Below are 223,078 nucleotides of genomic sequence, written 5' to 3' on the forward strand. Positions count from 1 at the left end.
GCTACTTCTACATCCCCGGCACCGAAACCTGCCTCAAGATCGGCGGTTACGTTCGTGCTCAGTTCGACTGGTCTGAAAGCGACGACGACGACTTCGATTGGAACGCCCGTACCCGTGGCTACCTCTCCATCGAAGCCAAGAACGACTCCGAAATCGGCACGATCGGTTCTTACTTCGCATTCAAGTCCTGGGGTGACGACGACTACGGCAACACCTCTTTCGAACTTGACGAAGCCTACATCACTGTCGGCGGCTTCAAGGTCGGCTACATGTACAACTACTGGGATGCTGGTCTGTCCGGCGAAACCGACGACCTCGGTTCGAACCTGATCAACGCCATCGGTTACGAATATGCTGCTGACGCCTTCAAGGTCGGCGTATTCGTTGACGAACTGACCGACACCTACGCTGACTGGGATCCGGCCTTCGCTTACTACGACGACAACGACAACGTCGGTATCGAAGCCATGGTTTCCGCTACCTTCGGTCCGGTCACCGGCACCTTGCTCGGCGGTTACGACTTCGCAGCTGAAAACGGCGCTGTCCGCGCTATCGTCGAAGCTGAAATCGGCCCGGGCACCCTCGGCCTCGCAGCTATCTACTCCTCCGGCGTAAACGCTTACTACGACCTGGCAGAGTGGACCGTTGCTGCTGAATACGCAGCCAAGCTCACCGACAAGCTGACCCTGACCCCCGGCTTCCAGTACTGGTGGAACTACGGCTATGCTGACGCTGACGGCGACTTCACGGGCGACGTTGACGCTTGGAAGGCTGGCGTAACCCTCGACTACGCTATCGCTGAAGGCCTGAAGACCAAGGTTTCGGTTCAGTATGCTGACACCGACGAAGCTGGTGTTGACGGCGCTTGGGAAGGCTTCGTCCGCCTGCAGCGTTCGTTCTAATAAGATCACCCGATCTTATAGGGAAAGCCCGGTCGCAAGACCGGGCTTTTCTTTTTTCAGACAACGGTCTGCGATTTTCGCACGTCGAAGGGCTTGCCGCCCGAGCGAACGCGAAAGGGCGGCCTATCCTCGCCGCGGGCATATGGGTTATTTTCGTCGTGCCCTGGCTGGAGACGAGGCGCCTTCTTCCACAGCGTCAGCGAATAGTGCTCAGAAACGCATGAAGTTTCGAAGGGATGTCTCCGAGATGCAGGATCGGGGCATGGCCCTGGCCCGGAACGATCAGCAGGCGCATCTCCGGATGCCGCTTGGCCATGGCTTCGGCGGTTTCCTGTGACAGCAGGCGCGAGGTTGCCCCGCGTATCGCCATCAATGGCAGCGTACGGAAGAAATCGAACTGCGCCCACAGGTCGGGAAGTGGCTGGCTGAGATCCGCCGCACGAAGCTGTTCGGCAATTGCAGGATCGAAATCCGCAACCAGCTCTCCATCGATGTCCCGGTAAATCGCGTCGGCCATGTCACGCCAGTCGGCATCCTCAAGTGTGGGGAAGCTTGCGCCATGCGTTTCTTTCAGGATCGCCGTGGCATCGTCGAAATCCGCCGGATGGCGCTCTCGACCGAGATAGGCCTGTATCTGCTTCAGTCCCTCGATCTCGATCACGGGGCCGATATCGTTGAGCACGACGCCGGCGATGCGTTCCGGATGTGTGGCCGCCAGCACATGCAGGATAAGGCCGCCGCGCGAGGTGCCGATGAAGGGGGCGCGATCGATGCCGAAATGATCGAGAACGGCAACCACGTCCTGCGCCTCGGTCGCAACGGTGTAGCGCTCTGTCTTTTCATCCCGGTCCGAGAGGCCGCGCCCGCGCGAATCGATGGTCATTACGCGCAACGGTGCGGACGGCTGTGTCGAGAGTTGAAGCGCAAGCTGATGAAAATCGCGGGAATTACGGGAAAGGCCGGGCAGGCATATCACCGGCAGGCCGTCGTTTCCGGCGCCATAGACACGGACATGCAGCCTGAGCCCATCGATGAGCGGAACGAAATGCCTGTCAAACCCACTGGTATAGTTGCTCGTCACAAGAGCCTCCCGCAAACGCGCCGAGAGGCTGTTGTAGCGCGCTTTGCCGCCGGCATGAAAGATGGTCAGCGACCGTATCGCAGGTCGTGGACGATATCGGCCTTCTGGCCGAGCCGGCTCTTGTAGATCTGGTAGTTCTCCATCACCCGCTGCACGTAGTTGCGCGTCTCGGGGAAGGGGATACGCTCGATCCAGTCCACCACCTCGTCGATCGGCCGCCCGCGCGGATCGCCATAGCGGTCGAGCCATTCGGGCACCCGCTTCGGTCCGGCATTATAGGCGATGAAGGTCAGGATGTAGGAGCCGCCGAAAGCGTCGATCTGTTCGCCGAGGTAATGGGCGCCGAGCGTGGCATTGTATCCGGCATCGGTCGTCAGCTTTTCCTTGGAATAGGCAAGGCCATGGCGGGTCGCGACGCCTTTTGCCGTCGTCGGCAAAAGTTGAAGCAGGCCGCGAGCGTTGGCGGGAGAAACGGCCGCGGGATTGAAGGCACTTTCCTGGCGGGCGATGGCATAGGCCAGGGCCTTCCCCGACCCTTCGATATTGGCATTCGCGGGAATGACGCCGATCGGGAAGGCGAGCGCGGGCACGTCGATGCCTCGCGCATAGGCGGTCTTGCCGATCTGCAGCGACAATTGGTGGTTTCCGGTCTTTTCCGCCTTGGCCGTTAAAAGGGCCAGTTCGCCGGGGCTGTCGAGCTGCTGGGCAAGAGCCCGGTAGAGGCTGTCGCCGCGCCATGCATGACCGGCTGCCTCGAAGCGGGCAATGGCCTGCACCGCCTCGCGCCTGTCGAAACGCTGGCGTTCCTCGGCGCTCGGCTGGGGATAGGGGATCTGCAGGCTGCCGTTCTTCGCGCGCGCGCCGGCCAGCTGCCCGTAAAAGGTGCTCGGGAACCGGGCGGCCTTGGCGAAATATTCCTGCGCCTTGCCGTCTCCGCTCGCCTCCGCGGCCCGGCCGAGCCAGTACCACGCGCGCGACGCCGATAACGGCTTGTCCGACACCTGCAAAATCCTGCGGAAATGACCGGCAGCAGTCTGGCCGTCCTGCAGCCCGCGCAGGGCGAACCAGCCGGCGTGGAACTCGGCGTCCACCACATCCACGGGCTCGGTGGCGGCGTGGCGTGAAACGATCTGATAGGCGGCCTTGAACTTGCCGAGGTCGGCCAGCCCCCGTGCGACGATCCGCTGTTCGTTCCACCACTCCGTCGTGTTGACGAGCTTCGATGCCTCGCGCGGCGCCTTTGCCAGCAGCGCGGCGGCTTCCTCGTATTTCTCCTGCCGCCGCAGGTTTTCGATCCGGGCAAACAGGAAGGCCGGATTGGAAGCCCATTTCGCATCGACCGCCTTGAGCAGGGCGGGAGCCTGCGCGGACCGGTTCAGCACGGCCGCCCAGGCATTGTAAAGCGATTGCGCCTGTCCGAGGCTGGAGAACCGCTTGGCCTGGCCGATCCGGCTCCGGTACATCAGGTAATCCATGCGGGCCTTGTGATCCGCAGGCGTCAGGAGCTGCGGAAACTCGGCAATGATCTTGTCTTCGAGCGACGTGTCGAGCGCCTGTTCCCGCCATATCTTGCGGAGCACCTTTGCCGCTGCCGCGCTGTCACCCTTCGTAACGAGTGCGCGGGAAAGAATGATGGCGCCTTCCGCGGTTTCCGGCGCCGTGGTGCCGAAGGCGGAAAGCACGTCCGCCGTTGGCGGGTTCTCGCGATAAAGCGCCCGCTCGGAATTGGCCCGGAAGGCTGCAAGGCCCGGCCAGCCTTTCAGTTCGTTCTGCGCTGCGGCGATTTCCGACGAGGGAATGCCGGGCAGGCCGGACATGGCGATGGACCATGTCAGCATGTGGCGGTCGAGCCCCTCCGGCATCCTGTCGCGGATCGCCAGCGCATCGGCGCCCTTTTTGTTGGAAAGCGCATCCAGCCCGCTTTTCAGCAGCGGATTTACCGATCCGAGCCGACCCGTGCGCGGGATTGCGCCGGTCGTTTCCGGAGAGGGCGGGATGATCGCGGCGAGATCCTGGGCGACCGGTTTCGCCGGGGGTACGGGTATGGATTCCGCAAAGACGGACAGACCGTTGCCGGCCATTACGGCAAGCCCCAGACCGAAGATGGATATCGAAAGTCCGACCCGTCTCATCCCGCTACTCATGGAACACTGTGCATCGTCTCCATTAGCCATCCGTCAGATTAACGAAACCTTTCCGAAAAGCCAGAAATTCGATGTTCCGCATCGCCAAATCCGTCACAAAACCGTCAGCGTTCCGCTTGTCGCGCTGCATTCTGCAAAGTAATGTGCGCGCGTCTTAATCGAGGAATACGGCCGAAGCGTGAGCGCTGGCCGGCAGGAGTCTAATGTATGTTCCAGGGATCCATTCCCGCGCTCGTCACGCCGTTCACCGAAACGGGCGCCGTTGACGAGGCCGCCTTTGCCGCCCATGTGGAATGGCAGATCGCCGAAGGAAGCTCCGGCCTCGTGCCGGTCGGCACCACCGGCGAATCTCCGACCCTTTCCCATGACGAGCACAAACGGGTCGTGGAACTCTGTGTCGAGGTTGCTGCCAAGCGCGTGCCTGTGATTGCCGGCGCCGGCTCGAACAACACCCGGGAAGCCATCGAACTGGCCCAGCATGCCGAAGCCGTTGGCGCCGATGCCCTGCTGGTTGTCACTCCTTATTATAACAAGCCGACGCAGAAGGGCCTTTTCGCCCACTTCTCCGCGATTGCCGAATCCGTGAAGCTGCCGATCTTCATCTACAACATTCCCGGCCGGTCGGTCATCGACATGTCGCCCGAGACCATGGGCGCGCTGGCGAAGGCGCACAAGAATATCGTTGGTGTGAAGGATGCGACGGGCAAGCTGGAGCGTGTTTCCGACCAGCGCATCACCTGCGGCGTCGATTTCATTCAGCTTTCCGGCGAGGATGCGACCGCGCTTGGCTTCAACGCCCATGGCGGCGTCGGTTGCATTTCGGTCACGGCCAATGCCGCCCCGAAACTCTGTGCCGAATTCCAGGCGGCGACGCTTGCTGGCGATTACAAGACGGCGCTCGCCTATCAGGACCGTCTGATGCCCCTGCACAAGGCGATCTTCATGGAGCCCGGCCTCTGTGGCGTCAAATACGCGCTGGCCAGGCTTGGCCGCATGAGCCGCAATGTGCGCCTGCCGCTGCTGCCGACGCTGGAACCTGCGACCGAAGCGGCCATCGATGCCGCGCTGGTGCATGCAGGTCTTGCCAACTGACCGACAGGCCGGGCGCCTGCGCCCGGCTTCTTCCCTTCCGGCGGTCGCTATATTACATAGGAACGACAAAAGCCGGACGGGACGCCCGCCCTCCGCAAGATAACAAGCATTCCGGGCGGATTGGACTTTTCATCATGGCACCCCGAGGCAGCCAGCGCATCGTGAACAAGGTCGTTGCGGAAAACCGCAAGGCCCGTTTCAATTACGAGATCATCGATACCTACGAGGCCGGTCTTGTTTTGACCGGCACCGAGGTTAAGTCGTTGCGTGAAGGCAAGGCGAATATCGCGGAATCCTACGCCTCGGACGAGGGGGACGAGATCTGGCTGATTAACTCCTATCTGCCGGAATATCTGCAGGCCAACCGCTTCAACCACGAGACCCGCCGTCGTCGCAAACTGCTCCTGAACAAGCGCGAGATCAACCGCATGCGCGCCGCCATCAATCGCGAAGGCATGACGCTCGTGCCGTTGAAGATCTACTTCAACGAAAAGGGCAGGGCCAAGCTGGAACTCGCGCTCGCCAAGGGCAAGAAGCTGCACGACAAGCGCGAGACGGCGAAGGAACGGGACTGGAACCGCCAGAAGTCGCGCCTTCTCAAGACGGCCGGCTGATATGGCTGACGAATTGCTGAAGCTGGTCGTCGGCCCGTTTGCGTTCACCGCCCGTTTCGAGATCGAGAAGGCGCCGGAAACCTGCCGGATATTCAAAAGCTTCCTGCCGTTTCGCAACCAGACGATCCATTCCCGCTGGAGCGGTGAGGCCGTCTGGGTGCCGCTTGGCGATTTCCAGTTCGGGGCGGGCTTCGAAAACCATACCTGCCACCCCTCCCGTGGCGACATCCTGCTTTATCCCGGCGGATACAGCGAGACGGAACTTCTGTTCGCCTATGGCAGTTCCCATTTCGCCAGCAAGATGGGCGCGCTCGCCGGAAATCACTTCCTGACCGTCATCGAGGGCAGGGAGAATCTGGAAGCCATGGGCCGGATGGTTCTGTGGCAAGGCGCCCAGCCGATCAGCTTCGAAGCGCCGTAAGACGAAAGCCGTGCATTCATTCCGCTGCCGCGGCCCGATCCGGACCGGCAAACAGCGTCGCATGGGTTTGAAGAAGCTTTGCCAGCCGGTCGATCATCAGGCGTACCTCGGGGCGGCTGCGGTCGTCGTCATGCATGGTGATCCACAGGTCCGCCGTAAGCGCCTCGATCGGTTCGCCGATCCGTACCAGCCCTTCTTCCCGTTCCCCGATGAAGCACGGCAGGATCGCCCGGCCTCCTCCGGCGCGAACCAGTTCCAGAAGAGCTGCCGGCGTCGTGGTCCAGACGCTGATCCATTTGTCGGGTTGGCGTGAAATCCACTTGTCGGCTGCGGCTGTTGCCTGTTCGCGGCCGATCGAAATCCATCTCTCCTGCTTCTCCTCCGCAACCGCGGGGGTCGCATAGGCTGCATAGCTAATCCGCACGGACTGGCGCGCCGCCAGGTTGCCGGCGGATGGTCGTTGATGCGTGAGCTCGATTTCGGCTTCCCGGAAGATAAGGTCCACGCCGGCATCGCTTGCCTTGACGCAGAGCCGGAAGGAATCCTGAGGGCTCCAGATGGCGGGCAGCCGCCGGGCGAGAAACATCGACAGCCAGCTGTTGCTGGCAACGGAAACGATCGGCAGGCAATAGCCGTTTTCGTTCCAGCGGCGGATCGCGACCGCCTCCGCCTCCATGCGCTGCACGTGTTGCAGCAGGACTTCGCCGTCCGGCGCCAGACTGTAGCCCTTGCTGTGGCGGATGAAGAGACTGTGGCCGGTCGCCCGTTCGAGCGCCAGCATGCGGCGGCCGATGGTCGGCGCACTGATGCCGGTGCGCTCGGCGGCGCCGACCAGCCCGCCCGCCTGCGCCACCTGCAGGAAAAGCCTGAGATCATCCCAGTTCTCGTCTTTCATGGCTGAAACGCTCCGTTCATTCCTGCATCTACACCCTGAAAAAACAAAGGCTTAACTAAGGCATGCCGCACAAGGCGCAAAGCCGCCCGGCGGCAGCGACCTGCGGCGGAACAAGGAATTAACGGCATCAGTTTGGAGGAAAACGCCATGCGGCTCAACTGGCTTCTGCTCTTTCTGGCGGCAAGGCCGGGCCGGCAAGCCCGGCATCCGCTCGCCGATCCCCTGGAAAGGCCGGAATGGAAGGGCAGGGATCGCACGATCCGGCTGCTCTGCTGGCTGGCTCGTTTCCTGTGAGCAATAGGCCGGATGCTTTAGCGCGTTGCGGAGGTCTCGCGGCTCCCGGCCATACGCCGTTCGTGTTCGATCAGCCAGCGCTTGCGCCAGAGGCCGCCGCCATAGCCGGTGAGGCTGCCGTCGGCGCCGAGCACCCGATGGCACGGGATCAGGATGGCGATCCGGTTTGCGCCATTGGCGCGCGCGACAGCACGGACTGCGGAATGGCGACCGATCCTGCCGGCAAGCTCGGAATAACTCATCGTCTCGCCGGCCGGGATCGCCTGCAAGGCGGCCCAGACGTCACGTTCGAAAGCAGTCCCATGGCCGGCGATGCGAACATCGAATCCGGAATTCTCGCCGGAGAAATAGCGATCCAGCGCCGCCGCAAGCATCTCCGTTACCGCGGTGCGTCCGCTGGCAATCGCCATTCGGGAGGTTTCCTTGAGACGCCGGATCTCGTTCGGCAGGGCGGGGCGGTCGGCGAATTCAAGGAGATGGAGCGCATGGTCGTCGACAATCGCCATCATCGGCCCGAGCGGCGTTTCGATCCAGTCGGCCTTCAGCAGCGTCTTGCCGCGAAGCCCTGCCGGCGCCTCGCCGATCAGGGCGTTGATGGCGGCGCGAAAGCCGCTGCCGGACTCGAAGCCTGCATCGAGTTGCGCATCGATGACCCGACCGCCTTCCGACAGTAGCTCCGCAGCCTGGCCGATGCGCCGCAGGCGCGCCATTTCCAGAAAACTCATTCCGAACTGACGCTTGAAGGCCCGCCGCACAGTGGAGAGATCGTATCCCGCGGCTTTCAGATCGTCTTCCCGCCAGCGTCGCGCCGGTTCCTTTTCCAGTGCGTCAAGCAGTGCGCTGACTGTCGGGTCCTGATCCTTGTACTTGAGGAGCGGACGGCAGCGCTTGCAGGGACGATAACCCGCTTCGAGGCAGGCCGCGACATTGTCCTGGAAAATGCAGTTTTCCGGCTTCGGCTTGCGGGCGGGGCAACTCAGCCGGCAGAAGATGCGGGTGGAAGTGACGCAGACATAGGCGAAACCGTCATAGGCCGGATCGCGGGCGACCAGAGCGTCATAGAGGACTTCGTCGGTGGGGCGGGTGAACAGCATGACGCCGTTTTACCCCGACAGAGAAACTGCCGCCGCCAAAAAAAGAGCATGGATGTCTTTTTCCGCCGGCGGGGAGGTTCGTTCCGATGGACAGGACCTCTGCGGCCCCGCCGTCAGGCCGCGTAGCGCGGCCGGTATTCGCCGGATGCGGCCGGCGCGTCATAGGAACTGGATACCGAGAAGCGCGAAATCAGCCGCGTCAGGTGGGTCGAGACGTCCATCAGCGTATGGGTCGAGGCATTGGTTTCCTCGACCATAGCGGCGTTCTGCTGGGTCATCTGGTCCATGCTGTTGATGGCGGCGTTGATTTCGCCGATGCCGGCGGATTGTTCCTGCGAGGACGTGGCGATCGCGGCGATATGCTCGTTGATGGTGTGCACCTGCTCGCCGATGGTCTTCAGCGCATCTCCGGTTCGGTTTACCAGCGAGACGCCGCGTGCGACATCCTGCGACGAGCGGTCGATCAGCGTCTTGATCTCCTTGGCAGCCGCAGCCGATCGCTGGGCAAGTTCGCGTACTTCCTGCGCGACGACCGCAAAACCTTTACCGGCTTCGCCCGCGCGGGCGGCCTCGACCCCGGCATTCAGCGCCAGAAGATTGGTCTGGAACGAAATCTCGTCGATCACGCTGATGATATGCGTGATCTTGCGCGAGGATTCCTCGATGTCGCCCATGGCGCCGACCGCCTCCGAGACGATTTCGCCCGAACGGACCGCCTCTTCGGCGGATGTCCTGGCGGCCGCGCGCGCTTCCTGGGTCCGTGTCGCGGCCTGTTTGGAAACCGTGGCGATTTCCTCCAGCGCCGCTGCCGTCTGTTCGAGCGCCGCGGCCTGTTGCTCGGTACGCTTCGCCATATCGTCGGTGGCGGCGGTCAATTCGCGGCTGTTGGAAGTGACGCGCGCAGCTTCCTCAACGATCTCGCCGAAGGCCGTGGCAAGCGAGGAAATGGCCTTGTTGTAATTGATCCGGAGACCGTCGAACTTGGGAGCGAGGTCATGTTCGATCGTGGCCGTCAGATCACCGGCGCTGAGATGCCCGAGCGCGCCGTCGAGAGCCTTCAGCGCCTCTTCCTGTTCGGCCTCCAGGCGGTTGCGCTCCTCTTCCGCCCGGGCGCGTTCTTCGGCAAGCGCCTCAAGATAGACGGAAATGGAATAATCCATGTCCAGCATGGCGGCTTTCATGATTGCGCTAACATTGGCCGTGATGCGCTTGGCCTTGCGGGACTGTCCGAAACCCTTCAACTCCTCTGCGACAACACGTTCTATGATGCCGTCGAGGATCAGCGCGTAACCGCCGATATACCAGCGCGGTTCCAGGCCGAGCCGCGCATGGGTGCGGCCGATTGCAGATACCGCATCGACATAGTCGTCGTCGAAGCGGCCCGAGGCGATCAGGCTCCAATGGCTTTCCTGCCGGCCCTTGGCATGCTGGATATGGGCATCGCTGGAAAAGAAACGCGCCGTTTCTGGATGGGCCTTTGCGCGGCGGTAGAACTCGTCGAGCGCAGGGCCGATCGCCGCCTTGATGACCGGCTGCAAGGCCGATAGCGTGTCTCTTTCCTTCGCACCCAGATCGAGAAAATTCAAACGGTCGTTCAATTGGGATGGGTCCCGGCGGAAGCTGCCCATGGGTCTGCCTATATGTTGTGAAAACTCCGGACGGACTTAAACGCGCCCTTCGTTTGAATAAGGAGTGGTGGAATAAGATCCTGAGGCGCGATGATTGCGCAGGTGAGCAAAATAGCCCTGATGACTTAACGAAATGATAATATTTAAGTTCGCGGCGATGAAGAAACTGTCGCAAAACTGAGACAGTACTTCACTGCCCACAGTTGTATCGGCTTGTTTTGCCGCATCGAGGAATATGGAGCCTATTCCATATTTGGTTATTTTTGAGGGCAAGCCTCTATCGGAACGAACGGATATTTGCAGCAGAGTTGCAAAGGCTGTGGCCTTACACCGCCTCTACTCTGTGTCGACCGCCGGAATGGGGTCCAGTGCCCGTTGCGGACGCTCGCTCGGGTCCCTGCCGATTTCCCCCTTCAGCGAGACGAGATCGATGAAGTAATCGGCCTGCCGGCGAAGGTCGTCGGCGATCATCGGCGGCTGGGTTGCCATGGTGGAGACCACGGAGACCTTGCGGCCCTTGCGCTGAAGCGCCTCGACGAGCGTGGTGAAATCGCCGTCGCCGGAGAAGATCACCAGATGATCGACGGTTTCCGATTGTTCCATCGCATCGATGGCCAGTTCGATGTCCATGTTGCCCTTCACCTTGCGGCGTCCCATGGAATCCGTGAATTCCTTGGCCGGCTTGGTGATGACCTTGTAGCCGTTGTAGTCGAGCCAGTCGATCAGCGGACGAATGGAAGAATATTCCTGATCCTCGATCAGCGCCGTATAATAATAAGCCCGCAAAAGGTAGCCGCGCTTCTGAAACGCCTTGAGCAGTTTCCGATAGTCGATGTCAAAGCCGAGGCTCTTTGAAGCGGCGTATAGGTTCGCGCCGTCGATGAAGAGAGCTATTTTTTCCCGCGGGTCGAACATCGCGCAATTATCCTTGAACAGGAATATGAGTTATCTGGCAAAAGATAATCAAAACAGAACCTTGCCTGCACGCCAATGGATAGTCCCCGTAATTTATGAACTATTCATATAAGAATGATTTAGGGCACGATTCGCAATATTCCAAGCACGTATAGGTTGAAACAATCGGATTGGGTCGTGCTTTTTTTTAAGTCCCGTTCCCTTGGCGGGGCGGGATGTTGACGAAAAACTTGAATTTGCCTTCCATTGATTGTATCGGGCTGCTAATCCCTGAAAGTTCACGACCGCAAAGGACAGGCAATGGCCCGCGTCACCGTTGAAGATTGCATCGACAAAGTAGACAACCGCTTCGAGCTCGTGCTGCTGGCAAGCCACCGCGCGCGCCAGATTTCGCAGGGCGCACCGATCACCGTTGACCGCGACAAGGACAAGAACCCGGTTGTTGCGCTGCGCGAAATCGCCGATGAAACCCTCTCGCCCGACGATCTCAAGGAAGATCTGATCCATTCGCTGCAGAAGCACGTCGAAGTGGATGAGCCCGAGCAGGAAGCCGGCGCGATGATCGCAAGCGCCGCAGTCGTCTCCAAGGGCGATGAAGAGGACGAGCTGCCGGAAACCCTTACTTTTGACCAGATGTCGGAAGAAGAATTGCTGGCCGGCATCGAAGGCCTCGTTCCGCCGGAAAAGAGCGACGATTACTAATCGTCAATTGATTCCGTCATAATATGACGGAGAGGATACGGTTTCGTGCGCCAATCGTGACGGTTGGCGCGCTTTTCTTTTGTGGAGCAGCTTTGCATGATGCGGCAATACGAGCTCGTTGAGCGGGTTCAGAAGTACAAGCCCGATGCCAACGAAGCCCTCCTCAACAAGGCCTATGTCTATGCCATGCAGAAGCACGGCAAGCAGAAGCGCGCCAGCGGCGATCCCTATATCTCCCATCCGCTCGAAGTTGCCGCCATCCTCACCGACATGCATCTCGACGAATCGACCATCGCGGTTGCGCTTCTGCACGACACGATCGAGGACACCACGGCGACCCGCGCCGAAATCGACGAACTGTTCGGCGAGGATATCGGCCGGCTGGTCGAGGGACTGACCAAGCTCAAAAAGCTCGACCTCGTCACCAAGAAGGCAAAACAGGCGGAAAACCTCCGCAAGCTGCTGCTTGCGATTTCCGATGACGTGCGCGTCCTCCTGGTCAAGCTCGCCGACCGCCTGCACAACATGCGGACGCTCGAACACATGCGCGACGACAAGCGCGCGCGCATTTCCGAGGAAACGATGGAAATCTATGCGCCGCTCGCCGGGCGCATGGGCATGCAGGATATGCGCGACGAGCTGGAGGATCTGTCCTTCCGTTATATCAATCCGGAAGCCTACGAGACTGTCACGCAGCGGCTCGCCGAACTCTCTCAGCGCAATGAAGGGCTCATCAAGAAGATCGAGGACGAACTGCGCGAACTGCTGGTCGCAAACGGCCTCGTCAAGGCGTCCGTCAAGGGACGGCAGAAGAAGCCTTATTCGGTCTTCCGCAAGATGCAGTCGAAGTCGCTTTCCTTCGAACAGCTTTCCGACGTCTATGGTTTCCGCATTCTGGTAGATGACATTCCGTCCTGCTACCGGGCGCTCGGCATCGTGCACACCCGCTGGCGCGTGGTGCCCGGTCGCTTCAAGGACTACATCTCGACGCCGAAGCAGAACGACTACCGCTCGATCCACACCACCATCGTCGGGCCGTCGCGCCAGCGCATCGAGCTGCAGATCCGCACCCGGCGCATGCACGAAATCGCCGAATTCGGCATCGCCGCCCACGCGCTCTACAAGGATGGCGAAAACGGCGAGCCGGGCGAACTTCTGTCGCGCGAGAGCAATGCATATTCCTGGCTGCGCCATACCATCGAGGCGCTGGCCGAAGGGGACAATCCGGAAGAGTTCCTTGAGCACACCAAGCTCGAACTGTTCCAGGACCAGGTCTTCTGCTTCACGCCGAAGGGCAAGTTGATCGCGCTGCCGCGCGGGGCGACCCCGATCGACTTCGCCTATGCCGTGCACACCAACATCGGCGATACCTGCGTGGGCGCCAAGATCAACGGCTCGATCATGCCGCTGGTGACGCGGCTGTCGAACGGCGACGAAGTCGAGATCATCCGTTCTGGCGTGCAGGTTCCGCCAGCTGCCTGGGAAGAGATCGTCGTAACCGGCAAGGCGCGCGCCGCCATTCGCCGGGCGACCCGCATGGCGATCCGCAAGCAGTATTCCGGCCTCGGCTATCGCATTCTGGAGCGCACCTTCGAGCGCGCCGGCAAGGTGTTCTCGCGGGACGGACTGCGCCCGGTGCTGCACCGGTTGGGTCAGCGCGAGGTGGAGGACGCGATCGCCGCCGTCGGTCGGGGCGAAATTTCCTCGCTCGACGTGCTGCGGGCGGTCTATCCCGATTACCAGGACGAGCGCGTGACGGTGAAGCCCTCGAGCGACGAGGGCTGGTTTGCCATGAGCACGGCGAGCGGCATGGTCTTCAAGATCCCCGGCAAGACGCGGGGGACGGAAGGCGAGAAGACCGCCGAAGGGCCGGAGCCGCTGCCGATCCGCGGTCTCTCCGGCAATGCCGAAGTGCACTTCGCACCGGCAGGCGCCGTGCCGGGCGATCGCATCGTCGGCATCATGGAAGACGGCAAGGGCATCACCATCTATCCGATCCAGGCATCGAGCCTGCAACGCTTCGATGACGAACCGGAACGGTGGATCGATGTGCGCTGGGATCTCGACGAGGCGAACAAGTCGCGTTTTGTTGCCCGTATCCTGATTAATGCGCTGAACGAGCCGGGTACGCTCGCGACGGTCGCCCAGACGGTCGCTCGCCTCGACATCAACATCCGCACGCTCAGCATGACGCGCGTTGCCACCGATTTCACCGAAATGGCGCTCGATCTCGAGGTCTGGGACCTGCGCCAGCTGAATCAGCTCATTTCCGAACTCAAGGCTCTCGACTGTATCTCGACGGCGCGGCGCGTCTACGATTGACGAGGGCCGCCCCAAGGCAGGCGACGAGGCTCCGGGCGTTTTCCGGCGCCGTGTGGATGCTCACTTGCCCAACTGTTATGCGCGGATGCGACAAAATGCCTCCGAGATGGGCAGTGGCGGGCCGCATTATCTGCAAGTCATGCATTTGACGCATGGCTGTCGCTATTTATCGGAACTGGTGGTTTTTGCGTCGCACAATTACATTGTCCTCACATAAGAGAGAAAGAACGAGGACAGAAAAATGTTTGAACCCATCCGCAAGCTGGCCAAGGCCCTGCGCGTTCCGAGCGTTGCAGATCGTGAAATGGCATACCTGAACGGCGCCCGTGATATGGTCGACCTGGAATTCCGCCAGCGTCAGATCGACCGAGGCATGTTCCGTCGCGGCCTCTGAGCCGACGCACCGTCCGAAGGCGCATGACGGCTTGTCCTGCGCCTTATTTTCGCCGGGAGCGATGGCGAGTATCCTCAGGCTCTCGGCCGCTCTTGTCGAAACGGGGGCTCATCGACTACATGTGCCTCCATGCTGTTTCGCAGACGTAAACCCGCAGGACTAGCCGAAAGGCTGCGTGGCCTTTTCTGGCCGCGAAAGGGTTTTTCGCGTCCTTTTCAGTATTTCCGTATGCGTATCGTCCGCCTGACGGCTTCGCCGCATGCGGTCGCTGCCGGTTTTGCCGCCGGTATCGCATCGTCGTGGACGCCGTTCGTCGGACTGCATTTCCTTTTCTCCTTCGCGCTCGCCTATCTCGTTGCGGGAAACATGGTTGCGGCGGCCCTTGGCACCGCTTTCGGCAATCCACTGACATTTCCGTTCATCTGGGCCGCCACGTGGGAGATCGGTTCGATGATCCTTGGCGGCGGAGACAGCAGTATCGGGCGCCATCTCAATCTTCATCATCTCGTCAGCACCTTTGATCTGTCGCAGTTGTGGCGGCCGGTGCTGGAGCCCATGCTGATTGGCGCCGTTCCTCCTGCTCTTGTCACCGGTCTCGCCGTATACGGCTTGACCTTCCATGCGGTGCGAGGCTTTCAGGCCCGCCGCCGGGCACGGCTTTCCCAGCGCGCCAGGATGCGCCTGTCGGAAGCGGTCGACGGTGGCGTGAGCGTCTGATGTCGGTGCGTTAGGGCGAAGGAAATCATGATTATCGGCATCGGCAGCGACCTCATCGATATCCGCCGCGTCGAGCAGTCGCTCGACCGGTTCGGCGAACGTTTCACCAACCGCTGTTTCACCGAGATCGAGCGCCGCAAGTCGGACGGCCGCAAGAACAGGGCGGCTTCCTATGCCAAGCGGTTCGCGGCGAAGGAGGCGATGTCAAAGGCGCTCGGCACTGGCATGGCGCGGGGTGTGTTCTGGAAGGACATGGGTGTCGTCAACCTGCCCTCGGGTAAGCCGACCATGCAGTTGACGGGCGGCGCTGCGGCGCATCTCCAGCGCATGCTGCCATCCGGTCATCACGCGGTGATTCATCTGACGATCACCGACGACCATCCCCTGGCTCAGGCTTTTGTTATTATCGAGGCCGTGCCCGGCCATGGTTGAGCCCGAATGGGCTGCCAAATGCATGCCTGCGCCGTTGCCGCGGACGCCTGAAACGTCTAGAGAGTGCAGGATTTCAGAGAAGGAAGAGACTGCGTGACCGAACGAGCAGAAAAAAAGCAGAGTGCCCTTTGGGAGAACATCAAGGTCGTGATCCAGGCGCTTTTGCTGGCGATGGTGATCCGGACGGTGTTTTTCCAGCCCTTCACGATCCCGTCGGGTTCGATGATGCCGACTCTGCTGGTGGGCGACTACATCTTCGTCAACAAGTTCTCCTACGGCTATTCGAAATATTCGTTGCCCTTCTCACCCGACCTGTTCGAAGGCCGCATCTTCGCAAGCGAGCCCAAGCGCGGCGACATCGTGGTCTTCCGCTTCCCGCCGAACCCGCAGATCGATTACATCAAGCGGCTGATCGGCTTGCCGGGCGACCGTATCCAGGTGATTGACGGCGTCCTGAACGTCAATGGCAAGCCGGTGCCGAAGGTGCCGGATGGCAGCTTTACCTCCGATTACCGCCTCGATCCGGGTACGGACGTTCCGGTATTCCGTGAGACGCTGGAAAACGGCGTGACCTATGACACGCTGGACCAGTCCCCGGATTCCCGCGGCGACAACACCCGCGAATTCATCGTTCCCGAAGGTCATTATTTCATGATGGGCGACAACCGCGACAACTCGCTCGACAGCCGGTTCGACGTCGGTTTTGTGCCGGCCGAAAATCTGATCGGCAAGGCGTCCGTCATTTTCTTCTCGCTCGGCAACGACACCTCGTTCCGCGAAATCTGGAAGTGGCCGTCCAACATGCGCTGGGACCGTCTGTTCAAGGTGGTTGAATGAAGAAGCCGAAAGGCCTGACCGACGAGGACCGGTCGTGGCTCGAAGCCGCGATCGGTCATCGCTTTGTCGAGAAGGAGCGCCTTGACCGGGCGCTTACCCATTCGAGCGCCAAGGCGGGCTCGAAGGGGGGCGATTACGAGCGGCTGGAATTCCTGGGCGACAGGGTGCTCGGGCTCTGCGTCGCCGAACTTCTTTTCAAGACCTACAAGGCGGCGACCGAGGGCGAGCTTTCCGTACGCTTCAACCAGTTGGTCAGCGCCGAAGCCTGCGCCGAGATCGCCGACCAGCTCGAACTGCACCGCTTCATCCGCACCGGCGCCGATGTCAAGAAACTGACCGGCAAGCATATGCTGAACGTCCGGGCTGATGTGGTCGAAAGCCTGATCGCGGCGATCTACCTGGATGCCGGGCTGGAGGCTGCGCGCGAATTCATCCTGCGCTTCTGGTCGAGCCGCGCCACCCGCGCCGATGGAGCGCGGCGCGACGCCAAGACTGAATTGCAGGAATGGGCGCATGCAAAGCATGCCGTCACCCCGACCTACCGGATTGCGGAACGCTCCGGACCGGATCATGATCCCCGCTTCACGGTGATCGTCGAAATTCCCGGCGTTGCGCCGGAGACAGGAACCGAGCGCTCGAAGCGCGCTGCCGAACAGGTGGCCGCAACGAGGCTTCTCGAACGCGAAGGCGTCTGGCAGAAAGCCACTGACGCAGGCTGATTGGAACCGATGACAGAACCTGAAAACACTTCCGCCGACACTCCTGCTGCTGGCGACACCCCGACCCATTCCGGCTTCGTCGCCCTGATCGGTCCGACGAACGCCGGCAAGTCGACGCTGGTGAACCGCTTCGTCGGCGCCAAGGTCTCGATCGTCAGCCACAAGGTCCAGACGACCCGCGCGGTGATGCGCGGCATTGCGATCCACGACAACGCCCAGATCGTCTTCATGGACACGCCCGGCATTTTCAAGCCGCGTCGCCGGCTCGACCGCGCCATGGTGACGTCCGCCTGGGGCGGGGCCAAGGATGCCGATCTCATCCTGCTGCTGATCGACAGCGAGCGGGGCTTGCGCGGCGATGCCGAGGCGATCCTCGAAGGCTTGAAGGACGTCCCCCAGCCGAAAATCCTGGTGCTCAACAAGATCGACCGGGTGAAGCCGGAGGATCTGCTGAAGCTCGCTTCCGCCGCCAACGAGGCGGTGAAGTTCGAGCGCACCTTCATGATTTCCGCGACGACCGGTTCCGGCTGCGACGACGTCATGGATTACTTGGCAAAGACGCTTCCCGAAGGCCCCTGGTACTACCCCGAAGACCAGATTTCCGATCTTCCCATGCGCCAGCTCGCGGCCGAAATCACTCGCGAGAAGCTGTTCCTGCGCCTGCACCAGGAGCTTCCCTATTCCTCCCACGTCGAAACCGAGAAGTGGGAGGAACGGAAGGATGGTTCCGTCCGCATCGAACAGGTGATCTATGTCGAGCGCGAAAGCCAGAAGAAGATCGTGCTCGGCAAGGCCGGCGAAGCGATCAAGTCGATCTCGACCGCTTCCCGCAAGGAACTCTCCGAAATCCTGGAACAGCCGGTGCATCTCTTCCTGTTCGTGAAGGTGCGCGAAAACTGGGGCGACGATCCCGAACGGTTCCGTGAAATGGGCCTCGAATTCCCGCGCGAATAGAGCAATTCCGGCAAAAGTGGAAACCGGTTTGCGTCCCAAATTGCGCGAAAACAGAGAGATAGAAGTCGCGGGCGCGTACGACGTCAGCGGTCGATGAGGCGGGCCACCGCCTTCGATATCGGTCCGCCGAGCAACAGCACCAGCAGGAAACGCGCGGTCTGCAGCGCCATGACGAAGGGCAGGTCGACCGGCGTCGAGGCGGCGATGATCGCGACCGAGTCGAGACCGCCCGGGCTGGTCGCAAGGTAGGCGGTCAGCGGATCTATCCCGAGGAAACGCCACAAAAGCATGGCGAGTCCGCCGCAAAAGGCGATCAGCACGACGATCGAGAGCATGATCTGCGGCAGCGCGTAGGTTGCATGGCGAAGGATGCGGCGGGTGAAGCCGAGGCCGATCTTCCAGCCCAGCAGCGCATAGGCGAACGCCAGAAGCCATGGCGGCAGGTCGATGGTGATGAATCCGAGACCGTGCAGCAATGCGGTTGCCAGCATCGGCAGGAACATGGTGCCGGCCGGGATTCGGAAACGGGCGCCGATGGCGCAGGCGCCAAAGGCGACGGCGAGTGTCTTGCCAAGCTCCAGCCAGTCCACCGGTGGAAACCAGACGACCTCAGGGGCCTGTCCGCCCGTTGCGTGGAAGACGGCGGCTGCGATGATCGAAGCGGCCGAGGCAACGCAGACCACCCTTAAATACTGCATGAAGGCGACCAGCCGGGCATCCGCGCCATAGGCCTCCGCAAGCACCAGCATGGCGGAGGCCGCGCCGGCGGACGTTCCCCACACGGCGGTCGTTCCCGGCAATACGGCATTGCGCGCCATAACATAGCCGATCAGCGTGCTCGACGCGATGACGGCGAGCACGATGGAGAGGAAGATCGGCCAGTCGGCTGCGAAGGTCGTCACGATCTCCGCGTCGATGGAGCGAGCGATGATGCAGCCGATCAGCGAGTGGGCGGCGAGATAGGGCAGGGTGGGCGCCGAGAGCCGCGCGCCGTTGGTCGCCACGACGATGGCCGCCATCATCGGTCCGAGCAGAAGTGCGGCCGGGATATGGGCGACCGTCAACAGACCGGCAAAGGCGAGCGACAACAGGGTGAGGATCGCCCAGCGGACAGGCTCCGGCAACGCGGTCAGCCGGCCGGGCTCTGGTGGCTGCTCTTCTGGGCCTGGGGAGGCGGGGGCCATGTCGGAACCTTCCCGTCAATGAGATATGCGTTGGAAGTATAACGATTCCGGCCGCACGGGAATGCCGGATTGCCGCCGGTGGAGCAATTAAATGCGGCCGGCAGCTCGCCCAACGGACGATTCCGTTCGCGCGCGACACGCTTTGCAGCATTTCCGGCAGAGGCGGCAACGGATCTTGCGTCGGGAATGGCGCTAAAACAAGGAGATAGAACAGTGAAGACGATTCCGCTTTGGCCGGAAATACTCTAGAATGGCACCATGGAATGGACGGACGAAGCAATCCTGCTCGGCGCACGGCGTCATGGCGAAACGAGCGTCATCGCGGAGATGATGACGAAAAGCCGTGGCCGTCATTTGGGACTGGTGCGCAGCGGACGTTCGCGCAGCATGCAGCCGGTGCTGCAGCCCGGAAACCGGCTCGAGGTCACCTGGCGGGCGCGGCTCGATGAACATCTCGGGGAATATCGGGTCGAGCCGGTAACGCTAAGGGCGGCGAAACTGATGGAAAGCGCAACCGCCGCCTATGGCGTGCAGGCGCTTGGGGCGCTGCTGCGGCTCTTGCCCGAACGGGACCCGCATCCGCATCTTTTCGAGGCGCTGGATGTGATCCTCGATCACCTCGACGAGCCGGCCGCGGCCGGAGAGCTTTTCGTGCGTTTCGAACTCGCGGTGCTGAACGATCTCGGCTTCGGTCTCGATCTCGACCAGTGCGCAGCGACCGGAGGCCGGGAGGATCTTGCCTATGTCTCGCCGAAATCGGGCAGGGCGGTTTGCCGGGCTGCCGGGCTGCCCTATGCCGATCGCATGTTTGCCCTTCCCCCTTTTCTTCTGGCGGGAGCGGGAAAGGCTGCTGATGCGGGAAGTCTGGCGGAAGCTTTTCGCCTAACCGGCTTTTTTCTCAACAGACACGTCTACGAGCCGCGAGGCCTTGAGGCCGGCGCGGCTCGCGAGGGGTTCTGTCAGGCCGCATTGAAGACCTTGCGGTCGGAGGCAAGGCCTGTGCCATTGGCGGCGCGTGCGAACAGCGTCTGATCGCTGGACGAGTTCTGCATATGCCGGTGAATGGCGTTCTGCAGCTCGCTGACATTGCGGTAGGTACCGCCGTCGAGATCGATGACCGGGAACTTGACGGCGATGAACTTGACCCGATCCCCGTCGGGAACGGTGATGCCGACGGGAATGCCGGCGTATTCAATGACTTGCTTTTCCATAACGGTTTCCCCGCCTGCGCGCTTGCGCAGACTTAAATAAATGCGTCGTTTGTAGAATTCAGTGCCTGTTCAGCGTCACATTCGACAGAAGCAACGTCGGCAATTGGATTTCACCACGCCGAGCGGGGATTTATGCCAAGGGCGGGCGGCATTAAGGGCAATATGCATTCGCTGACCTCCTTATTGGCAAGGGCTTCCTCTGAAGCCGGTTTCATCTTGGGTTTATCGGTCTCTTTCCGATGCGACAAAGGTAGGTGTCGAACATTCTCCCGTCAACAGGTGCAGAAAGAAAAATAAAATAAAATTCTTTCATGCTCCAAATGTGGGTGCATTGCGGCAAAAAATCATCGCTCATGCCGCATTTCTTAAAATGACATCCTGTCGCACTGCGACCTTAGGCCGCCGCGGGAAGTCCGCGTTCGACAGCGCTTTCGCGGATCGGCCAATGGACGATCGCCGCAAAAATGCCAAGCGCCACGCCGAACCACCAGACGGCATCATAGCTGCCGAATTTGTCATAGAGATAACCGCCCATCCAGACTCCGAGAAATGAGCCGATCTGATGCGACAGAAAAACGATCCCGCCGAGCATTCCGAGATGCCGCGTGCCGAACATGATTGCCACCAGCGCATTCGTCGGCGGCACCGTGGACAGCCACAGGAGGCCCATGACGATGGCGAACACGATCACCGAGGCCGGCGATTGCGGCAACAGCAGGAACAGCGTCACCGCCAGCGACCGGGCAAGATAGATCCATGCCAGGAAATACGGTTTCGAATAGCGCTGGCCGATCACGCCAGAAGCGAGCGAACCGATGACATTGAAGAAACCGATCAGCGCCATGGCGATCACCGCATAGCGGGCATCGATGCCGATATCGCCGAGATAGGCCGGGAAGTGGGCGGTGATGAAGGCGACCTGGAAGCCGCAGACGAAGAAGCCGCTGGTCAGCAGCAGGTAGCTCCTGTGGCCGAAGGCTTCGCGCAACGCTTCGCCGGCACTCTGTTCGAACTCTCTGCGTGACTGCTTTCCGGATTTTGCATTGCCGCGCAGCGGCCACGCGAGCAAGGGGACGATCAGCATCATCAGGCCGAGATAGACCAGACTGTCCGACCAGCCGAAGGCGGAGATGAGCCCCTGGCTGAGCGGCGCGAAGAGGAACATGCCTGCCGAACCTGCGGCTGTGCCAATGCCGAAGGCGAGCGAGCGCTGCTCCGGCGCCACGTTGCGTGCGAAAGCGGACAGCACGATGCCGAAGGAGCCGGCCGCAACCCCGAGACCGACCAGCACGCCGCCCCCGATATGCAGCCAGACAGGCGCATCGGCATGGGCCATGGTGAAAAGACCGAGGGCATAGAGCGCGCCGGAAAGCGTCAGCATGCGACCGGTGCCGTATTTGTCGGCGAGCGCCCCGAACAGGGGCTGCCCGAGGCCCCAGCAGAGATTCTGGATGGCCATGGCGAGCCCGAAGGTCGAGCGGTCCCAGCCGGTGTCGTTGAGCATGGGCAACTGGAAAAAGCCCATGGCCGAACGCGGCCCGAAGGTCAGCATGGCGATCAGCGAGCCGGCGACGATGATGAGCCAGGGCAAAGCGGGGCGGGTGGTCGTGGCGGACATGAAAATCTCCTCTCAGGACCTGGACGATAATCAGTCGACCCGCCGCGGAAAAGCGCCTTTTCGTGAAGCGCTAATCAACGGAATTGATGACTGTCACCTATGGCGACCGACCGGAAAGGGGTTGGCGGGTAGCGCCGCTGCCCCTTGTGGGGAGAGGAGGGTTAGGAGCACCGCGACGGTGCACGTTCCATATGCCGTCGCCCTGGGGGAATGGGAGACGTCAGCCGCGCCGCTTGATCGTCCAGCCTTCGGCACGCTGCTCGATGACCTTCACAGCGTCTCCGACCGCAATCGATCCCTCTCCTCGTGGCACGACGTTCCAGCCGAACAGCGGTCCCGGCACGCGCCGGTCGCCGGACATGCGGATGCGGCCCATGGCCGGCATCGGGCTTGCGACCTCGCGCGATCCGGTGATCTGGTCCTGGGTCGTCATGATGCAGCGCGCACAGGGTTTGACCAGATCGAACCGGATACCGCCGATCTCGATGGCCGCCCAGCCGTCTTCGGCCCATGCCTCGTCGCAATCGACGACGATGTTCGGGCGGAAGCGCTCCATGCCGACCGAGCCTTCGCCATGGGCGGCCATGTCGTCATTGATCGCCTTCAGCGAGCCGGTGGTGGTGACGAGGATCTGGTAGCCGTCGGAAAATCCCACCGGACTGTCGGGGCCGGCCCATTCGGTACTGGCGCTACGGCTCGCCTCGCCGTCGAAGAAGACGAGTTTCATTTCGCGGCCGAACCACTCGGAAAGCCTCGCATTGACGCTGTCATCGGCCTCAGCGGCGCTGACGATGGATTTCCAGATCGCCACGTTCATCCGGCGCTCGGGATGCGGTGGCGCAACCATCATCTCGCGGCCGTCATCGAGCGAAAGCTTGAGATGGGTCGCCGAGGGCAGGGCGGTGAGACCTGCAAGCGTCGGCAACTCGCGCTGGGTGATGAAGTGACCGGATGGGTCCGTAATCATCATCCGCCGGTCGCCTGCAAGCCCCCGCGCCTCGATCCGGGCCGTCTGGAGCGGGATGGCGCGGGCACTTTTGAGCGGATAGATGGCGAGTTCGGTAACCTTCATGGCCTGCCTCAGATTTCGTCGGTCAAGAGTTCGAGCACCTGCTCCAGACGCGCATGCCGCTCGCGGGCGATCACACTACCGGTCGCCGTCTGGAAGTTCCCGGAAAGCTTGAACAGCTTTGCGGCGAAATGGTCAATGGCGAAGGCCCTGTCGTCGAGCGGTCGGTTTTCAGCAAGGGGATCGACGGGGTCGTAGAGTGCGGAACCCATGCGTCCCGCGGTATAGAAGCAGCGTGCAGCGCCCACCATGCCGATGGCGTCAAGCCTGTCTGCATCCTGCAGGATCTTCGCTTCCAGCGTCTCCGGCGCGATGTTGGCGGAAAAGCTGTGGGTAAGGATGGCATGGGCCACGGCCTCAATCCGCTCCTGCGGCCAGCTGAGGCCTCGAAGGATATCCGATGCCTTGTCTGCTGCGAGTTTGGAGGCTTGCGCACGAAGCGGCGAGTTCTTTTCCACCGAAACGCAATCATGCAGCAGGACGGCGGCGGTGAGGATCTCCCGGTCTCCCCCCTCGGCGGCATGGATGCGCATGGCATTGCGGAAGACGCGCAGGATATGGGCGATGTCGTGCGAGCCGTCATTTCCCTCGATTGCATGGGGAAGGAGGGCTTCCGCAAGCTTGTTTTCCGGCGAAAATGCTTCGCTCATTCCGCTTCGATCCATCTTGCTCTCCTCCAGTCCTGACAGCTGTCAATCCGGCGGCCCTTAGTAATAGGCTTAAAGGAGATTGCAAGAAGAGGCGCGCGTCAGGCCGGCAGGGGTGTGGAAAGCGTCCGCCGCTTCCAGGCTCCCATCAGTACGGTGCGCGACGGCGCCTCGACGATGCGGTAGCTGATATCGGCGAAGATCATCGCCGCGACAATGCAGAGCGCGATTACCACGCCGACCGGCAGGCTCTCCGGCAGTGCTTTCGATGTCAGGAACATCACCGGCATATGGAAGAGATAGAGCGAGAAGCTGATCTTGCCGATATGCCGGAGCGGTGCCGAGCCGAGCAGCGGCGCAAGCAGGCCGGATTCTGTGGCCGTCAGGAAGACGATGACGGTTGCGGCCAGCGCCGAGGTCACGCCCCAGAAGCTCTCCTCCGTGTGGAAGATCGCCCGGCTGGCGAGGAAGAAGGCAAGCGCTGCAAGCGTCAGGAAGCCGGCGGCATGACCGCCTTCGAGACGCCCCGTCAGCGCGAAAAGACGGCCGGCGAGCGCTCCGAACAGGAAATAGGAGATCTTCGACGGCAGCAGGATGCCCGGTCCCGGAAAGCCGAGATAGGCAAGCATGACGAAGCCAATGGCGATGGCGATGCCAAACGGAAGGCGGTCCCTGGGCTTTTCGAACCAGAACCAGAGCATGAGGAAGAAGACGTAGAACTGTATTTCCGGTGGGATCGACCAAAAGACGCCGGTCGAGCCGAGAAGGGCGATATGGCGGATGATCTCGACAGAGCCTGCGAGCGGTTGCGGATACTCAAGCCCCGGAACCATCGAAAGCAGCGCCACCGAAATCACCGCGACGAAATAGACGGGATAGATGCGCGCGAAACGGTGTACCAGATAGTCGGTTGCCGAGCGGCGGGTAAACGACTTGCCGCCGTAGAGATAGGCCATCAGGAAGCCTGAGAGGCAGAAGAATAGCGCCACCGCTTCATTGCCGAATACCAGTGCTCCGGCCCATGTCTCCCTGGGGAAAAGGAGGATGATATGGGAAAGGACAACGGCGAAGGAGGCAAGGCCCCTGAGGCCGTCGAGGCTGCGGATATGCTGGGGCTGCTGCATCGGTCTTCCGTCCCAGTATGGGGGTCTTTGTTCGCTTGGTGGCAAACTAGGGCGCGCGCAGGCGCATTTTGTCAACGAAACCGCCCGGAAACAGCCGGAAAACCGGTGCGCATGGTTAAGTCCGGGCAACCATCGGCTGCCCGGCGGAACTGATCCCCCGGCGACGGTTTCGTCACAACGATGGGTCGGGACCGGCATTCGGCGCCGCTCGGCCGTCCGCTTCTTCCATCTTCCGGCCGTCGCTGAGGATCTTCTGGTAGAAGAGGCCGATGCCGATCAGAACGAAGCCCAGGCCGATAAAGGAAAGAGCCCTCAAAACGCCCTCGAGATTGCTCATGTCGATGAGGAATGCCTTGGCGACGGAAAGCAGCACCAGCACCGCCGAGGCTATCCGGATGCTCTTCGCATGGAAGCGCGAGCCGAGCGCCAGAAGGCCGACGCCGATCGCGAGCCAGACCACCGAATAACTGTAGGTCTCGCCCTGGAGGAAACCCTTCCAGTCGGAGATGAATTCACCCTGCCAGAAGCGGCGGACGGAGAGCGTCGCCCATGCGAAGCCAAGGACTGCGCCGGTGACCGCAAGCATGATAACATAGGGCTGCGGGCGCTTGTCGCGGGCATAATAGGCAAGTCCGCCATAGGCGACCGCCGGCAGCAGGTAGCCGACCAGAAGCAGATTGAAGAATGGCCACGAGCCGGTGCTTTCCCCGCTGAAATAGGGATTGAGCGCGCCGAGATGCAGGAAGAGCACATTCAGTGCCGCAATGCCGCCGGCAAGCATCGAGCCATAGCGGAAGACCGGGCTCGGCGACTTGAGGTCGAGCGTCATCAGCACGCCGGAAAGGCCGGTCAGCAGCAGGGTATAGATGGATTGCTCGCCAAGCGTCGGCACGCTTTCGCTCAGCACGCCGCCATTCATCGCGTGGCGCACGAGGATGGCGAGGGTCAAGAGCCCCATCAGGCTGGCCAGCGCCTGCAGCGCGTTGCGGACCCTCGCCCCCGGCCAGTTCCGCAGCAGATAGGCGGAGAGGATGGCAAGCAGGGCAGGGATGCCATAGCCCGGCAGCAGGGCGTTGAAGACGGGCGTCCTGCCGAGCGATTGCGGTCCGACGACGGTCGGCTCCCAGGCGATGCGGGCGAGAACGGCAAGCGATGCCGCAACCATCATCCATGGCAGGGCGCGCCAGTCGCGCAGGCGCGTCGCCTGCACATAGGCAAAGCCCGCCGCGGCAAGAAGCAGTATCAGCGTCAGGCCGGATGTCAGCGCATTCAACCCGAAGACAAGGGCGAGGAAGGAGCCGGCGACAAGCAGGTCGATGGCAAGCGTCAGGCTCTCACGCCGCCTGCCGCGAACCTGCGCTTCCGCCGAGGCGAGGAGTGCCGCCGCCAGGACGATGCCGTAGAGGCCATGTGCCCAGTCCCTGTTATAGTCGCCGTAGCCGAAATAGCTGATGGCGGCGATAGCAAGGGGAGCCGTCGCCATGATGCCGGCCCAGACCGTTGCAAGAAGCGGATCGCGGTTCCCCTTTCTCTGCAGGAAGAACAGGCCGGCCAGAACGAAGAAGGCGCCGAGGCCAAGCGAGATCGGCATGATATTGACCGTGATGCCGGGGATGGCGACGGCATCGTCCATGGAGTTGCCGAGCATGGCGAGCAGGCTTTCGGCGAGCTGAACCTGCAATGCCGTGCCGAGGATTGCGCCCGTTGCGGCGAGAAGCGCCGGCCACACCATCGAATGCCGTCCGGCGCCGATGCCGGCAAGTGCCGCGGTGAGCGCGGCCATCACATAGAAGGGATCGATGTCGCTTCCGACCGTGGCGATGAGCATTGCGACCGCAGGCAGGATCGTGGCGAAGGAAAGCGTCATCGCCATGCTGAGAGGCGGCCGGGCGAGAACCCGCAAAAATGCACCCGGCGACGGCTCTTCCGGTTGCGGGACGACCTCGAATGCCCGGCCGGGCCAGAGGAAGGCGGAGGCGGCGAGCATGGCGAGCAGCGCAAGGGCAACCGGTGTCAACTCGGCGGGAGGGGCGACCGCCAGATAGAGGAAGGCCCAGCCGCCGAGGCCCAGATTGGCAAGCGCCGGCAGGATGTGCCAGTCGCGGAGCCGCGAGGCGGCGGATGTAGCGACAAGCGAAAGGGTGAGGAAGCCGAACAGTGTCCAAGGGCTCGGCGATGTGCTGGAGACGAGAAGCGGCGTCACCATTGAGCCGGCAAGTCCGAGGCCGGCCAGTGCTTGCCCGTGCATGAGCGATAGCCCAATGGTCGCAAAGGCGACGAATGCGAGAAGCAGGAAGGCGGCAGTCGCGCCGATGAAGCCGTATATGCTATGGGCGGCGTAAATCGCCCCGAACAGGGAAAGCGCCCCGGCGGCAGTGAGGATGCCAGGGATCATCGCATTGGAATAGAGCGCCGCAATCCCCGGCATCGCCTTGCGGCGGATCGCCTCGCCGACGCCGATCAGAGCAAGGCCGAACAGGCTCGCAAGCATCAGGCGCACACCGGGTCCGAGAAGGCCGCTCTCGATGGAATAGCGCACCAGGAAAAGGCCGCCGAGCGCCAGAGCCAGGCCGCCGGTCCAGACGGCCCACCTTGCCCCGAGATAGCTTTCGAGACTTTCCTTCGGCTGTGCGGGCGGCGTCGAGGCCGAGGCTGCGGGGAGGCCTTCCGTCGTCATGGGCTCGGCGACGCTTTCCCCCATGCCTTCGGAGTTCGCAATACCGGACAGTTCAGGCGCCGGTTCGCCCGGCTGTGCTGCTCCAGCCGGTTCCTCCGTTGTCGGGACGGGTTCGCTCGTCGCAGTTCGTGCGGCGGGGACGGCAAGGGCCGCCTCCGGGGAGGTCCGGAAGAGGACAAGCTGTTCCGAAAGCGCGGCCACTTCCTTTTCCAGTCTGTCGATCCGCTTTGCGGTGCCGCGCCGGACAGCGAACAGGATCACCAGCAGAATCAGGAACAGACTTTCGAACATGGGACCTCCCAGCGTCTCTATTCGAGAGAGCGAGACTAGCGTTTTTCCAATGTGACGAAAGGGGGCGCCGTCACATCGTCGGAATCAAGATGTCAAATGGTGCTCCCAAGCATTTGGTTTTTCCTGTTTTTCCAGACGTCTAAAGCGTTTTCTCCGACCGGCGACGACGCAAGATGCGTTCCGATGCGCCTGTGGATATGCTTGCAATCTGTCACAAAACTTTCTAAATCTGCGTCACCGGCATCTGCCGGTTTTCTTTGGGAATATTTATGCTCAAGATGAGCATAAATGCCGTTGGATACGGCAGGGAGGTCGAGATGCAGCATGTCACGCAACCCGGAAACGCGGGCAAGGCGCCGTCGTCGCCGACGGCAGCGGAGCGCTTCGGCGTGCTGGAGCGGCCGGATCTTGCCTATACGCCGGCTGTCGCAAAGGAGACGGCGCATCTCTACGAGCGGGTCAAGGATTTCATTCCGGCGATCGAATGGCCGGTTTTCGCGCCTTACATTCATGCCATCAACCGGCTGAAAAAGGAGCGCGGCGCGGTCATTCTCGCGCATAATTACCAGACGCCGGAGATCTTTCATTGCGTGGCCGACATCAAGGGCGATTCGCTGCAACTGGCGCGTGACGCTACCCGCGTCGATGCCGAGATCATCGTTCAGTGCGGCGTGCACTTCATGGCCGAGACCTCCAAGCTGCTCAACCCGGAAAAGACGGTGCTCATCCCGGACGGGCTTGCCGGCTGCTCGCTGTCGGAATCGATCACCGGCGCCGATGTCCGCGCCCTGAAGGAACGCTATCCCGGCGTGCCGGTGGTGACCTACGTCAACACCTCCGCCGACGTAAAGGCCGAAACCGATATCTGCTGCACTTCGTCCAATGCCGTGGCCGTGGTCGACAGCCTCGAGTCGGACACGGTGCTGTGCATCCCCGACGAATATCTGGCGATGAACGTCGCCAGGAAGACGAAGAAGAAGATCCTCACCTGGAAGGGCCATTGCGAGGTGCATGAGCGCTTCACCGCCGAGGAGCTTCTGGAATACAAGGCCTCCGATCCGTCGATCGAGATCGTTGCCCACCCGGAGTGCCATCCGAGCGTGCTGGCCGTATCCGACTATGCCGGCTCCACCTCGGGCATGATCGATTACGTCAAGACGAAGCGCCCGGGGCGCGTGCTGCTCGTCACCGAATGCTCGATGGCATCGAATATTCAGGCCGAGGTGCCGGACGTCGATTTCGTCAAACCCTGCAATCTCTGTCCGCACATGAAGCGGATCACTCTGCCCAAGATCCTGGACAGCCTTCTGTTCATGACGGAGGAGGTCACCGTCGATCCGGCGATTGCCGGCCGGGCCCGTCTGGCGGTTGAGCGCATGGTGAACCTGAAGAATTAGGTCCGATGAGACAGGAAGGCCGGCGCAGGCCGGAGAAATGTGCCGCATGCCCAGCAATACCGAATCCATTCGCCCTCAATCCTGGCAGGGCATAGACGATATCGTCATCATCGGCGGCGGACTTGCCGGCCTGTTCTGCGCGCTGAAGCTTGCGCCCCGTCCGGTGACGGTTCTCGCCGCTGCCCCCATCGGCTTCGGCGCTTCGTCGGCCTGGGCGCAAGGCGGCATTGCCGCCGCCATGAGCGAGGGCGATACCTTCGACAAGCATCTGGCCGACACTGTCGCCGCCGGTGCCGGCACGGTCGACGAGAAGATGGCCCGCCTGATGATTTCGGAAGGGCCGGACCGCATTCGCGATCTCCTTGCCTATGGCGTTCCCTTCGACCGCGACCTTGAGGGCAAGCTTCTGCTGTCGCGCGAAGCGGCCCATTCCGAGCGACGTATCGTGCGGGTGAAGGGTGACCGCGCCGGCAAGGCGATCATGGAGGCGCTTATCGCCGCCGTGCGCAAGACGCCTTCGATCCGGGTGATGGAAGGTTACGTGGTCGAGGAACTGATTTCCGAGGGTCGCTTCGTCTCCGGTGTCATCGCCCGCCCGGATGCAGGCCAGTCCACGACCCGCGTCGCCTTTCCCGCCCGCGCCGTCGTGCTCTGCTCGGGGGGCGTCGGCCATCTTTATCAAGTCACCACCAATCCGACGGAGGCGCGTGGCGCGGGCGTCGGCATGGCGGCAAGGATCGGAGCCGTAATCGCCGACCCGGAATTCGTGCAGTTTCACCCGACCGCGATTGATATCGGCCGCGATCCGGCTCCGCTGGCGACCGAGGCATTGCGCGGCGACGGTGCGACGCTGGTCAATCGCGCCGGCCATCGTTTCATGACCGATCTGCATCCGGATGCCGAACTTGCCCCCCGCGATGTCGTGGCGCGCGGCGTCTTTGCCGAGGTTCAGGCTGGGCGCGGCGCTTTTCTCGATTGCACCAAGGCGGTCGGTGCGCATTTCCCGGAGCTTTTCCCGACCGTCTATGCCTCCTGCATGGAGGCGGGCATCGATCCGGTGACCCAGCCCATCCCGGTCGCGCCGGCAGTGCATTATCACATGGGCGGTGTGCTGGTGGATGCCGACGGCAAGACCACGATCGATGGCCTTTGGGCAGCGGGCGAGGTCACCTCGACCGGTGTCCACGGCGCCAACCGTCTCGCCTCGAACTCGCTGCTGGAGGCCGTGGTCTTCGCGGCCCGGATCGCCGAGAACATCAAGGGCATGATGCCGGAGCCACGGCTCTACGAATGGCCGAAGAGCGCCGGCGAAAGCGACGATCTGGTGACACTGGAGGATAGCCCCCAGCTTGCGAAACTGCGCCGGTTGATGTCGGCCAATGCCGGCGTCATCCGCACGGGCGAGGGGCTGAAGACGCTCATCCGCGAAATCGTTGCGCTCGAAGAGGAGCGGGGAAGGACCCGTGTCCGCTTCGCCAATATGGCGACGACCGCCAAGCTGATCGCGACCGCCGCCTATCTGCGTGAGGAAAGCCGCGGCGGGCATTACCGTTCGGATTGCCCCGAGCCGCGCGAGGCCTTCCGCCACCGGACCTTCATCACCTTGAAGGATGCCGACCGTATCGCCGCCGAACTTGTCGGTTGAACCCAAGGATACCTGCCATGATCGAGCCCTTTCGCCCCGTTCTCTCGCCGCTGATGGTCGAGGATATCGTCAAGGCCGCGCTTCTGGAGGATCTTGGCCGCGCCGGCGATATCACCACCTATGCCACCATCGGGCCGGAGAAGACCGCGAAAGCGGCTCTCAACAGTCGTGAGGACGGCGTGCTCGCCGGCATCGAACTTGCGCGCGCCGCCTTCCGCCTCATCGATCCGGCGGTTGTCTTCACGGCGCTGGTGTCCGATGGCGACCGGGTCGCTCCGGGCACCCCGCTGATCCGCGTCGAGGGACCTGCGCGCTCCATCCTTTCGGCCGAACGGGTGGCGCTGAATTTCCTGATGCATCTTTCCGGCATCGCCACCTACACGGCGCGCTTCGCCGCCGAGATCGCCCACACACGGGCCCGCGTCACCTGCACCCGCAAGACCCTGCCGGGCCTTCGCGCCGTGGAAAAATACGCCGTCCGGCTGGGCGGCGGTTCCAACCACCGGTTCGGGCTCGATGACGCCATTCTCATCAAGGACAACCATATCGCGGTTTCAGGCGGCGTCGATCGGGCAATCCACGCCGCCCGCGCCTATGCCGGCCACCTCGTCAAGATCGAGGTCGAAGTCGACAATCTCGACCAGATGCGCGAAGCGCTTGCGGCGCGGCCGGATGCCATATTGCTGGATAACATGGGGCCTGAACTGCTGCGCGAGGCGGTGGAAATCAACCGTGCGCATGGTGGACTTGCGGAGATGGACTACGCGGCCGCAGTCGGCCGTGTGGCGCTGGAGGCCTCGGGCAATGTCAACATCCACACGATCCGCGGGATTGCGGAAACCGGGGTCGATTACATCTCGACATCCAAGATCACCATGGCCGCACCCACCCTCGATATAGGCCTGGATGTCGAAATCGACTGATGAATGTTATTTTTTCGTGACAATTCCGGCTGTTTATGACAACTGGATCTTTTTGGCGCTTGCAAAATATTGAATAATTTTCAATGGTTTGAAGATTTTTTGAAGATGCGTTGACTAGTTGTTGTAGATAATTATTGGCTTTTGACCGGCTGGCGCGAATCCCTTACGCCGGGACATCCCTGCGATTTTGTATTGCGTACTGAGGATACAGACACTTTCCAAGCATATTATGGAGGTTTGTATGACCAGTATTTCCTCGCCGCTTGCCGGCTCAAGCCCTTATTCCACTTCACTGAGTTACCTCGACACCAATGGCGATGGCGTGGTGAGCGCCGATGAGGCGGCGGCTGGGGCCGAGAGCCGGCGCAGCCAGGACCCGACGGTGGAAAGCGACAATGCCGCAACCGGTGTCGCTTCCCAGGTCACCGGCGGCGTCATGGCCATGCTCCTTTCGGGATCTGACGACGGCGGTTTCGAGGACAAGCCGTCCGCGAAGGATTTGTTCACGGCCATGGATGCGGATGGCGACGGTATCGTGACGGAGACCGAATTCGTTGCCGGCCGGCCGGAGGATATGAGCGAGGAAGAGGCGGCCGCGCTCTTTGCCGAGCTCGATACGGAGGGAGCGGGTTCACTCAGCGAGAGCCAGTTCGTGACGGCGATGGAGGCGAACAGGCCCGAAGGTCCTGACGATGAGGATGGCGACACCGTCAGCCTGCTGGATGTTCTTTCGGAGATGCAGTCGGTCATTGCCGCCTATCAGGCCAATGCCGGGGATGAACCGGACGATACCGAAACGGTTCTGCAGGTCACGATCTGATCTCCGCTTCGGGCCGGTGCCGGCTGCTCTATCAAACGTCGTTCAGCGGCCGCCGACCTTCAATCCGGGGGCGGGGCGTTCCTCCAGGATCTGCCGGCGGAAGCGGAAAAGGGCCGCCGGCCGGCCGCCGGTCGCGGCCTGTGTGCCGCCCGTCGGTTCGACCAGCTCCGCGCCTTCGACCAGACGACGGAAGTTCTGCTTGTGCAGATGGCGACCGGAGATCGCCTCTACCGTCGACTGGAGTTCCGTCAGGGTGAATTCGGGCGGCATCAGTTCGAACACCACCGGGCGATACTTGATCTTGCCGCGAAGCCGGGCAAGCGCGGTTGCGGCGATCCGGCGGTGATCGAAGCGCATCGGCGTACCGAGCGGCACGGCAACACGGCGTGTCGCGACCCGCTCGTCCAGCACGGCCTCCTCGATCAGTCCCGCTTCGTAAAGCAGTTCATAGCGCTCCAGAACCCGTTCCTCGTCGAACGGGAAGTCGTCGAGGCCGAAGGCGAGCTTCAACCGGGAGCGGCGAGAGGGCCGCATCGTATCGGTGTCCTCAACCGGAGCTTCGTCAGCCCATTCCGAAAGGGCGGGCAGGATCACCTGATCGAGGATGGCGGGCCGCCCATGGCGCCAGTCCTCCCAGGGGAGATAGCCGTACCAGTCGCGCCAGTGAACGCCGGCCGCATGCAGGCTGTCCCGGCGGGAGGGGTCCATGCGGGTCAGCGCCAGATAACCGACGGACACCACATGCAGCCCGCTCTCGCCCGGCATCCTGTGGCGACCCTGGTCGCCGAAGGTGTAGAGCTGCTCGATATAGCCCATGTGCAGCGCCGTCTGGTTGGTGACGGTCGTGCGCAGCGACACCTCCATCGTCCGGTGCCGGGAGGGATCGAACGGGCCGAAGGGCAGGGCCTCCAGCGGGTTCGACGGATCGCTGACGACGAGCAGGCGCGGACTGCGGTCGGCCACGGCGACGATTGCCGCATTGAGACCGATCTCGATTGCCGCCGGCCCCTCGGTCATCGTGCGATGTCCGCTTCTGCTGGAAGGGTGAGGGTAAACGGCGCGTTGCCGTCGGCATCCGCTCCGCGCCCGATTGTCTTGACGGCGCGAACCAGCGCGCCGCCGCGCCCGAGAAGATCGTCGCCGATCTCGACCAGTCTGGCATTGGGCGTGGCATAGGGGGAGGCCGCTCGAAGCCGACGTACCAGAAGATCGTCGGCTTCGTCCGGGGCGACGGCGAGGCTTGCAATCAGCGCGGCCGCAGGCGAGCGCGATACGCCCATCCAACAATGGATGAGGAGGGGTGAGGCGCGATCCCACGAGCGGGTGAAATCGATGATCTCGCGCACATGGGCCTCCTGCGGCGCGACCAGATTGCCGGTTCCGGCAAAGCTGATGTCGTTCATCCCGAGTTTCAGGTGGCGTTCTTTCGCAATCACCGCGGGCCGGTGAAAATCCTGTCCCTCGGCTATCAGGCTAATCATCTCCCGCGCCTTGTGGCGAACGGCCATTTCGGCGATGCGGGACAGGGGCGCAACCACGATGTAGCTCATCTCGCCACCTTCGCACCCGGCAGGCGGGCCGCCTCTATATCCTCGAAACGCCGCAGGAAAAGCGCCTGCGCCTGGTATGCCGGCAGCGGTTCTATCGCCAGGCTTTCGCGGGTGATGCCCCGGGGCTGGCCAAAGAATTTCCGCGCCTCCGTCTCCGAAAAGCCCGCAAGCCCGGTGGCTTCGAAATAGGCCGAGACACGGTCCGCCTTCTTGATGAGATCCTTGAGGGTCGGAGCCGCATGGGGCGGCAGCGCAAAGCGCAGGTGGATCGCCGCCTCGAGCCGCTTCTCGACCTTTTCATAACCGCCGCCGACGACGGCCTTGAAGGGGGAAATCATGTCGCCGATCACATATTCCGGCGCATCGTGCAGCAGCGCCATCAACAGCTCGTCGGCCGTCGCCTTCGGATTGCAGCGCCGGAAAATATCCTCGACGATCAGGCTGTGCTGGGCGACGGAAAAGGCGTGATCGCCCGATGTCTGGCCGTTCCAGCGGGCAACGCGGGCCAGCCCGTGGGCGATATCGGTAATTTCCACGTCAAGCGGCGACGGGTCGAGGAGATCGAGCCTGCGGCCGGACAGCATTCGCTGCCAGGCACGACCCGAAGTGTCGCCTACCGCCATGGCTCAGGCCTCCTCCGAGGCACTTGTCGGAAAGGTGAGCCCCGTCCATGCGGGAAGGGCAAGGGTGACCGGCCTGCCATCGGCAAGGATGTCGGCGCCGGCCGCCATGGCTTCTCCGGCACGGTCGACGCGCACGATGGCGAGGCCGCGACTGCCGGCGACCGTTCCGAGCGCCCCGGCCGGTTTTCCTTGCGCCACCAGTTCCGTGCCGGTCGCCGGCAATGTTCCTTCGCCGCTGACGATCACCACCCTGCGGCGGGCGGTGCCGCGATGCTGCATCCGCGAGACCACTTCCTGCCCGACATAGCAGCCTTTCTTGAACGAGACGCCGCCTGAAAGATCGAGCAGGACGTCATGCGGAAAGGCATCCTGAAGGGCGTAATCGCTGCCGGACTCCGCAATGCCGGACAGAACGCGCAGCGCATCGTAACCGGTGGCATTGTGTGCGCCATGTTCGCCCGGCTGACGCGTCAGCGCCACGCCGGCGCGGGCAAAGCGATAGTCGGCGGCGCCACCGTCTGCGATGTCCTCGCCCCAGGAAACGGTGACGCCTGCTTGCTGCGCGCCGGCAATCTCGACCGCGGCCCTGAGCTTGTACATGGAAAGGCGCCTTATCAGCCCGTCCTGCTGGGATGACGCCGTCTCCAGGACGAAAGCGTTCCCATCGCGCGAGATCAGGAAGTCGAAGAGGATCTTGCCCTGCGGGGTCAGCAGCGCGCCCGGACGGGCCTCGCCGGCCGGCAAGGCCTCGATGTCGGTGGTAATCAGGTTCTGCAGGAAATGTTCGGCGTCCGCTCCGCCGATACGGATAAGCGTGCGGTCGTGCAGGAAGGCGGCTGGCATCGTCATCCCAATCCCGGTTGTTCGTTACAGGATGCTGTAGAACATCGGGCCGGAAAAGGGAATCGTTTCCATCGGTGGCGACGGATGCGATCCACGGGAATGGCGGTGGATATGACGGCCGGCCTCAGTCGCCGGCCGTGAAGAACTTCCATTTTCCATCGGGCGCAATTCCGACACGGAAGAAATTGTAGTTGCCGTATTCCTGCATGTCCGCGAAGTCGCCGGCCGTGACGATGCGCAGCAACTCCACCTTTTCCGGCGGTGTCAGCGAGGTCAGCGGCTTTTCGGCGAAGTAGGGCCAGACATAGGCTTCCTCCGGTGTGCCGGCATCGACATGCACGAAACCGGTGGAAAGCACGTCGATCAGGATCGCCAAAATCTCTATTCCGTCGTCGTCGCCGGAAAGGCCTTTCAGCGCCGTGATCGGATCGGCCTTGTCGTCCTCCATCAGGATCTGAGTCTGGTCGGGGCCGGGATTGAGGAAGGGACGAAGCCGTTCGATATCGCCGGACGCCGCGGCCTCGATCAACTGTTCGCGCAGGTGGCGAACCGGTTCCGGAGCCTTCGTGATGTCGTAGATGACCTCCGGCGGCGGCGCTTCGACGCCGGCGTCATCCTGTTGCTGCTTGTTGATAAGGGGATCGGGTGAGGGAATGCCGGGCAGCGCCTCGTCCGCAGGCGCTTCGGTTTCCGGCGCCGGTTGCTGCTCCTGTGCGGGCTGGCCTTCTTCGGATTGCTCAGGGCTGGGGGCCGGCAATTCCTTGATGTCCGACAGCGCCATCGCCGCGCCGTCCCAAAACAACGTTGCCGATAGCGCCGTCGACATGGCAATCATGGCCGCAAGGCCGTTGCGCCTGACTCTACGTCCGATATGCATCGTCCGTCCTCTGGAATCTGTTATTGTACGCGCCGCTCGGGAGAGAATTCGCCGGCCAGCATGCGGCTTCGCAACGAATCGAGGATAGCCTCGGCGCCGTCCTCGCCATGGATGCGGATCGTCTCGCGCATGGCGAGCGCAAAGGCGGCATCCGCAATGATCTCGGGCTCGATGCCATCGGCCATGCCGTCGGCCCAGGCTTCGTTCTGGTATTCCAGCGCAGCCTGCATCTTCTCGTGTACGATCATGTCGTCGATCTCGTTGCGGCGCGGTTCCATGGCTCTTACTCTAGTCCTTACTCACCTGTTAACAACTTTAGCAGCCTTTTGCCGAAACGACACGGCTGCAAGGCAAAACAGGTTAATTAATCGTTAATTTCCGAAGCGCGAGGCAATTTCGACGGCGAGTGTTGCCCCTTCGTTACGGTAATTCTCCTCTGCCGTGACCGCAGCCGGGGTACAGGTCGTGTAAACAGAGGCGAAAGATCTGTAGCCGCGGTTGTAAGCGGCGATCATTCGCGCCTTTCGCTTCGGTTCCGTCGCCGTCTCCGAATCGATAAGCTTCTGCATGGCGTCGCGCCACTCGGGTTCGCCCTTTTCGATGCAGAGATTGCGCAGGTAGTGGACTGCTCCCATGATCTCGGAAAGGCGGGCGAGGCGATCGTCATAAGGCGCTGGCTTTTCCTCCGGCGCTGCCGTTTCGGCCGGTTTTGCCTGCGCATCCTTGTCCTGCGCCGCGACAGGCGCCGTTTCGAAGCAGGGGAAGGAGGCCAGAAGAAGTACGGCCAAGGCAGTCTTCAGGCGAAAGAGTGTACGGGCCGGCCAGCTAGCGCCGCCAGGACGGACTGAGCGAAGGATGCGGTCGTTGGTCATCCGCGCTTCTCCCATTCCGCCGCCAAACGTTCGACGCAGGCCCTCACACTTGGCGGCACGGGCAGGGAGTAAATCTCCTCCGGCAGGAACCAGCCGGCTTCTGCCGCATCGCTGTCGGCCTGCGCCGATGTTTCCGTATCGGCGTCGAGGCAGAAGACCGAAAGAAGAAAATGGCTTCCGGGTACGCCATCTTCCGGCAGCAGTTCCACCTCCTCGAAGAGCCGCGGATTGCGGCCCTGAAGCCCGGTCTCCTCCAGAAGTTCGCGGATAGCGGTTTCCTCCGGCGTTTCGCCCGGTTCGGCGCGTCCGCCGGGGAAGGCGAAAAGATCGGCTGCGGGGGGATTCATGCGCCTCACGAGCAGGATGCGGCCATCCCGTTCTACGATGGCTGATGAGGCGAGGCGGGGCTGGCTCGGCATTGGCAATCGTGTCTCTGCGTCTCGCTGGGATCTGCTGTGGGAGGGATTCGCGCCGCTCGGCGCATCAAAGGGAATATCGGGGTATTCGGTCTGGGCCGCAAGGGACTTACTGCGCATCCTGCGCCTTGACCGCCTGTCGCGCGGCTGGCATGGATCGCTGCATGTGTGGACGCTTTTCACTGACGGCAAAGCCCGACGATGTCCGCGAAGCCTTCGGGCTCGTGGAGCTCGAGGGCTTTCCCGCCCGCTACAACATAGCCCCTACGCAGCCCATTCTCGTGATCGTTGCGAGCGACCGGCGGGAGCCGGGCAGCAATCTGCCGGAGAGGCAGGCGATGCTGGTGCGCTGGGGTTTCATGCCCTCCTGGGTCAAGGACCCCAGGGATTTTCCGCTGCTTATCAATGCACGCTCGGAAACGGCGATCGGCAAGGCGTCGTTTCGCGCAGCGATGCGCCACCGCCGCGTGCTGGTTCCCGCCTCCGGCTTCTATGAATGGCATCGTCCCGGAAAGGAAAGCGGCGAGGCATCCCAGGCCTACTGGATACGACCGCGCCACGGACGATGCGTCGCCTTTGCCGGCCTGATGGAGACATGGTCGTCAGCAGACGGTTCCGAAGTGGATACGGCTGCAATCCTGACCGTGGCCGCCAACCGCATCATCGGCCGCATTCACGACCGCATGCCGGTCGTCATTAACCCTGAGGATTACACGCGCTGGCTCGACTGCAAATCCGGCGAGCCGCGCGACGTGGCCGATCTGATGGTTCCGGCGAAAGAGGATTTCTTCGAGGCGGTGCCCGTTTCAAGTCTTGTCAACAAGGTCGCCAATACCGGTCCCGAGATCCAGGAACCGGTGGGTGACAGTCTTCAACCGGCAACAGTGCCGGCGCCCAGGGCGAAACCTGACCAGCTCAGTCTTTTTTGACGGAGCTCAGGCAAGTCGCTTGGCGGGCTTGCGCTTCAGCATCAGCGCGGCGGCGAGAACCGCCTTCAGGCCGAGAGGCCGGTAATGGGAATCCAGATTGCTGGCCGGAGGCTTCCCCTCGGTGGAAGTCTTCTTCTTTTTCATGACATGCTCCTGTGGTGTTTCCTGATGTCTTTGTCTTTTTTTATTTTTTGCTCTGTCTGAGCAGATCATGACAAAAACGTGACGCTTTCCATGACGCAAATCAAATTTGGTCAATGTCAACCATATTTCGCGATTGGCCTTCGCGGAAAACGTCAGGGAGCGGGAGCGGTTTCGCTGGGCTCAAAGACCGCGATCGATCTCGGAAAGGCCGCTTTCGTGGCCTTCTTCGCCGATGGTGAGCGTACCGTAGCGGCGGTGCCATGCCCTTGCGCCGAAGGGCAGGGACAGGAGATAGGCAAGCACGGTGAGGGAAAGGACCTCGAAGGTGAAGCTCATCAGAAGGGCGACGTAAAGCACGACGCCGAGAATCATCGGCAGCACCAGGTCGCGCCGGATGCGGCTCGTCTCCGACTTGCCGGACCAGACCGGCAGGCGGCTGACCAGAAGATAGCCGATCAGCACGGTGTAGACTGCACCGGCATAGGCGACCGGGGCCGTCGGCGGTACGCCGAGAAAACCCAGATATACGGGCAGCAACACCAGCAAAGCTCCAGCCGGCGCCGGCACGCCGACGAAATATTCGGACTGCCAGGGCGCCTTGGTCTCGCGTTCGGCCATGACGTTGAAGCGAGCCAGCCGGAGGCCTGCGGCGATGGCATACATCAAGGCCGCAATCCAGCCGAGCGAGCGGGCCTGATCGAGCAGGAACACGTAAAGCACGAGCGCCGGGGCGACACCGAAGTTCACGATGTCCGCCAGCGAGTCCATCTGCGCGCCGAACTTGGATGTCGCCTTCATCATGCGGGCGATCCGGCCGTCTATGCCGTCAAGGAAGGCAGCCGCCAGCACCATCGTCACGGCGAGTTCATAGCGGTTTTCGAAGGCCAGCCGGATGCCGGTGAGGCCGGCACAGATGGCAAGCACCGTAATCAGGTTCGGAATCACCAGGCGGAGCGGGATTTCCCGAAGCCGGGGCCCACGCAAACCGTCATCCTTGACCGTGCCATCGGGCTGCTGCTGTGCTGTCTGCATATGCCTTGCTCCTCGCGGCGCGCTCAGCTTCGCCGGCTGACGACCGGACCCTTGGAGGAGCCGAATTCGGCAATTACGGTTTCGCCGGCGATGGCCGTCTGGCCGAGGGCCACGCGCGGTTCAGCCCCTGCCGGCAGGAACACATCGAGACGCGATCCGAAGCGGATCAGGCCGAAGCGTTCGCCGGCGTCCAGCGGCTCGTTGGGATGGGTCCAGCAGACGATGCGGCGCGCCACGAAGCCCGCAATCTGCACGACACCGATCTCGCCATGGGTGCTTTCGATCACGAGGCCGTTGCGCTCGTTTTCCAGGCTCGCCTTGTCGAGTTCGGCGTTCAGGAAGCTGCCTTCGCGATAGGCCACGTTGATGACGCGGCCGCGCACCGGAGCGCGGTTCACATGGCAGTTGAAGACGTTCATGAAGATCGAGATGCGCAGCATGGCTTCGTTGCCGAGGCCGAGTTCCTCGGGCGGCGTCACCATCTGGATCGCCGAAACCCGGCCATCCGCAGGGCTGATGACCAGATCGTCGTCCTGCGGCGTCACGCGCTCCGGATCGCGGAAAAAATAGGCGCACCAGAGCGTCAGCACCATGCCGACCCAGAACAGCGGTTCGAAAATCCAGCCAAGGATGAGCGAGGCCACAAAGAATGCGGCAACGAAAGGATAGCCTTCCTTATGTACCGGTACGATGGTCTTACGAATGCTCTCGAACAGATCCATGATTACCTCGTTTCATCGCTTCATTGATATCCGGTCCGCCGGGGTTGCTCCGGGAGTGCCGAAACAAGCGCGCGAACGTCTGATAGTGGCTGCTGACTACTCCGAAAGCGCTTCCGGGGCAATGCTTGCGACCATCAAAGCTTGTTCGTGTGACACTTGGATCGCCGCTCGAAGGCGAGTCGACGCTGCGTGCTGCACTGCCGCAAACTTGGTGGTTCGTGCACTTTCCGTCAACGATTACCCGATAGAAACAGGGGTATAAAACGGATGGGGGTATGCGCGGGACATCTCGCGAGGGGCTGGGCGATCGAGTGCACAAGGCTGAAAAGACTTCTGACGAGGATATGCGGGGCCGACAACGGGGCGATCTGCTCTGGATCGCGGCATCGGATCGCATTGTTCCTTCGGTTCTGCTGCAGGCTGGCGTAACGGTAAGACACGACGTCGCCGCGATTGGCGATCGCGCCATCGTCTTTGCACCGCTTGCGCAGGAAGGCCTCGGTGCACAGATCCGCGACCTGCGCCGCCTGCTCGGCGACCGCGCCTATCTCATCGTCGTGACGGAGGAGGAACTGGCGCCTCGCTGGTTCGAACGCGCGCTGGAACTCGGCGCCGACGATGTACTGGCAAATGCCGATGACGCGGAAATCGCGCGCTGTCTTTCCCGCGCCCGCAGGGCGATCATGCGCGCGCGGCACGCCGACGACGAGATCGGCCATGTGAGCCTCGAACGCGATTACCTTCAGGCCTGCATCGATCATCTGCCGACGCCGATTTTCTTCAAGAACGTGGACGGCATCTATGTTGGCTGCAACCGGGCCTTTGCCGAATATCTCGGCCTCTCGCTGGAAACCATTCTGGGTGCGAGCGTCTACGACGTCGCCCCGGAGGAGATCGCAAGACGCTACCAGGAGGCTGACGAGGCCCTGTTCGAAAGCGGCGGCGTGCAGGTCTATGAAAGCCGGGTCTGCCGTTCCGTCGGCGAAGTCCGTTTCGTCGAATTCCAGAAGGCGGCCATCAAAAGCCGGAACGAGGACGTCTATGGGATTGCCGGCGCCATTCTGGACATTACCGACCGCAAGCGTCTTGAGGCGCAGCTTATCGAGGCTGCCGAACGCGATCCCCTGACCAATGCCTATAATCGCCGCAAGTTCTTCCAACTCGCACAGGATGCCGCCGAATGGGCGCGCAGCGAGGCGAAGCCGGTCTCGGTGGCGGTCATCGATGTGGACCAATTCAAACTGATTAACGACCGTCTCGGCCACTCTGAAGGCGACAAGGTGCTCTGTGCGGTTTCCCAGGTGATCGAAGCTGCCAGCGGCGAAGGTAATATCGTTGCCCGAGCCGGAGGCGAGGAGTTTTACGCGCTTTTTCCCGGAATGACGCTGGAGAGCGCCGCTGCGGTCGCGGACGCCATGCGCGGCGAGGTCGAACGGTTCTGCCGCCTCGATGTCCTTTCCTCCGTCGCCGGAACGGTCAGCATCGGGCTGGCCGAGTTCGATCCGGGGTCGGAAAGCCTCGATGAGGCTCTGCAGCGGGCCGACTCAGCCCTTTACGTCGCCAAGCGCGAAGGGCGAAACCGGCTGCGGATCGCAGTCTGAACCGGCAAGGCCGCCGGTCAGGTGGCCGGCGCCTTGCGCACGATGACGCCGAGTTCGTCGCTCTCGCGTACCTGCCGCAGATGCTCTTCCGCCTGAGTGGCCTCGCGCTGGCGGTTCCACATCGAGGCGTAAAGTCCGTTCATCTCCAGCAGAGCCGAATGCGTGCCGCGCTCGGCGATCTCCCCGCCCTTCAACACGATGATCTCGTCCGCTCCGACCACTGTCGAGAGCCGGTGCGCGATGACCAGCGTCGTGCGGTTCTTGGAGACGATGTCGAGCGCCGCCTGGATCTCCTGTTCGGTCGTGGTGTCCAGCGCCGAAGTGGCCTCGTCGAGGATCAGGATCGGCGGTGCCTTGAGGACGGTTCGGGCGATCGCAACGCGCTGTTTTTCGCCGCCGGAAAGTTTCAGTCCTCGCTCGCCGACCATCGTCTTGAAACCGTCCGGCAGGTCGCGGATGAAGCGGCTGATCTGCGCGACATCGGCCGCCTGCTCGATATCCGCATCGCTTGCCGTCGGGCGCCCGTAGCGGATGTTGTAGGCGATAGTGTCGTTGAACAGGACCGTATCCTGCGGCACCATGCCGATGACCGCGCGCAGGCTGTGCTGGGTGACGTCGCGTACATCCTGGCCGTCGATGGTGATCGATCCCTGCTGGATGTCGTAGAAACGATAGAGCAGCCGCGAGATCGTCGACTTGCCGGCGCCGGAAGGGCCGACGACGGCGACGGTCTTGCCCGCCGGCACTTCGAACGAAATGCCCTTGAGGATCGGCCGCTGCGGATCGTAGGCGAAATGCACGTCCTTGAAGACGATGCTGCCCTGACCGATGGCGAGCGCCGGTGCGCCGGGCTTGTCGACCACCTCCGCCTCCACTTCGAGAAGGTCGAACATCTGTTCGATGTCGGTCAGCCCCTGCCGGATTTCGCGGTAGACGAAGCCGATGAAGTTGAGCGGGAAGGAGAGCTGCATCAGCATGGCATTGATGAAGACGAAGTCGCCGATGGTCTGCTCGCCGCGTTGCACGGCGAGCGCGGACATGACCATCATGATGGCCGTGCCGACGCCGAAGATCACGCCCTGGCCGAAGTTCAGCCAGCCGAGCGAGGTCCAAACCTCGGTGGCAGCCTTTTCGTAGCGCGCCATCGATGCGTCGAAGCGCTTGGCTTCCATCTCCTCGTTGCCGAAATATTTGACGGTTTCGAAATTGAGAAGCGAATCGATCGCCTTGGTGTTGGCGTCGGTGTCGCTGTCGTTCATCGCCCGGCGGATATTGATGCGCCAATCGCTCGCCTTGATGGTGAACCAGATATAGGCCCAAACGGTGACGGCCGTCACGGCAAGATAGGAGAAGCCGTAGCCCCACCAGAAAATCACGGCCGTCAGCAGGAACTCGATAAACGTGGGGACGGAATTGAGGATTGTGAAGCGGACGATCGTCTCGATACCCTTGGTGCCGCGCTCGATGATGCGCGACAGACCGCCCGTCTTGCGCTCCAGATGAAAGCGCAGGGAAAGTTGGTGCATGTGGACGAAGGTCTTGTAGGCGAGCTGGCGGACCGCATATTGCCCGACGCTGGCGAACAACGCATCACGCAGTTGGTTCAGGCCGACCTGCGCGATGCGCACGAGATTGTAGGTGATGACGAGAACCACCGCCCCCAGCAGGAAAGCGGGCAGGAGCCCTGCCATGTCGAGCTTGCCATTCAGCGCGTCCGTCGCCCATTTGAAGAAATAGGGAACCAGGATCAGCACGAACTTGGAGACGATCAGGAAAACGGTCGCCCATACGACCCGCATCTTGAGGTCGAACCGGTCGGCGGGCCACATGTAGGGCCAGAGATTGACCAGCGTATCAAGCGGATTGCTGCTATCCGCCGAAACCGTCTTCTTCTTCTCAGCCATGAATGCCGGCCCCGTCCTTCCGCAAACGATAAAAGGCGGCGGTCCTGTCCGGGCCGCCGCCTTTCGGCAAATAGGGTTTCGCCCCCGTCATTGCAATGGGCGTTTTTTGATCCTTAGTTCAGCTTTTCGCCATGCAGCCGCTTGCGGTGGAGCTCTTCGGCATTCGGCAGGGCTTCGTCCGGCACGGAGAAGATCTGTCCCGGCTCGATCCTGTCCGGATTGGTGATCTCCTTGGCATTCGCCAGATAGATGGTCGTGTAGCGGACGCCCTGACCGTAGACGCGGCGCGAGATCTGCCACAGCGTGTCGCCGCGCCGGATGATGACGCTGTTGCGGCTCGCCTGCAGCGGCGCCTGCGTGATCGTCTTCGGCGCGGCGGCTGCCGTTTCGGTCGTGCCGGAAGTGCTCTGTGCCGTCGGGCTCCCATCGCCGGCGGGTACGGCAGGCGCCATCGGCGCGAGGATCGCCTCGATCAGCCGGGCGAGCTGAGGCAGGGCGGTGCCCATCGCCTTGACGTCGCCTGCCGGCACGGCCTGAAGCGCGGCAAGCGCCGTCTTTGCGCTTGAGGTGGCCTGGGAAATGAAATCGACGACCGCCTGGCTCGATGCCGCCGGCAGGCGGAAATCGGCGATCGACGTGAGGCCGATTTCGGTTGCCGAACGGGCGGCAGCCAGCTCTTCGATCGCCGGCGACTTGCCGTCGGCGTAAAGCCCTTGGAGGATGTCGAAGGCTTTTGCCAGCGCATCGCGCTGTTTTTCAAAGGCGGCCTGTTCCAGCGGGATGAGCGTGCTCGTTGCGCCGGTGCCGTCGCCGGAGGTCTGGGCGACGACGGAGACCTGCTCGCCGGCCGGACGATCGAAGGGCACCGAAACCTTGAGCTTTACCCCGCCCTTGTCGTCGAGAAGCTCTACCGTGATGGTGTGGTGGCCGACCGAAAGGTCGATGGTGCCTTCCACGACGAAATGGCCGGTGGCATCGGTCTTGGTTTCACCGATTTGTGTTTCATCGGCCAGGGCGCGCACGGTGCTGCCGGCAGGCGCTTCGCCGGCAACGAAGATACGCTTGCCTTCGATCTCCACCGCGCTGACCTGGATCTCGGCCTTTTCGGCCGGTGCGGACGGAGCCGCTGCCGAAGGAACGGTTGTGGTGTCGGCAGGCGCCGCTGCGGTTTCCTGCGCGAGGCGGGCCTGCTTGCTGTCCGAATTGACCGTTTCCGGCGACGTGATGACACGGCTTGCTTCGCCGGGCTTCGTGACCATGGCCAGCAGCTTGCCGTCCGCGGAACTGGGTACGGAGACGGTGGCGACTTCATCGGACGTTTCGGTCTTGCCGTCCTTGCCTGTCGCTCGCAGCGCCAGAACGTGATCGCCGGGCGGCAGCGGCTGTTCCAGCACGGCAACGAAATCTCCGCTCGGCTGCACCTCGACCGACGAAATGGTCTTGTCGCCGTTGACGATGTCGAGCCTGGAGCCCGGTTCGGCATTGCCGGCGATTACGGTCGAGCCGTCCGGCTCGACGCGCAGCACATCGAAGCGCGGCAGCGTGGATGCGCTTTCGTCCGCCGGTGCCCGTCCGCCGGTTCCTGTGGGAGCAGGCGGTGCGAGCAGGGTCTTCTCGATCGGAGCCACGAGAGGCTGCGCCGCCGAGGGGTCCTGCGGAAGAGCTTCGAGCAGCGCCAGCGCCTTGGCGGCATTGTCGCGGGCGGTCGTCAGCGCGTCGATGGCGGACGTATCCGGCATCTGCGGGATTTCCAGCGCCGAGAGTGCCGAAAGAGCGGTCTGCGCGGCGGATTTTGCCGAGGCGAAGGCTTCGATTGCCGGCGTCTTGCCATCCGCGAACAAGGCCGTCAGGCTGCGGACCGCCGTCGTCGCGTCGGTCTTCAGGCGATCCATCTTTTCGGCAGCAGCCTTGCCTGCATCGGCAACCGCCGTTTCCGTCTTCGCCACGGTATCCTTGGCTGTATCGGCGGCGGTTGTCGCCGGCTGCTCGGCATCCTTGCCGGTTCCGGAAATCCGCGGCAGTACGAAGAACACCATCAGCAATGTCGCGACGCCCAGCACCAACAAGGCGACCCATCCGGTGCGATTTTTCATCATTCTTTCTCTCCGGGCGGATAAACCGCCATGACCCCAAGGAAATTGCTAGCCTCATCTGACCGTTTTCACAAGCGTTCTCAAGGGATTCCGGGTTTCAGCGCACTGCTTTCCGTCTATTTTGTTGACCTCGCGGCATCGGCATAGTTTTTTGAGCTTATGGCCGAAAACAATTTTCCGATTCGATCCGTCTGCGTCTATTGCGGCTCCCAGCCCGGGCGCGACCCCGCTTACATCGCTGCGGGCCGTGAACTCGGTCGCTCGATCGCCGTTCACGGACTGCGCCTCGTCTATGGCGGAGGCACGAAAGGCATCATGGGCGCAGTTGCAAGCGGCGTGCTTTCCAACGGCGGAAAGGTCACCGGCATCATACCGGAATTCCTGGTCGACATGGAGGCCACCCGCCATTCCCTCGGCCAGCTCGACGATCTGATTATCACGCCGGACATGCATGCACGCAAGCATGCCATGTTCGAGCGCGCCGATGCATTCGTAACGCTCCCCGGCGGCATCGGTACGCTGGAGGAGATCGTGGAAATCATGACCTGGGCGCAGCTCGGCCGTCACGAGAAGCCGATGGTCTTCGTCAACGTCAACGGTTTCTGGGATCCCATGCTGGAGCTCATCCGTCACATGCGCGATCAGGGCTTCATTCACACTGCCCATCGCGTCCAGCCGCTGGTCGTCGCGAATGTCGAGGACGTCGTGCCGACAATCCTCGACAGGCTCGAGGCCGCCGGCAATGCCGACGGAGCCCAGGAGGTCATCTCGAAGCTCTGATCCGCGGGCGCGTCAGCGCCGGCGATAGTCCCGGATCATCGGCAGCGAATAAAGCACGAGCGCCACCCAGATGAGCGGGAAGGCTATCGCGCGTGCGGTGCCCAGCGGTTCCTTGAAGAGGAAGACGGCAATCAGGAAAATCATCGTCGGCGCGATGTACTGCATGATGCCGATGGTCGAGAGCCTGAGGAGCTTGGCGCCGTTCGCATAGATGATGAGTGGGCAGGCCGTCACCACGCCGCTCGAAAGCAGCAGCAGGGTATCGGTTGAACTGGTCGCGAAGAAGTGGCTCTGGCCGGAAAGGCCGAGATAGCCGATATAGGCGAGCGAAGGAATGCTGAGCAGCAGCACTTCCAGCAGAAAGCCCTGATTGGGTCCGATCGGCAGGGTTTTGCGGAAGAAGGCATAGAAGCCCCAGGTCACGGTGAGCCCCAGCGAGACCCAGGGCAGTGTCCCTGCCTCCACTGTCAGGATCGTAACGGCAATGGCCACGAGCGCAATGGCGGCGATCTGGGCCGGCTTGAGCTTTTCCTTGAGCAGAACGGCTCCGAGGAAGATGGAAAACAGCGGATTGATGAAATAGCCGAGCGCCGTGTCCAGTGCGCGTCCGGCGCCGATGGCCCAGACATAGAGGCCCCAGTTGATGCTGATGAGTGTCGCGGTCAGCGCCGCCATCAGCATGATGCGGGGGGATCGCAGCGCGATCTTGAGATCGTCCGTCCGTCTAAGAACGAGCAGTACGGCCGCCGCAATCGGAACGGACCAGATCACCCGGTGCGCGATCACTTCGGTCGGGGGGATGTGCGCGACCGCCTTCATGAAGAGCGGCAGGAAGCCCCATATGACATAGGCTGTCAGCGCAAACGCAAAGCCGCGCGCGCTGTCTTCGTTCTTGATTGCCGGAGCAACGGGGTCCGCCATGGTATTTCCGCCCTAATCTTCGTTTTTGTTGGATGCGGTTACCTGAAGCCTCGCGAATGGACAAATTCATTCCGGTGAACGATGGCTGATTGCATCTGAACGACGCATACGGCAGGTTGTATCGTTGCGGGCGTAGCAAGCATTTTTGGGAGACGGATCATGCTGCGGGGGTCGACCGAGGAGCAACGGCACCAGTTCGCCGTTCGAATGCTGGAAAAGGCCGGGGTCCCGCCCGATCCTGCGCTGCTTGCCGCATTCGGCGCGGTCCGCCGGGAGGATTTCGTCGGTCCGCCGCCTTGGCTGCTGTCGAGCCATGGCGGCTATCGCAGGGCGCCGTCCGAGGGTGTCGATTGTCTTTACGACGATGTGCTCGTCGCCCTCGATGCGCTGCGCGGGGTCAACAACGGCAGTCCTTCGCTGCATGCCCTTGGCATCCACGCGCTTTCGCCGAAGCCGGGCGAACGGGTCTGTCATATCGGCGCCGGGACCGGATACTACAGCGCGATCCTCGCCGAGATGGTCGGTGCCGACGGGCATGTGACGGCGGTGGAGTATGACGCCGGACTTGCCGCCCGCGCCGAGGCATGCCTGGCCGGACGGGCGAATGTCGAGGTTGTCAGAGGTAATGGGCTGGAATGGCCGCAGGACGACGTCGATATCGTCTACGTCAATTTCGCCGTCGACCAGCCCGCAGGTCCGTGGGTCGATCGGCTGGAGCCCGGCGGACGTCTGCTCTTTCCCCTCGGTGTTCCGATTTTCGAGGAACGCGGCATGAGGCCGGTCTATTCCGCCATGGCGGGCTATCTTCTCGTGCAGCGAGAAAAGCATGGATATGCCGCACGTTTCATCGAAAGCGTGTCGTTCGTCTGGGCGGAGGGAGCGCAGTTTTCGGACTGGGCCAGCCATGCGCGCCTGCGGACGGCCTTCGCGGACAACTGGCGCGCCGTGCGCAGCCTGCGGTGGAAGCAGCCGGAACAGCCGGACGAATGGTATTCCGAGGACGATTGGGGTCTTTCGACCCACCCGCCCGGCAGGATTGCCGATCCGGAGGTTCCAGGCGAGTTCCCCTCGTAACCCCGCCGGAAACCGCGCGTTTCAGTCAACCCGGCCATGCTCCGACAGAAAATCGAGCATGACCCGGATGCGTGCCGGCAGATGGCCGCCCTGGCCGACATAGACTGCATGAAAGGCCTCGCTGCGCCGTGTCCGCGGGTCGTCGAGCACCTGCACCAGACGGCCGGCGGCAATGTCCTCGCGCACCGTGAAGGCCGCAAGCCGTGCAAGGCCGGTGCCGCCGATGGCCAGGTGCCGGAGCGCTTCGCCGTCGCTGGCGCTGACGCGCCCGGCGACAGGAACCGAAACGATCCCTTCTTCTTGCGGAACCTCCCAGTCGGAAAGGGCTCTCACATAGCCGAAGCCCAACCGGCAATGATGCTCCAGGTCCTCGGCGGTTTTGGGCTCGCCGTGGCGCGCCAGATAGTCCGGGGAGGCGACGATCATCAGTCGAGTGTCACCGAGTTTGCGGGCAACGAGGCTGGAGCTGGTCATCGGGCCGGCGCGCACCGCAATATCCGCTCGCTCGGCCAGAAGATCGACCACGAAGTCCGTCTGCACGATTTCCACGGAAATGCCGGGATAGTCGCAAAGGAAGCGAGACAGAATACGGGAGAGCACGTGGGTGCCATAGGCGGCGCTGGTGTTGATACGGATCAGCCCGCGCGGATTGTCGAGCGAGGCAGCACTTCGCTCGGCCTCGTCGATATCCGCGAGAATGCGCACGCAGCGCTCGTAGAAGGCCTGTCCTTCCGGCGTCAGCAGCAGTTTGCGGGTCGACCGGTTGACGAGCCGCGCACCGAGCCTGCTTTCGAGCCGTGCGACAAGCTTGCTGACCGCCGACGGCGTCATTCGGCAGGCGCGGGCGGCTGCGGAAAATCCACCACGCTCCACCACCTGCACGAAGACTTCCATCTCTCCGGACCTGTTGATGTCCTGTCGGCCCATATGTGACTTCAACTCACAGATATTGTTCTCGAAGGCAGACTATTTCATCGAACTTCGCTTGTCTATCTGAAGGGCTCGCTGGCATCAGAAAGGACGATCCAATGCCTCTTGCCCTTTATGCACTGACAGCCGGAGCCTTCGGCATCGGCGTCACCGAATTTGTCATCATGGGACTGCTGATCGACGTCAGTCGCGATCTCGGCATTTCCATTGCGACCGCCGGCCTGCTGATTTCCGGCTATGCGCTCGGCGTCGTTGTCGGTGCGCCGGTTCTGACGGCCTTTTCCGGCCGCATGAAGCCCCGCACCACGCTGCTCATGCTCATGGTGATCTTCACCATCGGCAACATCGCCTGTGCGCTCGCCCCGAGCTTCGAGGCGCTGATGGTCGCCCGCCTGGTGACGGCCCTTGCTCACGGCACCTTCTTCGGCGTCGGCTCCGTCGTTGCGACCGGGTTGGTTCCGCAGGATCGCCGGGCCTCGGCCATAGCCGTCATGTTCACCGGGTTGACCGTCGCCAATATCGCCGGCGTTCCGTTCGGAACCTGGCTCGGACAGGAATATGGCTGGCGCATGACTTTCTGGGCCGTCGCCGTCGTCGGCGTCATCGCGGTCGCGGTCCTCGCCATCTTCCTGCCGAAGGAAGACGCTGCGGAAAACAAGCCAGAGGAAGCGGGCTCGCTCTCGGTGCTCTTGAGCGAGCCGGTGGTGACCAGCCTTGCCATGACGGTGCTCGGTTTTGCCGCGGTCTTCGCCGTCTTCACCTTCATCGCTCCGATCCTGACACAGGTGAGCGGCTTCAGCGAAGCGGCGGTTTCGCCGATCCTGCTACTCTTCGGCGGCGGGCTGATCGTCGGCAACCTGCTCGGCGGTCGTCTGGCGGACCGTAATCTCGACCGTGCGCTTCTGCTCTCGCTGGGTGCCCTCGGCGTCGTGCTGATCGCCATGGAGTTCCTGATGGGCATCCGGCCGGTCGCAGCCGTCATGGTCGGCCTGCTCGGGGCGGCGGGCTTCGCAACGGTCGCGCCGCTTCAGCTCCGTATCCTGCAAAAGGCCGAGGGCATGGGGCAGGCGCTCGCCTCCAGCCTCAACATCGCCGCCTTCAACCTCGGCAACGCCATCGGTGCCTGGGTCGGTGGGCTCTCGATCGACAACGGTCCGGGCCTTGCCCATCTGCCGCTCGTCGCCGCCGTCTTTCCGGTTGCCGCCGTGTTGCTCGCCGTCTTCGCCATGCGCCGGGAGGCAAGGCGGCCGGCTGCGGAACCGGCCCGCGCCTGAGCCGACGCATGCCCTCTCTTCTCGTTTCCATCGTTCCACAAGGAAAGGATAGTCAAATGGAATATCGTCGTCTGGGAGCCTCCGGTCTCCGCGTTCCTGTCCTGAGCTTCGGCTGCGGCACCTTCGGCGGCTCCGGCCCGCTGTTCGGAGCTTGGGGCAATTCCGATGCCGCCGAGGCCCGCCGTCTGGTGGATATCTGCCTTGAGGCGGGCGTGAACCTCTTCGATACCGCGGACGTCTACTCCGCCGGTGCATCGGAGGAAGTGCTCGGTCAGGCGATCAGGGGCCGGCGCGGCGAGGTGCTGATTTCCACCAAGGCAGGCCTGCCGATGGGAGATGGTCCGGCCGACTGGGGAACGTCTTCCGCCCGCCTGACGGCCAGCGTCGATGGCGCTCTCCAGCGGCTCGGCACCGACTACATCGACCTCCTGCAGCTTCACGCCTTCGATGCCTCGACGCCGGTCGAGGAGGTGCTGTCGACGCTCGACCGTCTCGTGAATGCAGGCAAGGTCCGCTATGTCGGCGTCTCCAACTTTGCCGGCTGGCAGATCATGAAGTCGCTTGCTGTCGCCGACCGTCACGGCTGGCCGCGCTACGTGGCGAACCAGGTCTATTATTCGCTGGTCGGCCGCGATTACGAATGGGACCTGATGCCGCTCGGCCTCGATCAGGGCCTGGGCGCCATGGTGTGGAGCCCGCTCGGCTGGGGTCGTCTCACCGGCAAGATCCGCCGCGGCGCACCTCTCCCGGAAAAGAGCCGGCTGCACGAAACCGCGGCCTTCGGCCCGCCGGTGGATGACGAACGGCTCTATCGCGTCGTCGATGCGCTCGAGGCAATTGCAGGGGAAACCGGCAAGACGGTGCCTCAGATCGCGCTGAACTGGCTCCTGTCGCGCCCCACCGTTTCCTCCGTCATCATCGGTGCTCGAAACGAAGAGCAGTTGCGCCAGAATCTCGGGGCGGTCGGCTGGAGCCTGACGGCCGATCAGATCGCCGCCCTCGATGCGGCAAGCGCCACTGACGCTTCCTATCCGCATTTCCCCTACTACCGGCAGGAGGGCTTTGCCCGCCTCAACCCGCCGGCCGTCTGACGCAGCGCTTCCGGTCGCGGCCGATCACTCGGCGGCGATCTTGCCTGCGAGCTGCCGGTTCTTCATCAGCTTGTAGACGACCGAATCCATCAGCGCCTGGAACGAGGCATCGATGATGTTTTCGGAAACGCCGACCGTCCACCAGCGCACGCCGGTATTATCGGTGGATTCGATCAGGACGCGGGTGATAGCCTCGGTGCCGCCGTTGAGGATACGCACCTTGAAGTCGACCAGTTCGAGATCATCGATCTCGGTCTGATACTTGCCGAGGTCCTTGCGCAGCGCGAGATCGAGCGCGTTGACCGGGCCGTCGCCTTCGGCCACCGACATCACCCTGACACCATCGATGACAAGTTTTACCACCGCCTCGGAAACGGTCTTCAGATGGCCGTTGGCGTCGAAGCGCCGTTCGACCATCACCCGGAAGCCTTCGACCGAAAAGAAGCTCGGCACTGTGCCGAGCGTGCGGCGGGCCAGAAGCTCGAAACTCGCGTCGGCCCCTTCATAGGCATAGCCGGAGGCTTCCCGCTCCTTGACGATGGAAATGAGCTGGTCGAGCTTTGGGTCGTCCTTTTCCACGGCGATGCCGCGACGCTTCAGCTCGTTGATGAAATTGGCCTTGCCGCCCTGGTCCGACACCATGACCTTGCGGAAATTGCCGATGCTCTGCGGTTCGACATGCTCGTAGGTCTTCGGGTCCTTGAGCAGGGCGGACGCATGGATGCCGGCCTTGGTGGCAAAGGCGGACGCGCCGACATAGGGCGCCTGATGATCCGGTGAGCGGTTGAGCAACTCGTCGAAGGCGTGCGAGAGACGGGTCAGCTCGACCAGCTTTTCCGTATCGATCGCGGTGGTGAAGCGCGACGCATAGGTATCCTTTAGACAGAGCGTCGGGATGATCGTCACCAGATTGGCGTTGCCGCAGCGTTCGCCGATGCCGTTCAGCGTTCCCTGGATCTGCCGCACGCCGGCCTCGACGGCGGCAAGCGAATTGGCGACCGCCTGTCCGGTGTCGTTATGGGCATGGATGCCGAGCGAGGAGCCGGGCACGCCGGCCGCGATGACGGCGGCGACGATCTCGCGGATCTCGGGCGGCTGCGTTCCGCCATTGGTGTCGCACAGCACCACCCAGCGCGCGCCGGCATCATAGGCGGTGCGGGCGCAGGCAAGCGCATATTGCGGATTGGCCTTGTAGCCGTCGAAAAAATGCTCGCAATCGACCATCGCCGTCTTGCCGGCCCCGATGGCTGCCTCGACGCTCTCGCGGATCGCATCGAGATTTTCCTCGTTGGTGCAGCCGAGCGCCACCTTGACGTGATAGTCCCAGCTCTTGGCGACGAAGCAGATCGCGTCGGCCTTCGCCTGCAGAAGCTGCGAGATGCCCGGATCGTTGGAGACAGAGACGCCGGCGCGCTTGGTCATGCCGAAAGCGACGAAGCCGGCGCGCTCCGTGCGCTTTTTCGTGAAGAAGGCGGTATCGGTCGGATTGGCGCCGGGATAGCCGCCCTCGACGTAATCGAGCCCGAACGCGTCCAGCATGGCCGCAATCGCAATCTTGTCCTCGACCGAAAAGTCGATGCCCGGCGTCTGCTGGCCATCGCGCAATGTCGTGTCGAAGAGATGGATTTTCTCGCGTGTCATGTGTTCGCCTCCCCGGGCGGTCGTCCGTCTATTTCCCCCTCTGGCCGGCAGGCCAGAGGGGGTATTCCTTTGTTCAATCTTTCCCGGCAAACCTGTCGGTCGCACGGATGAGCTGGTCGAGAATGCCGGGTTCCAGAAAGGCATGGCCGGCGCCTTCGATCAGATGGAAGTCCGCCTTCGGCCAGGCCTTGTGAAGCTGCCAGGCATATTTGGCCGGACAGGGCATGTCGTAACGTCCATGGACGATGACGCCGGGAATATCCTGAAGCTTGTGCGCATCGCGCAGCAACTGGCCTTCCTCCAGCCAGCCGCCATGGACGAAGAAGTGGTTCTCGATGCGCGCAAACGCGATCGCATAGTCGTCCTCGCCGAAATGGGCGGCATATTCGGGGTTCGGCAGGAGCGTGATGGTCGCGCCCTCCCATGTGCTCCAGGCGATCGCACATTCGAGCTGCTTCTTGCGGTCGCCGCCGGTGAGGTATTTGCGGTAGGCGCCCATCATGTCGTGACGTTCGGCTTCCGGGATCGGCGCCTGGAACATCTCCCACCGGTCCGGAAACATTTCCGATACGCCGAACTGGTAGTACCAGAGGAGTTCGGGCCTCGTCAGCGTGTAGATGCCGCGCAATACCAGTTCGGAGACCCGGTCCGGATGGGTTTCCGCATAGGCAAGCCCCAGCGTCGAGCCCCAGGAGCCACCGAAGACCAGCCACTTGTCGACGCCGACCATCTCGCGCAGGCGCTCGATATCGGCCACCAGATGCCACGTGGTGTTGGCCTCCAGCGAGGCATGCGGGGTGGATTTGCCGCAGCCGCGCTGGTCGAACAGCAGCAGGTCGTAGACTGCCGGATCGAACAGGCGGCGCTGGGTTGGGCTCGATCCTCCCCCCGGGCCGCCATGCAGGAAGACGGCGGGCTTGCCGCCCTTGGTTCCGACGCGCTCCCAATAGAGGGTGTGGCCGTCGCCGACGTCGAGAAAGCCGGTCTCGTAGGGTTCGATTTCGGGGTAGAAGCCGCGCAATTGGCTGGTCATCGATCAATCCTCTTCCGGCGGCCAGACCGCCGTATCATGGTCGGGATGCTGGTTTGAAACCACCGATGCGAAGAAGGCCTCCATCTCAGGCGTTTTCACGGCGGGCTTCTCGAAAAGGTGATCGATCCACGGCAGGCGCTTGTCATGGTTGACCTGCACCTGGGGTTCCAGCAGTTCCGGATGGTCGAAAGCGCCGATGGCAAGCTCGATACCTTCTCCGGCATGGTAGGAAAGCGGCGTTCCGCACTTGGGGCAGAAGCCGCGCTTCACCTTTGCCGACGAGCGGAACAGGGTGGGCTGGCCGCGTGTCCATGTCAGATGCGCATGGTCGGCCGTCACCAGAGCGCCGAAAAAGCCGCCGAATGCCTTCTGGCACATGCGGCAATGGCAGATCGACGGTCGTCCGAGCTTTTCAGCCCGAAACCGCACCGCGCCGCACTGACATCCACCGGTAAATACGCCTTCCATGTTCTTCTCCTAGCGCAAGGCCACATAGGCGACGACGCCGATGGTGATGACGGCAACGAGGACTCCCTTGCCGATGAGGCCGTAGAGCAGCCATTTCGGCATCTGGGTATTGGGGTTCTTCCCGGTCATCGCGTTTCCTTCCTCGGCCAGTCGCCATCGGTGTCGTGGTCGGGATGCTGATAGGAAACGACATCCAGCACGAAGGGTGCGGCTTCCGCATCCTCCTCCGTGCGATGTCCCGGCAGTTCGTGCAGGCGATCGACGAAGCCGATCTTGCCTTCCGTCCCGAACTGCACCGTGGGCGGCAAAAGCGACGGATCATCGAAAGCGCCGGCCGCGACCGCGATACCGTCGGGAGCCTCATAGGTCAGCGGCGTGCCGCAGTTCTCGCAGAAACCGCGCAGCGCAAAGTTGGAAGAGCGGAACCGCTTCGGCTCGCCTCGGGTCCATTCGAGTTTCGCCCCGCGGGTAGAGACGAGCGGCGCGTAATAGGCGCCGAAAGCCTTCTGGCACATGCGGCAATGGCAGATGGAGGAATCGGTGAGCACCCCCGTGACGCGGAAGCGCACCGCGCCGCACTGACAGCCTCCGGTGTAGGTCGGTTCCGATGCGGCGCTCATGGCTCTACTCCGGCTTCTGGCAGACAGCTTCGAGATTGTGCCCTTCCGGGTCGATGACGAAGGCTGCGTAATAATTACGGTGGTAATGCTCGCGGATACCGGGCTTGCCGTTGTCCCGCCCACCGGCAGCCATCGCAGCCGCATAGAAGGCATCGACCTCGGCGCGGCTTTCGGCTCTCAGCGCCATGTGCAGGGGAGGTACGGTCTTCTCGGTGCCGACCAGCCAGAGGAACGGCTTGTGGCCGCCGAAACCCGCCATGTCGGCATAGCCGGTCATTTCTTTGGTCACCTGCATGACGACGGAAATGCTGAGCGGCGCGCAGGCCTTTTCATAGAAGGCCCGCATGGCCGGAAGGTCCGCCACATGCAGCGACATGTGGTCCATCATGCGTTCGCTCACCGCTTGACCTCCCATGTGGTGACTCGCTCGCCGGTCTCCTTGTCCTTGCCGTCTTTGAGCTGGATACCCCGGGCGGAGAGGTCGTCGCGGATCTTGTCGGCTTCCGCGAAGTTCTTCGCCTTCAGCATTTCAAGTCGCATCTGAACGAGCGCTTCGACGGCAGCGGAAAGGTCGTCGCTGACTTCGGCCTTCTTCGGCGTTACTCCGAGCAGGGCAGCGCTCGACGCGAAAACGCCGAGCTTCGACGGGTCCGCATTGGCGGCATGCGCAAGGGCATGCAGCGTCTGCACGGCTGACACCGTGTTCAGATCGTCGTTCAGCGCCTCGATGACGGCTGCATCCGGCGCGGCATCGCCCGCATCGGCAACAGGCCACTTGGCCAGCAGGCGTTCGGCTTCCTCCAGCCGCTTGACGGAAAAGTCGATCGGCTCGCGGTAATGGGTCATCAGCATGGCGAGCCTGAGCACTTCCCCCGGCCACTTGCGACCGCCGAATTTCTCGGTTGCCAGCAGTTCGTGGATGGTGACGAAATTGCCTTCCGACTTCGACATCTTGCGGCCTTCGACCTGCACGAAGCCGTTATGCATCCACACATTCGCCATGACATGGGTGCCATGGGCGCAACGCGACTGGGCGATCTCGTTTTCATGGTGGGGGAAGATCAGGTCCAGCCCGCCGCCATGGATGTCGAACACGTCGCCGAGATAGCGGCCGGACATGGCCGAGCATTCGATGTGCCAGCCGGGACGGCCGTAGATCGCAACCTTGCCGCCGTCGATGGTGAAATCGGCTGGCCAGCCGGGTTCTGTCGTAGCCGACGCCTTCCAGAGAACGAAGTCGGCCGGGTTCTTCTTGTGGACCTCGACGGCGACGCGCGCACCTGCCTGCTGATCCTCGAGCTTGCGCTTGGAAAGCTGGCCGTAATCCGCCATCGACGTGGTCGAGAACAGCACTTCCTGGCCCTCGGAACCGGTCGCGACATAGGCGTGTCCCTTGTCGAGAAGCTTCTGGATGATGTCGATCATTTGCGCGATGTTGTCGGTCGCGCGCGGCTCGACATCGGGCGGCAGGCAGCCAAGGGCTGCCACGTCGGCGTGGAACTGGTCCTCGGTCTTTTCCGTGACGGCGCGGATCGCCTCGTTCAGCGGCAGGTTCGGATAGTCGCGCAGCGCTCGCGCATTGATCTTGTCGTCGACGTCGGTGATGTTGCGGACATAGGTCACCTTCTCCGCGCCGTAGATGTGGCGCAGCAGCCGGTAGAGTACGTCGAAGACGATGACCGGTCGGGCATTGCCGATGTGGGCGTAGTCATAGACGGTGGGGCCGCAGACATACATGCGGACATTGTTCCGATCGATCGGTTCGAAATCGATCTTCTCGCGTGTCAGCGTGTTGTAAAGCTTGAGGCCTGCGGCCATGTCTGTCTCCCGGAATGCAATTGCCCGGCTGGACCGGGGCGTTTGTCATCTGGGACTTGAACAGGAGACGAAAACGGCCGGGCCAGCGTTTGCGCTAGCGAATAATAGTCCCGCAAATAATGCAGATGCTCGTTTTCATGCGCGGTGTTATGGCGCGGCTCAGGCGCAAGGTCAAGTGCTCGTGATTGACGTTCGCGAGCGTCCCTGACGTCCGTCAGGGATAGATATAGGTGTAGAGCGCGCACATGGTTTCGTCGCTCGTAGGAGCGTCCGGCGTCTCGAACACGGCGACCATGGTGACATCGTCGTCGAGCCACGAGGCGAGATAGGTGACGGGACTTTCGCCACACAGCCGGTTGCCGTTGAGGAGCTTCGGATTTTCCCGCCCCTCGACGCTGTAGACCGAAGCCGGAACCTTCTTGCCGTCGACGATGAAGTTGTCGGCGATCAGCTCATCGAACACCAGTTTCCTGCCGTTTTCAAAAACGATTTCATGGTCGTCGAAGCTGATGTCGCCGGTGATCGACGTCGCGGTCGTGCTGAGCGCCGTAAGGTCGTCGGCAAGCGTTGGGCTCGCGGCAAGCAACAGGGTGATGGCATAGGCGAGGGCTTTCATTCGAGATCTCTTCCCGGTTCGACAGCGACGCGCGACGCTAGCCAGATGTTCGGGTGAAGGAAAGGCACGGACCGTTGCCGAAGAGGGGAAATCCGGCGGAACGCCGGACCAATTTTGGCATCAAGGCATGCAGACAGGAGGACTGCGGCGAGGCTTCCCGACTCCGGAAGGAGAGGCACTTGGCCGCCCGGCGACGGCGAGGGCGTGAGAGGCTCCGTCCGCGGTGCCGTCGGCGTAAGGGTTTCTCAATGAGCCGTCTTGTAGGATGACGCTACAAGGTCTCTTTGAGCGGACACTTATTTCAGCATGAACCATTTCCTGCATCTTCCGACCATCATGGTGATCCATGGGTGTTCGACGTTGATCTCGGCATTGCTGGTCGGAAACCTTTGGCGTCAGCGCTGGAGCAGCGTGCTGCTCGGCATCCTGACCTTCGCGGCCGCCATCGGTTTTCTCGGGACGGTCGCACATGCCATGCGTCCAATCGTGCCGTTCTGGATTTCCGCCGGGTTCGCGCCGGGCGCCGGCGCACTGGCACTGGGCCTGTTCTGGCAGGCGATCGCGGTGTTCGAAGGAAAGCGCCCCAACTACGTCCGGGCCGCGGCCGGGACGGTGATCTGGGTGGTGCTGTATCTGACGCCGATCTTCCACGCCTCGATGACGTTCCGCACGGCGGCCGCCGCTCTCATTCTGGGTACCTATTCGGTGCTCGGCGGGCGCGAGATCTGGCTTGGCATGCAACGCGAACCGCTACCGTCCCGCAAGCTGGCCGCCGGGGTGCATTGCGCCCGCGGCGGCGTTTGGTACTCGATGCTCGTAGGCTCGTTGTTGCTCGAACCTCCCTACAAGGCGCCGGGTCAATATGCCGACTGGTTCGTGTTGGCATCCCTGCTGCAGACTCTGCTTGTCATGCTGTCGATCATTACCCTGCTGATCCTCGCGCTGGAGCGCGACGAGGGTGCAAGCCGCCGTGTCGCGGAACGCGATCCGCTCACCAATCTGCGCAATCGCCGTTCCTTCGTCGAACATGCCGAGACATTGCTGAAGCTTGAGAGCAATCCTTCGGCGCTGCTGCTCTTCGACATCGATCATTTCAAGCAGATCAACGACACCCACGGCCATGCCGCCGGCGACAAGGTGCTGATGGAATTTGCCGCCATGCTGGAAGGGCGGATGCAAGCCGATTGGCTTCTGGCCCGCATCGGCGGTGAGGAGTTCGCCTGCCTCATCCCGAACGTCGGGACCAGCGATGCGGCCGACATCGCCGAGGCCATGCGCCGGGCCGTCGAATGCCTGCACACGACGATCGACGGAAGGTTCGTTCCAGTTGCCGTCAGCATCGGGGTGGCCGCGACCGACGAGATGGCATCGAGTCTCGATCCCTTGCTCGCGGCAGCCGACCTCGCGCTCTATCAGGCGAAGGCCGATGGCCGAAATGCCGTGCGTATCCATCGGCCGGGCGAGTCCTTGCGTGACCTGCTCACGCAGGACCAGGCGACACCCGTTGCCGCGAATGAGGCGGGCCCCTCCGGGCGCTCGTCGCGGGCCACAAGAAGTAGCTGAACACGGGCTGGTTCCCCCGGTGGCGGACGTCTTCTCTGCGTGGCGGTCCGGCGCTAAGATCCGGTGCCGGTCATGGGAAAGCCAGGGGGGGGGAGCGCGGCTATGCGCGGTGCGGTCAAGGCAACCATCGTCGGTTCGGTGACATTGGCCGCTGCATGTGCGGCTCTTATTCTCTATAGATCGGAAATGGCTCCCTTCCGTTCTCCATCGCTTGAAGACTTTCCGATCCAGGGCATCGATGTCAGCCATCACCAGGGCGACATCGATTGGCCAAGGGTCGGGGCGCAGCCGAATGTGCGCTTCGCCATCATCAAGGCGACCGAGGGCGGCGATTTCAGAGACAAGAAATTCGCCGAGAACTGGCGGAGGGCAGGGGAGGCCGGTCTTGTACGCGGCGCTTACCACTTCTTCACCTTCTGCCGACCGGGGCGGGATCAGGCCCAGAACGTCATCGCCACGGTTCCGAGGGAGGAAGGGACGCTGCCGCTCGCGGTCGACATCGAGTTCCATGGAAATTGCGACAAGGTGCCGACGGTCGACGAACTGGCGGGCGAACTGAACGCCTTCATGGATGGGATCAGGGGTACGTTCCCGCAAAAGCCGATCTTCTATGTGACGCAGGACTTCCACGACCGCTATCTGAAGGGCAACGAGCCGCTTTTTCCCGAGCATTATCTCTGGCTCCGAAGCATTTCCCGGGAACCGGAGCAGGAAGGTTGCAAAGAATGGTCCATCTGGCAGTTCGCCGATAACGGCATCCTCGACGGCATAGAGGGTCCGGTGGACCTCAACGTCCTATGCCCTTCGGAAGCAGGATTTTCCCGTCTCTTCGCGCCTGCCGCCGCGAAGAACTGAGATCAGTTCGCAACCTGGGCCTTGGGTTTCAACGGCAGCAGGCCGAGCACCAGCGAGCAGCCGGCGATGATGACCGCTGCGCCCACAAGCTGCATCGCCGTCAGCTGTTCGCCGAGCGCCAGCGCGCCGACCAGAACGGCGACGATGGTCACGACGAATTCGACGCTGATGGCGCGCGTGGCGCCGATGCGGCTGACAAGGTTGAAATACGTGACATAGGTCAGAGAGCTCATGACCCCGGCCAGCATGACGAGGTAGAGATAGTCGATCGGCTCCGGCGAGACGGGAACCGGCACGAAGTAGATGAGCGGCAGGGTCATAAGTCCGCCCCACAGGAACGAGCCGATCGTGGTCTCCCACGCGCCGGTGGCGCGCAGGTGCCGGCTGGCGTAATTGCTGCCGAAGGCCGCCGAAAAGGTGGAAAACAGCATGCCGACGCAGCCGAGCAGGAAGGAAGCGTCGACAGGGGCCGCCGGGAAGCCGACCAGCATGACGATGCCGACCGTGCCGAGCAGCAGTCCGAGGACGCGCGGTGGCGTGATGCGCTCGATGCCCCAGAGCTGCCCGATAATCATCGAGAAGAGCGGAATGGTGGCAACGAAGATCGCGGCCATGGCGGTGCCGATCAGCGGCGTCGAATAGGAAAGGCCGATCAGCTGTCCTGCGACGGTGGTGGCGCCGATAACGAGGAAGGGCAGCCATCCGACGCTGAAATCGAGTTTTCGCCCGCGGAGCCGGGCGGCGGCAAGCAGGATGAGACCGGCAAGAAAACAGCGGAACGTCACCGCACCGATCCAGCCGAAGGCATGGACGACCTTCAGCAGCAGCAGGAAGGAGAGGCCCCAGGCAATCGCGAGGAAACTATAGGCAGCGATATCTCTGGGTTGCATGGGAAACTCTGCAAGGCGGTTGGAACGGCCGCCGGATCGCCCTCGATGAGGTCACTCCGGCAGGCGGTAGTCGACGATCCTGTTCTCGCGAACGATGAAAAGCTTGCCTGTTTCCGTCTGGTCCGGTCCGCAAAGCGGCAGGAGCTTCGCGGCGACCTCGGAGGGATGCGGCAGGGTTTCCGGATCTTCGCCCGGCACTGCCTGGGCGCGCATGGCGGTTCGGGTGGCGCCCGGGTCGATGGAGAGGATGCGGAGCGGCAGGCGTTGGGTCTCCGCAGCCCAGGTGCGGGCAAGCGCCTCGACGGCTGCCTTTGAGGCCGAGTAAGCCCCCCAGAACGGGCGGCACTTGTGGGCGGCGCCCGAGGAGAGGATCAGTGCGCGGCCGGCATCGGACCTGGTGATGAGCGGTGCCACCGACCGGATGAGACGCCAGGTCGCGGTGACGTTGATGTTCATCACCTTTTCGAACACCTTGGCCTCGACGTGGTCGATCGGCGAGATGACGCCGAGCACGCCTGCGTTGGCGACGAGGATGTCGAGCTTGCCCCAGCGCTCGTGGATCGAGGCGCCGAGCGCGTCGATTGCATTCATGTCGGCGAGGTCGAAGGGAACAAGCGTCGCCGAGCCGCCGGCGGCCTTGATCGCATCGTCGAGCTCTTCCAGCCCGCCGACGGTGCGCGCGCAGGCGACAACATGAGCGCCGGCCTTTGCCAGTTCGAGCGCGGTAAAGTAGCCGATGCCGCGCGAGGCGCCGGTGACGAGCGCGATACGGCCCTTCAGGTCAACTGTCATGATCTGCCTGTCTCTTGTCTCTGGCGTTCAGCCGTTGCTGGCAAGCATCGAGAGCTTGTTACCCATCGCTTCGCCGTTCTTGTCGAGAAGGCGCGTCGGATAGTCGCCGGTGAAATAATGATCGGTGAACTGCGGCCGGGCCGCGTTACGATCTTCGCCGCCGACGGCGCGGTAGAGGCCGTTGATCGACAGGAAGGCAAGCGAATCGGCGCCGATATATTTCGCCATGGCTTCGACATCCGCATACTGGTTTGCCAGAAGCTTGTCCGCATCGGGCGTGTCGATGCCGTAGAAATCGGGATAGAAGATCATCGGCGAGGCGACCCGCAGATGCACTTCCTTCGCGCCGGCTTCGCGGATCATCTGCACGATCTTGAGCGAGGTCGTGCCGCGCACGATGCTGTCGTCCACCAGGATCACGCGCTTGCCTTCGATCATCGCGCGGTTCGCAGAATGCTTCAGCTTGACGCCGAAGGCGCGGATCTGCTGGGTCGGCTCGATGAAGGTACGGCCCACGTAATGGTTGCGGATGATGCCGTATTCGAAGGGGATGCCGCTTTGCTGGGCATAGCCGAGCGCCGCAGGCGTGCCGCCATCCGGAACCGGAACGACCACGTCGCCCTCGACAAGGGATTCCTTGGCGAGGTTGATGCCCATGTTCTTGCGTGTCGTATAGACGTTACGTCCGCCGACGACCGAATCCGGCCGCGCGAAGTAGACATATTCGAACAGGCAGAGCCGCTCCGGCTGGGGCTTGCTCGGCTTACGGGCGTCGACGGTGATCGAGCCGTCCGGCTGGATCTCGCAGATGATGACTTCGCCGTTCTCGACATCGCGGATGAACTTGGCGCCGATGATGTCCAGCGCACAGGTTTCCGAGCAGAAGATCGGCTTGCCGTCGAGCTCGCCCATGACCAGCGGACGGATGCCGATCGGGTCGCGGGCGGCGATGAGCTTGGTGCGCGTCATCGCCAGCATGGAATAGCCGCCCTCCATCTGCCTGATGGCGTCGATGAAGCGGTCCGATGTGGAGGAGTGGCGCGAGCGGGCGATCAGGTGGAGCACGACTTCCGTATCCGAAGTCGACTGACAGATGGCGCCGGTGGCGATGATCTGGCGGCGCAGCGTCAGGCCGTTGGTGAAATTGCCGTTATGGGCAACGGCGATGCCGCCTTCCTCCAGCTCGGCGAACAGCGGCTGCACGTTGCGCATGGCAACTTCGCCGGTGGTCGAGTAGCGCGTATGGCCGATGGATATGCTGCCGGGCAGTCGCGCCAGCGTCGCCGGATTGGTGTAGTGGTCGCCGACGAGGCCCATATGGCGTTCCTGATGGAAGCGCTTGCCGTCGAAGGAAACGATGCCGGCTGCCTCCTGACCGCGATGCTGAAGCGCGTGCAGGCCGAGCGCGGTCAGTGTCGCTGCGTCGGGATGGCCCAGAATGCCGAACACCCCGCATTCTTCATGCAGGGTGTCGTCGTCGAGACCGAATGCGAAATCGGATTGGGTGGACTGGATCATCGAAGCTCGCCTTTGCTCGCATGGGACAGCTGCAATCTGGAATGCGTTACCACGGCGGCACCGGTCTGTCCCGATCCGGCTGCCTCCGTCATGCGAATTCTTGCGCGGCCGATGGCCGCGCCCTGTCAGTTGCTGGTGGCGGGTGCCGGTGCGTCTTCGGCGGGTGCCTGTTCGCCCGGAACCTGCTCTGCCGGCGGTTCGCCAGCCGGCTCTTCCTTGCCGAGGATGCGGGCGCGGATCTGCGGCTCGATATCCTCCGGCAATACTGCCTCAAGTTTTCCGACGAGGCCATCCAGGAACGGCTTCGTCTTGGCATTGTTGACCCAGTCGGGCCGGTGCTTGACGTCGATCAGCCAGTTCCAGAACGCCACGGCGACGACCAAAAGCAGAATACCGCGTGCGGCGCCGAACAGGAAGCCGAGCGTGCGGTCAAGCGCGCCGATCCGGCTGTCGATGATAAAGTCGGCGATCCGGGTCGTAATGAAGGAAATCACGATCAGCGCAATGAGGAAGATCGCGCCGGCCGAACCCGCAATCGCGATACGCTCGTCGCTGGTGTAGTTCTTAATATACGGCACCAGGATCGGATAAAGATAGTAAGCTGCGGCAACCGCGCCAGCCCAGCTTGCGATCGAGAGCACTTCGCGTGAAAAACCGCGCACCATGGCGAGCACGGCGGAAAACAGAACGACGCCGATGACAATACCGTCGAAAATCGTAATGGGCATAAATACCAACTCCAAGAGTTGCAGGCGGGGCCTGCATCAAGTCACCGTCACCACCGTCTTCGGCGCGCAGGGCATGTATGCCCCATTCCGTCACTCGCCGTCCTGTTCCTGGCGGGCCTTCAGCCGGGAACCGGCGATCCGCGCCACGAGATCCGGCAGGCTTTCCACCTCTTTCCACTTTCCCGCCGCGCCTTTCGGCAGTTCCGACGAGGCCGCGGGCAGAACAGCGGTCGAGAAGCCGAGCTTTTCCGCTTCTTTCAGTCGCTGAGCCGTATGCGCAACCGGCCTGACGGCACCCGACAGGCTGACTTCGCCGAAATAGACGCAATCGGCCGGAAGGGCAAGACCGGCCAGCGAGGAAACCAGTGCCGAGGCGATCGCCATGTCCGCGGCAGGCTCTGAGATGCGGTATCCGCCGGCAATATTCAAGTAGACGTCGTGCTGTCCGAGGCGAACGCCGCAATGCGCCTCCAGCACGGCGAGGATCATGGCAAGCCGCGAACTGTCCCAGCCGACCACCGCGCGGCGCGGCGTACCGAGCGTCGTCGGGGCGACCAGAGCCTGCACCTCGACCAGGACGGGGCGGGTACCCTCCATGCCGGCGAAGACCGCCGCACCCGGGGCCTTCTCGTTGCGTTCGCCGAGGAAGAGTTCGGAAGGGTTGGCGACTTCGCGCAGCCCCTTGTCGGACATTTCGAACACGCCGATCTCATCGGTCGGTCCGAAGCGGTTCTTCACCGTGCGCAGGATGCGGTAGTGATGGCCGCGATCGCCTTCGAAGTAGAGCACGGCATCGACCATGTGCTCGACGACGCGGGGGCCGGCGATCTGGCCGTCCTTGGTGACATGGCCGACCAGCACCATGGTCGCGCCCGTCTGCTTGGCGAAGCGGATCATCGCCTGCACGCCGGTCCTGACCTGCGTGACCGTGCCGGGTGCCGATTCGGCCGTATCGCTCCACAGCGTCTGGATGGAGTCGATGATGACGAGGTCGGGGCGCTTGCCCTCTGAAATCGTTGCGAGAATATCCTCGACATTGGTCTCCGCGGCAAGCAGCACATCCGTCTGCGCCGCATTGAGGCGCTGCGCGCGAAGCCGGACCTGGGCGACCGCTTCCTCACCCGAAACATAGATGACGCGATGGCCCTTGCGGGAGAGGGCGGCCGCCGCCTGCATGAGCAGCGTCGACTTGCCGATGCCCGGATCGCCGCCGATCAGCACGGCCGAACCGCGCACGAAACCGCCGCCGGTGGCCCGGTCGAGCTCGCCCATGCCGGTCGGAATGCGTGGCGCTTCCTCGATCTCGCCGGAAAGCGAGGTGAGTGTCACCGGGCGGCCCTTCTTCGGTACCTTGCCGGGACCCGCCCCGATGCCGCCCATCGGGTCTTCCTCGACAATGGTGTTCCATTCGCCGCAGCCGTCGCACTTGCCGGCCCAGCGGCTGTGGACGGTTCCGCAGTTCTGGCAGATGAATTGAGTTCTGGCCTTCGCCATCAGGAGGCTTCCCGCGTTTCGTTCCGAGAGAACAAAAAGTGAATATCTGTTCTCCAGTTAGGCCAAACTGCAGGAAGATACAAGTCTTCAGACTGTGGTCAGTCTGTTTCGTTATAGTGGCGCTCGTAACGCAGTCCGACGGAGGTCAGAAGCTCGTAACCGATCGTGCCGGCTGCCCGCGCCACCTCGTCGAGCGGCATGTTGGGGCCGAAGAGCTCGATATAATCGCCGACGGCAATCGCGTTGGCGGGAACGTCCGTCACGTCGAAGATGGTGATGTCCATGGTCACGCGGCCGGCGACCGGGACCTTGTGGCCCGCGATGAAGCCGCATGCTCCGGCAATACCGGTCTGGCGCAGCGCGACGCCGCTGCCGGAGGCGGAGCGCTGATAGCCGTCCGCATAACCGGCGGCGGCGATGGCAAGGCGGCTGTCGCGGGCAAGCTTCAGGCTTGCGCCATAGCTCACGCACTCGCCTGCCTTGGCCTCGCGGATCTGCAGGATTCGAGCTTCCGCCTTGACCGTCGGGCGCATCGGGTTTGGCGCGCCGTTCACGGCCTCGCCGCCATAGACGGCAATGCCCGGACGGGTGAGGTCGAAATGATATTCGGGGCCTAGAAAGATTCCAGCAGAAGCTGAAAGGCTTGAATCGATGCCTTCGAAAGCCGCGCTAACCCGCCGGAATGATTCAAGCTGCTGGCGGTTCATCGGCGAGGTGGGATTGTCCGCGCAGGCAAGATGGCTCAGCACCAGCACCGGCGAAAAGCTGGCCGGCCGGGATACGTCGTCGGCCAGCGCCAGGGCATCCTCGACCGACAGGCCGAGACGGTTGAAGCCCGTGTCGACATGCAGCGCGCAAGGATGGTCGCCATGCTCCGCCACGGCGGACATCCAGAAGGCAAGCTGTTCGTCGGAGCCGAGAACCGGTACGAGATCGTGGTCGAAGAAGAAATGCTCGGAGCCGGGCCAGATGCCGGACAGCACGAAGATCCGGGCTTCAGGCGCATAGGGCCTGAGCGTCGCACCCTCGGCGGGCACCGCCACGAAGAAATCGCGGGCGCCGGCATGATAAAGGGTACGGCCGACATCCTCGATGCCGAGCCCGTAGGCGTCTGCCTTGACCACGGCGGCAGCGCGCGCCCTGCCGGATCGCTTCGCCATGTCGCGCCAGTTGCTCGCGACGGCGTTAAGGTCGACGGTCAGGCGCGTGGCCGCAGCGAGAAACTCGTCGGAGGCTTCGGAGAAGTCAAAGGCATCGGTCATTTTGGAAAAGCGCATGTCTGTTGAGGGATGCGGCGAGCCTATCACTTTTCTTCAAGACTGGAACGGCCGGAGGCGCTAATATTTGGCGATGCACAATATCTCTCAGGCACAGGCCGTCAGCGATATGCCGCTGTCGAAGATCGAGACAACGCGCTTCTGGCGGGACGGACGATTTCGCGACATGGAATGCCTGAGCGCCACGTTTCAGACCCATGAATATGCGCCGCATTCCCACGAGACCTTTTCGATCGGCGCAATCGAGGCCGGAAGCCAGATCGCACGTATCCGTGGCAGCAGGGAAGAGACAGGTCCGGGTCACCTCTATCTGATTAACCCGGAAGTCGTGCACGATGGCGTGCCGGGAGAAAGCGGCTATCGCTACCGCATGATCTATCCCGCAGAAGGCTTGTTTCGTGAGGTTCTGGAAGACGTGACGGGCAAGGCCTGTCGCGCCACTCCCGCCTTCGCCCGGGAACTGCCGCAGGACGGGGAACTCGCGCAGGCCTTTCACGATGCTCACCGCGCGCTGGAGGAAAAGTCCGGCGCGCTCGAGGCGGAGGAGGGGATGTTCCGGGTCCTTGCCGCCGTCTTTGCCCGCTACGGCAGTCACAACCTCGCACCGATCGACACGCGCGAACGCACTGCCGTATCGCGTGCGCGCGATTATCTCATCGCCAATTTTGCGACCGATGTCGGGCTTGAAGAGCTGGCCGAGGTCGCCGGGCTGTCGAGGGCGCATCTCATCCGGGCTTTTCGCAAGGAGTTCCATATCACGCCCCATGCTTTCCTGACCGATGTCCGCGTCCGTCAGGCGCGCATGCTGCTCCGGCTCGGACGTCCGATTGCAGAGGTCGCCTTCGACTGCGGCTTTGCCGATCAGGCCCATTTCAGCAGGCATTTCAAATCTCGCATCGGTGTTACACCCGGCCAGTTCCGTGTTGCCTGACACGCTGCAAAAGGCCTGGGCGAGCGGTCGTGCCGCTTCAGACCGGCCGTTTCCGCGATGAAGCGGCGAAGAAAGCCCGGCCGCTGATGCGGCACACTCTCGCCATTCTCCCGATCCCTCATTCGCTGCCTTTGCGCCCGGCGATCACTTTCCTTCAAGATCCGGCGGACGCGAAGCCCTATCCATGCAGGGAAATTCTGCAGGGAAGACAGCATGACATCCTCGCTACGCCAGGAGTTCCGGCAAGGCTTTCACTCCATCTTGCCGCTCACCGTCGCGGTCGTGCCGATCGGCCTCGTCTTCGGCGCCGTCGCTGCGACCAAGGGGCTTTCGCCGATGGAAGCCATGCTGATGAGCGCGCTGGTTTTCGCAGGCGGTTCGCAATTCGTCGCGATGGACATCTGGACCCATCCGGCGAACATCGCCGCACTTGGCGCGGGAGCCCTGCTCGTCAACATCCGGCACGTGCTGATGGGCACCTCGATCTCGCGCCATATGGCAAGCTTCAGCCCTCGGCAGAAGGCGATGTCCATGCTCCTCCTCGCTGACGAAATCTGGGCCGTCGCCGAATTTCGTGCCCGTCGGCAGCGGCTGACGCCGGCCTGGTTTTTCGGCGCCGCCTTGCCCTTCTATGCGACATGGGTGCTGTCAGGGCTGTTCGGCGCGCTTGTGGGGCGCCTGGTCGGAGATCCGGCGGTAATCGCCATGGACTTCGCCTTTCCGGCCGTCTTTGTCATCCTGATCGCCGGCTTCTGGCGCGGGAGCCGCACGGGCCTGATCCTCGTCGGGAGTGCGGTATCCGCCCTGCTGGTCCATCGTCTCACACCGGGCGTCTGGTATATCCTCGGCGGCGCGCTCGGGGGCGTCGCCGTGGCCGCCATCGCTTCGTTGCGGGAGCGGGAGGTCCGGGCATGACGGTCGATCCCACGACCTTGCTTGCCATCCTCGCGATGGCCGCCGCCACCATGTCCACACGTCTGGCAGGCCTTCTCGTCGGCCGGTTCCTGAAGCTCTCGCGGACAACGGAGGAAATCCTCGGCGCCATCCCGCCGTCTGTTCTGATGGCAGTGGTGGCCCCGACGGCCTTTGCCACAGGCTGGGCCGAAACCATCGGATGCGCCATCGTGGCAGTCGCCGCCACCCGCCTGCCGCTCCTTCCGGCGGCCGCAAGCGGCGTGGTCACGGTCGCGTTGCTGAGGGCATTCGGCTTCTAGAGTCATTCCCGCAAAAACACGAAGCGGGTTCGCGTCCGGAAATCCGTGAGAACAAAGAGAGAGCATGGAAGGCGACTTCGTTATCGCCGGAAATGTTCTTGCAAAAGAAAAGGGCGCCTGCGGGCGCCCTTCGATCTCAAGGCTCTTCGTACTGGATGAAGGTCGGGTCGGCGAGGTCGGCAAAGCGGGTGAACTCGGCCTGGAAGGCGAGTTTCACGGTGCCGGTCGGTCCGTGGCGCTGCTTGGCGATGATGACGTCCGCCGTGCCCTTGACCTTCTCCATCTGGGCTTCCCACTCGGCATATTTCGGATCGGCGGGGTCGCGCGGTTCCATGTTCTTCACATAGTATTCCTCGCGGAACACGAAGAGCACCACGTCGGCGTCCTGTTCGATCGAGCCCGATTCACGCAGGTCGGAGAGCTGTGGGCGCTTGTCGTCGCGGCTTTCCACCTGACGGGAAAGCTGGGAGAGCGCGATGATCGGCACGTTCAGTTCCTTGCCGAGCGCCTTCAGGCCCGTGGTGATGGCGGTGATCTCCTGAACGCGGTTCTCGCCGGCCTTTCCGGTGCCGGTCATCAGCTGAACGTAGTCGACCACCAGGCAGTCGAGACCGCGCTGGCGCTTCAGTCGGCGCGCGCGCGCCGCAAGCTGGGCAATCGAGATGCCGCCGGTCTGGTCGATGAAGAGAGGCACCTTCTGCATGGTCTGCGAGAAGCCGACCAGCTTTTCGAATTCGTGTTCGGTAATGTCGCCGCGGCGGATCTTGGAGGAGGAGACTTCTGTCTGCTCGGACATGATACGGGTGGCAAGCTGCTCGGACGACATTTCGAGCGAGTAGAAGCCGACGACGCCGCCATTCTTGGCCTTGAAGGAGCCGTCCGGCATGATCTCCGGCTCATAAGCCGCAGCGATGTTCCAGGCGATGTTGGTTGCGAGCGAGGTTTTACCCATGCCGGGACGTCCGGCGAGAATAATAAGGTCGGAGCGCTGGAGGCCGCCCATTTTGGAGTCGAGCGACATGATGCCCGTCGATATGCCGGAGAGGTTTCCGTCGCGTTCGAAGGCAGCTCCCGCCATGTCGACGGCGAGCGCTACGGCGTCGTTGAACGACTGGAAGCCGCCGTCATAGCGGCCGTTCTCGGCAAGCGCGAAGAGACGCCGTTCCGTGTCCTCGATCTGCGCCTGCGGCGGCATGTCGAGCGGGGCGTCATAGGCGATGTTGACGACATCCTCGCCGATGGTAATCAGCGCGCGGCGGAGTGCAAGATCGTAGATCGCGCGGCCATAGTCCTCGGCATTGATGATAGTCACGGCTTCAGAGGCAAGACGGGCGAGATACTGCGCCACCGTCAGGTCGCCGACCTTTTCCTCTGATGGCAGGAAGGTCTTGATGGTGACCGGGTTGGCCGTCTTGCCCATGCGGATGATTTCCGAGGCGACCTCGAAGATCTTGCGGTGCAACGGTTCGTAAAGATGCTCCGCCTTCAGGAAGTCCGAGACACGGTAATAGGCATCGTTGTTGACGAGGATTGCGCCGAGCAGTGCCTGCTCGGCCTCGATATTGTTGGGAGCCTCCCGGTAAAGCGGCTCGGCCGGCTTGATGGGAGCAATCTTGCGCGCAGCGTCGTTCATCGCGGGCTACCGTCTTTTCTTTTCGAAACGTCGATCAACAAAAAAACCGGTTTGTCGGCTGCCCGTCCAAGAGTCAACGACATCACGGCAACACGTGGGCGCAAAGCGCCGATCGCGCGCCATCGGGGCGGTTGTCCCTCTTATCCACAGGCGAGGGAAAATCAGCACGCGAACGGCGGATTCTCCTTGCGTCGTCCGGGACGCGAATCAGCACGACCTGGCGACGAATATAACCCGCAAAAGGATCGGCCAGGCGGAAATTTCAAGGCCGCATTCTCATGAGATGCCGCTTGCCAAGTTGTGTCGTTCGGCAGTCGACTTCTCCCGATGGCGCGATGACGGGCAGCCCCCGAATTTGTCTTCGTCGCCACCCAAAAGAAAACGCCCGGTCCGCAAGGACCGGGCGTTTCGCAATGCCCTGAAGGGCCGATTGCTTATTCTTCGTCGCCGTCGCGGTCTGCATCCGGATCGAAGAAGTCTTCCGGACGCAGCGCGTCTTCGTCAACGCCGTAGATGGCGTCGGCCGAGGTAAGGCTTTCGCCCTTGGCCTGACGCTCGGCTTCTTCGGTGGAGCGGGCAACGTTGACTTCGATCGAGATCTCGACCTCGGCATGCAGGTGCATGGTCACCTTGTGCAGGCCGATGGCCTTGATCGGGTGGTTGAGCTCGACCTGGTTGCGGGCAATGTTGAAGCCTTCGGCAGCCAGCGTGTCGACGATGTCGCGGGCGGCAACCGAACCGTAGAGCTGGCCGGTTTCGCCAGCAGCGCGGACGATGATGAAGGACTTGCCGTCGAGAACTTCGGCAACCTTCTGGGCTTCCGACTTGCGCTCGAGGTTACGGGCTTCGAGCGTTGCGCGCTCGGATTCGAAACGGGCCTTGTTGGCCGCGTTGGCGCGAAGAGCCTTGCCGAGCGGCAGCAGGTAGTTACGGGCAAAGCCGTCGCGGACCTTTACGGTTTCGCCCATCTGGCCGAGCTTGGCGATGCGTTCGAGAAGGATGACTTCCATTGCATTGTTCCTTTCAGTTTGAGTTCACGAATCGGGATTGTCTGGGCCGGAGCCGGAGGCCGCCGGTGTAAGGGCCACGGTCCGCCTTGTGTCGGCGAGACCGAGAACGAGAACGATGAAGGCCGGCAGGGCCAGCAGCATCGAGAGATAGACGAGGACCAGCACCGGTGCGCGCCAGTCCTTGCCGCGGGTACGCAGGTGCAGCGACGCGAAGCCGCTGATCAGGAAGCCCGCGCCGAAAGTGCCGCAAAGCGTCGCCCCGACCAGGGCCGGCGTACCGCCCGCGAAACAGCCGAGAATGCCGGCCAGAAACACGAAGAGCGCATTGCGGTTCATTCTAAGTGCCGACGGAATGTCTTCCCTCGGACGCAAGGCGCGGCCGGAGGCGGAGACGATCCGAATGGCGATGTAATAGGCGGCGAACAGCATCATCACCCACATGCCGCCCTGGACGACCGGGACGGTGATGACGAAGAGCCGCTTCACCTGTTCGACGGCGGCCGGCTCCATCGCCATGGAGGGGTCCTGTTCCGTCATGGTGGAGACCATCACGTCGATCAGCTGGTTGGTCAGTTCCGGGCCATAGCCGATCATGATACCGAGAAAGATGACCGCGAGCGCAACGAGCGCGCAAAGGTGCAGCAGGATATCGGAGAGCGGGTACCAGGCCATCAGGTTCGCCGGTCCGCCGATTTCGGAGGCCGGGCGGGCGAGGTTGGCGAGATGGCCGAGCCATCCGGCGGGCAGCAGCGTGAAGATTGCCATCATCAGCGCAAACAGCGGCGAGATGGCGACAGCACCGATAGCGCCGGCGACGGCGATCGCGACGATGGCCGCGAGATTGCCCCAGCCGAGGCCCACGATCAGAATGGGCAGCGCCGATGCGGCATAAAGAATGGCGGAAAGGGACGGCTGTGCATTCGCGCCCAGCACCAGCAGGGCGGCGGTCATACCGGCGATGATGCCGGTCAGCAGCAATTGTCCATTCACCTGTTTCACGTTCGCTGTCCTGCTACATCAAGCAGTTAGGGGAAAATCCGGACTCAGAAACTGAGCGCCGTGCCCCAACATGGGATTTCACCCGAAGGCGCTGAGACTTCGCTCGAAGTCCGGCTCTTCCGGCATGGGTTCCGATCCGCGCCCAACACGGAAGGGAGATCGACCCGCCGACATTTGTCAGCGGGTCGAAAAAGCGAATTAAGCGACGACGTAGGGCAGCAGGCCGAGGAAGCGGGCGCGCTTGATCGCCTGGGCGAGTTCGCGCTGCTTCTTCTGGGAAACGGCGGTGATGCGGGACGGAACGATCTTACCGCGCTCGGAAATGTAGCGCTGCAGGAGACGAACGTCCTTGTAGTCGATCTTCGGAGCGTTAGCGCCGGAGAAGGGGCACGTCTTGCGACGGCGGTGGAACGGGCGGCGTGCCGGGGAGGAAGAAACGTCAGCCATTGTCATATCTCCTTATGCACGGTCTTCGCGCGGACGGCGCGGACCACGGTCGCCGAAACCACCTTCGCGGCGCGGGCCACGATCGTCGCCTTCGCGGCGCGGACGGTCGTCGCGGTCGCGCTTCTGCATCATCGCGGACGGGCCTTCTTCATGGGCTTCGACGGCGATGGTCATGTAACGAAGAACGTCTTCGTTGATGCGCATCTGGCGCTCCATCTCGTGGACGGCCGGTGCCGGAGCATCGATGTCCATGAGGGCGTAGTGAGCCTTGCGGTTCTTCTTGATGCGGTACGTCAGGGACTTGAGGCCCCAGTTTTCGATGCGCCCGACCTTGCCGCCGTTAGCTTCGATGACGCCCTTGTACTGTTCGACGAGGGCATCAACCTGCTGAGCGGACATATCCTGCCGGGCAAGGAATACATGTTCGTAAAGAGCCATGGTAAGCTTGCCTTTCTTGCGGTTGTCATCACCCGGGATCCGGCGCTAAGCCTCAACGACTGCTCCTGATTGGGTTTCCCCAAGGCAAGAAAAGCGTTTGATCGAGACGGTCGAGAGCGGAGACACGGGAGGCCGGAACCCCTTGGGTTCCTGCGGCGATCTTGCGAAAGCCTGCCCTCCGTTCAGCCACCAGCCATGAGACCGGGTGTTGTGAACAGCGCGCTTATACGCATTTTTGCCGGGAAGGCAAGCGGGCAGGGCGTAAAACCTCTCCGCCCGCCATCGAAGGTCGGTTTTCGCCTCAGATCGGAGCGGGATATTGCCGATGGATGGCGGCGATTTCCTTCATGATCTCGTCGGAAAGCGTGAGGTCGGCTGCGCCGATATCCGTTTTCAACTGCTCCATTGATGTCGCGCCGATGATGACGGAGGCCATGAACGGGCGTGTCAGGCAGAAGGCGAGCGCCATCTGGGCCGGATCGATGCCGTGCTTTTGGGCAATGTCGACATAAGCGCGGACCGCCGGTTCCTGCAGCGGCTGCAGCCGTCCGCCGAGGTCGCCGTTGATGGCGCCGCGGGAGCCGGCCGGTTTTTGGCCGCCGAGATACTTGCCGGTGAGAAGACCGGCGGCGAGCGGCGAATAGGCAAGCAGGCCGACATCCTCGTGATGCGAGAGTTCCGCCATGTCGAGATCGAAATGGCGGTAGAGGAGGCTGTATTCGTTCTGCACGGTGGCGACGCGGGGCAGGCCGCGCTCGGCGGCGAGCGACAGGTATTTCTGCGTGCCCCAGGTCGTCTCGTTCGAGAGCCCGATCGCTCGGATCTTGCCGGCCTTGACGCACTCGTCGAGCGCTTCCAGCTTTTCGATCATGTCGGCGATGGTGCGTTCGCGATCCTGATGAAAGGGATCGTATTTCCACGCCTGGCGGAAATGGAAATGCCCGCGATTGGGCCAGTGGATCTGATAGAGGTCGATATAGTCGGTCTGGAGACGCCGGAGGCTGGCGTCGACGGCTTCGCGGATGGTGGCGCCGTTGATCGGGCGGCCACCGCGGATATAGGAGCGGCCCGCTCCGGCGACCTTGGTGGCGAGAACGACATCCTTGCGCTTGCCGGTTCTTGCGAACCATCGGCCGATGAAGGTCTCCGTCAGCGTATAGGTCTCCGGCGACAGCGGCGTCGTAGGATAGAGTTCTGCGGTGTCGAAGAAGTTGACGCCGTGTTCCAGCGCGTAATCCATCTGCTCGAAGGCTTCTGCTTCGCTGTTCTGTGAACCCCAGGTCATCGTGCCCAGGCAGATTTCGGAAACGGAAATACCGGTGCGGCCAAGTTGTCTGTGCTTCATGAAAATGGTCTCGGACGGTGGGAGGGGGAAGGAAAGAGGAGGGACGGCCCCGCGCAAATCTAGGACGGTTTCGCTGCGGCGCAAGCCCAAACCGGAGGTCGATGAAGTCTGTGGCCTATGGGGCGTTCAGGGCGCGCGGACTTGACTCATGCGGCAAGAACGTCAATTGGAAAGGAAAAACGAAGGGTAAACACCCGATCCGAGGAAGGATAATCCTATGACTTTGGCATTTACGTTTCCGGGCCAGGGCAGCCAGGCCGTCGGCATGGGCAAGGAACTTGCCGATACATATCCGGAGGCGAAGGCCGTATTCGAAGAGGTCGACGAGGCGCTGGGCGAAAAGCTTTCCGCGGTCATGTTCGACGGGCCGGAAGACAAGCTGACGCTGACCGCCAATGCCCAGCCGGCGCTGATGGCCGTGTCCATGGCCGTGATCCGCGTGCTCGAGGCACGTGGCCTCGACCTCAAGGCCAAGGTCTCCTATGTCGCCGGCCATTCGCTCGGCGAATATTCCGCTCTCTGCGCCGCCGGCACGTTCTCGCTTGCCGACACCGCCCGGCTTCTGCGCATTCGCGGCAACGCCATGCAGGCGGCAGTTCCTGTCGGCGAAGGCGCGATGGCGGCGATCATCGGCCTGGAACACGGCGATGTCGAAGCGGTCTGCAAGGATGCATCCGCGCTTGGCTCCTGCCAGATCGCCAACGACAACGGCGGCGGCCAGCTTGTCATTTCCGGCGCCAGGGCTGCCGTCGAAAAGGCCGCAGCACTTGCGAGCGAAAAGGGCGCCAAACGCGCCATCATGCTGCCGGTTTCCGCGCCCTTCCATTCCGCCCTCATGGCACCCGCCGCCGACGCCATGCGCGAGGCGCTTGCCGGCGTTGAAAAGAAGAACCCCGTCGTGCCGCTGATCGCCAATGTGCGCGCTGTCCCCGTCACCGATGCCAACGAGATCGCCGCTCTGCTCGTCGAGCAGGTAACGGGCCAGGTGCGCTGGCGCGAAACGGTCGAGTGGTTCGGCAAGAACGGCGTCACGACGCTTTATGAACTGGGTTCGGGCAAGGTCCTGACGGGACTTGCCCGCCGCATCGACAAGAATGTCACGGGCGTAGCCGTCAATACGCCGGCCGACATCGATGCCGCGCTTGCGGCACTCCTCGGCTGACATCCGGAACCATCAGAACAAGGAACTCGCATCATGTTTGACCTGACCGGCCGCAAGGCACTCGTCACCGGTGCAACCGGCGGCATCGGCGAAGAGATCGCCCGTCTCTTGCATGCGCGCGGCGCAACCGTCGGCCTGCACGGCACCCGCGTCGAGAAGCTGGAGGCGCTGGCCGCCGAACTCGGCGAGCGTGTCAAGATCTTCCCGGCCAACCTTTCGGATCGCGACGAGGTCAAGGCTCTCGGCGAGAAGGCCGAGGCTGAACTCGAAGGCGTCGATATTCTCGTCAACAATGCCGGTATCACCAAGGACGGCCTTTTCGTCCGCATGAGCGATGCCGACTGGGACAGCGTGCTGGAGGTCAACCTGACGGCCGTCTTCCGCCTGACGCGCGAATTGACCCATCCGATGATGCGCCGCCGCTATGGCCGCATCATCAACATCACCTCGGTCGTTGGCGTCACCGGCAATCCGGGCCAGGCCAACTACTGCGCATCCAAGGCGGGCATGATCGGCTTTTCGAAGTCGCTCGCCCAGGAAATCGCCACCCGTAACGTGACGGTCAACTGCGTTGCCCCGGGCTTCATCGAGAGCGCCATGACGGGCAAGCTCAACGACAAGCAGAAGGAAGCCATCATGGGTGCGATCCCGATGAAGCGCATGGGAACGGGTGCGGAAGTCGCGTCTGCCGTTCTCTATCTCGCGTCGTCGGAAGCGTCCTACATGACCGGCCAGACTTTGCATGTGAACGGCGGCATGGCGATGATCTGATGTTGCATCGCGTCGTTAAGCGGCGACATGCAATTGTATGTTGACCAATTGGCGACGGCGATTTTCAGGCTTTGCGCGGAACTTAAACCGTGTTAAGCGGGCCATGACTGTGAACAGTCGCCCGGTTTTGAAGGGAAACGGCTATGCGCCTGATCGCATGGCGGGTTCGAAAGACAGGGCAGAACAAATTTGTCGGCTGGTATAGAAAGAGCCGCCGACGAAAGGCAGGGCAGGGACGCCATCACGGCGACCCTTGAGATAAAGAAGGTCGAGGAAACCGACATGAGCGATATCGCAGAACGCGTTAAGAAAATTGTTGTTGATCATCTCGGCGTAGACGCTGAAAAGGTTGTTGAAGGCGCGAGCTTCATCGACGATCTGGGCGCGGACTCGCTCGATACCGTCGAACTGGTCATGGCCTTCGAAGAAGAATTCGGCGTCGAAATCCCGGACGATGCCGCTGACTCGATCCTGACCGTCGGCGACGCGGTCAAGTTCATCGAGAAGGCTCAGTCCTGATCGATCATCGTCATTGCGGGAAGGCTCTCAGGAGTGTTGATCCCGCTGAGGCCCGCAGACAGCGGGCCTTACTGTATTCAAATGGCATCGGCTGCAAGAGTGGGGTGGGCTACGGACGATGAGACGTGTCGTTATCACCGGTACCGGCATGGTATCTCCTCTGGGATGTGGAACGGAACTGGCCTGGTCGCGCCTTCTGGCTGGTCAGAGCGGCGCGCGCCGCGTGACCGAATTCGAGGTCGAGGACCTGCCGGCGAAGATCGCCTGCCGCATTCCGACCGGCGAAGGCGAGGGCACCTTCAATCCCGACGATTGGATGGAAGCCAAGGAACAGCGCAAGGTCGACCACTTCATCATCTATGCGATCGCGGCGGCCGACATGGCGCTTGCGGATGCCGGCTGGCATCCTAAGACCGATGACGACCAGTGCGCCACCGGCGTGCTGATCGGTTCCGGCATCGGCGGCATCGAGGGCATCGTCGAGGCGGGCTTCATCCTGCGCGACAAGGGTCCCCGTCGTCTTTCCCCGTTTTTCATTCCGGGCCGCCTGATTAATCTAGCATCCGGCCAGGTATCGATCCGCCACAAGCTGCGCGGTCCCAACCATTCCGTGGTCACGGCCTGCTCGACCGGCGCACATGCCATCGGCGACGCGGCACGGCTGATTGCGCTCGGCGATGCCGACGTGATGGTCGCCGGCGGCACGGAATCGCCGATCAGCCGCATTTCGCTCGCCGGTTTCGCAGCCTGCAAGGCGCTGTCGACCCAGCACAACGACGATCCGACCCGCGCCTCCCGTCCCTATGACAAGGATCGCGACGGCTTCGTCATGGGCGAAGGTGCCGGCATCGTCGTGCTGGAGGAGCTTGAGCACGCCAAGGCGCGTGGCGCCAAGATCTACGCCGAAGTGGTCGGTTACGGTCTCTCCGGCGACGCCTTCCACATCACGGCCCCGTCGGAAGACGGCGACGGTGCCTTCCGTTGCATGACCATGGCGCTGAAGCGTGCCGGTCTGAAGCCCTCGGACATTGACTATATCAATGCTCACGGCACCTCGACCATGGCTGATACAATCGAGCTCGGCGCAGTCGAGCGTCTGGTCGGTGACGCGGCATCCAAGATTTCGATGTCCTCCACGAAGTCGGCCATCGGCCATCTTCTCGGTGCTGCCGGCGCGGTCGAGGCGATCTTCGCCACGCTCGCGATCCGCGACAATGTCGCTCCGCCGACGCTGAACCTCGACAATCCCGATGTCGAGACGGCCATCGACCTCGTGCCGCACAAGGCCCGCAAGCGGGACATCAACGTGGCGCTGTCCAATTCCTTTGGCTTCGGCGGTACCAACGCCTCGCTGGTCCTTCGCCGCTACGAAGGTTGAGCGGTCGCCGGGATCGCCAGGGCCGATATGAGAGAGGCCGTCCCGGCGCGGGGCGGCACCTTACCTGTATTTTGCCGCATTGCTTGGCCAGATAGCAGCGATACCGAACTGAAGAGGATTGCCGGTGAGCGACAACAGCCAGAACAGCGGTGTTTCCTTCGGCCGCGACACGGACGTCCAGCCGAAAGGTCCGATCATCCCGAAGTCGCCCAATGAAGCGCTTCGGCCTGAGCGCGTGCCCGCCCCGCCGCGCCGTTCGCGCAAGGCCCGCAGCCAGCTTGTCATCTTCCTGAATTTCATCATGACCATGGCGGTCGCCGTCTGCATCGCGGCCGTCGCCGGTTTCTATTATGTCATGTCCGCCTATCAGGATCGGGGACCGCTGACGGTGAACACCAATTTCGTCGTGCGCAGCGGTGCCGGCACGTCCGAGATCGGCAACAGCCTTGAGCGCAATGGCATCGTCAGCGATGGCCGTATTTTCCGTTACGTTTCCGATATCTATCTGGATGACGGCGAGACGCTGAAAGCCGGCGAATACGAGATCAAGGCGGGTGCTTCGATGAAGGAGATCATGGAGCTCCTGAAATCCGGCAAATCCATCCTCTATTCGGTGTCCTTGCCCGAAGGCCTGACCGTCCAGCAGATGTTCCGCAAGCTTGCCGAGGATACGGTTCTCGAAGGCGATCTGCCGGCGGAACTGCCTGCCGAGGGGACTTTGCGACCCGATACCTACAAATATTCGCGCGGCACGAAGCGCACGGAGATTGTCAACCAGATGCTGGCGGCTCAGGAAAAGCTCGTGGACCAGATCTGGGAACGCCGCGATCCGGACCTGCCGCTCAAGACGAAGGAAGAATTCGTAATCCTGGCGTCCATCGTCGAGAAGGAAACCGGCAAGGACGACGAACGCGCCCATGTCGCTTCCGTCTTCATCAATCGCTTGGCCAAGGGCATGCGCCTGCAATCCGACCCGACCATCGTCTACGGGCTGTTCGGCGGTGAGGGCAAGCCCGCGGACCGACCGATATTCCAGTCGGATCTGCAGAAGGAAACGCCCTACAACACCTATCTTATCAAGGGGCTTCCGCCGGGGCCGATCGCCAATCCCGGCCGCGCCGCGCTGGAAGCAGTCGCGCATCCGTGGAAGACGGCCGATCTCTACTTCGTGGCCGATGGAACCGGCGGGCATGTCTTTGCTCCGACGCTTGAGGAGCACAACGCCAATGTCAGGCGCTGGCGCAAGCTGGAGGCGGAGAAGGGCTCCGATCCGAATATAGCGGTGGATGGCCAGCCCGAAGGCGAGCAGGAACCTGCGGCCTCAAAGAAGAAAAAGAACTGATACGGACAGCCGGGGGTAAACTGCTATGGCGCTGCAATCCATGACCGGCTTCGCCCGCGCCGAAGGAACGAGCGGGCGATATCGCTGGGCCTGGGAGCTGCGCTCGGTCAACGGCAAGGGTCTCGATATCCGCATGCGGCTTCCGCAGGGCATGGAGGGTTTCGAGACGGAGATCCGGCGGTTGCTCGGTCAATATCTTACCCGCGGCAATATACAGGTCGGCCTCTCGGTTTCGGTCAGCGAAAACCGGGTTGAGGCGGTGCTGAACCGTGATGCGCTGGATGCCGTGCTGCGTTTGCGCGACGAACTCGGCATGGACCTCGTCGACCCAGCGCCGCTGCGCCTCGACGCGCTTCTTTCCATTCGTGGCCTGGTCGATTTTCGCGAAGCCCAGGACGATGAACAGGCCCTGTCCGCCAGGGATGCGGATATCCTTGCCGGCCTGGAGCAAGCGGTGCGTGCGCTGTGCGACATGCGGATGACGGAGGGCGACGCGCTCTGTCGCGTGCTCTCGGATCATGTCGCGAACATCGAGGAGCTTGCCCTCAAGGTCGAAGCCGATCCGTCCCGGCAGCCGGAGGAGATTGCCCGCAAGCTGGAAACCCAGCTCGCGGCCCTCCTCGAAGCGTCGCCCTCGCTCGACCGCGACCGGCTTCATGCCGAGGCAGCGCTTCTGGCGACCAAGGCGGACCTGCGCGAAGAGATCGACCGGCTGAAGGCCCATGTCACCGCGGCGCGCGATCTGCTCACCATGGGCGGTCCCATCGGCCGAAAGCTCGATTTTCTTGCGCAGGAATTCAACCGCGAATCGAATACCATCTGTTCCAAATCGAATGCGGTGGCCGTTACCGCCGCCGGCATCGAGTTGAAGGTTGTCATCGACCAGTTCCGCGAACAGGTCCAGAATCTGGAATGACCATGGCCGAAGAGAAAAGAAACGCCGTTCCGATTGCTCGCCGGGGCCTGATGCTGGTCATCTCCTCGCCTTCCGGCGCCGGAAAATCGACCATCGCCCGAACCCTTCTGGAGAAGGACCGGCAGATCGGTCTTTCCGTCAGCGTAACCACCAGGCAGCGCCGGCAGAGCGAGATTGAGGGTGTGCACTATCACTTCGTCTCCCAGAGGGAGTTCGAACGCCTGAGGGATTCTGATGCCTTGCTCGAATGGGCGACCGTGCACGGCAACTCCTACGGAACGCCACGGGAGCCGGTCGAGCAGGCAATGTCCGAAGGCCGCGACATGCTGTTCGACATCGACTGGCAGGGCGCCCAGCAGCTTCAGGAGAAGATGAAGGCGGATGTGGTCTCGATCTTCATTCTTCCCCCGACGATGGAGGAGCTGCAGTCGCGCCTGCACCGCCGCGCCGAGGACACGGAAGAGGTCATCCAGACCCGGCTCGCCAATTCCAGGGCGGAGATATCCCACTGGCGGGAATACGACTACGTCATCGTGAATGACGACCTGCAGGCCGCCTTCGATGCCGTGCAGTCGATCGTCAAGGCCGAGAGATTGCGTCGCGACCGTCGCCACGGACTGTTCGACTTCGTCGAGGGATTGGTCCAGTAGGGCTGCCGGACCGGAATTTCGCTCAGCCGAGCAGGCTCGCCAGCCGAACGAATTCCTCGACGCTCAGCGTTTCCGCACGCCGCGCTGGATCGATGCCGGCTTTCGACAGCAAGGCCTCTCCTCCAAGCGGCTTGAGGCTCTGGCGCAGCATCTTGCGGCGCTGGCCGAACGCTGCCTGTGTCACCTTTTCGAGTTTTTCCGGATCGCAGGGCAGGGGCTCCGTGCGCGGTACAAGGTGCACGACGCTGGAGGTTACTTTCGGCGGCGGAGTGAATGCCTGGGGCGGGACGTCAAACGCCATGTGCGCCTGTGTGCGCCAGCCGCAAAGGACGCCGAGCCGACCGTAATGGTCATCGCCCTCGCGCGCGACGATGCGCTGTCCGACTTCCTTCTGGAACATCAGTGTCAGCGATTGCCAAAAGGGCGGCCATGACCTCGGCAACAGCCAGTTGACCAGCAATTGCGTGCCGACGTTATAGGGCAGATTGGCGATGATCTTGACCGGCCCATCGGGCGCAAGCGCCTCGAAATCGGTCTTCAATGCGTCACCCTCGATGACATCCAGCCGGCCAGGATAGTGCTCCGCCACTTCGGCCAGCGCCGGCAGGCAGCGCGCGTCACGCTCGACCGCTATGACCTTCTTCGCGCCGAGCGCCAGAATTGCGCGCGTCAGGCCGCCCGGACCGGGGCCGACCTCGAAAACGGTCGCGTTTTCCAAAGGACCAGCCGTGCGGGCGATCTTCTGCGTCAGGTTGAGGTCGAGCAGAAAATTCTGCCCGAGCGCCTTGCGAGCGTCGAGCCCGTGGCGGGCGATCACCTCGCGCAGCGGCGGAAGTCCGTCGAGAGCTGCCATCAGATCTGTGCTTCGGCCGTCTGGCTGATATCGGCCGCAAGCCGGATCGCGGCAACGAGGCTGTTTGCGCGTGCGATGCCCTGTCCGGCAATGCCGAAGGCCGTGCCGTGATCGGGAGAAGTGCGCACGAAGGGCAAGCCGAGCGTCACGTTGACCGAATCGTCGAAGCCGAGTGCCTTGACCGGGATTAGCGCCTGATCGTGATACATGCATATCGCCACGTCATAGCGGTGGCGGGCCTCGTCGTGGAACATCGTATCCGCGGGAAGCGGGCCGAAGGCGTCGATGCCTTCCTTGCGCAACTGCATAATGGCGGGATGAATGATTTCCTCGTCCTCATGGCCGATGGCGCCGTCTTCCCCCGCGTGGGGGTTCAGCCCCGCGACGGCAAGACGCGGATGTTCAAGTCCGAACCGTGCCTTCAGGTCGGCCGCGACGATGCGGCAGGTTTCCAGAATGGCTGCCTCGGTCAGGGCGTCCGGGACGTCCCTGATCGGAATGTGGATGGTGACCGGCACGGCCTTGAGCTTCGGACCGGCCAGCATCATCACCGGCCGGCAGGCCTTGCCTGTCCGCTGTTTTGCGAGATCGGCGAGGAATTCCGTGTGGCCGGGAAAGCCGAAGCCGGCCTCATAAAGAACGGACTTGGCGATGGGGTTGGTGACCATTCCACGCACCTTGCCGTCGAAGCAGAGCGAAACGGCGGTGTCGATCGAGGCGATTGTACCCTTCGCCGTTGCCACATGCGGCTCACCGGCGACCACGTCGACACCGGTGGAAATCGGCAACACCGGAAACGCATTGCTGAATGCGGATATCGCGCCCGCCGCATCGGTTTCGCGGATGGGAACCTCGATTTCCAGCTCACGGGCGCGCACTTCAAGCACGGCCGGATCACCGATAAAGATGAACGGCGGCAGTTGATACTGCTCGCGATTGAGCCATGCTGTAAGCGCGATATCGGGACCGATGCCGGCAGGATCACCTTGACTCAAGGCAAGAGGAAGCATGTCGGCAGCCGTCATATCGTTTCCCGGAATCAGTTTTCGACAATCTGGGCCTTGGAGCGAAGGTCGTCTAGATATTTCTTGGAGTTCGGGTTTTCACCGCTCTCCTTTTCCTTGCCGATGTCTTCGGCACGGAAAACGACTTCCGCGGCCACGTCGTCGGAAACCTGACGCTGGTTGCAGATCGCCAGATATTCTACGCCACGCTCGGTAACCCGGGTTCCGGTGGTGCCGCCGCTGGCCTTCTCGATCAGAGGCTTCCAATCCGGCGGAAGTTCCGGCTCCAAAACGCGACCGAGATTGCGGATCGATACGTCGAGGTAGTTCTTGGCGAATTCCATGGCGCCGTCGCAGCCCGGGAATTTCGCGCGTGATGCCTCGGCTTCGGCCTTCCGTTTCCCGACGATCCCCTTTTTCGAGGCAGGCACGACGAAAATGACCTGTTTCAGGAAGTATTCGGTCGTGACCGGCTTCTGCTTGTTTTCAAGCAGGCGGCTGACCAGTTCCTGGTTCGAGAGCTTGCCCTTGCTGCCATATCGGGCGTTGACCAGCCTCGGCCAGCTCATCGACACGGCGATATAGGCCTTGAAGTGCTCTGCGCCGACCCCTGCCTGGTTGAGAATACTGTTAAGCTGTTCATTCGTCAGCTTGTTCGAACTCGCAAACCGGCCAAACGCCGCATCGACCTCATCCGTGCTGACGGACATGCCCACGCGAGCGATCTCCTGGCGCTTCAGCGCCTCGTCGATCAGTTCCTGCTTGGCGAGTTTGTTGAGGTCGCCCTTGCGACGCTGAAGTCTCAGAAAGGCGACACGTCGTGCGACATCGCCATTGGTGATCGCCGTCTTGTTGACGACAGCGACCACCTGGCTCGCGGCCTGTGCATGTTCGACAAAAGGAGCAGGCCCTATGCAGAGCCCGAGCGCCAGCGTGCCCGCCAGCAGGGATCGCATCCCCTTCTTCGCAAAGGTCATCGGTATTTCCTTCCCTCGGACGCCGCCAGCACCGCCCGCCTCGCATCCGTCAATCAATGTACGATCTGCCGCATCGATTGCATAATCCATGCGGCAAAACAATGACATTGCGCTAATAGACCCGGCTTTCGCCGGTCGTCGAGAGATTCGACGGTCCGGCGCCGGCCTGAAACAAAGGAACTACTCGCTGCTGCCGAGCCTGATGTCGCCAAGCGTCCGGAAGGTCAGTCGACCGGCAATGGTCCAGTCGCTCGCCACTTCGGCATCCGGATCGTACTTGTCGGAGAAGGCCACCGTCAGGATCGTGCACTCGTCGGCATAGCTGAGGCCGACGCTGCGGCGCGAGAAGACGTTTTCATCGATGTCATAGGTGAGCGAGCCGAACACCGACCAGTATTCGTTGATCTTCAGCGTGTGCGACGTCTGTACCGACTGATTGTCGTTGGTAAAGCCGTATTCCGGTTGAGCATCGAGCTGGGTGAAGACGAGTTCGGATTGCAGCCGCTTGTTGGCATAGGAAATGGCGGCGTCCGTACGACGCAGTTCCAGGCTCTTTTCGTCGAGTCGGACGCTGGTCGACAGGCTGACGCCGTTCGGCATATCGATGCCGGCCATCGCCACGTAGTCGGATACGTCGGTTTCGAGGCCGGAATTGGCGCCGGCATAGACGAGATCGTCGGTGGCGAACGAATTCTGCCCTGCAAGATGGTAGGACTGGCCGAAGATACCGCGCAGACCGAAGCCGTTGTCGAACGTTCCGGTATACTGAACGCCGACGTTGGCGCGCGTTCCGCCTTCCACGCGATCATAGCCGGAGAACTTGTCGCGTTCGAAGAGGTTCGTGGCGTCAAACACGAAACTCTGGGCATCCTCGTTCGGAAGCATGCCAGCCAACTGCTCGTCGTTGCGCGCGTAGATCTGCGCGATCGGCTCGATGATGTGGCTGCTGTTGGCGGTCGTGACAAGGATCGGATAGCGGGCCTCGAGGCCTGCGGTGAGCATGCCGCGGGTCGCCGTTGCGTCGGAGGAGAAGTCGCCGGCATAGCCGGACGGCGTGTCCATATCCAAACCGAAGGCATCGCCGCGTGCCGCAAGCAGCGGCGTAAGCTGCAGACCGCCGGGAACGGTGAAGCTGCGCTTCCATTCCACTTCGCCGGTCATCCGGCTCATCGTGCCTTCCAGGCCGCGATAGCGCAGGATATCGTCGATGCTGTCGCCATTGGTGTCGACGCCTTCTTCATCCTCCTTGAAGCGGGAGAGGGCGGTAAAATTGAGCTTGGCGGAAAGCTCGCCGCCAGCCACCGGTTCGGGGGCATAATAGCTGTAGTCGATGGAGGGCAGCACCGTCGGCTGCTTCTTCTCCGCCGTGCTTTCCGTGTCCGCGTCCTGAACGTCGAAATAGAAGGCGCGGGCGTCGAAATAGTTACGTTTTCCAAGGCCGGTTAGGTAGACCTGATTGGTATGCGTCGATTGGTCGAGGCCGGCGAGATCGTAGGTGCGGGCGAAGTTGTTGTCGCTCTGCAGCATGACATCCCAGCCGAAGGCCCACCGCGGGTTGATTTGGAAATCACCCTTGGAGGCGACCATGCCGCGCTGGTCGCGATTGGAATCGCTCGTGCCGGCGGTAAATTCGTCGGAGTTCAACTGACTGATGCCGGCGGCGCGTAACGTAACCATGCCTTTCTCGAAACGCTGGCGATATTCGCCCTCGAGCAGCACACCCTGGGTGGTGTAGCCGGTCGTGGTGATCGTCGCGTCCCGGTCGTTGGCGATCGCGATATAATAGGGAACCGCGAGACCGAAGCCGAGATTTTCCGAGGTGCGCATTTCCGGGAACAGGAAGCCCGTCTTGCGCTTGACCGTGTTATCGGGCACCTCGATGAACGGCAGGACGGCAAGCGTCTGACCGAACAATTGGAACCGGGCCTTTTCGAGCCGTACCGTGTGCTTCTGGCCGTTCTGGATGACCTTCTCCGCCTTTACCTGCCAGATCGGCGGTCGCTTCGGATTTTCCGCGCAGGGCAGGCATGCCGTGTAGACGCCCTTATGCAGGATCATTTCCGTGCCGGCGACACGCTCGCCGCTCTCGGCGGCCATACGGGTATTGTCGGTCGTCTCGATACGCAGCGACCTCACGAAGCCGTCCGCGAAATTGTCGGTCACATCGAGCGTTTCGGCGTAGATCCGGTTGCCGCCCGGCTCCACCAGCTCGATATTGCCGGAAGCCATCACCCGGCCCGTCTTCTGGTTGTATTCGACCTTGCGGGCCACCATCTGGTAGCCGGCATAGTTAATCTGCACCGCGCCGGTCGCGATTACGCGTTCCGAATCACGGTCGTATGTCAATTCGTTTGCCGCCAGCATCAGCTTGGCGTCTTCGGGCACGACAACATCGGCATAACCCGTCGATTCGCTGCTCTGGGCCATGGCGTCGACCGCTGGGAGGAGCGGGACGCACAAAGCTACACCAGTCAGCAGGGCCTGGGTCAGCCTCCTGATATTCTCGCGGTCTTTTACCGCCACTAACCATCCTCCTTGTGGAGCAGGATTGTCGCTCCGAGTGCCATCGCTACGACGACCGGAACCCAGGCCGCAACGAAGGGCGGCACGACACCGCTGCTACCGAATGCTTTGACAAGCACGGTGACAACATAAAGCACGAAGCCGGACAGGATTCCACCCAGAATCACCGAGCGGGACTGGTTGAACCTGCTGAATTTAAGCGAGACGGTTGCAGCAATGAGTGTCATTGCGACCAAAAGGAACGGTAGGGACAGTAGCGAATGAAACTGTGTTTCCAGTGCCTTGGTCGAAACCCCGAATGATCTGGCCACTGCAATTTTCTGAGAAAGCTCATAAAAAGCAACGGTCTCCGGTTCTGCAAGCCGCTGTGCGACAAACTCCTTTTTCAAATTGGTGGGAACCTGCGCTGTGGGCAGGTGCTTTTGTATCTCGCCGGGGCGAGTCTCGGTTACATCGGTAAGAAACCAGTAACCATTTTCCAATTTTGCTGTGCGTGCGTCCTGCCGCACTTCGATGCGTCCATCGCGGTCGAAATGGATCAGAACGACGCCGCTCAGAAGCGTGCCTTCCTCCTGAATCGTGTTCGCACCGATGATGACGTCGGACTTTCCGCTGATCTGCCGCAGCCACGGAACCGCGGTGTTTTTCGGTCTGTTGCTCGCTTCGCGCCAGTCCGCCTCGATCAGCAGGGCCTGCTTCTGTCCCCATGCGGCGAGGGGATTGACCACCAGCATCGTCGCCACACCGATGAGGAAGGCTCCCAGCACGAAGGGCGTCATGAACTGCCAGACCGATATGCCGGCGGCCCGCGCCACGACCAGTTCCGATTTGCGATTGAGCGCGATCAGCGTGGTCATGCCGACGAAAAGGGAGATGAAGGGGATCGTCTGCTGCAGGATGAGAGGCAGCCGAAGCGCGGTCAGCCACAGGACCCCGGGAACAGAGTAGCCGGTCAGGCCCGCGAACCTTCCGGAGGTTTCGCTGAAGTCGACCAGATAGGCGATTGCGATCACGCCGATGAAGAACCACAGCGACGTGACGACGTAGCGCCTGAAGAAATAACGGCCAAGCGTGACGATCACGGCGTGCCTCCCCCGGTCGCGTCGCTCTTCGGTCCGAAGCGTCGCATCACCGCGGACCATTGCTCCGCGAGAACCGTCGTGAGCGCCGACGTCTTGTGCGGATGCCGTTTGCGCGCGAGCATCACCGCCGCCGCCGCTCCGCTACCGAGCGGAACGAGATAGGCGAGAGGAACAAGCGCGGCAGACGTGCCGGCGAGTTCCACCGTGTAGTTCGATAGCCAGAACAGGGCGAGCGAGAGCGTCAAGGCAATCGCCATGGGATGCAGACGGGCCTCGCGATGGGAACGGGCGTCGCTGCAGATGACGAGCGACATGAGCGCGAAAACAAAGGGGAATGTCCAGGTGCTCATGCGGCGATGCAGTTCGCTGCGGTAGTCCTTGGCGTTTCGCTGCACGTCGGGATCGTTCTGATCGGGATTGAGCAGGAAGCCGAGATTGCGATCGCCTGCATGCAGGCGAGCCTGTCCGCGGGACTGGGAAAAGTCGGAGAGATCGAAGGAATAGGAATCGAAGCGGACGATCGATACCTCGCCGTTGGGGGCCTTGCGCTGAACCTCGCCGTCTTTCATGACGAGCGCCGAACCGCTTTCGTCGACCGCGCCTTCTCGGGCGTAATAGATGAGTTCGTAGTTCGGATCACGCGAATCGGCGACGAACAGCCCCTTCAGTACGCGCCCCGACAGGCGTTCGGAGATCTGCACATAGAGGCCGTCCTCGATCCGACGGAAGCTCTTTTCTTCAATGACCGTCGACAGGAGGTCCGCATAGGCGGCCGCAATCATTTCCCGGACGCCGACGCGAAGCTTCGGCTCCACGAAGTTCGTCATCAGAAAGGAAAAGACGGCGAGGATCGCAGCAAGCGAAAGAATGGGGCGCAGGATCGTGTGACGGGGAGCGCCGGCGGCGTCGATGACTGCAAGTTCGGAATCGTTGTTCATCGCCGTCAGCGTCTGGGTGATGCCGATGACGAGCGCGAAAGGCAGGACGGCCGGGATGATGGTCGGCAGGATGAAGGTCGCAAGCTTCATGAACGAGCCGACGGATTGCCCGCTGTCGGTGACGAGATTGATTCGCGCAAGCACCTGGGTCGTCCAGATGATCGCCAGCACCGGCAGGAGCGCGGTGAGGAACATCTGCACGGTACGTCGCAGTATGTAGTGTTCGAGTAGCTTCATACGTGACCCGGGGTGGGGAAGGGCAAACCCATTCCCGCAGCGGAAATAAGGCCTTGTCTACGATGCTTGGGGCTTTTTGGCGACGGCTGCGCGCGATTTTTCCGCATCGTCATCGCTGATTTTTCCAGGAGCGCGCTATTTCTAACACGGCGAAGGTCAGCGCGAACAAGACTGGCGAGGAAAGCCAGCCGAGCAGGACGTCCGAAAGATAGTGTCCGCCGAAAGCCACCCGGAATGCCGAGGTCACGAAAGAGATCACGATGATGGCGGGACCCAGAACCGGACGCAGCCTTTCCGGCAGAAGGAAGATCAGGCAGATGAGCCAGCCTGCGCCGGCTGCCTCGCCCGAGATGAAGGAACAGTTGTCTTCGCATTGGCCCGCAAAGGAGCCGGCGGGAACGAAGGGCAGATGGCCGGCGAAAAGGTCTGTTTCGTAGGGGCGAGGGCGTTCCGAAACCTGTTTCAGGATCAGGTTCACCAGCACGTAGGGACCGAGGAGCAGCGTCACCAGCGAGGCTATGTAATTTTCTATATCGCGGATGTTCCGCTCCGCCCGATGGCGGCGAAAAGCCTGCGCCAGCGCCACGACCAGCACGACCGCGCCAACCGCCGGAAGATAGAAGAGGGCCTTTCGCAGGAAGGTGTAGAGCGCATCGCGACCGTAGGGAAAGCTGCCGCAGACCCGCGCCGCATTCGAATCGGGACAGGTCGCCTGAACGAAGAAGGCGCGCGATGTCGCTATGTCGATTTGCGGAATGAAGTGGAACAGTGCCAGAAGCAAGCACCACAGAAAGAGAAGGGCGAGCGCAAGCATCACCCATTTGCGAGCCTGCGGATCACGAACAATCGCGTCATGTAGAGCGTTCATATGAATGTCGAAGCCGGCTGCACCGTTGAAAGGGGGCGCCCGGCCCGCTGGCTGAGCGCGGCGGAAACTAGCGTTACTGGCTCGACCCGACAAGAGGGGATGTCGAAGCCGCGGTAGCCTTCGGCCTGCTATTCCCCAAGTGCAGGGTTTTCCTTGCCTTTGTTCCGGAAAAAGTGAAGATCGCGCGATCCGTTTTCGTTCAATACATCTCAGGAAGTGCCCATGTCGCTGAAGCTCGATATCGCGTTTGCCAAATCCCATCACGTGACAACCGGCCTTGCGATCCTCTTGAAGACCGCAGAAGCCGATCTCCCGGCCGGCGTGGAAGAGGCCGATCCGGCGGGCATCTACGGGCGTGCGGCCAAGGTCGCGAAATTTACCGGCAAAGCGCTGGCGACACTGGATATCGTCGCGCCCCACGGCTCGGAGGCCGACCGCATCCTCGTCCTTGGTCTCGGCAAGGCGGAGACGCTGGTCGCCCATGACTGGCTCAAGGCCGGCGGCGTGGCTGCGGCTGCGATCAAGGGGGCGGAGAAGGTTACGGTTTATCTGGACGTTCCCGGTCTCGATCTCGCCGCGAAAGCTGCCGCCGATTTCGCGCTCGGAATGCTTCTGCGCGCCTACAAGTTCGATACTTACAAGACGTCGAAGAAGATTGATGACGAAGAAGGCAAGAACGGCGACAAGAATGTGAAGGTCACGATCGTCACGGTAGCTGCTGCTGCCGCCAAGAAGGCGTTTGCCGATGCGCAGGCAGTCGCCGACGGCGTCAATCTTGCCCGCGATCTCGTCAACGAACCCGCCAACATTCTGGGGCCGGAAGAGTTTGCCGACAGGGCGAAGGAGCTTGAAAAGCTCGGGGTCGAAGTCGAAATTCTCGGCGAAAAGGAAATGAAGAAGCTCGGCATGGGCGCGCTTTTAGGTGTGGCTCAGGGGTCCGTTCGCCCGCCGCGCCTCGTGGTGATGCAGTGGAACGGCGGCAGGGCCAAGGACAAGCCGGTTGCCTTCGTCGGCAAGGGCGTCGTCTTCGACACCGGCGGCATTTCGATCAAGCCGGCCGCCGGCATGGAAGAAATGAAGGGTGATATGGGCGGGGCGGCCGCCGTGACCGGACTGATGCACGTGCTGGCCGCGCGCAAGGCCAAGGTCAATGCCGTCGGCATCATCGGTCTCGTCGAGAACATGCCGGACGGCAATGCCCAGCGTCCGGGCGACATCGTCAAGTCGATGTCCGGCCAGACGATCGAGGTTATCAACACCGATGCTGAAGGCCGGCTCGTTTTGGCGGATGCGCTGTGGTACTGCAACGAGCGCTTCAAGCCCGATTTCATGATTAATCTCGCGACGCTCACCGGGGCGATCCTGGTTGCGCTCGGCAATCTTCATGCCGGTCTCTTCTCCAATGACGATACCTTGTCCGAAAGGCTGCTCGCCGCCGGTCTCGTCACCAATGAGCGGCTGTGGCGGATGCCGATGGGCAAGGACTACGACAAGATGATCGACTCGAAATTCGCGGACATGAAGAATTCGAGCGGACGCCATGCGGGGTCGGTTACCGCCGCACAATTCCTGAAGCGCTTCGTCAAGGATACGCCCTGGGCGCACCTCGATATCGCCGGCACCGCAATGTCGTCGCCTTCGGACGAGATCAACCAGTCCTGGGGTTCCGGCTACGGGGTTCGGCTGCTCGACGAACTCGTTCGCGCCAGCTACGAAGCCTGATCGAAACAGGAACAGGGCGAGGGAACGGCCGTTGGCTGACATTCTTTTCTACCACCTGACAGAATCAAAGCTCGAGGACGCCCTGCCTCCGCTTCTCGAAAAGAGCCTGGAACGCGGCTGGCGGGTGGTGGTGCAGACTGCCGATGCCGCCCGTCGCGATGCACTGGACACGCATCTGTGGACCTGGCGCGACGACAGCTTCCTGCCGCATGCCACTGATGAGGCGGAGGCGCCGGAAAATCAACCGGTGCTGCTGACGATGGAGGATGGCAATCTCAATGGCGCCACCGTTCGCTTCCTCGTTGATGGCGCCGAGCCGCCGGCGTCACTGGACTACGAGCGTGTTGTCTTCGTCTTCGATGGCCACGATCAGGTGCAACTCGAAGCCGCGCGTGGCCAGTGGAAGCGCCTCAAGACGGAAGGTCATGCCCTGACCTACTGGCAGCAGACCAGCGAAGGTCGATGGGAGAAGAAGGCATAGTGCGCGGACGTGCGGTGTTGGTTCCGGTTAACGAAGCCTATTCCCGAGTAATAGCTCTGTAATTATCCGGTTTTGACATTCGTCACTATCGACCGCAAGGGACAGACCAATTCTGGTCTTATCCGACAAAGTAGAAGCTGCGGCGCTGTACCTTTATTGTTTTTTGATCGTTTCGGGCGCATTTGCGTTCTGCGATTTCCATCAAGAAACAATAAGATGATTAAACTTGCATTCTTGCTTATCGGGGGCAGGGCGTTTCGTGACGACTGGTGGGAGCCGGCGGCTCTCGGCAGTGTCATGGTCGCGCTGGCCTTTGTCATAATGGCTGATCTGTCGGATGGCCTGACGATGGTCACCGTGCAGCTTTTCGGATTGCTCTTTCTTTTCCAGGGACTTTTCGGTCTTCTGTCGACCGCCATGCGCGAAACGAATACCGGTCGGCTTGCGGATGGCGTCAAGTCGCTGCTCATGCTGACGGTTGCATTTCTGATAATCGATACGCCCCTGAAGAGCGACTGGCTGCTTTCGTGGCTGTTTGCCTTCGGCTTCGCTTTCGACGGCCTCTCCCGCCTGGCGACGGTGGCGTTGGTCCGTTTCCGTCGATGGAGCGTAGCGGCGGTCGCGAGCGGTCTGGAACTGGCGCTTGCCGTGATGCTCGTCCTCGAATGGCCGTTTCCGCAGCGGCTCAATGTTCCGTTGTGCATCAGCCTGTTCCTCGTGCTCTCCGGTGCCACGATGATTCATTTCGCACGGGCGTTGCGGCGGCACGACAGCACTCTCTCAATCTATTCCCTTCCGATGCTGTGCGGACGGGGATGGAACGAGGAAAATCCCGTCGTCATGCCTGATGACAGTCCGGATGACGACACGATCCTCAACATGCGCATCCTCGTCTGGACACCGACCGGTGCCGCCGAAGTCGAGCCGAGACGTCCTCTTGTCGACCGTTACTTCGCGGTGCTCGACAAGGAGGGCAAGGTTTCCACCGGCCATGCAGCGGTAGAGATGGGCACCCATCTCTACATCAGCCATTGGCCGGCCGAAGAGATCGAACCGGATCGCGAGGAGATCGTGGACACGCTCTTCGCCGGAGAGGAAAACGACGTGGCAGGCCTCTTCCAGCCATCCTATGAACAGGAAAAGGCCTGCTGGACCGCCGCTGACGAAGAGGTGGTGTTCACCCGTTTTCACGCGTTGCGCCTGAAAGCCTTCTGGGAGGGCTATCGCCGGCATTCCACCTATAACGTCACCAATCGCAACTGCTCGATCGCCGCGGCAGGAGCGCTTGAAGCAGCGCTTGAGGGGAGCCTCGACTGCCCGCGGCCGTGGCTGCGTCTCCTGCGACTGCTCGTAACGCCTTCCTTGTGGGAGGCGGCCTATATCCGGTCGCGAGCCGCGCATCTCTGCTGGACGCCTGGCATGGTGCTCGACTATGCACGCGCGCTGAAACGCCTTGTCGAACCTGAGACTGTGCCGTGGCGTGAAAAGCTGCTTGCCCATCTGCATCATCTGGGCAGTTCCCTGAAGGTGAGGGACTACGCCCGATGAGCGCGACGGATCTGCCCGCCGTCTCGGAAACGGGTACGTTGATTTCCCGCATTGCGGTGATCCTGACCGTCGCCATGTTCGGGCTGACCTATTCGCTGAGCGCGCCGCTGATCGCGCTTGAAATGGTCGCAAGAGGTGCAAGCCAGAGCCTGGTGGGCGCCAATGCGGCGATGCATGCGATCGGTGTCCTCGTGGTCGCGTTGGTGCTTCCGGGCGTTGTGTCGAAGGTCGGACCGCGCCGCCTGATCCTGCTGTCGCTGGTCGTATCCGCCGCCGTGCTGGGGACAATCGCCCTGGTCGATAATATCTGGCTGTGGTTTCCGCTGCGCCTGTTGCTCGGCATGGCCGCGGAAGCGCTGTTCGTGCTTTCCGAGACCTGGATCAACGCGCTCAGCACCGAAAATACCCGCGCCCGTTTCATGGCGATCTACACGGCGGCGCTCTCTCTGGGGCTGGCGCTCGGCCCGCTTCTCCTCTCGCTGATCGGTTCTCGCGGGACGCTGCCGTTCATGGTCGGTGCCGTCATCGCCCTGGCAGCCGCATCCTTCGTACTGTTGCCAATGGTGCGTGCGCCCGTATTCGAGAAACCGAGTTCGGGCAATCCGCTGCGCTTCCTGAGGCTGGCGCCGGTGGCGATCGGGGCTATCGTGCTGAACGCTGCCGTCGAGACGGCGGGCCTGTCCTTCCTGGCGCTCTACGCGGTCGGTCTCGGCTGGAATGCCGACGATGCGGCCCAACTCATGTTCGTGATGATGGGCGGCGCGATCCTGCTGCAGCTACCGATCGGCTGGCTCGGCGACATGGTCGACCGCCGCAAGCTGGTGCTTGGCTGCGCGCTTGTGGCCGCTGCCGGGGCCGCTTTCTGGCCCTGGGCGCTCGCCATGCCCTTCTTCACCTATGCCCTGTTGTTTGTCTGGGGTGGTGTCTTCGTCGGCATTTACACGCTGACTTTGACCATCGTCGGCAGCCGGTTTTCGGGTGGCGATCTCGTCGGCATCTATGCGATTATGGGATTGGCCTGGGGCGCCGGCGCACTGGTCGGGCCGCTCGCGGCCGGCGTGTCGCTTCAGATCGGCACGCACGGCCTTCCGGTTTTCACTGCTATCGCCTGCCTCGCCTTCGCGCTCGTCGTGGCAATGCGCCGGGAGAGTTGACCGGTCGGCCCGTCGCCGGAACCTGTCCGGCGGCAGGGCGTGTATGTCAGTTCGCCGATGCCAGCATCATTGTCCTGTTGCGTTGGTGGTGCAGCGTCACGACCTTGTAACCTTCGGCCTTCAGGCGCTCGAGCAGCATCGGCAGCATGACAGCGGTGCGCAGATGCAGGTCGTGCCCAGGGAAACGGCAAACACGGCGCTCGCCACAACGTCTAAAGAAAGCATGAAAACCACTCGGACGGAAAAATCGAGTGAAGTTCGACGCCGTTATGGTTAACGGTCGGTTTCCGGCGCATCCGGCCCCTGCCGGATCGAGAGCGGGTCAGCCCGCCATCGCCTCCTCGTATTCGGCGGAAAGCTCGAGCCATTGTTCTTCCGCGGCCGAAAGCTTCGCCGCAGCCTCGCCGCGCTGCTTGGCCTTTTCCGCGGCCTTGGCCGGGCTCTTCTCGTAAAGCGCCGGATCTGCAAGTTCCGCATCAAGAGCCTGAATCAATGTCTCCAGCTTTTTCGTCAGGGACTCGATTTCATTGATCTTTTTCTTCAGCGGAGCGAGGCTCGCCCGCCTGTCGGCGGCCGCCTTGCGCTGGTCGGCCTTGTTGACCTGGACGACGGCGGCATCTGCCTTTTCCCGGTCATCGCTCTTGCGGGCGGAGGAGACCACCAGACTGCGATAATCCTCCATGTCGCCTTCGAAGACGCTGACGGTCCCGTTGTTGACCAGCCAGAGCCGGTCGACGGTCGCCTCGATCAGGTGGCGGTCATGGGCGATCAGGATGACGGCGCCGTTATAGTCGTTCAGAGCCTCGATCAGCGCGCGGCGGCTGTCGATGTCGAGATGGTTGGTCGGTTCGTCGAGGATCAGAAGGTTCGGCGCGTGAAACGCGGAAAGGCCCATCAGCAGACGCGCCTTTTCTCCACCCGAAAGATCCTTGGCGGCGGTCGCCATCTTTTCGGTCGCCAGTCCCATCTGCGCGACGCGGGCGCGAACCTGCGCTTCGCCCGCAAGCGGCATCAGCCGGCGAACGTGGTCGACCGGCGTCTCGTTGGGCACGAGATCGTCCAGCTGATGTTGTGCGAAGAAGCCGACGGAGAGGTTTGGCGCGAGCTTCATCTCGCCCGCCTGCAGGTTGAGCCGCCCCGCGATCAGCTTGGCAAATGTGGATTTGCCGTTGCCGTTCGAGCCGAGAAGGGCGATGCGATCGTCATTGTCGATGCGCAGATTGATGTTCTTCAGGATCGGCTTGCCGGGTTCGTAGCCGACCGCACCACCGCTGATGGCCACAATCGGGGAAGCCGGCTGTTTCTCGGGTTCCGGGAAGGTGATCGGCTGGACATGATCCTCGATCACGGCCGCGACCGTTCCCATGCGCTCCAGCGCCTTGATACGGCTCTGGGCCTGCCGAGCCTTCGACGCCTTGTAGCGGAAACGGTCGATATAGCTCTGCAGGTGCTTGCGGGCCGCATCGCTCTTCGCCTTCGCCTTCATCTGCAACTCGTCGGCTTCCGCCTTCTGCCGCTCGAACTGGTCGTAGCCGCCGCGATAGAAGGTGAGTTTCTTCTGATCGAGGTGGATGATCGCGTTGACGGCGGTGTTGAGCAGGTCGCGGTCATGGCTGATGATGATGACGGTGTGCGGATAGCGCCGGACATATTCTTCCAGCCAGAGCGTGCCCTCGAGGTCGAGATAGTTGGTCGGTTCGTCGAGCAGCAGCAGGTCGGGTTCGGAGAAGAGCACGGCCGCCAGCGCCACGCGCATGCGCCAGCCGCCGGAAAAGGAGGAGGCGGGGCGAAGCTGCGCTTCGTGGTCGAAACCGAGACCTGCAAGAATGGTGGCCGCGCGCGCCTCTGCCGAATGTGCGCCGATATCGGCGAGCCGGGTCTGGATTTCCGCGATGCGGTGCGGATCGGTGGCTGTCTCCGCCTCGGCCAGCAGGGCGGCGCGTTCCTTATCTGCGGCCAGCACGATCTCGATCAGCGGCTGTTCGGTACCGGGAGCCTCCTGCGCCACCTGGCCGATCCGAGCATTCCTGGGGATGGTGATCGATCCCGTTTCGGAGGCGAGGTCTCCGGTGATGATCTTGAAGAGCGTCGACTTGCCCGCGCCGTTGCGCCCGACAAGCCCGGCCTTCGTGCCTTCTGGCAGCGAGATGCTGGCATGGTCGATGAGCAGGCGGCCTGCGATGCGGGCAGAGATATCGGTAATCGTAATCATGCCTTGGCTTTTGGCCGAACTGCCGGCCAAAGGCAAGCGGTCGCCGGGCTGCGAAGGTGTTCGCGGCAATCGGGCGACGAAGGGTGGCGCCGGCGCAACATCCTGCGCCGATTGGAAGATCAGGCCACGTTTCGTCCCATGCCGCGCTGAGGCTCTGAGCCATAGCCTGCGATCGGGTGACGAGGGGTGGCGCGGGCCGTCGCAAGCGCGGATTCGGCGTGGGCAATCAGTTCGCTCGGTGTGGCCGCATCCGCTGTCATGGCGAAGCCGATGGAGAGGCCAAGGCTGCCCTGGCTGCGTCCTTGCTCGGTGGCGAAGATCAGGTTGTTCTCGACGGCCGTCCGAAGCCGCTCGGCAATCGCCTGAGCCTCGGTTGCACCGACGTCGCTGAAGAGGAAGGCGAAGTCGTCGCCCTCGATGCGCGCGACGAAGTCATACTTCTTGATCGTCTTGCGGAAAACCGCAGCCAGCCGCTTGAGCAGCCTGTTGCCGGCCTCGTCGCCGAACTGTCGATTGATCTCCCGGAAATTGTCGATGTCGACAAGCAACATGGCGGTTCCGAAAGGAACGGTTGCCTGTTCGTAAAGGCTTTCCAGCCGGTTCATGAAGGCGATGCGGTTGGGCAGTTCGGTCAGCCGGTCGGTGAGCACCATCGAGCGGGCGGCCTCTGCGGTGCGTTCGGCGGCTTCGATCTGTTCCAGCCCCGCCTTCAGCTTGAACTCGATTTCGGTCTCCTCCCGAATCAGGTCGCTTGCCGCGGAATCGAGGAAATCAAGTTCCTCCAGGATTTCCGAAAGGCCCCGGGTCTCGTCCTCGCGGATCGATTTCACGATGGTTTCGAGCGCGCGGGTGAAGGTCTGCTTGCGCAGGAGACCGAGCGAGACCTGTTCCGCGAGACGTTTCAATGCGGCCGTGGCCTCGGATTGCACATGTTCGTCGGCAAGACCGCAATGGCTGACCAGACGGTGCTTCAGGCCCAGATGGTCAAGCGCGATCTGGCTGGGTTGCGCCCCGAGAGCGACGAGATCGCGGGCGATCTCTGCATTGCGCCTGACCATGGCCTCATAGACGATTTCGAAATTGCGCGGCAGGCCGGCGATCTGGTGCTTGGCCATGAAAGCCGTGATCTTCTGCAGGTTGTCCTGGACGATGGGCGACTTCGGTGGTTGGACGTGCTGATGGCTTGTACTGGCATCAGACTGCATGGCTGTTCCCCCGCCGGATGTGGCTCCGGTCTTTCCGCGCGATGAATGTCGGTTATCTCCGGCCGCACCATCCGCGAAAGAACTCATCATTCGGTTAAATACGCGGGAAACGGGCATGCCTTCGGGATTTTCCGCAAAGAACGGTTAATGCCGGATTGTCGAATTGGCGGACCGGTGTCCCCGCAGGGGCAAGATCTAAAGCCACCGATCGCCTTGTAGTCGCTGGAAATAGATGAGATCAAGCGAAAGGCTCGGCTTGCCGAGCGCCGTCAGGCACATATGGGCCTGGCCCCTGTGGTGCGTCTGGTGGTTGAAGAAATGCGATATCGCCGGCCCGAGCCGATGGGTGATCGGCGTGGGTGTCGTGATCGGCGTATAGCTGATCGGCCCGCGGATTTCGTCTTCCGTCAGTTCCCCGATCCATGCGATGATCCTTCGGTCCTCTTCGATCCGGGCGGTTTCCAGTTCGGCAAGCGTTGCAAACGGCTTCTCGTTCAGCGCCGTGTGTTTTGGTCCTTCGCCGGTAAAGCGCCGGAGCCAGACGCGGTCTGCGACCAGGATATGGGTGAGCGTTCCAAACAGCGATCCGAAGAAGGCTCCCAAGTCGCGGTTCAGATCCTCGGGTGAAAGCTCGTTGGCCGCGGCATAGACGAGATCGTTGGCCCATTGGTTGTAGGCCGCGAACATTCTGAACGTTTCCAGCATCCAACTCTTCCGTTTGTTCCTTCATCCGCGAGCATAGCGCGATATTGCGACAGCGGGGCTTATGAAACCCATGAAATATCATGATTTGATTGGCGGCGGCGGGACATGCATCCTAGCGCGGAAAGACGATCGAGGAGCTGTCATATGTCCATCACCCTTTATTCTCTCTGCGGAGCAGATTTGGCCCGCCCGTTTTCTCCCCATTGCTGGAAGACGGTCATGGCGCTTCGTCACAAGGGCCTGCCGTTCAGCGAACGGCCGCTTGCCTTCACGGCCATTCCGTCCGCCGAAGGCGGATTTTCGAAGACCGTTCCCTTCCTGAGGGATGGCGACCGGCTTATCTCTGACAGTTTCCAGATCGCGCTTTATCTGGAAGAAGCCTATCCGGATGCGCCGTCGCTCTTTGGAGGCGAGGGCGGCCAGGCCATGGCCCGCTTTGTCGAAGCCTATTCCCAGACGACCGTGCATCCGATCGTCACACGCATCGCGCTGAAGAACATTCACGACATGCTGGCGCCTACCGATCAGGCCTATTTCCGCGAGAGCCGCGAGAAGCTGCTCGGTAAGACCATCGAAGAGATCGCCGCCGTCCGCGAAACGGCGATCGCGGCTCTGCCGGAAGCCCTGAAGCCCCTGCGCCACATGCTGAAGGCGCAGCCTTTCATCGGCGGCGATGGCCCGCTGTTTTGCGACCACATCGTCTTCGGCGCGCTGCAATGGCTGCGGATTACCACCGGATCGGTGCATCTGGCCGACGACGATCCGGTGAGAGCCTGGTTCGAGCGGTGCCTCGATCTCCACGGCAGCGAGGCGAGGGCGGTCGCCTGAGCCTCAGCGTCCGTAATGGACGGTGATCGACGCCTTTGCGAGCGCGTTTGCATTGGTCATGAAACCGATCAGCGCGCCGCTGGCATTGCTGTCAAGGTCGAGCTTGTCAACCGAAAGCGCCGTCACGGTGAAGACATAGCGATGCGTTTGCCCCGGCGGCGGGCAGGCGCCGATATAGCTTGAAAAGCCGGCATCGGCGCGGCTCTGAATCGCACCGGCGGGTGCGCCCCTGTCCGGCGTAATGCCCGCCTTCAGTTCCGTGACGCCGGAGGGAATGTTGAACATTGCCCAATGCCAGAAACCGGAACCCGTCGGCGCGTCCGGGTCATAGGCGGTGACGACGAAACTCCGCGTGCCGGCGGGTGCGTTCGACCATGAAAGGGCTGGCGAGACATTGCCGCCGTCGCATCCGAGCGCGTTCGCCACCTGCGCCTGGGCGAGTTTTCCGCCCTCGGCGATGTCAGGGCTTGAAAGCGTGAACTCCGCCGCCATGGCCGGAAGGCCTGATACCAGGGTCAGTGCGGCGGCGAGAACGAGGGGTCCATAGGTCATGATCGGCTCCTTTCGATGGGAGCCCGAACATATCGCCGTCGCTATCCGGCCGCGGCTCTGCTGCGCTCGAATTCAGCCCCGGAACGCTCACCTGCCTCCGTGGCGATGCGAATGTCCCGCGGCGACAGGCCGAAGCGGGCGCGAAAGCGGGCCGCAAATTTCGACGCCGATTCATACCCGACATCGAGCGCCACCCGGTTGATCGGAAGTTCGGTCGCCTGCAGCAGAGCGAGCGCCGTCGTCATGCGCACATCGGCGATGATGTCGGTGAGGCTTGTCCCGACCTGCGAAAGCCTGCGCCGCAGCGTCGCCTCGCTCATGCCCAGAGCGCCGGCGACGGAACCCGCCGGCCATTCCCGCGCGGGCTCTGTGCGAATGAGGCCGCGTATCCTGAGGCAGAGGTTTTCGCGCGGATCGGGCAGGAGGCCGATCCCGAGCGCCTGCAAGCGGATAAGGGGTTCGCCGACGATGTGCCGGTGGATATCGTCGGAAGCGGCGTCCTTACCCCCGATCGCGAGGCGCGCGCGCTCGAGCGCATCGAGGAATCCGCTGTCCGGCTCGATCCGGATCGCCTCGTTCGTGGAATGCGCTGCCGCATCGGCGTAGAACGCCACGAGGGCGGAGGAAAAGACATAGGCGTCGGAATGATAGGAGCCGTTTTCCTCGGCCCCGTTGATGACGGTGCATTCGAGCCCCTGCGGCAGGAAGATCGCCTCTCCGGGGACCGCTGTGACATCGGCCTCGTTGGTTACGATCCGCTTCCAGCCGTTCTTCACGTGAATGAGGGCGGGCTGGTCGATGAGGAAATGCCGGAAACTGCCCGTTGAGGCCTGCAGGATCGAACAATGGACGGCGATGTCGGCCAGCGCGCACGTGGAGCGGCGCGCATTCTCGGAGAATTTCTGCATGGTTCCTTCCGCACGCTGCCGGCCCGGAATGTGCCGTGAAAGCATTCGCCGCGACCGGTTCCGGTCAGATAGTATGACGGCGGCGTGAAATTCGTCCATCCCCCTTGTCTTCGCGATTCGGGGCGGGTAGAAACCGCCCACTTTCCCATGAGACAAAAGGATGAGACTGATGGCGATTGAACGCACCTTCTCGATGATTAAGCCGGACGCAACCAAGCGCAACCTGACGGGCGCCATCACCAAGGTATTCGAAGACAACGGCCTGCGCGTCGTCGCATCGAAGCGCGTTTGGATGAGCAAGCGCGAAGCCGAAGGCTTCTACGCCGTCCACAAGGACCGCCCGTTCTTCGGCGAACTCGTTGAAGGCATGACCTCGGGCCCGACCGTCGTTCAGGTCCTCGAAGGCGAAAACGCCATCCTCAAGAACCGCGAATTGATGGGCGCCACGAACCCGGCCCAGGCTGCGGAAGGCACCATCCGCAAGACCTTCGCGCTCTCCATCGGCGAAAACTCGGTTCACGGTTCCGACGCCCCGGAAACCGCCGCCCAGGAAATCAAGTACTGGTTCTCCGACACCGAGATCGTCGGCTGATTCAGTTTCTGAGGCTTCGGCCTCAACACATTGATCGGAATCGAAAAACCGGAGTGGAGACACTCCGGTTTTTTGTTGGGTTTCTTTTGTCCGGAAAAAAGCCGCGGACCTGCCGCGGCTTTCCTGATTGTCGGCGGCGCTGTCTTCAGAGCTGCTCGATCATCGTGGCAGCGGAGGAAACGGTTGCCTGGCCCGGGTTCTCCTCGACATTGAGCGACTTCACCACGCCGTCTTCCACCAGCATCGAATAACGCTTTGAGCGGACGCCGAGCCCGCCGCCGGAGAGGTCGGCATCGAGGCCGAGCGCCTTGGTGAAGGAGGCATCCCAGTCGGCGAGGAAGTGGATCTTGCCGAGCCCGCCGGATTGCTGAGCCCAGGCCCCCATGACATGCCAGTCGTTCACGGCGATCACCGCGATGTCGTCGACGCCGCGCGACAGGATCGCGTCACGGTTTTCCAGATAGCCGGGCAGGTGGTTGAGCGAGCAGGTCGGCGTAAACGCACCGGGCACGGCGAAGAGCACGACGCGCTTGCCGCCGAAAAGCTGCTCGGTGGTGATCTCGACCGGACCGTCGGCGGTCTTTTCCTTGAAGGTCGCCTGCGGCAGCTTCTCGCCGATGGAAATGGTCATCAGATTCTCCTCGCTGGATTGGCCCCGGCCGGTGCCGGGCGGTGTTTCGGCAGCGACTATAGATTGACGCTAGTCAAAGGCAAGCGTGCTTTCCATTGCCCTGTCGCCCGAGAGAACGAGGATGCCCCAGGTCTTTCCGGCGATCTTGTAATTGCGCGGCAGTTCCTCAAGCGGCATCGAAATATCGAGCTTGCCGTCGGCTTGGGAAACGATGTCGTAGTCCATGAAGACGTGGCCATTCGGACCGGTGACGAAGACTTGCGGGCGATCGTTCGGGGAGGGAAGGCGGAGTGTCAGGTCGAGCCGGCCGAGATCCCCGATCATCCGGTGGGATTCGACGCCGAAGCCTTCGGTCTCCCTTTCGGGCAGGCTTTTCCATGCGGATGCGAGGATGGCCTCTTCCTCGGCGTTTACGGTTTCCTCAAGCGTCACCGTAAGATCGGCCTGGAACGGAATGCAGATGTTCTTGCACACGCCGATGAAGACATTTGCCCTCACCGTGGCCGAGGCGACCGGTTGGGCCTTGAGGGTGAAGGGAAGGGCGATGGGCGTGTCGTAGCCGATATCCCTGATGTCCCCGTTGTCGATGCGCTTCGGCACCGGAAAGGAAATTTCTCCGATATCGAACCGGCTGGCGGGATCGAGCGTGATGCTTGGCGGTATGCCGGCGTCTCCCGGCTCCCGCCAATAGGTGATCCAGCCGGGCGTCGGCTCGATCTGAAGCGCAGCCTGGCGCGTGCCGTCTGCGGTTGCCGGCAGGACGAGGAGGCGCATCCGGCCGCCTTCGCTGGTCGCCCATTCGCTGCTTGCCGCCTGTGCGCTGCCGGCGCCGAGGACGGTTGCGGTGAGAAGCAGGCCGATGACGCGGCGCATGCGGGAAAATTCGATGCTCATGGCCTGCGTTTAAAGCATAGTCCGGAGCCTCGCCAGTCACGGTTTTCGGCCCATGTGTCATTTTCAGTTGATTGCGGGGGCGGTCTGCCTCATCTTGCTAAAATGAGAAATGACGGACTTCATCCCGGAGTTCACGTCGGATGTCTCGGTTACAGAGACGCTGGAGGTCCAGCATGGCTTTATCGAACTTGAAGAAGGATCGCGAGCGTGGCTTTCTGGACGGCCAGTTCCTGATAGCCATGCCAGGAATGACGGACGGCAACTTCGCACGGGCCGTCGTTTATGTTTGCGCCCATTCTCCGGCCGGCGCCATGGGCTTCATCATCAATCGGTCGCAGCCGGTGACCTTTGCCGACGTACTCCTGCATCTGGAATTGATCGACAAGAACGATGCGATCATGCTGCCGGACCATGCCCGGCATTTCCCGATTCAGAGCGGTGGACCGGTGGAAACGGGCCGCGGTTTCGTCCTTCACTCCGACGACTATCTGAGCGACAGCAGCATCCCGATCAGCGACGACATTTCGCTGACGGCGACGCTCGACATCGTGCGCGCCATCTCCGATGGCCGCGGTCCGCGCCGCGCCACGATGCTGCTCGGTTATGCCGGCTGGGGGCCGGGGCAACTCGAATTCGAGATTGCCAATAACGGTTGGCTGAACTGCCCGGCCGCGGAAGACCTGATCTTCGATCGGGCGCTTGACACCAAGTACGAACGCGCTCTGGCGCTGATGGGCGTCAGCCCGGCCATGCTGTCGATGGAAGCCGGGCACGCCTGAGGAACGGCTGGCCCCGCTGGGTTGTGCTTGCGCCCGGCTCAAGCCCTCTTGGTCAGCGGAAATCGTTCACGCAGCAGACGGAGAACGGACTCGGCTCCGATCGGTGCGCCGTAAAGATAGCTTTGTCCGAAATCGCATCCCAGTTTCGCGAGTTCCTGACCGTCTTCCTCCGTTTCGATACCTTCCGCCACCACCTTCATTTCAAGCCCACAGGCCATGGCGATGATCGATTTCAGCAGGACGCCCCGTTTTTCGGATTGGTCGCAGACCAGCGCCTTGTCGAGCTTGATCGTGTCGAAGGGGAAACGGGTGAGATAGGCGAGCGACGAGTAGCCGGTGCCGAAATCGTCGAGCGCCAGACTGATGCCGGTATCCCTGAGCTTGCCCAGAACGAGGCGCGCCTGCTCCGGATTTGCCATCACCACCGACTCCGTCAATTCGAGCTTCAGTCGGCCCGGATCGCATTGGGTCTTGGTCAGCATCGCGCGGATATCGTTGTAGATCTCGCTGGAAAGCAACTGCGCGCTCGACAGATTGACCGAGACGAAGATCGGCACGTCCCCGGTCTGTTTTTCCCAATCGGTCAGATCGGTGGTGGCGCGTTCCAACGCGAACATGCCGAGCGGCTCGATCAGGTCGGATGCTTCCGCGATCGGGATGAATTCGGACGGCGGAATGCTGCCGCGCTTGGGGTGATCCCAGCGCATCAGGGCCTCGAAACCGGCGACTTCGCCATCGGCAAGCCGGATGATCGGCTGGTAGACCATCGACAGCTCCTTGCGGTCGATGGCGCGGCGCAGATCCGTTTCGATCTGCAGCCGGTCGGTTCCGCCGGCGCGGAAGGCGGGGCGGAAGGGCTCGACCCGGTTGCCGCCTGCGCGCTTGGCGCGGTACATCGCAAGCTCCGCATCGGACAGCAGGCTGGTTGCGCTCTCCTGCTGGTCGACCCATGAAACGAGGCCGATGGAAGCTGTCAGGATGATCTCGCGATTGGCGAAATTGATCGGCACCATGATCGCCTTCGAGATGGCGTCGGCAAAATCTGCGACCTTGCCGGGATCGCGCTCCGAAACGAGGATCAGGCCGAACTCGTCGCCGGAAAGGCGTGCGAGCGTGTCCTGCGGTTTCAGGAGGCGTCGAAGCCGTCGCGTCAGCGCGATCAGGATATTGTCGCCGGCGGCGATCCCGAGACTGTCGTTCACCTGCTTGTAACGGTCGATGTCGATCGCCATGACGGTTGGCCGCAACGCCTCGGACCCGTTGCCGAGCGTCAGGACCGACTGCAGCCGGTCGAGGAAGACTTCCCGGTTCGGCAGGCCCGTCAGATTGTCGTGCATCGCATCGGCGAGCAGGCGATCGATCGAGTTTTTCTGCTCGGTCACATCGATGATGGTGCCGACGCAGCGGATGACCTCGCCATTGGAGCCAAGGACCGGCCGCGCCCTGATCTTCAGCCAGTGGAAATGGCCGTCTTCGGCGCGGATGCGGAATTCGTGATTGAGGCGGCCCTTGCGATGTTCCAGCAGCACGTCGAGCGTGGCGCGGAACCTCTCCCGGTCGTCCGGATGCAGGCGTGGGAGCCAGTTGCGGGCGGGGCCGTGCATGGTTCCCGGCGAAAGCCCCAGGCGGACGGAAATGTCGGGGCTCGTCACCACGCGGTCGCGGGCGACATCCCAGTCCCACACCGTATCGCCGGAACCGGTGAGCGCCAGCGACTGGCGTTCGAGGTCGGAGAACAGGCCCTGTTGATAGGCGCCGCCGGCGAAGGCATGCTGCATGACGGTAAAGCCGATCAGCAGCACGATCAGCACCAGCCCTCCGCCGAGCGCCGGCTGGATGATATCGTTGTCCAGCCGCCCGGTGACCGTCAGCCACCCACCGAACAGCCAGACGAGGATCAGCGCCCATGTCGGCACGAGAAGGATAGCCCGGTCGTAGCGGTTGAAGCCGAGATAGATGATGAGCACGATGCCGGCGGTGGCGGTCAGCGCAAAGGACAGGCGCGCGATGCCGGAGGCGACCGAGGGGTCATAGATGGCGACCCCGAAAAGCAGGCCGAGGCCGAGGATCCATGCGAAGGTCGCATAGCCCAGATGGACATGCCAGCGATTGAGGTTCAGGTAGGTGAAAAGGAATATGACGAGGCTCGATGCGAGCGCCACTTCCGCGCCCGCTCGCCATATTCGCTGGTCGCTGGACGTGATGCTGATGAGTTTTTCAAGGAAGCCGAAGTCGACGCAGATATAGGCGAGCACGGCCCAGGCGAGCGCAGCGGCGGCCGGCAGCATGGACGTACCCTTGACCACGAACAGGATCGTCAGGAACACCGCGAGAAGGCCGGCGATGCCGAGAACGATGCCGCGATAAAGGGTGAAAGCGTTGACCGTGTCCTTGTAGGCGTTCGGTTCCCAGAGGTAGATCTGCGGAAGCTGCGGCGTCGAAAGCTCGGCGACGAAGGTGATGACAGCGCCCGGGTTAAGCGTGATGCGGAAGACGTCCGCCTCCGAACTCGGCTGCCGGTCGAGCGCGAAGCCTTCCGAAGGCGTGATAGCGATAATGCGCTGGGAGCCGAGATCGGGCCAGAACAGCTTCGAGTTCACCAGACGGAAATGCGGAGCGACGATCACGCGCTCGAGCTGCTCTTCCGAAACGTTGGCAAGCGCGAAGACGGCCCAGTCGCCCTGATGCTGCGGCGAGCTGGAACGCACTTCGATGCGGCGGCGAATACCGTCCGCGCCGGCTGCGGTTGAAACCTGAAAGGCCTCTCCCTGGTTCGTATAGATCTCGGTGGTCGCGGTGAGGTCGAGCGCCGTGTCGTCACGGGCGATCTTCACCGGCTCGGCGGCGTTGGCGACCGTCGCGAAAAGGCCGGCCAGCACGAGCATGACCATGGCGAAAGCCGCCGCCAGCGTTCGGCCGGCTGCCGTCTGCCTGTTGTCCGTGAGTTTCATGAGGGCTCTTTGCCGCCGTTGTCCGTGGCCCGATCCGCCAGAAGCGAATAGATCGCATGGTCTCGCCAGCGCCCGTTGATTTTGAGATATTCCCGCAAGAGACCTTCCCGCTCAAATCCGGCTTTTTCGAGCAACCTGATGCTGTTGCTGTTGTCTGGAATACAGGCTGCTTCGATCCGGTGCAACTCAAGCACCCTGAAGATATAGGGAATAGCGAGCCGAAGTGCGGCAAACATATGGCCCTGGCCGGCATATCTTTCGCCCATCCAGTATCCGATCATGCAGCTTTGCGAGGCTCCGCGGCGGATCAGGCCGATCGTCAGGCCGCCGAGAAGAATCTCCTCCGGCCTGTGGAAGAGAAAGAAAGGGACAGCCAGACCCGAGTTGAATTCCTGCTCGTTGCGAATGACTCGCGCCCGGTAGGAGCTCTCGGTCAGTTCGTCCGCCCGCCAGGTGGGCTCCCATGGCTGCAGGAAGGCGCGGCTTTCGCTGCGCAGCCTGTGCCACTGGTCGAAATCGCGGTAGCGGGGCAGGCGCAGAAGATGATCGGGACCATAGAGCTCCGGCGTTTCCGGCTGCCGCGACAGAAACCGAAAGACCGACCGTGCCATGCCATGCCCCCACAAAGGCGAGGGCGGTCATGCGCCGCTGGCTCGCCGCAACCCCTTGTCTCGCCGCAGTTTTTCAGCCAGCCGCCTTGAGGGCGCCGCCGGCATTGCCGCTGGAAAGGGCCTGCGTGATTTCGTTCATCGGCGCAAGCTGATCGAGCGGACCGATGGCCGAAAGCGTCGGCACGGTCTCGAAGAACAGCCGGCCGGCAAGATCCGTCAGCCGTTCGGTGGTGATGCCGGCCAACCGCTCCATCATTTCCTGATTGGAGATCGGGCGTCCATAGAGCATCATCTGCCGGGCGATCTGGCCGGCGCGCGCCGCCGGGCTTTCCTGTCCCATCAGCAGTTGCGCGCGGATTTGCGCGCGCGAGCGGTCGATTTCCTGCTGGTTTATCATGTCCGACGACTTGCGCAGTTCGTCGATGATGACGGGAACCAGTTCCGGCAGGTTTTCGCCGCCGGTCGCGGCGTGGATGCCGAAGATACCAGTGTCGGAAAAGCCCCAATGGAAGGCATAGACCGAATAGCAAAGGCCCCGGAATTCGCGCACTTCCTGGAAGAGGCGCGAGGACATGCCGCCGCCGAGAATATTGGCGAGGATCTGCGAACAATAGAAGTCGCGCATGTGATAGGCGCGGCCCTCGAAGCCGAGCAGCACCTGCGCATCCATCAGGTCGCGTTCCTCGCGGGCCTCACCGCCGGTATAGCGCGCGGCTTCGAGGACGGGCGGGGCGGCGGGCTCGGTTCTGAGGCCGGAGAAGCGGTCTTCGACCTGGCGAACGAAAGCGTCATGGTCGACGGCCCCGGCCGCAACGACGAACATGCGGTCGGTCGTGTAGTTGCGCGACAGGTAGCCCCGGATTTCGTCGCTGGTAAACGACTTTACCGTATCGGGCGTGCCGAGGATGGGACGGCCGAGGGTCTGTCCGGCGAAGGCGAGTTCCGAGAAGCGGTCGAACACCACGTCGTCGGGCGTATCGTTGGCTGCGCCGATCTCCTGCAGGATCACGTGCTTTTCGCGCGCGAGTTCCTCCTCGTCGAAAACCGACTCCGTCAAGATGTCGGCGAGGATATCGACCGCGAGCGGTACGTCGTCCTTGAGCACGCGGGCGTAATAGGAGGTGGTCTCTGTGGACGTAGCGGCATTGAGTTCGCCGCCGACATTCTCGATCTCCTCGGCGATCTGGCGGGCATTGCGTCGCTGCGTGCCCTTGAATGCCATGTGTTCGAGAAGATGGGCGATGCCGTGCTCCGCGTCGGTTTCGTTGCGAGAACCGGATTTGATCCAGGTTCCGAGCGCGACGCTTTCGAGATGCGGCATCTTCTCGGTTACGACCGTCAGCCCAGAGGGCAGCCGGGTACACTCAACATTCATCGATCCGTCTTTCTGCATTTCTCAATTATCTGTGCGGGCATGTTCACCGACAAAGGTTTCGACGGCTTTAAGTTCCGCGTCCAGGATATCGAAATGCTCCTCCCTGGTCATCAGATCAGCAAGCCACGCCGGAAGCGCCGGGTCAATACCGCTTGCTGATTTTACTGCAGCGGGGAACTTTGCCGGGTGGGCTGTGGAGAGGGTAATCATGGGGCTGGAAGGCTTGGCGAACTTCGCTGCGACATGAACGCCGACGGCCGTATGGGGGTCGATCAGGTAGCCGGTCTCGGCCAGCGTGTCGCGGATCGTGGCGGCCACCTGCTTCTCGGTGGCGCGGCCGGCGCGGAAGTCCTTGCGGATCGCCTTCAGGGCCTCGGGCTTGATCTCGAAGGAGCCGGACTGTTTCAGGCTTTCCATCGACGAGCGGATAGCCGCGTCGTCGCGGTCATAGGCTTCGAACAGCAGACGTTCGAAGTTGGACGAAATCTGGATATCCATCGACGGCGAGGTGGTGGCCGAGACGCCTTTCATCTCGTAACGCCCGGTCTTCAGGGTGCGGGCGAGAATGTCGTTCTCGTTGGTGGCGATCACCAGCTTGTCGATCGGCAGCCCCATTTTCTTGGCGACGTAGCCGGCGAAAATATCGCCGAAATTGCCCGTCGGCACGGTGAAGGAAACCTTGCGATCCGGCGCGCCGAGCGAGATCGCGGCGGTGAAGTAATAGACCACCTGCGCCATGATGCGGGCCCAGTTGATCGAGTTGACGCCGGAAATCCTGTAGCGGTCGCGGAAGGCGTTGTCGTTGAACATCGCCTTCACCAGATTTTGGCAATCGTCGAAATTGCCCCTGACGGCGATGGCATGAACGTTGTCGGCCTTCGAGGTCGTCATCTGCCGCTGCTGGACGGGCGAGACCTTCTCGTGCGGGAACAGGATGAAGACGTCGGTGCGGGCGCGGCCGGCAAAGGCGTCGATGGCGGCGCCCCCGGTATCGCCTGACGTCGCGCCGACGATGGTCGCCCATTCGCCGCGTTCGGCAAGCACATGATCCATCAGCCGGGCGAGAAGCTGCATCGCCACGTCCTTGAAGGCGAGGGTCGTGCCGTGGAAAAGTTCGAGTACGAAGGCGTTCGGACCGGTCTGCACCAGCGGGGCCACGGCCGGATGGCGGAAGGTCGCGTAGGCCTCGTCGATCATCGAGCGGAACGTGCCGACCTCGATCTCGCCGCCGGTGAAGGGATGAAGAATTTCGAAGGCGATGTCCTGGTATGTCTTGCCGCGGAGCGCGCGGATTTCCTTCTTCTTGAGATGGGGCCATTTGCGCGGCACGTAGAGGCCGCCGTCGCGGGCAAGGCCCGCAAGCAGGGCGTCACTGAAACCGAGGCTTTTGGCCTCTCCGCGGGTCGAGATATATTCCACGATGGTCATCCTTGGTCAGAAGAGGTGAGGCGCGTTTGGGTGTCCGAGACTATGACGTTTCGGGAACGTAAGTTCGTCTTTTTGCGCCAGACGGGCCGGGCGGATTTCGCAGGCACGGCAGCCGCGAACGGATTTGTCCAGGTTGAGGCGAAGCCTCTGAATGCCGGCGGTATTGAAATTCGAAGCAAAACGCTGGCTACCCAATCGATTTTTCGCTGCGCCGCTGGTATAGACCATCCTCCCTGGGCATGAAAAGGCCCAAATGGAATGGCTTTTGGCTTCTCGAAGCTCAAGAATGCGGAAGGTGCATATCGTGTCTGTGAAGGTGTCGCGCGGGCTGTTGGCCGCATTTTCGATGATGGTTCTCGCCGGCTGCAACGCTGGCAATCCCGGTGGCGCTCTCGGTTCGGCCGCGGAAAAGCCTGAGGCCAGTGCCGCCGCCCCGGCCGTGGCGCCTGTGGTGCAGGGCTTCTGCCCGACGATCGCCCTGCGTGACGGCACGTCCTATTACCGCACCTACGCCAAGGGCGCGAAGGACGATCCGTCCAAGGTCGTCTATCAGGCTTCGCTGGCCGATACGACCCGCTCCTGCGCCCGCAGCGAGACCAGCCTGACGATCACCGCCATGGTTCAGGGGCGCCTCGTGGCGGGACCTGAGGGCAAGGCCGGAACCGTCACCCTGCCGATCCGCGTTGCCGTGACGGATGGCGACAACGTGCTCTTCACCGAACTGACACAGCATCCGGTCACCTTGGCCGATGCCGCGCAGCCGACACAGTTCGTCTTCTCCAAGCAGGTGACTGTTCCGAGCAATGTGAGCGGTCTCACCAAGGTCTTCATCGGCTTCGACGAAGGCCCGAAGAAGAAATAATTCCTTCGGCCGCGGCCGCAGGCGGAAAAGTGAATGGGCAAAGGCCGCCATCCGCAACGGGTGGCGGAACGCCATATGCCGGGGGGCATAGGTGAAAATTGGAATAGTCAGAAATCCCGTGTCCGGCGGGAGGGCGTCGGTGCGTGCATGGCCGGCGCTTTACCAGGCGTTGAGGGTCCGCTTTCCGGACCTCGCTGTTTGCGAAACCACTACTGCCGGACAGGCGGCCGACATGAGCCGGGCGCTGGCGGATTCCGGCTGCGACCTCGTTATTGCCGTCGGCGGCGACGGAACGGTGAGCGACGTGGTCGACGGTATCCTGTCGTCGAGCCGGCCGAAGACGGCCTTTTCCCTGATCCCCAACGGCACGGGATGTGATTTCGCCCGCAATTTCACCCTTGCGAGCGCGCCTCAGGCGATCGCGGGCCAGATCGCCGAGGCACCCGTCCGCTTTATCGACGCCGTGCGTATCAGCGGCCCCGATGGAAACGGCGGCAGGATCAACCGCCATTTCGCCAATATCGCAAGCGTCGGCGTTTCCGGGGAGATCGTGCGTGCCGTAAATGCGGCGCCACGCGGCAGGTTTCTCGGCGGCTCGATGCGCTTCATGCTCTATTCGGCGCGCGAGATCCTTCGCTACCGTCCGCAATCGGTACGGGTCGTCATTGACGGGGAGGAGATTTATGCCGGCGGGGTCACGGTGGTGAGCGTTGCCAACGGGGCCTGGTTCGGTGGCGGCATGCATGTCGTCCCGCAGGCGGACCTGGCGGATGGCCTGCTCGACATTGCCGTGATGCGGGCTGCCTCCAGGGCCGGCCAGCTCGGGCTGCTGGCGCGGCTTCCCTCGGCAGCCCATGTCGGCCATCCTCTGTTGAGTTTCCACCGGGGACGTTCGGTCGAGATCACACCGCTGGAGGATGGCCGCTTTTCCAGCGAGATCGACGGGGAAAACTCCGGTCTGAGGGCGCTGCGCGCGGATATCCTGCCGGCAGGTCTTGCCCTGCGCATTTGACGACCGGTTTTTCGCACGAGGCGGGGAACGGGTGGATTAGATCGCACCCGCCCAGTTTTCCATGGCGGCAATGACCGCCGGCAGATCCATCATGCGCGAGATCACGGTCTCGGCTCCGGCATCCGTCAGGCGGTCGGCATGGGAAGGGTAGGTGTGCGAGGCGCCGGTGAAGCCGATCACGCGCATGCCGGCGGCGCGTGCCGCATGAACCCCGTGCACGGAATCCTCGACGACGACGACCTTGTCGGGCGTGACGCCGAACTGTGCTGCGCCATGGAGGAAAATGTCGGGTTTCGGCTTGACCCGGTCGGGGCCGAGATCCTTGGCCGAATAGACATGCGGCGCGAAGAATTCCTTGAGGCCGACCTTGGTCAGCATCATGTCGAGGCGCGCGGAAGACGAGTTCGAGCAGATGCAGCGCGGTCCCTTAAGCCGGGAAAGCGCGAAGACCACGCCGTCGATGATCTTGACTTCGCGAGCCAGCCGCTGGTCGAGCAGGGCTTCCGACTTGTCGAGCAGGCTGGCTGACAGCGGGATGTCGACCTCTTTCTCGACTGTGAGGAGGATGTTTTTCCAGGTCATGCCGGCAAAGCGTTCGCCCATCTCCTCGACGGAAATCGGATAGCCTGCTTCGTTCAGGAGCTTGGATTCGACCTTGGCTGCGATGATCTCGGAATCGACGAGCACGCCGTCGCAATCGAAAATGGTTAGGTCGAAACCGCTCATGAGGGGAGGTCCTGTCGCATGCCGTTGGGAGGAGGCCTCACCTACACGAAGAGGCGGTAAAGGACAATCCGCAAGTGACCTCCGTCAAGCGCCGGATGAGGCTTCCGATGCAAGTGCAAGCAGTCCGCGCTCGATATGGGAAACGTCGCGGAAGGGTTCGCGATCCTGTTGCAGGAGGTCGGCGAGCCAGACTCCATCGGCGGCAAGGCGCGCGATTTCGAACATTGGTCCGTCATCCGTCGGCCGGTGTGCGGCAAGCTTTCGTTCCAGCCATTGCGACCAGAGCCGTCGGAGGCCGGGTTCCGAGATCATGGAAACGGAAAGCGCGACCCACGGGCTGCTGCTGCCGAGCTTCCGGTCGGCAAAGCTCGCCCTGATATAAGCGCGGGTGAAGCGTCCGCGCATCTCGCCGTCCTCCGCCATGTAGAGCTCGATTTCCTGGTCGAGCTTTTCGAGCAGGTCGGCAAAGACCGCCTCGACAAGCGCCTGTTTGCTGGCGAAATGATGCAGAAGCCCACCCTTCGTCACGCCTGCCCGGTCAGCCACCGCCTGGATGGTGATTGCCGCTGGTCCGCCTTCGACCGCCAGGGCTGCAGTCTGGTCGAGCAGGGCGCGACGAACCAGTTCCGGCTGCTTCTTTCTGGAATAGGCGTTCGCCGTCATCCGTGCGTGACCGAATTGGAAAAGGCATTCATCACGATCACGCCCGCGACGATCAGGCCGATGCCGGCCATCGCCGCCGGATCGAGCGACTGCTTGAACAAGAAGACGCTGATGAGCGCTGTGAGGATGATGCCGAGCCCGCCCCACATCGCATAAGCAATGCCGAGCGGCATGCCTTTGAGTGCCTGCGACAGCAGATAGAACGAAACGGCATAAAGCGCGACCATGGCAAGCGTCGGCCCGAGCCTGGTGAACTGGGCGGATTTCTGCAGGAAGGTCGTGCCGATCACCTCACAGATGATGGCGCCGGCAAGCGAGGCATACGCAAGGGCAACGGGATTCATGGCTGGGTCTCTCGATTGGCTTCCATAAAGATACCGTCTGATCGGTATCTTTTCAAGAGGCGACTGAGAGAGTGAGGGGGCGGGGAAAACTCAATCTGCTGTCGGAAACATGACGGCGAAACGCCGTTCGCCCTCGGGGCTGAAATGGATCACGCGGCTGCCGCTTTCCCGTCGCGCGAGGCCGCTATCGAGGAAATGGGAAAGCAGCGCCCGCCCGAGCGAACCGGAGAGATGCGTGCGACGCTCGCTCCAGTCGAGGCATGCCCGGCAGAGCGGGCGTCTGAGCGCCTTCAGTATATCGACGTCGATGCCATGGCTTGCGACCAGTCTTTCGCCGGCTTCCGTCAGATGCGGGTGTTCTTCGTCGCCTGCGATGGCGCCTGTCGCGCGCAAACTGTCGAGCATGCGCACGCCGTAGTCTCCGGCAAGATGGTCGTAGCAGATCCGCGCCTTGCGCAGCGCCGGCTCCTTCGGTCCTGTCCGATGCCTCAGGTGTCCGCGGCTTGCGGCAAATCCCATGAGGCTTTCGATCAGCGTCCCGACACCGGCATCGGCGAAGGTGAAATAGCGGTGGCGTCCCTGCTTGCGTTGGCGAATCAGGCCGCCTTCTTCAAGCTTGGCGAGATGCGAGCTTGCGGTTTGCAGGGTGATTCCGGCCGCGCCGGCAAGCTCCGTCGCCGTCAGCGCGCCACCTCCCATCAGCGAAAGCAGCATGTTGGCGCGGGCGGGATCGCCGATCAGGGCGGCGATGCGGGCAATATCGGGTCCTTCTTTCATACTTCGATCGTAACCGAAGTATGCTCTATCGGCAACATGGCAGAAGGAGGTATGAAGCAAAGGAGAATGCCAATGATTACCTGTGTCATCCGCTATGAGATCGATCCCTTCGCCAAGGAGGAGTTCGCAACTTATGCCCGCAACTGGGGCGAGGCCATTCCGCGCTGCGGCGCCGATCTCGTCGGATATTTCGCGCCGCATGAGGGCTCGTCGACCACTGCCTACGGCATCTATCACCTGGAGAGCCTCGCAGAATACGAAGCCTATCGCGCCCGGCTCGCCGAAGATCCCCTCGGGCGGGAAAATTACCAGTTCGCCGCCCGCGAGAAGTTCATCATCCGCGAGGATCGTCTCTTTCTGAAATGCGTGTCCACACCCCATGCGGCGAGGGTCGCGCGATGATTGCCGTGATCTTCGAGGTCGTGCCTTATCTTGGCGCCCGGAGCGCCTATCTCGATGTCGCGGCTGAACTGCGGCCCCAACTGGAGAAGATGGATGGATTTCTCTCGGTCGAGCGTTTCGAGAGCCTGACCCTGCCGGGAAAGATCCTGTCGCTTTCCTTCTGGCGAGATGAGGAGGCGGTGGCGCGCTGGCGCAATCTTTCCGAACATCGCGCCGCCCAGGCAATGGGAAGGGAAGGTGTCTTTGCCGATTACCGGCTTAGGGTTGCGCATGTCTTGCGAGACTACGGTTTCGACCGGCGCAATGAGGCGCCGGAGGACAGCAGGGCAATCCATTCCGCTCCTTGATCTTGCCGCCCGGCTTGCCTCGACAAGCCGGGCACCGCCGACTATGCATGTCCACATGCAGAAAGATCAGGACGATACGATTGCGAGCCGCATCAGCCGGGCCCTTGCCGAGCGCATCATTCATGGTGAACTCGTGCCGGGCTCCCGGCTCGCCCAAGACCATATCGCCGAGGAATTCGGCGCGAGCCATGTGCCGGTGCGCGAGGCTTTCCGTCGTCTCGAGGCGCAGGGCCTCGTCATCAGCCTGCCGCGCCGCGGTGTGCGTGTCGCCTCCTTCGACTTGAAACAGGTGCGCGAAGTGGCGGAAATGCGGGCCGCCCTTGAGGTTCTCGCCTTGAAACATGCCGCGCCAAACATGACGCCCGATGTGCTCGATGCCGCTGAGCGGGCGGCGAGCGATGCCGACGCGGCGAGGGATGTGCAGGCCTGGGAAGAGGCAAACCGCCGTTTCCACCGTCTGATCGTTTCCACCTGCGATATGCCGCGACTGCTGGCAGTTATCGACGACCTGCATGCCGTCAGTGCCCGCTTTCTCTTCGTTGCGTGGCGGGCGGGCTGGGAGGCCAGGACCGACCACGACCATCGGGCCATTCTCTCCGCACTGCGCCAGGGCAGGGCATCCGACGCCTGCGCCATTCTCGAGCGGCACGTACAGTGGATTGGCCGAACGCCCATGCCGAAGGCCGGGGCGCGCGAGGACGAAGGCTTCGCCATCGTCGGCTAGAAATTATAGATAAAATTGAATGGTGAATAATATCTTCATAAATTATTGATTGTGAAGAATTATTTCTTGAATTCCTCGTGCTTCATTCCTTTTTTGAAGCCGGGTTTCCACGCAGTTGTACCATTCGCTCTCTATGGTATCGGCCGCAGGAGCTTGCTCGGAATCAAAAAATAGATAAAAAGACTCGCGCTGAGTAAATTATCTATAAAATGGAGATCCCATGCCCTTCGCTTCTTCTTCCATGAGTGGTCGTTTCGACCCGTTCGGTATCGCCGCGCGTCCGGCGGGCGTTCGCGCTCTTCTGGTGCTCGCCGGTACGGCCGTGCTTGCGCTTGCCTCGCAGATCTCCGTGCCGATGGTGCCGGTCCCGATCACCATGCAGACCTTTGCTATCACCATGATCGGCGTGCTCTATGGCTGGCGTCTCGGTGCTGCGACCGTGCTGGCGTGGCTCGGCGAGGCGGCAATCGGCCTGCCGGTGCTGGCAAATGGTGCCGGCGGGCTTGCCCCGTTCATGGGGCCGACATCAGGCTATCTTGTGTCCTTCCCGATCATCGCGGCGCTTGCCGGCTTGCTCGCCGAAAAAGGCTGGACGGGCGAACGTGTCGTGCTCAGCTTTTCGGCACATGTTCTCGCCAATATGCTCTGCCTTGCAATCGGCGGCGCGTGGCTGATGCTCCTTCTCGGCGTGGAAAAGGGCCTCGCCCTCGGTGTGGTGCCGTTCATTCTCGGCGGTGTCCTGAAATCCGCTTTGGCCGCAGCCGTCCTGATGGCGATCGGACGCCATTTCGTACGGAGTTGAAGGTGGCGGTCCGTCTCCGCGCCCATCATCTTCTGTGCATGTTGACATTCGTCGGCAGGGGATATTCGCCGCGATTCACCGCCAATTACGAGGCCCTGGCGCGGCGGCTTTCCCGCGGAGAAACTATCGTCATCGTTGAGGGGCCGGACGATATCTGCACCCCTCTGCTCGAAGACGAGAACGCTCCTCATTGCCTCGGCGAAAGCGTTTGCGGTCGCGATGCCGAGGCGCTTGCCGCGGTCTCGGACCTGCTCGGGCGTCCGTTGTCCGCTGGCTCCTCAATCGTGCCTGGAGCAAACCTGTTCAGAAAGCTTCGCCTTCACTTTTCATCCGGCGGGCTTCGTGCGGCCTGTATCGGGTGCGAGTGGGGGAGCCTTTGCGACCATGTGGCGGAAGGCGGATATCGCGAGGTGTGTATCCGTTGATTTGCAGGCGGCGACATCGATCGCCGCCTGTGCATTTCCAGCGCCCTTTGTGCCGTCCTGAAGCTTACCAATGGAAATTCGCCAGCGTCATTCAGCCTTTGGTAACCAAACTCGGTAACCATAAGCCTCGTATCCCCGTGCTGCGTCAGCGTAACAGTGAGTATCCGATGGCTTCCGTATTTCCGCTCGCCGATCTTCGCCGTTCCAACGATCCTTTTTCCTGGGTCGACAGCATCATCAAGGGCGATTGCGTCGCTGCGCTCGAAGCGCTTCCCGACAAATCCGTCGATGCGATTTTCGCCGATCCGCCCTATAATCTGCAGCTTGGTGGCACCCTGCATCGTCCCGACCAGTCGCTGGTCGATGCCGTCGATGACGAATGGGACCAGTTCGCATCCTTCGAAGCCTATGATGCCTTCACCCGCGCCTGGCTGCTTGCCTGCCGCCGCGTTCTGAAACCGACCGGCACCATCTGGGTGATCGGCTCCTATCACAACATTTTTCGCGTCGGCGCGACGTTGCAGGATCTCAATTTCTGGATCCTGAACGATATCGTCTGGCGCAAGACCAATCCCATGCCGAACTTCAAGGGCCGGCGGTTCCAGAATGCCCATGAGACCATGATCTGGGCATCTCCCGATCCGAAGGCCAAGGGCTACACCTTCAACTACGATGCTCTGAAGGCGTCGAACGACGACGTGCAGATGCGCTCCGACTGGCTGTTTCCGATCTGCGCCGGTGGCGAGCGCCTGAAGGACGAAGACGGCAAGAAGGTGCATCCGACCCAGAAGCCGGAAGCCCTGCTGGCCCGCGTCATCATGGCATCCACCAAGCCCGGAGACATCGTGCTCGACCCGTTCTTCGGCTCGGGAACCACGGGTGCGGTCGCCAAGCGTCTCGGCCGTCATTTCGTCGGCATCGAGCGCGAGCAGGATTATATCGAGGCTGCCTCTGCGCGCATCGCTGCCGTCGAGCCGCTCGGCAAGGCGGAACTCACCGTCATGACCGGCAAGAAGGCCGAGCCGCGCGTTGCCTTCAACACGCTGGTCGAAAGCGGTCTGGTCAAGCCGGGTCAGGTACTGACCGATGCCCGCCGTCGCCATTCGGCAATCGTGCGCGCCGATGGCACCATCGCATCCGGCGGCGAGGCCGGCTCCATCCATCGCCTCGGCGCTCGTGTCCAAGGGCTCGATGCCTGCAATGGCTGGACCTTCTGGCACTTCGAGGACGGCAACGGCCTTCGTCCGATCGACGAACTCAGGGCTGTCATTCGCAGCGGCATGGCGAAGCTGGGCTGATTTCCAGCCGAACGCCGTCCACCGGTGGCGGGTCGAGGTTCTGAACCGGACGATCCACCTGCTTATGCAAACCGCGACCCGATCTCCGGAATTTCTCCGGCCGGTTAAGTACCTCTAGTCCCGGCGGGAGACCTTGACGCCCGGTGTGCCACGCACCGGGCGTCATTTCGCTTTATCAGACCTTGTAGTCGGTCACTTCCACCGAGACGATCTTGCCGTCGGCGTTGAAGGTGATCGTTTCCTCGCCGAAGCGGATGAGCGGTTCTCCCGTCTGCGCATGGGTCGCTTTCAGACGCCAGACCGAGCGTGCGGCCGAGGCCGAAACGACCTCGATCAGTTCGTCGGTCGCGACCTGGTCCGGATAGGTTTCGAAATAACGGCGAAAGGCCGCCAAGATATCCGACTTGCCCTTCAATCCACCGACCTTGACGGAACCGTAAACCGCGTCCTCGGCGAAGAAATCGTCGATTGCGTCGAAGTCCAGCGCGTTGATGGCCTCGTGAAAAACACGCACCGCATGGGCCGGATCGAAACTCATGCATCATTCCTTTCTGTGCAAAGCAAGAAGAATGACCCAGCTTTAGCCCCGAAGGGCTATTGACGGAAGGACAGCCCCGGGCAAGTTTTGGTCAGTATGAATATTCGAAAATAATCACGGAAGGGGAGGAGGGTTCCCAACCGCAATAATGCCTCTCAGGAGTCCGCTACGGCGAGCTGTCGGGAAGGTGTGCTTCTATTCCAATTCGGCCGCCTTGGCGGTTGGACTGGCGCAGGATGGGAACCGCCAGACCCGCCTGCGCCAGAACTTTTTTGCGCGGTCTTTCTGCGATGCACGGGCCAAGGCGCCAAGGCGCCAAGCCCTCAGGCCATTTCCGCCTTCAGCGTCGCCATGTCGATCACGAACCGGTATTTGACGTCGCGATGTTCCATGCGGGCAAAGGCCATGTTGATGTCCTGCATCGCAATCGTTTCGGTGTCGGGCAGGATCTGGCGCTCCGCGCAGAATTGAAGGAGTTCCATCGTCTCGGCTATGCCCCCGACGAGGGATGCGGAAACCCGCTTTCTGCCCCGCAACAGGGATTCCGGCGTGATCGAACCATGGCTGGCGAGGCTGCCCACGACGACGAGCGAGCCTTCGAGGCTCAGGAGATCGAGATAGACGGAGAGGTCGTGGGGGACGGGAATCGTGTCGAGAATATAGTCGAGATGGCCCGACGCCTCCGCCATGGCGCGCTCGTCGGAACTGAGCACGACATTCTTTGCCCCGAGCTTCAGCGCATCCTCGATCTTGGTCGGCGATGAGGTGATGACGGTAACCTGAGCGCCGAGCGCCACTGCAAGCTTGACCGCGATATGGCCGACGCCGCCGAGGCCGACGATGCCCACGCGGCTGCCCGCGCCGATTTCCCACCGGCGAAGGGGAGACCAACCCGCTATGCCGGCGCACAGCAGCGGCGCGGCTCGGTTCATGGCAAGGCCCTGCGGGAGCCGCATGACGAATTCTTCCGATACGACGATACCGGTGGAATAACCGCCATAGGTGACGTCGCCGCTCACCCGGTCGCGACCGTTATAGGTCAGTGTAGGACGGTTCAGGCAATATTGCTCCTCGCCGGCGGCGCAATGGGCGCATTCGAGGCAGGCATCGACGATGGGGCCGACGGCGACGATGTCTCCGGGCCGGAATTTCCGCACCGAACTACCCACGGCAAGCACCCGGCCGACGATCTCCTGGCCCGGCACCACGGGGTAAACCGTATTCTGCCAGTCGTTGCGCGCTTGATGCAGATCGGAATGGCAGACACCGCAATAGAGGATGTCGATCTCGACATCCTCGGGTCTGGGTTTGCGCCGATCGAATGTCCACGAGATCATCCGGCCGCCTACTTCCGACGCGGCATAACCTTTCGCAATCATCGACAGCCTCCAGCCCGTGGCGGAACGGAATCACAGCCTTCCCGCCCCGAAACGGCATTCCGGTGGCGGATGAAACCGGAACGCCGGGTTCGGTGGGGGACGAACCGGTCACTTTTGAAGTGACCTAGTTATAACTATACGGATTACGTAGTGTTCGTCTACCGAATTTTTGCGTCGCGACGCAGGGATTGCGTTTTCTCCGCGATCTGCTCCATGAGGTGAATATAGACGTCGCGTTCGTCGGAATTAAGAAATTCCAGAATCCTTTCGCAACTTGCCCGTTTGGCGGTGGTGATTTGATCCTGTAACTGCTGACCGAGTGGCGTAAGCCGCAGCCGCACCGTCCGCCGGTCCTCTTCGCTGCGCCAGCGCTCGACAAGGCCCTTGCGGACGAGCCGGTCGACGACGGTGGTGGCCGTGGAGAGCGGCGAGGAGAGTTCGTTCGCCACGTCGCCCATGATGCAGCCCGAGGAAGCGCTGACGAAGGCGATAACCGAAAGATCGGAAAGGTTGAGGTTGGAATAGGGCGTGTTCGCCATGGTCCGACACTCCACCTTGAAGAGCGGCGCCATTCGGCGCATGCATTCCCAAAGTCGTTCCGCGTCTTCCGGCCTGACCATTTTTTCATTTACCTCACTGTCTTGCCGCCCTGATTTGGGGCGGCTTGTTTATCGTGGCGCGGTTGCCATGCCGAGGCAACCGGCAAGGCCGGTCTCTCTCTGTCAGTGTGTGACGCCGAGGCTGGCGAGATCACATTTCAGCTGCTCCGCACCGACAAACTGCACGGCGTTCCAGCCGGCGGCTTTTGCGCCCTCAACATTCTCCAGTACATCGTCAATGAAGAGCGTGGCTGACGGTTCCAGCCCGAAATCCTCCGTGTGTCGCTGATAGATTTCGATATCCGGCTTGATGAGACCGATCTCGCCGGAAACCGTGACGCCGCGCGGCCGGTTCAGGAAGGGATAGATTTCCCGTGCTTCCCTGAATGTGTCTGCGGCGAAATTGGTCAGCATGGTGACGTCGTGTCCGGCATCGATCAGGCCGTTCAGAACCTCGACGCTGTCCTGATAGGCATAGGGCACCATGGCGCGCCAGTTCTGGCGAAAGGCACGGATATGCGCCTCCCTCTCCGGAAACCGCGCAAGGAGTTCTGCCTCGGCATCGATCCAGCTGCGCCCGCGGTCCTGCTCCAGGTTCCATGCGCTGGTGCAGACATTGGCGAGAAACCAGCGGCGCTCGGCCTCGTCCGGGATGATCTTCGAATAGGGAAGATTGGGGTCGTAATGGATCAGGACCTTGCCGATATCGAAAACGATGTGGCGGATTGCGGGCATGATTTATCCTCTTTCGATCGGGAAGGCTTCCGGAATGGCCTGCGAAATCGCCTTTTTCATCACCGTTGGCAAGGCTTGGGCATCAAGATTTGCGACATCCTCCCACCAGCCGTGAATTCGGACGTCATCGGGCGCCGGTCCATGAAACCGGTAAATGCTCAGGCGAAGCTCGAAATGGGTGAAGACGTGGGTGACCGTTCCGCATGCCTTCCATTCGGCGGCGAAGGGGGCGGCGGATATGCCGGTTTCGCCGTCCTTGCGGGAGTTCCAGTCGGTGGTCGGCACTTCCGTCATGCCGCCCAACAGGCCGGTTTCCACGCGCCGGCGCAGGAGCACATTGCCATCCAGATCGACCGCAACAAACGCAGCACCCAGCCGGACCGGCTTTTCCTTTTTGGCGGCCTTGACCGGAAACCGTTCCGGATCGTCCCCTTCGAGAGCGCGACAGTCGCCGCGGAACGGACAGAGCGCGCATGCAGGCCGCCTCGGGGTGCAGATGGTTGCCCCCAGATCCATCATGGCCTGGGCAAAATCCCCCGGCCGATCGGAGGGCGTCAATTCCGCCACGCGCGCCTTCATTGCGGGTTTCGATCCGGGCAGCGGCGCGTCGATGGCGAAGAGGCGGGAAATCACCCGCTCGACATTGCCGTCCATGACCGCGGCAGGGCGGTTGAAGGCGATGGCGGTGACGGCCGCCGCGGTATAATCTCCGATGCCGGGGAGGCTGCGAAGCCCGTCTTCCGTATCGGGAAAGCGCCCGCCATGGAGGCTTGCGACCGCTTCGGCGCATTTCTTCAGGTTGCGGGCGCGGGCGTAATAGCCGAGCCCGGCCCAGGCCGCCATCACGTCTTCCGAAGGTGCCGCCGCCAGCGCGTCGACGGTCGGCCAGCGCGTCACGAACTTGGCAAAATAGGCCTTCACCGCCTGCACGGTGGTCTGCTGCAGCATCACTTCGGAAAGCCAGATGTGATAAGGATCGGGCCGGACGCCGCGGGCGGCCATTGGCGGCGACACCCGCCATGGCAGGTCGCGGTGATGGCGGTCGTACCAGTCGAGCAGCTCTTGTGCGAGCGTGCGCCCTGTTGTCGGAGCGGGGGAGGTTTTCATCGGCTGGAAGATAGGGGCAGCGCCGCTCTTCGCCAATTGCCTCCTGCGTAAAAGTTGGGGAATGCAGTCTGCCTCGGCGGTGCGGGGAATGGAACATGCCAACGGATTGATGCCCGTGTCGCGCCCCTTGTCTTTTTGTCGGCGTTCCCGCCAACTCCCTTTTTACGGGGACGCCGGTGATCGGCGACGTAAAGACGTGGTATGAATTCGATGACTGCTATATGGAGGCGAAGTGCTTCGCTCCCTTGGAACAGGATGATGGCGGGTTATGACCCTCGATGAAAAATCCCAGCGGTTCAGGCGTCGGGGAGAAATCCAGATCTCCGAGATCGCCAACGGCATCATCGATCCCGTCCTCGCGCGGCGGGCGGGGATCTCGACGGCGCTGCTCGGCTCGTGGGATGAAATCGCCGGCGCAAACTTTGCCGAATGTTCGCGCCCCGAAAAGATAGCCTGGCCGCGCCGTGGCGATCCGGGTGACGAGGGCGGCCACCGGCCCGGCGTGCTGACGATTGCCTGCGAGGGGGCAAGGGCGCTTTTTCTCTCCCATGCGCAGGGCGAACTGATCGCTCGCATCAACGGTTTCTTCGGTTATCCCGCGATCGGCCAGATCCGCATCGTGCAAAAGCCCGTCTCCACCGCGTCGCTCAGGCCGTCCCGCCCGCGCAAGCTGGAAGGGGAGAAGGCAAAACGGCTTGCCGCGATGATGGAAGGCATCGAGGACGAAAAACTCAGGCAGGCGATTGAACGGCTCGGCACGGGCGTTCTGTCGCGGCGCAAGCGCTAACGCAGAGTCGTCATCCGGCAAACATGAAGAAGAATTAATCTCTTAGCGGCGGAAAGGTCACGATTCTTTGATGAAACGGCATTTCCGCCGCCTTGTTTGCGGCCGCGTCGCATTATAACGGTGGTTCGAACTCAAAATAGCTCCAACAGGTGTCCCATGCCGAACCTTGAATTGAAACTCACCAAGCGCAGCCTGCTGAGCGGCATTGCCGCTGCCGGTGTCGGCGTGACGTTCGCCTCGACTGCGGCGGCCGTAGATATTCCGCAGCCCGACCGCGACGTGGACATGGAGGAAGTGTTGAAGCCGGGTCCGCTCAAGGACATGGCGCTCGGCGATGCCAACGCTCCGGTCAAGATCGTCGAATACATGTCGATGACCTGCCCGCACTGCGCCAACTTCCACGCCAAGACCTTCGATACGATCAAGGAAAAGTATATCGACACCGGCAAGGTCTATTTCATTCTCCGCGAATTCCCGTTCCCGCGTGATACGGCATCGCTTGCAGCCTTCATGCTGGCGCGTTGCACCACGGAAGACCGCTACTTCCCCTTCGTCTCGATGCTCCTCAAGCAGCAGATGGCCTGGGCCGCTCCGGCCGACAACGACGTGCGCTCCGCCATGCTGCAATTGTCGAAACTCGGCGGTTTTACACAGGAGAGCTTCGATGCCTGCTTGACGAACGCGCAGCTTGCCGCTGATGTGACGGCGGGCAGGGATCGTGCGGCCAAGGATTTCGGCATCCAGTCGACGCCGACCTTCCTGATTAATGGCAAGAGCTATTCTGGGGACATGTCGGTTGAAACCATGTCGGCGCTCATCGACAGCTTGCTCTGATCCGCGCTTCGGACTGATGTCGGGCGGCGGCGGTACCCGCGCGCCCGATGTCTGCTCGCCGGTCCTCGTCGGCGGAGAGGTTGCATGAAGTTCAATCGCCTCCGTCTTCTCGGCTTCAAATCCTTCGTCGAGCCGACCGAATTCATCATCGAGCGGGGCCTGACCGGTGTCGTCGGTCCAAACGGCTGCGGCAAGTCCAACCTTGTCGAGGCCCTTCGCTGGGTGATGGGCGAAAACTCTTACAAGAACATGCGTGCGTCCGGCATGGACGACGTGATCTTCTCCGGTTCCGGCAACCGCCCGGCGCGCAATACCGCCGAGGTCGGGCTCTACCTCGACAATTCCGACCGCACCGCGCCCGCCTCCTTCAACGATGCCGACGAGATCCAGGTGACGCGCCGTATCGAGCGCGGCGAGGGGTCCGTCTATCGCATCAACGGCAAGGAAGCCCGCGCCAAGGATGTCCAGCTTCTCTTCGCAGATGCTTCCACCGGCGCCCGCTCGCCCTCCATGGTCGGGCAGGGCCGTATCGGCGAACTCATTCAGGCAAAGCCTCAGGCGCGGCGGCAACTGCTGGAAGAAGCGGCCGGCATTTCCGGCCTGCATTCGCGCCGTCACGAGGCGGAGCTCAGGCTGCGTGCCGCAGAGACCAATCTTGAACGCCTGGAAGACATCACTGCCCAGCTCGAAAGCCAGATCGAGAGCCTGAAGCGTCAGGCCCGTCAGGCCAACCGCTTCAAGATGCTCTCCGCCGATATCCGGGCGCATGAAGCCATCCTCTTGCATATCCGCTGGAGCCAGGCCAAGCAGGCCGAGGGCGAGGCGGAAAGCGCGCTGAATCAGGCAACCGCCATCGTCGCCGAGAAGGCGCAGGCGCAGATGGAGGCGGCAAAGGCCCAGGGTATTGCCAGCCTGAAGATGCCGGAACTGCGCGAGGAGGAAGCGCGCGCCGCCGCCGCTCTCCAGCGTCTGCAGATTGCCCGCACCCAGCTTGACGAGGAGGCGAGCCGCCTTCTCAAGCGACGCGACGAACTCACCCGGAGGCTGGCGCAGCTCGGCGAAGACATCCGGCGCGAAGAAAGCATGGTCGCGGACAACGCCGAAGTGCTCGAGCGGCTCGCGGCGGAAGAGACGGAGCTTGAGGAAATCCTGGCCGATGCCGGCCGCTACGGCGAGGAGGCGCGCGAGACCTTCGAGGCCGCGGCTGCAACGCTTGCCGGGAGCGAGAAGCGTTTTGCGGCGCTGACCGCCGAGCGTGCCGAAGCCGCCGCCGGTCGTAACCAGCTGGAGCGCCTGATCCGCGATCTTGCCGACCGCCGCCAGCGTATCGAACGGCAGGTGGAAGAGGCTGCCCGCGAACTGGACCAGATCGCCGCGCGCATCGCCGCGCTTCCGGACCCCGAAGAAAAGCGGCAGATGGTGGAGGCGGCAGAACAGGCGCTTTCAGACAGCGAGGCTGCGGTGGCGGACGTGGAAACGGCTCTCGCCGACGCTCGCCGCAGCGAGAGCATGCTGCGCGCGCCGCTTGAGGCTGCCCGCTCGAAGCTCAATGGGCTGGAAACCGAAGCGCGGACGATCAGCCGCATGCTGTCCTCCGCCGCCGCGGGCGATTTCTCGCCCGTTGCCGAGGAATTGACGGTCGACCGTGGTTTCGAGACGGCGCTGGGCGCAGCGCTCGGTGACGATCTCGACAGTTCTCTCGATCCCGCAGCACCCGCCCATTGGGCGGATAACGGCGATGGTGCAGGTGACCCGCCACTGCCTGAAGGGGTGGTTCCGCTTGCCGCTCACATGACCGCGCCGGCAGCGCTTACCCGCCGCCTGCGCCAGATCGGTATTGCCGACGAGGCCTCGGCGCTGAGGCTGATGTCGCAGCTTCGTCCCGGCCAGCGGCTGGTAACGAAGGATGGCGCTGTCTATCGCTGGGACGGTCATGTGACGGGTTCCGAAGCGCCGAGCGCCGCCGCCCTGCGACTGGCGCAGAAGAACCGCCTCGCCGAAATCGAGGGCGAGGCGGAAGAGGCGCGTTACGCGCTTTCCGAGGCCGAGGAACGCCTTGCGGAAGCGATGGAAGCGATCCGCATGGAGGAGGGTAGGCTTTCGGAAGCGCGCGAGATGCAGCGCCTTTCGGTTCGCCACCTTGCCGATGCACGCGAAGCACTGACCCAGGCGGAGCGTGCCTCCGGCGATCTCGTGCGCCGTCGCGTCGTGATCGAAGAGGCGGTCAACGGCCTGAAGGGCCAGATCGAGGAAATTCTCGAACAGGAAGAAAACGCCCGCATCGAGATGGAGGAAACGCCGGATCTTTCCGCCCTCGACAGCCGTCTGCGCGAGGCCGAGGCCGAGGTCGCCACCGACCGTGGCAGGCTTGCAGAGGCGCGCGCCCGTTTCGAAGGACTTGCTCGCGAGGACGAGAGTCGCCGCCGCCGCATTCTGGCGATCCGGCAGGAGCGCTCCACCTGGCAGGCGCGCGCCAGAAGCGCGGAAGACCATATCGCCACCCTGCGGGAGCGCGAGGCGGAAGCGCAGGACGAAATGGTGGCGTTGGAACTTGCGCCCGACGAATTCGATGAGAAGCGCCGTGCCCTGCTGTCGGAACTGGACAAGGCCGACAGGGCGAGGCGCGAAGCCGCCGACCGCCTGATCGAGGCTGAAGGACGTCAGCGTGAGGCCGACAAGAAGGCCGCCGCCGCCCTTTCCGAACTTGCAGAAAGCCGGGAGAAGCGGGGCCGTGCGGAAGAGCGTCTCGTTTCGGCGCGCGAATGGCGCAAGGAAGCCGAACAGCGCATTCAGGAAGCCTTGAATGTGCCCCCGCACGAGGCGTTCCGGCTGACCGGCCTGAAAGACCCGGCGGAGATCCCGGATCTTCGAGAGGTGGAACGCGATCTCGACCGCCTGCGGATCGAGCGCGAGCGTCTGGGCGCGGTCAACCTTCGCGCCGACGAGGAGCAGAAAGAGCTTTCCGACAAGCTCGAAGCGCTGGTCAAGGAACGCGACGACGTGATCGACGCGATCCGTAAGCTGCGCGGTGCGATCCAGAGCCTCAACCGGGAAGGCCGCGAACGACTGATTGCCGCCTTCGACGTGGTCAACGCCCAGTTCCAGAGACTTTTCACCCATCTGTTCAATGGCGGCACGGCCGAGCTTCAGCTTATCGAGAGTGACGATCCGCTGGAGGCAGGTCTCGAAATTCTCGCCCGCCCGCCCGGCAAGAAGCCGCAGACGATGACGCTGCTTTCCGGCGGCGAGCAGGCGCTGACGGCCATGGCGCTGATCTTTGCGGTGTTCCTCACCAATCCCGCGCCGATCTGCGTGCTGGACGAGGTGGATGCGCCACTCGACGACCACAATGTCGAGCGCTACTGCAACTTGATGGACGAGATGGCGGCTTCGACAGAAACCCGTTTCGTCGTCATCACCCACAATCCGATCACCATGGCGCGCATGAACCGGCTGTTCGGGGTGACAATGGCCGAGCAGGGCGTATCGCAGCTCGTTTCCGTCGACCTCCAGACCGCCGAGCAACTGCGCGAGCGGGAAGCGGTGTGATCGACAGGTGGCAGACATCGGGCAGGATGCGCATGAGAGCCACCATCACCGCTAGTCTCGCTGCTTTCGTTCTTCTGACGCTCACTCCTTTTGGGCGGGCGGACGACCAGCCGACGCTCTCGGGAAACTTCCTGCCCTCCGTCCTCGCGTCGTCCGAAGCGCATCGCACTTCGCTGACCAAGGTCATCAAGGGCAGACAGCGCATGCCCGTCTGGGTAAGGTCTATGATGAACAATCCCCGCTACGTATCGCTTGCTTCGGAGAAGGTGGAGGTTGAGGGACGCCCGATGCAGTTCTTCAAGACCTGCGAGCCGAGAACTTGCGTGGACAGCGAGATGCGGGTGCTTTTTTCCGCCGATGGCAAGCATGCGGTGGTGCTGGTGCGCGACAAAAAACGAGGGGAGCAGTTTCTCGGCGACCCGAGCGCCGGGGAAAAAGAAGCGCTGGCGCGTTAGCTCTCTGCGCCAGCTTGAAGGCGGCCTGTTCGCTCGCCGGATTTCACACCTTTGCCAGACGAACGCGAGTGCCCCACGGATCTGCAGCCTCGATGCCGTTATCCGTTTCGGTAAAGGTGAAGCCCTGCGCCTTCAGCCGTTCCTTCTGCCGGTCGATGATCGCGGCATCAGCTGTCGTCAGCGAGAACCAGTCGAGGCCGGTCGTGGCCTCGTTGCGCTGGCCGGCATTTTCGCTTTCCCAGATATTGGCGCCGATGTGGTGGTGATAGCCGCCGGATGAGAGGAAGGATGCACCGCGCTCGTCTGAGCCGGAGGTGACGTCCAGCCCGAGGCCTGCCTGATAGAAGGAACGGGCCTTTTCGAGTGCGCCCACCTTCAGGTGGATGTGGCCGATCCTGAGCGCTGGGGGAGCGTTCGTGTAGACATCCCGGTCTGTGCCGGTTCCGGTTTTCTCCAGTATGTCGTCGACGTCGAGCGGCTTGGTTCCCATGGTCACGCGGCCCTCGTTCCACACCCAGCCTTCCTTTGACCGGTCGGAATAGACCTCGATGCCGTTGCCTTCCGGGTCTGCAAGGTAGACCGCTTCGCTGACGCTGTGATCGGCAAATCCGACAAGCGGGATCTGGTTGATCGCCACATGCACCAGCCACTGTGCCAGATCCGTCCGCGACGGCATCAGGAAGGCGGTGTGGTAGAGCCCGGCTTCGCCGCCTGCCTCGTATTCCGCATTCGGCCGGTTCAACAGGTTCAGGAGAGGCGTCCCGCCGGCCCCGAGCGTGACCATATCGGCATCCTGGCGGATCACCTCGAAGCCGAGCATCTGCTGGTAATAGCGCTTGAGTAGCGCCATGTCCTTGGCCCTGAGACTGACTTCGCCGACATGGACGGGGGTGGTGAGCGCGAAGGGCAGGGAAGAGGCGGTCCGCGGCGCAACTGGTGCCGCCAGTCCTTCTGCCCGAAGAGCGCCGGCCATGGCGCCGACAAGGCTCACGCCGCCGCAAAGCTTGAGAAGGGTTCTTCGGGTAAGGGCGGCGCTCATCGGATTTTCCTGTCGATTGTGTCCCGTTCGGGATACATGCCCGCGGGTCACGGTGCATCTCACAAGTGCGTGTGTTCTTGCGCCCTTACACCAACCCCGTTTCCGATACTGCGATGTCCGCCGCGGGAAGCCGGTGAAGAAGGCGCACATCTTCATGGGGGCCGGAGGCGAACGGTCGACCGGCGTTTCCGAGACCCTGCCGCAATTATGATGCATTGCAGCATGAAGATCGGGAAGCGGCGTTCCCAAGCATTCATATTTGCTGTAAAGCGTCGGGAAACAGCCTGTCTGGGTGGAGAAGAGGCATGAGGAAGTGGGTATACACCTTCGGCAATGGAAAGGCCGAGGGTGGAGCGGGGGATCGCGAACATCTGGGAGGCAAGGGCGCCAATCTCGCGGAGATGGCGAGCCTCGGTCTTCCGGTGCCGCCGGGCCTCACGATCGTCACCGATGCCTGTTCCTGGTATTATCAGAATGGCCGTGGATTGCCCGATGACCTGAAGGAGCAGGTGCTGGAAGGTATAAAGGGCATGGAGCTTGCGACCGGACGCGGCTTCGGCGATGCCAGCCAACCGCTGCTTCTTTCCGTCCGCTCCGGCGCCCGCACCTCCATGCCCGGCATGATGGACACCGTTCTGAACCTCGGCCTCAACGACCACACGGTCGAGGCGCTGGGCCACAATGCCGGTGACGCCCGCTTTGCCTGGGACAGCTATCGCCGCTTCATCCAGATGTATGGCGATGTCGTCATGGGCCTCGACCACGAAGTCTTCGCGGAGATTCTGGAAGACGAGAAGGCGCGGTTCGGCCATGAACTCGACACTGACCTGTCCGCCGTCGAATGGCAGCATGTCACAGCCCTGTTCAAGAGGGTGATCGAAGAGGAACTGGGCGAATCCTTCCCGCAGGACCCGCATGTCCAGCTATGGGGTGCGATCGGCGCCGTCTTCCGCAGCTGGATGAACCCGCGCGCCGTGACCTATCGCATGCTCCACAACATTCCGGTGGAGTGGGGAACGGCCGTCACCGTTCAGGCCATGGTGTTCGGCAATCTCGGCTCGACCTCGGCAACCGGAGTCGCCTTCACCCGCAATCCCTCGACCGGCGAGAAGTCGCTCTACGGCGAATTCCTCGTCAATGCCCAGGGCGAGGATGTCGTGGCCGGCATCCGCACGCCTCAGTCCATCACCGAGACGGCACGGATCGATTCCGGCTCCGACAAGCCATCGCTGGAAAAGGTGATGCCGGATGCGTTCGCCGAGTTCAGCCGTATCTGCGAGCGGCTGGAATCGCACTATCGCGACATGCAGGACCTCGAATTCACCATCGAGCGCGGCAAGCTGTGGATGCTCCAGGCCAGAAGCGGCAAGCGCACCACCAAGGCGGCGATGAAGATCGCCGTCGACATGGTGTCCGAGGGGCTAATCAGCGAGGAAGAGGCGGTCTTGCGTATCGAGCCCGCCTCGCTCGACCAGTTGCTGCATCCGACCATCGATCCCAGGGTCGACCGACACGTCATCGGTTCTGGCCTGCCGGCCTCGCCCGGCGCTGCGACCGGCGAAATCGTCTTCACCGCGGAAGAGGCGGTCGAGGCGGAGGAAGAGGGGCGCAAGGTCATCCTCGTGCGCGTCGAGACCAGCCCGGAAGACATTCACGGCATGCATGCGGCCGAGGGCATCCTGACCACGCGCGGCGGCATGACCAGCCATGCGGCCGTCGTCGCCCGCGGCATGGGCATTCCCTGCGTTGCCGGTGCCGGCACCATGCGGGTCGACCTCAGGAACGAACTGCTGATCGGCATGGGCGTCACGCTGCGCAAGGGCGATATCATCACCATCGATGGCTCCTCCGGCCAGGTTCTCAAGGGCGAGGTGCCGATGTTGCAACCGGAGCTTTCCGGCGATTTCGCGCAATTGATGGAATGGGCCGACAAGACGCGCCGCATGACGGTGCGCACCAATGCCGACACTCCCGTCGATGCGCGTGCCGCGCGCTCCTTCGGCGCCGAGGGCATCGGCCTCTGCCGCACGGAGCATATGTTCTTCGAGGGCGACCGCATCCAGGTGATGCGCGAGATGATTCTCGCCGAGGACGAGACGGGACGGCGTGCCGCGCTCGACAAGCTCCTGCCGATGCAGCGCTCCGACTTCACCGAGCTTTTCGTCATCATGCATGGTTTGCCGGTGACGATCCGCCTGCTCGATCCACCGCTGCACGAATTCCTGCCGAAGACCGACGAGGAAATCGCGGAAGTGGCCGAAGCCATGGGAATGGACGCGCAGTTCCTGCGACAGCGGGTCGATGCGCTGCATGAATTCAACCCGATGCTCGGCCATCGTGGCTGCCGGTTGGCGATCTCCTATCCGGAGATTGCCGAAATGCAGGCGCGCGCGATCTTCGAGGCGGCCGTGGCCGCCGCCCGCGAGACCGGCGCCCCGGTTGTGCCGGAAATCATGGTGCCGCTCGTCGGGCTGCGTTCCGAACTCGACTACGTCAAGGGCTGCATCGACCGGATCGCAAGAGAAGTCATGACCGAGGCCGGGCTCGAAATTTCCTATCTCGTCGGCACGATGATCGAACTGCCGCGCGCCGCGATCCGCGCCCATGTCATCGCCGAAGCCGCCGAATTCTTCTCCTTCGGCACCAATGACCTGACGCAGACGACCTTCGGCATGTCGCGCGATGATGCTGCCGCCTTCATTCCAATCTATCAGAAAAAGGGCATTATCGAGCAAGACCCGTTCATATCGCTCGATTTCGACGGCGTCGGCGAGCTGATCCGCATCGCCGCCGACCGCGGCCGCCAGACCCGGCCCGACATGAAGCTCGGCATCTGCGGCGAACATGGCGGCGACCCGGCCTCGATCCATTTCTGCGAGGATGCCGGGCTGGACTATGTCTCCTGCTCGCCCTTCCGCGTGCCGATCGCCAGGCTGGCGGCGGCCCAGGCGGCGATCAAGGCGAAGGCGTGAGGACTTCCGGAGTGGCTGGCCTCTCACCCGAATAGCTCGCTTCCACCTTCAGGACCATCGAACCGGTCCTGAAGGCGCATGACGTGCTGCGGTTCAATCCGCCAGCGGTGCATCGATCGGCGGGCCGACGATTTCCATGCCGAATTCCAAAGCAAGCTGCGGAATGTCCGCGGTCGGGCGGCCCTTCATCGCCGGCATGAACTGTTCGAAGCCGCCGGGGGTGAGCAGCACCACCATGCGCAGCGGCGTCGTCTCGAAATTGCGGAAGGCATGCGGCTTGCCGCGCGGAATGGCGGCAAAGCCGCCCGGGCCGGTGCGGAAGCGTTCGCTGCCGCAGATGAAGTCGCCGATGCCTTCAAGCACGTAGAGCACTTCGTCGGCATCGTGATGGATATGCAGCGGCGGTCCCGATTGCGGTGCGACGATGATCTCCGTCAGCGAGAAGGCGCCGTTGGTGTGCTGGCTTTCGACGCGCATGGCAATCTGCTCGCCGGGCAGCGGCTGGAACCAGTCGCGGCTCTCGGCGGAGTGGAAAAGATGGGTGCTCAGTCCTTTGTCGGTCATGTCGGTCACTCCTTCTCTGAATGTTCGAGCCACCGGGCGAGGACCGGCGGCGGCGAGACCCTAGACAGGGAGGGACGGGCATTCCTGCACGCATCCGGCACGACTGGAACGAAACCGATGGAAATCAGGCCCGGCCGCGGCGCCAGCGAAACGGGCTCACGCCGGTCTGCCGGAGGAAGGTGCGGGAGAAATGGCTCTGGTCGGCGAAGCCGCAGGCCTGGGCGATTTGCGAGATCGGCAGCTCCGAGCGCAACAGCAGATCCTTGGCTCGCGCGATCCGCCGCGCCTGCAGCCAGCCATGCGGCGTCTGCCCGGTCGAGGCCCGGAAGGCACGGGTAAAATGGTCCGGCGAAAGGCCGAGCGCCCGCGCGATTTCGCGGATCGAGGTCGATCGCCCGGAGGCATCGTCCAGCATTTCCAGCGCTCGGCGCTCCTGCCAGGCCGCGAGCCCGCCGCGTGCCGGTCGATGACCTGAGGTTATTCCGCCATAGCGCCGCACGAAATGGGCGCCCAGGCCCAGCAGCAGATGTTCGTTGAGCAGGCCGTTCACCTCCGCCTCCGGCGTCGCGAGCGCCTCGACGAGGACCGGCGCCAGCTGATCGACCAGCGGGTCGGTCGTGCGCCAGGGGTCGGGGGCGCGCAGTCCCGCGATTGTATCGGCATCGGCGCCGTCCACCACATGCTCGATGGCGCGCACGGGCACATGGAACATCAGCGTGTCGACCGGATGCAGCAAACGCCCGCAGGCATCACCCAAACGCAGGTCGATAATGTTGAGCGTCCCGCGCCGCGCGGCATCCGGACGCTCCAGCCGCCCGTCGAGCTTGAACTCGTGCGCCGGATGGTCGCGCAGCTGGTAGAGCACGACAAAGGCCTCTTCGCCGGTCATTTTCGCCACATGCTCCCGCCCGGCAACAATCTGTGGCCTGAATCGGGTGACGCTGATCGCCGACTCTCCGGCGGGCGCCATCAGCGCCGGCTGACATCCCGGAAAGGCCGGGCGGCGAAGCGAGGTGGATTGTCTCATTCTCTGCATGGCGCATCTCTAAGATCCGGGAGAGCGCCGTCCCATTCGCCCAGTCCGGTGATCCCGGCCCGGATTGTGCATGTTTCGAAGGTAGAGAAAAGTGCCATCTCAGGTCACGCGTTCTGTTTTCGCGGCCGGGCGCCGCCGCTGCCCGGCGAGCCGGAAATCACCGCGTCACTGGTCGGCCGCTCTTCGAGCGCGATTTCGACGGCGTCGGCGAACTGATCCGCATCGCCGCCGACCGGGGCCGCCAGACGCGACCCGACATGAAGCTCGGGATCTGCGGCGAGCATGGCGGCGATCCGGCCTCCATCCATTTCTGCGAGAGCGCCGGGCTCGATTACGTCTCGTGTTCGCCCTTCCGCGTGCCGATTGCCCGGCTCTGCGCCGCGCAGGCGGCCATCGGCAAAGCCGCGAAAGTGGATCAGTAGCCGGGAACGGCTGGCACCTCTCGCCGAAGATCCGGCTCGTCGTGAATGAAGGTGATCTGCAGCGTCGCCATCCGTTCGGATGCCGGATCGGACGTGCCCGCCGTCTCGGCAGGCTGGTCGATGTGAATGCACCCTTCGTTCAGCAAGGCATGGAATCTGGGATAGGCGCCTGCGGGCAGCGTTATGCGGATGGTGTTCATGATGTTTGAATACATCTGCACGTCATCGATCCATCCGCCAAGTGCATTGACGGTGTCGAAGACGAAGCTGGTGGCGTCCTTTCTCTCCCGCCGCGTGATGGCGCTGAGCATAAGCAGCCGGTTCATGGTCGATTTCCGGGTGAAGACCTGCTTTTCGACATTGCGCGGGGAGCGGATGACAAATCAAGCGGTTTGTGGAATAGCCGGTTGCCAACAGCAAACCGCATCAGCAGGGAAGCGGCCCGAATGACCAAACGGCGCCAGCAGCAACGCGCGAAGAAAAGACGGCAGGGGCAGGCGGGGACCGCCTCTCCGCCGGCAGCGGCAATTCCTGCCGCCGGGCAGGAGCAATCGCCCGTTCCCGCCGGAACGCGGCCGGATTTTCTCCGCATCCTCCGGACCTCCTCCTTCCGCTGGTCGCTTTCGCTGCTGTTGTTCGGCTTCTTCTTGCTGCTTCTGTCGCAGACGATCCCCCACGACTACGGTTTCCTGGAACTCGGTTTTCTCTTCACGCTGTCGATCTACGATATCGTTCTGGCCATGCTTGGCCTCGCCGTTGCCTGCGCGATGGCGCCGCGCGCCGCCGACATGCGGACGATCGTGCTGGTCTTCTTCGCCGTATTGGCCGGCATGCTCATGTTTTTCGATCCGATCTTCCGGGCGATCTTCGCAAGCCCGCTCGGCGAATACCTGTTCCTGATCGCGCCGGCCGCCGTCATGCTGACGGGGGCGTCCCTGTGGGTTGCCGGCGTATGGCGCCAGCGTGTCGTTCTGCTCGCCGCGGCTGTCGTGGCCTTCTCGCTGTCTCTGTTCATCGGGCTTGACGATCTGGGCATCGGCATTTTCGATTTCACCGCCGGCAGCGTGCTTTGCGCGCTGTGGCTGGTCGTGGCTCCGGCCCTCCCGCTTCGCCGGTTCCGCGGGCCGTGGCTCACCATTCCCTCCCGCATCATCGGAAGCTGGCTGGTGGTCATCGGCATCATCGTCCTTGCTTCGCTTTACGTGCCGTTGCCGGTCAAGGCGCCGTCGCTGCCGGATCCCTCCATGCCGGACGGCGGGGCGACCATGGAACTGCAGATTCCCGACGATGGGTCTGCCCCGACGCTGAACGGGGAGGAACTGCCGCTCGATCTGTTGGAGCCGGGTGACGGGCTGGAGGCTCCCGATCCGTCATCGCAGTGATCCGGGCCGCTTGTCGGTCTCGCGGGCAGCGGCTAAACAAGGTGTTGACGTGCTTCGCTTTCTCCCCGCCATCACCGGTGCCTGCAGATGACCATCCGCTACGACCGTCCCGTCTCCCGATCGGCCTTTCTGGCGATGCGGCTCGGCTTCTTTTCGGCCGGTATGCTGGTGCTGGTCATCCTTGCCCATCGTTTCGGTCCCTTGAAAGCGCCGGACTTCGTAGCCCTCGTTCTTTTGTCGGGCATACCGGCGGCGCAGGCGGTTCCGCTGGCGCTGATCGGCCTTGCGCGGCTCTGGTATGTGGGCGCGCTCGGCGGCATCGCCGCGTTGAAGGCGCTTGTCTATGCCGCAATCCCGCTGGCCCTGATCGGCTTCGCGGCCTTTCGTTACTTCGAGCGCCCGCCGATCTACGACGTTTCGACGGACCTTGTCGATCCGCCCGGCTGGCTGATGCCCCCCGACGCCGACCAGCGCTGGCTGCAGCGACCGCCGATCACGCCGGAAAGCCGCGAACTGCAATATCTTGCCTATCCCGGTCTGACCGGGCGGCGTTACGACGGTGCGCTGGACCGCGTGTATGAAGCGGTCCGGAAAGTTGCCGACCAGAGCCGGCTTGAGATCGTCGCAAGCCGGGGCCAGGAATATGCGATGCCGGAATTCCAGCCGCGTGCCGCGGCGGCGGCGGAAGAGGAGAACGCCGATGCTTTGCCGCGCAGCGTCCCCGTGCCGCGTCCGCGTCCGGAGCCCAAGACCGCGCCTGTCTATGCCGAGGCTGAGCCCGAGGGAACCGTGCGCATTCAGGCGAAAACCCGAACCCTCCTGCTCGGCCTGCCGTTCGACGTGCTGATCCGTCTGCGCGAGGAAGCCGAGATGACCCTCGTCGATGTCCGGGTCGAAAGCCGCTACGGTCCCCACGATCTCGGCATCGGTACCGAAATCGCCGAACATTTCCTGCATATGCTGGATGCTGAGTTGCTCGGCATCGCCGGTGACTGACGGATATCGGATCGGGAAGGGGCTGTTCAGCTCTTCCGGTAGATGCCGCCAAGCCGCGGAGGACCGTCCGTCAGCACCTCGCCCTTTTCAACGAGGTCCTCGATATGGGCGAGCACGGAAAGTGCTGCGGCCCCGTGAAGCTTCGGATCGGTATCGCGATAGATCGCTTTCACCATGTCGGCGATCAGCCGGTCCCCGCCCTTGATGCGTTCCAGTATGGCCCGCTCGCGCATCCGGCGGTGGGTACGCAATCCGCGCAGAAACGCGGGCGGATCCTTCACCGGTCCGCCATGACCGGGAAAATAGATCCGGTCATCGCGGGCAAGCAGCCTCTCCAGCGATGCCATGTAATCGCCCATGGCGCCATCGGGCGGCGCCACGATCGACGTCGCCCAGGCCATCACGTGATCGGCGGAAAAGACAATACCCGCATCGTCGAGCGCGAAGGCGGCGTGATTGGCGGTGTGTCCGGGCGTGAGGATCGCTGTAAGCTGCCATCCGTCGCCTTCCACCTTGTCGCCCTCGCCAAGCGAAATGTCGGGCGTGAATTCGGTGTCCGAGCTTTCGGCAAAGGGATTGGTCTCGCCTTCATGCAAGGGGCGCGATGGCCGGTGGGGGCCTTCCGCAACGATCGTCGCACCGGTTTCCGCTTTCAGCCGGCGCGAAAGCGGCGAATGGTCCTTGTGCGTATGGCTGACGGCGATATGGGTCACTTCGCGCCCGGCAAGCGCGGTCATCAACGCGCGGAAATGGGCTTCGTCTTCGGGGCCGGGATCGATCACGCAGACCGAGCGGTGGCCGACGATATAGGTATTGGTGCCGTGAAAGGTGAAAGGACCCGGATTGTTGACCGTGATCCTCTGTACCTTGTCGGCTACCGGTACTGCCTCGCCGTAGGAAGGCTGGAAGCTCAGGTCGAATTCGGGAGGCTTCGGGGCGTCTGAGCCGCTCATTTGTATTCTATCTCGATGAAAGACATGGGGGCCTCGCCGCCGTTGACGACATTGTGCTCGACACCGGCTTCCCGGCGATAGACTTCGCCTGCCTTGCTCGTTACCCGGCGTTCGCCTCCGGCATCCTCGATGAGAAAGTGGCAGTCGGTCATCGGCACCACCACATAGCCGAGGCCGTGGGCATGATGACCGGTGGCCGCGCCGGGCTCGAAATCCCAGCGCGTCACGCGGACCACGGCATCATCAATGATAACAGTGGAAATGGCGGGCGGTCGGGCGGAATATCCAGGCATTTGCTCTCCTGTCGCATGGCTTGGGCCCAGATATCGGCCGAAGCGTTGCCGCCGTAAAGGGGTTTCGACAGAAGCGGCAGGCAGTTTTCAGGTTTCCGCCCGAAGAAGGGAGGATCAGGCGGCGTGTCGTGCGTGCCGACCTTCTTCCACCTCTTCGACGATCTTGGCGACGAACGCGCCGAGATCCGCCGGCGAGCGCGAGGTGATGATGCCATGGTCGGTGACCACGGCCTCGTCCTTCCAGATGGCGCCCGCATTGCGCAGATCCGTCTTGATCGAAGCGTAGGATGTAGCCTGGCGTCCCCGCAGGGCATCGGCCTCGACCAGAAGCCAGGGACCGTGGCAGATTGCGGCGATCGGTTTTCCGGATTTCACGAAGGCGCGGACCAGTTCGACGACGGCTCCTTCCTTGCGCAGGAGGTCCGGATTGATCTGGCCGCCAGGAATGACCAGGGCGTCGTAATCGTCGACCGAGACCTCGCCGACGGTCGTGTCGACATCTACGGTGTCGCCCCAGTTCTTTTCGGCCCAGCTCTTGATCGGCTCGGGGGTCAGCGAGGCAATGGAGACTGTTGCGCCGCGCGCCCTGAGTTCGTCGCGCGGCACGCGCAGTTCCGAGCGTTCGTAGCCGTGGGTGGCGAGGATGAGAATGCGGGCGGATTTGATAGAGGGCATGGGAAGATATCCTTTCTCGTCTCGATCTTCACTTCGGGTGAGATAAGGAAAACCAATGGCGACCGGGATCGTTCCCCGGCATCGCCTCTGTCGGGGAGCCGATCCCTTGAGGGAAAGAAGGAAGAAGCCTCAAAAAAACGCCGGAAGGTCATTGCCGCCGGCCGGAGGCTTTGCTAATCAGGCGGCCACTTGCGGATCGCGGCCTTAGGCCAAGCACCGATCCGTCCCGGTGGGGCGTAGCCAAGCGGTAAGGCAGCGGTTTTTGGTACCGCCATCCCCTGGTTCGAATCCAGGCGCCCCAGCCACCTTTTCCCTCATTTCTGCATTTGCCGGGCGCAATTTTGCCGTTCGGGTAAGATGCCTGGTCAAGCGCAGGAACGGCAGGCAAACAACAGCCCGGTCGTCAGCGAGGCAGAAACGCCTGGACGGCCTTGTCGCAGGTTTCTGGACCCAGAAGTTGAGCCTGGCTGCGGTAGGCAAGCGTTAACTATGACACTTATATAAAGGCCGGGCTTCCACAAGGTAATGCGTAGAGAAGAGCGTTGGTTTCGAGTTCCCTTGGGAGGACGTCATCCACGGCGTCCTCCGCAAGACTCCAGCGGCCTGGAAACTGACCTTGCGCGCGATATCGCAGCCTTGCCCCGGACACCTCCTGTCCAACCTATCCGGCATCCGCTTGCAAGACGCTGTTCCTGACGGATACTGTCAAAAAAAGCCCCCGAACCGCCAGATCGGGAGCTTCGATGATGGGACGGCTCACTCGGCCGTCAGGAACTCTTCGCAGTAGCTCTTGCCGCCGTCGACGCCGGGCTTGTCGATCACCGTGCGAACGCCGCGGATGACGTAGTCGGAGGAAACCGTAAGCTGGACCTCGCAGCGCAGATATTCCGAACGGGCCGGCTTCAGCAGCTTGCCCTTCTTGCCGTCACCGAGATCCTCGTAGACTGCGGGAACCGTACGGGTCTTGTAGCCGCCGCGCCAGGTGTAGAGCGTGGTTCCGCCGCTTTCGGAATCGCTCGTTGGCGGGCCGAACTTGGCAAAGAAGGCGCCGGCCGGCTGGCCGTTCCAGCGCGTTTCGATGCCGTTCCTGGCAACGCCCGTTGTTGTGCAGCCGGCAAGCGCCAGCAAGACGCCTGCCATGGTGATCACGCGGAAATTCATGTCTCTGTCCCTTGAGCTCTTGTCTGCGAGCCGGCCTGTCTTCGAGCCCAATTCCCCTGGCCCGCCAGCGTCCCGCATCACCGGCTTTATCCCCAAATGACAGCGGTGAAAATCATAACTGCGACAAGAACGTGCAATTTTTCTTGATGATGCGGGGAGGCCACGTTTGTCTTAGCTGCAAAATCCGGGCGCCGGCTCTCTGTCGTGAAAATTTCATCTTTTATCGGAATTTTTCCGCCAACCCGCTTGTGCAACAAAAAAGGCTGGACTATAGAGGCGCCACTGGTCACGGAGTGTAGCGCAGTCTGGTAGCGCACCACGTTCGGGACGTGGGGGTCGAGTGTTCGAATCACTCCACTCCGACCAGTTAACCGCCTGATCCCGAACAGGTTTTCCCGAAAATATCCCGGTAGATACAGCATACGCTTTCGCCTGCGATAGGTCGGAATTGCATTCCCAGCATACGAGGAAAGGGCCGCCTGCAAGCGCCGGGCGGCGGAATATTCGGACTTTGAATTTCGGGATCGAGCCTCCGACGGAGGCGGGCTGTGGGCCGCCGCCTCGTCCCGTCGAGGGGGAGATTTGTCTCACATTTTGCGCGGTGAATTTCCGCTTAAACGAATCGTTGGAGGCGTTGCTTATCGAGACGAACGAAAAGCTCCGACCAGGGCGGGACCCGCAAGTTTAAGGGGTAGGGGGACTGCGGGTCCCTGACCACCATCATGGTGGCTGGCTCTCTGATAGCAGGTCATTTCGCGAGCGCAGCATCGAATTGTGTTGCTTTCACAGGCACTTGATATGGTCCCTAAACCTGGGTGAACGCATATGGCCGCCTTGTGCCGAAATGAGGCGAAGCAGCCCGGTTTTCTGGTCTTGTGCTGTCTGGCGGGGACCGGGTATGCCGAGAGCGGGAAGGGCGAAAGCAATACGCTGGATTTTCCGTCCGTTTGCCCCGATATATCGAGGCCAGGCCGGCGGTTGTTCGTCGCGGCAGGATCTTTCTGTTCAGGGATTTTTTGTGAAGAGCACATTTCTTATCGGCTGGTCGGTAGCTATCGCCGTGTTTGCTGCATCGCCCGCTGCCGCGCAGAGCGCCTGGCAGGCCATCGAGAAGATTGAGACTTATTCGATCCGCGGACAGACCGGCCCCGAACTTTACGCCTCCATCGGCGAACGTGGCCCGGTGATCGGCGGTGACGTGCGCGCCATCGCCCATACCGGTTTCAAGCTGACCTGGCGGCGGGATTACCAGCCCCGCGGCACTGCCTGCGTTCTGGCGAGCGCGGTTCCGAAGCTCATCATCACCTATACGTTGCCGAAGCCGGCCAATCCCTTACCTCCGGCCGTCCGGCAGAAGTGGGACCGCTTCTATGCCGGCATCCAGGCACATGAACGTGTGCATGGCGATTTCATCAAGGAACTCGTTCGGCAGATCGAGGCGGTATCGGTCGGCCTGACCGTCGCTGACGATCCGGGTTGCAAGAAGATCAGGACCGAGCTGACCAGCCGGCTGGGTGAGCTTTCCCGCGCCGAACGCCAGCGAAGCCGTGATTTCGACCGCGTCGAAATGAGCGATGGCGGCAATGTCCACCAGCTCATTCTCGCTCTCGTGAACGGCGGATAACAAGACGATCCCACGCACGGGAACTGACATTTCCGCCGGCGCCGTGTAGGGCTTGTCCGATATCGCGTGGCAGGGCCGGAGAACCGCAGAGCATGGATCGACTGGATTGCATCCGCATGTTTGTCGCCGTGATGGATACGGGCAGCTTTGCCGCCGCTGCAGCCCGGCTCGGCATCAGCAGCAGCCAGGCGTCAAAGTTGGTCTCGCGCCTTGAAGCCGAACTCGGCGTGCAACTCATCAAACGCACGACCAGGGTGCTTTCGCCGACCGAGGCCGGCACCTCCTATTGCGAAAGGGCAAGGGCGCTGCTCGAGGAATTCGACCAGCTCGACGCCTCCGTCCGTAATGTCTCCGCCGCACCCTCCGGCCTTTTGCGGATTGCCGCGCCGATCACGTTCGGCACCCGACAGCTCGCGCCTTTGCTGAACGCTTTCGCCGAGCAATATCCGGACATCCAGATCGACGTCAGCTTCTCGGACCGGCCTGTCAATCTGGTGGAGGAGGGATTCGATGTTGCCGTGCGGATCGGCCACCCTGCCGACAGCACGCTGATCGCGAGGCGGCTCTGCGCCATCCGTATCGTCGTCATCGCCTCGCCCGCCTATCTCGCCGTCCACGGCACGCCGATGGCGCCCGAGGAACTCGCGGGCCATGCCTGCATCGTCGATACCAATTTCCGTGATCCCCTGCAGTGGCGTTTTCGGCCCGGCGGGGAAGCGGTCATCGCCGTCTCCGTTCACGGGCGGATGCGTTTTTCCAACACCGAGGCCTGCCTGTCGGCGGCTGTGGCCGGCCTCGGGATCGCTCGGGTGCCGAGTTTCGTTGCCGGTGCCACTCTCGCCGCCGGCGACGTTCGCCAGCTCTTCCAGGGGCTGGAAGATGAACCTCGTGGCCTCTACGCGCTCTATCCGCCTGGCCGCTACCTTGCCGCGAAAGTGCGTGTGCTCGTCGATTTCCTGGCGGAGCGTTTCCGCGGCGAGCCCCCATGGGATGTTGGTTGGCGAGATGATTAATTCCATTTTGGACGTAATTTTCGTCCGATTAATGGGATAATACTTCGAATGGAAATGATGCATATCGAACCGGACGAACCTCTGTTCGTATCGTCTGGGAGATTGCTCATGGTCGATGGCTCCGTCATTTCCTCCGTTCGGCGGCACAAGGCTGATACCGTTAAAACCGTCGCGGACAACAGCTTCGCGATCGGTCGCGTTGTGCTGACCGTAAACGACCTCGATGCCGTCAGCAGTTTCTATCGGCAGGTGGTCGGCCTTCATCTGCTGAGAGGCGATGCCGCATCCGTCGAACTCGGCGCTGGCGGCAAAACCCTGCTCGAACTGCGCCGCGATATATCTGCCCGCCGTCGTTCTCCGCGCGAGGCCGGCCTCTTTCACACCGCTTTCCTGCTGCCGTCGCGCGCCGATCTCGGGCGCTGGATACGCCATGCGATGGAGAGCCGGGCGAGGGTCGCCGGCGCCTCCGACCACGCCGTCAGCGAGGCGCTTTATCTCTCCGACCCGGAAGGAAACGGCATCGAGATCTATGCCGATCGCCCGATCCTCGAATGGCGTTGGCGCGACGGTCAGGTCTACATGCCGTCCGACCGGCTCGACATCGACAGCATTCTCGCGACTGCCGGTGACGATCGCTGGAAGGGATTTCCCGAAGGCTCGTGCATTGGCCATGTTCACCTGCAGGTCGGCGCGATAGATGCCGCCGAGGCCTTCTATCATGGGGTTCTCGGTCTAGACATCACCAGCCGCTATCCGGGCGGCACCTTCTACGCCGTCAACGGCTATCACCACCATCTGGCGACCAATATCTGGAACAGCCGGGGAGCCGGCCCGCGCAACTATCCGAGCACGGGCCTGGAAAGCGTCGAGTTCATTGCCGGGTCGCGTTTCGTCGATCCGGTCCGGCATCGCCTCGATACGTCTGCGGCAGCCACGGCCTTCACCATAGCCGATCCCTGGGGCACGAAGATCGCCTTCGAGACCCGCGATACGGCCGCGAACTGAGGAGAAACAATCATGCTTGTCGATGGCAAATGGACGGCCGAGTGGCATCCGGTCCAGGCGACCGATGCGAAGGGTGGTTTCGTGCGGCAGATCTCGGGTTTTCGCAACTGGGTCACGCCGGATGGCAGCGCCGGCCCGACGGGTGAGGACGGCTTCAAGGCGGAGGCCGGGCGCTATCATCTTTATGTCGCTCTGATCTGCCCCTGGGCGTCGCGCACACTGATCGGCCGCAAGCTGAAAAAGCTCGACCGCGCCATTTCCGTTTCCGTCGTGGAGCCGGCCCTTTCCCCCGAGGGATGGCGGTTCGGAACCTATCCCGGATCGAACCTCGATACACTGAACGGCGCCACCTACATGCACCAGATCTATACAAGCGCGGATCCGCATTACACCGGGCGCGCCACGGTGCCGGTTCTGTGGGACAAGCAGCGCAAGACTATCGTGAACAATGAGTCGGCCGATATCCTGCGCATGCTGAATTCGGGCTTCGGCAAACTGGCGGATGACACGTTCGATTTTTATCCGGAGCCGCTTCGTGACGAGATCGATGCGCTCAACGACCGCATTTATCCGCGTCTCAATAACGGCGTCTATCGCGCCGGCTTCGCAACGACGCAGATTGCTTATGAAGAGGCGTTCGCGGACGTCTTCTCCATGCTCGACGAACTGGAGGAGCGGCTCGCCGGCGGAGAGCCTTATCTCTTCGGCGTCAATCTGACCGAAGCCGATATTCGTCTTTTCGTGACGCTGGTACGCTTCGATGCCGCCTATTTCGGGCTCTTCAAGTGCAACCTGAGGCGCATCGCCGACTATCCGGCGCTGAACACCTATTTTTATCGGGTTCTGGCGATTCCGGGCGTCGCCGAGACCGTCAGCATCGACCATATCAAGCAGGGCTATTACTCCATCAAGGCGCTCAATCCGAACGGCATCGTACCGGTCGGGCCGGATCTTCCAGGTCTCGCACCGGTCGGTCTGAGCGCAGTTTACCCCTCCGCCTGACTCTTCCGGGAAAGACAATGACGAATACCGAGGCAAAAGCTCTTGTAATCCTCCTGCACGGCGTCGGCTCCAGCGGTGCCGACCTCGCCGCACTGGTTCCCGTCATGGCACCGGCGCTGCCGGGCATCGTTTTCGATGCGCCGAATGCGCCGCATCCCTGCGATTTCAACTCCGGCCACCAATGGTTCAGCGTTGTCGGCGTAACGGCCGAAAATCGGGCCGAAAGGATCCGCGCCGCGCGCGGCGCATTCGATGCCGTCGTAAGCGAATCCATAAAAAGGAACGGGTTCTACGGCCGGCTGGACCGTGTGGCTTTTCTCGGTTTTTCGCAGGGTACGATCATGGCGCTCGATGCGCTGGTCTCGGGGCGCTGGCCGGTGGGCGCCGTCGTTGGCCTTTCGGGACGGCTCTCGACCGACGATATGGCGGACAATATCCCGCCCACGCCCGTGCTGCTGCAGCACGGCGCCATGGACGGCGTCATTCCCGTCGGGGAAACGCTGGAGGCGGAAAGGCGGTTGAAGGCCCTGGGCGTTCCGGTCGAAACGCTGATCGTGCAGAGCCTGGGTCATTCGATCTCAGCCGAAGGCATTAACAGGGCGAGTGCCTTTCTCGCGCGGCATCTTGCCTGAACGTGACTGAAGGATTGGAAACCTCGAAATCCTTGCGCTGAAAAAACTGACCTTTTTTGGTTCATGTCGGCATTTCTTGATCCTCCCCCAACTCCTGGGGAGTGTATTTGCCCGGTTTTCCACAGTGCATCGATTGCGAGTGAAACTAAAATTCGATATTCTTCACAATTAAAGGTTGCCGAATGGGGAGACGTCGACGTTTGGTCGTTCGACGTCAGGCAGCCGACAGGCGGCGGGTGGGGCATTTGGGAACGAGGCGGCGACGTCAGCGTCAGGAAAGAGTAACGCTTCTCGATGTGGCGGCTGCTGCGGGAGTAAGTTCCATCACGGTTTCGAGAGCGCTGCGGAATCCGGAGAAAGTCTCTCCGATTCTTCGCGAAGCGATACTGAAGATCGTCGAGGACATGGGCTACGTGCCGGATTTCGCCGCTCGGGCGCTGGCCAGCCAGAACAGCGGCATCATCGGAGTGCTTTCTCCGGCCCTGACCAACTACGCCTTCTTCGGGGTCATGCGCGGCATAGAAGATCGGGTCCGCTCGACCGACCTGCGAATACAATATGCCAATACGCATTACGAACCCGCAGATGAGATCAAGCAATTGCGCCTGTTCTTTGCCCAGAACCCCGCCGGTATCATCATCGCCGGTGTCGAGGAACATCCTGACGTTCTGGACCTGCTGAAAAAGGCTCCCTGTCCGGTCGTGCAGATCATGGACATAACCAGTGAACCGACCGACATGGCGATCGGCATAAGCCACCGCCTTGCTGCCGAGGCGGCCACAAGCCACCTGCTCCAGCGAGGCTTTCGGCGGATAGCTCTGATGGGCGGTCGCTGGGATATCCGCAGCCGGCGCCGTCTCGACGGCTATCGCGCAGTGATGGAGAAGGCAGGTCTCTACGATCCAGACCTCGTATTCTCGCTCGATGTCCACACGAGTGTCGGATTGGGAGGGCATCTGCTCGACCGTCTGCTTCGCAAGGTGCCGGACGCCGACGCAGCCTTCTGCCACAATGACGATATCGCTCTCGGCGCATTGTTCGAATGCCAGCGGCGCGGCATACGGATGCCGGAGGATTTCGGTATTTGCGGTTTCAACGACCTCGAATATGCCGGTGCGTCGATGCCAAGCATGACGACGGTCCGCGTGCCGCGTTATGAGATCGGCTACAGGGCGGTCGACATGATCGTTCGCGCCTCCGGCGACGGCGTTCAGCCGGAAACCCAGATCGATCTGGGTTTTCATCTCGTCGAGCGGGAGACCACGGCTCGGGTCTGATCCGCTGTGCGGGCATCCGCGTCAGCTTTTCCCTTCGCCGTAATCGCATCCCTTCTCGGGTGAGAAATCCGCCGATCCGTCCGGTTTGAAAACCTCGGGATTTTCCGTGTAGACCGGACCGACGACGAGAGGTTTCGCGGGCAGGATGCTCTGATCCACATCGGAAGTGACCGTCGTGTCGATGGATTGCAGCAGTTCGCCGCGGCCGTCGACGATGCGGATTGTAACCGCATAGGGGCGTTCCTTGCGCACACAATGGATGGGCGGGCTTTCGAGCGTGATCCTTTCCCAGAAGGGAAAGATCTTCTCGCGTGTCCTGATCGGTTCACCGCCGGCCGGATTCTCGAATGCGGCTTCCGCATAGCTTTCCTCGGGCAGGGGGCCGTTGCGCGCCAGGGTGAGCAGGTAGGTGGCTTTGGCGACCCGGTAGTTGAAGACGAAAAGCTTGCCGGAAATCGCAAGCGGTCCTTCCTCTTCGCGTTGGCATCCTGCAAGGGCCGCGACGCCGAGCATGAACAGGACGGTTGCGGTGATCCGGGCCGTCATGACTGTCCTTCCTTCTTCCTGCGATAATGGCGGTTCGCCTTCACCCGGTTGCCGCAGACCGCCATGTCGCACCACGCCCGGCTCCGGTTCTTGCTTCTGTCGAGAAACAACCAGCCGCAATTGCCGCAGATCTTCATTCGTTCAGGCTCCGGCACACTGATTAATGCGAGCGCCGAACGAGCCGTCGCCGCTTCCAGCGACTGCTCGCTCTCCGCGCCTCTCAAGGCGGCGGCGGCGGCATCCAGTAACTCGGCGAGTGCCGTGCGGCTCTCCCGTCCGAGAGTGCGGCCGCGAAAATAACGGTCGATCGCCTCACGCAGTACGATCAGCCGCTCCCGGTTTTGCCTGGAAACGGCCGCAAGGTCGCCGAACAGAGCCCTCTCGGCGGAAAAGGTGGAGGCGGCGGCGGCAAAGTTGTCCAACTGGCGATCGTCGGCGAAGCGATCGACGGTTCGCTGCGCATCGAAGCGCAGGATGACGCTGTTCGCCACGTCTAGCGCCAGCGCGCCGCCGGCAAAACGGTGAGGAGTCCAAGTGAAGCTCATGGCGGAATTATAACTGGTAAAAATATGTTTACTAGTTATAAATGCGCGAGGAGGCGACAATGTCCTACCTGCTGCAACAATTGGCCAATGCCGTACCGATCGCCGCGCTCTATGCTGCGCTCGCGTTCGGCTATGCGCTTGCCTTCGGCATGACCCGGCGTCCGGATATCACCTACGGCGCGCTTTTTGCCTTTGCCGGGCAGGTCTTCTTGTTGTTTGCCCATATCGGCTGGAATCGACTCTTTCTCGTGCTGCCGGCGACGCTGGCGCTCGCGTCAGCCGCTTCGCTGGTCTACACGGCGACCGTCGGCACAGGCATTGCCCGGCATGTTCTGAGGCCGCTGCACAACGCCTCGACCAATGCGGTGATCGTGGCATCGCTGGCGCTGGTCCTCCTGCTCTCGGAATTCATGCGTCTGTCGATGAATAGCCGCGAACTCTGGCTTTCGCCATTTTTGAACGGGCGCATCGTCTTCTGGCGGCAGGACGGCTTCGAGGTCGGCCTGACGGTCATCCAGCTTGGCAGCGCGGCGTTCATGACCGGACTGGTTGCCGTCGGCCATGCCGTCTTGACCCGCAGCCGTTTAGGCAGGGCCTGGCGGGCGGTGGCAGACGATCCCCGTGCCGCGCGCCTTTGCGGTGTCGATGCCGATGGTGTCTTTGTTCTGTCCTATGTGTCGGCAGCGTCGATTGCCGCGATCTGCGGCATTCTCGCGACATCCTATTATGGCTCGATGGATTTTGCCTCCGGCCTGCTGTTCGGCCTGAAGATCGTGTTGATCGCCGCCGTCGGTGGATATTCCGTGCCTTTGAAATCGGCGCTGGGGGCCGCTTTGGTCGGTCTCGCTGAAACCCTCTGGGGCGGCTATGCGCCGCTTCTCTGGCGGGATGCCGCGATCATCTCGGCGCTGGTCCTGCTTCTGGTCGCAAGCCGTCGGGAGCGGCCCCTTCCTTGATTATCGCCACTTGTCGCGGGCGCGGTCGTCGGCGTCCCTGGCTGCCACCCACTGTCCGCTCACCCCGTCCAGCATGTGCTCCTTCTTCCAGAACGGAGCCGAGGTCTTCAGATAATCCATCATGAAACTGGCGCCGTCGAAGGCAGCCTGCCGGTGCGGTGCCGCCGCGATGACCAGGACGATCTGTGCTCCGGCCTCGATCCGTCCGAAACGGTGAATGGCGGTGAGCGCCTGAAGATGGAAGCGCTCGATGGCCTCCAGTGCGATGCGGCGCATTTCCGCTTCCGCCATGCCGGGATAATGCTCCAGTTCCAGGGCCGAGAGTGAACCGCCTTCGTCGCGGCAAAGTCCGATGAAGGAGACCAGGGCGCCGATATCCCGGCGTCCCTCGGTGATGGCGCGCGTTTCGGCCGCGCCGTCGAAGTCCTCGGCTTGTACGCGGATGATCGGAATGACGGTCATCGTCTCGTCCCCCATTTCCTGTTCGGCGAAGCGCGCCGAATATCCCGTGCGTCCGGCGTGGCGTAGTTATCCGCCCGTCATCGGCGGGAAAAGCCCGATCTCGCGCGCTCCGCCGATGGGTTCGTCGTGTTCCACATGCTCCTGGTCGAGCGCCACGCGGATAGCCTTGGGAAACTGCAGGGCTGCCTCGTATTCCTCGCCGAGGGTCGCAAGATGGGAAATCAGGTCGCCGGCGGTCTTCACGCTGGCGGGAAGCTCCACCTCTTCTTCGCCCCTTCCGATCCGTTCCCGCACCCAGGCGAAATAAACGAGCTTCACCATGGTCATTCGTCCACGATGTGCTTCACGCCGGCCCGGAAGTAGTCGTAGCCGGTGTAGATGGTCAGGAGTGCGGCAATCCACAGCAGCGTAATACCGATTTCCGTCGTGTAGGGGAGAACCTTGTCCCCGGCCGGACCTGCCAGCAGGAAAGCGATGGCGACCATCTGCAGCGTCGTCTTCCACTTGGCGATACGGGTGACGGGAACGCTGACTTTCAGCGCCGCCAGATATTCCCGCAGGCCGGAAACCAGGATTTCGCGGCAGAGAATCGTGATCGCCGCCCAGAGCGACCAGCCGGCGATGGTGCCGTCGGCCGCCATCAGCAGCAGGACGGAGGCGACCAGCAGCTTGTCGGCGATCGGGTCAAGCATACGGCCGATATTGGACGTCTGGTTCCAGATGCGGGCGAGATAGCCGTCGAAGAAGTCGGTGATCGAAGCGATGATGAACAGCCACAGCGCCGTCCATCTGGCGAAGTCGGAGCTCTGCAGCTTGCCTTCGATGAAGAAGCACAGAACGATGATCGGCACGGCCACAATGCGCCCGTAGGTCAGGATATTCGGAAGATTGTATGCGCGCGATGCCATGATGTCCTGCTGCCGGAAAATTTCGGTTGTAGATGACGGCTTTAAACCGGAAGCGTCAACCCAACTTTTTTGAATTGTCTATAGGAAATCGACGCCTGCAATATGCTTCGTGACGTCAGTCTGCGGCGTTTTCATGAAAGTGATTGTAGACCAGCCGCGCCACGGCCTCCGAGATGCCGTCGACTGCCAGAAGGTCGGACATCGCGGCGCGCGAAACGGCCTTGGCTGTGCCGAAATGCTGGAGCAGGGCCCTTTTGCGTGTGGGTCCGATCCCCGAGATTTCGTCGAGTGGATTCTTGACCATTTCCTTCTTGCGGCGCGCCCTGTGGGAACCGATGGCGAAACGGTGTGCCTCATCGCGCAGGCGCTGGATGAAATAGAGGACCGGATCGCGCGGCGGCAGCGTGAAGTCGGGCTTGCCTTCCGTGAAGAAGCGTTCCCGGCCCGCGTCGCGATCGACGCCCTTGGCGACGCCGATGGCCGTCACGCAGTCGCGGATGCCGAGCTCGTCGAGTATCGCGCGCACCGCCGTCATCTGCCCCTGACCGCCGTCGATCAGGATCACGTCGGGCCATGCCGGGAAGGGGGCGTCCGCCGAATCCTCGGGAGGAGTTGAGCGGTCCGGTTTGCCTTCTTCCTTGAGGAGGCGCGAGAAGCGCCGCGTCATCACTTCGCGCATCATGCCGAAGTCGTCGCCGGGCGTGATGTCGGTCGAGCGGATGTTGAACTTGCGATACTGACCCTTGACGAAGCCCTCCGGCCCCGCCACCACCATGCCGCCGACGGCATTGGTGCCCATGATGTGGGAGTTGTCGTAGATCTCGATCCGGCGCGGCACATAGGAAAGACCGAAGGTCTCGGCGAAGCCAGCGAGCAGCCGCGATTGCGAGGCTGTCTCCGCCAGCTTGCGGCCGTGGGCCTCGCGCGCATTGGCGTTGACGTGGTCCACCAGATCCTTCTTCTCACCCCGTTGAGGGACGAGGATCGAGACTTTGTGTCCCGCTTTCTCGGTGAGCGCCGCTGCCAGAAGATCTTGTTCCTCGACGGTTTCGGAGAGGAGGATCTGCCGGGGGCAGGGCTTGTCGTCGTAGAACTGCGCGAGAAAGGCGTTGAGCACCTCGGCGCCGGTGAGCTGTGGATCGGCCTTGGGGAAATAGGCGCGGTTGCCCCAGTTCTGTCCGGTGCGGAAGAAAAAGACCTGAATGCAGGAAAGTCCGCCTTCGTGATGGATGGCGAAGACATCCGCTTCCTCGACGCCGGCTGGGTTGATCCCCTGGTGGCTCTGCACATGCGAAAGGCCGGCAAGACGGTCGCGGAACACGGCGGCCCGCTCGAAGTCCAGTTCTTCCGCCGCTTCGTTCATGGCCCGCGCCATGGCTTCCTTGACGTTCTGGCTCTTGCCGGAAAGAAAGTCCTTGGCCTCCTTGACCAGCCCGGCATAGCCCTCGTCGCTGATCTCGTGGGTGCACGGGGCGGAACAGCGCTTGATCTGATAGAGCAGGCACGGCCGCGTGCGCGTCTCGAACACGCTGTCGGTGCAGGTGCGCAAGAGAAACGCCCGCTGCAGCGAATTGATCGTGCGGCCGACCGCGCTCGCGGAAGCGAAGGGGCCGAAATAGTCGCCCTTGCGCGCCCTTGCGCCGCGATGCTTGTAGATCGCGGGAGCACGGCTGTCGCCGGTAATCAGGATATAGGGAAAGCTCTTGTCGTCGCGAAGCAGCACGTTAAAGCGCGGCCGCAAGCGCTTGATAAGATTCGCTTCCAGCAGCAGCGCCTCGACCTCGGTCCGTGTCGTCACGAATTCCATATGGGTGGTCTCACGCACCATGCGCGTCAGCCGGTTGGAATGAAGTCGTCCCTGCGCATAGTTGCTGACGCGCTTCTTCAGGCTGCGCGCCTTGCCGACATAAAGAACGTCGCCATCGGAATTCAGCATGCGATAGACGCCAGGGCCGTTCGGCAACTGCTTGACGAATTCGCCGATCAGTGCGGCACCTGTCAGTCCCTCATGGCTGGCCGCACCCTCGTTCCAGTCGATGACGGCTGTAGCCTGCGGAGCCTCGGGCTCGACGATGGCGTCTTCGTCGTCTTCTTCCGTTTCGTCATAGAGAATGCCGCCATCCGGCAGCTTTCCTCCGGTCATTCATTGATCTCCGTGGCGCCCGGCACGCGCCAGGCGAGATGTTGTCCGCCATCCAGCGCAATCATTTGGCCGGTGATCGACGGCGTGTCAAAAAGAAAGCGGATCGTCCGCCCGAATTCCTCCAGCCGAGGACCCTGTTCAAGCGGCAGGGCATCGATCTGCGCCTGGAAATCGGCTTCGGTCTGGCGCACGCTCTTGAGGGTCGGACCGGGACCGATGGCGTTGACGCGCACCTTTGGAGCAAAGGCCTGCGCCATGGTGTGAGTCGCCGTCATCAGCGCCGATTTCGACAGTGTATAGGAAAAAAATCTTGGCGTCAGCGCCAGAACCCGCTGGTCGATGATGTTGACGATCAGGCCTTGGGCGTCTGCCGGCAATTGCTGGACAAGCCCGGCGGAAAGAATGGCCGGCGCACGCACATGCAGGTCGAAATGCGCCGCGAAATGCTCCGCCTCGAACCGGTCGGCGCTGTCTTCGAGAAAGACGGAGGCATTGTTGACGAGGAGGCCGATCGGCCCGAGTTCCGCCGACGCCATCCGCATCAGTTCGGTGGTTTCTTTCACATCGCGCAAATCGGCTTTCAGCGCGACGGCCTCGTGCCCTTCGGCGCGCAGCCGTGCGGCAAGAGCCTGCGCCTCCTCAATCGATCCGTTGCCATGGATTGCGATGGCAAAACCATGGCGCGCGAGATCCTCCGCGATGGCCGCGCCAAGTCTCTTTGCGGAACCGGTTACCAGAGCGGTCTTGAGTATGCTTGCTTTCATTGTGTTCCAACCCGACTGCCTGAGCGGCTGTTGCGCATATATGTCGTTTGCCGCCACGTTGAACAGGGGCGAGGAAATTCTTTTTGTGCAGGCGTCTTAAGAAGTACTTGGATTAACTTAAGTTTAATTCGAAATTAATGGTGTATTGTCGCGTTTAGAATTTGTTATGGTTAATAAATTTTGTGTTGTCGCAAAGCAACATCCCATTTTGGTCACTGCTGCGCCACAATCATTTCATATTTTGGCTCTTTCAATTCCTCATTTCGCCGCCATGTATTCATTCGGAACGGGCAGGGATTTCTAACTATCGTTCTCGCCGCTGTTTGTAAGGATTAAGCGCGGCAGTGAACTGAAAGGAGACTAATATGCGTACCCTCACTATGATTCTTCTGGCTTCCGCCACGAGCTTTGCTGCTATCCAGGCTGCAAGCGCCGCCGATGCCGTTGACCAGATTCCGGAGGCTCCGGCTGCTTCGGACAACTATGCCGCTCCGGCAGGCAACTGGTCCGGTGCCTATGTGGGCGGTATGGCCACCTACGACTTCGGTCGTTTCGACGGTGCAAATAACCGCGACGCCAAGGCGCTCGGCGGTGCCGTCTACGGTGGTTACAACATGCAGAACGGCCAGCTTGTCTATGGTGCTGAAGCCGATCTCGGTTACAACGGTGAAGACGGCAGTGCCGGCGCCGGCTACAAGGGCACCCAGGGCGTCAACGGCTCGATCCGCGGCCGCGTCGGTTACGACATGAATCCGTTCCTGATCTACGGCACGGCCGGTCTTGCTGTCGCGAACCACGAGCTGAAGAGCGCCACCGACAGCGACGAGCGCATTGCTGCGGGTTACACCGTCGGCGCCGGCGTCGAAGCGATGGTCACGGACAATGTCACCGCTCGCGTCGAGTATCGCTACAGCGACTACCAGAAGCGCGACTTCGACCTCGACGGCACCAACGTTTCCAAGGGCTTCGACGACCACAGCGTCAAGGTCGGTATGGGCGTCAAGTTCTGATCCCTGTCCGGATCGAACCAAGGAAAAGCCGGGCGCAAGCCCGGCTTTTTTGTTGTCTGGAATTCGTTATTCCTCAGGACTGCGGCCGCAGCGCTCCATAGTTTTCGAAGCGCTTGGCGAACTTGATCGGCCATGCGGTCAGTTCGGTATGACCGTTTTCCCATTGGCCGGGAAAACGCAGCATGAGATAGCCGAGCAGGCTTGCCATGGCGAAATGGCCGCCATGCAGCTTCTTGCCGGTCTTCGGCATGTTGTTGTCGAGATGCTCGAGGGAGCGCAGGACTTTTTCCCACTGACGGTCGATCGCGGCCTGGCTGACCAGTTCCGGCGGGCGGAACCGCTTCTCGTAGACGATCGCCAGCAGGCAATCGTTGATCCCGTCGCAGAGCGCTTCCAGAACTTCCGCTTCCGTCCGTTTTTCATCCTTCTTGGGATAGAGTTGCTTGCCGGACATGCGATGCAGGTAGTGCATTATCGCCCGGCTGTCGAATATGGCTTCGCCTTCGTCGGTTATCAGCGTCGGGATCTTGCCGAGCGGATTGGCATGGATCAGCACTGGTGGGTCGTCGCTGGTATTGACCTTCACCTCTTCGAGATCGATCCCGAGATAGCGGGCGGCCATGCGGACCTTGGACGAATAGGGGGAGGTGGTCGAAAAAAGCAGCTTCATGTCTGATCCATTCTCTTTTGCGGTCTTTACCGCTGAGGCGGTATGGTGATGTTCCGCTGCCGGCAGCTGTTGCGGTCGACTTCGGGGCAGGTGCGGAATTCCAGATCCTTTGTCATGCAGATCTGCACTTCCTCGAACTTGCCGTCCTCGCAGGTGACGGCGATACCGAGCGGCTCCAGCCCGCGATTGGCATCGAGGAACTGCTTTTCCAGTGCCTCCGGAGATATCCTGGTTTCCTGCCCCGCATTTGACAGGGCGGGGGGCGCTTTCACCTTTTCATAGGCGGTGCGGGTGATGGAGAAATAGTCGACCTGGCCCAATCCCGAGCAGGTTCCATGCTTGCGCCATTCATGCCCGATCAGACCCATGCTCGGCATGATGTCGAGCATCGCCCGACCGATGCTCTCCGGCACCCGTTGGGGAGCATCGCTGGCGCACGATTCCGGGTAGCCGCGCTCGAACTGTGGCCAGAGCCCATGGACGACAAGACCGTAATCCTTCGATGCATGACACTGGTCGCGATTATTGCCGCCCGGATTGAGCGAACAGAAGGTCGGCGACCACGACAGGGCCAGTACGTAGAAATCGAACCCCGTTCCCTGCGGCAGTCGCGCCGGGGAGGGAGCCGCCGGCGGCAGCATCGTGCTCTCCTGTGGCGCCGGCGACGGAGCGGACGTGCCGGAAGGCTTGAAAGCGGTGTAGGCGAAGGCCGCCAGAGCCAGCAAGGCGAGGGCAATGAAACCTGCATACCGGGACATGGCGTTCGCCGATCGACCCGGCTCAGCGCAGCGAAGCGCAATGGGCGCCGTAGACATGCCAGGGGTCAAGGCCGCTGGCGCAGAACTCGACCGAAGGGCCGACGCCCGCGAAACCCCATGTGCTTTCGATGAGATACCAGAGCTTGCGACGCTGGCCGTCCGTTCCTGTGATTGTCGTCTGGCAGTAGCGCCGCTCGACCCTGTGTGTGTCGTCGGCCGGCTCGAAGCGGCCTTCGCGGATGCTGCCGAAATCCTGAACGGCGAGATCCATCTTCAGGAAGTCGCGGTTGTTGCGGGCGAAGCGGGAGCTGACATGGCCGGCCACCTGTTCGCAGGACGGCGTTGCCGCAAGGCTCTCTGTGGCGACGCCGAGGGGCATGAAGCTTGCAAGCGACAGCGCGGCGCGGATCAGCAGACGTTTCGTCATGATGAATCTCCCCAGTGAGCCGCCACAATGTTGAGAAACATCGGCAACGTCAAGGGACCTCGCGGGTGTGTCCCGCCGGTTGTCAGGCCTGCTCCTCGCCCCTCAGCCAGAAGCAGCGCTGCGAGGCGAAGCGGTCCTTGGCCAGCACGCGCTTCAGTTCCGGCAGCGCCGCATGCAGTTCGTCTTTCAGCGTATAGGGCGGGTTGACGATGATGAGGCCGGAGCCGGAAAGGCCCGTCGTTTCGCGGTCGCTGCGGACGGAAAGCTCGGCGCACAGCATCTTCGGGATTTCCAGGTCCTTGAGCGCCTGATGGAAGGCAGCGATCGGCGCGCCTTTCTTGATCGGATACCACAGGCAATAGACGCCCGTCGAAAAACGCCGCCAGGCGCGGGAAAGACCGTCGACCAGCCGCTCATATTCTCCTTCGATCTCGAAGGGGGGATCGACCAGGACGATACCGCGCTTTTCCTTGGGCGGCAGATGGGCGCCGAGCGCCAGCCAACCGTCGAGTTCGGTCACGCGCACCTGATAATCGCCCTCGAAAAGACGCGACAGCGCGCGGCAGTCTTCCGGATGAAGTTCCATGGCGGACAGCCGGTCCTGCGGGCGGAAAAGCATCCGTGCAAGCTTCGGCGAACCGGGATAGAGCCGGATCGGACCGGCCGGATTGAGCGTGCGCACCGCATCGAGATAAGGAGCAAGGAAGGTCGCGACCGCCTCGGGCAGTTCCGCCTCGATGACGCGGCCGATTCCGTCCTGCCATTCGCCGGTCTTCTGGGCCTCTTCCGACGAGAGATCGTAGAGCCCGATGCCCGCATGCGTATCCAGCAGGCGGAAGGCCTTGTCCTTCTGCTGCAGGTAGACGATCAGGCGCGCCAGAACCGCATGCTTCAGCACGTCGGCGAAATTGCCCGCGTGATAGATGTGGCGATAGTTCATCTGGCATCCTGATGGTTACGATGATTTGTTTGAATGGGCCTTTTGGCGCCTTCGAGCTTGCAATATACAAAAGCCATGAACATCGCGAGCCCTATTCGTAAGACCGGTCACACGGTCTGTCCGCACGACTGTCCCTCCGCCTGCGCGCTCAACGTCGACGTCGAGCCGGACGGCCGCATCGGCCGAGTACGCGGGGCACCCGACAACAGCTATACCGCCGGCGTCATCTGCGCCAAGGTCGCCCGTTATGCCGAGCGGCTCTATCATCCGGGCCGGCTTCTGACGCCGAAACGGCGCAAGGGAGCAAAGGGCGCGGGCGACTGGCAGGAGGTTTCATGGGATGCGGCCCTCGACGAGATCGCCGAGGCCTTCCTCAAGGCGGAGGCGGTGCACGGCTCCGAGACGATCTGGCCGTATTTCTATGCCGGCACCATGGGGCAGGTGCAGCGCGACTCGATCGAACGGTTGCGCCACGCCAAGCGCTATTCCGGCTTCCTGGGTACGATCTGCACCAACATGGCCTGGACCGGCTATGTCATGGGAACCGGTGCGCTTCGCGGACCAGACCCGCGTGAGATGGCGAAAGCCGATTGCGTCGTCATCTGGGGAACGAATGCGGTGGCCACACAGGTCAACGTCATGACCCATGCGACCCGCGCCCGAAAGGAACGCGGCGCGAAGATCGTCGTCATCGACATCTACGACAATCCGACGATGAAGCAGGCCGATCTCGGCCTGATCGTCCGTCCGGGCACGGATGCGGCACTGGCCTGTGCGCTGATGCATGTCGCCTTCCGCGACGGTTATGCCGACCGCGAATACATGGCGAAATACGCCGACGATCCCGAAGGTCTCGAGGCGCATCTCGAAAGCCGCACACCGGAATGGGCGGCAGCCATCACTGGCCTTTCCGTCGACGAGATCGAGACGCTGGCGAAGCTGGTGGGAACGACGAGAAGGACCTTCTTCCGCCTCGGTTACGGTTTTGCCCGTCAGCGCAACGGTTCGGTGGCCATGCACGCAGCGCTCTCGGTCTCGACCGTGCTCGGCCTCTGGCAATACGAAGGCGGCGGCGCCTTCCACAACAACGGGGATATCTACCGTCTGAACAAGTCGGAACTGATGGGTACTGCCTATATGGACCCGTCGATCCGAATGCTCGACCAATCGCAGATCGGCCGTGTTCTGACAGGCGATCCGGAAGCGCTGCGCCATGGCGGGCCGGTGACGGCGCTCCTGATCCAGAACACCAATCCGATGAATGTCGCGCCCGAACAGCGGCTGGTGAGACAGGGTTTCCTACGTGACGACCTCTTCGTCGCCGTCCACGAGCAGTTCATGACGGAAACCGCCGAGGTCGCCGATATCGTGCTGCCGGCCACCATGTTTGTGGAGCATGACGATATCTATCGCGGCGGCGGCCATAGCCACATCCTCCTCGGGCCGAAGCTGGTGGAGCCGCCGGAAACGGTGCGCACCAATCTCTTCGTGATCGAGGAACTGGCGAAGCGTCTCGGCGTGTCCAACTATCCGGGCTTCGGTCTTTCCGAACAGGAGCATATCGACCGGCTTTTGAAGGCAAGCGGACAGCCCGGCTATGACGAGTTGAAGGCCGGCCGCTGGATCGACTGTCAGCCGGACTTCCGTTCTGCCCATTTCCTCGATGGTTTCGGCCATCCGGATGGCAAGTTCCGCTTCCGGCCGGATTGGGTTGCGGGCAAGTCTCCCAACAAGCCGCCGGCAAACGTCGGCAATCTCGGCCCCGTTGCAGCCTTGCCTGCGCTTCCCGATCATGTCGACCTGATCGAGGTTGCGGACGCCGAACATCCCTTCCGCCTCGCCACGTCTCCCGCCCGCAACTTCCTGAATTCGACCTTCGCCGAAACGCCGACCTCGGTCGAGAAGGAGGGCAGGCCGGAAGTCATGGTCAACCCGCAGGATGCGGAACGGCTTTCGATTGCCGTCGGCGATATTGTTCGCATCGGCAACCGGCGCGGCGAGGTCAGGATACATGCGCGGGTCACCGAAGCGGTGAAACCGGGCGTGCTCGTGGCCGAGGGATTGTGGCCGAACAAGGCGCATCTCGACGGGGAGGGCATCAACGTGCTGACCGGCGCCGATTGCGTAGCGCCCCATGGTGGCGCGGCCTTCCACGACAACAAGGTCTGGCTCGCGAAGGACGGCGAATGAGCCGCTTCGACCGGACGGGCATCGACATCGTCAGCGACGAGACCGTCTGGAAGGGATGGAGCACCCTGCGTCGCGTCGTTTTCGACTATGGGCGCGACGGCGATACGACGCAGCTCGAATGGGAGGTCTTCGATCGGGGCGAGGCTGTTGCCGTGCTCCTGCACGACCCTCACCGGGATGCAGTGGTTCTGGTGCGGCAGTTCAGAATTCCGGTTTATCTCCAGGGAGATGCTCCGTTTCTGCTGGAAGTGCCGGCCGGCTCCATGGAGCATGGCGAGGATCCCGCTGAGACGGTCGTCCGGGAGGCCGAGGAAGAAACCGGCTTTCACATCAAGCGGGTGAGGCGACTGTTCTCGGTCTACATGTCGCCGGGGGCGGTCACGGAGAAAATCCATTTTTTCCATGCCGAGATCAGCCAGGCTGACAAGGTCTCCGAGGGTGGAGGGCTGGACGAGGAGCACGAGGATATCGAACTCGTGGACATCCCGTTCGAAAGCGCCCTTGCCATGATTGAAAGCGGAGAAATCTGCGACGCCAAGACGATCATGCTGCTGCAATGGGCGGCCCTGAACCGCGCGCGGCTTTCCGGGGAAGGCTGATCCTTATCGCGTGAAAAAAGGCCGCGAACGTGCAAAGATACGTTCGCGGCCAGACGGACGGCATGGCTGGCCGTCCGCGGGGGCTGGGATTGTCAGAACTTGCCCTTCAGGCCGAAGGAGATCGAAACGGCCTGGAAATCCGCCCCGGCACCATTGGAGAAGTGCTGGTCTTCGCTTGCTCCGGTCGTGTCGACCATGCGGACGTCACCCTTGGATTCGAAGACCTTCTCGAAATTGCCGGCGACGTAGAACGCAGCATTCTGCGTCAACTCGTAGTTCACCGCGACATTGGCACCGAACATCGGCGCGGCTTCCATGGAATCGTAGAAGCGCAGGTCACGCATCCAGTGATCGTCGATATCCTCGATGCCGAAGCTCAGGCCGCCCTTGAGTCCGCCCGAAATCGTAAAGGCGCCGATCTTGTGCTCCGCATTTGCCGCCAGGAAGGCAACCGGGATCTTCTGCCGGTAGCTGATCGCCCTTTCGCCATCGGCGAAACTGCCCACGGTGTCGTGCAGGGCGGAGGTGCTGTAGATATAGGAGCCGCCGAACGCGCTCCACTTCACGTCGGAATAGCCGAAACCGACCCCGACATCGAGGGTCGTCGCGTCATCGGAGTAGACATCACGATCCACCTCGATCGAGCCGTTGAAATAGTGGTCGAGTTGCGTGTCCGGATGGGTGGAGCGATGCGTCCAGTCATCGATGGAATAGACGAGCCAATCGTAATCGACCATATGGCCGTTGCCGTTGGCGCCGATGTCGACGTTTGCCTTCACGCTCCAGTTTTTGTCGAGATTGGCGGTCGCGCCGAGGGTGTAGAGCATGACGCCCTTGCTTTCCCAGTCGAGCTGGCTGAGCTTGTGCGATCCGTCATAGACATATTCGCCGGCCTTGATATTGGCGAAGCCGATGCCCCCGTAGATGGAGAAACTCTGGTCCGGAGAAGTGAACAGATTGTCGGCCGCCATCGCCGGAGAACAGAAGACAAGACCCGCCAGCAAAGCGGCTTTGGTGCGAAGAAGAGACATGTAATTACCCCCATGCGTCGTGTTCTAATGCCGACGGACACTAAGGTTTTCCTCTTTTTCCTCAACGGGTTGAACCGTCCATTTCTGGGGGTGCCCCGGGCCAAAAATGGGTTTATTGATCGGAGAAGTGATTTTTGAACTTCGGCGCTGGCCCGGCCGACCTCAGAAACGGCCCTTGAGACCGAACGAGACCGACCACGACTGGAAGTCAGCACCTGCCGCGTCGTCGTAATTCGCCGATGCGGAGCTGGTCGTGCTCTCGACCTTGGTATCGCCCTTGACGTGATAGACTTTCTGGAAGTCGCCGGCCACGTAGATCGACGCCGACGGCAGCAGCTGGTAATCGAGCGAGACATTGGCGCCGATCATCGGCGCGGGCTTCATGTCGTCATAGAAGCGCAGGTCGCGCAGCCAGTGATCGTCGATGTCGCTGATGCCGAAGGTGGCGCCGCCCTGTATGCCGCCGGCAAGGGTCAGCGCTCCGATGCGCTGCTCGGCATTGGCGGAAACGAAGGCGACGGGAATCTTCTGCCGGTAAGTGATGCCTTTTTCCCCATCGGCGAAGTTGCCGACCGTGTCGTGCAGCGCATAGGTCGAATAGATGTAACTGCCGCCATAGGCGCTCCATTGCACGTCCGAATAACCGAGGCCGCCGCCAAGCGAAAGTCGTGTCGTATCGGTCTGGTAAAGGGTTCTGTCCGCTTCGATCGTGCCGCTCAGATAGTGGTCGAGCCGGGTGTCGGGATGGACGGACTGGTGAGTCCAGTCATCGATGGAATAGACCAGCCAGTCCCTGTCGACCATGTGGCCGTCGCCATCCATGCCGATGTCGAGCTTGCCTTTCAGACGCCAGTTGTATCCGAGTTCCAACGTTGCCCCCATCTTGGCCGTTGGGACATTCTTGCTCTCCCAGTCGAGCTGGCTGAGCTTGTGGCTTCCGTCATAGACGTATTCCCCGGCCTCAAGGCTGGTGAGGCCGAAGCCGGCAAACGCGCTCACCGAGCCGTCGGACGAGGAGTAGAAATTGTCCTGGGCGCGAGCGGGCAGGGCGATGGCCACTACGGCTGACGCAATCAGCGGTAAATGAGAAAAACGAATCGCCATGCCCTGCAACCCCTTGTTGTTCATGGGGAGCCTGCATCGGAATGGTTAATGATTGGCTAGCGCAGGATATGCCGCGGCATGCCGCTCGATCAGAACGCGAGGGCTTCGGCATCCGCTTCCGCGAGGTTTGCAAGGGATGGCGCAGTGCGCACCATCTCGTATTTAACCTGCGTCACCTTCACGGCCCGGTACCAGTCGACGAGGTCGCCCCAGGGATCGTTGATCTTGGCCAGTCCCGCGATGAAAGCCGCGATGGTTCCTACTTCGGTCTGGCCGGTGACCACGAAGTAGCCGCCCAAGGCCAGGATGCCGGCGTAACCGAGCTGGGTGAGGAAATTCATGAGGAAGTTCATGGTGAATTTGATCTTGTAGACGCCCATATTGAGCGCGAAGATCTGCTCGATCCTCTTGTCCTGCACGCCATCTGTATCGACCGCCGCGCCGCGCTCGACGATGCCGGCGCTCATCTGGCGGGTGACGTCGATCTTGGCTCCGACACGGCGATTGATGGCCGATTGCATCAGCGGCACGAAACCGATCTGCGGACAGAAGACCAGCACGACCACGAGTGCCATCATCGGCTGGAGATAGATGAGATAGCCGGTGACGGTTACAAGGATGCCTGCCTGCAGCAATGGCTCAGAGATGGCGCCGCCGACAAAGCCGCCGATGGGTTCTGCCTCGGCGATGACGATCGAAAGTTCAGCCCCCTCCTTCCTGATGTCGACGGGAGCGGGATGAACCTTGTCGGAGACGAAGACGACACGGCGCAGCCACCGCACCGATCTCTCGCCGATCCAGTTGCGGTAGATGTTGAGCGCGAGTTTTACGGCTCCTTCGGCAAGGACGCAAAGCACATAAAGTGCCACCAGCGTGAGGATGGCGCTGAACGGGTGCCGGTCGGTTGCGTCGTTGACGATCCTTCGCTGGATTTCGAGCGGTACCGTGCCGAGAAGAAACAGGAGTACGGACAGGATGGCGATGACAGCCTGATGCGGGCCGCTGACCTGCCAGACGAAGCGATAAAGTGAAGTCGGCACCGCGATTCCCTGCCTTCTCGATCGATGTGCAGGGAATGTTGCGTGCGCGCGCCCGGCATTTCAAGCGTCGAGGTTGCCGCAGGCGTCAGAACGCCGCGATCAGCTTGTCGTCCGGACGGGGCGTATCCTGGGGTTCTCGAACGGCATGGCCGTTTTCCATGCGGACCTTGCCTTCCGCCATCAGCTTCAAGGCGAGCGGATAAAGCCGGTGTTCCACGGTCAGAACCCGCGCAGCGAGGCTGTCCGATGTATCTCCGGTCACGACCGGAACGGCCGCCTGCGCGAGGATCGGGCCTTCGTCCATGCCTTCGGTGACGAAATGCACGGTGCAGCCGGCGATCCGCATGCCTGCGTCGATGGCGCGCTGATGGGTATGCAGGCCCGGGAAGAGTGGCAGCAGGGAAGGGTGGATATTGATGATCCGGCCTTCGAAGCGCTGGATGAAATGGCCGGACAGCAGGCGCATGTAGCCGGCAAGGCAGATGATATCCGGCGACAGGCTTTCAAGCGTCGCAAGGATTGCGGCCTCATGCTCGGCCTTGCCTGCGTAGTCCCGACGCTCGAAGACGAAGGTCGCAATGCCGCGCTCGGCAGCCTTGGCGATCCCGCCCGCCGTGGACTTGTCGGAGATGACTGCGACCACCTCAGCTGGAAAATCCTTCGCCTCGCAAGCGGCTGCAAGCGCCAGCATGTTGGAGCCGCCGCCGGAAATGAAGACGACGACGCGTTTGCGCGGCATGGTCATAGGGCAAGGACACCCTGATAGCGCGTGCCGGGCTCTCCCTCGGCGCGTGCGATCATCCGCCCGAGCCGGACAACGGTCTCGCCTTCGGCTTCAAGAATGGCCGAGACGCGACCGGCATCCGCTGCCGCGACCACGACGATCATGCCGATGCCGCAGTTGAAGGTACGCAGCATCTCGTTCTGTGCGACGCCGCCGGTCTTTGCCAGCCAGGAGAAGACTGCCGGCGGTTTGATGGCGCCAAGGTCGATTTCCGCCGCCAGATGCTTCGGCAGGACGCGCGGAATGTTTTCCGGGAAACCGCCGCCGGTGATGTGTGCCAGCGCCTTGAGCGCACCCGTCTCGCGGATCGCCTTGAGGAGCGGCTTCACATAGATGCGGGTCGGCTCCAGCAGGGCCGCGCCGAGCGTCTTGTCGGCGTTGAAGGGCGCCTTGTCGTCCCAGGACAGGCCGGAAAGGCCAACGATCTTGCGCACCAGCGAGAAGCCGTTGGAGTGAACGCCGGAGGAAGAGAGACCGAGAATGACGTCGCCTTCCGCGATATCGCCGGCCGGCAGCAGCTTGCCGCGTTCGGCAGCGCCGACGGCAAAGCCCGCAAGGTCGTAGTCGCCGCCCGCATACATGCCGGGCATTTCGGCGGTTTCCCCGCCGATCAGCGCGCATCCTGCCTCGCGGCATCCGGCCGCGATGCCGCCGACGATCGCCGCGCCCTGTTCTGGATCGAGCTTGCCGGTTGCGAAGTAGTCGAGAAAGAGCAGCGGCTCCGCGCCCTGTACCACGAGATCGTTCACACACATGGCGACGAGGTCGATGCCGACAGTATCGTGGATGCCCGCGTCGATGGCGATCTTCAGCTTGGTGCCGACGCCGTCATTGGCGGCAACCAGGATCGGGTCGTTGAAGCCTGCGGCCTTGAGGTCGAACAGGCCGCCGAAGCCGCCGATTTCGCCATCTGCGCCGGGACGGCGCGTCGAGCGAACCGCCGGCTTGATCTTCTCGACCAGCAGGTTTCCGGCATCGATGTCGACGCCGGCGTCGCTATAGGTCAGACCGTTCTTTCCAGACTGGCTCATCCGTGCCTCCGATGGGTATCGATTATGCGGCTGGCAATTGCATGAAGAGGCTCGACATGCAAGCCGCGAGGCCGGATTCGCGATGTTTTCCGGCTGTTTTCGCAAGAGACTGATATGTAGCTGCCCTTCGTTAGCCGGTGTCTCCATCCGGCAGCCATCTTGACCTGCGCTTTGCCCATACCCTAATTCCTATGGGCCGGTCCGTCGCGTATTCGCGCGAAGGGCGAGGCCGGCGCGACGAGAGGAACGCTTCATGGTGCATCATATCAGCGGAACGGGTCTGCGGCGCCAGCTGCTGTTCTGGCTTGCTGCCCTCATCGTCTTTGTCTTTTTCCTGATGACGTTCCGGGCGATTCTCCTGCCCTTCATTGCCGGCATGGCGCTGGCCTATTTTCTCGATCCGGTGGCGGACCGGCTGGAGCGGCTCGGTCTCAGCCGCATGATGGCGACGGTGGTCATCCTCATCGCCTTCGTCTTCGTTTTCGTCCTGTCGCTGATGATTATCATCCCGATCCTGGCGAGTCAGTTCAACCAGTTCATCCAGCATGTTCCGGGCTACGTTTCCGATCTGCAGAATTTCATCGCCACGTCGAACGCCGCCTGGCTGCCGCAATGGCTGAATACCCAGATGGATACCATCAAGGGGAATTTTTCGCGCTATCTCTCGGAAGGGGTAGGTTTCATCGGCACGCTTTTCGGACAGATCTGGAATTCCGGCAAGGCGCTCGTCGATATTGCCTCGCTTCTGGTCGTGACCCCCGTCGTGGCCTTTTATCTGCTCCTCGACTGGGACAGGATGATCGCCAAGGTCGATAGCTGGATCCCTCGTAATCATGTCGCCACCGTCCGCGAGATTGCGTCTGAACTCGACAATACCATTGCCGGCTTCGTGCGCGGCCAGGGATCGCTCTGCCTGATTCTCGGCGTCTATTATGCCGTCGGCCTCTCCCTGATCGGGCTGAATTTCGGCCTGCTGATCGGCTTTTTCACCGGCATGATAAGCTTCATTCCCTATGTCGGCTCGACCGTCGGCCTGCTGCTTGCGGCGGGCGTCGCCCTGGTTCAGTTCTGGCCCGATTATGTACATCTCATCATCGTGGTGGTGTTCTTTTTCTCCGGACAGTTTATCGAAGGCAATATCCTGCAGCCGAAGCTTGTCGGCCAGAGCGTCGGCCTGCATCCCGTCTGGCTGATGTTTGCGCTGTTTGCCTTCGGCGCCCTGTTCGGCTTTGTCGGCGTTTTGGTCGCGGTGCCCGCCGCCGCCGCCATCGGCGTGCTTGTCCGTTTTGCGCTGGCACGGTATCTTGAGAGTGATTTGTATTACGGGCAAACGGCAGCCGGCGGCGAGCCGCCCGTGAAGGACGTTTCAGAGAAGTAGATGAGTGAGATCAAGAAGGTCGCGTCGCGGCGCAGTATCGCCGAACAGCTTCCGCTCGCCTTCGATCACGGCAGGGCGACGGGACGTGACGACCTGCTGGTGTCCGATCGCCTGGAGGCTGCCGTCGCCATCATCGATTCATGGCCCGACTGGCCGTCGCCGGTCGTGGTGCTGATGGGCCCCGAAGGCTCCGGAAAATCGCATCTGGTCGATATCTTCCGCCAGCAGAGCGGGGCCTTGGATATTCATCCGCTGACCGGAACCGATGCCGTGCGTAAGGCGGAGGCAGGACCGGTCGTGTTCGAGGATGCGGACCGGCAGGGTTTCGATGAAGTCGAGCTTTTCCATGTCATCAACAGCGTTCGCGAACACGGCACCAGCCTGCTGATGACCTCCCGCACCTGGCCGCCGTCGTGGAATGTCGCGCTGCCGGACCTGCGTTCGCGCCTGAAGGCCGCGACAATGGTGGAGATCGGCAGCCCCGATGAGGCATTGCTTTCTCAGGTGATGGTGAAATTGTTCGCTGACCGGCAGCTTTACGTCGATGACAAGATTGTGGGTTATATCGTGCAGCGCATGGAGCGGTCTTTTTCCGCCGCGCAGGAGATCGTCGAAAGGATCGACCGGCTGGCGCTGTCGCGTCGGACCCGGATCACCCGGGCTCTCGCCGGCGAGGTTTTGAACGAACTCTATGCGGCGAACGGACCGGAGTGATTGTCACAGGACTGTCGTCAAACTGTTATAATCGGCGCGGGTAACCAAAAAGGGATGGAAGACATGGACTCTGTGGTAAGCGACGCAGCCGAGGTTGCACAAGCTGAGGCGACGGCCACGGACGATCTGCTGTCGAGTTCCGATCGCTTCATCAACCGTGAATTTTCGTGGTTGCAGTTCAATCGCCGCGTGCTCGAGGAAACCCTGAACACCGCCCATCCGCTGCTCGAGCGGGTGCGTTTCCTGTCGATTTCGTCCACCAATCTCGACGAGTTCTTCATGGTGCGCGTTGCCGGCCTTGAAGGGCAGGTTCGGCAGGGCATTACCATCAAGAGCCCGGACGGCAAGACGCCGGCCGAACAGCTCGACGAAATCCTCAAGGAAATCGACAATCTGCAAATGGAGCAGCAGGCGTCACTTGCGGTCCTGCAGCAATATCTCGCCAAGGAAGACATCCTGATCGTTCGTCCGGCGGCACTTTCCGCCGAGGATCGGACCTGGCTCGGTAGCGCGTTCGAAGAATCGATCTTTCCCGTGCTGACGCCGCTTTCGATCGATCCCGCCCATCCTTTTCCTTTCATCCCCAATCTCGGTTTTTCGATGGGGCTGCAGCTGGAAAGCAAGCGCAATCGCGAGCCGATGACGGCGCTGCTGCGCTTGCCGCCGACGCTCGACCGCTTCATCCGCCTACCCGACGAGAAGACGACCATCCGCTACATCACGCTGGAAGACGTGGTTGGCATGTTCATCCATCGCCTCTATCCCGGCTACGAGGTGACCGGCTTCGGCACCTTCCGCATCATTCGCGACAGCGATATCGAAGTCGAGGAAGAGGCCGAGGATCTGGTGCGCTTCTTCGAAACGGCGCTCAAGCGCCGCCGCCGGGGTTCGGTGATCCGTATCGAGGTTGATTCCGAGATGCCGGTCTCGCTGCGCCAGTTCGTGGTTCACGAACTGGCCGTGCCCGAAAACCGCGTTGCGGTTCTGCCGGGTCTTTTGGCGCTCAATACGCTCTCCGAGATTGCCAAGGCGCCGCGCGACGACCTGCGTTTCGAAGCCTATAACGCCCGCTTCCCGGAGCGCGTGCGCGAGCATGCCGGCGACTGCCTTGCCGCCATCCGCGAAAAGGACATGGTGGTCCACCACCCCTATGAAAGCTTCGACGTCGTCGTGCAGTTCCTGCTGCAGGCCGCCCGCGATCCGGACGTGCTGGCGATCAAGCAGACGCTTTACCGTACGTCGAACGACAGCCCGATCGTGCGTGCCCTGATCGATGCCGCCGAGGCTGGCAAGTCGGTGACCGCCCTGGTCGAGCTCAAGGCCCGCTTCGATGAAGAGGCGAACATCCGCTGGGCGCGCGATCTTGAACGGGCCGGCGTGCAGGTGGTCTTCGGCTTCATCGAACTCAAGACCCACGCCAAGATGTCCATGGTGGTGCGTCGCGAGGACGGCAAGCTCAGGACCTACTGCCATCTCGGCACCGGCAACTATCACCCGGTGACGGCGAAGATCTACACGGACCTTTCCTTCTTCACCTGCAACCCGAAGATCGCCCACGACATGGCGAATGTCTTCAACTTCATCACCGGCTACGGCGAGCCGGAGGAAAGCATGAAGCTCGCGGTCTCGCCCTATACGCTGCGTCCGCGCATCCTGCGGCACATCGAGGAAGAGATCGTCCACGCCCGCAACGGCGCGCCGGCGGCCATCTGGATGAAGATGAACTCGCTCGTCGATCCGGAAATCATCGATGCGCTCTACCGCGCCAGCCGCGCAGGCGTCGAGGTCGACCTGGTCGTTCGCGGCATCTGCTGCCTGCGTCCGCAGGTGCCGGGCCTCTCGGATAATATCCGGGTCAAATCGATCGTCGGCCGCTTCCTGGAGCATAGCCGCATCTTCTGTTTCGGTAACGGCTATGGCCTGCCCTCGGAAAAGGCCCTGGTCTATATCGGCTCGGCGGACATGATGCCGCGCAACCTGGACCGGCGCGTCGAAACGCTGGTGCCGCTGACGAACCCCACCGTGCACGAGCAGGTGCTTTCACAGATTATGCTGGGCAATCTGATTGACAACCAGCAGAGCTACGAGATATTGCCCGACGGGACGTCAAGGCGGATGGAAGTGCGCCCCGGCGAGGAACCTTTTAACGCGCAGCATTATTTCATGACCAATCCGAGCCTGTCTGGACGCGGGGAATCGCTGAAATCTAGTGCGCCGAAACTGATTGCCGGTCTCATATCCGGCCGGAAACGCTAAACTGGTACTTCATGACAAGATCTGAAGCGCAGGGGCGCCTGCCCGGCATTGCCCCTGTTTCCGTTGTCGATATTGGTTCGAACTCGATCCGTCTCGTCGTTTATGAGGGCCTTTCGAGAGCCCCGACGGTGCTTTTCAACGAGAAGGTGCTGTGTGGCCTTGGCAAGGGGCTCGCTTCCAGCGGTCGTATGGACGACGAAGGTGTAACCCGCGCACTTGCGGCCCTTCGCAGGTTCGGCGCCCTTTCCCGTCAGGCTCGCGCCACCGCCATGTATGTGCTTGCAACGGCTGCGGCCCGCGAGGCGGTCAACGGCCCGGAATTCATTCGCAGGGCGGAAGAAATTCTCGATCACAAGGTGATTGTCCTGACCGGCGAGGAAGAGGCGCGTTACTCCGCCCTAGGCATCGTCAGCGGCTTTCACGATCCCGATGGTATTGCCGGCGACCTCGGCGGCGGATCGCTCGAACTGATCGACGTCAAGGGGCGTGAGCTCGGCAAGGGCATCACCCTGCCTCTTGGCGGGCTGCGGCTCTCCGAGACCGTCGGCGGCTCCATTTCCAAGGCGAGGGCCCTTGCCCGCAAGCAGATCAAGGGGGCGAAGCTGCTCGAGAAGGGTGCCGGCCGAACCTTCTATGCCGTTGGCGGCACCTGGCGAAACATCGCCAAGCTGCACATGGAACTCCGCGACTATCCTCTGCACATGATGCAGGGTTACGAACTGCCCTACGGCGAGATCGTTTCCTTCCTGGAGGATGTGATTTCCGGGGCTAATTCCCGCGATCCCGCCTGGGCCTCCATCTCGAAGAGCCGCCGCTCGCTTCTTCCGTTCGGTGCCATCGCCATGCGGGAAGTGCTGGATGTCATGAAGCCGGCGCGGGTTTCCTTCTCGGCACAGGGTGTTCGCGAAGGCTATCTTTATTCTCTCCTGTCGGAAGAAGATCAGGCGCAGGATCCGCTGCTGGCGGCGGCCGACGAACTTGCGATCCTGCGTGCCCGTTCACCGGAGCACGCCCGCGAGCTGGCCGAATGGACAGGCCGGATGATGCCGTATTTCGACGTTGTCGAAATCGAGGAGGACGTGCGCTATCGCCGGGCGGCCTGCCTGTTGGCCGACATCAGCTGGCGCGCCCACCCGGACTATCGCGGACTTCAGGCGCTCAACATCATCGCCCATTCCTCGTTCGTCGGTATCACGCATCCGGGCCGCGCCTTCATCGCGCTGACCAACTACTACCGCTTCGAAGGCCTCTACGACGACGGCCGTACCGGTCCGCTGGCGACAATTGCGACCGACCGCCTTCTGGAGCGCGCCAAGCTCCTCGGCGGCATGCTGCGGGTGGTCTATCTCTTCTCCGCCTCGATGCCCGGCATTGTTCACAACCTGACGTTCCGTCGTTCCGAACGCCCGGATCTCGACCTCGAATTCGTCGTGCCGTCGGCCTACCGGGATTTTGCCGGCGAGCGCCTCGACGGCCGGCTCCAGCAGCTTTCCCGGCTCACCGGCAAGCGGATCGCTTTCGTATTCGAATGATCTTTAGCCGCGCGTATGGGCGGTTTCATCGCAGTTACAGTCAACGACAAGTCCGATCCGGACCCCTGCGCAGCCGGCACCCGCAGCCCACCAGTCCTGTCGGTGGGGGGCGGAGACTCTAGCTATGACGTAAACGTAAAAATCCAGCCTGGAATACCAAGTTCGGCTCGAACGTCTCGTTCATGCTGCGAACCGTACGATTGACGAGACGGAAATAAAGGCCGACGGCAGGAATGCCGCCGGCCTCGTTCATTACTTGGCAGCGAGGAATTCACCGACTTCGAGCAGGACGAACTCGTTGTCGTCGGCCTTGTCCAGCGCGCGACCGGCCGAGAAGGGCAGGTTGTTGTCGTTGCCGACGATGATGTGGGTCGGATCGACCACGTCGACGTTTTCGATGGTGACGAAAGGCATGTCATAGAAGCCTTCGCCGCCGCCCTGGCGCTTCTTGTTGTCCGGATCGGAGATCTTCATCAGATCGATGTAGCCGATCTTGCGGGCGGCTTTGCCGGCGTTTTCGTCCGTCATCTCGATCTTGTAGATGCGCTTGTGCTTGGCCGGAACGGCAAAGCAGGTCGGCTCGGGCTTCTTCGGGTCGGCGCAAGCCTTGTCCGCCGTGCCGGCGCCGTTGTCGCGCTCGATGATGAGAGCAGTGGTGCCGTCGATCATGTTGAAGTCGCCGATGGCCTCGCCGCCTTCGGACAGCGGATAGAGCCACGAGCGGCCGGTCCATGCCTTCGAGGCGACATCGAGCTCGATGATGCGCAGCGCCGTCAGGCCGTCGGCCTTCTCGACCGAACCGTCCTCAAGGTAAAGCGGGCCCTCGAGCAGGCCGTAGAGCTTGGAGCCGTCCTTCGACATCGCGAGGCCTTCATAGCCGCCCGAGCGCTTCAGGTTGAACACTGGCATCTTGGCGGTCGGATTTGCCGGAACGACGAGGGTGGCATTGTCGGGCGATTTCACGTCGGTCTCGCCGGCCTTGGTGGCGATAACCTCGGTCAGCTTGCCGTCCTTGGAGAATTTCAGGATGTAGGGACCGAATTCTTCACCGATCCAGAAGCCGTCGGCGACGGGTTGGATCGACTCGACGTCGAAGTCAGCGCCGGTGAGGTAACGCTGCTCGGCGCCTTCCATGACGATCGGGAAGGGGGCCTTCTTGTCGGGGTCGGACAGGAACACGGTTTCAAGACGCTCGACCTTGCCGGCATCCCAATCGAACTTGAGGTGATGCAGCATCAGCATGGAGTCGCTGGAATTGATTTTCGAGCCGAAACCGTTGTCGGAAAGGCTCCAGAAGGTGCCGTCCTCCATGGCCTTGATCCCGGAAAAACCCTGCACGGCCTGGCCGTCGAAAGGCATGGAAAGGCCGGTCGGGCGAACGCCGTCCTTGCCGGGAATTGTGCCGAGGCCTTCTGCACGCTTGCGGTCGGCGGTGGTGAACTTGCCCGAGGTCTTCAGATGGGCGGGGGCATCGGCCGGAGCGGCGATGATCGTGTTGGCGGGCAGGATCGCATGGGAAACGAGCTTGGCCGGGAAGGCGACCTCGTCGGCAAAGGCCGGAGCGGCGAGGAGGAAAAGGGCTACCGATGCAAAGAGATGTTTTTTCATGGCGTCACCATTCGTAGGACGGTTAGAGACGCGGCATGCTTAAGGAGCGCCCATGTCAGCGCGATTTCCGTTCGATGAAGTTTCGGTGACTGTCCTCAGGCGCGAAGCAGCGTCAGCCAGTGGCCGGGCGTCATGCCGTAGCAATTCCTGAAATGGCGGGTGAAATGGCTCTGGTCGGCGAAGCCGGCATCGTAGGCGGCCTCCGCAATCGGCATGCCATCGCGAATCGTGCCTCTGGCCCGCTCCAGTCGCCGCATGGTGAGATAACGATGCGGGCTCGTTCCCGTCACCAGCCGGAACTGGCGGGCAAGCGAATAGCGGTTGAGGTTGGTCAGCGTTTCCAGATCTTCTGAGGAAACCTGCCCGGCACAGTTTTCCCTGAGATAGGCGCAGGCGCGTGCGACGGCCCGTTCCGCCTTGCGCGACACTGTCTGCCGGTTGCCGGCATGGCGTCCCAGGCCGTCTGCGATACGGGCCAGCAGGTCCGAGAGCGCCAATCCATCCGGAGCATGGTCAAGATCGGCAAGCGCTTCCGCAAGAGCGCTGGCAAGCCGGTTGTCGGAAAGGACCGGGGTCGATACGAATGGCAGGGTCACGGACGGTCGGTCGCAGGCGTCGCGGATCAGTTCCGGAGGAATGTACATCATCCGGTAGCGCAGGCCGTCGTCGGTGCCTGCAGCGCCGTCATGAATCTCGTCCGGGTGGAGAACGATGATGTTTCCGGGCAGGCTGAAGCGCGACTGGCCGCGATAGGCGAAGGTCTGCACCCCGCTGACGGTCAGCCCCAGCGCATAGGTGTCATGCCGATGCGGCGCAAAGCCGTTGCCGGAAAACCGAGCCTCGATGCGCTCGATGCCGTGGGTATCGATACCGGCACGGATCGCGTCGGCCGGTCTGCACGAACGTTCAAGACCTTCGCCATCAGGGACTGGTAGCCCGGCAAGCGTATCAAGAAGACCGTTTGCGGAGTGCTGCATGTTCGATACCAAGTTCGTCGTTGTCCTGCGCGAGGATCTCGTCGCGTGGCAGAAGCTCAACGTTACCGCCTTTCTGACGAGCGGCATAGTCGCAAGGGAGGAGGGCATTATCGGCGAGCCCTACAGGGACGCCGCAGGCAACATCTACAATGCGCTGTGCATCCAACCGATCGTGGTGCTCTCCTGCGATCAGGAGACATTGCGCAAGATCCACCAGCGGTCGCTTGAGCGCGAAGTGCCAACTTCGCTCTACATCGAAGAGATGTTTTCAACCGGACATGACGCTGCCAATCGGGCAGTCTTTGCCGAATTTTCGCCCGAGAATGCGAAGGTGGTGGGTTTTGCGCTCCGCGCCGACAAGAAGATCGTCGACAAGATCACCAAGGGCGCCCGGATGCATGGATAAGATCAAACAGGGCGCCGATGCCGAGAGGCAGCAGGGTGATCGCAGCGCTGACGGGCGTCGCGAACCCGAGCACCAGCGAAGTGGCGAGGCTCACCACCAGGTAAAGGCCCCACGCCAGCTTATGCCGGGTCATGAGGCCGGCGATGCAGAGGGCGAGATTGACCAGCAACAGCGAAATGGCGATAGCCGAGGCGAGCGGCGGCGGCACGAAACCGCGTCGTCTCAGGTCGGCGGTGGCCAGTGCAAGCACGGCAGTGGCGAGCACAAGCCCGATCAGCTTTCTCGAGGGTAGAATGCCGGACAATCAGGCCTCCAGAGCCAGAACAGCGAAGCTCGCGAGCCAGTGTTCGCCCATATAGTCGCCGGCGACATGGGGCAGTGACGCGGTAAGGTGCCGATCAGCCGCAGCTTGCAGGACGGCACGGCGCCCATCGTCCATAGGGAGCGCACTGGCCAGCGAACGGAAGCACCATGCGCGACTGAGGTTCAGCCCGTCCAGATGCGCGATCTTCCCGTCGGAGGGGTCCGAAACGCTGGCGGGTGAAAACAGCGTTGCCGGCTGCCCCTCCGCAAGCATCGGCAGGAATCGGCTGAACCAATCGACGAAAGCCTCCGCAGGCAGGAGGCGGCGCACGCATTCTGCCTCCGCCAGCGTCGACGACAGGAAATCGTCGCCCGACGGCTCTCCCCAGGCCGGGCAGTCCCGGTCCTCGCCATACCAGCGAAGGGCCGTTGCGCGTAGAAGATCGACGAACGCGGCGTCGTTGACCGCCTCGCCGTAATCCGCCGCAAGCCGGATCGCGAAGGCCGTGTTGAAATGCGTCCCAACCCGCACCGGATAGGTGGCGAGCGGCAGGAAGCTCTCGAAGCGGCCTGCGATGAGCCGCGAAAGCGGCCGAAGCGTTTCGGCGAAGCCGCGATCCTTTATGACCTCCAGTTCGGCGGCGAGCTTCAGCAGCCAGCCCCAGCCATAGGGACGCTCGAAACCGCGTGAGCCGGACCGTTCGAAGAGTGCGACTTCACCGGCGACAGCGTCTGTGGTCAACCGTCGTTCGAAAAGGCCGAGGATCTCAGGCGCTGACGCGAGATCGGCAAAGCGATTGAGAAGGTGGGCGAGCATCCAGTAGCCGTGCACGCAGGAATGCCAGTCATAGCTGCCGAAGAAGACCGGATGGGTCTCGCGCGGCGAACGCACATCATCGGGGCCGCCGAAGACGAAGCCGGGCTTGTGGGGATATTCCCGCTCGACATGGGAAAGCGCAATAAGCGTAAACTTTTCAGCCGTCTGCAGGTTAAGTTCATGCTTCTTCGACATCGCCATCTCCCCTCGCATCGAAGGCATCGCCCCAATCCGCCCGGCGGGCCGCCTTGAAGACTGCGCCGTCGCGGCGGCTGACGGTGATCTCCGAGGCGATGCCGTCGGCGCGACAGAGTTTCAGCCGTCCGACGCCGCCGGAAATCTTCGGCGGAGCGAGCACTCTTGATGCAGGCGGTTCGGCGGGATGCCGTGATGCGGCGATGAAGATGTATTTCTCGTCCTCCCATGGCACCTCTCCCTGCTTGGCGAGGCGATGCACGCGGGAGCGCGCGACGCGGCGGGAGAAATGACACCAGTCCGGCGCCTCGATGGGGCAGTCCGCGGCATGCGGACAGGGCGCCACGACATGGGCGCCGGCCTCCAGCAGCGTGGCGCGCGCCGTCAGGATACGCCGCCAGCCGGCCGGTGTTCCGGGTTCCACGATGACGATAGTGTGGCCGGTTAGCGCCCAGAGCCGGGAGACCGCCGTCGGTATGGCGCTCACGGCGATCTCGTCCAGCACATAGGCCAGCGTCACGAGATCGGCGGGCGGCAGCTGCGGGATGGAACCCGTGAGATCGCCGGCAAGCCACTGGCAATCCACCTGTCCGGCCTTCGCCAGCGCATCGCCGACCGAGCGTATCGCGGCACTGGCCTCGACAAGGCTCGCCCGCCTGAGTTCCGGCCAGCAATCGGCCGCGGCCCAAAGCGCAGTGCCGGGACCTGCGCCGACATCGATCAGGCTTTCCGGGGCAAAGGAGGGCGATGCTTCCTCGACCATGGAAAGGGCGGCGCGAACGGCTGCGAAGGTGGCGGGCAGGCGGGTGGCGAGATAGGCCTTGGCGGCCAGCTCGCCATCGATGTGGAACTTGCCGTCGCGCACCTCGCGGCGATAGCGGTCGGAGAGTTTTTCGCTCGCACGCTGCAGCCGCTCCAGCGGTTCGCGGGCGAGCATCTGGTCCACAGCGGCTCTGAGCGGAGCGGGGAGTTCCACGGAGGTGACCTCAGTTTCGCGCCGACCATTCGGGGCGCAACATCGACATCATGACCATATCGGCGCGGCTGCCATCAGGAAGCAATGCGGATTGCCGCTTGGCACCTTCCTCGACAAAACCGCTCTTGCGATAGACGGAAAGCGCCCTGCCATTCCCGCGAACCACCGTCAGCCAGAGGCGGAAAGCTTCCGTTTCGCGAAAGGCGAAATCGATCGTAGCGCTCACCAACTGCGATCCGCAACCCCGGTCCGGAACGGCCACCGCGACCCTCTTGAGACAGACATTGCCATCCCGGTTGTCCAGCTCATTGAGGATCGCGAAGCCGACTGGTGATCCGGTCACGTCTTCGCCGATTAGATAGGCGAAGGCTTCGCTTGCCATATACCGCTTGTGCTCGTCCACGCTGTAACGGCCTATGAAGTAGTCATAACCCGGCAGACGTTCGGTTTCCATGATGAAACCGACGTCGTCGGGCGATGCGCGCCGCAGCCGCAGGGCCGGCATCTGCTTAGAATTCCACCGCTTCGACGCGCCTGTCGACGAAGCGCAGCCCGACGCCGCCGGAAATCAGCTTCAGCGCCAGATCGCCGAAAAGGTCGCGACGCCAGCCCTGCAGCGCCGGAACGTCGGCCTTCTCGCCTTCGGCCGCGATCTTTTCCAGGTCTTCGCTGTTGGCGATCACCTTGGAGGCGACGCCATGCTTTTCCGAGGTCAGGCGCAGCAGCACCTTGAGAAGCTCGACTGCGGCCTGCGCTCCCTCCGGGGCGTGGCTGTGCCGCTGGACATGCGGCATATCCGATTTCGGCAGTGCCAGCGCCGCATTGACCTGATCGACGATGGCCGCGCCCGATGAGGAGCGTTCCCATCCCTTGGGTATGGTGCGCAGGCGGCCGAGCGCCTCGGTATCCTTGGGCTGCTGCTGGGCGATCTCGTAGATCGCATCGTCCTTCAGAACGCGGGAGCGCGGCACGTTGCGGCTGCGGGCCTCGCGTTCGCGCCAGGCGGCAACATATTGCATGACGGCGAGTTCCTGCGGCTTGCGCAGCCGCATTTTGAGCCGCTGCCAGGCGTCGTCGGGGTGCAGGTCGTAGGTCTCGCGCGATTCGAGGATGGCCATTTCTTCCGTCAGCCATTCGGCGCGGCCTTCGCGCTCCAGCTCGTCTTTCAGCCGCAGATAGACTTCGCGCAGGTGCGTGACATCCGCCAGCGCGTATTCGAGCTGTTTGTCGGAAAGGGGGCGCCGGCTCCAGTCGGTGAAGCGCGAGGTCTTGTCGATATGGACGTTCTTCACCTTCTGCACGAGTTGGTCATAGGAGACGCTGTCGCCGAAACCGCACACCATCGCCGCCACCTGGGTGTCGAATATCGGATGCGGGATCAGATTGCCGAGGTGGAAGATGATTTCGATGTCCTGCCGGGCGGCATGGAAAACCTTGACCACCGACTCATCCGCCATCAGGGCGAAGAACGGCGCGAGGTCCAGACCCTTGGCCAGCGGATCGACGATCACTTCGAGATCGGGGCTGGCCATCTGGATCAGGCAAAGCTCCGGCCAGAAGGTAGTTTCCCGAAGAAATTCGGTGTCGATGGTTATGAAATCCGATTGGGCGAGCTTGTGGCAGGCTTCCTCTAATGCGGCGGTAGTGTCGATCATTTCGGCTCGGTCATGAAAAAAGGTTGTTAGCCTTAGTTCTCCTTTAGATCGGCGATGTCAATATGATCGGGCTGCTGGGGCCGCGCTTGCGACAGTTGCTCCCCGTTTTCGCCATCTGCGACGCTAAATCGTGAGGCTGGCTTGCTTTCTATTGCGGAGAGCGGCGATGTTGTCGCTGTGGACCCGCTCATAGGGCTCGAAATAGCTGATGCTTCCCTGCATCACATTGGAGGCGACGAAATCGGCAAGGCTGGTCTTGTCGAGATCGGGATCGTCGATCGTTTCCATGAGACGCATGAGGTAATCGCGGTTCGCCTGGATCAGGTCCGGCGCATAACCGCCGCCGGAAATACGTTTCTCCGAGCCGTGGTTCGGCAGTATGTGGCGGATGGGAAGCTGCGCGAGGCGATCCAGTTCCTTGATGTGACGAAGCGTATGTTCCGGCTCGGAAATATAGGTGACCGTGTCCTCCAGCGTATCGCCGGCGAGGAGGACCCCGATATCGGGCAGGAACAGCACCGTTCCGTCGGCGCTGTGGATTTCGAACTGCAGGAGTTCGACTTTTCGCTTGCCGACGTCGAGTTCGAGACGTTCGTTGAAAAGGCTGTTCGGCATGACGACGGGATCGATGGGCGGGTTTTCGGCGGCAAGAGCTGCGGCGTTATCCGCCATCGCCTGCGCCGTCAGCCGGTTGGCGATGATTTCGCAATCGGCAAAGACCGCATTGCCGGCGATGTGATCGGTGTGCCAGTGGCTGAGCACGACGCGAACACGGGAGACGCCGAGTCCTTCCAGATGACGCCTCACCGCCTGGGCATGATCCAGGGAAATATGCGTGTCGTAGACGAGTGCCTCATTAACGGAAACGATGGCGTAACTGGCGACGCCGAGGCTGTAAGCACCATCGTCCAGCCAGTTTCTGTCAGTCGAATACAGGCGTTTGCCGGAAATACGGCCGTCGTAGTAGGCGTAGATTCCGGGATAGGGCTCAAGGGTGCGGAGCGTGGCAGCAAGGTCGGTCACGGCAGCTTCCTGCGCTGGTGTCGTTGCCAGTTGATGCCAGCGTGGCTTGTCTGCTGTCAAGTCACGGAATAGGGCCATATGGCTGGCCTGGCGGGTCAGACGACTCGCACGTAGCTGGTCATGCCCGTCTTCTGATGTTCGATGATATGGCAATGCAGCACCCAGTCGCCCGGATTGTCGGCGACGACCGCGAGCTGGACCTTTTCGTCGGGCAGCACGAGATAGGTATCTGACACCAGAGGCGAAACCGGCCCCCTGGAAGATGAGATGACCTTGAAATTCATGCCGTGGATGTGGATGGGATGCGCGTGCGGCGTCACGTTTTCCAGATTGAAGAGATAGGTCTTGCCGAGCTTCATCTCGACGAGCGGTGCCATCGGATCGGAGCTGTCGCCGGGATAGGGGACCTTGTTGATGGCCCAGAAGGAATAGCCGAGCGAACCGCAGATGGAATCCTTGGCAGCCTCCTCTGCGGTCGCGCTGAGCACGAGCGGAACCGGGGTCGCGTCGGAGAGATCGGCTTCCACGGGTGCGTTGGGTGCAAGCGGCGCCACGTCGCCGAGGCTCCGCTTCAGCGATGGGCCGACTGAGCGCAGCCGGGCGACCACCTTCGGCGTCGATGGCCGGATGTCCTCGAGTGCTGCGGTTTCGCCTTCCGTCTCCGGCATGCGCACCACGAGATCGAGCCTCTGGCCGGGAGCGACGACCGCCATGTCGAGGGGAATAGGCCGGGGAACCGGCTGCCCGTCGATGGCAGCGATCAGGGCTTCCACGCCCACCATTTTCAGGTTGTAGATGCGGGTCACATCGGACACCAGAACGCGCAGGCGCACAAGGCCGCCGGCCGGGGCATCATAGCTCGGTTCGATCTGCCAGTTTGCCGTGCGCACCGTGCCGAAGGTGCCGGTCTTGGCCGCATCGCGCGCCTTGAACTGTTCGATGAACTGGCTGTTGCCGCCAAGCCGCCAGTCGCGAAGGTTGAGCGCCACTTCCGCGTCGAAGACCGGATCGTCGGGGTCCTCGACAACGAACATGCCGGCAAGGCCGCGGCCGATCTGTTCGAGCGTGTTGCAATGGGGATGATACCAGAATGTGCCGGCATCCGGCGGGGTGAAGGCGTAGTCGAACCCGTCGCCCGGATAGACATAGGGCTGGGTCAGGAAGGGAACGCCATCCATGGCGTTGTCGATCCTGAGCCCGTGCCAGTGAACCGTGCTCGGCTCGTCGAGCCGGTTGTCGAAACGGGCGGCGAAGGGTTTTCCGCGGCGGGCTCGAAGGACGGGCGGAAGGGCCTCGGCGGTATCGCCACCGCCCAGACGATAGCTCATGACGCCCTCGGTCGCCGCCTTTCCGTCGATTTCCGCGCTGCGCCTGTAGGCTTCGAGCTTGAGCGGATCGGCGGCGGCGAGCGCGCTGGTGAGGCGAGGCAGGAACGCCATGCCCGAAGCGTATGCCCCGGCCACGGCCGATGCCTTGAGGAGAGTGCGGCGGGTCAGCAGGGCCATGAGGCGTCTCCGGCAGATGAGGTTTCGCCTCTTTTAAAGTTGAGGTGGAAAATCATCAATATCGGGCTGGCGGCCAAACTGCCGCAGGTCAGTCCTCGTCCTTTTCGGTCGGCGGTGTCGCCAGCTTGTTGAAGAAGGTCGATGTTCTCAAAAGATTGCGAAAACGGCTTCGGCGGCTGCTTGCCGGCACCCCCTCGCGGGCGCTCATGCGCTGCAGCGTGTAGACCATGAAGGCAAAGAGCACGGCAGTCGTGTAGATGAAGAGCGCCCGGGGGCCGAAGTGATCGAGCATGAAGGAAGCGAAAAGCGGACCGATGACGGCGCCGATGGACCAGAAGAACAGTGTGCCGGCCGATACCAGCGCATGCTGGCCCGGGGCGGCATGGTCGTTGGCGTGGGCCGAGCAGAGGGAATAGAGCGGCATGCCGAAGGCGCCGAAGACGAAGATGCCGACGAAATTCAGCCACTCGTTCGTGCCGGCGACGAAGGCGAGGAAAAGACCGGCCGAGAAGGTTCCGAATGCGGAGATGAGGATGATGAATCGGCGGTCCAGCTTGTCGGAATAATGGCCGAGCGGATATTGCAGCACCACGCCCGCGAAAATGCCGACGCTCATGAAAGTGGCAATCGAGGTGATCGACATACCGATACCGTCGGCATAGATCGGCCCGAGCGAACGGAAGCTGGAATTGGTGAGGCCGACGACGATGCAGCCGACGGTCGCCAGCGGCGAGACCTTCCACAGAACGCGGAGATCGAAGCGCACGGCCTGCGGCGGCGCCGGACTGGACCGGTCGGCAAACGAGATCGGCACCAGCGACAGAGTGAGCGCCATGGAGATAATGGTGAAGAGTTCGAAGCCGCCGATGCCGACCGCCGGGATCATGTATTGCGCGAGCGTCACGGCCCCGAGATCGACGAAGCGGTAAATGGAAAGGGTTCGGGCCCGCGTGCTGTTCGTCACCCGTGCGTTGAGCCAGCTTTCGACGACGGCGAAGAGGCCGGCGAAACAGAGGCCCTGGATAAGCCGCATGGTGAACCAGCTCGTCGGATGGATGAAGAGCAGCATGGAAATGGAGGCCGCCGAGGCGATCGCCGCCAGGGCACTGAATGTCCTGATGTGCCCGATCGACCGGATGATGCGGGTCACGTAAATGCAGCCGATGGCAAAGCCGATATTGTAGCCCGTGCCGATGATGCCGATCATCGACGTGGAGAAGCCTTCCTCAAGCGCGCGAAGCGAGATGAACGTGCCTTGCAGGCCGTTGCCGCCGATCAGGATGCCTGCGGTGATGAGAAGAGGGATGAGGGGCCGGATATCGTTCATGGGACCTGCATGGATGAGCGGCCGCCTTGAGTCGCCGCCGTCACAGGATGCACCTTGTAGAGCAGAGGGTTGTGCTGTTACAGCGGAAATCTCGGCGACATATGCTCCAGCCTTGACAAATCGGACAGTCCGTGCGCTTTTCCGCCCGATTTTTATCGGTTGTCTATGGTCGCCCGCGCGCCTTTTCGGCCGTTACCTTAGTCCAGGAAAGCTCTGAAAAATGCACCGTTACCGCAGCCACACCTGCGCCGCCCTCCGCAAGTCCGATGTCGGCGCAACCGTCCGTCTCTCCGGCTGGGTCCATCGTGTCCGTGACCACGGTGGCGTTCTCTTCATCGATCTGCGCGACCATTACGGCATCACCCAGGTGGTGGCCGATCCCGACAGCCCGGCTTTCAAGCTGGCCGAAGCCGTGCGCGGCGAATGGGTGATCCGCATCGACGGCGTGGTCAAGGCCCGCACCGAGGATACCGTCAACAAGAACATGCCGACCGGCGAAATCGAGCTCTATGCACAAGAGATCGAGGTTCTCTCCGCCGCCAAGGAATTGCCGCTGCCGGTCTTCGGCGAGCCCGATTATCCCGAAGACGTGCGCCTCAAGTACCGCTTCCTCGACCTGCGCCGCGAGACGCTGCACAAAAATATCGTCAAGCGCACCCAGATTATCTCCGCCATGCGTTCCGGCATGGGCGAGGCGGGTTTCGCCGAATACACGACTCCGATCCTGACGGCCTCCTCGCCGGAAGGCGCGCGTGACTTCCTGGTGCCGAGCCGCATCCATCAGGGCAAGTTCTTTGCCCTGCCGCAGGCGCCGCAGCAGTACAAGCAGCTCCTGATGGTTGCCGGTTTCGATCGCTATTTCCAGATCGCTCCGTGCTTCCGTGACGAAGACCCGCGCGCCGACCGTCTGCCGGGCGAGTTCTACCAGCTCGACGTCGAAATGAGCTTCGTCACCCAGGAAGATGTCTGGCAGACGATGGAACCGATGATGACCCGCGTCTTCGAGCAGTTCGCCGAAGGCAAGCCGGTTACCAAGGAATGGCCGCGCATTCCGTATGACGTGGCGATCCGCAAATACGGTTCCGACAAGCCGGATCTCAGAAACCCGATCGTCATGGAATCCGTCACCGAGCATTTTGCCGGTTCGGGCTTCAAGGTTTTCGCCAACATGATCGCCTCCAACCCGAAGGTCGAGGTCTGGGCTATTCCCGCCAAGACCGGCGGCAGTCGCGCCTTCTGCGATCGCATGAATGCCTGGGCCCAGAGCCAGGGCCAGCCGGGCCTCGGCTATATCTTCTGGCGCCAGGAAGGCGCTGTTCTGGAAGGTGCCGGCCCGCTCGCCAAGAACATCGGCGAGGAGCGCACCGAAGCGATCCGCAACCAGCTCGGCCTTGACGAAGGCGACGCCTGCTTCTTCGTCGCCGGCGAGCCGTCCAAGTTCTACAAGTTTGCCGGCGAGGCCCGTAACCGCGCCGCCGACGAGCTCAACCTGATCGATCGCGACCGCTACGAGTTCTGCTGGATCGTCGACTTCCCGTTCTACGAATGGAACGAGGATGAGAAGAAGGTCGACTTCGCGCACAACCCGTTCTCCATGCCGCAGGGTGGCCTCGACGCGCTGAACAGCGAGGACCCGCTGACGATCAAGGCCTATCAGTACGATGCGGTCTGCAACGGCTTCGAAATCGCCTCGGGCTCGATCCGTAACCAGTCTCCGGAACTCATGGTCAAGGCCTTCGAACTGGTCGGTCTTTCCAAGGCGGATGTCGAGGAACGCTTCGGCGGCATGTACCGCGCGTTCCAGTACGGTGCGCCTCCGCATGGCGGCTGCGCCTTCGGTATCGACCGCATCGTCATGCTGCTTGTCGGCGCCAAGAACCTGCGCGAAATCTCGCTGTTCCCGATGAACCAGCAGGCGCAGGATCTCCTGATGAACGCACCGTCCGAGGCCACGCCGACCCAGCTTCGCGAACTTGCGCTGCGCGTGGTGCCGCAGAAGAAGGATTGATGTGATGGCATTCCGGATGTCCGAGCGAGTCCGGGATATCGCAGTTCACGCCAGCGCCGCGGCCATTGCCGCGGCGTTGTCTTTTTATCTGGCGCGCTGGCTGTTCGGCCATCCGGAACCGATCTTCGCCGCGATCACCGCGATCATCTGCCTTGCATCCGGCATTCCCAATCATTTTCGCCAGACATTGAACATGATGGTGGGCGTGACGATCGGGATACTGGTGGGAGAACTCGCATTCCTGCTGCCGATCCCGTTTCTCGAAATCCGGATATTGCTGTGCGTCTTTCTGGGCGTGCTGATCGGCGCCCTGATAAATCTTGCACCCGTCGTTCCCATTCAAGCCGGCGCTTCGGCCTTGCTGGTGATGGTCATGGGACCCGCGACCGCAGGTCTGGTACGCTTTCTTGACGTCGCAGTGGGAGCGGCAATCGGCGCGGCTTTCGCGCTTGCGCTATTCCTGCATAACCGCGCCGCATCCTCCGATCCGGAAGGTGGCGAGCCATACGAAACGAAAGAGGCCGTCCTGAAGGACGGCCCCTGAGCTTTTCCGAGAGAATGCTTATTCTTCGTTGGCGCTGACGGACACGCCGAGCAGTTGCGGAATGGTTTCCGGTGCGCCCATGCCTGCGCCCATAATCATGGGGAAGGGGACCGGTTTTTCCGGTGCGGCGCTGATCGTCAGGTTCTGCGGATCGTCGAGATAGGTGTTGACGGCGGTGGAGACCTCGTTCTGCAGCGCGCCGAGCTTGGCCTGGGCGAGCATCATCGGCACCATTGCCTTGACCATCTGGGCCATCTGGTCGCCGGTGGTACCCTGTTCCTTGCCGGCAAAATCGAGGCCCCGCTTGGTGATGCCGTCGTCCTCGAAGCTGATTTCGGCGCTGACGAAAGACATCTGCTGCATCAGGCCGAGCATGGCGAGACCGGCGGCCTGCTGGGCCTGCTCGTTGTTTTCCTGGCCCTGCATCGTGCGGGCGGTTTCCTGAAGCTGCTTGACGAGGTCCATGGTGTAGCCGGAGAGGCTGAATGCCAGGTTCAGACGGCCGATATTGGCGAAATCGAAGCTGTATTCCTCGATGTCGATCGTGCCGCTTTCAAGTTCCCAACTGCCCGAGAAAGAGACGTCGCCCTCAAGGTTCTGAAGGTTCAGCGCGTCGATGGTTTCCTTGCTCTTGGCATCCTCGACAACGGAAAGATCGGCCTTGAGGCCGCTGACGCCGCCTTCGAACGAAAGCGATTTCTCGTCATCTCCGACTGTTGTGGTGGCAGAAGCCTCGGCCATGGTGAAGACCGGCTTGCCGTCGACGCTGACGTCGATCGGGCCGCTATGGGCTTCGTCATAGAGCATCATCGACTTGAGGTCGTTGCCATCGGTGCTGCCGGGCACATGCACGCCAGCAAGGTAGAGATCCTTAACCGAGATTCTGGTTTTCTCTTCGGTGAAATCCACCGCCGGGAAATCGATGCGCTCGATGTAATAGGCGCCGCCGTCTTCCTCGCTGACGCCCTTCAGCGTCAGGTCTCCGAGCGGGACCGATTTTTCCTGCGGGCCGGTCGTCGTGAACTTGGAGCCCTTGAGGGTGACCGCGCTGCCGTTGACCTCCACCGATTCGGCGGAAATCGCGCCGCTGCCCGCCGCATAGGCGGCATTGATCTTTTTCAGGAGATCCTGACCGTCCAGCGCCCATGCCGGGCCGGAAAGCGTTGCGAAGGCGGCGCCAGCCAGCAGCAGCCGGGAAGTGCGGGAGAAGGTCATATGTGCATTCCTTTCGGGGAAAACGGCTCTGAGTTACGTCATTCGCGACCAACAGCATGTCTTTATATTGGCAGATTGCGAAACTTCCATCGCTTTTGCCATGACATTTTGACCTAGGTTAAAGGGTGGTGACTTTCGTCACACCTCAGCTAATCCACAACCGGATTGCGCTGATTCCTTGCCGTTTCCGGCCTTCTCGTCTAGTTGAAAGACCATGGGGACAAATCTTACTCCGCCGGATGACGGCGGCGACAACATTCAGCCGGTCGATCTCAAGGCGGCGCTAGAAGAGCGCTACCTCGCCTATGCCTTGTCGACGATCATGCACCGCGCGCTGCCCGACGTGCGCGACGGACTGAAGCCGGTCCATCGCCGCATCATCCATGCGATGAGCGAGATGGGCATCCGCCCGAACTCGGCCTTCAAGAAATGCGCTCGTATCGTCGGCGACGTCATCGGTAAGTTCCATCCGCATGGAGACCAGTCGGTCTATGACGCGCTGGTGCGTCTCGCGCAGGATTTCTCCCAGCGCTACCCGGTCGTGGACGGGCAGGGCAATTTCGGCAACATCGATGGCGATAGCGCCGCTGCCTATCGTTACACCGAAGCGCGCATGACCGATGTCGCGGCGCTGCTGCTCGAAGGCATCGATCAGGACGCCGTCGATTACCGCCCGACCTATAATGAGGAAGACGAGGAGCCGGTCGTTCTTCCCGGCGCCTTCCCGAACCTGCTTGCAAACGGCGCATCCGGCATCGCGGTCGGCATGGCGACGTCGATCCCGCCGCACAACGTGCATGAAATCTGCGACGCGGCCCTTTATCTCATCAAGAATCCCGGCGCTCCCGTCGAGGAACTGCTGGCCGATCCGGCCAACCCCCAGAAGGGTGGTATCGAGGGTCCGGACTTCCCGACCGGCGGCATCATCGTCGAGAGCCGCGAAAGCATGCTGGAGACCTACCGCACGGGTCGCGGCGGCTTCCGTGTGCGCGCCCGCTGGGAGACCGAGGATCTCGGTCGCGGTGGTTACCAGATCATCGTCACGCAGATCCCGTTCCAGGTACAGAAGTCGCGGCTCATCGAAAAGATCGCCGAACTGCTGATCGCCAAGCGGCTTCCGCTTCTCGAAGACATCCGCGACGAATCGGCCGAAGACGTTCGCATCGTGCTGGTGCCGAAGAGCCGAACGGTCGACGCGACGCTGCTGATGGAATCGATGTTCAAGCTCACCGAGCTGGAAAGCCGCATTCCGCTCAACATGAACGTGCTGTCGCAGGGCAAGGTGCCCAAGGTGATGGCGTTGAACGAGGTCCTGAGCGAGTGGCTGGAACACCGCAAGGATGTTCTGGTTCGCCGTTCGCGTTTCCGCCTTGCCGCAATCGATCGCCGCCTTGAAATCCTCGGCGGCCTGCTGATCGCCTATCTCAACCTCGACGAAGTCATCCGCATCATCCGCGAGGAGGACGAGCCCAAGCCGGTGATGATCGCCCGTTGGGACCTGACCGACGTCCAGGCCGAGGCGATCCTCAACATGCGGCTGCGCAATCTGCGCAAGCTCGAGGAATTCGAGATCCGCAAGGAACACGAGGAACTCAGCAAGGAAAAGGCCGAGATCGAGGCGCTGCTCGCTTCCGACGAAAAGCAGTGGCAGACGGTCGCGTGGGAGATTGGCGAGGTCAAGAAGAAGTACGCCAAGGCAACCGAACTCGGCCGCCGCCGCACCCAGTTCGCTGACGCGCCGGACGCCGACAGCGAGGCCATCCAGCAGGCGATGATCGAAAAGGAACCGATCACCGTCGTGGTATCCGAGAAGGGCTGGATACGGGCGCTCAAGGGGCACATTTCCGATACGTCGAGCCTGACCTTCAAGGAAGGCGACGGCCTGAAAGTTGCCTTCCCGGCGCAGACCACGGACAAGATCCTGCTGGTCACGACCGGCGGCAAGGTGTTCACGCTCGGTGGCGACAAGTTGCCGGGCGGCCGTGGACACGGCGAACCCCTGCGTATCATGGTCGACATGGAGAACGATCAGGACGTGCTGACCGCCTTCGTGCACGATGGCAGTCGCAAGCTTCTCTTCTCCTCGACCGTGGGCAACGGCTTTATCGTTGCCGAGTCCGATATCGTAGCCAACACCCGCAAGGGCAAGCAGGTGATGAATGTCGGCATGCCGGACGAGGCGAAGCTGGTGGTTCCCGTCTCCGGCGACCATGTGGCCGTTGTCGGCGAGAACCGCAAGCTGCTGGTGTTCCCTCTGGTGCAGGTGCCGGAAATGACGCGTGGCAAGGGCGTTCGCCTGCAGCGTTACAAGGATGGCGGCATCTCGGACATCAAGTGTTTCGCAATCGCCGATGGGTTGACCTGGGAAGACAGCGCCGGCCGCGTCTTCAGCAAGTCGAAGGAGGAACTTGCCGAATGGATGGGCGACCGTGCCGCGGCCGGCCGCACCGTTCCGAAGGGCTTCCCCCGCAGCGGCAAGTTCTCTGGTTGAGCCGTCAGTTTATCGGTTGGGTGTGATCCCTGAGGAAGCGGATTCTGGCGTCCGGTTCCCGTGTCCTTGATCCTGGGCAAGAGCTTGTGCGGTTTATCGGCTAGACTGCCGTCGAAGAAGATGGAGGCTGGCGATGTTGAGCAGGCGGGCGATGCTGACAGGCGGGGCGGGGCTCATCGCTCTCGGAACCGGCGGAACTGTGCTTGCCCTCGGTCTCGGGAGCCGTCGGTATCAGGACTATGCTGAGAGGATTCGCGCGCCGCTCGGCGCCGATCCGCCGCTGGTCGAACTGGTGCGCCATGCGACGCTTGCCGCCAACGGCCATAACACCCAGCCATGGGTTTTCCGCCTTTCCGGCGACCGCATCTCCATCCGTCCGGATTTCTCGCGCCGTACGCCGGCGGTGGATCCGGACGACCATCATCTCTATGTGGGCCTTGGCTGCGCGCTCGAGAATCTTGTGATCGCCGCCGCGTCGACAGACCGTGTTGCGGAGGTTGCGGTGGTGGACGAAGGGCAAAACGGCGTGGCCGTGACGCTGTCCCGTGGTGCTCCGAGCGACGAGCGGTTGAAGGAAATAGCCCCTGCAATTCCGCTGAGGCAATCGACCCGCAGCGTCTATGACGGCAGGCCGGTTGCCCCGGGGGATCTGGAAAGCCTGACGAAAAGCGCGGCGGTTGCAGGCGTGGATACCGTTCTCGTCACGCAACGTTCGCAGGTTGACCGGGTGAGAGACCTCGTCATTGCCGGTAGCGACATCCAGATGGCGGATCGCGCTTTTATCCGAGAGCTCAAGGATTGGCTGCGCTTCAGTCCTTATGTCGCGATGCACAGGGGCGACGGCCTGTATTCGCCGGCAAGCGGCAATCCGGCATTGCCGGAATGGCTCGGGCCGGTCGCGTTCGATCTCGCTTTCAGGCCCGGTTCCGAGGCCGACAAATACAAGCGCCACATGGACAGTTCGGCCGGGGTGGCGGTCTTCTCCTCCGCCGCGGAGGGACCGGCAGGCTGGATTGCGGTGGGGCGGGCATGCCAGCGTTTCTGCCTTATGGCGACCGTGCTGGGTCTGAGGACTGCGTTCGTCAACCAGCCGGTCGAGGTCGCGGCGCTGCGAGGGGACCTTTCCGTCCTCGCCGGCCTTGGTGGACGGCGCCCTGATATCGTCCTGCGCTTCGGCTATGCGCCGGCGATGACCTATTCGCCGCGGAGGCCGGTCGAAGCGGTTATCGAAGTCTGAGGTTTGCGGGCGGCAGGCATTCGGTTCATATCCGTGCGAACGATTTGCCCATCAGCGGAACGACCACGATACCGTCGGGAGGCCCGGTCCTGCGGAAGCCCGGTCGGGAAGGGGATGATGTCATGTTTTTGCCAGAGCGGCCGCCTGCTCGTCGGGGATGTAGCGTTCCCATCCCTGGTTCGTCAGGTGCTCCTGGGGCAGGAAGCGGGTCTTGTAGTCCATCTTGTTGGAACCGCGCACCCAATAGCCGAGATAGACATGGGGCAGTCCGAGCGCCTTCGCCCGGTTGACATGGTCGAGAACCATCATCGTGCCGAGAGACCGCTTTACCATGGCGGGGTTGAAGAAGGAGTAGACCATGGAGAGCCCGTCGCTCATCAGATCCGACAAGGCGACCGCCACCAGTTCTCCGCGCGGCTGGCCGCCGAGCCCGTCACCGGGCGCGCGCAGCCGATATTCGATGACGCGGGTCTGCACATGCGTATCTTCGACCATGATGGCATAGTCGAGCGCAGACATGTCGGACATGCCGCCTTCCTGATGCCGATGATCCAGGTAGGTACGAAAGAGTGAAAACTGTTCGGTCGAGGGCTGGGCGGGAAAGACGGTCGAGACGATGTCCCGGTTCGTGGCGCTCACCCGCTTGAAGGAACGGCCAGGCTCGAACTCATCGACGAGAATGCGCACCGATATGCAGGCGCGACAGGATTCGCAGGCGGGGCGATAGGCGATGTTCTGCGACCGGCGGAAGCCACCCTGCGTCAGCAGGTCGTTCATCTCGGTCGCACGCGGACCGACGAGATGGGTGAAAACCTTGCGCTCCATTTCCCCCGGCAGGTACGGGCACGGCGCCGGCGCCGTGAGGTAGAATTGCGGGGACGGAGACGTCTGGGTGTTCATCTTGGCGGTCGGATTCCTCTGGCGACCATGGTTTTCATTAGCATGGCGCAAGAATAAAAAACGTCAACTATCCGTCATGAAAGAAGAACACGCCAAACCCTGGAGGATGGCGTGTTCCGCAGGTTTTGTTCGGATGAGCGCGTGTTCAGGCGGTACGGACAGCCGCCGTGCCGAGCAAAAGGTCGTGCACAAGCCGCGATTTTTCGATGAACAGGCCGGCCAGCAGAATCAGCGGCGTCAGCACCGAATTCAAAATCCAGAACAGCGCGAGATGCGCGATCGCGGTGACGAAATCGATCTTGCGGCCATCGAGGCGGACCATGGCAACGCCCATGGCGCGCATTCCCGGCGTTGCCTGGCTCGGCCCCGCAAGCGAAAGACCGAAATAAAGGCCCGCCACGACGAAGAACAGGATCGGATAGAGCAGCCAGCCGAAGCCCAGCGTGATGATGCCGAAAAAGAAGACGAGGATGGCCGCCGGGATCCAGAGAGCCCCGACAAGCAGGTAATCGATCAGGAAAGCGAACACCCGTCGCGACAGCACGCCGCTATAGGCCCGCCAGTCGTTCGGTGCTGCATAGATCGGGTTGGTGTCGAGGCTCATGGTCGGCTCCGTTGTCATTCACCAAGGCATATGGGGACAGACGGCGGAAAAACAATGGCTCAGGCTGTCTGCCCCTGAAAGCCTCAGCCGTTCTTGGCGAGATGCCGCGCCACATCCATGGCGAAATAGGTGAGAATGCCATCGCAGCCCGCACGCTTGAAACAGAGCAGCGTTTCCAGCATGACCTTGTCGCCGTCCAGCCAGCCGTTCAGCGCCGCGGCCTTGATTTGTGCGTATTCCCCGGAAACCTGATAGGCAAAAACCGGCAGGCCGAAGGCCTCCTTCATCCGCCAGCAGATATCGAGGTAGGGAAGGCCGGGCTTGACCATCAGCATGTCTGCGCCTTCCTCGACATCGAGCGCAGCATCGCGGATCGCTTCGGTCCCGTTGGCCGGATCGATGTAGTAGCTCTTCTTGTCGCCCTTCAGCAGCCCGCCGGTCGAGATGGCCTCGCGATAGGGGCCGTAATAGCCCGAGGAAAATTTCGTCGCGTAGGACATGATGCCGACATTCTGGTGCCCGGCGGCATCCAGCCCGCGGCGAATGGCGCCGATGCGCCCGTCCATCATCTCGGAAGGAGCGATGATGTCGGAGCCGGCGTCTGCCTGCAGCACTGCGGCGCGCACCACCTGTTCGACGGTTTCGTCGTTGGCGATTTCGCTGCCGCGCAGGATGCCGTCATGGCCGTGGCTGGTGAAGGGGTCGAGTGCAACGTCGGTGATGACGCCGATATTGGGAACGGCCTTCTTGATCGCAGCCGTGGTGCGGTTGATCAGGTTGTTCGCCTCAAGGATCTGCGATCCCGTCTCGTTGCGCAGTTCCATCTCGATATTCGGAAAGGTCGCCAGCGCCGGAATGCCGAGATCGGCCGCCTCCTTCGCTGCCTCGACAGCTTTATCCACAGACATTCTGTTGACGCCCGGCATGGAGGCGACCGGCTCGACGATACCTTCGCCGGGAATGACGAAGATCGGCCAGATGAGGTCGTCGACCGTCAGCCGGTTTTCCTGGACCATGCGTCTTGTCCAGTCGGCCTTGCGATTGCGTCGCATGCGGCGGTGCCCGGTGATCTCGTCGACCAGATGTGTCTTGTCCTGCATGGTATTGCCTCGTCTTCCTCTGCAAGGGGGACCCTGCTGTAATCCAGCAATTGAAAAACCGCAAAGAGGCGCTTCGTCGCGCCATGACTGGCAACGACACGCCCCTTGCGCATATGCTTCGCGCATGGAGCCTGATTCTCAACATGCACCGAAAGGCAGCGTCGCGGAAATCCTGTTCGTGATCTTTTTGAGATTGATCGCGATCGCATGCCTGTGGTTCGGCCTGCAATACTGGGGGATGCTGGTCGGCTATTCGCTGGGCGGGCAGGGACGCTTCGACCTTCTGTCACTGCCGTGGAAGGTCGCGGGCGCCAGTCTCTCGGTCATCTTCCCCGTTGCGGCCCTCGGGCTTTGGCTGACCGTCTCCTGGGGGCCGGTCATCTGGGCGCTGGCGGCCGGAACGCAGATCCTCATGCACGGCCTCTGGTCCGGGGTTTTCGGCGCCAATCCGATCGTGATTGCCATGCATGCTTTGGTCGCGCTGGTCTATGTCGTGTTCCGCCTGGCGCTGTGGCTCGAAAAGCGCCACAAACAGGAGGAGATAAGGCTTGATTTACCGTAATGTCATCGCTCTTGCCGGTAAACTCTTGTTAAGCCTGCGTTTTAAGTAGAATTTTATGTGCATTGGATATGGTCCCTCACAAGGCGGGAGAAAAACAAAGCCGCCAGACAAAACAGTGAGGCAGACCGACATGAACACCAAGCTCAAGCCGCAGCAGAACACCCTGGCACCGCAGGACGAGGCGATCCGTTCGCTCTACATGGAATCGCTCCATCTGGTTGAACGCCTGCACCGCCGCCTTCTCGACGTCATCAAGGACGAGTTCGACCGTCAGGGTCGCAGCGACGTCAATGCCGTTCAGGCACTTCTGCTGTTCAACATCGGCAATTCCGAATTGACCGCCGGCGAACTGCGTTCGCGCGGCTACTATCTCGGCTCCAACGTTTCCTACAACGTCAAGAAACTGGTGGATCTCGGCTTCATCAACCATCAGCGCTCGCGCATCGACCGTCGTTCGGTCCGCATCAGCCTGACGGAAAGCGGCCAGGAAATCGCCGAAACCGTTGCCAAGCTCTACGAGCGGCATATCGGCTCGATCCAGAAGGTCGGCGGTATCGGTTCCGACGAGTTCACCCAGATGAACAAGCTGCTGCAGCGTCTGGACCGCTTCTGGAACGACCAGATCTTGTATCGCCTCTAAGCGACGGGTTTGCTTGCCAGCTCTGGCCGGGATGCATTGGTTTGCTTCCCGGTCCACTCCGCTTTAAGGGCCGGATAGCGTGCGAAGATGGCCTCGAAGAGACCGTCTCGGGCGCGTTTGAGACGTCGCCTGTTGAGAAGGGGGCTGAGCGAGCGCAGCGGGATGATATTCTTCTCGCCGATCCCGTCGATGACCACGAATTCGGGTCGGCCGGAGCGGGTTTCGCTATATAGAAACTGCCGCATATGCATGTCGGAGAGCACCACGTGCATCTCCATGCAATCGTCGAAAAGGCGATTGAGCGCTTTCAGGTGCTTGAAGGCCAATGCACCGTTCTCAAACAGTTTTTCAAGCGTCGGGGCAAGTGTGTCGCCGGCACCGCCGATCTTTTCGGTCACGAGCGCTAACCCGGCTGTCGTCGACACCAGGCCGCAGGGCACCGCAATCGGCGGCGCGCCCCGCAGGTCTTCGTTCCAGCGACGGCTGAGGATCAGGTATTGTGTGAGTTCCCGCCGAAAGCCACGATAGACACCGAGCGGGTTTGTCCGCTTCATCAGGCTTTCGCCCTTCAAACGGGCATCTCCGGATGTCCTCGCCGGATCTATGATTTTTAGAACCACATCCTGCATGTCCGGGTGCGTATAGACACGTTTTAGTGATCCGGCCGTCTCGAACTTGCATTCCGCGATATCGAGCCGGCTGCTAAACCTGCCGTGAAAATCCTTGCGTGCCATGGCGTTCTTCGATCGTAATATTTTGTAACAAAACATAATATGACAGGAATACGACAGTTCGCGCAATAGCCGGAGCCACGAATTGGCCATATTGGTGTGTGAGCGCCGGACATCAAAGGACGGTCATGTATCCGTCGCAGCGCCTCAGGCCTGTATGCCGAAAACAGGCCCTGGCGTCCGTTTGTTAACCATGCCTTGCTAGAGGATGGTTTTCGTTTGAATTGAAAACGGTAGGGAAGATGTCGAAGAAATCCGGAATTGTCGACTTGTCACGCCGCGCCCTGTTGCGCGGTGCCGCAGCAGCAGGCGCAGCCGCCATCGCCGGTCAGGCCGCAGCACAGACGGCCGTCGATGAGTTGATTACCGCTCCGAGGCGCGGCAACTGGGACGACCAGTTCGATGCTCAGGCTTCCCGCGCAACGGCAGCTGTCGTGTCGAACACGCCGATGCTCAGCGCCAGCAATCTCATTAACTTCCAGCAGGCCATTGCCAACTATCAGGCCATCGTCTCCAACGGCGGCTGGCCGCAGGTCAATCCCGCGGTAAAGCTCAAGATCGGCGTCATCGACCCGTCGGTCCAGCAGCTTCGCCAGCGCCTGATGATCTCCGGCGACCTCGACCGCTCGGCCGGCATGTCGAACGCCTTCGACACCTATGTCGATGACGCGGTGAAGCGTTTTCAGGCACGCCACGGTCTGCCGGAGGACGGCGTTCTCGGCGAATTCACCCTGAAGGCGCTCAACGTTTCCGCCGACACCCGCCTGATGCAGCTGAACGTCAATCTGCAGCGCCTCCAGGACATCACCGCCAAGCCGATTGAGTACCGTTACATCGTCGTCAACATTCCCGCGGCCTATGTAGAAGCCGTCGAGGGCGATCGGGTGGCGCTTCGCAATACCGCGATTGTCGGCCGCGACACCCGCCCGTCGCCTCTGGTCAGTTCCAAGGTGTCCGACATCATCCTCAATCCGTACTGGACTGCGCCGCGCTCGATTGTCGAAAAGGACATCGTGCCGCTGATGCGTAAGGACCCGACCTATCTGGCGCGCAACAACATCCGGTTGATCGATGGCAAGGGCAATGAGGTGTCGCCAGAGAGCATCGACTGGTTTGCGCCCAAGGCGCCGAACCTGATGTTCCGCCAGGACCCAGGCAAGATCAATGCGATGTCCTCGACGAAGATCAACTTCCCGAGCCCCGAAGCCGTCTACATGCACGACACGCCGACGCAGGGCCTGTTCAACAAGCTGATGCGCTTCGAGTCCTCGGGCTGTGTGCGCGTCCAGAACGTGCGCGACCTGATTGTCTGGGTGCTGAAGAACACACCCGGCTGGAACCGCCAGGAGATCGAGCGCGTGATCGCAAGCCGCGTCAACACGCCGATCCCGGTTTCGGACGAGATCGGTGTTCACTGGGTCTACCTGACCGCCTGGTCGGCGAAGGACAACGTCGTCCAGTTCCGTGACGACATCTACGGAAAGGACGGAAACGCCCAGTTGGCCCTGCAGACCAACATCGGCGTCGAACAGGTCTCCGGTTCCGTAGAGGACGATATCCTGCCCCAATAAACGGCGCATGCATCCGCCGCCCCATGCTCGAGCGGGGCGGCGGACGCGCGTTAACGATCGCGCAGCATACCGCTATCGGGTGACGAGTTCTAATCGTTAAAAATTCATTAAAATTTTCAGTTGTGTTAACCATCAGCCGAAAATATCATCTGACTGGCCATTTGTTTGAGTTGGAGGCTGGGACCCACGATGGATATGAGTAGCTCGAGCCGGAAAGTCAGCATTCCAGCAGCAGCCCTTCAGGGCAGCCTGAGGGACTATCGGGCGCCGACCGGTCCCGATCTTGTCGGTCGCGTCGACGGTTTCTTCGAATGGCAGGATTTGCGGCGGCGAAACGAAGTGTGGCCATATGCCCGCTCGACGGAAACGGCGCCGGCAACCTTTTGCAAGGTGCGCTCCGATGCGGACCGAAGCTTCCAGGGCATCAATTTCGCTTCCCAGGATTATCTCAGCCTTTCCTCCCATCCGCGCATCAAGCAGGCGGCGATCGAGGCGGTCGAACGCTATGGCGTGCACAGCGCCGGCTCAGCCGCTCTCCTCGGCAATACGGCCAACTCGCTTGAGCTCGAAGCCAAGTTTTCGGATTTCCTCGGGGGCAGGGAGGTCGTGCTCTACCCCACCGGCTGGTCGGCCGGTTTTGCTTCCGTGCAGGGTTTCGTCCGTCCCGACGATCATGTGGTCATGGACGTGCTTGCCCATTCCTGCCTGCAGGAAGGCGCGCGCGCAGCCACCCAGAACATTCATCATTTCGCCCATCTGAACACCGGGGCGGTAATCCGGCGGCTTAGCAAGATCCGTGAGAAATTCCCGGATGCCGGCATCCTCGTGGTCACGGAAAGCCTCTTCTCGATGCATTCCGACGTGCCGGATTTCGCCGGTCTGCGCGAGGCATGCGACACGTATGGGGCGACGCTGCTGATCGACTGCGCCCACGATCTCGGCGCAATGGGCCCGGGCGGTCTCGGCAATCTCGGGGCGACCGGAATGCTTGGCGCTGCCGATGTGCTGATCGGTTCCTTCTCGAAGAGCTTTGCCTCCAACGGAGGTTTCGTTTCGGTAAAGACGCGGAGCGCGGCGGAGTACCTAAAATACTTCAGCGCCACCCAGACTTTTTCCAATGCGCTCTCGCCGGTTCAGGCCGCGGTGGTCGCAACGGCGCTCGATATCATCCGGTCCGAGGAGGGCGACGAACGGCGCCATCGTCTGATGGACAACATTCTCTACCTGCGGCGAACCGTGGAAAATACGGGGCTTCGCGCGCTCGGCGTGCCATCACCCATCGTGCCGGTCTTCGTGGGCAGCGAAGCGCTCGGACGACTGATCGCGCGCCGTCTCCCCGATTTCGGCGGCATCGCCAATCTTGTCGAATATCCGGCTGTTCCGAAGGCGGAATCGCGGTTCCGTTTCCAGGTGATGGCGGATCATACCCATGCCGATGTCGACCGCGTCGTCGTGGCATTGGGGCAGGCGCTCGATGCGGCGCGCACCGATCTCGAGCTCTGCGTGACGACGGATGAAAATCCCTCAAAATCGCCGGGTACCGCCGCCTCGGCCGCAGCTTGAGTGAAAGCTTATATGCTTTTTGTTAGGCGTACATAGCATCGACATGCCTTTTTTGTCGTCAAACGCCGATGTTAACAGCGTTTAACGATTGAATTTACTGTTTGGAAACACATTTCACACAGAGTTGACGAGCTCTGCGGTTGAAAGGCTGTCGCATGACACTTGTTTCCCGGCTCGAGACAGCCATCGATTGGTTGACGCCGGCGCATCTGAAAGAAGATGTGCACACGCGTAAACGCGTACGCATGTTTCTCATCAGTCATATGTTCGGGCCCATCACCGGCGCGCCGATACCCATAAGCTTGTTCGTCATCGATCCGGCTCCCTCTCCGCAGGTGCCGATCCTGGCGGCCTCGATTTTCGGCTTCTGGCTCTTTCTTCCGCTGATAAAGCTGCTTCCACGCAGCTACGGCGCGCTGGCGCAGCTTTCGATCCTCAACCTGAACTTCGCCATACTCTGGGGTTCATACCACTACGGCGGGGCGAGCTCTCCCTTCCTGATGTGGTATGTCGTCATGCCGATGCTCGCCTTCTTCTATATGGGGGCGACGCTGGTGACGCGTCTCGTGGTGCTGTCCCAGCTCATGCTCGGCCTGTCGATCTTCGTGGCGGCCTATATCTTCCACGGGGAGCGTTTCCCCGACAATATACCGCTCGAAAACATGGTCTATGCAGGCATGGTTTCGGCTTTCAGCGCGACCGTCTATGCCTTCTTCATGGCCAGTTATTATGCCAGCGTCGTCGACAGCCAGTCGGAGCTCATCAAGGAGATCGCCCGCCACGAGAAGACGCTCGAAGAGCTGACCGAGGCCAAGGAGGAGATGGAGCAGGCCAACGCCGCTCTGATAAACGCCAAGAACCTTGCGGAGGCGCGCAACCGCGAACTCGAGGCGACGAGGGCGAGCCTGGAATACAATGCCCTCCATGACGCCCTGACCGGCCTGCCGAACCGGCGCTTCCTCGATCATGTACTGGCGCAATATGCCGAATCCTGCCGGCGAGACGGCAGCGGCATCGCATTGCTGCATGTAGACCTCGACCGCTTCAAGCAGATCAACGATACGCTCGGCCACACGGCGGGCGATAATATGCTGATCTATGTCGCGAAACTCATAAAGTCGGAGGTCGGTGAAGACGATTTCATCGCGCGTGTCGGCGGCGACGAGTTCGTCATTGTCAGTCACGTGACGGAGGAGAACAACGAGGCTCTTTCCGCCAAAGCGGACGGACTGATCGAAAAGATACGTCAGCCCGTGCCCTATCAAGGGCATCTCTGCCGCGTCGGGGCCAGCATCGGCATTGCCGTCGGCATGGGTGAGAAGGTCGATCCGAAGAGCCTGCTGGTCAATTCCGACATCGCGCTTTACCGGGTGAAGCAGCGGGCCAAGGGGCACAGTGAATTCTTCTCCGAGGAGATCCAGCGCGAGATCGTCGACACCAAGCGGACGGCGGACGACATCCTGCGGGGCATAGAGCAGAAGGAATTCATCAGCTTCTACCAGCCGCAATTCGATGCACGCACCCATGAGATCGTCGGTGTCGAGGCGTTGGTCCGCTGGAACCACCCCACCAAGGGGATACTGGCGCCCTCGCATTTCCTCGGCATTGCCGACGACCTGAACGTGCTCGGCACGATCGACGGCATCATTCTCGACCGGGCGATCGCCGATCTGGAGCACTGGAACACCCTCGGCCTCGCCATACCCAAGGTGGCCGTGAACGTGTCGGCCCGGCGCTTGAACGATCGGCAGTTGATCGACAATCTCCGGACGATGAAATTCAGGCCCGGCACTGTCTCGTTCGAACTGGTGGAATCGGTCTTCCTCGATGAGACCGACGAGGCGATATCCTCCAACATAGAGCAGATCAAGGAACTCGGCATCGAAATCGAAATCGACGATTTCGGCACGGGCTACGCTTCCATCGTCAGCCTGCTGAAGCTCAATCCGAAGCGGTTGAAGATTGACCGACAGTTCGTCGCGCCGGTGCTGATTTCGCTGGAGAAGCGGCGGCTCGTGTCCTCGATCATCGATATGGGCAAATCGCTCGGCATCGAGGTAATCGCCGAAGGCATCGAGACGATGGAACAGGCGCAGATTTTGAAGGAACTCGGTTGCGACGTTTTGCAGGGCTACGCCTTTGCAAAGCCGATGACATCCGTCGATCTGGAACGGTTCGTCGAGCAGCATCAGTGGCGCCAGGCTTCCTGATTGCCGCCTCCCTTTTCGGAAATTCTCCCGGCTCGCAGCGTCCTATCGCTCTTTGATGCGCAAATGTCGCGTCCCGTATTGCCCTTGACCATTCGTGGCGGTAAGACCCCTTGGCATCAACCCGTCAGGAGCATTCAATCATGTCGAACACAGATGCCTTCTTTTCCCGTGCGCTTGCCGAAACCGATCCGGAAATCTTCGGCGCGATCGAGAAGGAACTGGGTCGCCAACGTCACGAAATCGAGCTGATCGCCTCGGAAAATATCGTATCCCGCGCAGTCCTTGAGGCTCAGGGTTCGATCATGACGAACAAGTATGCCGAGGGTTATCCGGGCAAGCGCTATTATGGCGGCTGCCAGTTCGTGGACATCGCCGAGGAACTGGCGATCGAGCGCGCCAAGAAGCTGTTCGGCGTCAACTTCGCCAACGTCCAGCCGAATTCCGGTTCGCAGATGAACCAGGCCGTTTTCCTCGCTCTGCTGCAGCCGGGCGACACCTTCATGGGCCTCGACCTCAATTCCGGGGGCCACCTGACCCACGGTTCGCCGGTCAACATGTCCGGCAAGTGGTTCAACGTCGTCTCCTACGGCGTGCGCGAAGGTGACAACCTGCTTGACATGGATGCCGTCGCCGAAAAGGCCCGCACCCACAAGCCGAAGCTGATTATCGCAGGCGGCACCGCCTATTCCCGTATCTGGGACTGGAAGCGTTTCCGCGAGATTGCCGACGAAGTCGGCGCCTACCTGATGGTCGATATGGCCCACATTGCGGGCCTCGTCGCCGGTGGCCAGCATCCGTCGCCGTTCCCGCATTGCCATGTCGCGACCACGACCACGCACAAGTCGCTTCGTGGCCCGCGCGGCGGCATGATCCTGACCAATGACGAGGATCTGGCGAAGAAGTTCAACTCGGCCGTCTTCCCCGGCCTGCAGGGTGGACCTCTGATGCATGTCATCGCCGCCAAGGCCGTGGCCCTCGGCGAGGCCCTGCAGCCGGAGTTCAAGGACTATGCGGCCCAGATCGTCAAGAACGCCAAGGCTCTCGCCGAAACCCTGATCGCCGGCGGCGTGGATGTCGTGTCGGGCGGCACCGACAACCACCTGATGCTGGTCGACCTGCGCAAGAAGAATGCGACCGGCAAGCGGGCGGAAGCCGCCCTTGGCCGCGCCTACGTCACCTGCAACAAGAACGGCATCCCGTTCGACCCCGAAAAGCCCTTCGTCACCTCCGGCGTCCGTCTCGGCACGCCGGCCGGCACGACCCGCGGCTTCAAGGAGGCCGAATTCAAGGAAATCGGCAATCTCATCATCGAAGTTCTCGATGGCCTGAAGGTTGCGAATTCCGACGAGGGCAACGCCGCAGTCGAGGCGTCCGTCCGGGAAAAGGTGGTCAAGCTGACCGGCCGCTTCCCGATGTATCCTTACATGTAAGGAAGACGCATGCGCTGCCCCTTCTGCGGTTCAGACGACACCCAGGTCAAGGATTCCCGCCCGGCGGAGGATAACACCTCCATCCGCCGGCGGCGTATTTGCCCGGATTGCGGCGGTCGCTTCACGACTTTCGAACGGGTGCAGTTGCGCGAGCTCATGGTCGTCAAGAAGACCGGTCGCAAGGTGCCCTTCGATCGCAACAAGCTCGTGCGCTCGTTCCAGATCGCGCTGCGCAAGCGGCCGGTCGACAACGATCGCATCGAGCGTGCGGTTTCCGGCATCGTCCGCAGGCTGGAAAGCTCCGGCGAGACCGAGATTTCCTCCGAAGAGATCGGCCTGCAGGTTCTCGAGGCGCTGAAGAGCCTCGATGACGTCGGTTTCGTGCGCTATGCATCCGTCTATCGCGACTTTTCCCATGCGGAAGACTTCGAGCAGGTGATCGCGGAGATCAATGCGAAGATTTCCCGCGATAGCGGCATGGAGTGATCCTTGGCCGCCGCGCCGGATGACGAGCGCTACATGGCGGCCGCGATCCGCCTGTCGCAGTGGAACCTCGGCCGCACTTCCACCAATCCTTCCGTGGGTTGCCTGATCGTCAGGGACGGCATCGTCGTCGGTCGCGGCGTTACCGCCGAGGGCGGCCGGCCCCATGCCGAACCACAGGCTCTTGGCGATGCCGGGGAAAGGGCGAGGGGAGCGACGGCTTATGTCACCCTCGAGCCCTGCTCGCATCACGGCAGGACGCCGCCCTGCGCCGATGCCCTGATCGCAAGCGGTGTTGCCCGTGTTGTCGTTTCCGTGACGGACCCCGACGAACGGGTGTCGGGACGGGGACTTGCCATGCTTGAGGAGGCAGGCATTGAGGTGGCAAGCGGCGTTCTGGAAGAGGAGGGTCGCAAGGCGCTGTCCGCTTACCTCACCCGTCAGACGAAGGCGCGTCCACAAGTGATTCTGAAACTTGCCGTTTCGCAGGATGGCATGATCGGCCGCGATGGAGCGGGGCAGGTGGCGATCACCGGTCCTCTCGCTCGCGCTCAGGTACAGATGCTTCGCGCGGAGACCGACGCGATCCTCGTCGGGATCGGCACCGCAATTGCCGACGATCCGGAACTGACGGTACGCTTGCCGGGACTTGCGGACCGTTCACCCTTGCGCATCGTCCTCGATCGCAGGCTGGAATTGCCTCTCGGCTCGAAGCTGGTGAGAAGCGCCCGAGAGGTTCCGGTCATCTCTATTGCCGGCGCGGACGACGACGAAGGCTTCTCCGGCCGGAAAAATGCCCTGCAGTCGGCCGGCGTGGAGGTCCTGCAATCGGAGGATCTCGAAGCGCTTCTGTTTGCGCTTGCCGCTCGCGGTATTTCGTCGCTGCTGGTCGAGGGCGGAGCGCGCGTCGCGCGATCCTTTCTCGATCTCGGGCTGGTTGATGAGATCTGGCTCTTTCGGGGCGCCACTGTCGTCGGAACGGGCGGCATTGCGTCTCCGGTGCTTCTGTCGACCGTGCCGCCGGACTTCGTTCTCGACCGATCGCTTGCCTTAGGTCCTGACGGCCTGGAGATCTTTCGTCGCTCCGACGTCGAGTAAACCCTGCTCAGCGCCAGAACAGCAGGATAAGAATGATGAGCGGAATCGGAACTCCGAGTAGCCATAGCAATATGCCGCGCCCCATGTGAAATCCTCCTCTGTCAGGGCGGCAGACCGTTTCGATGGCGGTTGCCGCTGGTTTGGTGACGGGTGATAAAGGTTTGAGGAAAGCCTTTTGTTCCGGGCGGCGGCCGTCAGGAGGCAGGACGGCGTGCTCTCACGAGGGGCGGTTTCAGCTAAAAACACTTGCCATCGGCGATGCGCCGTGGTTTGACCCGTCTGACTGGCTGATGGCCGCACTCTCTTTAAAAACCGGGACCGGAATCATGGCAAAGAAGAAATCCGCACCGCATCTTCTGATCGTCGAGGCACGATTCTACGATGACATGGCAGATGCGCTGCTGGACGGCGCGACGGTTGCCTTGAAGGAAGCCGGGGCGACGTATGATATCGTCACCGTTCCGGGTGCCCTCGAAATCCCGCCGGCGATCGCCATGGCACTCGACGCTGCCGATGATGGCGGTGTCGCCTATGACGGTTTCGTTGCGCTCGGCATGGTCATTCGTGGCGAGACCTATCATTTCGATATCGTCGCCAATGAATCCTCGCGTGCTCTCATGGATCTCGCCGTGTCCGAATCGCTTGCGATCGGCAACGGCATCCTGACGGTCGAGAACGACGAGCAGGCCTGGGCCCGCGTTCGTCGTACGGATAAGGACAAGGGCGGCTTTGCCGCCCGCGCGGCGTTGACGATGATCGCGTTGAAGGAAAAACTGGGTAACTGACGAAACATGTCGAAGGAAGAAAACCAGCCGGTAAAATCCGCCAACCAACGCGGGGCAGCCCGCCTTGCCGCGGTGCAGGCGCTCTACCAGATGGATATTGGCGGCACCGGCGTTCTGGAAGTTGTGGCCGAATACGAGGCGCATCGCCTTGGCCAGGAAATCGATGGCGATACATACCTGAAGGCCGATCCTTCGTGGTTCCGTTCCATCGTGGCAGGCGTCGTGCGCGACCAGAAGGTGATCGACCCGATGATCCGCCAGGCGCTGCAGGATGACTGGGCGCTGTCGCGCATCGATAGTACCGTTCGCGCCATTCTTCGTGCCGGCACCTTCGAGCTTTTGGAGCGCAAGGACGTGCCGATTGCGGTGATCGTGACGGAGTATGTCGAAATTGCCCGCGCCTTTTTCGAGGAGGACGAACCCAAGCTCGTCAACGCTGTCCTCGACCGCATCGCCAAGCAGGTGCGCGCTCCGGCGAAGAAATAATCTGAAGGACTGACGGGAATGACCGCTGCGGAGCCTCAAGGGTTGGACGGCCAGTTGCGCTCTGCGAAACGCAATGTCTTCCTCCTGACGGCTGCCCAATCCATCCTGGGTTCGGCCGCACCCCTCAGTTTCTCGGTCGGCGGGCTTGCAGGCTTCCAGCTTCTCGGCGCCGACAAGTCGCTTGCAACCGCACCGCTGACCGGATTCAACGTCGGTGTGGCGCTGGGGGCGATCGTCGTTGCGGCCGCCTCGCGCATTCTTGGGCGGCGCGAGAGCTTCATGCTCGGCGCGCTGATGGGGGCGACCGGCGGCGCGGTCGCGGCGCTCGCCCTGTTCCGTTCCGATTTCTGGCTTTTTGCTTTCGGCCTGCTGCTGATCGGTCTTTCCGGCGGGTTCACCCAGAAGATCCGTTTCGCCGCCGCCGATGCCTCTCCGAGTTTCTACAAGGGCAAGGCCATCTCCTGGATTCTCGCCGGCGGCATTGTGTCGGCGATTGTCGGACCGCAGCTTGCCATCTGGCTGAAGGACGTGATGGCCCCGGTCACCTTCGCCGGCGCATTCATGGGCCTCGTGCCGCTGATGTTGCTGGCGATCGTGGTTCTGGCTTTCCTGAGATTGCCGGATGCGGCGGGCAAGGTTGGCGAGAATGGCGAGCCTGCCAGACCTCTGCGTGAAATCGTCGCGACGCGGCGTTTCATCACCGGCATGATCTGCGGCATCAGCTCCTATGCCTTGATGACCTTCATGATGACCGGGGCGCCGCTTGCCATGGTCGTCGGCTGCGGCTTTTCATCCGAACTCGCAACGCTCGGCATTCAGTGGCATGTCATCGCTATGTTCGCCCCAAGCTTCTTCACCGGCATGCTGATTTCCCGCTTCGGCACCGAAAGGGTCGTGGCGGCAGGCCTCGTCATCCTGATGGCTTGCGCTGTCGTCGCCCATATCGGCGTCGAACTCTGGAATTTCTGGGGCGCGCTCGTGCTGCTCGGCATCGGCTGGAATTTCGGTTTCATCGGCGCAACCGCTATCGTTGCTTCCAGTTACCGCCCGCATGAGGCCGACAAGGTTCAGGGCTTTCACGATATCATCCTGTTCGGCACCGTCGCGCTCTCCTCCTTTTCCTCCGGCAAGGTTTTCACTGCCTTCGGCTGGTCCGTCATGAACCTCGTCGTCTGGCCGGTGACCATTGTCTGCCTCGTTCTGGTGATTGTGCAGATGCGCGCCACCGCTGCCGCAAGGAAGAGTTGAACCCTTTCGGCTGCGACACCGGCGGGACTTGACGTACAGGAAAGCGCAACGCAATCTCGCCCCCAAGCCGGACGACCTCGGAGGAGGGGGCCGAGTCCGGATGTCACCGCCCGCGAGGAGTGAGGCGCGGGCAATACGGGAGGGTATTGCGAATGACAGTTTTACCAGTCGTTATTTTGTGTGGTCTTCTTTCTGTGGCCTATGCGATCTGGGCCACACGTTCCGTGCTGGCGGCCGATCAGGGCAATGCCCGCATGCAGGAGATCGCGGGCTATATCCGCGAAGGCGCTCAGGCTTACCTCGCTCGTCAATACCTGACCATCGCCATCGTGGGTGCCGTTGTCTTCATCGGTGCTTGGGTTCTGCTGTCCGCGACCGCCGCAATCGGTTTCCTGATCGGAGCGGTGCTGTCCGGTGCCGCCGGCTTTATCGGTATGCATGTCTCGGTCCGCGCCAATGTGCGCACCGCTCAGGCCGCATCACAGAGCCTTTCCGCGGGGCTCGACATCGCCTTCAAGGCCGGTGCCATCACCGGCATGCTGGTCGCAGGTCTCGCCCTTCTCGGCGTTTCCATCTATTTCTACGTGCTGACCGCTGTACTCGGCCATCAAAGCGGCTCGCGCGAGGTGATTGACGCGCTGGTCGCGCTCGGTTTCGGCGCGTCGCTGATCTCGATCTTCGCCCGTCTTGGCGGCGGCATCTTCACCAAGGGCGCCGACGTCGGCGGCGATCTCGTCGGCAAGGTCGAAGCCGGCATTCCGGAGGACGATCCGCGCAATCCGGCGACCATTGCCGATAACGTCGGCGACAATGTCGGCGACTGCGCCGGAATGGCCGCCGACCTCTTCGAGACCTATGCGGTTTCCGTGGTCGCAACCATGGTTTTGGCCGCGATCTTCTTCGCCGGCTCGCCGACGCTCGATATCGCCATGACTTACCCGCTCGCAATCTGCGGCGCCTGCATCGTCACCTCGATCGTCGGCACCTTTTTCGTCAAGCTCGGCACCAGCGGTTCGATCATGGGCGCTCTCTACAAGGGCCTGATCGTCACCGGGGTTCTGTCGATCCTCGGCCTCGGCGCGGCCACCTCGCTCACCGTTGGCTGGGGCTCGATCGGCACTGTCGCCGGCATGGACATCACCGGCTGGAACCTGTTCATCTGCGGCATTCTCGGCCTTGTCGTGACAGCCCTGATCGTCGTGATTACCGAATTCTACACCGGCACCAACAAGCGGCCGGTCAATTCCATCGCCCAGGCTTCCGTAACCGGCCATGGCACCAACGTCATCCAGGGGCTCGCCGTCTCACTGGAGTCGACTGCGCTTCCGGCGATTGTCATCGTCGGCGGCATCATCGCGACTTATCAGCTTGCCGGCCTGTTCGGCACCGCAATCGCCGTCACCACCATGCTTGGCCTTGCCGGCATGATCGTGGCGCTCGACGCATTCGGCCCGGTCACCGACAATGCAGGCGGCATCGCTGAAATGTCCCATCTGCCGCCGGAGGTGCGCAAGTCCACCGACGCGCTCGACGCGGTTGGTAACACCACCAAGGCGGTGACCAAGGGCTATGCGATCGGTTCGGCAGGCCTCGGCGCGCTCGTGCTCTTCGCCGCCTATTCCAACGACCTGCAGTATTTTGCCGCCAACAGCGACAAATACCCGTATTTTTCGGGCATCGGGGATATCTCCTTCAGCCTGTCCAACCCCTATGTCGTGGCCGGGCTGATTTTCGGCGGCCTTATTCCCTATCTCTTCGGTGGCATTGCCATGACCGCGGTCGGCCGCGCCGCCGGTTCGATCGTTGAGGAAGTACGCCGCCAGTTCAAGGAAAAGCCCGGCATCATGCAGGGCACTGAACGGCCGGACTACGGCCGGGCGGTCGATATGCTGACGAAGGCGGCCATTCGCGAGATGATCGTCCCGTCGCTGCTGCCGGTGCTGGCTCCGCTCGTCGTCTATTTCGGCGTGCTGCTGATCTCGGGTTCCAAGGCCTCCGCCTTCGCCGCACTCGGCGCCTCGCTGCTGGGTGTCATCGTCAACGGCCTGTTCGTGGCGATTTCCATGACCTCGGGCGGCGGTGCATGGGATAACGCCAAGAAGAGCTTCGAGGACGGTTTCGTCGACAAGGACGGAGTGAAGCACCTGAAAGGCTCCGACGCCCACAAGGCATCGGTAACCGGCGATACGGTCGGCGACCCTTACAAGGATACTGCCGGCCCGGCCGTCAATCCGGCGATCAAGATCACCAATATCGTCGCCCTGCTGTTGCTTGCGGTGCTGGCAGGCTGACGGCTTTCATTCTGCTGAAACGAAAGAAACCGCGGAACGGGCTTCCGCGGTTTCTTTTTTGTCGGTACCTTCTGTGCGGTCAGGTGCCACCCAGCATATTCTTGATGCTGTTGGCCGCGCCGCCGCCGCCGGAGAGAATCTGTTGCAGGAAGGTGAGGTCCTTGCCGCCCGTCGGAGTGGTGCGGGAAATCATGTCGAAGACCTTGCCGTCCTTCATCGTGTAGTTCGCGCGCTGCGACACGACGCCGTCCTTGTCGAAGTAGATGGCGAGAATCTGCTGCTCCACCAGCCGCTGCTTCATGAAGGCGACCGAGCGCGTGCGCGTCTGCGATATGTAATAGAAGACTTCGCCGTCAAACGTCGCGGTCGTGGACGGCGTGCCGAGCGACAGGAGCACCTGCTCGCGGCTGGAGCCGACCGGCACGAGGTCGAGCGCGTTCTGGTCTACGACATAGCCGTTGTGGAAGACCTCCTGGGTGGAGCACCCCGAAAGGCTCGCGACCGCCACAGCAAGGGCGACAGCAGTGCATCCGAGAACGTTCCTGTTCGATCTGAGGTACCGCATTTCCAACCGCAAGTCTCCCATGACTCTAGATATGGACGTTCGAGAAAACGTCCGCAAACCTGTTGCGCATACCATTGTGGCCTTTCCGGGGACAAACGGCCGACTGCGAAAAACTCGCATTCGCTCCGGCGGTCGGAGACCGGCGTCGCCGTGCCGGCGGGTGCAGGCAGGCAGAAACGGCATTGCAATTCACGCCTGCTTCGGTAAACCAGCTTTCGCAATCATGCAACATGAGCATGGGCAGGCGGGCTTGTTCCTGCGGTTCTTTTTGGTGGAATTGAATGGTATTCGGCTTCTTCCGGCAGAAAAAGCATAACCGGCTCATCGTCGAGCGCCAGTATGCGGCGTTGACTTCCGCCGCGCGCACGCCGTTCTTCTATTCCGACCTCGGTGTTCCCGATACCGTGATGGGCCGTTTCGAAATGCTGTCCATCGTCCTGATTCTGTTCTTTCGACGCACCGCGCGTTCGCCGCGCAGCGGCCAGGAAATCGCTCAGGAGATCGTCGATGCCTTCTTTCAGGACGTCGATCATTCAATCCGCGAACTCGGGATCGGCGACCAGGGCGTGCCCAAGCGCATGAAGAAGCTGGCCGGCATGTTCTACGGCCGCCTTGAGTCTTATGCAGGCTGTCTCGACAAAGGTGCGCGCGAGGAGTTGGCGGCGGCGCTTCTGCGCAATATATACCCGGAAACGGCAGGAACTGCGCCTTCGATGCAGGGGCTTGCCGACTGGATGATCGAGGCCGAGCGGCATTTGGCCGGTCTTGGCGAGGACGTGATCGAGACCGGATCCGTCCGACTTGTGGTTCCCGGAGGAACGCACTGAGATGACGACGAACAGGAAGGATGCCGCAGGCTTTACGTATCTGGTCAAGGTGGGCCATATCTCGGCCAACCCGGTGCAGGTGCATGTGGAAGCCGATGAGCGCGAATGCGCCTGGCTCGCACAATTGTGGAAGGTGCTGGCAGTGAACCGGCTGGCGGCGGATCTCCAGATCGCCCGCTGGAAAAAGGACGGTGTCCGCATCAAGGGGCGTGTTAAGGGCGAGATCGTCCAGGCCTGCGTGGTGACGCTTGATCCGGTTACGGCTGTGATCGATCAGGAGATCGACCAGATCTTCGTTCCGGAAGGTTCCAAGCTGGCGCGCATCGTGACCGACGAGGCCGGTGAAATGGTCCTCGATCCGGAAGGTCCGGATCTGCCGGAGACCTTTGCCGGCGATGCCATCGATGCCGGTGCTCTTGTCGCCGAATTCGCCGCTCTTGCCATCGACCCTTATCCCCGCAAGCCGGGCATCGCTTTTGAGGGCCACCGGGAGGGTTCCGCCGAAGACGACCGGCGTCCTTCGCCCTTTGCGGTGTTGAAGGACTGGAAAAAGGACTGAAGCGCCGCGGATTCCCGGCGATTTGGGTTGTGCGTGGCGGCAAAAACGGTATTTTGGCCGAAAATTTCGCCCGGCAGCGAAAAGAAGGATCAGACATAAGTGATCAGAATTTCTCTCGACGTCATGGGAGGCGACTTCGGCCCTGAAGTCGTCATTCCCGGAGCTGCCAAGGCGCTGGAGCGGCATCCCGATACGACGTTCATTCTTTTCGGTCAGCAGGAGCGCTGCATGCCATTGCTGGCGCAGTATCCGAAGCTGAAGGAAAAGTCCGTCTTCCATCATTGCGAGGTGGCGGTCGGCATGGATGAGAAGCCGAGCCAAGCGCTTCGCCGCGGTCGCTATATTTCGAGCATGTGGCGCGCCATCGAGGCCGTGAAGACCGGTCAGGCCGATGTCGTCGTTTCCGCCGGTAACACCGGTGCGCTGATGGCCATGGCCAAGTTCTGCCTGCGCACGATGGCATCCATCGAGCGTCCGGCAATCGCCGCCATCTGGCCGACGCTGTCCGGTGAAAGCATCGTGCTCGACGTCGGCGCGACCATCGGCGCGGATGCGCAGCAGCTTCTCGACTTCGCCCTGATGGGTGGCGCCATGGCACGTGCCCTGTTCGAGGTAGATCGTCCGTCCGTCGGCCTGCTCAATGTCGGGGTGGAAGAGATCAAGGGACAGGAAGAGGTCAAGGAGGCCGGTCGGCTTATCCGCGAGGCGGGCCTCGATACCATCGATTATTTCGGCTTCGTCGAGGGCGATGATCTCGGCAAGGGAACGGTGGACGTGGTCGTCACCGAAGGCTTCACCGGCAATATCGCCTTGAAGACCGCGGAAGGAACGGCGCGTCAGATCGCCGAATATCTGCGCTCGGCCATGTCGCGCACCTGGCTTGCGAAGATCGGCTATCTCTTTGCGAAAGGCGCATTCGATCGCCTGCGTGAAAAGATGGACCCGAGAAAGGTGAACGGCGGTGTCTTCCTCGGCCTGAACGGCATCGTCATCAAGAGCCATGGCGGAACGGATGCCGAAGGCTTTGCTGCCGCGATCGATGTCGGCTATGACATGGCCCGCAATGGCCTGACGCAAAAGATAGAAAACGATCTGAAAAGATATCATGCCCGGCACCCCTCAGCGGCCGGTCCCGAAGCGGCATGATCCTAGGGGTAGGAAACTAATATGATCCGTGCAGTTGTTCGCGGCTTCGGAGCATCGCTTCCGAAGCGGGTGATGACCAATCGCGAATTGGAAGACCTTGTCGAAACCTCGGACGAATGGATCGTGCAGCGCACGGGCATTCGTCAGCGTCATATTGCCGGCGAAGGCGAGACGACCGCGTCGCTGGGCGCTGCCGCAGCGAAGGCCGCCTTGGACAATGCCGGCCTTGTCGCTGCCGATATCGACCTCATCATCTGTGCGACCTCCACCCCGGACAACACCTTTCCGGCAACCGCAGTCAACATCCAGAACCGGCTCGGCATCCATCACGGTTTTGCCTTCGACGTCCAGGCCGTCTGTTCGGGCTTCGTCTACGCCATGGCGACGGCCGATCTCTATATTCGCGGCGGCATGGCCAAGCGCGTCCTGGTGATCGGGGCGGAAACCTTCTCCCGCATCCTCGACTGGACGGACCGCACCACCTGCGTGCTCTTCGGTGACGGCGCAGGGGCGCTGGTGCTGGAAGCGGAAGAGGGCGAGGGCCGGACCACCGACCGCGGCGTATTGACCTCTCAGCTACGCTCGGACGGTACCCACAAGGACAAGCTCTATGTCGACGGCGGTCCTTCGACCACGGGCACGGTCGGCCATCTCCGCATGGAAGGGCGCGAGGTCTTCAAGCACGCGGTCGGCATGATTACCGACGTGATCGAGGCGGCCTTCGACGCCACCGGCACGACCGCCGCGGATCTGGATTGGCTGGTGCCGCACCAGGCCAACCGCCGCATCATCGATGGGTCGGCGAAGAAGCTCGGCATACCGCTCGAAAAGGTCGTCGTCACCGTAGACCTGCATGGCAATACCTCCGCCGCTTCCATTCCGCTGGCGCTTGCCGTTGCCGCCGGAGACGGCCGCATCAAGAAGGGCGATCTCGTCATGCTGGAAGCGATGGGTGGTGGCTTTACCTGGGGTGCGGTGCTGCTGCGCTGGTAGGGCGAGATTCCAAATAAAGGATTTCATACAAGCGCTTGACCGTCACGCCCAAGGGCAATACTCTCACACCGCTTCAACAAGATCATTGATTTAAACGGGCGGGACACATGGCCGGAAAGACAGTGACGCGAGCGGATTTGGCGGAATCGGTCTTTCGCAAAGTTGGCCTCTCACGCACCGAATCGGCGGAACTCGTCGAAACCGTGATCGATGAGATCTGCAACGCCATCGTTCGTGGCGAGACCGTAAAGCTTTCTTCTTTTGCGACCTTCCAGGTGCGCAGCAAGAATGAACGCATCGGCCGCAATCCCAAGACGGGCGAGGAAGTGCCGATTTCGCCGCGTCGGGTGATGACGTTCAAGGCGTCCAACGTGCTGAAGCAGCGGATTCTCCGGGCGCATCTGTCCCGAAAGGCCAAGCAAAAGCCGCAAAGCCCGGTGTCGTGATCGGCTCTGCCGATTGATTGAGGCGTTCTAACCCTGATAGGGCGCTTGAATTTCTCTGCGCAAATCGTTGAAATAGCCGGCGAGTCGCGCCGACGCGCGTGTCATGGAGCATGAACATGCAGTTGGATAAGAGCCCGGATGCCTTCCGCACCATCAGCGAAGTTGCGGACGATCTCGATCTGCCGCAACATGTGCTGCGTTTCTGGGAAACGCGCTTTCCTCAGATCAAGCCGATGAAGCGCGGTGGAGGACGCCGTTATTATCGGCCGGACGATGTCGAACTGCTGAAGGGCATTCGCCATCTGCTTTACGATCAGGGTTATACGATCAAGGGCGTTCAGAAACTTCTGAAGACCAACGGCAATAAGTTCGTGATGGCGGTGGCGACCGGCGATCATGCGACTATGGAAGCGCTGATCGCGGCAAACGCCCAGAAGTCGGACGAGCCGAAACTCGGCCCTCCGGACGAGGACCAGGTCGTCGGACGCCCCAAGGCGAAAGTCAGTGGCCGATTCTTCGGATTCGGTGGCGGCGACGACGACATGCCCGAAATCTCGGTCGGAAAGAGTACGGTGGGCAAGGAGGATAGGGCGTTGTTACAGGAAGCGCTTTTCGACCTCCTCGAATGCAAGCGGCTGCTCGATCAGGTCCGCTGAGGCTTCCGTCGCCTGTGCCCCGCATGGGGCTTGCACAAGCTTTACAGCCAACGCCACCGTTTCGGATTGTCGGCCGATTCGATCATCAGCCAGTGAAGGTCGACCTTGTTCACCGGCTTGATCTCGTCGTTTCTGTTGTCGAGAACGAGATCGGCCGTCGGCGTTTTGACGATGACGACCACATGCGCCTCTCCGTTTGGAGTGGTGGCCATTGCCAGGCGTATCGAGCGGGGAGGAAGCCCGCCATCGATCAACTTCTTCCGCTTCGTGACGGCATAGTCCTCGCAGTCCCCTGAACGGGGCGACAGACGCCAGGCATCGTTTCCCTTGTTGTCCTTACCGGGCAGGATCGCCTTGTTTACGCTCCTGTTGACCGAAACCAGCGCACGCTCCACCCGGCTGTTCAATTGAGTCCGGTTCGCGCCGCCTTTCGTCCGGCATTCGCGCGGCGTCTCGACACAGAGTTTCACGAAGGCATAAGGCGCAATCGTCGGCGTTTTTTCCTCGAGAAAGGGAGCCGAGAGCCGGCCGCCGGCCTGGGTTTGGCTGGCCGGCCACGAGAAGAAGAACGCGACTGAGGCAATAAGGATGCAGACGGTCATGAGAGGCATCTCACGGCTCCATGGCTGTTTACCCGGCGAAACAGGTGGAACGCGGAGCACCACCAGCTTAGGCTAAAGCATCGACTCCAGAGAATGTCCCCCAATGATCGCAAAATTATGTCGCAGTGCAACATGGTTTTTGCGGCGCACTGGAAACTTGAGCACCGGAAAACGGGAGCAGCCGGACGGACAAATCCCTGAGCCCCCCATGTCCTTTCGAGAGGCAGGCTGTGTCCTGGTGCGATGTCCGATCATCTTTTATGGGGATACCGCCTTCCAACAGGCCCACTTTCTGGTGCGTTGTCCTTCTTTTTAATCCGGGCTTGCATTTTTCCGCTTGCGCTTCGGAGCCGGAAATCATAATGGGATCAGGCCTTAATGGCAGGTCGGGGCGTAGCGCAGCCCGGTAGCGCACTTGACTGGGGGTCAAGGGGTCGTGGGTTCGAATCCCGCCGCCCCGACCATTAAAATCTTGATTTCCCAGCAAAATATTCTTCAAATCCGGGACTGTCCGCCGATCGGACGCGCTGGCGCGACATTTTCGGTAAATTTTTCCCAATTTTGCCCTATCATTGCTGCGTTGCAGCATTATATGGACATTGTCCGCTGCCGGAGGAGCGCGAGCGCGTCGAACTCGATATGAGGAGTGCGCCTGTTCAAGGCTGTGGCGGGCGATCTTCATGGGAGTGAGAAGCCGAATAATTGAACGGAACCGCATTTCCATGCGTATGAAAATTCCCGTGCCGTTTTCCTATATAACGGCCCAGCAGAAGAAATGGCAAAGGCGCTTGAGCCGCGCCGCAGAGATCGTGACGCCGGTTGCTCCTCCTGTGAGATTGCCGCGTGTTCGCGGTCCTCGTCCGCACCTCACGGAAGTCACTGGCTTCGGCACCAATCCGGGGCATTTGCGGATGCTGGAATATGCGCCGCCGAAGGGCTTGAGCCGGCCCGCGCTGGTCGTCGTCCTGCATGGCTGCCTGCAGACCGCCGAGGATTTCGACCGGGGCAGCAACTGGAGCATGCTGGCGCGGGATGGAGGCTTTGTCCTGCTTTATCCGGAGCAGCGTCAGTCCAATAATCCCAACCTGTGCTTCAACTGGTTCCGGCCGAGCGCGGTGGCGCGTGATCGTGGCGAGCTTATGTCTATTCGCCAGATGATCGAGAATGCCTGCGAGCGGCACGGGATCGACCGCGGGCGTATTTTCCTGCAGGGTCTCTCCGCCGGCGGGGCGATGGCGGCCGCCTTGCTCGCCACTTATCCCGATCTCTTTGCGGCCGGACAGATCGTTGCCGGTTTGCCCTTCGGTTCCGCCCGCGATGCCATGACAGCCCTGTCGGTGATGAAATCGGGCGCGAACCGGACACCGCAGGAATGGGGCGACCTCATTCGCGCCGTCACGCCGGAAGTCGCCTGGCGGCCGACGATCTCCATCTGGCACGGCACCGCAGACCGCGTGGTCTCGACAGCCAACGCGCGTGCCGCTCTCAGTCAATGGCTTGATCTTTATGGCCTTCGGGACGAGGACGGCAGACCGGTTTCAATCGAGGGCCATCCTGCACGCCTCTGGACGGACAAGGCAGGCAGACCGCTCATCGAGTTCTGCATGATCGATGGGATGGAGCATGGTTTGCCGGTGCTGAAGAAGCCGCGCAAGGTGACGGGCGAGGGGGGGACGCCCTTCATGCTCGAAGGACGACTGAGCGCGCCCCTTCACATGACGCGCACCTTCATGGCGATCCCCTGAGGCAAGCCAGCGGGTCAATGCACGAGAGATGGCGTGGGCGATCGGCCCCGCCATCGGAAGACAATGAACGCGAAACCTCAGTTCTCTTCGATCGAAACGCCGCTGCGGCCGATGTTGAGTTCGATGCCCTTCGGCTTGGTCTCTTCCCGATAGACGTAGTAGCCGAGGCCCATGACGACGACGGCAAGTGCACCGATGATGAGATAAAGACCATTGTTCCGGTTCATGACTGCTCCTGTTTCCATTCGACAGGGCAATAATCCGAACTGCGGAAAATTGTTCCACTCAGTCGTCGTTGGCAGCGTTGAGGTCTTCCGGACGCACACCGTCATCTTCCTCGTCCCGCGCGGCGAACCGGACACCGGCGCCGCCGGGAGGGCTGTCGCCGTCGGCAAGGAAGAGAATGCCACATGCTTGCAGCGACTGCTTGAGAGCGTAAAGCGTCGCCTGATCGACATTTGCCGTTTCGCCCGCCTCCGTCTGGAGAATCAGGAAGGCGGATACCCCGCTTTTTTCCGAAAGCTGGTCGACAGTGATACCGAGAAGCGCCCTTGCGGCGCGGATTTGAGCGGGTGTGGTCATAAGATCAATATGGCGAAACCGCGCCCGAAATCAATTGGTTCGAAAGTGGATCAGGAAAGGACTTCGCGGTAGATGGCGAGCGTCTGATCGACCATCGCTCCCACGCCGAAAGCATGACGCCGGCCGTTGGCGCTGCCGGCGAACCGCGCGCGTATTTTTCCGTCGGAAAGCGTTTCCATGGCCGAGGCCAGATGCGCGGGATCATCGTCATTGGCAACAATGATGCCGTTTTCGCCGGGAATGACGACATTGCGCGCTCCGCCGACATCGGTAACGATCATCGGCAATCCGTTGGCCGCCGCCTCCAGCAGGACATAGGACATCGCCTCATAGCGGCTGGGCATCACCAGCGCATCGAACGCCTGCATGGCTTCCGCGCCTGTGATTTCCGAGGTGATCGTGACACGGTCGGCAAGATTGGCGGCGTGGACCTCTTTGCGGACTGCCTGTTCCAGTTCGCCATGTCCGACCATGAAAAGTCGGGCATGCGGTACGCGCGCCGCAACTCCGGCAAAGGCCGCGATCATCCGTTCCGGTGCCTTCTGTGCGGAGAGCCGGCCGACGAAGCCGAAGACGAGCGCCTCCTCAGGAAGACCGAAACGCTTGCGGATGGCTTGGCCATCTCCGCTCGGCAGGTCTCCCACGCCATTGACCACGACACGAAGCAGTTCGTCGGGAATGCCGAGGCCAAGCGCGTGGTCGTATTCGCTTTGCGAAACGCAGATCAACCGGTCGGTGAAGAAGCGACCGAGAAGCGTCTCCACCTTTCCGAACAGCAGACGGCCCTTGGCGCCCAGCGCCGGGTCCATCGTACGAAAGGCGTGTGGGGTGTAGATGCGAGGCACATGCGGGCCTGGAAGCCGGATGCGGGTCAGCGCACCGGCCTTGGAACTGTGGCCATGGATGATGTCGAACGGGCCTTCCTCCCGTACGACCCGCACCAACGCCTTCCATGCGGAGGCATCTTCCGGTCCGACGGCACGCAGCATCGGGACGGCGATGACACGCTCAAGATCGAGGGCCTTGAGCTCCCGTACGAAGCGTTCCTCCGCCCGCACCGGCGAATAGACCGCGGTCACGCCATGTCCCTGCGCCTTCAACCCGGCGCAAAGGTCGATGAAATGACGGCCGGAACCTCCGCCGCTCGGTTCGAGAACCTGGAGGATTCGCAGCCGGGAATTCGTATCTTGCATGGTCATGGTCCGGCCGGGCGTCGGCTTGTCCGCTGATGACGCCATTCCAGCGCGCCGCAGCCCCAGACGATACCGAGCAGGAGGTAGAAGTGTCGCCAGTGATCGGTGTCGATGACGTTGCCGATCATCATGTGACCGATGACGACGATCCAGGAAATCATCAGGTAGGGCTGCCATGGGCGGTTACGAAGGAGGTAACGGAAGCCGATGGTGACGGTCCACGCCATAATCGAGATGTAAGAGATAAAGCCGAGCCAGCCGTAGCTGGTAAGGGATTTCAGCCAGATATTGTGCTCGTCTTCCGGAAAGATCTTGCTGAACACCATCGGGCCGATGCCGAACGGCTGTTCCATGGCGTTCAGGAAACCGATGCGGTGGCGGGCAAAACGGCCGAGATGCCCGCCGTCATATTCCTTGACCAGCGTCGTGCGGTCGAGGAACAGGTTGCGGACCTGCTCGAACTGCAGCGCTATTGTCACGGCGACAACCAGCGTCGCCACGGCTGCAAGCGACAGCAGCAGTATCTTCAACCGGAAGGTGCCGGTGCGCTCCTTGAGGAGCAGGATCAGCACGAGCGCCATGGCGGAAAACAGGAAGAGCGCCCATGCCGCGCGCGAGAAGGACAGGAAGACACCGAGCGCTATCACCAGAAGACCGGCGATCTTGACGGGCGCTCCCGCAAGCCGCCCGGTCAAAAGGCCATGGATCAGATAGAGCGAAGGTGCGATCAGGAAGGGGCCGAAGACGTTGGGGTCCTGAAACGCGCCCATGGCGCGGTCATAGCGGGTAAAAGCCTCCGCGCCCGGAAAGGCGTGAAAATAGCCGAGGATACCGAGCAGGGCGGTAATCACGGCTGCGGCGACCCATGCGCGGAAGATCAGCCGCAGCCGCCTGTGGTCGTCCTCGATGATGGCCGCATAGAATACCGAGGTCAGCGCCAGGAAGGTGGAGACGGCGAGATACATCGGCCCATCGGCCAGATCCTTCATCACGGTCAGTGAAAGAATGCCGCCGACATTGAATACCAGCAGGAATGTCAGCAATGGAGCGACGGCCCGTGAGATCCTCAGCCCGAGCAGGAACCAGATCGCGACCTGGACCACCATGACGAGCTCGTAAGGGGCAGGTTCCGAAATGACGAAGCCGGACAGGAAGACGCCGAAGGCGACTATCGCTGAACCGATGATCGCCAGTGCCGCGCGCTGTGGCCTGAAAACGACAGGAGCCTGGACCTCGATCGTACTCAATACGCATTTTCCGTGTTCAGCAGACGGATAGGCGTCAGGAAGAGGATCTTCAGATCGAAGAGCAGCGACCAGTTCTCGATGTAGTAGAGGTCGTAGGCTGTTCGGTATTTGATCTTGTCGTCGCTGTCGATCTCGCCCCGCCAGCCGTTGATCTGCGCCCAGCCGGTGACGCCGGGCTTGACGCGGTGACGGGCGAAATAGCCGTCGACGACGTCCGCATAGACCCGGTCGTGGGTCGCGGCGGAGACGGCATGCGGGCGAGGGCCGACGAGCGAGAGGTCACCCCGCAGCACGTTGAAGAGCTGGGGCAGTTCGTCGATCGACGATTTGCGGATGAAGCGCCCGACTTTGGTCACTCGAGGGTCGCCCTTGGTCACTGCCTTGCGCGCTGAGGGATCGCTCATCTCGGTATACATCGAACGGAATTTCAGGACGTTGATGACTTCGTTGTTGAAGCCATGGCGCTTCTGCATGAAGAAGACCGGCCCCTTGGAGTTCAGCTTGATCGCGATGGCGGTAGCGATGAAGACCGGCCAGAGGAGCGAGAGCGCCACTAGGCTGAAGAAAATGTCGAAGGCGCGTTTTGCAACCGAGTCCCAGTCGCGGATCGGCTTGTCGAGGATGTCGAGCATCGGCACTGCGCCGACATGGGAGTAGGAACGCGGACGGAAGCGAAGACTGTTGGAATGGGCCGCGAGACGGATATCCGTCGGCAGGACCCAAAGCAGCTTCAGAAGCTGCAGGATGCGCGCCTCGGCGCTGAGGGGCAGGGAGATAATCAGCATGTCGATGCGCGCGAGGCGGGCGAATTCGACGAGTTCGGCAACCGTGCCGAGCTTTGGATAGCCTGCGACCACATCGGGCGAACGGGCGGAACCGCGGTCATCGAAGATGCCGCAGATGCGGATGTCGTTTTCCGGCTGCTGCTCCAGTGCGCGGATCAGGTCCTTGGCGGGCTGACCGCCGCCGACGATGACAGCGCGGCGTTCCATGATGCCGTTGCGGCCCCATTTGCGGATCGCGAAGCCGACCAGATTGCGCTCGACGAGCAGGAAGGCAAGGCCGCAGCCATACCAGATGACCAGCCAGTCGCGGAAATCGAGGCCGTTCTTGCGGAAGAGGAAAAGCCCGAGAGCGACAAGGGTCAGCGCCACCGTCCAGCCGCCGACATATCGGCTTGCGGACCGCAGCGGCGTACGCAGCACGGAAATCTGATAGCTGTCCGCAATCTGGATCAACAGCACCGTGATGGCGGAACCGATCGCGCTCAAGCCCATAATGCTGAAGAAAAGTGCGGCCGGTTGAGCGGCTATGAAATAATGAACCCCGAGGCCGATGGCGAAGAGGCAGAGGAATTCGAGCAGCCTGAGCTGTCCGATGATGATCGTCGGTGAATAGTTGGACTCCTGAAACTGGCTGGCGATCTGCCGGGCCAGCGGATTGATCTCCGCGCTCTCCGAGGCGCCTGGCATGGCATCGCCCATGGCGGCGTTTTCAGAGATCTTCTTGCGCAGCGCGTCGACGTCGAACTGCTCGGACTTTTCCATCTGATTCATTTGAGGATCTCGCCTTGTGTGGCCGCAGCCTAGAGGAAAGGTCCTAAGAAACGTTTGATCGCGAACGGCAAAAACCACCCGTCGCCTTGGAAACTGCCATGTTTTGGCACAGTAATGAGGCTTGCGCCCCCATCCGCGATTTGACAGAAATCAACGTGGCGCCAAGCCGATCATGCGATGGAAAGTCTTGCGGCCGGTGGCTTCCAGAAAGGCATTTTCGCATGGAAAAGAAACACGTTTTCAACCTTGGTTATTTTCTCTTCGCTTTTTCGTTGCTGCTGATCTTCCAGGCATGGATCGGCTATCGCGACTACGCGCAGCTCTCCTATACCGAGATGCTGAATGCGGTGAACGAAGGCAGGGTTGCTGCCGTTACCCTGACCGAGACCACCGTGCAGGGCGAGTTCAAGGAGCCGCAGTCCGGCCGCAAGTATTTCGTGGCGAACCGTGTGGACCCGGCTTTCGCGGAGGTCTTCGAGAAGGCGGGCGTCAAGATCACCGGCGCGACTGACGCCAACTGGCTGACCACCTTGCTCTCCTGGGTGCTGCCGGTGGTCGTATTCTTTGCCCTGTGGTCGTTTTTCTTCCGTGGGATTGCCGAGCGCCAGGGCATGGGCGGGTTAATCAACATCGGCAAGTCGAGAGCCAAGATCTATCTGGAGCGCAAGACCGGCGTGACCTTCGACGACGTGGCCGGCATCGACGAGGCAGAGGCCGAACTGGAGGAGATCGTTTCCTTCCTCAAGGACAAGGATCGCTATGGCCGGCTTGGCGCGCGCATCCCGAAGGGCATCCTGCTGGTCGGTCCTCCCGGAACCGGCAAGACGCTGATGGCGCGCGCGGTCGCCGGCGAGGCGAGTGTGCCCTTTTTCTCCATCTCGGGTTCGGAGTTCGTGGAGATGTTCGTGGGCGTGGGTGCTGCCCGCGTGCGTGACCTGTTCGAACAGGCCCGCGCTGCGGCGCCCTGCATCATCTTCATCGATGAGCTCGATGCGCTCGGTCGTGCGCGCAATTCGTTCGGCGGTTTCGGTGGTAATGACGAGAAGGAGCAGACACTCAACCAGTTGCTCGCCGAACTCGATGGCTTCGACCCTCGCGTCGGCATCGTCCTGCTGGCTGCGACCAACCGTCCGGAGATCCTGGACCCGGCCCTGATGCGTGCCGGTCGTTTCGACCGGCAGGTGGTGATCGATCGCCCGGACAGGAAGGGCCGCGTGGCGATCCTCAAGGTGCATATGAAGAACGTCATCATCGACCAGGATGTCGATATCGATGCGATTGCCGGACTGACGCCGGGCTTCACCGGCGCCGACCTCGCCAACCTCATCAATGAGGCAGCGATCCTTGCCACCCGTCGAAGCGCCGGCACGGTGGCCATGGAGGATTTTGTCGCTGCGGTGGAGCGCGTGATTGCCGGTACGGAACGGCGCAGCCGCATTCTCAATCCCGAGGAGCGCCGCCGCGTCGCCTATCACGAGATGGGCCATGCACTTGTCGCCTCAGCGTTGAAGACCGCCGATCCCGTGCAGAAGGTCTCGATCATTCCCCGCTCCATCGGGGCGCTCGGTTATACCTTGCAACGGCCGACCGAAGACCGCTTTCTGATTACTTCGGGCGAACTCAGGGAACGGATGGTCGTCCTGCTGGCTGGTCGTGCAGCGGAAGACCTGATCTTCGGGGAGATTTCGACCGGCGCCGCCGACGACCTCGCCAAGGTGACGGATATCGCCCGGGAGATTGTGACCCGTTTCGGCATGGACGCCTCCGTCGGGCAGGCGGTCCTGGAGCCGCAGCGCAGCCAGTGGCTGGACGATGGCCAGATGCGCATGCGACCGAAGGATTATTCCGAGGCGACAGCGCGTGAGGTGGATCTTGCTGTGCGCTCCATGATCGATGCCGCCTACCAGCAGGCAAAGCGTGTGCTGGAGGGGCGCCGTTCGGAACTGGAAAACGGCTCGAAGCTGCTGCTCGAGAAGGAGACATTGACGCCGGTTGATTTTCCGCCGCTGGCGCGCCGCAGCGGTGGCGTGGAGGTGCCGGCAGTTTGACCGACATGGTTCAATTCAGGAAAGCGGCTTCGAGGCGTTCCCGGTAGAGGTCGGCAATCTGGTCGGCCATGGTGGATGCGGAAAACTTGGCTTTGAAAGCCGCCGCATCCGGCATGGTCGCGCGGCGCCAGCCGGGCGTGGTTATGGCTTTTGTCATGACGCGCGCCAGATCTTCTGCGTTGCCCGGTTCCACAAGCGCCTCGCTCTCCGGTCCGAGCGCTTCCGGTACGCCACCGACCCTCGACGCGATCACGGATTTTCCGGCGGCGAGGGCTTCGAGCACGATATAGGGCATCGCTTCGGCGCGGGAGGGCACGACGACGATGTCGGACATGGCAAAGGCCTCCTTAACCGGCATGGCCGGCAGAAGGCCGATACGCCGGCCAAGCCCGCGCTGTTGCATCATGGCGTCGTATTTGTCGCGATCAGGACCGTCGCCGATGATGAGAGCGCTGAGCGGATGGCCGACGAGGCGCTCGGTGCGGGCGAAGGCGTCGATGAAGACATCCGGTCCCTTGAGATCGCGCAGCATGCCGGCATAGAGGAAATGCACGCCGTCGGAGCGCGGCGGAATGCGCACGAAATCGCGGTCGTTGATGCCATTATAGACCATCCTGTCGGCGCAGCGCGGCCGTCCGATCTTGCGGACATAGGTCTGTCGCTCATAGTCACAAACGAAGACGAGTGCGTCCGTCATGTGTTCGAGCATGCGTTCGGCGGCAAACACGCCGCGGCCCGCAATCGACCTGGGGTCGAAATGCAGGCTGCCCCCATGGGGCGAATAGAAGCGGGCAACGCGATACCTCTTGACCCGCAAGGCTGAGCCGATGATGCGTGCGACCGCGCCGCCCTTGGCGCCATGGCCGTGCAACACATTCGGCTGCAAGCTCCTTATTTCCTTGTAACTGGCGTAAAGCGCCGCGATGTCGCTGAGCCCGATCGAGCGCTGGATCGGCATGCGCGTCAGGCCGAGCGACAGATAGGGACGAATCTGCTCGAACATCCGGTCCTCGTGTTCGCTGCCGGTCGAACTGTCGCACAGGATGCCGACGTCGTGCCCGGCGCGCGCATGCTGTTCCGCAAGGTCGCGCACATGGCGGAAGATACCGCCTATGGGAGACCGGAAACAGTGCACAATGCGAAGGGGAATGGCTTGTGGC

At 62.0% G+C, this 223,078-nt stretch carries 220 protein-coding genes, 3 tRNA genes and 1 pseudogene (1 of these 224 cut by a window edge); 101 read left to right on the forward strand and 123 right to left on the reverse strand.

From position 1 onward, the window contains the following. Positions 1–902 (forward strand): porin (locus tag J5N58_RS10365; RefSeq protein WP_244710717.1); only part of this gene is annotated, 902 nt, incomplete at its 5' end. Positions 903–1,098: 196 nt separating this feature from the next. Here J5N58_RS10365 and J5N58_RS10370 read toward each other — a convergent pair. Then, on the reverse strand, positions 1,099–1,983 hold the full coding sequence (locus tag J5N58_RS10370; protein ID WP_113444137.1) for an alpha/beta fold hydrolase: 885 nt from the start codon (positions 1,981–1,983) through the stop codon (positions 1,099–1,101). A gap of 65 nt (positions 1,984–2,048) precedes the next feature. After that, positions 2,049–4,115, reverse strand: coding sequence for a lytic transglycosylase domain-containing protein (locus J5N58_RS10375; RefSeq protein ID WP_244710719.1), 2,067 nt, complete (start codon positions 4,113–4,115; stop codon positions 2,049–2,051). 219 nt (positions 4,116–4,334) lie between these two features. Between J5N58_RS10375 and dapA the strand changes: the two genes are divergently transcribed. The 3 genes from dapA (at position 4,335) to J5N58_RS10390 (ending at position 6,254) form a co-directional block, all read left to right on the forward strand. After that, on the forward strand, positions 4,335–5,219 hold the full coding sequence (gene dapA, locus J5N58_RS10380) for a 4-hydroxy-tetrahydrodipicolinate synthase (RefSeq protein ID WP_113437903.1): 885 nt from the start codon (positions 4,335–4,337) through the stop codon (positions 5,217–5,219). Between the two features lie 134 nt (positions 5,220–5,353). Continuing rightward, on the forward strand, positions 5,354–5,833 hold the full coding sequence (gene smpB / locus J5N58_RS10385; protein ID WP_112827390.1) for an SsrA-binding protein SmpB: 480 nt from the start codon (positions 5,354–5,356) through the stop codon (positions 5,831–5,833). Between the two features lies 1 nt (position 5,834). Next, complete coding sequence (locus J5N58_RS10390; protein WP_112827389.1) at positions 5,835–6,254, forward strand: DUF3830 family protein; 420 nt, start codon at positions 5,835–5,837, stop codon at positions 6,252–6,254. 16 nt (positions 6,255–6,270) lie between these two features. Here the strand turns inward: J5N58_RS10390 and J5N58_RS10395 are convergent, their stop codons facing one another. Next, positions 6,271–7,149 (reverse strand): LysR family transcriptional regulator, encoded by an 879-nt coding sequence (locus J5N58_RS10395; protein WP_113426111.1) that lies wholly within the window; start codon positions 7,147–7,149, stop codon positions 6,271–6,273. A 147-nt stretch (positions 7,150–7,296) separates the two neighbouring features. Between J5N58_RS10395 and J5N58_RS10400 the strand changes: the two genes are divergently transcribed. Next, positions 7,297–7,443 carry a hypothetical protein gene (locus J5N58_RS10400; RefSeq protein WP_162748401.1) on the forward strand — a complete coding sequence of 49 codons (147 nt, stop codon included), beginning with the start codon at positions 7,297–7,299 and terminating at the stop codon, positions 7,441–7,443. A 17-nt stretch (positions 7,444–7,460) separates the two neighbouring features. On the opposite strand, the gene J5N58_RS10405 is transcribed toward J5N58_RS10400, so the two are convergent. The 3 genes from J5N58_RS10405 to J5N58_RS10415 form a co-directional block, all read right to left on the reverse strand. Further along, positions 7,461–8,537, reverse strand: coding sequence for a bifunctional transcriptional activator/DNA repair enzyme AdaA (locus tag J5N58_RS10405; RefSeq protein ID WP_113341138.1), 1,077 nt, complete (start codon positions 8,535–8,537; stop codon positions 7,461–7,463). A gap of 113 nt (positions 8,538–8,650) precedes the next feature. Beyond that, complete coding sequence (locus J5N58_RS10410; protein ID WP_244710722.1) at positions 8,651–10,165, reverse strand: globin-coupled sensor protein; 1,515 nt, start codon at positions 10,163–10,165, stop codon at positions 8,651–8,653. A gap of 336 nt (positions 10,166–10,501) precedes the next feature. Beyond that, a complete protein-coding gene (locus J5N58_RS10415) occupies positions 10,502–11,080 on the reverse strand; it encodes a LabA-like NYN domain-containing protein (protein WP_113338616.1) in 579 nt (192 codons plus the stop codon). Positions 11,081–11,380: 300 nt separating this feature from the next. Here J5N58_RS10415 and rpoZ point away from each other — a divergent pair, with 300 nt between their 5' ends. The 8 genes from rpoZ to era all read left to right on the forward strand — a co-directional run bounded on the left by rpoZ (position 11,381) and on the right by era (position 18,157). Beyond that, positions 11,381–11,782, forward strand: coding sequence for a DNA-directed RNA polymerase subunit omega (rpoZ, locus tag J5N58_RS10420; protein WP_113437904.1), 402 nt, complete (start codon positions 11,381–11,383; stop codon positions 11,780–11,782). Positions 11,783–11,878: 96 nt separating this feature from the next. Further along, positions 11,879–14,104: a RelA/SpoT family protein gene (locus tag J5N58_RS10425; RefSeq protein ID WP_112827383.1), complete on the forward strand. Its 2,226-nt coding sequence runs from the start codon at positions 11,879–11,881 to the stop codon at positions 14,102–14,104. Positions 14,105–14,345: 241 nt separating this feature from the next. Further along, entirely contained in the window at positions 14,346–14,498 is a 153-nt protein-coding gene (locus J5N58_RS10430; RefSeq protein WP_112827382.1) for a DUF3563 family protein, read from the forward strand. Between the two features lie 129 nt (positions 14,499–14,627). After that, positions 14,628–15,215 carry a DUF2062 domain-containing protein gene (locus J5N58_RS10435; protein ID WP_244710724.1) on the forward strand — a complete coding sequence of 196 codons (588 nt, stop codon included), beginning with the start codon at positions 14,628–14,630 and terminating at the stop codon, positions 15,213–15,215. Between the two features lie 27 nt (positions 15,216–15,242). Continuing rightward, positions 15,243–15,647, forward strand: a complete 405-nt coding sequence (acpS, locus tag J5N58_RS10440) for a holo-ACP synthase (protein ID WP_113466633.1) — start codon at positions 15,243–15,245, stop codon at positions 15,645–15,647. A 93-nt stretch (positions 15,648–15,740) separates the two neighbouring features. Continuing rightward, positions 15,741–16,484, forward strand: coding sequence for a signal peptidase I (gene lepB / locus J5N58_RS10445; protein WP_112827379.1), 744 nt, complete (start codon positions 15,741–15,743; stop codon positions 16,482–16,484). After that, entirely contained in the window at positions 16,481–17,203 is a 723-nt protein-coding gene (gene rnc, locus J5N58_RS10450; RefSeq protein ID WP_112827378.1) for a ribonuclease III, read from the forward strand. Before lepB ends, rnc begins: the two co-directional genes overlap by 4 nt. Before the next feature lie 9 nt (positions 17,204–17,212). Then, complete coding sequence (gene era, locus J5N58_RS10455) at positions 17,213–18,157, forward strand: GTPase Era (RefSeq protein WP_112827479.1); 945 nt, start codon at positions 17,213–17,215, stop codon at positions 18,155–18,157. Between the two features lie 83 nt (positions 18,158–18,240). On the opposite strand, the gene J5N58_RS10460 is transcribed toward era, so the two are convergent. Next, positions 18,241–19,341 carry an AbrB family transcriptional regulator gene (locus J5N58_RS10460; RefSeq protein ID WP_113426106.1) on the reverse strand — a complete coding sequence of 367 codons (1,101 nt, stop codon included), beginning with the start codon at positions 19,339–19,341 and terminating at the stop codon, positions 18,241–18,243. Between the two features lie 258 nt (positions 19,342–19,599). Here J5N58_RS10460 and recO point away from each other — a divergent pair, with 258 nt between their 5' ends. Further along, on the forward strand, positions 19,600–20,373 hold the full coding sequence (recO, locus tag J5N58_RS10465) for a DNA repair protein RecO (RefSeq protein ID WP_113426105.1): 774 nt from the start codon (positions 19,600–19,602) through the stop codon (positions 20,371–20,373). Here recO and J5N58_RS10470 read toward each other — a convergent pair. The 7 genes from J5N58_RS10470 to J5N58_RS10500 all read right to left on the reverse strand — a co-directional run bounded on the left by J5N58_RS10470 (position 20,301) and on the right by J5N58_RS10500 (position 28,304). Then, the gene (locus J5N58_RS10470) at positions 20,301–20,552 is read right to left on the reverse strand and encodes a hypothetical protein (protein WP_113338622.1); all 252 of its coding nucleotides are present in this window, start codon (positions 20,550–20,552) and stop codon (positions 20,301–20,303) included. The two genes, recO and J5N58_RS10470, sit on opposite strands and share 73 nt — an antisense overlap. A 394-nt stretch (positions 20,553–20,946) precedes the next feature. Continuing rightward, on the reverse strand, positions 20,947–22,170 hold the full coding sequence (locus J5N58_RS10475; protein WP_112827374.1) for an MFS transporter: 1,224 nt from the start codon (positions 22,168–22,170) through the stop codon (positions 20,947–20,949). A 220-nt stretch (positions 22,171–22,390) separates the two neighbouring features. Beyond that, a complete protein-coding gene (locus J5N58_RS10480) occupies positions 22,391–23,242 on the reverse strand; it encodes an MOSC domain-containing protein (RefSeq protein WP_112827373.1) in 852 nt (283 codons plus the stop codon). A gap of 8 nt (positions 23,243–23,250) precedes the next feature. After that, positions 23,251–23,904 (reverse strand): HD domain-containing protein, encoded by a 654-nt coding sequence (locus J5N58_RS10485; RefSeq protein ID WP_112827372.1) that lies wholly within the window; start codon positions 23,902–23,904, stop codon positions 23,251–23,253. A gap of 83 nt (positions 23,905–23,987) precedes the next feature. Further along, complete coding sequence (locus J5N58_RS10490; RefSeq protein ID WP_244710726.1) at positions 23,988–25,010, reverse strand: acyltransferase family protein; 1,023 nt, start codon at positions 25,008–25,010, stop codon at positions 23,988–23,990. A 172-nt stretch (positions 25,011–25,182) separates the two neighbouring features. Further along, on the reverse strand, positions 25,183–27,978 hold the full coding sequence (locus J5N58_RS10495; RefSeq protein ID WP_244710728.1) for a DUF2339 domain-containing protein: 2,796 nt from the start codon (positions 27,976–27,978) through the stop codon (positions 25,183–25,185). A gap of 92 nt (positions 27,979–28,070) precedes the next feature. Then, on the reverse strand, positions 28,071–28,304 hold the full coding sequence (locus tag J5N58_RS10500; RefSeq protein WP_162757475.1) for a hypothetical protein: 234 nt from the start codon (positions 28,302–28,304) through the stop codon (positions 28,071–28,073). Here J5N58_RS10500 and nadA point away from each other — a divergent pair. The 4 genes from nadA to J5N58_RS10520 all read left to right on the forward strand — a co-directional run bounded on the left by nadA (position 28,296) and on the right by J5N58_RS10520 (position 32,763). Further along, positions 28,296–29,375, forward strand: a complete 1,080-nt coding sequence (gene nadA, locus J5N58_RS10505) for a quinolinate synthase NadA (RefSeq protein WP_113438011.1) — start codon at positions 28,296–28,298, stop codon at positions 29,373–29,375. The two genes, J5N58_RS10500 and nadA, sit on opposite strands and share 9 nt — an antisense overlap. 46 nt (positions 29,376–29,421) lie before the next feature. After that, the gene (locus J5N58_RS10510; protein ID WP_112827369.1) at positions 29,422–31,020 is read left to right on the forward strand and encodes an L-aspartate oxidase; all 1,599 of its coding nucleotides are present in this window, start codon (positions 29,422–29,424) and stop codon (positions 31,018–31,020) included. A gap of 17 nt (positions 31,021–31,037) precedes the next feature. Next, positions 31,038–31,943 carry a carboxylating nicotinate-nucleotide diphosphorylase gene (gene nadC, locus J5N58_RS10515; protein WP_280519945.1) on the forward strand — a complete coding sequence of 302 codons (906 nt, stop codon included), beginning with the start codon at positions 31,038–31,040 and terminating at the stop codon, positions 31,941–31,943. Between the two features lie 241 nt (positions 31,944–32,184). Further along, positions 32,185–32,763, forward strand: coding sequence for an EF-hand domain-containing protein (locus tag J5N58_RS10520; protein WP_244710730.1), 579 nt, complete (start codon positions 32,185–32,187; stop codon positions 32,761–32,763). 42 nt (positions 32,764–32,805) lie between these two features. On the opposite strand, the gene J5N58_RS10525 is transcribed toward J5N58_RS10520, so the two are convergent. The 8 genes from J5N58_RS10525 to J5N58_RS10560 all read right to left on the reverse strand — a co-directional run bounded on the left by J5N58_RS10525 (position 32,806) and on the right by J5N58_RS10560 (position 37,947). Then, a complete protein-coding gene (locus J5N58_RS10525; protein ID WP_113437912.1) occupies positions 32,806–33,780 on the reverse strand; it encodes an NUDIX hydrolase in 975 nt (324 codons plus the stop codon). Continuing rightward, on the reverse strand, positions 33,777–34,313 hold the full coding sequence (locus tag J5N58_RS10530; RefSeq protein WP_112827365.1) for a tyrosine phosphatase family protein: 537 nt from the start codon (positions 34,311–34,313) through the stop codon (positions 33,777–33,779). Before J5N58_RS10530 ends, J5N58_RS10525 begins: the two co-directional genes overlap by 4 nt. Beyond that, the gene (locus J5N58_RS10535) at positions 34,310–34,936 is read right to left on the reverse strand and encodes a YfbR-like 5'-deoxynucleotidase (protein ID WP_113437913.1); all 627 of its coding nucleotides are present in this window, start codon (positions 34,934–34,936) and stop codon (positions 34,310–34,312) included. The genes J5N58_RS10530 and J5N58_RS10535 overlap by 4 nt, the downstream gene beginning before the upstream one ends. Before the next feature lie 3 nt (positions 34,937–34,939). Next, positions 34,940–35,779: a CAF17-like 4Fe-4S cluster assembly/insertion protein YgfZ gene (ygfZ, locus tag J5N58_RS10540; protein ID WP_244710937.1), complete on the reverse strand. Its 840-nt coding sequence runs from the start codon at positions 35,777–35,779 to the stop codon at positions 34,940–34,942. Between the two features lie 124 nt (positions 35,780–35,903). Continuing rightward, positions 35,904–36,656, reverse strand: coding sequence for a hypothetical protein (locus tag J5N58_RS10545; protein ID WP_112827363.1), 753 nt, complete (start codon positions 36,654–36,656; stop codon positions 35,904–35,906). Between the two features lie 20 nt (positions 36,657–36,676). Continuing rightward, positions 36,677–36,934, reverse strand: coding sequence for a hypothetical protein (locus J5N58_RS10550; RefSeq protein ID WP_112827362.1), 258 nt, complete (start codon positions 36,932–36,934; stop codon positions 36,677–36,679). Positions 36,935–37,027: 93 nt separating this feature from the next. Then, a complete protein-coding gene (locus J5N58_RS10555) occupies positions 37,028–37,528 on the reverse strand; it encodes a TIGR02301 family protein (RefSeq protein WP_244710732.1) in 501 nt (166 codons plus the stop codon). Continuing rightward, positions 37,525–37,947 (reverse strand): NUDIX hydrolase, encoded by a 423-nt coding sequence (locus J5N58_RS10560; RefSeq protein WP_244710734.1) that lies wholly within the window; start codon positions 37,945–37,947, stop codon positions 37,525–37,527. The genes J5N58_RS10555 and J5N58_RS10560 overlap by 4 nt, the downstream gene beginning before the upstream one ends. A gap of 161 nt (positions 37,948–38,108) precedes the next feature. Between J5N58_RS10560 and J5N58_RS10565 the strand changes: the two genes are divergently transcribed. After that, positions 38,109–38,873: an SOS response-associated peptidase gene (locus tag J5N58_RS10565; RefSeq protein WP_244710736.1), complete on the forward strand. Its 765-nt coding sequence runs from the start codon at positions 38,109–38,111 to the stop codon at positions 38,871–38,873. A 6-nt stretch (positions 38,874–38,879) separates the two neighbouring features. Here the strand turns inward: J5N58_RS10565 and J5N58_RS10570 are convergent, their stop codons facing one another. From J5N58_RS10570 to J5N58_RS10580, 3 genes are all read right to left on the reverse strand, one after another. After that, positions 38,880–39,017 (reverse strand): hypothetical protein, encoded by a 138-nt coding sequence (locus tag J5N58_RS10570; protein WP_244710738.1) that lies wholly within the window; start codon positions 39,015–39,017, stop codon positions 38,880–38,882. A gap of 180 nt (positions 39,018–39,197) precedes the next feature. Beyond that, positions 39,198–40,049, reverse strand: a complete 852-nt coding sequence (gene pssA, locus J5N58_RS10575) for a CDP-diacylglycerol--serine O-phosphatidyltransferase (protein ID WP_112827358.1) — start codon at positions 40,047–40,049, stop codon at positions 39,198–39,200. 23 nt (positions 40,050–40,072) lie between these two features. Next, entirely contained in the window at positions 40,073–40,771 is a 699-nt protein-coding gene (locus tag J5N58_RS10580) for a phosphatidylserine decarboxylase (protein ID WP_112827357.1), read from the reverse strand. A gap of 275 nt (positions 40,772–41,046) precedes the next feature. Between J5N58_RS10580 and J5N58_RS10585 the strand changes: the two genes are divergently transcribed. Further along, positions 41,047–42,372: a GGDEF domain-containing protein gene (locus J5N58_RS10585; protein WP_244710740.1), complete on the forward strand. Its 1,326-nt coding sequence runs from the start codon at positions 41,047–41,049 to the stop codon at positions 42,370–42,372. A 17-nt stretch (positions 42,373–42,389) separates the two neighbouring features. On the opposite strand, the gene J5N58_RS10590 is transcribed toward J5N58_RS10585, so the two are convergent. Next, positions 42,390–44,276 (reverse strand): ABCB family ABC transporter ATP-binding protein/permease, encoded by a 1,887-nt coding sequence (locus J5N58_RS10590; protein WP_112827355.1) that lies wholly within the window; start codon positions 44,274–44,276, stop codon positions 42,390–42,392. 113 nt (positions 44,277–44,389) lie between these two features. Next, entirely contained in the window at positions 44,390–46,372 is a 1,983-nt protein-coding gene (locus J5N58_RS10595) for a LysM peptidoglycan-binding domain-containing protein (protein ID WP_244710742.1), read from the reverse strand. 156 nt (positions 46,373–46,528) lie between these two features. On the opposite strand from J5N58_RS10595, the gene J5N58_RS10600 reads away from it, so the two are divergent. Further along, entirely contained in the window at positions 46,529–47,149 is a 621-nt protein-coding gene (locus J5N58_RS10600) for an LOG family protein (protein ID WP_112827353.1), read from the forward strand. A 12-nt stretch (positions 47,150–47,161) separates the two neighbouring features. Here J5N58_RS10600 and rarD read toward each other — a convergent pair whose 3' ends face one another. After that, positions 47,162–48,070, reverse strand: coding sequence for an EamA family transporter RarD (rarD, locus tag J5N58_RS10605; protein ID WP_113338639.1), 909 nt, complete (start codon positions 48,068–48,070; stop codon positions 47,162–47,164). Positions 48,071–48,229: 159 nt separating this feature from the next. Here rarD and J5N58_RS10610 point away from each other — a divergent pair, with 159 nt between their 5' ends. Then, positions 48,230–49,144 carry a protein-L-isoaspartate O-methyltransferase family protein gene (locus J5N58_RS10610; RefSeq protein WP_113338640.1) on the forward strand — a complete coding sequence of 305 codons (915 nt, stop codon included), beginning with the start codon at positions 48,230–48,232 and terminating at the stop codon, positions 49,142–49,144. 21 nt (positions 49,145–49,165) lie between these two features. Here J5N58_RS10610 and J5N58_RS10615 read toward each other — a convergent pair whose 3' ends face one another. After that, a complete protein-coding gene (locus J5N58_RS10615) occupies positions 49,166–50,071 on the reverse strand; it encodes a LysR family transcriptional regulator (RefSeq protein ID WP_113338641.1) in 906 nt (301 codons plus the stop codon). Positions 50,072–50,172: 101 nt separating this feature from the next. Between J5N58_RS10615 and J5N58_RS10620 the strand changes: the two genes are divergently transcribed. Both J5N58_RS10620 and J5N58_RS10625 read left to right on the forward strand, forming a co-directional pair. Then, positions 50,173–51,348 carry an MFS transporter gene (locus J5N58_RS10620; protein ID WP_244710744.1) on the forward strand — a complete coding sequence of 392 codons (1,176 nt, stop codon included), beginning with the start codon at positions 50,173–50,175 and terminating at the stop codon, positions 51,346–51,348. A 56-nt stretch (positions 51,349–51,404) separates the two neighbouring features. Further along, complete coding sequence (locus tag J5N58_RS10625) at positions 51,405–52,439, forward strand: aldo/keto reductase (protein ID WP_113444119.1); 1,035 nt, start codon at positions 51,405–51,407, stop codon at positions 52,437–52,439. Positions 52,440–52,463: 24 nt separating this feature from the next. On the opposite strand, the gene cimA is transcribed toward J5N58_RS10625, so the two are convergent. From cimA to J5N58_RS10660, 7 genes are all read right to left on the reverse strand, one after another. After that, positions 52,464–54,080, reverse strand: coding sequence for a citramalate synthase (gene cimA, locus J5N58_RS10630; protein WP_113444118.1), 1,617 nt, complete (start codon positions 54,078–54,080; stop codon positions 52,464–52,466). Positions 54,081–54,153: 73 nt separating this feature from the next. Then, on the reverse strand, positions 54,154–55,113 hold the full coding sequence (pip, locus tag J5N58_RS10635; protein WP_112827346.1) for a prolyl aminopeptidase: 960 nt from the start codon (positions 55,111–55,113) through the stop codon (positions 54,154–54,156). 3 nt (positions 55,114–55,116) lie between these two features. Continuing rightward, positions 55,117–55,581, reverse strand: coding sequence for a GFA family protein (locus tag J5N58_RS10640; RefSeq protein WP_113448800.1), 465 nt, complete (start codon positions 55,579–55,581; stop codon positions 55,117–55,119). A 125-nt stretch (positions 55,582–55,706) separates the two neighbouring features. Further along, on the reverse strand, positions 55,707–56,201 hold the full coding sequence (locus tag J5N58_RS10645; RefSeq protein WP_113338645.1) for a GFA family protein: 495 nt from the start codon (positions 56,199–56,201) through the stop codon (positions 55,707–55,709). Positions 56,202–56,205: 4 nt separating this feature from the next. Then, positions 56,206–56,589 carry a VOC family protein gene (locus J5N58_RS10650; protein ID WP_113338821.1) on the reverse strand — a complete coding sequence of 128 codons (384 nt, stop codon included), beginning with the start codon at positions 56,587–56,589 and terminating at the stop codon, positions 56,206–56,208. Between the two features lie 8 nt (positions 56,590–56,597). Next, the gene (cysS, locus tag J5N58_RS10655; protein ID WP_244710746.1) at positions 56,598–58,019 is read right to left on the reverse strand and encodes a cysteine--tRNA ligase; all 1,422 of its coding nucleotides are present in this window, start codon (positions 58,017–58,019) and stop codon (positions 56,598–56,600) included. Positions 58,020–58,233: 214 nt separating this feature from the next. After that, positions 58,234–58,635: a hypothetical protein gene (locus J5N58_RS10660; protein WP_244710748.1), complete on the reverse strand. Its 402-nt coding sequence runs from the start codon at positions 58,633–58,635 to the stop codon at positions 58,234–58,236. A 411-nt stretch (positions 58,636–59,046) separates the two neighbouring features. Between J5N58_RS10660 and J5N58_RS10665 the strand changes: the two genes are divergently transcribed. Continuing rightward, on the forward strand, positions 59,047–60,198 hold the full coding sequence (locus J5N58_RS10665; protein ID WP_162708142.1) for a GGDEF domain-containing protein: 1,152 nt from the start codon (positions 59,047–59,049) through the stop codon (positions 60,196–60,198). Positions 60,199–60,300: 102 nt separating this feature from the next. Further along, entirely contained in the window at positions 60,301–61,053 is a 753-nt protein-coding gene (locus tag J5N58_RS10670; RefSeq protein ID WP_113437922.1) for a glycoside hydrolase family 25 protein, read from the forward strand. Between the two features lie 2 nt (positions 61,054–61,055). Here J5N58_RS10670 and J5N58_RS10675 read toward each other — a convergent pair whose 3' ends face one another. From J5N58_RS10675 to alr, 6 genes are all read right to left on the reverse strand, one after another. Further along, positions 61,056–61,943, reverse strand: coding sequence for a DMT family transporter (locus J5N58_RS10675; protein ID WP_113338650.1), 888 nt, complete (start codon positions 61,941–61,943; stop codon positions 61,056–61,058). A gap of 51 nt (positions 61,944–61,994) precedes the next feature. Further along, on the reverse strand, positions 61,995–62,735 hold the full coding sequence (locus J5N58_RS10680) for an SDR family NAD(P)-dependent oxidoreductase (RefSeq protein WP_112827337.1): 741 nt from the start codon (positions 62,733–62,735) through the stop codon (positions 61,995–61,997). A 27-nt stretch (positions 62,736–62,762) separates the two neighbouring features. Further along, on the reverse strand, positions 62,763–64,253 hold the full coding sequence (gene purF, locus J5N58_RS10685; protein WP_112827336.1) for an amidophosphoribosyltransferase: 1,491 nt from the start codon (positions 64,251–64,253) through the stop codon (positions 62,763–62,765). 125 nt (positions 64,254–64,378) lie between these two features. After that, positions 64,379–64,981 carry a CvpA family protein gene (locus J5N58_RS10690; RefSeq protein ID WP_113466654.1) on the reverse strand — a complete coding sequence of 201 codons (603 nt, stop codon included), beginning with the start codon at positions 64,979–64,981 and terminating at the stop codon, positions 64,379–64,381. Between the two features lie 90 nt (positions 64,982–65,071). Then, positions 65,072–66,475, reverse strand: a complete 1,404-nt coding sequence (radA, locus tag J5N58_RS10695; protein ID WP_112827334.1) for a DNA repair protein RadA — start codon at positions 66,473–66,475, stop codon at positions 65,072–65,074. A gap of 98 nt (positions 66,476–66,573) precedes the next feature. Then, the gene (gene alr, locus J5N58_RS10700; protein ID WP_244710750.1) at positions 66,574–67,737 is read right to left on the reverse strand and encodes an alanine racemase; all 1,164 of its coding nucleotides are present in this window, start codon (positions 67,735–67,737) and stop codon (positions 66,574–66,576) included. 88 nt (positions 67,738–67,825) lie between these two features. Here alr and J5N58_RS10705 point away from each other — a divergent pair, with 88 nt between their 5' ends. The 3 genes from J5N58_RS10705 to J5N58_RS10715 all read left to right on the forward strand — a co-directional run bounded on the left by J5N58_RS10705 (position 67,826) and on the right by J5N58_RS10715 (position 69,897). Then, positions 67,826–68,683: an AraC family transcriptional regulator gene (locus tag J5N58_RS10705; RefSeq protein ID WP_244710752.1), complete on the forward strand. Its 858-nt coding sequence runs from the start codon at positions 67,826–67,828 to the stop codon at positions 68,681–68,683. Positions 68,684–68,896: 213 nt separating this feature from the next. Then, entirely contained in the window at positions 68,897–69,598 is a 702-nt protein-coding gene (locus J5N58_RS10710) for an AzlC family ABC transporter permease (protein WP_112827332.1), read from the forward strand. Next, on the forward strand, positions 69,595–69,897 hold the full coding sequence (locus J5N58_RS10715; protein WP_113426085.1) for an AzlD family protein: 303 nt from the start codon (positions 69,595–69,597) through the stop codon (positions 69,895–69,897). Before J5N58_RS10710 ends, J5N58_RS10715 begins: the two co-directional genes overlap by 4 nt. 136 nt (positions 69,898–70,033) lie before the next feature. Here the strand turns inward: J5N58_RS10715 and J5N58_RS10720 are convergent, their stop codons facing one another. From J5N58_RS10720 to J5N58_RS10745, 6 genes are all read right to left on the reverse strand, one after another. After that, on the reverse strand, positions 70,034–71,530 hold the full coding sequence (locus tag J5N58_RS10720) for a replicative DNA helicase (protein WP_112827330.1): 1,497 nt from the start codon (positions 71,528–71,530) through the stop codon (positions 70,034–70,036). A gap of 434 nt (positions 71,531–71,964) precedes the next feature. After that, the gene (rplI, locus tag J5N58_RS10725; RefSeq protein ID WP_113338655.1) at positions 71,965–72,540 is read right to left on the reverse strand and encodes a 50S ribosomal protein L9; all 576 of its coding nucleotides are present in this window, start codon (positions 72,538–72,540) and stop codon (positions 71,965–71,967) included. A 24-nt stretch (positions 72,541–72,564) separates the two neighbouring features. Continuing rightward, entirely contained in the window at positions 72,565–73,491 is a 927-nt protein-coding gene (locus J5N58_RS10730) for a DUF2232 domain-containing protein (RefSeq protein WP_280519956.1), read from the reverse strand. A gap of 246 nt (positions 73,492–73,737) precedes the next feature. Beyond that, positions 73,738–73,986 (reverse strand): 30S ribosomal protein S18, encoded by a 249-nt coding sequence (gene rpsR / locus J5N58_RS10735; RefSeq protein ID WP_112827327.1) that lies wholly within the window; start codon positions 73,984–73,986, stop codon positions 73,738–73,740. A gap of 12 nt (positions 73,987–73,998) precedes the next feature. Then, positions 73,999–74,424, reverse strand: coding sequence for a 30S ribosomal protein S6 (gene rpsF, locus J5N58_RS10740; RefSeq protein WP_112827326.1), 426 nt, complete (start codon positions 74,422–74,424; stop codon positions 73,999–74,001). A gap of 301 nt (positions 74,425–74,725) precedes the next feature. Further along, a complete protein-coding gene (locus tag J5N58_RS10745) occupies positions 74,726–75,769 on the reverse strand; it encodes an aldo/keto reductase (protein WP_244710757.1) in 1,044 nt (347 codons plus the stop codon). A gap of 217 nt (positions 75,770–75,986) precedes the next feature. On the opposite strand from J5N58_RS10745, the gene fabD reads away from it, so the two are divergent. From fabD to gmk, 7 genes are all read left to right on the forward strand, one after another. Beyond that, positions 75,987–76,931: an ACP S-malonyltransferase gene (fabD, locus tag J5N58_RS10750; protein ID WP_244710760.1), complete on the forward strand. Its 945-nt coding sequence runs from the start codon at positions 75,987–75,989 to the stop codon at positions 76,929–76,931. 33 nt (positions 76,932–76,964) lie between these two features. Beyond that, the gene (fabG, locus tag J5N58_RS10755) at positions 76,965–77,702 is read left to right on the forward strand and encodes a 3-oxoacyl-[acyl-carrier-protein] reductase (RefSeq protein WP_112827323.1); all 738 of its coding nucleotides are present in this window, start codon (positions 76,965–76,967) and stop codon (positions 77,700–77,702) included. 282 nt (positions 77,703–77,984) lie between these two features. After that, a complete protein-coding gene (locus J5N58_RS10760) occupies positions 77,985–78,221 on the forward strand; it encodes an acyl carrier protein (RefSeq protein WP_099059947.1) in 237 nt (78 codons plus the stop codon). A 118-nt stretch (positions 78,222–78,339) separates the two neighbouring features. Beyond that, positions 78,340–79,599, forward strand: coding sequence for a beta-ketoacyl-ACP synthase II (gene fabF, locus J5N58_RS10765; RefSeq protein WP_112827322.1), 1,260 nt, complete (start codon positions 78,340–78,342; stop codon positions 79,597–79,599). 124 nt (positions 79,600–79,723) lie between these two features. After that, the gene (gene mltG / locus J5N58_RS10770; protein ID WP_244710763.1) at positions 79,724–80,941 is read left to right on the forward strand and encodes an endolytic transglycosylase MltG; all 1,218 of its coding nucleotides are present in this window, start codon (positions 79,724–79,726) and stop codon (positions 80,939–80,941) included. Positions 80,942–80,966: 25 nt separating this feature from the next. Beyond that, positions 80,967–81,857, forward strand: a complete 891-nt coding sequence (locus tag J5N58_RS10775) for a YicC/YloC family endoribonuclease (RefSeq protein WP_244710765.1) — start codon at positions 80,967–80,969, stop codon at positions 81,855–81,857. A gap of 2 nt (positions 81,858–81,859) precedes the next feature. Then, positions 81,860–82,507, forward strand: a complete 648-nt coding sequence (gene gmk, locus J5N58_RS10780) for a guanylate kinase (RefSeq protein ID WP_112827473.1) — start codon at positions 81,860–81,862, stop codon at positions 82,505–82,507. A 22-nt stretch (positions 82,508–82,529) separates the two neighbouring features. Here the strand turns inward: gmk and rsmA are convergent, their stop codons facing one another. The 7 genes from rsmA to J5N58_RS10815 all read right to left on the reverse strand — a co-directional run bounded on the left by rsmA (position 82,530) and on the right by J5N58_RS10815 (position 90,989). Continuing rightward, on the reverse strand, positions 82,530–83,360 hold the full coding sequence (gene rsmA, locus J5N58_RS10785) for a 16S rRNA (adenine(1518)-N(6)/adenine(1519)-N(6))-dimethyltransferase RsmA (protein ID WP_113444109.1): 831 nt from the start codon (positions 83,358–83,360) through the stop codon (positions 82,530–82,532). Then, on the reverse strand, positions 83,360–84,385 hold the full coding sequence (gene pdxA, locus J5N58_RS10790) for a 4-hydroxythreonine-4-phosphate dehydrogenase PdxA (RefSeq protein ID WP_113444108.1): 1,026 nt from the start codon (positions 84,383–84,385) through the stop codon (positions 83,360–83,362). The genes rsmA and pdxA overlap by 1 nt, the downstream gene beginning before the upstream one ends. 14 nt (positions 84,386–84,399) lie before the next feature. After that, positions 84,400–85,341, reverse strand: coding sequence for a SurA N-terminal domain-containing protein (locus J5N58_RS10795; protein WP_112827318.1), 942 nt, complete (start codon positions 85,339–85,341; stop codon positions 84,400–84,402). A gap of 180 nt (positions 85,342–85,521) precedes the next feature. Next, positions 85,522–87,864 carry an LPS-assembly protein LptD gene (locus J5N58_RS10800; RefSeq protein WP_425314462.1) on the reverse strand — a complete coding sequence of 781 codons (2,343 nt, stop codon included), beginning with the start codon at positions 87,862–87,864 and terminating at the stop codon, positions 85,522–85,524. Then, complete coding sequence (gene lptG, locus J5N58_RS10805; RefSeq protein ID WP_244710768.1) at positions 87,864–88,946, reverse strand: LPS export ABC transporter permease LptG; 1,083 nt, start codon at positions 88,944–88,946, stop codon at positions 87,864–87,866. The genes J5N58_RS10800 and lptG overlap by 1 nt, the downstream gene beginning before the upstream one ends. Continuing rightward, positions 88,943–90,121 (reverse strand): LPS export ABC transporter permease LptF, encoded by a 1,179-nt coding sequence (gene lptF / locus J5N58_RS10810; protein WP_112827316.1) that lies wholly within the window; start codon positions 90,119–90,121, stop codon positions 88,943–88,945. Before lptF ends, lptG begins: the two co-directional genes overlap by 4 nt. A 109-nt stretch (positions 90,122–90,230) precedes the next feature. After that, entirely contained in the window at positions 90,231–90,989 is a 759-nt protein-coding gene (locus tag J5N58_RS10815; RefSeq protein WP_244710770.1) for a phosphatase PAP2 family protein, read from the reverse strand. Positions 90,990–91,211: 222 nt separating this feature from the next. Here J5N58_RS10815 and J5N58_RS10820 point away from each other — a divergent pair, with 222 nt between their 5' ends. The 4 genes from J5N58_RS10820 (at position 91,212) to J5N58_RS10835 (ending at position 95,894) form a co-directional block, all read left to right on the forward strand. Beyond that, positions 91,212–92,711, forward strand: a complete 1,500-nt coding sequence (locus J5N58_RS10820; RefSeq protein ID WP_112827314.1) for a leucyl aminopeptidase — start codon at positions 91,212–91,214, stop codon at positions 92,709–92,711. 31 nt (positions 92,712–92,742) lie between these two features. Next, positions 92,743–93,192 carry a DNA polymerase III subunit chi gene (locus tag J5N58_RS10825; protein ID WP_113426078.1) on the forward strand — a complete coding sequence of 150 codons (450 nt, stop codon included), beginning with the start codon at positions 92,743–92,745 and terminating at the stop codon, positions 93,190–93,192. Positions 93,193–93,408: 216 nt separating this feature from the next. Further along, on the forward strand, positions 93,409–94,740 hold the full coding sequence (locus tag J5N58_RS10830) for an HdeD family acid-resistance protein (RefSeq protein WP_162757473.1): 1,332 nt from the start codon (positions 93,409–93,411) through the stop codon (positions 94,738–94,740). After that, positions 94,737–95,894, forward strand: coding sequence for an MFS transporter (locus J5N58_RS10835; protein ID WP_112827311.1), 1,158 nt, complete (start codon positions 94,737–94,739; stop codon positions 95,892–95,894). The genes J5N58_RS10830 and J5N58_RS10835 overlap by 4 nt, the downstream gene beginning before the upstream one ends. Positions 95,895–96,216: 322 nt before the next feature. Here J5N58_RS10835 and J5N58_RS10840 read toward each other — a convergent pair whose 3' ends face one another. The 3 genes from J5N58_RS10840 to J5N58_RS10850 form a co-directional block, all read right to left on the reverse strand. Further along, the gene (locus J5N58_RS10840) at positions 96,217–98,106 is read right to left on the reverse strand and encodes an ABC-F family ATP-binding cassette domain-containing protein (RefSeq protein WP_112827310.1); all 1,890 of its coding nucleotides are present in this window, start codon (positions 98,104–98,106) and stop codon (positions 96,217–96,219) included. A 119-nt stretch (positions 98,107–98,225) separates the two neighbouring features. Continuing rightward, positions 98,226–99,311 (reverse strand): GGDEF domain-containing protein, encoded by a 1,086-nt coding sequence (locus J5N58_RS10845; RefSeq protein ID WP_162708140.1) that lies wholly within the window; start codon positions 99,309–99,311, stop codon positions 98,226–98,228. A 195-nt stretch (positions 99,312–99,506) separates the two neighbouring features. Next, positions 99,507–100,016, reverse strand: a complete 510-nt coding sequence (locus J5N58_RS10850) for a DinB family protein (protein ID WP_112827308.1) — start codon at positions 100,014–100,016, stop codon at positions 99,507–99,509. Positions 100,017–100,160: 144 nt separating this feature from the next. Between J5N58_RS10850 and J5N58_RS10855 the strand changes: the two genes are divergently transcribed. Then, positions 100,161–100,844 (forward strand): glutathione S-transferase family protein, encoded by a 684-nt coding sequence (locus tag J5N58_RS10855; RefSeq protein WP_112827307.1) that lies wholly within the window; start codon positions 100,161–100,163, stop codon positions 100,842–100,844. Positions 100,845–100,847: 3 nt separating this feature from the next. On the opposite strand, the gene J5N58_RS10860 is transcribed toward J5N58_RS10855, so the two are convergent. Further along, positions 100,848–101,396, reverse strand: a complete 549-nt coding sequence (locus tag J5N58_RS10860; RefSeq protein ID WP_112827306.1) for a YbhB/YbcL family Raf kinase inhibitor-like protein — start codon at positions 101,394–101,396, stop codon at positions 100,848–100,850. Between the two features lie 41 nt (positions 101,397–101,437). Continuing rightward, positions 101,438–102,304, reverse strand: a complete 867-nt coding sequence (locus J5N58_RS10865) for a helix-turn-helix transcriptional regulator (RefSeq protein ID WP_244710773.1) — start codon at positions 102,302–102,304, stop codon at positions 101,438–101,440. A 169-nt stretch (positions 102,305–102,473) separates the two neighbouring features. On the opposite strand from J5N58_RS10865, the gene ndk reads away from it, so the two are divergent. Continuing rightward, positions 102,474–102,896: a nucleoside-diphosphate kinase gene (gene ndk / locus J5N58_RS10870; RefSeq protein ID WP_112827304.1), complete on the forward strand. Its 423-nt coding sequence runs from the start codon at positions 102,474–102,476 to the stop codon at positions 102,894–102,896. Positions 102,897–103,041: 145 nt separating this feature from the next. On the opposite strand, the gene J5N58_RS10875 is transcribed toward ndk, so the two are convergent. Beyond that, complete coding sequence (locus J5N58_RS10875; protein WP_112827303.1) at positions 103,042–103,527, reverse strand: peroxiredoxin; 486 nt, start codon at positions 103,525–103,527, stop codon at positions 103,042–103,044. A gap of 69 nt (positions 103,528–103,596) precedes the next feature. Beyond that, entirely contained in the window at positions 103,597–104,421 is an 825-nt protein-coding gene (locus J5N58_RS10880; RefSeq protein ID WP_112827302.1) for a protein-disulfide reductase DsbD domain-containing protein, read from the reverse strand. Positions 104,422–104,594: 173 nt separating this feature from the next. On the opposite strand from J5N58_RS10880, the gene J5N58_RS10885 reads away from it, so the two are divergent. Then, positions 104,595–105,200 (forward strand): YqgE/AlgH family protein, encoded by a 606-nt coding sequence (locus tag J5N58_RS10885; protein WP_112827301.1) that lies wholly within the window; start codon positions 104,595–104,597, stop codon positions 105,198–105,200. Between the two features lie 38 nt (positions 105,201–105,238). Here J5N58_RS10885 and J5N58_RS10890 read toward each other — a convergent pair whose 3' ends face one another. The 5 genes from J5N58_RS10890 to J5N58_RS10910 all read right to left on the reverse strand — a co-directional run bounded on the left by J5N58_RS10890 (position 105,239) and on the right by J5N58_RS10910 (position 111,793). Next, a complete protein-coding gene (locus J5N58_RS10890; RefSeq protein ID WP_244710942.1) occupies positions 105,239–108,091 on the reverse strand; it encodes an EAL domain-containing protein in 2,853 nt (950 codons plus the stop codon). Between the two features lie 56 nt (positions 108,092–108,147). After that, a complete protein-coding gene (locus J5N58_RS10895; RefSeq protein ID WP_113338676.1) occupies positions 108,148–108,762 on the reverse strand; it encodes a GNAT family N-acetyltransferase in 615 nt (204 codons plus the stop codon). A 73-nt stretch (positions 108,763–108,835) separates the two neighbouring features. Further along, a complete protein-coding gene (locus tag J5N58_RS10900) occupies positions 108,836–110,137 on the reverse strand; it encodes a M16 family metallopeptidase (protein ID WP_112827471.1) in 1,302 nt (433 codons plus the stop codon). Positions 110,138–110,158: 21 nt separating this feature from the next. Then, entirely contained in the window at positions 110,159–111,565 is a 1,407-nt protein-coding gene (gene thrC / locus J5N58_RS10905) for a threonine synthase (RefSeq protein ID WP_244710775.1), read from the reverse strand. Positions 111,566–111,571: 6 nt separating this feature from the next. Further along, positions 111,572–111,793: a hypothetical protein gene (locus J5N58_RS10910; RefSeq protein ID WP_244710777.1), complete on the reverse strand. Its 222-nt coding sequence runs from the start codon at positions 111,791–111,793 to the stop codon at positions 111,572–111,574. A gap of 76 nt (positions 111,794–111,869) precedes the next feature. On the opposite strand from J5N58_RS10910, the gene J5N58_RS10915 reads away from it, so the two are divergent. Together J5N58_RS10915 and J5N58_RS10920 are read left to right on the forward strand one after the other, a co-directional pair. Continuing rightward, positions 111,870–112,427, forward strand: a complete 558-nt coding sequence (locus J5N58_RS10915; protein WP_112827470.1) for a hypothetical protein — start codon at positions 111,870–111,872, stop codon at positions 112,425–112,427. A 91-nt stretch (positions 112,428–112,518) separates the two neighbouring features. Further along, the gene (locus tag J5N58_RS10920; protein WP_342345985.1) at positions 112,519–113,439 is read left to right on the forward strand and encodes a diacylglycerol/lipid kinase family protein; all 921 of its coding nucleotides are present in this window, start codon (positions 112,519–112,521) and stop codon (positions 113,437–113,439) included. Between the two features lie 36 nt (positions 113,440–113,475). On the opposite strand, the gene J5N58_RS10925 is transcribed toward J5N58_RS10920, so the two are convergent. From J5N58_RS10925 to J5N58_RS10940, 4 genes are all read right to left on the reverse strand, one after another. Beyond that, entirely contained in the window at positions 113,476–114,165 is a 690-nt protein-coding gene (locus J5N58_RS10925; protein ID WP_112827296.1) for an HAD family hydrolase, read from the reverse strand. Between the two features lie 84 nt (positions 114,166–114,249). After that, positions 114,250–114,828 carry a TetR/AcrR family transcriptional regulator gene (locus tag J5N58_RS10930; protein WP_112827295.1) on the reverse strand — a complete coding sequence of 193 codons (579 nt, stop codon included), beginning with the start codon at positions 114,826–114,828 and terminating at the stop codon, positions 114,250–114,252. Beyond that, positions 114,825–115,172 (reverse strand): DMT family transporter, encoded by a 348-nt coding sequence (locus tag J5N58_RS10935; RefSeq protein ID WP_113448784.1) that lies wholly within the window; start codon positions 115,170–115,172, stop codon positions 114,825–114,827. Before J5N58_RS10935 ends, J5N58_RS10930 begins: the two co-directional genes overlap by 4 nt. A 90-nt stretch (positions 115,173–115,262) precedes the next feature. Further along, positions 115,263–115,949 carry an ArsR/SmtB family transcription factor gene (locus J5N58_RS10940; RefSeq protein WP_244710782.1) on the reverse strand — a complete coding sequence of 229 codons (687 nt, stop codon included), beginning with the start codon at positions 115,947–115,949 and terminating at the stop codon, positions 115,263–115,265. 72 nt (positions 115,950–116,021) lie between these two features. On the opposite strand from J5N58_RS10940, the gene J5N58_RS10945 reads away from it, so the two are divergent. The 6 genes from J5N58_RS10945 (at position 116,022) to J5N58_RS10970 (ending at position 119,947) form a co-directional block, all read left to right on the forward strand. After that, positions 116,022–116,351, forward strand: a complete 330-nt coding sequence (locus J5N58_RS10945; RefSeq protein WP_113338679.1) for an NIPSNAP family protein — start codon at positions 116,022–116,024, stop codon at positions 116,349–116,351. After that, positions 116,348–116,698, forward strand: a complete 351-nt coding sequence (locus tag J5N58_RS10950; RefSeq protein ID WP_113437937.1) for an antibiotic biosynthesis monooxygenase family protein — start codon at positions 116,348–116,350, stop codon at positions 116,696–116,698. Before J5N58_RS10945 ends, J5N58_RS10950 begins: the two co-directional genes overlap by 4 nt. Positions 116,699–116,753: 55 nt before the next feature. Then, on the forward strand, positions 116,754–117,422 hold the full coding sequence (locus J5N58_RS10955; protein WP_112827468.1) for a GntR family transcriptional regulator: 669 nt from the start codon (positions 116,754–116,756) through the stop codon (positions 117,420–117,422). 241 nt (positions 117,423–117,663) lie between these two features. Then, positions 117,664–118,224: a biotin transporter BioY gene (locus J5N58_RS10960; RefSeq protein ID WP_244710945.1), complete on the forward strand. Its 561-nt coding sequence runs from the start codon at positions 117,664–117,666 to the stop codon at positions 118,222–118,224. A gap of 2 nt (positions 118,225–118,226) precedes the next feature. Next, positions 118,227–118,649 carry a DUF1284 domain-containing protein gene (locus J5N58_RS10965; RefSeq protein ID WP_112827290.1) on the forward strand — a complete coding sequence of 141 codons (423 nt, stop codon included), beginning with the start codon at positions 118,227–118,229 and terminating at the stop codon, positions 118,647–118,649. 167 nt (positions 118,650–118,816) lie between these two features. Next, a complete protein-coding gene (locus J5N58_RS10970; protein ID WP_113444098.1) occupies positions 118,817–119,947 on the forward strand; it encodes a site-specific DNA-methyltransferase in 1,131 nt (376 codons plus the stop codon). A gap of 175 nt (positions 119,948–120,122) precedes the next feature. Here the strand turns inward: J5N58_RS10970 and J5N58_RS10975 are convergent, their stop codons facing one another. The 5 genes from J5N58_RS10975 to mutY all read right to left on the reverse strand — a co-directional run bounded on the left by J5N58_RS10975 (position 120,123) and on the right by mutY (position 124,305). Next, complete coding sequence (locus J5N58_RS10975; RefSeq protein WP_112827288.1) at positions 120,123–120,485, reverse strand: nuclear transport factor 2 family protein; 363 nt, start codon at positions 120,483–120,485, stop codon at positions 120,123–120,125. A gap of 323 nt (positions 120,486–120,808) precedes the next feature. Further along, positions 120,809–121,864: an NAD(P)-dependent alcohol dehydrogenase gene (locus J5N58_RS10980; protein ID WP_112827287.1), complete on the reverse strand. Its 1,056-nt coding sequence runs from the start codon at positions 121,862–121,864 to the stop codon at positions 120,809–120,811. A gap of 158 nt (positions 121,865–122,022) precedes the next feature. Then, on the reverse strand, positions 122,023–122,403 hold the full coding sequence (locus J5N58_RS10985; protein ID WP_162708133.1) for a MarR family winged helix-turn-helix transcriptional regulator: 381 nt from the start codon (positions 122,401–122,403) through the stop codon (positions 122,023–122,025). 183 nt (positions 122,404–122,586) lie between these two features. Then, positions 122,587–123,198: an HAD family hydrolase gene (locus tag J5N58_RS10990; protein WP_113338682.1), complete on the reverse strand. Its 612-nt coding sequence runs from the start codon at positions 123,196–123,198 to the stop codon at positions 122,587–122,589. Between the two features lie 3 nt (positions 123,199–123,201). Then, the gene (gene mutY, locus J5N58_RS10995) at positions 123,202–124,305 is read right to left on the reverse strand and encodes an A/G-specific adenine glycosylase (protein WP_244710947.1); all 1,104 of its coding nucleotides are present in this window, start codon (positions 124,303–124,305) and stop codon (positions 123,202–123,204) included. 268 nt (positions 124,306–124,573) lie between these two features. Between mutY and J5N58_RS11000 the strand changes: the two genes are divergently transcribed. The 4 genes from J5N58_RS11000 (at position 124,574) to J5N58_RS11015 (ending at position 129,930) form a co-directional block, all read left to right on the forward strand. Then, complete coding sequence (locus J5N58_RS11000) at positions 124,574–125,092, forward strand: DUF721 domain-containing protein (RefSeq protein WP_112827283.1); 519 nt, start codon at positions 124,574–124,576, stop codon at positions 125,090–125,092. Between the two features lie 156 nt (positions 125,093–125,248). Then, positions 125,249–125,926, forward strand: a complete 678-nt coding sequence (locus tag J5N58_RS11005) for a DsbA family protein (RefSeq protein ID WP_113338683.1) — start codon at positions 125,249–125,251, stop codon at positions 125,924–125,926. Between the two features lie 84 nt (positions 125,927–126,010). Further along, entirely contained in the window at positions 126,011–129,475 is a 3,465-nt protein-coding gene (locus tag J5N58_RS11010) for a chromosome segregation SMC family protein (RefSeq protein ID WP_244710784.1), read from the forward strand. A gap of 32 nt (positions 129,476–129,507) precedes the next feature. Further along, positions 129,508–129,930, forward strand: a complete 423-nt coding sequence (locus J5N58_RS11015) for an Ivy family c-type lysozyme inhibitor (RefSeq protein ID WP_162757766.1) — start codon at positions 129,508–129,510, stop codon at positions 129,928–129,930. 43 nt (positions 129,931–129,973) lie between these two features. On the opposite strand, the gene J5N58_RS11020 is transcribed toward J5N58_RS11015, so the two are convergent. Continuing rightward, positions 129,974–130,969: a VOC family protein gene (locus tag J5N58_RS11020; protein ID WP_244710787.1), complete on the reverse strand. Its 996-nt coding sequence runs from the start codon at positions 130,967–130,969 to the stop codon at positions 129,974–129,976. Positions 130,970–131,274: 305 nt separating this feature from the next. Between J5N58_RS11020 and ppdK the strand changes: the two genes are divergently transcribed. After that, positions 131,275–133,941, forward strand: a complete 2,667-nt coding sequence (gene ppdK / locus J5N58_RS11025) for a pyruvate, phosphate dikinase (protein WP_113444095.1) — start codon at positions 131,275–131,277, stop codon at positions 133,939–133,941. A gap of 93 nt (positions 133,942–134,034) precedes the next feature. Here ppdK and J5N58_RS11030 read toward each other — a convergent pair whose 3' ends face one another. Together J5N58_RS11030 and J5N58_RS11035 are read right to left on the reverse strand one after the other, a co-directional pair. Then, positions 134,035–134,505 carry a cupin domain-containing protein gene (locus J5N58_RS11030; RefSeq protein ID WP_244710789.1) on the reverse strand — a complete coding sequence of 157 codons (471 nt, stop codon included), beginning with the start codon at positions 134,503–134,505 and terminating at the stop codon, positions 134,035–134,037. Positions 134,506–134,629: 124 nt separating this feature from the next. Beyond that, positions 134,630–135,475, reverse strand: coding sequence for a helix-turn-helix transcriptional regulator (locus J5N58_RS11035; RefSeq protein ID WP_244710791.1), 846 nt, complete (start codon positions 135,473–135,475; stop codon positions 134,630–134,632). A 242-nt stretch (positions 135,476–135,717) separates the two neighbouring features. On the opposite strand from J5N58_RS11035, the pseudogene J5N58_RS11045 reads away from it, so the two are divergent. Then, a pseudogene (locus J5N58_RS11045) lies at positions 135,718–135,963 on the forward strand (putative PEP-binding protein); the annotation flags it as partial. Here J5N58_RS11045 and J5N58_RS11050 read toward each other — a convergent pair. Further along, positions 135,957–136,289 (reverse strand): hypothetical protein, encoded by a 333-nt coding sequence (locus J5N58_RS11050; RefSeq protein ID WP_244710797.1) that lies wholly within the window; start codon positions 136,287–136,289, stop codon positions 135,957–135,959. The pseudogene J5N58_RS11045 and the gene J5N58_RS11050 sit on opposite strands and share 7 nt — an antisense overlap. A 120-nt stretch (positions 136,290–136,409) precedes the next feature. Here J5N58_RS11050 and J5N58_RS11055 point away from each other — a divergent pair, with 120 nt between their 5' ends. Beyond that, positions 136,410–137,345, forward strand: coding sequence for a hypothetical protein (locus tag J5N58_RS11055; RefSeq protein WP_244710799.1), 936 nt, complete (start codon positions 136,410–136,412; stop codon positions 137,343–137,345). 87 nt (positions 137,346–137,432) lie between these two features. Next, on the forward strand, positions 137,433–138,341 hold the full coding sequence (locus tag J5N58_RS11060) for a DUF1499 domain-containing protein (protein ID WP_244710801.1): 909 nt from the start codon (positions 137,433–137,435) through the stop codon (positions 138,339–138,341). 26 nt (positions 138,342–138,367) lie between these two features. On the opposite strand, the gene J5N58_RS11065 is transcribed toward J5N58_RS11060, so the two are convergent. The 3 genes from J5N58_RS11065 to J5N58_RS11075 all read right to left on the reverse strand — a co-directional run bounded on the left by J5N58_RS11065 (position 138,368) and on the right by J5N58_RS11075 (position 140,262). Continuing rightward, entirely contained in the window at positions 138,368–139,294 is a 927-nt protein-coding gene (locus J5N58_RS11065) for an MBL fold metallo-hydrolase (RefSeq protein WP_112827271.1), read from the reverse strand. Further along, entirely contained in the window at positions 139,291–139,587 is a 297-nt protein-coding gene (locus J5N58_RS11070) for a cupin domain-containing protein (RefSeq protein ID WP_113444092.1), read from the reverse strand. Before J5N58_RS11070 ends, J5N58_RS11065 begins: the two co-directional genes overlap by 4 nt. Before the next feature lie 114 nt (positions 139,588–139,701). Next, a complete protein-coding gene (locus tag J5N58_RS11075; RefSeq protein WP_113444091.1) occupies positions 139,702–140,262 on the reverse strand; it encodes a type 1 glutamine amidotransferase domain-containing protein in 561 nt (186 codons plus the stop codon). A gap of 230 nt (positions 140,263–140,492) precedes the next feature. On the opposite strand from J5N58_RS11075, the gene J5N58_RS11080 reads away from it, so the two are divergent. Continuing rightward, positions 140,493–140,567: transfer RNA gene (locus tag J5N58_RS11080), tRNA-Gln, on the forward strand. A gap of 451 nt (positions 140,568–141,018) precedes the next feature. Here J5N58_RS11080 and J5N58_RS11085 read toward each other — a convergent pair. Then, positions 141,019–141,423 (reverse strand): hypothetical protein, encoded by a 405-nt coding sequence (locus J5N58_RS11085; RefSeq protein ID WP_112827268.1) that lies wholly within the window; start codon positions 141,421–141,423, stop codon positions 141,019–141,021. Positions 141,424–141,712: 289 nt separating this feature from the next. On the opposite strand from J5N58_RS11085, the gene J5N58_RS11090 reads away from it, so the two are divergent. The 7 genes from J5N58_RS11090 to J5N58_RS11120 all read left to right on the forward strand — a co-directional run bounded on the left by J5N58_RS11090 (position 141,713) and on the right by J5N58_RS11120 (position 147,976). Next, a tRNA-Pro gene (locus J5N58_RS11090) sits at positions 141,713–141,789 on the forward strand. 652 nt (positions 141,790–142,441) lie between these two features. Next, entirely contained in the window at positions 142,442–143,047 is a 606-nt protein-coding gene (locus tag J5N58_RS11095) for a DUF922 domain-containing Zn-dependent protease (protein WP_244710803.1), read from the forward strand. Positions 143,048–143,139: 92 nt separating this feature from the next. Continuing rightward, a complete protein-coding gene (locus tag J5N58_RS11100) occupies positions 143,140–144,060 on the forward strand; it encodes a LysR family transcriptional regulator (RefSeq protein WP_244710805.1) in 921 nt (306 codons plus the stop codon). 108 nt (positions 144,061–144,168) lie between these two features. Next, complete coding sequence (locus tag J5N58_RS11105) at positions 144,169–145,065, forward strand: VOC family protein (protein ID WP_113338827.1); 897 nt, start codon at positions 144,169–144,171, stop codon at positions 145,063–145,065. A gap of 12 nt (positions 145,066–145,077) precedes the next feature. After that, a complete protein-coding gene (locus J5N58_RS11110) occupies positions 145,078–146,067 on the forward strand; it encodes a glutathione S-transferase family protein (RefSeq protein WP_113338717.1) in 990 nt (329 codons plus the stop codon). 17 nt (positions 146,068–146,084) lie between these two features. Then, positions 146,085–146,699, forward strand: a complete 615-nt coding sequence (locus J5N58_RS11115) for an alpha/beta hydrolase (protein WP_113338718.1) — start codon at positions 146,085–146,087, stop codon at positions 146,697–146,699. A gap of 245 nt (positions 146,700–146,944) precedes the next feature. Then, the gene (locus tag J5N58_RS11120; RefSeq protein ID WP_244710949.1) at positions 146,945–147,976 is read left to right on the forward strand and encodes a LacI family DNA-binding transcriptional regulator; all 1,032 of its coding nucleotides are present in this window, start codon (positions 146,945–146,947) and stop codon (positions 147,974–147,976) included. Positions 147,977–147,997: 21 nt separating this feature from the next. Here the strand turns inward: J5N58_RS11120 and J5N58_RS11125 are convergent, their stop codons facing one another. Both J5N58_RS11125 and J5N58_RS11130 read right to left on the reverse strand, forming a co-directional pair. After that, complete coding sequence (locus tag J5N58_RS11125) at positions 147,998–148,522, reverse strand: hypothetical protein (RefSeq protein ID WP_113426035.1); 525 nt, start codon at positions 148,520–148,522, stop codon at positions 147,998–148,000. After that, positions 148,519–149,067, reverse strand: coding sequence for a CGNR zinc finger domain-containing protein (locus J5N58_RS11130; protein ID WP_113338721.1), 549 nt, complete (start codon positions 149,065–149,067; stop codon positions 148,519–148,521). The genes J5N58_RS11125 and J5N58_RS11130 overlap by 4 nt, the downstream gene beginning before the upstream one ends. A gap of 59 nt (positions 149,068–149,126) precedes the next feature. On the opposite strand from J5N58_RS11130, the gene J5N58_RS11135 reads away from it, so the two are divergent. Beyond that, positions 149,127–150,023 carry a branched-chain amino acid ABC transporter permease gene (locus J5N58_RS11135; protein ID WP_244710808.1) on the forward strand — a complete coding sequence of 299 codons (897 nt, stop codon included), beginning with the start codon at positions 149,127–149,129 and terminating at the stop codon, positions 150,021–150,023. On the opposite strand, the gene J5N58_RS11140 is transcribed toward J5N58_RS11135, so the two are convergent. From J5N58_RS11140 to J5N58_RS11160, 5 genes are all read right to left on the reverse strand, one after another. Further along, positions 150,024–150,485, reverse strand: coding sequence for a molybdenum cofactor biosynthesis protein MoaE (locus tag J5N58_RS11140; protein WP_244710810.1), 462 nt, complete (start codon positions 150,483–150,485; stop codon positions 150,024–150,026). 66 nt (positions 150,486–150,551) lie between these two features. Further along, positions 150,552–150,806 carry a molybdopterin converting factor subunit 1 gene (gene moaD / locus J5N58_RS11145; RefSeq protein ID WP_113338829.1) on the reverse strand — a complete coding sequence of 85 codons (255 nt, stop codon included), beginning with the start codon at positions 150,804–150,806 and terminating at the stop codon, positions 150,552–150,554. A gap of 2 nt (positions 150,807–150,808) precedes the next feature. After that, entirely contained in the window at positions 150,809–151,393 is a 585-nt protein-coding gene (pgsA, locus tag J5N58_RS11150; protein WP_113338723.1) for a CDP-diacylglycerol--glycerol-3-phosphate 3-phosphatidyltransferase, read from the reverse strand. A gap of 115 nt (positions 151,394–151,508) precedes the next feature. Next, complete coding sequence (gene uvrC / locus J5N58_RS11155; RefSeq protein WP_244710812.1) at positions 151,509–153,536, reverse strand: excinuclease ABC subunit UvrC; 2,028 nt, start codon at positions 153,534–153,536, stop codon at positions 151,509–151,511. Next, positions 153,533–154,300, reverse strand: coding sequence for an SDR family oxidoreductase (locus tag J5N58_RS11160; RefSeq protein WP_113426033.1), 768 nt, complete (start codon positions 154,298–154,300; stop codon positions 153,533–153,535). Before J5N58_RS11160 ends, uvrC begins: the two co-directional genes overlap by 4 nt. 365 nt (positions 154,301–154,665) lie before the next feature. On the opposite strand from J5N58_RS11160, the gene J5N58_RS11165 reads away from it, so the two are divergent. Next, a complete protein-coding gene (locus J5N58_RS11165; protein WP_112827255.1) occupies positions 154,666–155,310 on the forward strand; it encodes an outer membrane protein in 645 nt (214 codons plus the stop codon). Positions 155,311–155,383: 73 nt separating this feature from the next. On the opposite strand, the gene J5N58_RS11170 is transcribed toward J5N58_RS11165, so the two are convergent. From J5N58_RS11170 to J5N58_RS11185, 4 genes are all read right to left on the reverse strand, one after another. Then, positions 155,384–155,980, reverse strand: a complete 597-nt coding sequence (locus J5N58_RS11170; protein WP_113426032.1) for a glutathione S-transferase — start codon at positions 155,978–155,980, stop codon at positions 155,384–155,386. 26 nt (positions 155,981–156,006) lie between these two features. Further along, complete coding sequence (locus tag J5N58_RS11175) at positions 156,007–156,738, reverse strand: ribonuclease T2 family protein (RefSeq protein WP_113338727.1); 732 nt, start codon at positions 156,736–156,738, stop codon at positions 156,007–156,009. A 22-nt stretch (positions 156,739–156,760) separates the two neighbouring features. Then, a complete protein-coding gene (locus J5N58_RS11180) occupies positions 156,761–157,165 on the reverse strand; it encodes a hypothetical protein (RefSeq protein ID WP_113444084.1) in 405 nt (134 codons plus the stop codon). 82 nt (positions 157,166–157,247) lie between these two features. Continuing rightward, the gene (locus J5N58_RS11185) at positions 157,248–158,105 is read right to left on the reverse strand and encodes a 23S rRNA (adenine(2030)-N(6))-methyltransferase RlmJ (RefSeq protein WP_113444083.1); all 858 of its coding nucleotides are present in this window, start codon (positions 158,103–158,105) and stop codon (positions 157,248–157,250) included. 75 nt (positions 158,106–158,180) lie between these two features. Here J5N58_RS11185 and J5N58_RS11190 point away from each other — a divergent pair, with 75 nt between their 5' ends. Beyond that, entirely contained in the window at positions 158,181–160,295 is a 2,115-nt protein-coding gene (locus tag J5N58_RS11190; protein ID WP_244710814.1) for a molybdopterin-containing oxidoreductase family protein, read from the forward strand. Beyond that, a complete protein-coding gene (locus J5N58_RS11195; protein ID WP_112827249.1) occupies positions 160,292–160,894 on the forward strand; it encodes an NUDIX domain-containing protein in 603 nt (200 codons plus the stop codon). Before J5N58_RS11190 ends, J5N58_RS11195 begins: the two co-directional genes overlap by 4 nt. Positions 160,895–160,986: 92 nt before the next feature. Here the strand turns inward: J5N58_RS11195 and J5N58_RS11200 are convergent, their stop codons facing one another. The 5 genes from J5N58_RS11200 to purM form a co-directional block, all read right to left on the reverse strand. After that, positions 160,987–161,925, reverse strand: coding sequence for an omptin family outer membrane protease (locus tag J5N58_RS11200; RefSeq protein WP_244710816.1), 939 nt, complete (start codon positions 161,923–161,925; stop codon positions 160,987–160,989). A gap of 162 nt (positions 161,926–162,087) precedes the next feature. Then, the gene (locus tag J5N58_RS11205) at positions 162,088–163,029 is read right to left on the reverse strand and encodes an omptin family outer membrane protease (RefSeq protein WP_244710818.1); all 942 of its coding nucleotides are present in this window, start codon (positions 163,027–163,029) and stop codon (positions 162,088–162,090) included. Positions 163,030–163,118: 89 nt separating this feature from the next. Next, entirely contained in the window at positions 163,119–164,069 is a 951-nt protein-coding gene (locus J5N58_RS11210; protein ID WP_244710820.1) for an ABC transporter ATP-binding protein, read from the reverse strand. Between the two features lie 85 nt (positions 164,070–164,154). Next, entirely contained in the window at positions 164,155–164,814 is a 660-nt protein-coding gene (purN, locus tag J5N58_RS11215; RefSeq protein WP_113437958.1) for a phosphoribosylglycinamide formyltransferase, read from the reverse strand. Further along, a complete protein-coding gene (gene purM, locus J5N58_RS11220; protein ID WP_113466700.1) occupies positions 164,811–165,884 on the reverse strand; it encodes a phosphoribosylformylglycinamidine cyclo-ligase in 1,074 nt (357 codons plus the stop codon). Before purM ends, purN begins: the two co-directional genes overlap by 4 nt. Before the next feature lie 253 nt (positions 165,885–166,137). On the opposite strand from purM, the gene J5N58_RS11225 reads away from it, so the two are divergent. The 4 genes from J5N58_RS11225 (at position 166,138) to ppx (ending at position 171,764) form a co-directional block, all read left to right on the forward strand. Beyond that, a complete protein-coding gene (locus J5N58_RS11225; RefSeq protein WP_244710822.1) occupies positions 166,138–167,262 on the forward strand; it encodes an AI-2E family transporter in 1,125 nt (374 codons plus the stop codon). Continuing rightward, positions 167,263–167,976 carry a DnaA regulatory inactivator HdaA gene (gene hdaA, locus J5N58_RS11230; RefSeq protein WP_112827242.1) on the forward strand — a complete coding sequence of 238 codons (714 nt, stop codon included), beginning with the start codon at positions 167,263–167,265 and terminating at the stop codon, positions 167,974–167,976. It abuts the gene before it with no gap. A gap of 63 nt (positions 167,977–168,039) precedes the next feature. Continuing rightward, a complete protein-coding gene (locus J5N58_RS11235) occupies positions 168,040–170,232 on the forward strand; it encodes an RNA degradosome polyphosphate kinase (protein WP_112827465.1) in 2,193 nt (730 codons plus the stop codon). Positions 170,233–170,243: 11 nt separating this feature from the next. Then, entirely contained in the window at positions 170,244–171,764 is a 1,521-nt protein-coding gene (gene ppx, locus J5N58_RS11240; RefSeq protein WP_244710824.1) for an exopolyphosphatase, read from the forward strand. A gap of 252 nt (positions 171,765–172,016) precedes the next feature. Here the strand turns inward: ppx and J5N58_RS11245 are convergent, their stop codons facing one another. Further along, positions 172,017–173,372, reverse strand: coding sequence for an esterase-like activity of phytase family protein (locus tag J5N58_RS11245; RefSeq protein ID WP_113466702.1), 1,356 nt, complete (start codon positions 173,370–173,372; stop codon positions 172,017–172,019). A gap of 95 nt (positions 173,373–173,467) precedes the next feature. Continuing rightward, positions 173,468–174,349 (reverse strand): AraC family transcriptional regulator, encoded by an 882-nt coding sequence (locus J5N58_RS11250; protein WP_244710826.1) that lies wholly within the window; start codon positions 174,347–174,349, stop codon positions 173,468–173,470. On the opposite strand from J5N58_RS11250, the gene J5N58_RS11255 reads away from it, so the two are divergent. Beyond that, positions 174,348–174,755: a DUF2000 family protein gene (locus J5N58_RS11255; RefSeq protein ID WP_113444076.1), complete on the forward strand. Its 408-nt coding sequence runs from the start codon at positions 174,348–174,350 to the stop codon at positions 174,753–174,755. The genes J5N58_RS11250 and J5N58_RS11255 overlap by 2 nt on opposite strands. Here J5N58_RS11255 and J5N58_RS11260 read toward each other — a convergent pair. The 8 genes from J5N58_RS11260 to J5N58_RS11295 all read right to left on the reverse strand — a co-directional run bounded on the left by J5N58_RS11260 (position 174,727) and on the right by J5N58_RS11295 (position 182,556). Next, the gene (locus tag J5N58_RS11260; RefSeq protein ID WP_113426018.1) at positions 174,727–175,059 is read right to left on the reverse strand and encodes a hypothetical protein; all 333 of its coding nucleotides are present in this window, start codon (positions 175,057–175,059) and stop codon (positions 174,727–174,729) included. The two genes, J5N58_RS11255 and J5N58_RS11260, sit on opposite strands and share 29 nt — an antisense overlap. Then, entirely contained in the window at positions 175,060–176,076 is a 1,017-nt protein-coding gene (locus J5N58_RS11265) for a DUF2891 domain-containing protein (RefSeq protein WP_244710952.1), read from the reverse strand. Continuing rightward, positions 176,054–177,046, reverse strand: a complete 993-nt coding sequence (locus J5N58_RS11270; RefSeq protein ID WP_113466704.1) for a small ribosomal subunit Rsm22 family protein — start codon at positions 177,044–177,046, stop codon at positions 176,054–176,056. Before J5N58_RS11270 ends, J5N58_RS11265 begins: the two co-directional genes overlap by 23 nt. 10 nt (positions 177,047–177,056) lie before the next feature. Beyond that, positions 177,057–177,551 carry a GNAT family N-acetyltransferase gene (locus tag J5N58_RS11275; protein WP_113466705.1) on the reverse strand — a complete coding sequence of 165 codons (495 nt, stop codon included), beginning with the start codon at positions 177,549–177,551 and terminating at the stop codon, positions 177,057–177,059. 4 nt (positions 177,552–177,555) lie between these two features. Then, positions 177,556–178,701 carry a ribonuclease D gene (gene rnd, locus J5N58_RS11280; RefSeq protein WP_112827233.1) on the reverse strand — a complete coding sequence of 382 codons (1,146 nt, stop codon included), beginning with the start codon at positions 178,699–178,701 and terminating at the stop codon, positions 177,556–177,558. 123 nt (positions 178,702–178,824) lie between these two features. Next, the gene (locus J5N58_RS11285) at positions 178,825–179,724 is read right to left on the reverse strand and encodes an MBL fold metallo-hydrolase (protein WP_244710828.1); all 900 of its coding nucleotides are present in this window, start codon (positions 179,722–179,724) and stop codon (positions 178,825–178,827) included. A 95-nt stretch (positions 179,725–179,819) separates the two neighbouring features. Continuing rightward, a complete protein-coding gene (locus J5N58_RS11290) occupies positions 179,820–181,229 on the reverse strand; it encodes a multicopper oxidase family protein (protein ID WP_244710830.1) in 1,410 nt (469 codons plus the stop codon). A gap of 88 nt (positions 181,230–181,317) precedes the next feature. Then, a complete protein-coding gene (locus J5N58_RS11295; RefSeq protein WP_113426011.1) occupies positions 181,318–182,556 on the reverse strand; it encodes an MFS transporter in 1,239 nt (412 codons plus the stop codon). 220 nt (positions 182,557–182,776) lie between these two features. Between J5N58_RS11295 and aspS the strand changes: the two genes are divergently transcribed. Further along, positions 182,777–184,564, forward strand: a complete 1,788-nt coding sequence (aspS, locus tag J5N58_RS11300) for an aspartate--tRNA ligase (protein ID WP_113448755.1) — start codon at positions 182,777–182,779, stop codon at positions 184,562–184,564. 4 nt (positions 184,565–184,568) lie between these two features. After that, the gene (locus J5N58_RS11305) at positions 184,569–185,108 is read left to right on the forward strand and encodes an FUSC family protein (protein ID WP_244710833.1); all 540 of its coding nucleotides are present in this window, start codon (positions 184,569–184,571) and stop codon (positions 185,106–185,108) included. A gap of 18 nt (positions 185,109–185,126) precedes the next feature. Here the strand turns inward: J5N58_RS11305 and J5N58_RS11310 are convergent, their stop codons facing one another. After that, a complete protein-coding gene (locus J5N58_RS11310; RefSeq protein ID WP_113444073.1) occupies positions 185,127–186,323 on the reverse strand; it encodes a YdgA family protein in 1,197 nt (398 codons plus the stop codon). A gap of 214 nt (positions 186,324–186,537) precedes the next feature. On the opposite strand from J5N58_RS11310, the gene parC reads away from it, so the two are divergent. Together parC and J5N58_RS11320 are read left to right on the forward strand one after the other, a co-directional pair. Beyond that, positions 186,538–188,814 (forward strand): DNA topoisomerase IV subunit A, encoded by a 2,277-nt coding sequence (gene parC / locus J5N58_RS11315; protein ID WP_113426010.1) that lies wholly within the window; start codon positions 186,538–186,540, stop codon positions 188,812–188,814. Between the two features lie 133 nt (positions 188,815–188,947). Continuing rightward, positions 188,948–190,051 carry an Acg family FMN-binding oxidoreductase gene (locus J5N58_RS11320; RefSeq protein ID WP_244710835.1) on the forward strand — a complete coding sequence of 368 codons (1,104 nt, stop codon included), beginning with the start codon at positions 188,948–188,950 and terminating at the stop codon, positions 190,049–190,051. A 120-nt stretch (positions 190,052–190,171) separates the two neighbouring features. On the opposite strand, the gene J5N58_RS11325 is transcribed toward J5N58_RS11320, so the two are convergent. The 3 genes from J5N58_RS11325 to hemB all read right to left on the reverse strand — a co-directional run bounded on the left by J5N58_RS11325 (position 190,172) and on the right by hemB (position 192,655). Next, on the reverse strand, positions 190,172–190,951 hold the full coding sequence (locus tag J5N58_RS11325; protein ID WP_112827225.1) for an arginyltransferase: 780 nt from the start codon (positions 190,949–190,951) through the stop codon (positions 190,172–190,174). A 145-nt stretch (positions 190,952–191,096) separates the two neighbouring features. After that, positions 191,097–191,555, reverse strand: a complete 459-nt coding sequence (locus tag J5N58_RS11330) for an RDD family protein (protein ID WP_112827224.1) — start codon at positions 191,553–191,555, stop codon at positions 191,097–191,099. Between the two features lie 83 nt (positions 191,556–191,638). Next, positions 191,639–192,655: a porphobilinogen synthase gene (gene hemB / locus J5N58_RS11335; protein ID WP_244710837.1), complete on the reverse strand. Its 1,017-nt coding sequence runs from the start codon at positions 192,653–192,655 to the stop codon at positions 191,639–191,641. 124 nt (positions 192,656–192,779) lie between these two features. Between hemB and J5N58_RS11340 the strand changes: the two genes are divergently transcribed. Continuing rightward, the gene (locus J5N58_RS11340) at positions 192,780–193,217 is read left to right on the forward strand and encodes a DUF6163 family protein (RefSeq protein WP_112827222.1); all 438 of its coding nucleotides are present in this window, start codon (positions 192,780–192,782) and stop codon (positions 193,215–193,217) included. Positions 193,218–193,347: 130 nt separating this feature from the next. Further along, positions 193,348–193,857 carry a transcriptional regulator LdtR gene (gene ldtR / locus J5N58_RS11345; protein WP_112827463.1) on the forward strand — a complete coding sequence of 170 codons (510 nt, stop codon included), beginning with the start codon at positions 193,348–193,350 and terminating at the stop codon, positions 193,855–193,857. Here the strand turns inward: ldtR and J5N58_RS11350 are convergent. Then, the gene (locus tag J5N58_RS11350) at positions 193,854–194,657 is read right to left on the reverse strand and encodes a YrbL family protein (RefSeq protein ID WP_162757232.1); all 804 of its coding nucleotides are present in this window, start codon (positions 194,655–194,657) and stop codon (positions 193,854–193,856) included. The genes ldtR and J5N58_RS11350 overlap by 4 nt on opposite strands. Positions 194,658–194,830: 173 nt before the next feature. Between J5N58_RS11350 and J5N58_RS11355 the strand changes: the two genes are divergently transcribed. From J5N58_RS11355 to J5N58_RS11400, 10 genes are all read left to right on the forward strand, one after another. Continuing rightward, a complete protein-coding gene (locus J5N58_RS11355) occupies positions 194,831–196,159 on the forward strand; it encodes a L,D-transpeptidase family protein (RefSeq protein ID WP_112827220.1) in 1,329 nt (442 codons plus the stop codon). A 189-nt stretch (positions 196,160–196,348) separates the two neighbouring features. Beyond that, a complete protein-coding gene (locus tag J5N58_RS11360; protein ID WP_244710839.1) occupies positions 196,349–197,722 on the forward strand; it encodes an aminotransferase class I/II-fold pyridoxal phosphate-dependent enzyme in 1,374 nt (457 codons plus the stop codon). A 245-nt stretch (positions 197,723–197,967) separates the two neighbouring features. Further along, positions 197,968–199,932 (forward strand): putative bifunctional diguanylate cyclase/phosphodiesterase, encoded by a 1,965-nt coding sequence (locus J5N58_RS11365; RefSeq protein ID WP_342345986.1) that lies wholly within the window; start codon positions 197,968–197,970, stop codon positions 199,930–199,932. A 140-nt stretch (positions 199,933–200,072) separates the two neighbouring features. After that, positions 200,073–201,362 carry a serine hydroxymethyltransferase gene (glyA, locus tag J5N58_RS11370; protein WP_113444069.1) on the forward strand — a complete coding sequence of 430 codons (1,290 nt, stop codon included), beginning with the start codon at positions 200,073–200,075 and terminating at the stop codon, positions 201,360–201,362. A gap of 9 nt (positions 201,363–201,371) precedes the next feature. Then, entirely contained in the window at positions 201,372–201,848 is a 477-nt protein-coding gene (nrdR, locus tag J5N58_RS11375; RefSeq protein ID WP_112827217.1) for a transcriptional regulator NrdR, read from the forward strand. Positions 201,849–201,881: 33 nt separating this feature from the next. Further along, on the forward strand, positions 201,882–202,943 hold the full coding sequence (gene ribD, locus J5N58_RS11380) for a bifunctional diaminohydroxyphosphoribosylaminopyrimidine deaminase/5-amino-6-(5-phosphoribosylamino)uracil reductase RibD (protein WP_244710954.1): 1,062 nt from the start codon (positions 201,882–201,884) through the stop codon (positions 202,941–202,943). 326 nt (positions 202,944–203,269) lie between these two features. Further along, positions 203,270–203,728 (forward strand): 6,7-dimethyl-8-ribityllumazine synthase, encoded by a 459-nt coding sequence (gene ribH / locus J5N58_RS11385; protein WP_112827215.1) that lies wholly within the window; start codon positions 203,270–203,272, stop codon positions 203,726–203,728. Between the two features lie 6 nt (positions 203,729–203,734). Continuing rightward, complete coding sequence (gene nusB, locus J5N58_RS11390; RefSeq protein ID WP_112827214.1) at positions 203,735–204,214, forward strand: transcription antitermination factor NusB; 480 nt, start codon at positions 203,735–203,737, stop codon at positions 204,212–204,214. Between the two features lie 18 nt (positions 204,215–204,232). Further along, the gene (locus J5N58_RS11395) at positions 204,233–205,462 is read left to right on the forward strand and encodes an MFS transporter (protein ID WP_112827213.1); all 1,230 of its coding nucleotides are present in this window, start codon (positions 204,233–204,235) and stop codon (positions 205,460–205,462) included. 152 nt (positions 205,463–205,614) lie between these two features. Further along, positions 205,615–207,753 (forward strand): sodium-translocating pyrophosphatase, encoded by a 2,139-nt coding sequence (locus tag J5N58_RS11400; RefSeq protein WP_112827212.1) that lies wholly within the window; start codon positions 205,615–205,617, stop codon positions 207,751–207,753. 79 nt (positions 207,754–207,832) lie between these two features. Here J5N58_RS11400 and J5N58_RS11405 read toward each other — a convergent pair whose 3' ends face one another. Continuing rightward, complete coding sequence (locus J5N58_RS11405; RefSeq protein ID WP_112827211.1) at positions 207,833–208,330, reverse strand: outer membrane protein assembly factor BamE; 498 nt, start codon at positions 208,328–208,330, stop codon at positions 207,833–207,835. 269 nt (positions 208,331–208,599) lie between these two features. Here J5N58_RS11405 and J5N58_RS11410 point away from each other — a divergent pair, with 269 nt between their 5' ends. The 6 genes from J5N58_RS11410 (at position 208,600) to J5N58_RS11435 (ending at position 212,945) form a co-directional block, all read left to right on the forward strand. Next, entirely contained in the window at positions 208,600–209,145 is a 546-nt protein-coding gene (locus J5N58_RS11410) for a ubiquinol-cytochrome C chaperone family protein (RefSeq protein ID WP_112827210.1), read from the forward strand. A gap of 1 nt (position 209,146) precedes the next feature. Beyond that, positions 209,147–209,704 (forward strand): YceD family protein, encoded by a 558-nt coding sequence (locus tag J5N58_RS11415; protein WP_244710843.1) that lies wholly within the window; start codon positions 209,147–209,149, stop codon positions 209,702–209,704. Positions 209,705–209,803: 99 nt separating this feature from the next. Then, positions 209,804–210,850, forward strand: coding sequence for a phosphate acyltransferase PlsX (gene plsX, locus J5N58_RS11420; RefSeq protein ID WP_112827208.1), 1,047 nt, complete (start codon positions 209,804–209,806; stop codon positions 210,848–210,850). Between the two features lie 21 nt (positions 210,851–210,871). Further along, positions 210,872–211,843, forward strand: coding sequence for a beta-ketoacyl-ACP synthase III (locus J5N58_RS11425; RefSeq protein WP_112827207.1), 972 nt, complete (start codon positions 210,872–210,874; stop codon positions 211,841–211,843). Positions 211,844–211,950: 107 nt separating this feature from the next. Continuing rightward, positions 211,951–212,289 (forward strand): integration host factor subunit alpha, encoded by a 339-nt coding sequence (locus J5N58_RS11430; RefSeq protein WP_112827206.1) that lies wholly within the window; start codon positions 211,951–211,953, stop codon positions 212,287–212,289. A 122-nt stretch (positions 212,290–212,411) separates the two neighbouring features. Continuing rightward, positions 212,412–212,945, forward strand: coding sequence for a MerR family transcriptional regulator (locus tag J5N58_RS11435; RefSeq protein WP_112827461.1), 534 nt, complete (start codon positions 212,412–212,414; stop codon positions 212,943–212,945). Positions 212,946–212,986: 41 nt separating this feature from the next. Here J5N58_RS11435 and J5N58_RS11440 read toward each other — a convergent pair whose 3' ends face one another. After that, positions 212,987–213,556: a transglutaminase-like cysteine peptidase gene (locus J5N58_RS11440; protein ID WP_112827205.1), complete on the reverse strand. Its 570-nt coding sequence runs from the start codon at positions 213,554–213,556 to the stop codon at positions 212,987–212,989. Positions 213,557–213,934: 378 nt separating this feature from the next. Between J5N58_RS11440 and J5N58_RS11445 the strand changes: the two genes are divergently transcribed. Beyond that, positions 213,935–214,011, forward strand: a tRNA-Pro gene (locus tag J5N58_RS11445). Between the two features lie 258 nt (positions 214,012–214,269). Further along, positions 214,270–215,292, forward strand: coding sequence for an extracellular catalytic domain type 1 short-chain-length polyhydroxyalkanoate depolymerase (locus tag J5N58_RS11450; protein WP_113338756.1), 1,023 nt, complete (start codon positions 214,270–214,272; stop codon positions 215,290–215,292). Positions 215,293–215,369: 77 nt separating this feature from the next. On the opposite strand, the gene J5N58_RS11455 is transcribed toward J5N58_RS11450, so the two are convergent. Genes J5N58_RS11455 through J5N58_RS11475 form a run of 5 tightly spaced genes read right to left on the reverse strand, consistent with a single transcriptional unit; the run spans position 215,370 to position 219,870 of the window. Then, entirely contained in the window at positions 215,370–215,519 is a 150-nt protein-coding gene (locus tag J5N58_RS11455; RefSeq protein ID WP_244710845.1) for a hypothetical protein, read from the reverse strand. 58 nt (positions 215,520–215,577) lie between these two features. Next, complete coding sequence (locus J5N58_RS11460; RefSeq protein WP_112827203.1) at positions 215,578–215,874, reverse strand: helix-turn-helix domain-containing protein; 297 nt, start codon at positions 215,872–215,874, stop codon at positions 215,578–215,580. 50 nt (positions 215,875–215,924) lie between these two features. Next, entirely contained in the window at positions 215,925–217,067 is a 1,143-nt protein-coding gene (locus J5N58_RS11465) for a glycosyltransferase (protein ID WP_244710847.1), read from the reverse strand. A 2-nt stretch (positions 217,068–217,069) separates the two neighbouring features. Continuing rightward, on the reverse strand, positions 217,070–218,314 hold the full coding sequence (locus J5N58_RS11470; protein WP_244710849.1) for an O-antigen ligase family protein: 1,245 nt from the start codon (positions 218,312–218,314) through the stop codon (positions 217,070–217,072). Next, on the reverse strand, positions 218,311–219,870 hold the full coding sequence (locus J5N58_RS11475) for an undecaprenyl-phosphate glucose phosphotransferase (protein WP_112827200.1): 1,560 nt from the start codon (positions 219,868–219,870) through the stop codon (positions 218,311–218,313). Before J5N58_RS11475 ends, J5N58_RS11470 begins: the two co-directional genes overlap by 4 nt. A 221-nt stretch (positions 219,871–220,091) precedes the next feature. Between J5N58_RS11475 and ftsH the strand changes: the two genes are divergently transcribed. Next, complete coding sequence (gene ftsH, locus J5N58_RS11480) at positions 220,092–221,918, forward strand: ATP-dependent zinc metalloprotease FtsH (protein ID WP_112827199.1); 1,827 nt, start codon at positions 220,092–220,094, stop codon at positions 221,916–221,918. Between the two features lie 10 nt (positions 221,919–221,928). Here ftsH and J5N58_RS11485 read toward each other — a convergent pair whose 3' ends face one another. Next, on the reverse strand, positions 221,929–223,078 hold the 3' portion of the coding sequence (locus J5N58_RS11485; RefSeq protein WP_244710851.1) for a glycosyltransferase family 4 protein. Its footprint extends 2 nt past the window's final position; only the last 1,150 of its 1,152 coding nucleotides appear in the window; only part of the start codon is in view: it crosses the right edge, with 1 base visible at position 223,078; its stop codon occupies positions 221,929–221,931.

Origin of the sequence: Paenirhizobium cremeum (assembly GCF_022884085.1) — a bacterium.
Classification (GTDB): Bacteria; Pseudomonadota; Alphaproteobacteria; order Rhizobiales; family Rhizobiaceae; genus Allorhizobium; species Allorhizobium cremeum.

What these genes read in the sequence shown, in the direction of transcription:
- J5N58_RS11465 (WP_244710847.1), bottom strand. Translation starts at nt 217,067, where the DNA reads ATGCAAGATACGAATTCCCGGCTGCGAATCCTCCAGGTTCTCGAACCG.
- J5N58_RS10970 (WP_113444098.1), top strand. Translation starts at nt 118,817, where the DNA reads ATGGCTTCCGTATTTCCGCTCGCCGATCTTCGCCGTTCCAACGATCCT.
- J5N58_RS11175 (WP_113338727.1), bottom strand. Translation starts at nt 156,738, where the DNA reads ATGTCCCGGTATGCAGGTTTCATTGCCCTCGCCTTGCTGGCTCTGGCG.
- J5N58_RS11125 (WP_113426035.1), bottom strand. Translation starts at nt 148,522, where the DNA reads ATGACGGCCCGGATCACCGCAACCGTCCTGTTCATGCTCGGCGTCGCG.
- J5N58_RS11235 (WP_112827465.1), top strand. Translation starts at nt 168,040, where the DNA reads ATGGACTCTGTGGTAAGCGACGCAGCCGAGGTTGCACAAGCTGAGGCG.
- J5N58_RS10830 (WP_162757473.1), top strand. Translation starts at nt 93,409, where the DNA reads ATGATTAAACTTGCATTCTTGCTTATCGGGGGCAGGGCGTTTCGTGAC.
- ribD (WP_244710954.1), top strand. Translation starts at nt 201,882, where the DNA reads ATGGCGGCCGCGATCCGCCTGTCGCAGTGGAACCTCGGCCGCACTTCC.
- J5N58_RS10940 (WP_244710782.1), bottom strand. Translation starts at nt 115,949, where the DNA reads ATGAAAGAAGGACCCGATATTGCCCGCATCGCCGCCCTGATCGGCGAT.
- rpsF (WP_112827326.1), bottom strand. Translation starts at nt 74,424, where the DNA reads ATGGCTCTTTACGAACATGTATTCCTTGCCCGGCAGGATATGTCCGCT.
- J5N58_RS11065 (WP_112827271.1), bottom strand. Translation starts at nt 139,294, where the DNA reads ATGAGCGGCTCAGACGCCCCGAAGCCTCCCGAATTCGACCTGAGCTTC.
- J5N58_RS11075 (WP_113444091.1), bottom strand. Translation starts at nt 140,262, where the DNA reads ATGCCCTCTATCAAATCCGCCCGCATTCTCATCCTCGCCACCCACGGC.
- J5N58_RS11400 (WP_112827212.1), top strand. Translation starts at nt 205,615, where the DNA reads ATGACAGTTTTACCAGTCGTTATTTTGTGTGGTCTTCTTTCTGTGGCC.
- J5N58_RS11290 (WP_244710830.1), bottom strand. Translation starts at nt 181,229, where the DNA reads ATGGCCCTGCTGACCCGCCGCACTCTCCTCAAGGCATCGGCCGTGGCC.
- J5N58_RS11060 (WP_244710801.1), top strand. Translation starts at nt 137,433, where the DNA reads ATGACCATCCGCTACGACCGTCCCGTCTCCCGATCGGCCTTTCTGGCG.
- J5N58_RS11180 (WP_113444084.1), bottom strand. Translation starts at nt 157,165, where the DNA reads ATGACGAAACGTCTGCTGATCCGCGCCGCGCTGTCGCTTGCAAGCTTC.
- rplI (WP_113338655.1), bottom strand. Translation starts at nt 72,540, where the DNA reads ATGGAAGTCATCCTTCTCGAACGCATCGCCAAGCTCGGCCAGATGGGC.
- hemB (WP_244710837.1), bottom strand. Translation starts at nt 192,655, where the DNA reads ATGCAGGACAAGACACATCTGGTCGACGAGATCACCGGGCACCGCCGC.
- J5N58_RS11255 (WP_113444076.1), top strand. Translation starts at nt 174,348, where the DNA reads ATGTTCGATACCAAGTTCGTCGTTGTCCTGCGCGAGGATCTCGTCGCG.
- J5N58_RS11100 (WP_244710805.1), top strand. Translation starts at nt 143,140, where the DNA reads ATGGATCGACTGGATTGCATCCGCATGTTTGTCGCCGTGATGGATACG.
- gmk (WP_112827473.1), top strand. Translation starts at nt 81,860, where the DNA reads ATGGCCGAAGAGAAAAGAAACGCCGTTCCGATTGCTCGCCGGGGCCTG.
- recO (WP_113426105.1), top strand. Translation starts at nt 19,600, where the DNA reads ATGGAATGGACGGACGAAGCAATCCTGCTCGGCGCACGGCGTCATGGC.
- J5N58_RS10430 (WP_112827382.1), top strand. Translation starts at nt 14,346, where the DNA reads ATGTTTGAACCCATCCGCAAGCTGGCCAAGGCCCTGCGCGTTCCGAGC.
- nadC (WP_280519945.1), top strand. Translation starts at nt 31,038, where the DNA reads ATGATCGAGCCCTTTCGCCCCGTTCTCTCGCCGCTGATGGTCGAGGAT.
- J5N58_RS11245 (WP_113466702.1), bottom strand. Translation starts at nt 173,372, where the DNA reads ATGAAAAAACATCTCTTTGCATCGGTAGCCCTTTTCCTCCTCGCCGCT.
- J5N58_RS10925 (WP_112827296.1), bottom strand. Translation starts at nt 114,165, where the DNA reads ATGAGCGGTTTCGACCTAACCATTTTCGATTGCGACGGCGTGCTCGTC.
- J5N58_RS10415 (WP_113338616.1), bottom strand. Translation starts at nt 11,080, where the DNA reads ATGTTCGACCCGCGGGAAAAAATAGCTCTCTTCATCGACGGCGCGAAC.
- pgsA (WP_113338723.1), bottom strand. Translation starts at nt 151,393, where the DNA reads ATGGCATCGCGCGCATACAATCTTCCGAATATCCTGACCTACGGGCGC.
- J5N58_RS11020 (WP_244710787.1), bottom strand. Translation starts at nt 130,969, where the DNA reads ATGAGCGCCGCCCTTACCCGAAGAACCCTTCTCAAGCTTTGCGGCGGC.
- J5N58_RS10720 (WP_112827330.1), bottom strand. Translation starts at nt 71,530, where the DNA reads ATGAACGACGCTGCGCGCAAGATTGCTCCCATCAAGCCGGCCGAGCCG.
- purF (WP_112827336.1), bottom strand. Translation starts at nt 64,253, where the DNA reads ATGATCCAGTCCACCCAATCCGATTTCGCATTCGGTCTCGACGACGAC.
- J5N58_RS11330 (WP_112827224.1), bottom strand. Translation starts at nt 191,555, where the DNA reads ATGAGCCTCGACACCAACCCGATCTATGCAGCACCGAACGACTGGCGG.
- glyA (WP_113444069.1), top strand. Translation starts at nt 200,073, where the DNA reads ATGTCGAACACAGATGCCTTCTTTTCCCGTGCGCTTGCCGAAACCGAT.
- fabF (WP_112827322.1), top strand. Translation starts at nt 78,340, where the DNA reads ATGAGACGTGTCGTTATCACCGGTACCGGCATGGTATCTCCTCTGGGA.
- J5N58_RS11195 (WP_112827249.1), top strand. Translation starts at nt 160,292, where the DNA reads ATGAGCCGCTTCGACCGGACGGGCATCGACATCGTCAGCGACGAGACC.
- J5N58_RS11365 (WP_342345986.1), top strand. Translation starts at nt 197,968, where the DNA reads ATGTTTCTCATCAGTCATATGTTCGGGCCCATCACCGGCGCGCCGATA.
- J5N58_RS10390 (WP_112827389.1), top strand. Translation starts at nt 5,835, where the DNA reads ATGGCTGACGAATTGCTGAAGCTGGTCGTCGGCCCGTTTGCGTTCACC.
- mutY (WP_244710947.1), bottom strand. Translation starts at nt 124,305, where the DNA reads ATGAAAACCTCCCCCGCTCCGACAACAGGGCGCACGCTCGCACAAGAG.
- J5N58_RS10705 (WP_244710752.1), top strand. Translation starts at nt 67,826, where the DNA reads ATGCACAATATCTCTCAGGCACAGGCCGTCAGCGATATGCCGCTGTCG.
- rnd (WP_112827233.1), bottom strand. Translation starts at nt 178,701, where the DNA reads ATGATCGACACTACCGCCGCATTAGAGGAAGCCTGCCACAAGCTCGCC.
- smpB (WP_112827390.1), top strand. Translation starts at nt 5,354, where the DNA reads ATGGCACCCCGAGGCAGCCAGCGCATCGTGAACAAGGTCGTTGCGGAA.
- J5N58_RS11355 (WP_112827220.1), top strand. Translation starts at nt 194,831, where the DNA reads ATGTCGAAGAAATCCGGAATTGTCGACTTGTCACGCCGCGCCCTGTTG.
- J5N58_RS10890 (WP_244710942.1), bottom strand. Translation starts at nt 108,091, where the DNA reads ATGGTCATGCTCGTGCTGGCCGGCCTTTTCGCGACGGTCGCCAACGCC.
- J5N58_RS10545 (WP_112827363.1), bottom strand. Translation starts at nt 36,656, where the DNA reads ATGCATATCGGACGTAGAGTCAGGCGCAACGGCCTTGCGGCCATGATT.
- J5N58_RS10955 (WP_112827468.1), top strand. Translation starts at nt 116,754, where the DNA reads ATGCAGAAAGATCAGGACGATACGATTGCGAGCCGCATCAGCCGGGCC.
- ndk (WP_112827304.1), top strand. Translation starts at nt 102,474, where the DNA reads ATGGCGATTGAACGCACCTTCTCGATGATTAAGCCGGACGCAACCAAG.
- era (WP_112827479.1), top strand. Translation starts at nt 17,213, where the DNA reads ATGACAGAACCTGAAAACACTTCCGCCGACACTCCTGCTGCTGGCGAC.
- J5N58_RS10730 (WP_280519956.1), bottom strand. Translation starts at nt 73,491, where the DNA reads ATGACCGCCGCCCTGCTGGTGCTGGGCGCGAATGCACAGCCGTCCCTT.
- J5N58_RS10645 (WP_113338645.1), bottom strand. Translation starts at nt 56,201, where the DNA reads ATGAGCGCCGCATCGGAACCGACCTACACCGGAGGCTGTCAGTGCGGC.
- J5N58_RS11035 (WP_244710791.1), bottom strand. Translation starts at nt 135,475, where the DNA reads ATGGCGCCCGCCGGAGAGTCGGCGATCAGCGTCACCCGATTCAGGCCA.
- purN (WP_113437958.1), bottom strand. Translation starts at nt 164,814, where the DNA reads ATGACCATGCCGCGCAAACGCGTCGTCGTCTTCATTTCCGGCGGCGGC.
- J5N58_RS11425 (WP_112827207.1), top strand. Translation starts at nt 210,872, where the DNA reads ATGATCCGTGCAGTTGTTCGCGGCTTCGGAGCATCGCTTCCGAAGCGG.
- J5N58_RS10945 (WP_113338679.1), top strand. Translation starts at nt 116,022, where the DNA reads ATGATTACCTGTGTCATCCGCTATGAGATCGATCCCTTCGCCAAGGAG.
- J5N58_RS11410 (WP_112827210.1), top strand. Translation starts at nt 208,600, where the DNA reads ATGGTATTCGGCTTCTTCCGGCAGAAAAAGCATAACCGGCTCATCGTC.
- J5N58_RS11320 (WP_244710835.1), top strand. Translation starts at nt 188,948, where the DNA reads ATGTTGAGCAGGCGGGCGATGCTGACAGGCGGGGCGGGGCTCATCGCT.
- J5N58_RS10855 (WP_112827307.1), top strand. Translation starts at nt 100,161, where the DNA reads ATGTCCATCACCCTTTATTCTCTCTGCGGAGCAGATTTGGCCCGCCCG.
- parC (WP_113426010.1), top strand. Translation starts at nt 186,538, where the DNA reads ATGGGGACAAATCTTACTCCGCCGGATGACGGCGGCGACAACATTCAG.
- J5N58_RS11170 (WP_113426032.1), bottom strand. Translation starts at nt 155,980, where the DNA reads ATGAAGCTGCTTTTTTCGACCACCTCCCCCTATTCGTCCAAGGTCCGC.
- J5N58_RS10900 (WP_112827471.1), bottom strand. Translation starts at nt 110,137, where the DNA reads ATGAATGTTGAGTGTACCCGGCTGCCCTCTGGGCTGACGGTCGTAACC.
- ygfZ (WP_244710937.1), bottom strand. Translation starts at nt 35,779, where the DNA reads ATGCCAGCCGCCTTCCTGCACGACCGCACGCTTATCCGTATCGGCGGA.
- J5N58_RS11105 (WP_113338827.1), top strand. Translation starts at nt 144,169, where the DNA reads ATGGTCGATGGCTCCGTCATTTCCTCCGTTCGGCGGCACAAGGCTGAT.
- J5N58_RS10715 (WP_113426085.1), top strand. Translation starts at nt 69,595, where the DNA reads ATGACGGTCGATCCCACGACCTTGCTTGCCATCCTCGCGATGGCCGCC.
- J5N58_RS10480 (WP_112827373.1), bottom strand. Translation starts at nt 23,242, where the DNA reads ATGAAGGTTACCGAACTCGCCATCTATCCGCTCAAAAGTGCCCGCGCC.
- acpS (WP_113466633.1), top strand. Translation starts at nt 15,243, where the DNA reads ATGATTATCGGCATCGGCAGCGACCTCATCGATATCCGCCGCGTCGAG.
- J5N58_RS10560 (WP_244710734.1), bottom strand. Translation starts at nt 37,947, where the DNA reads ATGCCGAGCCAGCCCCGCCTCGCCTCATCAGCCATCGTAGAACGGGAT.
- J5N58_RS11225 (WP_244710822.1), top strand. Translation starts at nt 166,138, where the DNA reads ATGGTGCATCATATCAGCGGAACGGGTCTGCGGCGCCAGCTGCTGTTC.
- J5N58_RS11015 (WP_162757766.1), top strand. Translation starts at nt 129,508, where the DNA reads ATGAGAGCCACCATCACCGCTAGTCTCGCTGCTTTCGTTCTTCTGACG.
- uvrC (WP_244710812.1), bottom strand. Translation starts at nt 153,536, where the DNA reads ATGACCGGAGGAAAGCTGCCGGATGGCGGCATTCTCTATGACGAAACG.
- J5N58_RS10675 (WP_113338650.1), bottom strand. Translation starts at nt 61,943, where the DNA reads ATGCAACCCAGAGATATCGCTGCCTATAGTTTCCTCGCGATTGCCTGG.
- nusB (WP_112827214.1), top strand. Translation starts at nt 203,735, where the DNA reads ATGTCGAAGGAAGAAAACCAGCCGGTAAAATCCGCCAACCAACGCGGG.
- J5N58_RS10930 (WP_112827295.1), bottom strand. Translation starts at nt 114,828, where the DNA reads ATGACGGCGAACGCCTATTCCAGAAAGAAGCAGCCGGAACTGGTTCGT.
- pip (WP_112827346.1), bottom strand. Translation starts at nt 55,113, where the DNA reads ATGACCAGCCAATTGCGCGGCTTCTACCCCGAAATCGAACCCTACGAG.
- ppx (WP_244710824.1), top strand. Translation starts at nt 170,244, where the DNA reads ATGACAAGATCTGAAGCGCAGGGGCGCCTGCCCGGCATTGCCCCTGTT.
- aspS (WP_113448755.1), top strand. Translation starts at nt 182,777, where the DNA reads ATGCACCGTTACCGCAGCCACACCTGCGCCGCCCTCCGCAAGTCCGAT.
- alr (WP_244710750.1), bottom strand. Translation starts at nt 67,737, where the DNA reads ATGACCGATGCCTTTGACTTCTCCGAAGCCTCCGACGAGTTTCTCGCT.
- J5N58_RS10580 (WP_112827357.1), bottom strand. Translation starts at nt 40,771, where the DNA reads ATGGATCTGTTCGAGAGCATTCGTAAGACCATCGTACCGGTACATAAG.
- J5N58_RS10535 (WP_113437913.1), bottom strand. Translation starts at nt 34,936, where the DNA reads ATGGCGGTAGGCGACACTTCGGGTCGTGCCTGGCAGCGAATGCTGTCC.
- J5N58_RS10375 (WP_244710719.1), bottom strand. Translation starts at nt 4,115, where the DNA reads ATGAGACGGGTCGGACTTTCGATATCCATCTTCGGTCTGGGGCTTGCC.
- J5N58_RS10895 (WP_113338676.1), bottom strand. Translation starts at nt 108,762, where the DNA reads ATGGCACGGTCGGTCTTTCGGTTTCTGTCGCGGCAGCCGGAAACGCCG.
- J5N58_RS11360 (WP_244710839.1), top strand. Translation starts at nt 196,349, where the DNA reads ATGGATATGAGTAGCTCGAGCCGGAAAGTCAGCATTCCAGCAGCAGCC.
- nrdR (WP_112827217.1), top strand. Translation starts at nt 201,372, where the DNA reads ATGCGCTGCCCCTTCTGCGGTTCAGACGACACCCAGGTCAAGGATTCC.
- pssA (WP_112827358.1), bottom strand. Translation starts at nt 40,049, where the DNA reads ATGCAGACAGCACAGCAGCAGCCCGATGGCACGGTCAAGGATGACGGT.
- J5N58_RS10880 (WP_112827302.1), bottom strand. Translation starts at nt 104,421, where the DNA reads ATGAGCATCGAATTTTCCCGCATGCGCCGCGTCATCGGCCTGCTTCTC.
- dapA (WP_113437903.1), top strand. Translation starts at nt 4,335, where the DNA reads ATGTTCCAGGGATCCATTCCCGCGCTCGTCACGCCGTTCACCGAAACG.
- J5N58_RS10615 (WP_113338641.1), bottom strand. Translation starts at nt 50,071, where the DNA reads ATGGGCCGACAGGACATCAACAGGTCCGGAGAGATGGAAGTCTTCGTG.
- J5N58_RS10910 (WP_244710777.1), bottom strand. Translation starts at nt 111,793, where the DNA reads ATGGTCTATACCAGCGGCGCAGCGAAAAATCGATTGGGTAGCCAGCGT.
- J5N58_RS10860 (WP_112827306.1), bottom strand. Translation starts at nt 101,396, where the DNA reads ATGACCTATGGACCCCTCGTTCTCGCCGCCGCACTGACCCTGGTATCA.
- J5N58_RS11415 (WP_244710843.1), top strand. Translation starts at nt 209,147, where the DNA reads ATGACGACGAACAGGAAGGATGCCGCAGGCTTTACGTATCTGGTCAAG.
- pdxA (WP_113444108.1), bottom strand. Translation starts at nt 84,385, where the DNA reads ATGACGGCTGCCGACATGCTTCCTCTTGCCTTGAGTCAAGGTGATCCT.
- J5N58_RS10640 (WP_113448800.1), bottom strand. Translation starts at nt 55,581, where the DNA reads ATGGAAGGCGTATTTACCGGTGGATGTCAGTGCGGCGCGGTGCGGTTT.
- lptF (WP_112827316.1), bottom strand. Translation starts at nt 90,121, where the DNA reads ATGAAGCTACTCGAACACTACATACTGCGACGTACCGTGCAGATGTTC.
- J5N58_RS10980 (WP_112827287.1), bottom strand. Translation starts at nt 121,864, where the DNA reads ATGATTGCGAAAGGTTATGCCGCGTCGGAAGTAGGCGGCCGGATGATC.
- J5N58_RS10490 (WP_244710726.1), bottom strand. Translation starts at nt 25,010, where the DNA reads ATGCAGCAGCCCCAGCATATCCGCAGCCTCGACGGCCTCAGGGGCCTT.
- J5N58_RS11265 (WP_244710952.1), bottom strand. Translation starts at nt 176,076, where the DNA reads ATGGCGATGTCGAAGAAGCATGAACTTAACCTGCAGACGGCTGAAAAG.
- J5N58_RS11000 (WP_112827283.1), top strand. Translation starts at nt 124,574, where the DNA reads ATGACCCTCGATGAAAAATCCCAGCGGTTCAGGCGTCGGGGAGAAATC.
- J5N58_RS10610 (WP_113338640.1), top strand. Translation starts at nt 48,230, where the DNA reads ATGCTGCGGGGGTCGACCGAGGAGCAACGGCACCAGTTCGCCGTTCGA.
- J5N58_RS10985 (WP_162708133.1), bottom strand. Translation starts at nt 122,403, where the DNA reads ATGGCGAACACGCCCTATTCCAACCTCAACCTTTCCGATCTTTCGGTT.
- J5N58_RS10470 (WP_113338622.1), bottom strand. Translation starts at nt 20,552, where the DNA reads ATGGAAAAGCAAGTCATTGAATACGCCGGCATTCCCGTCGGCATCACC.
- J5N58_RS10625 (WP_113444119.1), top strand. Translation starts at nt 51,405, where the DNA reads ATGGAATATCGTCGTCTGGGAGCCTCCGGTCTCCGCGTTCCTGTCCTG.
- J5N58_RS11160 (WP_113426033.1), bottom strand. Translation starts at nt 154,300, where the DNA reads ATGAAAGCAAGCATACTCAAGACCGCTCTGGTAACCGGTTCCGCAAAG.
- J5N58_RS10850 (WP_112827308.1), bottom strand. Translation starts at nt 100,016, where the DNA reads ATGCTGGAAACGTTCAGAATGTTCGCGGCCTACAACCAATGGGCCAAC.
- J5N58_RS10775 (WP_244710765.1), top strand. Translation starts at nt 80,967, where the DNA reads ATGGCGCTGCAATCCATGACCGGCTTCGCCCGCGCCGAAGGAACGAGC.
- J5N58_RS11475 (WP_112827200.1), bottom strand. Translation starts at nt 219,870, where the DNA reads ATGAATCAGATGGAAAAGTCCGAGCAGTTCGACGTCGACGCGCTGCGC.
- J5N58_RS11440 (WP_112827205.1), bottom strand. Translation starts at nt 213,556, where the DNA reads ATGCCTCTCATGACCGTCTGCATCCTTATTGCCTCAGTCGCGTTCTTC.
- J5N58_RS10760 (WP_099059947.1), top strand. Translation starts at nt 77,985, where the DNA reads ATGAGCGATATCGCAGAACGCGTTAAGAAAATTGTTGTTGATCATCTC.
- J5N58_RS10820 (WP_112827314.1), top strand. Translation starts at nt 91,212, where the DNA reads ATGTCGCTGAAGCTCGATATCGCGTTTGCCAAATCCCATCACGTGACA.
- J5N58_RS11200 (WP_244710816.1), bottom strand. Translation starts at nt 161,925, where the DNA reads ATGTCTCTTCTTCGCACCAAAGCCGCTTTGCTGGCGGGTCTTGTCTTC.
- J5N58_RS11275 (WP_113466705.1), bottom strand. Translation starts at nt 177,551, where the DNA reads ATGCCGGCCCTGCGGCTGCGGCGCGCATCGCCCGACGACGTCGGTTTC.
- J5N58_RS11310 (WP_113444073.1), bottom strand. Translation starts at nt 186,323, where the DNA reads ATGACCTTCTCCCGCACTTCCCGGCTGCTGCTGGCTGGCGCCGCCTTC.
- J5N58_RS11455 (WP_244710845.1), bottom strand. Translation starts at nt 215,519, where the DNA reads ATGAACCGGAACAATGGTCTTTATCTCATCATCGGTGCACTTGCCGTC.
- J5N58_RS10520 (WP_244710730.1), top strand. Translation starts at nt 32,185, where the DNA reads ATGACCAGTATTTCCTCGCCGCTTGCCGGCTCAAGCCCTTATTCCACT.
- J5N58_RS10425 (WP_112827383.1), top strand. Translation starts at nt 11,879, where the DNA reads ATGATGCGGCAATACGAGCTCGTTGAGCGGGTTCAGAAGTACAAGCCC.
- J5N58_RS10865 (WP_244710773.1), bottom strand. Translation starts at nt 102,304, where the DNA reads ATGCAGAAATTCTCCGAGAATGCGCGCCGCTCCACGTGCGCGCTGGCC.
- J5N58_RS11165 (WP_112827255.1), top strand. Translation starts at nt 154,666, where the DNA reads ATGCGTACCCTCACTATGATTCTTCTGGCTTCCGCCACGAGCTTTGCT.
- J5N58_RS11140 (WP_244710810.1), bottom strand. Translation starts at nt 150,485, where the DNA reads ATGACCGTCATTCCGATCATCCGCGTACAAGCCGAGGACTTCGACGGC.
- J5N58_RS10835 (WP_112827311.1), top strand. Translation starts at nt 94,737, where the DNA reads ATGAGCGCGACGGATCTGCCCGCCGTCTCGGAAACGGGTACGTTGATT.
- J5N58_RS10845 (WP_162708140.1), bottom strand. Translation starts at nt 99,311, where the DNA reads ATGCAGTCTGATGCCAGTACAAGCCATCAGCACGTCCAACCACCGAAG.
- J5N58_RS11005 (WP_113338683.1), top strand. Translation starts at nt 125,249, where the DNA reads ATGCCGAACCTTGAATTGAAACTCACCAAGCGCAGCCTGCTGAGCGGC.
- J5N58_RS10660 (WP_244710748.1), bottom strand. Translation starts at nt 58,635, where the DNA reads ATGAAAGCCCTCGCCTATGCCATCACCCTGTTGCTTGCCGCGAGCCCA.
- J5N58_RS10650 (WP_113338821.1), bottom strand. Translation starts at nt 56,589, where the DNA reads ATGATGGACCACATGTCGCTGCATGTGGCGGACCTTCCGGCCATGCGG.
- J5N58_RS11130 (WP_113338721.1), bottom strand. Translation starts at nt 149,067, where the DNA reads ATGAGCTTCACTTGGACTCCTCACCGTTTTGCCGGCGGCGCGCTGGCG.
- J5N58_RS10410 (WP_244710722.1), bottom strand. Translation starts at nt 10,165, where the DNA reads ATGGGCAGCTTCCGCCGGGACCCATCCCAATTGAACGACCGTTTGAAT.
- J5N58_RS10885 (WP_112827301.1), top strand. Translation starts at nt 104,595, where the DNA reads ATGGCTTTATCGAACTTGAAGAAGGATCGCGAGCGTGGCTTTCTGGAC.
- J5N58_RS11085 (WP_112827268.1), bottom strand. Translation starts at nt 141,423, where the DNA reads ATGAATTTCCGCGTGATCACCATGGCAGGCGTCTTGCTGGCGCTTGCC.
- J5N58_RS10975 (WP_112827288.1), bottom strand. Translation starts at nt 120,485, where the DNA reads ATGAGTTTCGATCCGGCCCATGCGGTGCGTGTTTTTCACGAGGCCATC.
- ribH (WP_112827215.1), top strand. Translation starts at nt 203,270, where the DNA reads ATGGCAAAGAAGAAATCCGCACCGCATCTTCTGATCGTCGAGGCACGA.
- J5N58_RS11250 (WP_244710826.1), bottom strand. Translation starts at nt 174,349, where the DNA reads ATGCAGCACTCCGCAAACGGTCTTCTTGATACGCTTGCCGGGCTACCA.
- J5N58_RS11190 (WP_244710814.1), top strand. Translation starts at nt 158,181, where the DNA reads ATGAACATCGCGAGCCCTATTCGTAAGACCGGTCACACGGTCTGTCCG.
- J5N58_RS11325 (WP_112827225.1), bottom strand. Translation starts at nt 190,951, where the DNA reads ATGAACACCCAGACGTCTCCGTCCCCGCAATTCTACCTCACGGCGCCG.
- J5N58_RS10670 (WP_113437922.1), top strand. Translation starts at nt 60,301, where the DNA reads ATGCGCGGTGCGGTCAAGGCAACCATCGTCGGTTCGGTGACATTGGCC.
- J5N58_RS10565 (WP_244710736.1), top strand. Translation starts at nt 38,109, where the DNA reads ATGTGTGGACGCTTTTCACTGACGGCAAAGCCCGACGATGTCCGCGAA.
- J5N58_RS10585 (WP_244710740.1), top strand. Translation starts at nt 41,047, where the DNA reads ATGCGCGGGACATCTCGCGAGGGGCTGGGCGATCGAGTGCACAAGGCT.
- nadA (WP_113438011.1), top strand. Translation starts at nt 28,296, where the DNA reads ATGCAGCATGTCACGCAACCCGGAAACGCGGGCAAGGCGCCGTCGTCG.
- J5N58_RS11395 (WP_112827213.1), top strand. Translation starts at nt 204,233, where the DNA reads ATGACCGCTGCGGAGCCTCAAGGGTTGGACGGCCAGTTGCGCTCTGCG.
- J5N58_RS11305 (WP_244710833.1), top strand. Translation starts at nt 184,569, where the DNA reads ATGGCATTCCGGATGTCCGAGCGAGTCCGGGATATCGCAGTTCACGCC.
- J5N58_RS10745 (WP_244710757.1), bottom strand. Translation starts at nt 75,769, where the DNA reads ATGAAGCACAGACAACTTGGCCGCACCGGTATTTCCGTTTCCGAAATC.
- cimA (WP_113444118.1), bottom strand. Translation starts at nt 54,080, where the DNA reads ATGACACGCGAGAAAATCCATCTCTTCGACACGACATTGCGCGATGGC.
- J5N58_RS11055 (WP_244710799.1), top strand. Translation starts at nt 136,410, where the DNA reads ATGACCAAACGGCGCCAGCAGCAACGCGCGAAGAAAAGACGGCAGGGG.
- J5N58_RS11030 (WP_244710789.1), bottom strand. Translation starts at nt 134,505, where the DNA reads ATGACCGACAAAGGACTGAGCACCCATCTTTTCCACTCCGCCGAGAGC.
- J5N58_RS10550 (WP_112827362.1), bottom strand. Translation starts at nt 36,934, where the DNA reads ATGGAACCGCGCCGCAACGAGATCGACGACATGATCGTACACGAGAAG.
- J5N58_RS10680 (WP_112827337.1), bottom strand. Translation starts at nt 62,735, where the DNA reads ATGACAGTTGACCTGAAGGGCCGTATCGCGCTCGTCACCGGCGCCTCG.
- ppdK (WP_113444095.1), top strand. Translation starts at nt 131,275, where the DNA reads ATGAGGAAGTGGGTATACACCTTCGGCAATGGAAAGGCCGAGGGTGGA.
- J5N58_RS11070 (WP_113444092.1), bottom strand. Translation starts at nt 139,587, where the DNA reads ATGCCTGGATATTCCGCCCGACCGCCCGCCATTTCCACTGTTATCATT.
- moaD (WP_113338829.1), bottom strand. Translation starts at nt 150,806, where the DNA reads ATGGTGAAGCTCGTTTATTTCGCCTGGGTGCGGGAACGGATCGGAAGG.
- fabG (WP_112827323.1), top strand. Translation starts at nt 76,965, where the DNA reads ATGTTTGACCTGACCGGCCGCAAGGCACTCGTCACCGGTGCAACCGGC.
- J5N58_RS10500 (WP_162757475.1), bottom strand. Translation starts at nt 28,304, where the DNA reads ATGCTGCATCTCGACCTCCCTGCCGTATCCAACGGCATTTATGCTCAT.
- J5N58_RS11295 (WP_113426011.1), bottom strand. Translation starts at nt 182,556, where the DNA reads ATGAACGATATCCGGCCCCTCATCCCTCTTCTCATCACCGCAGGCATC.
- J5N58_RS10555 (WP_244710732.1), bottom strand. Translation starts at nt 37,528, where the DNA reads ATGACCAACGACCGCATCCTTCGCTCAGTCCGTCCTGGCGGCGCTAGC.
- ldtR (WP_112827463.1), top strand. Translation starts at nt 193,348, where the DNA reads ATGAACACCAAGCTCAAGCCGCAGCAGAACACCCTGGCACCGCAGGAC.
- J5N58_RS10570 (WP_244710738.1), bottom strand. Translation starts at nt 39,017, where the DNA reads ATGAAAAAGAAGAAGACTTCCACCGAGGGGAAGCCTCCGGCCAGCAAT.
- J5N58_RS10485 (WP_112827372.1), bottom strand. Translation starts at nt 23,904, where the DNA reads ATGGATCGAAGCGGAATGAGCGAAGCATTTTCGCCGGAAAACAAGCTT.
- J5N58_RS10620 (WP_244710744.1), top strand. Translation starts at nt 50,173, where the DNA reads ATGCCTCTTGCCCTTTATGCACTGACAGCCGGAGCCTTCGGCATCGGC.
- J5N58_RS11205 (WP_244710818.1), bottom strand. Translation starts at nt 163,029, where the DNA reads ATGGCGATTCGTTTTTCTCATTTACCGCTGATTGCGTCAGCCGTAGTG.
- J5N58_RS10840 (WP_112827310.1), bottom strand. Translation starts at nt 98,106, where the DNA reads ATGATTACGATTACCGATATCTCTGCCCGCATCGCAGGCCGCCTGCTC.
- cysS (WP_244710746.1), bottom strand. Translation starts at nt 58,019, where the DNA reads ATGGCCGCAGGCCTCAAGCTTTACAACACGCTGACACGCGAGAAGATC.
- J5N58_RS11340 (WP_112827222.1), top strand. Translation starts at nt 192,780, where the DNA reads ATGGAGCCTGATTCTCAACATGCACCGAAAGGCAGCGTCGCGGAAATC.
- J5N58_RS11460 (WP_112827203.1), bottom strand. Translation starts at nt 215,874, where the DNA reads ATGACCACACCCGCTCAAATCCGCGCCGCAAGGGCGCTTCTCGGTATC.
- J5N58_RS10395 (WP_113426111.1), bottom strand. Translation starts at nt 7,149, where the DNA reads ATGAAAGACGAGAACTGGGATGATCTCAGGCTTTTCCTGCAGGTGGCG.
- J5N58_RS11185 (WP_113444083.1), bottom strand. Translation starts at nt 158,105, where the DNA reads ATGAACTATCGCCACATCTATCACGCGGGCAATTTCGCCGACGTGCTG.
- J5N58_RS10600 (WP_112827353.1), top strand. Translation starts at nt 46,529, where the DNA reads ATGGCCGAAAACAATTTTCCGATTCGATCCGTCTGCGTCTATTGCGGC.
- rarD (WP_113338639.1), bottom strand. Translation starts at nt 48,070, where the DNA reads ATGGCGGACCCCGTTGCTCCGGCAATCAAGAACGAAGACAGCGCGCGC.
- radA (WP_112827334.1), bottom strand. Translation starts at nt 66,475, where the DNA reads ATGGCGAAGGCCAGAACTCAATTCATCTGCCAGAACTGCGGAACCGTC.
- J5N58_RS10405 (WP_113341138.1), bottom strand. Translation starts at nt 8,537, where the DNA reads ATGCTGTTCACCCGCCCCACCGACGAAGTCCTCTATGACGCTCTGGTC.
- rpoZ (WP_113437904.1), top strand. Translation starts at nt 11,381, where the DNA reads ATGGCCCGCGTCACCGTTGAAGATTGCATCGACAAAGTAGACAACCGC.
- J5N58_RS10690 (WP_113466654.1), bottom strand. Translation starts at nt 64,981, where the DNA reads ATGCCCATTACGATTTTCGACGGTATTGTCATCGGCGTCGTTCTGTTT.
- J5N58_RS11135 (WP_244710808.1), top strand. Translation starts at nt 149,127, where the DNA reads ATGTCCTACCTGCTGCAACAATTGGCCAATGCCGTACCGATCGCCGCG.
- J5N58_RS10815 (WP_244710770.1), bottom strand. Translation starts at nt 90,989, where the DNA reads ATGAACGCTCTACATGACGCGATTGTTCGTGATCCGCAGGCTCGCAAA.
- J5N58_RS10935 (WP_113448784.1), bottom strand. Translation starts at nt 115,172, where the DNA reads ATGAATCCCGTTGCCCTTGCGTATGCCTCGCTTGCCGGCGCCATCATC.
- J5N58_RS11050 (WP_244710797.1), bottom strand. Translation starts at nt 136,289, where the DNA reads ATGAACCGGCTGCTTATGCTCAGCGCCATCACGCGGCGGGAGAGAAAG.
- J5N58_RS10530 (WP_112827365.1), bottom strand. Translation starts at nt 34,313, where the DNA reads ATGAGCTACATCGTGGTTGCGCCCCTGTCCCGCATCGCCGAAATGGCC.
- J5N58_RS10460 (WP_113426106.1), bottom strand. Translation starts at nt 19,341, where the DNA reads ATGGCCCCCGCCTCCCCAGGCCCAGAAGAGCAGCCACCAGAGCCCGGC.
- hdaA (WP_112827242.1), top strand. Translation starts at nt 167,263, where the DNA reads ATGAGTGAGATCAAGAAGGTCGCGTCGCGGCGCAGTATCGCCGAACAG.
- J5N58_RS10875 (WP_112827303.1), bottom strand. Translation starts at nt 103,527, where the DNA reads ATGACCATTTCCATCGGCGAGAAGCTGCCGCAGGCGACCTTCAAGGAA.
- J5N58_RS11115 (WP_113338718.1), top strand. Translation starts at nt 146,085, where the DNA reads ATGACGAATACCGAGGCAAAAGCTCTTGTAATCCTCCTGCACGGCGTC.
- J5N58_RS10525 (WP_113437912.1), bottom strand. Translation starts at nt 33,780, where the DNA reads ATGACCGAGGGGCCGGCGGCAATCGAGATCGGTCTCAATGCGGCAATC.
- J5N58_RS10710 (WP_112827332.1), top strand. Translation starts at nt 68,897, where the DNA reads ATGACATCCTCGCTACGCCAGGAGTTCCGGCAAGGCTTTCACTCCATC.
- J5N58_RS10950 (WP_113437937.1), top strand. Translation starts at nt 116,348, where the DNA reads ATGATTGCCGTGATCTTCGAGGTCGTGCCTTATCTTGGCGCCCGGAGC.
- purM (WP_113466700.1), bottom strand. Translation starts at nt 165,884, where the DNA reads ATGAGCCAGTCTGGAAAGAACGGTCTGACCTATAGCGACGCCGGCGTC.
- J5N58_RS10400 (WP_162748401.1), top strand. Translation starts at nt 7,297, where the DNA reads ATGCGGCTCAACTGGCTTCTGCTCTTTCTGGCGGCAAGGCCGGGCCGG.
- J5N58_RS10595 (WP_244710742.1), bottom strand. Translation starts at nt 46,372, where the DNA reads ATGATGAAAAATCGCACCGGATGGGTCGCCTTGTTGGTGCTGGGCGTC.
- J5N58_RS10495 (WP_244710728.1), bottom strand. Translation starts at nt 27,978, where the DNA reads ATGTTCGAAAGTCTGTTCCTGATTCTGCTGGTGATCCTGTTCGCTGTC.
- fabD (WP_244710760.1), top strand. Translation starts at nt 75,987, where the DNA reads ATGACTTTGGCATTTACGTTTCCGGGCCAGGGCAGCCAGGCCGTCGGC.
- J5N58_RS11110 (WP_113338717.1), top strand. Translation starts at nt 145,078, where the DNA reads ATGCTTGTCGATGGCAAATGGACGGCCGAGTGGCATCCGGTCCAGGCG.
- J5N58_RS10960 (WP_244710945.1), top strand. Translation starts at nt 117,664, where the DNA reads ATGAGTGGTCGTTTCGACCCGTTCGGTATCGCCGCGCGTCCGGCGGGC.
- rsmA (WP_113444109.1), bottom strand. Translation starts at nt 83,360, where the DNA reads ATGGCAGCTCTCGACGGACTTCCGCCGCTGCGCGAGGTGATCGCCCGC.
- J5N58_RS11430 (WP_112827206.1), top strand. Translation starts at nt 211,951, where the DNA reads ATGGCCGGAAAGACAGTGACGCGAGCGGATTTGGCGGAATCGGTCTTT.
- J5N58_RS10590 (WP_112827355.1), bottom strand. Translation starts at nt 44,276, where the DNA reads ATGGCTGAGAAGAAGAAGACGGTTTCGGCGGATAGCAGCAATCCGCTT.
- J5N58_RS10510 (WP_112827369.1), top strand. Translation starts at nt 29,422, where the DNA reads ATGCCCAGCAATACCGAATCCATTCGCCCTCAATCCTGGCAGGGCATA.
- J5N58_RS10435 (WP_244710724.1), top strand. Translation starts at nt 14,628, where the DNA reads ATGCTGTTTCGCAGACGTAAACCCGCAGGACTAGCCGAAAGGCTGCGT.
- ftsH (WP_112827199.1), top strand. Translation starts at nt 220,092, where the DNA reads ATGGAAAAGAAACACGTTTTCAACCTTGGTTATTTTCTCTTCGCTTTT.
- J5N58_RS10475 (WP_112827374.1), bottom strand. Translation starts at nt 22,170, where the DNA reads ATGTCCGCCACGACCACCCGCCCCGCTTTGCCCTGGCTCATCATCGTC.
- J5N58_RS11010 (WP_244710784.1), top strand. Translation starts at nt 126,011, where the DNA reads ATGAAGTTCAATCGCCTCCGTCTTCTCGGCTTCAAATCCTTCGTCGAG.
- J5N58_RS10990 (WP_113338682.1), bottom strand. Translation starts at nt 123,198, where the DNA reads ATGCCCGCAATCCGCCACATCGTTTTCGATATCGGCAAGGTCCTGATC.
- rnc (WP_112827378.1), top strand. Translation starts at nt 16,481, where the DNA reads ATGAAGAAGCCGAAAGGCCTGACCGACGAGGACCGGTCGTGGCTCGAA.
- J5N58_RS10795 (WP_112827318.1), bottom strand. Translation starts at nt 85,341, where the DNA reads ATGACCTTTGCGAAGAAGGGGATGCGATCCCTGCTGGCGGGCACGCTG.
- rpsR (WP_112827327.1), bottom strand. Translation starts at nt 73,986, where the DNA reads ATGGCTGACGTTTCTTCCTCCCCGGCACGCCGCCCGTTCCACCGCCGT.
- thrC (WP_244710775.1), bottom strand. Translation starts at nt 111,565, where the DNA reads ATGACCATCGTGGAATATATCTCGACCCGCGGAGAGGCCAAAAGCCTC.
- J5N58_RS11450 (WP_113338756.1), top strand. Translation starts at nt 214,270, where the DNA reads ATGCGTATGAAAATTCCCGTGCCGTTTTCCTATATAACGGCCCAGCAG.